Below are 230,686 nucleotides of genomic sequence, written 5' to 3'. Positions count from 1 at the left end.
GGCTCTGTGATTGGCTGGCGACTGCGTTCATTGTGCTTATTGTTGTGATACGGCTTGTTTTGCTGCGGTTTCTGTTGGTGCGGCCTGTGCCTGCACACTTTGGGGTGGCTCCAGCCTGTTCTGGAGCCGCAGAAAAATTTCGAGGCGCCAGTTTATCCCTTTTTCGCCAATCGGTCTGTGATGGCGTGCATCAGCAGGTCGCCAATATTGGTTCCAAAGGCGGCGTCGATTTCCCGTACACAAGTGGGGCTGGTGACGTTTACTTCGGTGAGGTAGTCGCCGATTACGTCCAGTCCCACAAACAGCAGGCCTTTCTCTTTGAGGGTGGGGCCGACACGGCGGGCGATTTCAAGGTCGCGCTCGTTCAGGGGGCGGGCCTCGCCGCGGCCGCCGGCCGCCAGGTTGCCGCGGGTTTCACCACCCTGGGGAATGCGCGCCAGACAGTAGGGAACAGGTTCTCCGTCCACCATCAGGATACGTTTGTCGCCATCCTTGATTTCGGGAATATAGCGCTGGCCCATGATCTGGCGTTTGCCATTGTCGGTCAGGGTTTCCAGGATAGCGCCAATATTCCCGCCGTCGGGCTTCACATGAAAGATCCCCGCGCCGCCCATACCGTCGAGGGGCTTGAAGATCACATCCCTGTGCTCGCTATGAAATGCGCGCAGTTGCTGCATATCGCGGCTGACGATCAGCGGTGGGATGCAATCGGCAAAGTGCGTGGCGAAAATTTTCTCGTTGCAGTCGCGCAGGGACTGAGGCTTGTTGGCGACCAGGGTGCCGGCGCGTTCCGCCGCTTCCAGAATGTACGTGGAATAGATGTACTCATTGTCGAAAGGTGGGTCTACACGCATCAACAGTACATCCAGGTCACCCAGGCTCACCGGGGCGCGTTCGCCCAGCGTGAACCAGTTTTGCGGGTCGTCGAATACCTGTAGGGGTGCGCCATTCCCCATGGGGGTACCGCCATCCAGATAGAGGTCGCTCTGCAAAAAGTAGTGTAAGTCAAACCCGGCGCGCTGAGCCGCCAGTAGTAGCGCCAGGGTGGTGTCTTTCTTGAAGCTGATATTGGCGATGGGGTCCATGACCACGCCGAGAGTCTGGCTCATAGGATTTCCGTAACTCTGAATGTTGATTCGGATCTGTGCCGGGTGGGGCGGCGGGCCTGGGGCCTGCGCAAAGTGGGTAAGGTAAGAGGCTGCGACCCGCTTCGCAAGATGCGGTTTGAAAACGCGCGTCCAACAAAGTGCGGCACCGCTCACAAAATGACCATTGGGTGCAGCCCGGCTTGTACGTCGCTAGATTCACTCTGGTATCTGTGATACAAGTTTGCATCTGATCTGCGCCCGCCGGTCACCGGGTTTGTGAGATGGCTCGAAACCCGCCCCAGGTGGCTATCCGCAGCGACGATCGGACCCCGTAATGAGGTTGCACAGACAGGCCCGGCGCATTTTGCCGGTAAGCCTGAAAATAAGTAAAAGGGGATTTGGGAACACACTATGGAGCTCAACTGGGAAAGTCTCACCGTGATGGTGATCGACGACAGTAAAACCATTCGTCGCACCGCGGAAACGCTATTGCAGAAAGCGGGTTGCGCGGTGGTGACTGCCACCGATGGATTCGACGCCCTGGCAAAAATTGCCGATTCGCGTCCGGATATCATTTTTGTAGACATCATGATGCCGCGTCTCGACGGCTATCAGACCTGTGCACTGATCAAGAACAACAGCGAGTTCCGCAGTACGCCGGTGGTCATGCTGTCCAGTAAGGACGGCCTGTTCGATAAAGCCAAGGGGCGCGTGGTTGGCTGCGATCAATATCTGACCAAGCCGTTCAGCAAGAGTGAATTGCTTGGCGCTATTTCCGCTCACGCCAAGCCGCATCACGCCGCCTGAGAATAAGTTCTCAAGCTGGGCGTGAAACCCGTGGCAAAAATGGCGTAGACTATGGCGTCCTGCGTGGCTGAATGCGCGTGCCGCCTCTGATTGGGGTGGGTGGTGCAGAATTGCCGTACGCCGTCACAGCCGCAGCAACGTAACGTATAACAAAGCGTAAGGTCGCGCTTCCCAGTGAGGGGCGATCGGTGCCGACAACATTCACCCGGCGAAATTGCGATGGCCGGAGTGGACAACACTATCTCGGGGGACAAGATGGCCAGAGTGCTAATCGTCGATGATTCACCAACCGAAACCCACAAGCTGACCACCATTCTGGAGAAGAATGGTCACGCTGTTATTACCGCCACCAATGGCGAAAATGGCGTGGATGTGGCGCGCGAACAGCGTCCCGACGTCATTTTGATGGACATCGTTATGCCGGGCCTGAACGGCTTTCAGGCGACTCGCCAGCTGAGCAAGGGCGACCAGACAGCGGGCATTCCGATTGTGATTGTAACCACTAAGGATCAGGATACCGATCGTGTGTGGGGCATGCGCCAGGGCGCGCGCGCTTACCTGACCAAGCCTGTCGATGAAGGCAAGCTGCTGGGAACCATCGAGGAGGTGTTGGCCTGAGGCCGACGTTGAGTCTCTGTGCAACCGACACTAACCCCCTACCTCGCACTCGTCGATATAGCCAAGCGCGCCAAGGCGCAGGCTAAGGGGCTGCCTGCCCGTCAGGAAGTCAAACCTTACTGGACGGGGATTGGATTCTCTTTGCTGGGGCATCGATTCGTGGCCGCCATGGAAGACGTGGTGGAACTGCTTGAAGTGCCCCAGTACACCTTTGTTCCAGGCTGTCAGCCCTGGGTGCGCGGTGTCGCCAATGTGCGCGGCCGGTTGCTGCCGCTGTTTGATATGGCGGCATTCTTCGGTGGGCACCTTGTCAGCCCGCGTCAGCGTCGCCGGGTGCTGGTGCTGGAACACGAAAAAATCTATGCCGGTCTGATCGTCGATGAACTGCACGGGATGCAGCATTTGGCGTTGGAGTACGGCCAGATGCCGCCGTCGGATCTGTCGGAGCCGTTCGCGCCGATGGTGGGTGGTCAGTTTGTGCTGCAGCAGGATCGCTGGCTGGTGTTCGATCTGCAGGCGTTGATTCACGATTTTCAATTTGCGGATGCCGCGGCTCACTGAGCTGCGGCATTCTGCGTTCAGGCGTGGGCTCCTCAGTCCGCGCCGGCCTGCCTCGGCGGGCCGCTGAGGGGAGGCGCGCTTTGTGCGTCAAACCAGTGTCCGGTAACGCGATTGTCCGTTGGGCTTGCGCGGATGCCGGGCGCAACCGTAGTCGGCAGTCGCCGGTTTGGGGGTGCCCACCCAGTGGGCAGACGGGGATCTGAGGCCGCAGTGCCTCAACAGTGGTGATAACAAGAATTGGCCTGAGGGACAGGTCCGCCAGGAGTAAATTATGAAAACAGGCTCCCAGAGTTCATTCTCCGCGCTGCGCAGTAACCCTGCCGCGCTGTTTATGGGTTTCTTGGTACTCGCCACACTGGCGGGGCTGATTGTCAGCATCTATTTGGTGCAGAGCCACGCTGATCGGGATCAGCAGTACCTGGAAGACGTAGCGGAACTGCGTGCACTGTCCTATCAGATGGTGTCTTACGCACCGGCGGCCACCGCGGGTGACGAGCAGGCGTTCGCTGACCTTGAACAGGTGGTGAACCAGATGGCGGCTACCTGGAGCGAGTTGCAGGGCATGGACCCGGGCAGCCGCCGTGCGCTGGAAGAGGAGCTGGCGGTGTATGGCCAGGTCTGGCGCCAGATGCGCGAACAGGCCGACACCATTATCGGTAACAAGGATTCCATTATCTTCCTGAACGACGTGGCGAGTACCCTGAATGACTCGCTGCCGGAATTGCAGGCGGAGCACAACAACATCGTGGAAATCCTGCTCTCCAACAACGCCCCGGCGAACCAGGTAGAGCAGGCCCAGCTGCAGGTGTGGCGTGCGGAGCGTATCGGCCGGAACATCGATAAGATGCTGCAGGGCGGTGACGACGCGGAAGCCGCAGCAGACCAGTTTAATACCGATGCCAGCCTGTTCGGTAAAGTGGTAGAGGGTATGAAAGGCGGTGACGTGGTGATGGGTATCTCCCGCGTAACCGACAGTGAGGCCCGTGAGTCCCTGGAAGAAATTACCGAGCTGTTCGAATTCGTAAGTTCCTCCGTACGGGAAATCTTCGAAGCGACTCCGGCACTGTTTGCTACCCGTCAGGCAGCGGATGGTATCTCCATATCTTCTCCGCAGCTGCTGGAAGCTCTGTCGACACTGAATGACCGCATCAGCGGCCTGTCCAGTGAGCGTCAGCCAAACAACCAGACCATCGCCATCGTTGCCGCTATTTTCGTACTGTTGATCTTCGGCATGATGGTTACCGCATTCTCCGGTACCCGCCGTAACCTGCGGGAAGAGACCGAAACCAACGAGCGTAACCAGCAGGCGATTATGCAGCTGCTGGACGAGCTGGCCGACCTTGCAGATGGTGACCTGACAACCTCCGCGACGGTAACCGAGGCCTTCACCGGTGCGATCGCGGACTCCATCAACTACACCATTGACCAGCTGCGGGTACTGGTAAGCCGAATCAACGGCGCGGCACAGGAAGTGTCTTCCCTGTCCCAGGAAACCCAGCAGACCGCTCTGCATCTGGCCGAGGCCTCTGAGCACCAGGCGCAGGAAATTGCCGGGGCATCTGCGGCGGTCAACGAAATGGCCGTGACCATTGACCAGGTATCTGCGAACGCCGCGGAATCTGCCCAGGTAGCAGAACGCTCGGTACAGATCGCGAGCAACGGTGCCAAGGTGGTACAGAACACCATCAAGGGCATGGACACGATCCGCGAACAGATTCAGGACACTTCCAAGCGAATCAAGCGACTGGGTGAATCCTCCCAGGAGATTGGTGACATCGTAAGCCTGATTAACGACATTGCCGACCAGACCAACATTCTGGCACTTAACGCTGCGATCCAGGCCTCCATGGCCGGTGACGCAGGCCGGGGCTTCGCGGTGGTTGCGGACGAGGTACAGCGCCTCGCAGAACGTTCCGCAGCGGCAACCAAGCAGATTGAAGGCCTGGTAAAAGCGATTCAGTCGGATACCAACGAAGCGGTAGTTTCGATGGAGTCCACCACCACCGAGGTAGTGCGCGGTGCCCGCCTTGCTCAGGACGCGGGTGTTGCACTGGAAGAGATCGAGACGGTATCCACCAACCTCGCATCCTTGATTCAGAACATTTCTAACGCGGCACGCCAGCAGGCCTCTTCCGCGGGTCACATTTCCAACACGATGAACGTGATTCAGGAAATTACCTCGCAGACTTCTGCGGGTACCCAGGCTACCGCACAGTCCATTGGTAACCTGGCACAGACCGCTTCCGCACTGCGCGACTCCGTTGCCGGCTTCAAGCTGCCGCAGGAAGACGATGTGGAAACCGAAAGCGAACTGTACGATGGCGATCTGGCGGACCTTTCCGAAGAGTTCCCAATGCTGGAAGACGAAACCGTGGAAAGTGTGGCGGCTGAAGAAGACAGCTTGGCTGCGTTGTCTAACGAAGAGCGCGAAGAGCGGGCGATGGCCTGATTTACCGCAGATATTCATAACGACAAATAGCGGGCATTCTCAACGCCTGTCGGTGAGTGGTTTACCGGCAGGTGCGTAGTGGGAATGAAAAGCAGCCCACCGGCGGCGGTCAGCGCGGTCGTGGCTCGTGGGCGGGCAAACTGAATTACTGAGGACTTGGCGTGCGTCACGACAATCCCAACTTTGTGGCCCTGGACTGGCTGATTGGTGAAATCAACGAAACGTTGGCCCAGGCGCGCCAGCAGTTGGAAACTTTTGCCTCGGATTCCTCTTCGTCGGATGCCACCAGCGGTGCCGCAGGTAATGATGCGGACAACCTGCTGAAAAACTGCCTCAACCTGATCCACCAGGTGCACGGCAGTCTGCATATGGCTGAGCTCACTGGCGCCGCCATGCTCGCCGAAGAAATGGAGCAGCTGGTTCACGCCCTCGCAAGCGGCGAAGTGGAAAACAGCGATGAAACGCGCGAATTTCTCATGCGCGCGTTGCTGGAACTCCCCCTCTACCTCGAAAAAATTGCTTTCCAGCGTCGCGATAATGCGGTGTTGTTGCTTCCCCTATTGAACGATCTGCGCGCGGTTCGCCGCGAGCGACTGATTACGGAAGGCGCTCTGTTTGCGCCGGATCTGTCTGCACTGGAACACGCCAGTGGAAATCGTCAGCCCCTGCTCGCCAACAACGCCAAGCTGCAGGAGCTGGTGGGCAAGCTGCGCAAGATGTACCACGTGGCGGCCGCCTCGCTGATTCGGGATGTAAACAGTGGTGAAAGTCTCGCTTACCTGAACAAGGTCAGCGAAAAAATGGCGCTGTTGTACAGCGGCAGCCAGCGTCAGCACCTGTGGGAAATTCTGCAGGGGCTGCTCGAGGGGATTGCCGATCATCGCGTCAATGTATTGCCCGCCTTGCGCCAGTTGCTGCGCCGTATCGATGTGGAATTCCGTCTGCTTTCTGGCCAGGGTGCGCGGGTGCTGGATGCGCGCCCGGATCGCGACCTGATTCGCAATCTGCTGTTCTATGTGTACCTGTGTGGACCCAATGGGCCGCGCACCACTGCGCTGTATCAGAAATACGCCCTCGATCAGGCGGTGCCGGGTACGCCGCGACCTGATACCGAAGATGCTCTGGCCATGGGGCCGGAAGCCATGGGCACCGCCGTCACTGCTCTGCGTGAAGAGCTTGCCAGTGTGCGCGAGTCCCTCGATCCCAGTATCAGTACCAGTGAGCGGGCGCCGCTGTCTGACACGGCGGTCGTTGCCAAGCGTATCGCCGATACCCTCGGCGTGCTTGGCCTGGAAAACCAGCGCACCCGTGCGCGCAGTATTTACGAATACCTCCGCGATGCGTCCCGCAGCGAGGCGCCGGATGACCTGCTGATGCAGGCCGCTGCCGAACTGGTTCAGCTGGACTCCGGGCTGGCCGCTGCGGCCGAACGGGATCGCAAGATCGACAGTGAATCGCCGCTGATGGGCGAAGCCACCGAGCAGGTGCTCCGTGAAGCGCGCATCGGTCTCGAGACCGTCAAGGAAGCAGTGGTCGAGTATATCGCCAGCCACTGGGATGCCGGTCACCTGTCGCAGGTACCCAAGCGATTGCAGGAAGTCTGCGGCGGCCTGGATATGGTGGGCTATCAGCGCGCCGGTGAGATTGTCGGCGCCTGCCGTAATTACATTGAAGAGCGGCTGATCAATGCCGGTGATCAGCCCGACTGGAAACTGCTGGATACCCTGGCGGACGCAGTGACCAGTGTCGAGTATTACCTCGAGCGTCGCGCCGATGGCATCGAAGATGCCGATATGCTGCTTGCATTGGCGGAAGAAAGTGTCGCGACACTGGGCTATGCGGTGGCCAATGGCGAGGGTGCGCTGGAATCGACCGCACAAGAAGAGAGCTCGCCCACTACCGCCACTGAGTTTGATACTACCGATGCTCTGGACGGCATCGAGCTGTTTGAGGAATCTGAGCAGCAGGCGCCCGTTGCAGAGGTGGAAGAAGAACAGCAGGCGCTGGACAGTTTTGAGTTTACGCTTGATCTCGATGAGGAGAGCGATAGCCCTGCTCCCATAGAGCCTGCCGATCCGCTGGCCGGTCTCTCTCTAACGGATTCCGAAAAGCCCGTTGAGGCTTCCCCTGAAGAGCCGGTTGCCGAGATAACCACTCAGCCTGTGGCGGATAGTGCTGCGGAAGAGCCCTCGCTTATCGAGGAGAGCTGGTTTGCGGAAGATGCAGCAGGTACCAGCGAAGCTGTCTCCGAAGAGCCCGCATCCCCCAGCGAAGAAATTTCGACTGCGGCGGTAACCCCAGCGGTTCTCGAGGAAGATGACGACACCAGTATCATCGACGACGAAATCGTGGAGATATTCCTCGAGGAGGCTGGCGAGGTCCTGGAGACCATCAATCACTATTTCCCGCAGTGGGCCTCGAATTTCGCTGATCGCGATGCGCTGGTGGAATTCCGTCGTGGCTTTCACACCCTCAAAGGCTCTGGCCGTATGGTCGAAGCACTGGAAGTGGGTGAGCTAGCCTGGGCGGTGGAAAATATGCTCAACCGGGTACTGGACGAAACCGTCTCTCCGGTGCGTGCGCACGTGCTGCTGATTGAGCAGGTGCTGGCGAAGTTGCCGTCGATGATCGATGGCTTCCGCACTCGCACAGGTGATCCTGACCCCGCGCGTACCGTGGAGCTGGAAGGCTGGGCGAAACAGCTTTCTCACGGCGAAGTACCCGATGCTCTCGCGCAGTCTGCGCCCGCCGAGGCCGCCGCGCCGGCGGAATATACTGCGGACGAAAGCCTGGTCGATGCAGATGACAATGCGCAGTTGTGGGAAATCTTCGCACAGGAAGCGGAAACCCACCTGGCTACCGTGGCCGAATTCCTCGCAGAGATGGACCGGCTTGCTCCCGTCTACGGTGTTCCATCGGACCCGCTGCACCGCGCCCTGCACACCCTAAAAGGCTCCGCGCATATGGCGGAAGTCACTCAGGTGGCCGAGCTGATGGCGCCGCTGGAGCGTTTTGCCAAGGAACTACGCACCTATCAGGTCGCTATCGACAGCGATATCTATGACCTGATCGCCGATGGTGCCAGCTATGTTCACGCGGTTCTCCAGCAGATCTATCGCAATGAGCCCCTGAGCGTCGAGCGCAGTGATCAGTTTCTGGCGCGCGTAGCCGAACTGCAGGAGCGCGCGGTTGGCCATCTGATCCGTGAGCGCGAGGCCAATGAACCAAAAGCGGTAGATCCTCAGCTGCTGGCGGTCATTATGGCCGACGGCATGAAAGTGCTGCTGGATGCCGACCAGATGCTGAACCAGTGGCGTGCACATCCGGGTGATAAATCCATTTTATTGCCGGTTGCGGAAGAGCTGGATGTGCTGCAGCAGGCCGCCGGTCAGGCGCAACTGCCGACGCTGCAGGAATTGTCTCAGTTGTTATTGGCGGTCTATCGCCAGGTGATTGACGGTCACCTGGAAGAGGAGCCCGCCTTGTGGGCGGCACTGGAGCAGGGCCACAACGAACTCCTGGATCTTGTGGATGCGGTCGCTGCATCTACGGATCTGCCTCAGGTCAGTGATGCCGTCGGCGAAGCCCTGCGCACACTGGCTCAGGGTGATGACAGTGTCGATGACGAAGATATCGACCTGTCCGAATACGGTATCGACAGCAGCGAGTTCAGCTTCGCCGATGTGGAAGAGGTCTCCGCGGAGCCGGTTGCCGAAGTTGCAGATGCGGGCGTCGAGGACGGCGTGCTGGCGGGTCTTGGGTTCGATGACCTGGTTGCCGAGGAGACTGCGGCGGATCAGGTTACCGCACTATCTGGCGGCGATAGCGACGGCTTTGGCGATATGGCCGGCGAGACAGAGCAGACAGCGCCTGCGGTTTCAGAGCCCGCGGAAGAAATCGCCCCTGGCATCAATGCAGAAGTGGACGACGAGCCGGAGCTCACCGTCGAATGGCTGGAGGCAGAGCTCTCCGCCACCAATACCGTTAGCGAGGAGGCAGAACTGGCGCCCGCAATGCCAGCTGTCGAATCGGCCACAAATATCGAGACCGTCGCCCCGGCGCCTGAAGAGCCTGCGCAGCACCGCGAGGCGCCAGCTGCCACCCCAGTGGCTGCCGGCGCCCCTGTGACATTGTCTGACGATGACATCAGCGATGTGCAGCGTGCACTGCTCGCGGACATCGACCCGGATGTGGTCGAGGTGTTCCTGGAAGAGGCGGTGGACCTGATCGACGAGCTGGAAGAGCTGATCCAGAACTGGGAGCAGGCGCCCGATGACCATGCCATGCCCGAGGCGCTGAAACGCGTGCTGCACACCTTCAAGGGTGGTGCGCGTATGGCGGCTCTGATGGGCCTGGGTGAGGTGGCACACCGCTTTGAAACCGATATCGAAAACATGCAGAGCGGAAGCGCTCCGTCGAGTTCCTTCTTCGCCGATGCTCACGGTATTTACGACCGCATGGCTGCAGGTGTCGAAACCGTGCGCGCCTGGATGGGCGGTGATGAATTGCCGGCCTTCTGTGCATTACTGGAAACTCAGTGGGCGGATGTGGCGGCAACCGACGTAAGTGCGCCCGCAGATTCGACACCGGCGACAGAAGGGATTGCTCTCGATATGCCTGTGGTCGAGGAGATTGTACAGGCCGACGTGGAAGCGCAGCCGCCCGCGCCGACCGAGCCGGAGCCCCAAGCGCCTGCGGAAGTTATCCCCGCTGCCGACAACAGCAATGTTCTGCCGTTTATACGCAAGGGAAAAAACGTTTCCGACCGCGACGGCGGCCAGCCGCGCAATCAGCCCCAGGAAATGGTCCGGGTTGCATCGGAGTTGCTGGAAGAGCTGGTAAACCTGGCCGGTGAGACCTCGATTTCCCGTGGTCGACTGGAAGAGCAGGTGAGTGAATTCGGACTGGCGCTGGACGAGATGGACTCTACCCTGTCCCGTTTGAACGAGCAGCTGCGCCGTCTCGACAAGGAAACCGAAGCACAGATCCAGTTCCGCCAGGAACAGCTGGCGGAACAGGATGTGGACTTTGACCCGCTGGAGATGGACCGCTATTCGTCTTTCCAGCAGCTGTCCCGCTCCCTGCTGGAGTCCACATCGGACTTGCTGGAGCTGCGACAGACTCTGGGCAATAAGGCTCGGGATACCGAAACATTGTTGCTGCAGCAATCGCGGGTAAATACCGAGCTGCAGGAAGGCCTGATGCGCAGCCGCATGGTTCCTTTCTCCCGACTGGTGCCGCGACTGCGCCGTATCGTGCGTCAGGTCAGTGCGGAGCTTGGCAAGCAGGTGGACCTGGTGTTCTCCAACGTGGAGGGCGAACTGGATCGCTCCATGCTGGAGCGCATGGTTGCGCCGTTGGAGCATATGCTGCGGAATGCGGTGGACCACGGTATTGAGTCCCCGGAAAAACGTCGCGAAGCGGGTAAACCCGAGCGTGGCCGCATCGCCGTGGCTGTGGCGCGGGAAGGCAGTGAGGTAGTACTGACCATCAGTGATGATGGTGCCGGTATCAACCTGATGCGCGTACGCGAGAAGGCCATCGAAAGCGGCTTGATGCGCCCGGACGCGGAACTGTCCAACAGCGAAATCATGCAGTTTATTCTGCAGGCGGGCTTCAGTACCGCCGACCAGGTAACGCAGATTTCCGGTCGTGGTGTGGGAATGGACGTGGTATCTGCGGAGATCAAGCAGATCGGCGGCTCCGTTTCCATTGATTCCCAGGCCGGTGCGGGTACGGAATTTGTGGTGCGCCTGCCATTCACGGTGTCGGTAAACCGCGCGTTGATGGTACGGGTGGGAGACGATCTGTTCGCCCTGCCACTGAATACCATTGAGGGTATTGTGCGCCTGAGCCCGTTCGAGCTGGAGCACTATTACCGCTCCCCGGAAGCACGTTTTGAATACGCCGGCGAGCCCTATCAGGTGAACTACTTCGGCAGCCTGCTGCAGTCTTCGGCCCAGCCACGGCTGGCGGTGGAGGATATGCAGATGCCGGTGCTGCTGGTGCGCTCCGACAATACGGCGATGGCACTTCAGGTGGATGCCATCATGGGCAGTCGCGAGATCGTAGTGAAGAGCCTCGGGCCCCAGTTTGCGACGGTACAGGGGGTCTCCGGTGCTACGGTTACCGGTGACGGTACGGTGGTTGTGATCCTGGATGCCCACGCATTGCTGCGCAAACACTCGGCGCTGCTGGCGCGTCCAGAAACGCCATTGCTGCAGGAGATGCCGGAGGTCAGCACGCGCGAGGAACCGGAAGCCCAGAAACTGGTTATGGTGGTGGATGATTCGGTTACCGTACGCAAGGTGACTACGCGCTTCCTCGAGCGGGAAGGTTTCCGCGTGATCACCGCCAAAGATGGTCAGGACGCCATTATCCAGCTGCAGGACGTGATTCCGGATGTGATGCTGCTGGACATCGAAATGCCGCGCATGGACGGCTTCGAGGTGGCGCGGAATATTCGCTCCAGTAGCCGGCTGCGGGATATCCCGATCATCATGATCACCTCACGAACCGGTAAGAAGCACCGCGATCACGCGCTGTCGCTCGGGGTCAACCACTACCTCGGTAAGCCCTACCAGGAAGAGGTATTGCTGGAAGCCATCCATGATTTCACCCTCGCGGAGTCAGACGCGTGATGGCAATGGGTAACAACAACATCGAGACGCCAGCAAGCGGCGGAGAGCACACAGCATGAGCGGAAATGGCATAGAAGCCCTGCCAACCACCGAAATGCCCCAGGAAGTCAGCAGTCTGCTGTTGCCACTGGCCGACGGCCAGCTGCTGGTGCCGGTGGATACTCTGTCGGAAATTATCGCGCTGCAAAGCCCGGTTTCGGCATTTGACGCGCCGGACTGGTATATGGGGGAGTTGCACTGGCGCGAGTTGCGTCTGCCACTGGTTTCTTTTGAGGTGATGCGTGGTAACGCCATGCCGACTCTGCGCAGTAACTGCCGTATCGCGGTACTGAGCAGTGGCAATCCCGATGGTGATCTGCCGTTTTTTGCGGTTGTGCTTCAGGGGACGCCACGATTGGTGCGGGTGACACCTGAAGAGCTTGCCGGTCGTGAAGGCGCATGCGCCATGGGTGAATTGATGCACGTGGCCCTTTCCGGGGAGGCGGCGGTGATCCCGGATCTGGGGACCATGGAAGAGGCCTGTCTCGCGTACCGCAGCTCCCGCTGACCACGGCCCCAAACACCATAAACAAAAACGCCGCCCTCAGGGGCGGCGTTTTTGTTTATGGGACAACGCTGAATTAGAACAGCTCTTCCGGCAGAGATTCCTGCGCCTGCTCATTGCTGCTGTCCGGCGTATCCGGGCTGTCGGAGTAGATCGATGGATAGTTGCTGTAGGTCTCGCGGCCGGGTACCCGATCGGCGCGGAAAATCTCAAAAATACCACCGCGGGAAGTGCGCAACCCGGTGCGCGGGTTGATGCGCATGGTCACTATGCCGTCCGGTTGTGGCAGGTGGCGCTCCGGCAAGCCGTCCAGGGCGACGGTCATAAAGTCGATCCAGATCGGTAGCGCCGCGGTGCCGCCATATTCATTGCGTCCGAGGGGGGTGTTGGCATCAAAGCCGACCCACGCACTGGTGGCCAGGTGCGGACTGTAGCCGGAGAACCAGGAGTCGCGAGGGCCATTGGTGGTACCGGTCTTACCGGCGATATCACCCCGGTTCATCGCCAGCGCCTTGCGGCCGGTGCCGCGCTTGACCACGTCTTTCAGCATGGAATCCATGATAAAGGCGGTTTCCGCAGACATGGCGCGGGGCGCGCGCGGGCGCGCCTGCTCGTCGGCACTGAGGGGGGCTACGGGCAGAGTGCGTAGCTCCAGTGGCTCTTCTTCATGGGCGTTGGCAACGGCTTCATGCTGCACCGACTGCAGGTCAATGGGTTCTGGCGCCGGGCCGCGGTCCTCGCCCATCTCCGGGCAGTCCCGGCACACGGTCAACGGTAGTGCCTGATAGACCGTATCCCCGTGTACGTCCAGAACCTGATCCAGCAGGTAGGGCTCCACTCGGAAGCCGCCATTGGCGAAGGCGGCGTAGCCACGCACCATTTCCAGCGGTGTCAGTGCGGAGCTGCCGAGAGCGATAGACAGGTTGCGTGCCAGTTTAGCGCGCTCGAAACCGAAGCCTTCGGCGAATGCCAGTGCACGATCCAGCCCGAGGGACTGCAGCAGGCGAATCGAGACCATGTTGCGCGACATATACAGCGCCTTGCGCAGGCGGGTCGGGCCGAGGAAGGTGCCGCCATCGTTTTCCGGGCGCCACACATCTTCCAGGTTGGTCTGCTCGAAGATAATCGGGGCATCATTGATGATACTGGCGGCGGTATAACCGTTCTCAAGCGCCGCCGAGTAGATGAACGGCTTAAAGCTGGAGCCCGGTTGGCGCGCGGCCTGGGTCACACGATTGAAGTGGCTTTGACGGAAATCGTAGCCCCCCACCAGCGCGCGAATGGCACCGTCTTCCGGCTCCAGGGATACCAGCGCACCCTGCGCCTCTGGGACCTGGGCGAGGTGCCACTCTTCCCGCGCCTGGGGCTGCTCCTGTGCCTCTTCCTCGTCAAGGCCTTCTGGACTGGAGAACGGGTCTTCGGTCACCTCGGTGTTTGCCAGCTGGTCTGCGGCGGATGCCAGCTCGGCCTCGCGGGCAGACTTCTGTTCTTCTGCCACCTGCTCCGCACTGATCAGTACCCGGCGCAGGCGCACTACGTCACCGGGTGCGAACATCTCGTCGGCGGACTTGAGGCGCGCGCCGCGGGCATTCTCGGAAATATAGGGGCGGATACTGCTAAGCCCATTCTCCCAGGGAATCTCGACCACCCGGCGGTCACGCAGCTGCACCCTGAGGCTTTGTGGGTTTACCGCGGTCACCACCGCTGGTTGCAGGCCGCCGAGTACCGGGATTTCCTGCAGCAGGTCCACCAGCTGATCGTTGTCCGCCAACAGCTCCGTATCCAGGCGCTGCTCCGGACCGCGATAACCGTGGCGGCCATCGTAGGTTTCGAGGCCGTGTTGCAGGGCTTTGCGGGCTGCGTCCTGTAACTTGCTGTCGACGGTGGTAATGACCTGATAGCCGTCGGTGTAGGCGGCATCGCCAAACAGGTCCACCGCCTCCTTGCGCGCCATTTCAGCCACATAGGGGGCGCTGAGGTCCAGGTCGCGGCCATGATAGCGGGCGGTGACCGGTGCGGTAATCGAGTTCTTATATTCGTCCTGGTCGATGTGACCCAGGTCCAGCATGCGTTTCAGAATCCAGTTGCGACGCACCAGCGCCCGGGATGGATTGGCGATCGGATTGTAGGTGGAAGGTGCCTTGGGGAGGCCCGCCATCATTGCCCATTGGGCAAGGTTCAGCTCGTTGATGTCCTTGCCGTAATAGACGTGAGCGGCCGCCTGGAAGCCGTAGGCGCGATTACCGAGGAAAATTTTGTTGATGTAGAGGGCGAGAATTTCGTCTTTGCTGAGTTCCTGCTCTATCTGCAGGGACAGCAGAATCTCGTTGAACTTGCGGATAAAGCGCTGTTCGCGGCTCAAAAAGAAATTTCGCGCCACCTGCATGGTCAGCGTACTGCCGCCGGACTGGATTGAGCCACTGGCCACCAGCTGACGTACCGCGCGCATCAGACCTTTGATGGAAACCCCGCTGTGGGAGTAGAAGCCATCGTCCTCCGCGGCCAGAATGGCCTTGATGAACATGTCCGGAGTCTGTTCGATGGTGATGGGGCTTCGGCGCTTCTCGCCGAATTCGCCGATAAGTTTCATGTCCCGCGAATAGATCCGCAGCGGGGTCTGCAGGCGGATATCGCGCAGACTCTCGACCGAGGGCAGGCCCGGTTTCAGGTACAGGTAGATGCTGGAAAACGCCATGGCACCGGCGGCGGCGCCGGCCAGAGCCAGCCACAGCAGAGACAGCAGGCGGTTGCGGGCTTTTTCGGTCATTGAAATGCTTCTGTATACGTCTTGATCAAAATTATCGGCACTGTTCGACAATTATACGAATAATGTGCACTGATACCTATGCAAAAGGCGGTTGCGACGGTAATTTAAAGTGCTATACCATCAAACCTCCATAACCCACGGAAAAGATAAGAAAAATGGGGATGCTCCCTTTTCTCAACAAGGGCCCGAAAGCCATGCTTGGGCTCGATATTAGCTCCACCTCGGTCAAGTTGCTCGAACTGAGTCGCAGTGGCGAAAAATACCGCGTGGAAAGCTATGCAACCGAGCCTCTGCCACCCAATGCGGTGGTGGATAAAAATATCAATGACGTGGGAGCGATTGCCGAGGCGATACGCAAGGTGGTTCGCCGGTCCAAGACTCGGCTGCGTCAGGCGGCGGTGGCGGTTTCCGGCTCTGCGGTCATCACCAAGACCCTGGATATGCCTGCGGACCTCTCTGACGATGCGCTGGAAGCCCAGATCGCGCTGGAGGCGGATCAGTACATCCCCTACCCGCTGGATGAGGTCAACCTGGACTTTGAAGTGCAGGGGCCGTCCGAAAAGGGTGAGGGGCAAGTTGAGGTGTTGCTGGCAGCCTGCCGCAGTGAGAATGTGGAGCAGCGCATCTCTGCGCTGACGGAAGCGGATCTGCAACCGGGGGTCGTTGACGTAGAGGCCTACGCTATCGAGCGCGCCTATACCCTGCTGGATAACCAGTTCCCCGCCCAGGAGCAGCTGGTGGTTGCGGTCATCGATATCGGCGCCACCATGAGTGCTCTCTCCGTGATGGTAGATGGGCGCACGGTCTACACCCGCGAGCAGTTGTTCGGTGGCCGCCAGCTTACCGATGAGATCCAGCGCCGCTACGGCCTGTCTGCTGAAGAAGCCACGCTGGCCAAGCGTCAGGGTGGCAGCGGTCTGCCGGACGACTACTACCCGGAAGTGCTCGAGCCCTTCCGCGATGCGGTGGTCCAGCAGGTGACCCGTTCGCTGCAATTTTTCTATTCCTCAACCTCCTACAGCGACGTCGATTACATCCTGTTGGGTGGCGGCGTTGCCGCGATGGAGGGGCTCGCCGAGCTGGTGGGCGAAAAGCTAAACAAGCCCACGCTGGTAGCCAATCCCTTCCGGGATATGAGTGTCGCATCCCGGGTCAACCGTCAGGCGCTGGCGAGTGAAGCGCCGTCGCTGATGATCGCCGCCGGCCTCGCCATGCGCGAAAGGGAGTTCTGATCAATGGCAAAAATTAACCTACTCCCCTGGCGCCAGGAATTCCGGGCACAGAAGCAGAAAGAGTTTCAGCAGGTTGCGGTGCTTGTGGTGATCGCTGCCGGCTTCTCGGTATTTATGTGGATGAAGACGGTGGATGCGCAGATTGCCAATCAGAATGAGCGCAATCAGCTGCTGAATACCGAGATCACTGCGTTGAACAAACAGGTCCGCGAGATCAAGGATCTGAAGAAGCGTCGTCAGGAGCTGATCGACCGCATGCGCGTGATTCAGGAGCTGCAGGGCAACCGTCCGCTGGCGGTGCGCTACTTCGATGAGATGGTTCGCGCTGCGCCGGAGGGGCTGTGGTTGACCAGCCTCAAGCGTTCCGGCCGCACCCTGCAGATCTCCGGCGTTGCGGAATCCAATAACCGGGTTTCCTCGTTTATGCGCAGCCTGGACCAGTCAGAGTGGTTTCAGTCACCGAACCTCACCGGTGTGACAGCCAAGCCTGAATTTGGTGAGCAGGCCAGCGCATTTGAAATGACGGTCAGTGTCAGCGGCCGCAAAAAAGAAGAGGGCGCTGACGGCGCCAATAGTGGAGCGTAATCGTGGCGCTTGAAGATACTCTCAAACAGCTCAATGAGCTGGATATCAACGATATCGATTTCTCCCGGGTCGGTGTCTGGCCGCTTGCCGGGCGAATCGCATTGCTGGTTATTATTGCTGCGGCGCTTATTGGCGGTGGCTATTTTTTCATGATCAAAGATCGCTACGGTCAGCTGGACTTTGCCGCAAATAAAGAGCGTGAGCTGTTTGCCCAGTTCGAGCGCAAGTCTTTTGAGGCGGCCAACCTGGACGCCTATCGCGAACAGCTGGCGGAAATGGAAGAGACTTTCGGGGCACTGCTCAAGCAGCTGCCCAAGGACACTGAAGTGCCCGGTCTGCTGGAAGATATCGACGAATTCGGCCGCGGTAGCGGCCTTACCATCCAGAAGGTGGCGCTGGAAGGGGAGCAGGTAGGTGAGTTCTACGTGGAGCTGCCCATCCGCATTGAGGTGCAGGGCGGTTATCACGAGTTCGGTGCGTTTATTTCCGGTATTGCGGGGATGCCGCGGATCGTGACTCTGCACGATTTTGATATCAACACCAGTAAGGATGGCAAGGCGCTACTGAATATGGTGGTGAACGCCAAAACCTATCGCTATAAGGATCAGGGAGAAGAAGGATGAAAAAATACTTCGCTCTGACCGCGGCACTGCTGGCGATGACCGGCTGTAGTCTGGATGGTAGTCACAGTGATCTGCGTCAGAAGATGGCGGCGGTGAAGCACAAGCCCAAGGGGCAGATCGAGCCGATTCCCACATTTACTCCTTACAGCCCCTATGTATACAGCGCGGCCGCCATGCGCAGCCCGTTCATCCGTCCGGTTCTGGAGGCGGATCAGCGTCTTGTGGGGCGCAAGCTGGATGTGGCACCGGATATGAATCGGCAGAAAGAACTGCTGGAACGATACTCGTTTGATGCATTGTCTATGGTTGGTACCCTCTCGCGGGGCGGACAGCTTTGGGCACTGGTGAATGATGGCGACGGGGGGATCCATCGCATCACCATCGGCAACTATATGGGTAAAAATCACGGGCGTGTGGTCAACGCCTCATCGTCACAACTTGATGTATTGGAAATTGTGCCGGACGGCACCGGCGGCTGGATAGAACGGCCGCGGGCTCTGACTTTGGAAGACAAGGACAACTAAAAATGATCACCAAGCAACTCGCCAGTGTATTGGCATGGGGAGCCAATAGGCTGCCGCGCGCGAAAGCGTTGCTGCTGGGCCTGATGATTCTGCCCCTGGCTGCGCCGTCTCTGGCAAGCCAATTGAATGACATCCAGTTCTCCGAGCTGCCGGGAAGCCGTCTGCAGCTGCGCCTCACGTTCAGTGATGTGCCTCCGGAGCCCACCGGCTACACCATTGAACAGCCCGCGCGTATCGTGATGGATTTTGCCGGCGTCGAGAGTGTACTGCCGCAGAAAAAATACAGCATGGATATCGGCGCCGCGCGCAGTGCGGTGATTGTGTCCGGTGAGGACCGTACGCGCCTCATCCTGAACCTGGACGAGCTGCCGGTGTACACCAGTGAGCGCGTTGGCAATCAGGTGGTGCTGGAGGTGGGTGCCGATACTGCGACTACCGCAGCGGTTACCACCGCGCCGGTACATAGCAGCACCAATATCGGCGGCAATGCCCAGTTCAAGCCTGCGGGCAATGTGGGTATCGACAACGTGGACTTCCGTCGCGGCGAGGGTGGCGAAGGCAAGGTCATCGTCAGTCTGAGCGATCCGGCGGTGAACATCGATGTTGAGCGCACCCGCGGCAAGATTGTGTTGACCTTTCTTGGTGCCGAGTTGCCGCCATCCCTGCGCCAGCGTCTGGATGTAACCGACTTCGCTACGCCGGTGAATGCCATCAGCGTCGATTACGACGGTCGCAATACCGTAATCACCGTAGACCCTCACGATGGCGAGTACGATTATCTCGCCTATCAGGCAGACACCGAGTACGTTCTTAGCGTCAAGCCTCTCACTGTGGCACAGGTGCGCGAGAAGCAGAAAGAATTCGCGTTTACCGGCGAGAAGCTGTCCTTGAATTTTCAGGACATCGAAGTGCGTTCGGTGCTGCAGTTGATCGCAGACTTTACCGATCTCAATCTGGTAGCCAGTGATACCGTGCAGGGCCGTATTACTCTGCGTCTGGACGGCGTCCCCTGGGACCAGGCTCTGGAGCTGATCCTGAAGGCCAAAGGGCTGGATAAGCGTCAGGAGGGTAACGTGATCATGGTGGCACCGGCGGCAGAGATTGCCGAGCGCGAGCGCCGTGAGCTGGAAACCCGTAAACAGCTGGAAGAACTGGCGCCGCTGCGCACCGAGTATATCCAGATCCGTTATGCGGATGCCCGTGAGCTGTTTACCCTGTTTGCCGGTAATCAGGGCGGCCAGGGTGGCGGCTTTGGACAGGGCAGCTTTGCTGGCGGTCAGGAGCAGCAGGACGGGCGCAGCATCCTGTCATCCCGCGGCAGCGCTATTGTCGATGAGCGCACTAATACCATTATCCTGACTGACACCGAAGAGAAAATTGCCCAGTTCCGCGACCTGATCAGTGCGATCGATATCCCGATTCGTCAGGTGATGATTGAAGCGCGTATCGTGACGGCGAATACCGACTTTGAGAAAAGTCTCGGCGTGCGCTGGAGCTATCTGGAAGACCACAATGTGGGTGATGACGGTATTGGTATTGGCTCTGGTCGTCAAATCGGGCTGATTTCAGAAGGGGATGGTGATGGCCCGGATCTGTCAGCTCCAGCGACAGAGCATAGCCCCATGCTAGTTGATTTAGGTATTAGTAATCCTGCAGGCAGTGTGGCCTACGCCATCCTCAAGGAAGACTTCCTGCTGGGTCTGGAGTTGTCTGCACTGGAAGATGTGGGCAAAGCGGAAATCGTGTCCCAGCCCAAGGTGGTCACCGGGGACAAGCAGGAAGCGAGCATTCGCTCCGGTGTGGAAATTCCCTACCTGGAAGCGACGTCCTCCGGTGCGGCATCTGTGACCTTTAAAGAAGCGGTGTTGCTGCTGAACGTGACCCCGCAGATCACGCCGGATGACAATATCATCATGAATCTGAATATCGACCAGAACAGTGTCGGTGAGTTGTTCACCAACGTGATTACTGGGGCGCAGATTCCGGCAATAAATGTGAACTCGCTACAGACCAAAGTCTTGGTCGCTAACGGTGAAACCATCGTGCTCGGTGGTATTTTCGAGGCGCAAGCCATCGAAGGTGAGGTGAAGGTGCCAGTGCTTGGTGATATTCCCTTCCTGGGCCACCTGTTCAAAACCACCACCAAGCAGGAAGACAAGCGCGAACTGCTGATCTTTATCACCCCGCGCATCATGCAGGACGAGTTCCTCTCCTTCAGCAAGTGATTACCCAACCCATCTTCCTTGTCGGTCCCATGGGGGCCGGCAAGTCCACTATCGGCAAATTACTGGCAGCCCAACTCGGGCTGCCTTTTGCCGATTCGGATAAAGTACTTGAAGACCGCACCGGCGCCGATATTCCCTGGATCTTTGATGTGGAAGGGGAGGCCGGTTTCCGCCGTCGTGAGAGCGAGGTTTTGGCGGATCTGTGCAATGGCGAAACGCAGGTGGTCGCCACCGGTGGTGGTATAGTCCTGATGCCGGAAAACCGGGCGCTGCTGAAAGGGCAGGGTTACGTGGTCTATCTCCGGGCCAGCCTCGATCAGCTGGTCGAGCGCACCTCCAAGAACAGTAATCGACCACTGTTGCAAGTGGATGATCCGCGGGCCAAGCTCGCCGAAATTCTCAAGCAGCGCGAGGCGTTTTACGCGGAAGTTGCGGATCTGGTATGTGATACCGACCACTGCACCCCCAAGCAAGCTGCGCAAATGGTCGCGGACCGCTTGCAGGGCGAAGCCCCCGGTTGACCCCGGTTTTCCGACTCGAATTCTTCTTGCTTCTAGAATTCCCTTATTTTTATTCCGTGCACGTTAGGGAGTAACCATGCACCGTCTGAATGTCGACCTGGGCGAGCGCAGCTATCCGATTCTGATTGGTTCCGCGCTGTTGGATAACCCGTCTTATTTTGAGCAGGCCATTCGCGGCAAACAGGTACTCGTCGTCACCAACGAGACCATTGCGCCGCTGTATCTGGAAAAAATACTCGAGGGGCTGAGGAGGTTTGGCAAGGTCGATTCGGTCCAGCTACCCGATGGTGAGGCATTCAAGACTCTGGATACCCTGAACCGGGTGTTTGATACCCTGCTGGAAAAGCGCCACGATCGCTCCACCACAATTGTTGCCCTCGGCGGCGGTGTGGTTGGCGATATGAGCGGTTTTGCTGCCGCCTGCTACCAGCGCGGTGTGGATTTCGTGCAGGTGCCTACTACCCTGTTGTCCCAGGTGGATTCGTCGGTGGGAGGCAAGACCGGTGTCAATCACCCGCTCGGCAAAAATATGATCGGTGCTTTCTATCAGCCGCAGCTGGTGCTGATCGATATTGATACCCTGAATACGCTCCCCGATCGCGAACTTTCAGCCGGCATCGCCGAGGTCATCAAATACGGCATGATCTGCGATAAGCCATTTTTCCAGTGGCTGGAACAGAATATGCACAAGTTATTGGCGCGGGATCCGGAAGCGCTCGCTTACGCGGTGAAGCGAAGCTGTGAGGACAAGGCGGCAGTGGTCGCCGAAGATGAGCGCGAATCCGGCCGCCGTGCCATTCTCAATTTCGGTCATACCTTCGGTCACGCCATTGAAGCGGTTCAGGGCTACGGCAAATGGTTGCACGGCGAGGCGGTGGCCGCCGGTATGGTGATGGCTGCGGAGCTGTCGCGCCTGCGGGGCTGGATTGGTGAAGATGAGGTTTTACGCCTGCGCACCCTGCTAACTCAGGCGAATTTGCCGCAACAATCTCCTGAGGATATGGCTGTCGACGACTATCTGACGGCAATGTCTGTGGATAAAAAGGTGCAGGATGGCAAATTACGCTTGGTACTACTTCACGGGCTGGGTGATGCGCAGATTATCGACGATACGCCCAAAGAGCAGCTGATGGAGGCTTTGCGCGCCTGCGGCGCTCGGTGACAGTTTTGTAGTTTTACTACCAACCTGAGGATTCTTTGACGATAAGTGGTCGCAAAAGAAGATAAATCGGTTAAACCTGCTGCCAACAGCGAAAAAAACTGGCGAATCTTGCAATTGCAGGGGGGCGCGAGTAATATTGCGCGCCCCCTCGGTGAAAGCCGGGAATAGGAGCCGATAACAACAAACGCAGGCTTGCAATGTGCAGGCGACCCCAAGCCCCTCACGCGGGCTTTTTTTGTCATTGGGGAACACAAATCTCAGTGAAATCTGCGGCACCTTTGGCTCGAGAGTAGATAAATATACCCCCAGGGGCAGTCTATGGACTGTGAACTGATGGCCACTGTGAATTATCCAGGGCCGTCAGGGCGTAGGGGGTAGCGATAACACTTTGAGGAATTCTATGGGTAGCGGTCTGTATCGATTGGATGAGTTCAAAGATAACTGTGGCTTTGGACTCATCGCCCACCTGAAGGGCCAAACCAGTCACAAGTTACTGCAGACAGCGATCGAATCGCTGACCTGTATGACTCACCGCGGTGGTATTGCCGCCGATGGCAAAACCGGTGACGGCTGCGGCCTTCTGCTGCAGAAGCCGGACAGCTTTTTGCGCACTGTGGCCAAGGAGCAGTTTGGCCAGGACCTGACCGACCTGTACGCGGTTGGCTCTATCATGTTGCCGCTGGACGAGGCGGAAGCCGCCGGCGCCCGAAACATTCTCGAGTCAGCGGTGCATGAACAGGGGCTGCGCGTGGCGGGTTGGCGTGTCGTGCCCACCAATGAAGATTGCCTGGGCCCTATTGCCAAGGAGTCACTGCCACGTTTCGAGCACCTGCTGATCAACAACGCAGAGACTGCACTGGAGCAGCAGCAGTTCAATGCGCGCCTGTTTGTTGCTCGCCGTAAAGCCGAACAGCAGCTCACCGACGCCACTTATATCGGCAGCCTTTCCACATCCGTACTTTCCTATAAAGGCCTGATGATGCCGGCGGACCTGCCGGCGTTTTTCCCGGATCTGGCAGACCCGCGCCTGGAAACCGCCATCTGTGTATTCCACCAGCGCTTCTCCACCAACACCATGCCGCGCTGGCCACTGGCGCAGCCATTCCGCATGCTTGCGCACAACGGTGAGATCAACACCATTACCGGCAACCGCAACTGGTCTGTGGCGCGTACCAACAAATTCATTACCGAGCTGGTGCCGGAGCTGTCCGAGCTGACACCGCTGGTGAACCGCGTGGGTTCCGACTCCTCCAGCCTGGATAATATGCTGGAACTGCTCACCGTGGGTGGCATCGATATGCACCGCGCCATCCGCATGCTGGTTCCGCCGGCGTGGCAGAACGTGGACACCATGGACTCGGATCTGCGTGCCTTCTATGAATACAACTCCATGCATATGGAGCCCTGGGATGGCCCCGCCGGCCTGGTACTGACCGACGGCCGCCACGCTGTGTGTACCCTGGACCGCAACGGCCTGCGTCCGTCCCGCTGGGTGATTACCAAAGACGATTTCATCACCGTTGCTTCCGAGGTGGGTACTTATCAGTACGACCCCGCGGACGTGGTTGCCAAGGGCCGTCTCGGTCCGGGCCAGATCTTGTCTGTAGATACCCTGAAAGGTGAACTGCGCCACACCGCCGAGGTGGATGGCGAGCTGAAAAAAGCCCAGCCTTATAAAAAGTGGCTGAAGGAAAAGGCCCGCCGTATTCGTTCCACTCTGGTCACGGCGCCGGTGGACAACAATTTTTCTTTCGAGCAGTTCAAGGTTTACCAGAAGCTGTTCAGCTCCTCTCTGGAAGAGCGCGACCAGGTGATCCGCCCGCTGGCGGAAGCCGGTCAGGAAGCCGTGGGTTCCATGGGCGACGATACGCCGATGGCGGTGCTGTCCGAGGGTAACCGCTGCCTGTACGACTACTTCCGTCAGCAGTTTGCACAGGTGACCAACCCGCCCATCGACCCGCTGCGGGAAACTATCGTCATGTCCCTGGAAACCTGCCTGGGCCGTGAAAAATCCGTATTTGAGGAGACCGTCGAACACGCCGACCGCGTGATCCTGTCCTCCCCGGTACTGTCGCACATGAAGTACACCGCGCTGCTGGATCTCGGCCGCGAGGAGTTCACCGCGAAAGTATTCGACCTGAATTACGATCCCGCGCAGCTGGACCTGAAGAGCGCCATCGAAAAGCTGTGCAGCGATGTCGCGGATTCCGTGCGCAAAGACGGTACCGTGATCGTGGTGCTGTCGGACCGCGAAATTGAAGAGGGCAAGCTGCCCATCGACGCGCTGATGGCCACCGGTGCGGTGCACCACCACCTGGTGCACAACGGTCTGCGCTGTGACTCGAATATCGTGGTGGATACCGCCACCGCGCGCGACTCGCACCAGCTGGCGTGCCTGATCGGCGTGGGCGCCACTGCGGTACACCCGTATTTCTCCTACAGCATCATCAATCACCTAATCGAAACCGGTGAGCTGCTGCTGGACGCCGCCACCGCGCAGAAGAATTACCGCAACGGCATTATCAAGGGCCTGCTGAAGATCCTGTCGAAGATGGGTATCTCCACCATCGCCTCCTACCGCGGTGCGCTGTTGTACGAACTGGTGGGCCTGTCCCAGGACGTGATCGACCTGTGCTTCCCGGAAGCGCCCGCCCGGGTTCTGGGTGCCGGCTTTAAAGAACTGGAAGACGATATGCGCGCGCGCGCGCAACTGGCGTGGAAACCGCGCAAGAAGGTTTCCCCCGGCGGTCTGCACAAATTTGTATACGGCCAGGAATACCACGCGTTCAACCCGGACGTGGTCAAGGCGCTGCAGGAAGCGGTGCGCACTGGCGATTACGGTGCCTGGCGCGACTACGCCACCCTGATCAACCAGCGCCCGGTGGCCACCCTGCGCGACCTGCTGGGTCTGAAAAAAGACGTACAGCCGATTCCTTTGGAAGAAGTGGAGCCCGCGGAAAATATCCTGCGCCGCTTCGACTCCGCTGCCATGTCCCTCGGCGCTCTGTCGCCGGAAGCCCACGAGGCATTGGCTCAGGCCATGAACCGACTGGGTGGCCGCTCCAACAGCGGTGAAGGTGGTGAGGACCCGGTGCGTTTCGGTACCGACAAGGTATCCAAGATCAAGCAGATCGCCTCCGGCCGTTTTGGGGTGACCCCGCACTATCTGGTAAATGCCGAGGTGTTGCAAATCAAGGTTGCCCAGGGTGCCAAGCCCGGTGAAGGCGGCCAGCTGCCCGGCGGCAAGGTGAACGAACTGATCGCGCGCCTGCGCTACTCCGTGCCTGGCGTGACCCTGATCTCGCCACCGCCGCACCACGATATCTACTCCATTGAGGATCTGGCGCAGCTGATCTACGACCTGAAACAGGTTAATCCGGATGCGCTGGTGTCGGTGAAACTGGTATCCCGTCCCGGTGTCGGCACCATTGCCGCGGGTGTGGCCAAGGCCTACGCGGACCTGATCACCATCTCCGGTTACGACGGCGGTACCGCGGCGAGCCCGATTACCTCCATCCGCTACGCCGGTTCCCCCTGGGAGCTGGGCCTGGCGGAAACCCACCAGACCCTGCGGGCCAACGACCTGCGCGGCAATGTACGGGTGCAGACCGACGGTGGTCTGAAGTCTGGACTGGATGTGGTCAAGGCGGCCATGCTGGGTGCCGAGAGCTTCGGTTTCGGCACCGCGCCCATGGTGGCGCTGGGCTGTAAATACCTGCGCATCTGTCACCTGAACAACTGCGCCACCGGCGTCGCCACCCAGAACAAGGACCTGCGCGACGAGCATTACATCGGCACCGTGGAAATGGCGATGAACTTCTTCAAGTTCGTGGCCGAGGAAACCCGCGAGTGGATGGCGAGCCTGGGTGTGCGCACCATGGACGAACTGGTGGGCCGCGTGGACCTGCTGGAGACTCTGGAAGGCCGCACTGCCAAGCAGAAGACTCTGGACCTGTCGCCGCTGCTGCATACCGATGCGCTGCTCGACAGCAAGCCCCAGACCTGCCAGCAGGCCAAGAACGAGCCCTGGGACAAAGGTCTGCTTGCGGAACGCATGGTGAAAGAAACGCTACCGGCGATCGAAAACCTGGCCGGTGGCGAATTCAGCTTCAAGCTGACCAACTGCGACCGCTCCATTGGCGCGCGCCTGTCCGGGGAGATCGCCAAGCGCCACGGCAACCAGGGCATGGCGGATGCGCCGATCAAGCTGCGCCTCACCGGCGTTGCCGGTCAGTCCTTCGGTGTGTGGAACGCCGGTGGTCTGGAAATGTATCTGGAAGGCGACGCCAACGACTATGTGGGCAAGGGTATGGCCGGCGGCAAGCTGGTGATCCGTCCGCCTCAGGGTAGCGAATTCGCTTCTCAGGAAACCAGTATCGTCGGCAACACCTGTCTGTACGGTGCTACCGGTGGCAAGCTGTTCGCCTCCGGCTGTGCAGGCGAGCGTTTCGGCGTGCGCAACTCCGGCGCCTTCGCGGTGGTCGAGGGTGCGGGTGATCACTGCTGTGAATATATGACCGGCGGCATGATCGCGGTACTGGGCAAGACCGGCGTCAACTTCGGTGCCGGTATGACCGGTGGCTTTGCCTACGTGCTGGATATGGATCGGGACTTCTTCGACAAGTGCAACCACGAGCTGATCGAGCTGCGCCGTATCAGCAGCGAGGCCCTGGAAGAATACCAGAGCCACCTGCGCGAGGTGATCGAGGAGTTCGTCGCCGAGACCGGCAGTGCCTGGGGTGAGGAGTTGCTGGACAACTTCGACGACTACCTCAACAAATTCTGGTTGGTGAAGCCGAAGGCCGCCAGCCTCGCCGGACTGCTGTCCGATGTACGCAAGCGCGGCGAATAAGGGGGATATTTACTTATGTCACAGCGTCTCAACAACGATTTCCAGTTTGTCGACGTGGGCCGAGTGGACCCCGCCAAGAAAGACATCATCACGCGTACCAACCAGTTCGTGGAGATCTACCAGCCGTACACCCAGAAGCAGGTGGCCAGTCAGGCGCACCGCTGCCTGGATTGCGGTAACCCTTACTGCGAATGGAAGTGCCCGGTACACAACTACATTCCGAACTGGCTGCGCCTGATCAGCGAAGGCAACATCATGGAAGCGGCGGAGCTGAGTCACCAGACCAACTCCCTGCCGGAAGTGTGCGGCCGCGTATGCCCGCAGGACCGTCTGTGTGAAGGGGCCTGTACCCTGAACGACGGTTTCGGTGCGGTGACCATCGGCAACGCCGAGAAATACATCACCGATACCGCCTTCGCCCTGGGCTGGCGCCCGGACCTGAGCGCGGTGAAGAAGACCGACAAACGCGTCGCCGTGGTCGGCGCCGGCCCCGCGGGCCTGGCCTGTGCGGACGTGCTGGTGCGCAATGGTGTACAGCCGGTGGTATTCGACAAGTACCCGGAAATCGGCGGCCTGCTGACCTTCGGTATTCCGGAGTTCAAACTGGAAAAATCCGTGATGCAGCAGCGTCGCGCGATCTTTACCGAGATGGGCGTGGAGTTCTGTCTGGAAACCGAGATCGGCAAGGACATCACCTTTGACCAGCTGATGGCCGACTACGATGCGGTGTTCCTGGCGATGGGTACCTACAACTACATGAAAGGTGGGTTCCCGGGTGAAGACCTGCCGGGCGTGTACGATGCACTGCCGTTCCTGGTCGCCAATGTGAACCGCAATCTGGGCTTTGAAAAGAGCCCGGAAGATTTCATTTCGGTGGAAGATAAGCGTGTTGTGGTCCTCGGTGGTGGTGACACCGCGATGGACTGTAACCGTACCTCCATCCGTCAGGGTGCCAAGCGCGTGACCTGCGCTTACCGCCGTGACGAGGAGAACATGCCGGGTTCCCGCCGCGAGGTGGCGAATGCGAAGGAAGAGGGCGTACGCTTCCTGTTCAATCGCCAGCCGGTTGAGATTGTCGGTGACGGCAAGGTGGAAGGCGTTAAGGTGGTAACCACCAAGCTCGGCGAGCCCGATGAAAACGGCCGTCGCCGCCCGGAAGTGGTACCCGGCTCCGAGGAAATCATCCCCGCAGATATCGTACTGGTAGCCTTCGGCTTCCGCCCGAGCCCCGCTGAGTGGTTCGGTGATCACAATATCGAGGTTGCGGACTGGGGCGGTGTGGTTGCGCCCGAGAAGCAGGAATACAAATTCCAGACTTCCAACGAAAAAGTCTTTGCCGGTGGCGATATGGTGCGCGGCTCTGACCTCGTTGTTACTGCTATCTGGGAAGGCCGCCAGGCTGCTGAAGGTATTCTCGACTTCCTCGAGGTTTAATCTCCTCGTTTATTTTGCCTCCGTGGTACCGCTAGTTGGCTCAGTGGCGGTACTGCTGCCGGTAAACGTTTGCCAGACACGAGCTAGGCGCCCCCCAGATAACCCATCCATGGGGGCTCTTCTAAAACGTCCCTGTTTTAGAAGGTCTGGCAAACGTTTACCGGCATCAGCGCCTTCTCATCGTATTTCAGTGCTGAGCCGGAACCTCGGACGGGGTTCTCCATGGTTCCGGACTTCTCATCGGCCTGATGCGCAGGCTTTGATAGCGGGTGCACCTACGCGGGACCGTCTGCGGCCTGGACGGCCGCAGCCGAGCCCCCAGGGAAGGGTTCACGGCGTGTCCCGCGTAGGTGCACCCGGTAGCAAAGCCGCCACCGTCCTGCCCAAGTGGGTACCACGGATGCCCAAAACCGGGGCCAAAATACAGATCCATAGCTCGCCCCAATCAACTACATAAATCCCGAGTCAGGCGAGTCCCTGTCCTAAAAGAGACCTCGAGAGTACAATGGCCGGCCATTTACCCAGCCCTTGTGATCATGTCTGATACCCAGTTCGCACCCCTCCAAAACGACCGTTTCCTCCGCGCCCTACTGCGCCAGCCCGTCGATCGCACACCCATGTGGATGATGCGTCAGGCCGGTCGCTACCTGCCCGAATACCGCGCCACCCGCGCCAAGGCCGGTACCTTTATGGACCTGTGCCGCAATACCGAACTGGCCTGCGAAGTGACCCTGCAACCGCTGGAACGCTACCCCCTGGATGCTGCCATCCTGTTCTCCGACATCCTCACCATCCCCGACGCCATGGGCCTCGGGCTGTACTTTGAGGAAGGCGAAGGCCCCAAATTCAAGAAGCCCGTGCGTACCAGTGCCGATATCGCCGCTTTGGAAGTGGTAAATACCGCGAAAGACCTCAGCTACGTCACCGATGCGGTCACCACCATCCGCCGTGAACTGAATGGCCGCGTGCCTCTGATCGGCTTCTCCGGCAGCCCCTGGACTCTGGCCACCTACATGATCGAAGGCGGTTCCAGCCGGGATTTCGCCCGCGCCAAAGAGATGCTCTACAACCGCCCGCAGGATATGCACCAGCTGCTCACCGTTCTGGCAGACTCGGTGATTGATTACCTGAACGCTCAGATCCGTGCCGGTGCCCAGGCGGTGCAGATCTTCGATACCTGGGGAGGGGCATTGAGCCACAGTGCTTACAAAGAGTTCTCGCTGGATTATATGGCCCGCATTGTGCAGGGCCTGACCAAGGAGCACGATGGCCGCCAGGTGCCGGTTATCCTGTTTACCAAAGGTGGTGGGCAATGGCTGGAGGCGATGGCGGATACCGGCGCTACCGCGCTCGGTCTGGACTGGACCACGGATATCAGCAAGGCCCGCGCCCGGGTCGGTGATAAGGTGGCGCTGCAGGGCAATATGGATCCGTCCATCCTGCTGGCGAGCCCCGAGCGGATTCGCGAAGAAGTAAAAACCATTCTCGCGGCTTACGGCAAGGGCAGCGGACATATCTTCAATCTCGGCCACGGGGTTACCCCTAAGGTCGACCCCGCCCATGCCGGTGCCATGTTTGATGCGGTGGTGGAGTTTTCCGGGTAGTATCACGGCGAATAATCCCCGGCGAAAAAGGTCTATTCAGGGGGGCGAATATCCGAGCGTTGAATGTGGCGCCAGAAGAGGCGCCTGATCGAATAAAGTTCCCCACTGGCTGCTATTTGTTCAGTGGTGCGTGATGCGTGTCACGATTAAAGTGTCTACTGGGGAGTAGACTTGTGTGACAATTCACCCCGCCCGGGCTTTACTGGGTGGGGTAGGGTCTGTGCCCGGCAAGCATGGACACGGTTGTGAAGAATATTTAAAACAAAAACCATACGGTTAACTCGGCACTTATCTAGTGGCAATCCAACAGGCGAAGGTATTCGTTGAAGACCTGCAGCGAGGCATGTTTGTGTCTCGCCTGGATCGTCCGTGGACGCGCACCCCGTTTGCGTTACAGGGTTTCTATATCCGCGACCTGGAAGAGATCCGCCAATTGCAGAAGTACTGCCGATTTGTGTATGTGGACGTGATCAAAACTGTGGGTGATGTGGGTGTCAAGCTGCGTCAGATAACCCGGGCCGCTGCCGAATCCACGGCAAAAGATCCCCTCAACAAAGGTGTTCCTCGTCGTATACCGGTCGCCATCAACTGCAAGCCGGTCCAGGTTCGCCATAACAGCTATGCCGCCCCCGAGTCGGTGCGCAAAGAGGCGCCCAAAGCACGGCAGCTGCACCAGCGTATTATCGAAGGAATGCATCAGGTGATGGTGCAGTTACAATCCAATCAGCCGCTGCCGACGGCCCAGGTGAATCAAACTGTCTCGCGAATGGTCGACAGTGTGTTGCGCAGCCCGGATGCTTTCTCCTGGCTGGCGCGGGTGCGCGAGAAAGACGAACAGACCTACAGCCACTCGGTACGCGCCAGTGTGTGGGCGGTGGTATTTGGCCGGCATATCGGTTTGCGGCGGCAGGAATTGGTACAGCTGGGAGTTGCCACCCTGCTGAAGGACGTGGGTAAACTTTACCTGGCAGATGCGGTGTTGAAGGCTGAAAAACGGGATCCGCGTGCGGAGCTGGAATACCGGAAGTTTGTCGATTACAGCGTAAAGTTGCTCTCCAGTGACCCGAATATCGACCGCAATGTGTTGACCATCGTTCAGTGCCATAAAGAACAGTACGACGGTAGTGGCTACCCGAAGGGTTTGCGAGGGGGGCAAATCCCGGTGCTGGCCCGTATGTGCGGCATCGTGACTTTCTACGATGAAGCCACCAATCCCCGCGGAGCCGAATTCCCCGTACCCCCTTCCAAGGCGGTGGCGCAGCTTTACGATCTGCGTAATTCGGCTTTCCAGGAGCAGTTGGTGGTGGAATTTATCCAGTCTATCGGCCTCTACCCGACGGGCACACAGGTGGAACTGTCCACCGGTGAGATCGCTGTGGTGGTGGAGCAGAGTCACCAGCGCCGTTTGAAACCCAAGGTAATGCTGGTGACTGACGCGCAGAAAAAGTTGCTCCCCAAGCCGAGCCTGTTCGATATGGCCGCGGACGACGATCGCAAGTTGGCGCGGGTGAAAAAGGGTAAAAAATCCCTTGCCGAGGCGGGGCTGATTACCATCGTTCAGGATATGGATCCCAGCCGTTACCCGGCGATCGATGTAGCGCGGATACGCGATCAATATCTGTACGAACAACGTCTACCAGCATTTGTTGCGCGTTTTCTGCCAGCACGTCTGTCCGGCTGATATCTTATCTCGATCTATTTTTTTGCTGTGCGGTCAGTGGAGCGGCAAGTGTCAGCAGGCTTGCCAGCAGCACAATAAGCGCAAGCGATAGCGCCACACCCATCACATTTACTCCCCGATCCAGCATCATTCCGATCAGCAGCGGCGAAGCTGCCGTTGAAAACACCATGCTCGCCTGCGAAACCGACCGAATTGCCCCCAGATGCGTGCTGCCATAGCGCTCAGGCCACAGTGCACTGCCGGCGGTACCCGTACCCGCCTGGGCGATGCCAATCAGGGCCAGGTAAACATATGGCACCCATGGGGCATCACTGAATGCCAGCAGCACCAGTGCGGTAATCATTGGTATCAGCGCAATAGGCAAGCTGCGCTGTGCACCAAAGCGATCAACCAGGTTGCCTGCGAAAAACAGCGCAAGCAGGTGTCCTGCCGCATAGCCCCCAAAGGCACCGGCCAAAACCGACATTGACCAGTCCCGCTCATCGGCAATGGCACCCTGGTGAAACAGCACAGCGGTCACCACAAACGGCGTCATCAGCGCGGCGGGAAGCAAGTAATAAAACCCGCGATCGCGAAGTACCTGCGCGCGGGTGTAGTCGCCTTCACTTTCCGAAGTTGCCTGCGATGATTGCGGGCTATTCTCTCCGGCATTGCCGGCAAGCCAGAGCAGCAAAGGTAGAGTTGCGAGCAGCAACAGTCCCGCAGACAGTAGCCATACACTGCGCCAACCACTGTGCTGGATGATCAACGAGCCACTGGTCGGCAGTAGAGCCTCGGCAATGGGGAACCCCAGCGCGGCCAGTGCAATCACCTTGCCGCGATTGGCGGTGAAGTACCGCCCCGCGGTAGTCATTCCCATATGGGTCATAAATCCCTGGCCGGCGAAACGCAGCAGGAAAAATCCCGGTAGCAGCATCCATGCGGATTGCGCGAATGCCAGTACCAGGCAGCCTCCACACAATAGTAAAACACCGAGCGCTGCCACTCGCCTGAGAGGCCAGCGATCCACTAGTGTTCCTGCACCCAATAATACGAAGGCTGATAACAGAGTGGCGCCACTGTAGCTGGCGCCGTACCAGCTATTGCTCAGGCTGAATTCTTCCCGCAGTGCGCCGCCAAAAATCGCGATAAAAAATGTCTGACCGAAGCCGGAGGCGGCGACGGCAAGCAAAGCGAAAAACGCGAGTTTTGGGTTGCTGCGGATAAAGGCGGGAACTGGAGGCATGGACACTTGCGAATGTGTTGGTGGTACGCGTGATCGACGTTATGTGGGGGTGCCGCTACCGGGTAGGTGTTTGCGAGACACGCCGTGAACCCATCCATGGGGGCTCTTCTAAAACGTCCCTGTTTTAGAAGGTCTCGCAAACACCTACCCGGTATCGACACCTTAGCGCTGGCTTATGCTCTTCGCGTCGGGGATTGGGGACGCGAATGTCCCTTAAGTAAGGTCTCCAAAATGCTCGCCCATTTTCACCGGTGTTTCCGCGGCGAGTTCTTCAAGCCAATTTACCTTGTCGGCACCAAATAGCAGCACCACGGTAGAGCCGAGTTTGAAGCGACCCATTTCCTCGCCTTTTTTCAACGCGATGGGTTTCTGTTCGTCGTAGCGGGTGGTGCGGATCTGGCGTTTGATCGGCGCAACCTGTCCCGCCCAGACGGTTTCGATGGCGGCGACGATCATGGCGCCGACGAGGACCATGGCCATGGGGCCGGCGGCGGTGTTGAAGATACACACGAGACGTTCATTGCGGGCGAACAGGCGCGGGACATTTTCTGCAGTGGTGGTGTTTACCGAAAAGAGTTCGCCGGGGACGTAGATCATGCGCTGCAGTACGCCATCTAAAGGCATATGCACGCGGTGGTAGTCTTTTGGTGACAGGTAAACGGTTGCGAATTTGCCGCCGGTAAATTGTGCGGCCACTTCGGGGTCGCCGCCCACCAGTTCGAGCAGGCTGTAGTTCTGGCCTTTGGCCTGGAAGATTCTGCCATTGTGAATTTCGCCCAGCTGGCTGATGGCGCCATCGGCGCAGCCGGCGATGGTGTTTTCACCTTCGACGATGGGGCGGGCGCCGTCTTTTAGCGCGCGGGTGAAGAAGTCGTTGAAGCAGGTGTAGGCGGTGTAGTCTTCTTCGAGTGCTTCACTCATGTCGACTTGGTATTTTTCCACAAACCATTTGGTGAATGGGTTTTTGATACCGCCGATGCGGGTTTCTGCGAGCCAGCCAGCCGCGCGCGAGAGCAGGTGCTGGGGGGTGATGTATTGCAGGAAGATAAACAGTTTCGGGTGCATTTGGGTTTGGTGGTCCCGTTTATTTGAGTTTGGTGCCAGGCCCTTTGGGAGCTCTGGATATGTCGTGTGGCGGTCAGGCACCTGCCCTTCGCATCTAATCGTTTTACTTCGTTAGAAGGTATAAATCCGTCATTCCCGCGAAAGCGGGAATCCAGTGAACAGTGGCACTGAATCAACTCTCAACCGGCGTATCCGGTAAATTACCCCACTCACTCCAAGACCCAGGGTAGGCCTTGATCGGAAAGCCGAGTGATTTCCCCACCAGCCAGGTAAACGCCGAGCGGTGGTGACTCTGGCAGTGGGTGGCAATTTCTTTCTCACCATTGATGCCGAGTGCGGAGAGAAATTCTTTCGCATCGGTGCGAATACGCAAATCCCGCTGCGGGTCCATCAACTGCGTCCATTCACAATTAATCGCGCCCGGAATATGCCCGCCGCGCATGGCGACGATACGCTCGCCGGTATATTCCGCCGGTGAACGTGCATCCCAGACTTGCAGATCGTTTCGATTCAGGCGCTGCTGAATCTGTTCCGCGTCGATCATCGGCGCATCGTCGGCGATCTGAACGTTAATGTTACTGGGCGTGATAGTTGCGTCTTCGGTGGTCAGCGGCAGGCCGGCATTTTTCCACGCGATCATGCCGCCGTTGAGGTAACTGTACTTCTTGTGGCCGATCACTTCGAGGGTCCACAGCAATCGCCCAGCCCAGCCGCCGCCTTCGTCGTCGCAGGCGACGATGTGGGTTTCCGGGGAGAGACCGATGGCGCGCATGACTTCGGTGAGGCGCTCTACCGAGGGCAGTTTGCCCGGCGCGGGCGGGGTGCCGGCCATGAGGGCCTGGAACGGGAGGCCGATGGCGCCGGGGATGTGGCCGGCGTGGTAGTTGGCTGGGGCGCTCAGGTCGATTACGCGGATTTCCTCGTATTCGAGGAGGGGGGCCAGTTGCTCCGGTTCCAGGATCAGGGGGATTTGGCTCACTGGGGGTTCCTAATGTTCTGTGGCGGTTGCTTATTCACTTTCCAGGCTGTTGCGCAGGTGCAGGAAGCTGTCCATACGCCGCTGGCTGATGTCGCCACGCTCCAAGGCTTGCTGGATGGCGCAGCCGGGTTCGCCCTGGTGGTTGCAGTCGCGGAAGCGGCAGTGGCCGATAAACGGGCGGAATTCCACGTAGCCTTCCAGAAGCTCCTGTTCGCTCATGTGCCAGATGCCGAACTCGCGGATACCGGGGGAGTCTATCAGATCGCCGCCGCTGGGCAGATGAAACAGTTCCGCGGCGGTGGTGGTGTGGGTGCCTTTGCCGGTGGCTTCCGAAAGTGCGCCGGTGCGAGCGTCGGTGCCCGGTAGCAGGCCATTGATCAGGGAGGACTTGCCGACGCCGGATTGACCGACAAATACGCTGGTGCCCTGAGCGAGGGTTTCCAGTAGTCCGTCCAGGCCTTCGCCGGTCTTTGTGGATAACTCCAGTACTGGATAGCCCAAGTCGGGATAGGGGGCGAGCAGTTCCTCGAGCGCTGCACGATTGCTGTCGTCGATCAAGTCGATTTTGTTCAACAACAGCAGCGGCTGGATGCCGGTGGTTTCCGCGGCCACCAGGTAGCGATCGATGGCGTTGGCGAAGGGCTCGGGGTAGGGGGCGATAACGATCAGGATGCGGTCGATATTGGCGGCGACGGTCTTCATGTCACCGTAGCGGTCCGGGCGCTGCAGCTCGGAATGGCGCGGCAGGCGCGCGCCGACGACACCGAGGCCGCCGGTGGATTCGCCGGTGGCGGGGTTCCACGCGACCTTATCGCCGGTGACCAGTGTGTCGATATTGGCGCGAATATGGCAGCGCTGTCGCAACTCGCTGTCGGCATCGCTCTCTACAAGTACTTGGCTGCCGTAATTGGCGATGACCAGCCCGGTTTGCTCTGGCCCCAGGTCGCCCTCTTCGGCGGCCTGGTCGAGATTCTCTTCCCGTTTGCGCGCGCGAGCCTCCCGCTCCTGCTGGATTTTGGCGATACGCCACTGCTGGCGGCGGTTGAGTTTGCGCTTGCTCATGAGGGTTCGGTTTGTGGAAAGCGGCGGATTATAACTTGCATCGATAGGTGGTTGCGGTACCTTCCCCGCTATCCTCACTTTTACTCGTCATTCAAATGGCATTTCACCGCGAACAGCGGCTGTTAAGGAGACTATTGTGGATCAGAATAATCTGATCTGGATCGATCTGGAAATGACCGGCCTCGATCCCGAGAAGGAGCGCATCATCGAGATCGCGACGGTGGTGACGGATTCCCGCCTGAATGTGCTGGCGGAGGGGCCGGTAATGGCGATCCACCAGAGCGACGCGCTGCTGAATGCGATGGATGACTGGAATACGGAACAGCACGGCGGTTCTGGGCTGGTGGCTCGGGTGAAGGAGTCTAAGATCAGTGAGCACCAGGCGGAGCGGGAGACGATTGAGTTTCTCGGCCAGTGGGTGCCGGAGGGCGCCTCACCTATGTGTGGCAACTCCATCGGCCAGGATCGTCGTTTCCTGGTGAAATACATGCCGTTGCTGGAGCGCTACTTTCACTACCGTAATCTGGATGTGAGCTCGGTCAAGGAGTTGGCTCGGCGTTGGCGCCCGGATGTGCTGGATGGGGTGAAGAAGACTTCATCGCATCTGGCGCTGGATGATATTCACGATTCGATTAATGAGCTTAAGCACTATCGTGAGCACTTTTTTCGTATGAGTTGAGGTTTGGTGGTTTCTTAGTGCTCTGTTTTTGCTTTGGTGGCGGCGGAGCGCCGGGGATCTGTTTTCAAAACCGCTGCAAGTACATCCATGTAAGCTGCGTCGGCGACGTCCCTGTCGCCGACGCTTTTGAAAACAGATCCCCGTCACTCCACCTGCAATTCAAGTTTTTAGCTCAGTAAGCTTTTACGGAATCCCGCGCCGATATTCCTTGCGAAGCTTTGCAGCGAGATATGAAGGACAGGTGCCGGGGGCGGGGTTTCAGGAGCGTCGCAAACAGGATGTTTGCGCCGCAGCGCCCAGGGATGGGTTCACAGCGGTCCTGAAACCCCGCCCCCGGTGCCTGGCCGCCACCAAAGCAAAAACAGAGCACCCAATACCACCGAACCAGAAAGTTACTAAGAAGCCCGTTTGATCTTCCGTTTTCGCCGCCGCCCACTACGCAGGCGCTCCAAGGCCCACTCAATGTGTTCTGCGACCAGCGGCGTTGCAGATTCAATCGAACTCTCCAAAACCTCGAAAATCTCCGGCGCCGGATCGGCATTGCCCAAAGCAACGGCCAGATTCCGTTGCCAGCGCTCAAACCCGATCCGCCGAATCGCCGAACCTTCCGTTTTCTTTAGGAATTCTTCCTCGGTCCAGCGGAATAAATGCACAAGCGCACCGCTATCCAGCCCGTGTCGGGGGTGAAAATCCTGTTCGCTGGTGGGGGTGGCGAACTTGTTCCAGGGGCAGATGATCTGGCAGTCATCACAGCCGAACACCCGGTTGCCCATGGCCTCGCGGAATTCTTCCGGGATCGGGCCCTTGTTCTCAATGGTCAGGTAAGAAATACAACGGCGCGCATCCAGGGTGTAGGCATCGACAAAGGCATCGGTGGGGCAGACTTTCAGGCAGGCGGTACACTCGCCACATTGATTGGGCTGCTCGCTCACATCCACCGGCAGTGGCAGATTGGTGTAGATTTCACCGAGGAAAAACCAGCTGCCCGCCTGGCTGTTGATCACCATACAGTTCTTGCCAATCCAGCCAAGCCCCGCCTTTTCCGCCAGTGCGCGCTCCATCACCGGCGCGCTGTCGGTAAAGGCGCGACCCTTCGATGCGATACCGCGCTCCTCGCAATAGCGGTCAATCTGTTGCGCCAGTTGCGCGAGGCGCTTGCGAATCAATTTGTGGTAATCGCGGCCGTTGGCGTAGCGGGAGACGTACGCCTTGTTCGAGTCTTTCAGTACCTGCACCGGCTGGGTATCCGGTGGTAAATAGTCCAGGCGTGCGCTGATCACCCGAATAGTGCCTTCTTCCAGCAGCTCCGGTCGCCAGCGCTTTTCCCCGTGGGTGCCCATCCACTCCATATCTCCCTGATAACCCGCATCCAGCCACGCCTGCAGGCGCTCGCCGTGCCGGGTCAATTCACAGTCGGTGATGCCCACCTGCTGAAAACCCAGTTCCCGCCCCCACTGGCGGATCTGCCCGACGAGATCGGCCATGGCTTCTTGGGAAGACTGTGAGTGGTCGGGATTGGTCATGGAGTGGTGCTTGTGCCGGGGTAATGTGAAATTGGCGGGGCCGCGTGCGGCGGTTCCGGGGTTGAGGCGGTATAATTGCCGGTATTTTGCCACAGTTTAAAATTTGACCACAGTCGGAAGCAGTACGGATTTATGGATAGCCAAAACTCTATCACCGCGGAAGGTGCGCGCGCGCAGAAACCCTCGCAGAAGTTAGCGCAGAAACTCTACAGCGCCGCGGCCGTGCGCCAGCTGGATCAGTTGGTGATCAGCCAGCAGCAGATCCCCGCTATTGCGCTGATGAAACGCGCCGGTCGCGCGGCCTTCGATTGCCTGCGCAGCCGCTGGCCGGAGGTGAGCGCGATTCAGGTGTTCTGTGGCGGTGGCAATAACGGTGGCGATGGCTATGTGATTGCCGGGCTGGCCGCCCAGCGTCAGATTCCGGTCACGGTGTTTGTGGGGGTGCCCGCGGACAAGCTCAAGGGCGAGGCCCTGGAAGCCTACGGATTTGCCGAGCGCGAGGGCGCGAAATTGGTGAACAGCCTGAATGAAATGCCCGCAGCGGAGAAAAACACCGTGTTGGTGGATGCCCTGCTGGGCACCGGTTTCAGCGGCGCGCTGCGCGCACCCATGGACGCGGCGGTTGCACATATCAATGGCTCCGGTGCGCCGGTGCTGGCGGTGGATCTGCCTTCCGGCCTGAATGCGGACAGCGGATTTGTCGAAAGTGACGATTGTGCGGTGCATGCGGACGCCACCGTTACCTTTATCGGCCGCAAGGCGGGCCTGTTCCTGGGGCGCGGCCCGGCGCTGACCGGAGAGGTGGTTTTTGAAGGCCTGGGTGCGGCCGCAGAGATTTATTCACAGGTGCCGTCCCTGCTCACTCGCCACACGGGCGAGAGCCTGAAGCGGCTGCCCGCGCGTGCGGTGGACAGTTACAAGAATCAGTTCGGCCATGTAATGATCGTCGGTGGCGACCACGGTTTTGGTGGCGCGGCGATGATGGCGGCGGAGGCGGCCGCTCGCGCTGGCAGTGGCCTCATCTCTCTGGCCACGCGTCCGGAACATGTAATGGCGTCGCTGACCCGCCGCCCGGAGGTGATGGCACACCCGGTAGTGTCCGGACAGGAGCTGGAGCCACTGCTGGAAACCCCGGATGTGATCGCCGTGGGCCCGGGCCTCGGTCAATCCCCGTGGAGCGAGCAGCTGCTGGCCCGCGCCGGTCGCGCCAAAGCTGCGCTGGTAGTGGACGCCGATGCACTGAATATCCTCGCCGGTGGCCGCGTGCTCGCCGGTGTCAAGCGCGATGACTGGGTGTTGACCCCGCATATTGGCGAGGCCGCGCGATTGTTGGGTATTTCCAATGCCGAGGTCAGTGCTGACCCGGTGGCGGCAGCGGGTGCGATTCAGGAAAAATTCAGCGGTGTGGTGATATTAAAAGGCGCAGGCACCGTGATTGCCCACGCCGATGGGATGGATGTGATCAACACCGGTAACCCGGGCATGGCATCCGGTGGTATGGGTGATTTGCTCACCGGGGTGATCGCCTCACTGATTGGCCAGGGTATGGATTTGCCGGCAGCGGCGCGTCTTGGTGTCTGGTTGCACGGCGAAGCTGGCAACCGCGCTGCAGCGGATGGCCTGCGCGGATTGCTGGCCACAGACCTGTTGCCGCATATTCGCGCCCTCGTCGATTGAGGGGGCGGCAGTGAACAACCAGCCTGTGGAAACAACACTGTACCTGGCCGACGAGGCGGCTACCGTCGCCGCCGGTGAGGCGCTGGGGCAGGCGTGCCTGGATACCGGTATGGCCGATGGCCTGGTATTTTTTCTCGGTGGCCAGCTGGGCGCTGGAAAAACCACCTTCAGCCGCGGTGTATTGCGTGCATTTGGGCATCGCGGCGCGGTAAAGAGCCCCACCTATACGCTGGTGGAACCCTACGAGTTTTCCACAGAGCGGGTGTATCACTTCGACCTGTACCGTCTGGGCGATGCGGAAGAACTGGAATACATGGGGGTGCGGGATTATTTCGGCCCCGGTAGCCTGAGCCTGGTGGAGTGGTCGGAGCGAGGTGCGGGCGTGTTGCCGGCGCCGGATCTGCAGATTGAGATTCGGCTGCAGGACACGGGTCGCGCGCTAAAATTGATTGCAGTCAGTGAGGCCGGTGTCTCGGTGCTGAGCAAGGCGGTGTTTGCAGAGAGCTGATCGCTGCACCAGGACTGAAACCAGGTCAGAATAAAACCGAAAGCGTGCAGACGATTTACAGGGCAATAAAAATGATCGGAGCAGGGTTGCCGGTGGGACACAAGCAGTATCTATTTTTATTCTCGCTGCTGGCGATGCTGGTTGTAATACCGGCAGTCGGCGCGGAAGTCGAGGGGGTACGCCTGTGGCGCGCCCCGGATCACACCCGCTTGGTGTTCGACCTGGACGGACCGGCGGAACACAAGCTGTTCACTTTACAGAACCCGGACCGGGTGGTTATTGACGTGAGTGGCGCCACGCTTTCTGCTGCTGTGGATAACTTACCGCTGACCGATACTCCTATTGCCGGCGTGCGCCACGCCACCAAAAACAAACGCGACCTGCGCGTGGTGCTGGATCTCAAACAGCCGGTCAACCCCCGCAGCTTTGCCCTGCGCCGCCACGAGGCCCTGCCTGACCGCCTGGTAATCGACCTGCACGATCGCGACAAGGTGGAAGAGAAAACCATCGAGCAGGTACAGGTCAGCGGCCAGAAAGACATCGTCATCGCCATCGATGCCGGTCACGGCGGCGAAGACCCCGGCGCCCTCGGTCCAGGTGGATTGCGGGAAAAAGATGTGGTGCTGGCGATCTCCAAATATCTGCAGAAATCCATCGACAGTAATCCGGGCTTTTCCGCCAAGCTGGTACGTACCGGTGACTACTACATTCCCCTGCGCGACCGCGTGAAAAAGGGCCGCCAGTTGCGCGCCGACCTGTTTGTTTCCATCCACGCGGATGCGTTCACGCGCAAAGACGCCCGCGGTGCCGGTGTCTATGCGGTCTCTTCCCGCGGCGCCACCAGTGAAACCGCGCGCTTCCTGGCTCAGCGGGAAAATGAGTCAGACCTGATTGGTGGTGCGGGCGACCTGAGCCTGAGCGACAAGGACGATACCCTGGCCGGGGTGCTGCTGGATCTGGCAATGACCGCGACGATGAACGCGAGCCTGGATATCGGCACCAGTGTATTGAGTTCGTTGGGCAGTTTTACGCATCTGCACAAGAAGAAGGTGGAGCAGGCGAACTTCTCGGTACTGCGCAACCCGGATGTACCGTCGATTTTGGTGGAGACCGGCTTTATCACCAACCCCCAGGAAGCCCGTCGCCTGCGTGACCCGATGTTCCAGCGACGCATGGCGGAGAAGCTCAGCGAAGGTATCGTAGCCCACTTCACCTCCCGCCCACCGGCAGGCAGTTGGCTGGCGGCGAATGCCAGCCGTATCGATCGCAAGCACACCATTGCCCGAGGTGATACCCTGTCTGGCATTGCTGCTCGTTACAACATTTCCGTTGCAGATCTGAAGAAGGCCAATGGCATGCAGACTTCGATGATTCGGGTGGGGCAGACTTTGACTATCCCTTCGGGTTGAGCACCGTGGTCCCGGCCTGCAGTAGCTTGGCTTTAAAGGTCCTCCGGAGGCGCCAAAACACTGGGTATGGGTTTTCAAAACCGCTGTGAATACGTCCATGTACGCTGCGTCGGCGACGTCCCTGTCGCCGACGCTTTTGAAAACCCATCCCCAGCATTTTGGCTTCGCATATGCCCCGCAGGTAGCTTCATCCTTCCGCTAACGAAGTAGTGAGATTCGAATTTAGCGGGAGTGCCGGGGTGTTGTTTTTGGAAGCGTCGCAAACAGGATGTTTGCGCCGCAGCGCCCAGGGATGGGTTCACAGGGGGGCGCCTAGCTCGGTTCCAAAAACAACACCCCGGTGCTCCGGCGCCACAAACTCCAATAGAACCCCGAAGAATGTGGCAAAGGGGTTAGCCGAAACACCAAGATCCAATGCCAGAAAATATCCAATTACTTTCCCCAAGACTTGCTAACCAGATCGCCGCCGGTGAGGTGGTGGAGCGGCCCGCGTCGGTGATTAAAGAGCTGTTGGAAAACAGCCTCGACGCCGGTGCAACACGGCTGGAAGTGGATCTGGATGCGGGGGGCACCAAGCGCATTATGGTGCGGGACAACGGCAAGGGGATTGAGAAAGACGATCTGCACCTGGCCCTGGCCCGCCACGCCACCTCGAAAATCCACGCCCTCGAAGACCTGGAAGCGGTAGCGACCCTGGGCTTCCGCGGCGAGGCCCTCGCCAGTATTTCATCCGTCGCCCGCCTCACATTGACCAGCAGCCGCGAGGAAAGCGGCAAGGGCTGGGTAGTGTCTGCAGAAGGCCGCGAGATGGAAACCCAGCTGGCGCCGGCCGCGCATCCCCGCGGAACCACGGTAGAAGTGCGGGACCTGTTTTTTAACACCCCCGCGCGGCGAAAATTTTTGCGCACGGAAAAAACCGAATTCAATCGCGTCGACGAAACCATCAAGCGCCTCGCACTCTCCCGTTTCGATGTTTCCATCAGCCTGCGCCACAACGGCAAGGGCGTGCACAACCTGCGCGGCGGGACCAGCCGTGCAGAAATGGAGCGTCGCGTTGCGCAGTTGTGTGGTCCGGCGTTTATGCAGAATGCGCTGCATATCGAAATGGAGCGCAGCGGCCTGCGCCTGTGGGGGTGGGTGGCGGAGCCGGCGTTTTCCCGCTCCCAGGCTGATCTGCAGTTTTTCTATGTGAACGGCCGCGCGATTCGCGACCGGGTGGTGAGCCATGCGGTGCGCCGGGCGTTTGCCGATGTGCTGTACCACGGTCGCCATCCGGCGTTTGTACTCTATCTCGAACTGGATCCGGCCTCGGTGGATGTGAATGTCCACCCCACCAAGCACGAGGTGCGCTTCCGCGACAGCCGTCTGGTGCACGACTTTCTGTTCGGCTCCCTGCACCGGGCGCTGGCGGATGTGCGCCCGGGGTCCCGGGAAGAGGGCGAGGAGCAGATTGTGTCGCCGCAGGTTTCCGGCGTGGCTGCGGGGGAATTTTCCGGGCAGGAGCGGATGCCGCTGTCCTCGGCGCCATCCCAGCCTGCTCCGCAAGCTGGCGGGTTTTCTGGTCAGGGGTACGCGTCGCAATCGTCACCGCAGCGGATCCAGCAACAGATGCAGGGTTACGGTGAACTGCACAAGCCGTTCGAAGGGGGTGTGCAGGAAGCGCCGGCAACTGCCCCGGCCGCAGGTGCCTGGTCGCAACAGCTGCCCGCAGAGTCCGAAAGCGAAGCGCCACCGCTGGGTTTCGCCATCGCCCAGCTCCACGGCATCTATATTCTGTCCCAGAACGAGCACGGCATGGTGGTGGTGGATATGCACGCGGCCCACGAGCGTATCGTCTACGAAAAAATGAAAACCGCACACGCCGCTGGCGGCATTCAGGCACAGCCGCTGCTGGTGCCGGTAAGTCTGGCGGTGAGCGAGCGCGAGGCGGACTGCTTTGAAGAGCGCGAGGAAGTGTTCACTTCCCTCGGTTTTGTACTGCAGCGCGCGGGCCCGGAAACCCTGATGGTGCGCCAGGTGCCTACCATGCTGCACGGTGCCCCGGTGGAACAGCTGGTGCGGGATGTGCTCAGCGACCTGTTGGCGGAAGGCAGCAGTGACCGCATCGGCAACCAGATCAACGAGATTCTCTCTACCATGGCCTGTCACGGCTCCGTGCGCGCCAACCGCAAACTGACCATTCCGGAAATGAACGGCCTGCTGCGGGATATGGAGCGCACCGAGCGCAGCGGCCAGTGCAACCACGGCCGTCCCACATGGACTCAAATCAAATTAGGGGATATGGACAAGTGGTTTATGCGAGGTCAGTAAGTTGAACGCTTCGGCTGAACGCCGCCCCCGTGCCATTTTCCTGATGGGCCCGACCGCTTCCGGCAAGACCGATCTGGCCATGGCGATCAGTGATCAATTGCCGGTGGAGTTGATCAGTGTGGATTCCGCGCTGGTGTACCAGGGGCTGGACATCGGCTCCGCCAAGCCCACGCCGGAAGAATTGACCCGTTACCCTCACCGGCTGATCGATATTTGCGATCCCGCCGAGAGCTATTCTGCGGGTCGCTTTCGCGGCGACGCGCTGGCGGCGATGGAGGAAATCAGTGGACGCGGAAAAATTCCGCTGCTGGTTGGCGGAACCATGCTCTATTTCAAGGCTCTATTGCAGGGCATGGCGGAAATGCCGGAGGCCGATCCGCAGTTTCGTGCGGAGATAGAAGCGCGCGCTGCGCGCGAGGGCTGGCCGGCGCTGCATGCGGAATTGCAGCAGGTCGATCCAGAGCTTGCCGCCGAGTTGCACCCGAATCACTCGGTGCGAATCGAGCGCGCACTGGAGGTGTATCACCTGACCGGCAAGACCATGACCCAACTGCGCGTGGAGCAGGAGCAGACCTCGCCGGTGGCGCACTTCGATGTGCAACAGCTGGCGATCGTGCCGGAGGATCGCAGTATCCTGCACCGGTGCATTGCCGAGCGCTTCGAGCGCATGCTGGAGAATGGCTTTATCGACGAGGTGAAAGCACTGCGTGCTCGCGGTGATCTGCACAAGGACCTGCCGGCGATTCGCGCGGTGGGCTACCGCCAGGTATGGGAGTACCTGGATGGCGATACCGATTACGATGAGATGGTGGCGGCGGGTGTCGCAGCCACCCGGCAGCTGGCCAAGCGTCAGTTGACCTGGTTGCGGCGCTGGCCCGACTTGAACCGGATCGGCGCCCAGGAGCCTGGCGGGAAAGTCCGCAAAATCGATGAAATGTTGCCAGAGGCCTTGAAATTTCTTGGTTGAGCAGCCATAACGTGAGTGGGCCGGTGTATCCGTCCCAAATCAGTCAGTTATTCACAGAGCCTTGTTAATTTTTGGCTCTTTTTTATACGCCTCATTACCATGGCCGTTTCTTCAGTCCGCGGGATTCGCGGACGCGATCGTGCGTCATCTGGCGACTTATCTTTTGGCAAGGAGAACAAAGATGTCAAAAGGGCACAGCTTACAAGACCCTTACCTGAACGTTTTGCGTAAAGAGCGTATCCCGGTTTCTATCTATCTGGTCAACGGCATCAAGCTGCAGGGCCAGATCGAATCTTTTGACCAGTTCGTAGTACTGTTGAAAAACACCGTAAGCCAGATGGTTTACAAACATGCAATTTCCACCGTTGTTCCCTCCCGTGCCGTGCGTGTGCCGCTGATGAATCCGGCAGGCCAGGGTGGTGAAGGTGGTGCCCCGGAGGGCGGTGAGCGAGACAGCTTCGGCGGTTAATCCGTCAGTTGTTGAGATGCAATGTTCTGAAGAGCGCCGCGGTCAGCGGTGTCGGCTACAGTGCCTGCCATCCCGCAAAATTGCGTAAAGTTGTATTCAGCGCCCCGGCTCGTCCGGGGCGTCTGTTGTTCGGCGCCGGTGCATCCATCACCATGTGCGGCCCCAACTATTGATTCCAAGAGAATAATCCTTGTTTTTTGATCGCCCGGAATCCGGAGAGCTGGCTGTGCTGGTGCATCTGGAGCTTTCTGCTATCGACAGCCCCGACGACCCACGGGAGTTTGAAGAGCTGGCACTGTCTGCCGGTGCCGACCCGGTGGCATTCATCTTTGGCCAGCGGGCCACTCCCGACCCCAAGACATTTGTCGGCCGCGGCAAGCTTGAAGAGATCCGTGAGACGGTCACCAAGCACGACGCTGCGCTGGTGATTTTCGATCACACACTCTCTCCCAGTCAGGAGCGGAACATCGAGCGCGAGCTCAAATGCCGGGTGCTCGACCGCACCGGGCTGATTCTGGATATCTTCGCCCAGCGCGCGCGCACCCATGAAGGTAAGCTGCAGGTCGAGCTGGCGCAGCTGCGTCATATGTCCACTCGCCTGGTGCGGGGCTGGACCCACCTTGAGCGCCAGAAGGGCGGTATCGGTTTGCGCGGTCCCGGTGAGACCCAGCTGGAAACCGACCGCCGGCTGTTGCGTGCGCGTATCGACTCCATCGAGAAGCGCCTGGACAAGGTGCGTCGTCAGCGCGACCAGGGGCGCCGCGCCCGCTCCCGTGCAGAAGTGGCTACGGTCTCACTGGTGGGTTACACCAACGCCGGCAAATCCACCCTGTTCAATCGCATCACCGATGCGGATGTGTATGTGCAGGATCAGCTGTTCGCGACCCTGGACCCGACCATGCGCCGGGTGGACCTGCCAAATGTCGGCGCGATGATCCTCGCCGACACCGTAGGTTTCGTATCACACCTGCCACACCGGCTGGTAGAAGCCTTCCGCGCCACCCTGGAAGAGGCGGCCAATGCCACCCTGTTGTTGCACGTAGTGGATGCTGCGGCAGAGAACCGCCTGCATTTGATTGAAGAGGTTCAGACGGTACTCGAGGAAATTGGCGCGGCGGATTTGCCCCATCTGCTGGTGTACAACAAACTGGATCTACTGGCGGATGCCGAACCGCGTATCGATCGCGACGATCAGGGGGTGCCCCGTGCGGTTTGGCTGTCGGCAGTCACCGGTGCTGGTTGTGATTTACTGGTCGAGGCCATTGCCGAGCGGCTCGGTGAACAGATGGTGAGTGGCGCCATCGTTATTCCACCGCAGCACGCGCGCCTGCGCGCGCAGTTGTTTGAAGGGAACGCGGTTCAGGAAGAAAACTACCGCGATAATGGCGACGTAGAATTACAGGTACTGCTGCCGCGCGCGGAGTTGCAGCGCCTGATGGCACCTTTCCGCGAGGTGTCCAATCCACCCCAGTGGCTACCGGAAAAACCGGAAGATGAGCCAAAGCCAGAAGATTGGGAAGTGGACTGAACGGATCCCGCTGCTCGGCGCGACCTAGGCAATCAATGCTAGAATTTGCGTCAGCTAATGATTAATAAATTGCAGAGTTGGAGTTGATAAATGGCCTGGAACGAACCGGGTGGTAATAACAAGGACCCTTGGGGTGGCGGCAATCGCAACAACGACGGCCCGCCGGATCTGGATGAAGTGCTGCGCAAGATGCAGCAGAAGCTGAACGGTCTGTTCGGTGGCAAACCTTCCGGGGACGACGGTCGCCCCGGTGGCAGTGCCAGTTTCCCGTGGTCACTGGTGCTGATTGTACTGGCCGTGGTCTACGGCCTCTGGGGCTTCTACCAGGTGGATGCGAATGAATCTGCGGTGGTCTTGCGCCTCGGTAAATACCACAGCACCGAAACCGCCGGTCTGCACTGGAACCCGCCGCTGATTGATAATGTCACCAAGGTCAACATGACCGAGGTGCGTACCGAGCGCACCAATGGTCAGATGCTCACCGAAGACGCGAGTATTGTCGATGTGGTGCTGCAGGTGCAGTGGCATATCGACGACGCCGAATCCTTCGTGCTGCGTGGAGCGGACCCGCTGAAAAGCCTGCAGGAAGCCACCGACAGCGCCCTGCGCCACGTGGTGGGTTCGCAGACTCTGAACGGGGTTATCTCCCAGAACCGTACTCAGGTGGCCGCCGACACCCAGGCGCGCCTGCAGGATTACCTGGATCTGTATAAAACCGGTATTCGCGTCGATGTGGTCAACCTCACCGATGCCAAGGCACCGCGGGAAGTGCAGGACGCGTTTGATGATGTGGTGCGTGCCCGCGAAGACGAGGTGCGCCTGCAGAATGAAGCCCAGGCCTATGCCAATCAGGTGATCCCGGTAGCTCGCGGTCAGGCCCAGCGGATGCTGGAAGAAGCGGAAGCCTACAAGTCCCGTGTGGTGGAAAGCGCCCGTGGTGAGGCTTCCCGTTTTACCGCGCTGTTGGCTGAATTCGAGCGTGCGCCGGAGGTGACTCGCGAGCGTATGTATCTGGACGCGGTGCAGGAAGTGATGCAGAACACCTCCAAAGTGATGGTGGATGTCGAGGGCGGCAACAATATGATGTACCTGCCACTGGACAAGCTGGCCGAAGGTAGCGCCACCAGTGCCAGCCAGCGTCCGCAGATCTCTCCCCAGGTGATCGACGAGATCTCCCAGCGGGTAATCAACCAGTTGCGCACTGAAGTGGCCAACAGCCGCCGCAGCCGTGAAGTGCGATAAGGAGAGAAACCATGAATAGCAACAAGTCTCTTTTTGTCATCGCTCTGATTCTGCTCGCTGTGCTCGCGGTGTCCAGCAGCGCGTTTGTGGTAAAAGAAACCGAGAAGGCCGTATTACTGCGCTTCGGTGAAGTGGTACGCACGGACTATGAGCCGGGTCTGTATTTCAAGATTCCGCTGGTGAATGAGCTGCGCAAGTTCGATGCCCGTATCCAGACTGTGGACTCGCAACCGGTGCGGATGCTGAACAGCGAAAACAAGTTCATGATGGTGGACTCCTACGCGAAGTTCCGTATTGTTGATGTGGGTCGCTTTTACGTCGCAACGCGCGGCGATGAGCGCAACGCGGTGCGACTGCTGGCAGAGCAGATCAATAACCGCCTGCGTAACCAGTTTGGTGTGCGGGATCTGCACGAGGTGGTCAGTGGTGAGCGCGATGAGTTGATGGGCGATATCACGCGAAACCTGAACCAGACCGCGCAGAAAGATCTGGGTGTGGAAATCGTTGATGTGCGCGTCAAGCGCATCGACCTGCCACCGGAAGTGTCCGAGTCGGTATTCCAGCGTATGCGCGCCGGCCGTGAGCTGGAAGCCCGGGATCACCGTGCGAAAGGTCAGGAAGCCAGCGAGCGCATCCGCGCCAATGCCGACCGCCAGAAGGTGGTGATTGAGTCGGAAGCCTACCGCAAGGCGGAAGAGTTGCGTGGTGAAGGGGATGCGGAAGCGGCCAAGATTTACGCCCAGGCCTTCAGCAAGGATCCGGAGTTCTATCGCTTCTCCCGCAGCCTTACCGCCTACAAGGAGTCCTTCAAGGACAAGAGCGACATTCTGCTGGTGGAGCCGGACAGCGAGTTCTTCCGTTACCTGAAGGATTCTTCAGGTAAGTAACGGCTATTTAGTGGCCACGGTGGTGGCCACACTTCCACAAATTAGTGGTAAAATCCTCGAAACCGGGCCGGCGCCCGGTTTTTTTGTGCCGGCCTGTTTGCTGGAATTGTAGGAACGCTGCTGGAGCCGCTACCGTGTGGGACGAGCTGGTCCGGGCCATTGGCCTGGTGCTGATCATCGAAGGCATATTGCCTTTTCTCTACCCCAAGCGCTGGCGCGCACTGGTGCAGCAGCTGGCATCTGTGGATAATCGCAGCCTGCGCACGGCGGGGCTGGTATCCATGCTCGCCGGCACAGCCCTGCTGATGCTCTTTGCATGATCTCCAGGACTGAGAATTCTTCCGGCCACTGCGGCCGCACTGTTAACTGTCGAATGCCCACATCATGACCCAAGCCGAACGCTGGATGCTACCGGATGGCATCGCCGAGATTTTGCCCGCGGACGCCAAGCGGGTGGAAACCCTCCGCAGAGATCTGCTGGACCTGTACCACCGCTGGGGCTACGAGATGATCATCCCACCGATGGTGGAATTCACCGACTCTCTGCTGATTGGTATGGGCCGCGATGTGGACCTGAGCACTTTCCGGGTGACCGACCAGTTGTCCGGGCGCAGCCTGGGCATCCGCGCGGATATCACCCCCCAGGCCGCGCGTATCGATTCCCACAGTTTCCCCAGAAGCGGTGCCAACCGCCTGTGTTACGCCGGCCAGGTGCTCTACACCCGACCGCGTGCGCCCATGGGCCCGCGGGCACCGATTCAGATTGGCGCTGAGCTGTACGGCGTCGAGAGTCTGCAGGGGGACATCGAGGTCATCAGCCTGATGGTGGAGACCCTGCGCACCGCGGGAATTCGCGAGATCCACCTGGATCTCGGCCATGTGGCAATTTTCCGCAGCCTGGCGGACGCCGCGCAGCTGAACGCGGATCAGCAGAGTGCACTGACCACGCTGTTACAGAGCAAGGCGGTGGCAGATATCGAGCGCTGGGTGGAAGCGAACATTGAAAACGCCCAAGCGGCGAAATGGCTGCGTAGTCTGCCTCGCCTTGCCGGGGGCAGTGAATGCCTGTCCCGCGCCAGCGAACTGTTTGCGGGCGGCCCCAAAGCACTGCTCAATGCGCTGGATGAATTACAGCGGGTGGCGGATGCGATCGCACGCCGTTATCCGCAGGTTGAGTTGTTTTTTGATCTCGGCGAAATGCGCGGTTACGACTACGAAACCGGGCTGGTTTTCGCCGCTTACTCTCCCGGCCATGGTCAGGCACTGGCCAATGGTGGCCGCTACAACGGCATCGGCGCCGTGTTTGGTCGCGACCGGGCGGCCACCGGTTTCAGTACCGACTTGGTAGCGATCAATACCCTGGGACAGAGCGCCAGTGACGAAGCCGGCGCTATCCTGGCTCCGGCCAGTGACTGTGAGCAGCTGTGGCAACTGATTGCCAGCCTGCGTGGGGATGGTGAGATAGTCATCAGCGCGATGCCCGAGGAGGGCAGCGACGATACCGAGACCCTGGCACGCTGCGACCGCGAACTGGTGCGCGAGGGCGACCAGTGGGTGGTGAAGGCGCGGGATTGAACCCTAAGCTATCCGATTGAATCGGACTTTTTATCGCAGTTTGTGTATTGCACTTGTTGGCCGCAGGACGGGCGCGGCCAGCAAATCCCTTCCGCCCGTCTAACGTTGAACTGACGACACGAGATTTACGCACATGGGCAAGAACGTAGTGGTGCTGGGCACCCAGTGGGGCGACGAAGGCAAGGGCAAGATTGTCGATCTGTTGACCGAGAAAGTCGCACTGGTAGTCCGCTTTCAGGGCGGTCACAACGCCGGCCACACCCTGGTGATCAATGGTGAGAAGACCGTACTGCACCTGATCCCTTCCGGTGTTCTGCGCCCGGACGTCACCTGCCTGATCGGCAACGGCGTGGTGCTGTCCCCGGAAGCCCTTGAGAAGGAAATGGGTGAGCTGGAAGCCGCTGGCGTTCCCGTACGCAAGCGCCTGCGTCTGTCGCCCGCCTGCCCGCTGATTCTGCCGGTGCACGTGGCCCTGGATCAGGCCCGCGAGAAAGCCCGAGGCGCCAAGGCCATCGGCACCACCGGTCGCGGCATCGGCCCGGCCTATGAAGACAAGGTCGCGCGTCGCGGTCTGCGTCTCGGCGATCTGTGCAATTGGGATAACTTCTGCGCCCAACTGAAAGAGTTGCTGGAATACCACAACTTCGCTCTGACCGAGTACTACAAGGCTGACCCGGTGAGCTATGAGGAAACCCTCAAGCTGGCGGAAACCTGGCGCAAGGACCTGGTGCCGATGATCGCGGATGTGGCGGATATCCTGCACAACGCCCGCGAAAATGGCGAGCACATCCTGTTCGAGGGTGCCCAGGGTTCCCTGCTGGATATCGATCACGGCACTTATCCGTATGTGACCTCTTCCAACACCACCGCCGGCGGTACCGCCACCGGCTCCGGTTTCGGCCCCCTGTACCTAGACTATGTACTGGGTATCACCAAGGCCTACACCACCCGTGTGGGCGGCGGTCCTTTCCCCACCGAGCTGGGCTGTGATGTGGGCCGACACCTGGGTGAAAAAGGCCACGAATTCGGTGCCACCACCGGCCGCCAACGCCGTACCGGCTGGTTCGATGCGGTAGCCGTGCGCCATGCGATCCGCATCAACAGCATCTCCGGCCTGTGTCTGACCAAGCTGGACGTGCTGGATGGCCTGGAAGAAGTGAAGATCTGTGTGGGCTACCGCAACAGCGCCGGCGAAGATGTGCCTGTACCGTTTGATGCCACAGGCTGGGAAGGCGTGGAGCCGGTGTACGAATCCATGCCCGGCTGGAGCGAAACCACCTTTGGCGTCGCCCGCGAAGCGGAGCTACCCAAGGCGGCCCGCGACTACATCGCGCGTATCGAAGAGCTGGTGGGTGCGCCCATCGATATCATCTCCACCGGTCCGGACCGCGTGCAGACTATTGTGCGCGAGTCCTCTGCCCTGTGCGAAATGGGCATTCACAACGCCAGCGTGTGATATCGCATAATTGAAGCCTAATGAGACCGGCGGTACCCGCCGGTCTCAAACAGCGCTTGCCTCATCCAGTGCATTTTCCGATCATGAGACCGCAATTAAATTTGTAGTCACATTTCTCTGCCATACTGGCAGGCAAACCTGGTCCACGGAAAACCGCACTACGGGTAAGCGCCATGTCCAATAGCCTGACCGCCAAGGTCGCCACTCGCTACAGCTTTGCCGAAGAAATCGCCAACAGCATCACCCACGGGGTGGGCGCGTTACTGGCTATTGCCGGGCTGGGGGTACTGTGTGCCTTTGCGGCACTGCGCGGAGATGCCTGGCATATTGTCAGCAGTAGTATCTACGCGGCGACTCTGATCCTGTGCTTCTCCGCCTCCACGCTGTATCACAGTGTCACGCACCCCACCGCCAAGCAGGTGCTGCGCACGCTGGACCACTCGGCAATTTTTCTGTTGATAGCGGGCACTTACACACCTTTTACCCTGGTTACCCTGCGCGGGCCCTGGGGATGGTCCCTGTTCGGGGTGATCTGGGGGTTGGCGTTGATCGGCCTGATTATTCAGTTCACGCCGCTGAAAAAAATTCGCGCTCTGTCGATTACCCTGAGTGCGCTGATGGGCTGGGTGGTGATTGCGGCGATCAAGCCGCTGATGGATAACCTGGCGCCCGGTGGCCTGTTGCTGCTGGTGCTGGGCGGCCTCTGTTACACCGGCGGTATCGCGTTTTACCTGTGGCGCAGCCTGCGCTTCCACCACGCCATCTGGCATCTGTTTGTGCTGGCGGGCGGCGTGCTGCATTTCTTTGCGGTGCTGTTCTACGTGATCCCTCCGGCGAGCTAGCCGTTTCCTCTAATTGATTAGAGCCTTCAGCGTATAGAGCAGAGCTTTAGCGTGCCTAGCTGAGCCCTCAGCACGTGGAATATAGTGTCGGGCCAGTCACAGCCTGAGTGACTGGCGTCAATCCTCCCTTTCCGTTGCCTGTCTTCCGTTCTACCCTTGTGCGAGCTGTTATTTGCCAAGGAGCTGTTATGGGCCAGGTTGCCTTTTTCCCGGTGCGTCGTGCCGGTCTTGTTTCCATTCTGTTTGCTTTTTTCTGTGCACTTCCCATGTTCGCGGGGGCTGCGGCCGATCCGGGCTTTGAAAAGTGGAAAAAAGAGTTCCGCGCGAAAGCGATGAAAGAAGGGATCACCGCGGAGACGTTTGATCGCGCTTTCAAGGGTATTGACTCTCCGGACCAGTGGGTGCTGGACAAGGCCAGCTACCAGCCGGAGTTCAAGGCACCGGTGTGGCAGTACTTCGACAACCGCATCACCAAGTTTGCGGTGCAGCGCGGTAAGGCGAAAAAGAAGGAGCTAAAGCCGTGGCTGGACAAGATCGAGCAGCAGTCCGGTGTGAACCCGAATATCCTGCTGGCGATCTGGTCGATGGAATCGAGCTTTGGGGCGATTCTGGACAACAAGACGGTGATGCGCAGTGTGGTGCGTTCGCTGGCGACGCTGGCCTATGCGGACCCGAAGCGTAAGAAGTTCGGCACCAGTCAGCTGTTGGCGGCGCTTAAAATTTTACAGAGTGGTGATATCGATGAGAGTCACCTGACCGGCTCCTGGGCGGGTGCGATGGGTCATACGCAGTTTATTCCGACCAGTTACCAAGCGTATGCGGTGGATATGGATGGCGACGGTAAGCGCGACATTTGGAATTCGGTGCCGGATGCGTTGGCGACGGCGGCGAATCTATTGAAGAAAAATGGTTGGGTCAGCGGGCAGACCTGGGGTTATGAGGTGACGATTCCGGAACGCAAGCTTCCTGGTGGAAAGCTGAAGATTTCGGAGTGGGAGAAGCTGGGTGTCAAGCGTGTTGGCGGCAAGAGTTTTCCACGCCCGGATGATATGGCGGAACTGAAGGTGCTGGCGGGCCGCAAGGGGCCGGCGTTCCTGATGCTGAAGAATTTCTTTGTGATCAAGCGCTACAATAATTCGGATCGCTATGCGGCGGCGGTGGGTATTCTGGCGGATCAGATTGGTGGTGCGGCACCGCTGAGTAAAGACTGGAAGCGTCCGTTTACCAAGTTGGAGGCCGATGAGGTAATGGAGCTGCAGACCAAGCTGAAGGAGAAGGGCTTCTACGATGGGGAGATCGACGGCAAGGCCGGTGGTGGTACCCGCAAGGCGATTCTGAAGTTTGAGGAAGAGGCTGGGGTTGAGTTGCAGGGCTTCCCGAGCAAAGAGGTTTTGGAGCTCCTGCGTAAAAACTGAGAATAGTGGTCCTGTTTGATCTCTCCCGGTGGCGGAAAGCTACCGGGTGGGAATTTTCAGGACCGAGCTAGGCGCCCCCCTGTGAACCCATCCCTGGGCGCTGCGGCGCAAACATCCTGTTTGCGACGCTCCTGAAAATTCCCACCCGCCATCTTTCCTTCTCATCAGGTTTTGAACTTCGTTAGGAACGAAGGAACACCTAGAAATTCTCTTCCGGTAGCAGCGTATCCTGCAATAACTCCAGATTTTCCAGTACCTCATTTGGCTCCTGAAAATAAGCCACGTGGTACATCGCCTCACCTTCCTGCACCAGCGGAATATTTTGCTTTCCAATAATGATGCCATCGGCATCGGCCAGTACCTTGTCCAGTTCGTTGCCGTATAGGTCGGCAATGGTGGCGAGGATTTCTCCTTTTTTTACGTGATCCCCGAGCTGTTTTTTGTGGTTGACGATGCCGCTGTCGCCGGCGCGCAACCAGCCGCTGCGTCGGGCCACAAAGGGTTCGATGCCCTGGCGGCCGCGTTTGACCGGGATCATTTCGAGTTTGCGCATGACGTTGAGTACGCCGCGCACGCCGGCGCGGATGCAGAGTTCATCGAAGCGGAGGGCTTCGCCGGCTTCGTATAAGAGTATGCGTACGCCGAGGTCGGCGGCGGCCTGGCGCAGGGAGCCGTCTCGCAGTGTGGCATTCAGCAGGACCGGGACGCCGAAGGCGGCGGCCATTTCTCGGGTTTTTTGGTCGTCGAGGTTGGCGCGGATTTGGGGAAGGTTGCTGCGGTGGATGGCGCCGGTGTGGAGGTCGATACCGTAGTCGCATTTGGCGACGATTTCTTCGAGGAAGATGTGTGCCATGCGCGCGGCGAGGGAGCCGCGGGCGGAGCCGGGGAAGGAGCGGTTGAGGTCGCGGCGGTCGGGTAGGTAGCGGGACTGGTGCAGTACGCCGTAGACGTTGACCACGGGTACGGCGATCAGGGTGCCGCGCAGGGACTTGAGCGCTTTGCTATTGATCAGGCGGCTGATGATTTCGATGCCGTTCAGTTCGTCGCCGTGAATGGCGGCGCTGACGAACATGGTGGGGCCGGGTTTTTTGCCGCGATGTACGTAAACCGGGATGGCCATTTCGGTGTCGGTGTACAGGCGTACGATGGGCAGTTCGATTTTTTTGGTTTCGCCCCGGGCGACGGTGACACCGGCGATGACGAAGGGCTCTTGTGCGTTGTGTGGCATGGAATCGGGTTCGGTAAAAAATGACTTGTCGGTTATTGTAGTTGTGACCCTGCGATTGGTGGAAGTCAGTTCTTGTCGGTGACTATTTGGGCTTGGACTGACACAAACGGCTGTTAGAATCAGCGCAGGTTCGGGCATTCATTCGTCCGGCAATTTTTCCGGATATCGATATTTATGAAACCCGATTTATTGAAGATGGCACTGATCCTGGGCTTGCTCAGTTGCGTTGGACCATTTGCCATTGATATGTACCTGCCTGCCATGCCAGCGATGGCTGAGGATTATGGTGTGCCGGCGGCCGTGTCCCAGTACACGCTGATTTCCTTTTTTATCGCCTTCGGTGTCTGCCAGCTGTTTTACGGGCCGGCGGCGGATATGTTCGGGCGCAAGCCGCCACTGTATTTCGGCCTGGTGCTGTTTCTGTTCGCCTCCATCGGCTGTGCCCTGGCACCGACCATCGAGTGGCTGATCGCGCTGCGTTTTGTGCAGGGGGTGGGCGCGGCATCGGTGATGTCGATTCCGCGGGCGATCATTCGCGATCGTTACACCGGTACTGAGGCGACCCGCCTGATGACTACTGTGATGCTGGTGATTTCCATTTCGCCGATGCTGGCACCGCTGGCGGGCAGTCTGCTGATGGCGCCGTTCGGCTGGCCATCGGTGTTTTATGCGGTGGCGGCGGCAACGGTGGTCAGTCTGCTGTTGATCCGTTTCGCACTTCCGGAGACTCTGAGCGAGGAGAGTCGAGTGCCGCTCAAAGTCGGTGCCATGTTCGATGCGTTCAGGGTGCTGTTCCGGGATCCAACATTCATGGGGATGACCCTGATTGGCGGCATGGGTATGGCCAGCTTCTTCTCTTTCCTTTCTATCGCCGCGTTTTTGTATACGGACTACTACGGGCTGACACCGACTCAGTTCAGTCTTGCCTTTGCGCTGAATGCGCTGGGTTTTTTTGTGGCCAGCCAGTTTGCCGCGAATCTGTGTGAGCGGTTTGGCGGCGTCGCGGTGGTGAAGTGGGCGGTGAGCGGCTTTGCCCTGGTTGCCGGGTTTAATCTGATGCTGAACCTGGCGGGCGTGGATGACTTTGTGGTGCTGGTGGCTCTGCTGTTAATTGCCAACGCATTCCTGGGGCTGGTGGTACCGACCACCATGGTGCTGTCGCTGGATGATCACGGTCCCATTGCGGGAACGGCTGCGGCCCTTGGCGGCACTCTGCAGATGATGCTGGGCGCTGCGGCAATCGCTATTGTCAGTGCAGTGTTCGATGGTTCTCCGCTCACCCTGGTCGCAGCCATTGCTACCTGTGGAGGGATAGCGACGCTGTTGTTTATGTTTACGCTGCGTCAGTCGCCCCACTCTGTCGCAACCTGAGTTAGAAATTAAAAAGCCCGGCATTGCCGGGCTTTTTTGTGGATGGAAAGTTCGGGGTATTCAGAGTTGTGTCCAGGCGTCGGACCAGTTCGAGCCGCTACCGGGCGCATAGTGGTAGGCACTGTTGATATTGCACCATTGCCCCTCAGGGAAGGGGCGGCACAGATAGCGGTTGTTATCGCTGCCGAGCACTATTGTTTCTCCGGGCACATAATTGCCGATGCCATCGGGATACACGTAATCGTAGTCGTCGCCACCGGTGGATTGCGGGTTGTGCTGAATATTGACGACAGCACTACTGCTCGCCTGCCCATCGTTTACGGTCAGCTGCACAGTGACTGTCTGAGCCTGTGTGGGTTCGCTCAGGCTCAGGGCCACATCCACACTGTCCGTACTGCTAAAGGTCGCTCCGTCGCCAGCGAGAAGGGTCCAGGCGTAGGTCAGCGGGTCGGAATCCGGGTCGCTCGACTGACTGGCGGACAGATTGATCACACCGGCACCAGTGAGGCTCTCCGGCGACAGGGTTATCACCGCAGTCGGGTCGCCGTTGCCTCCTGCCGGCTGGATATCCACCTCGTGGCTCAGGTTGAGATCCGCCTGGGTGTAGACGCGGTTTTCCGAGGCGCTCACTACCGGAGTGACAGTGTCGTTTGCCGGATCAAGCACGCCGATACGGGCATACTGGGACTGACTGTTGATGGCATTGGCAAAGTCAAAGGCCCAGTCGGCGGCACTGGCATCCTGGCCCAGGGTGTAGCCGACCGTTTCCAGATCATTGCCGCTACTGTTGAACAGGCGCAGGGTAACCTGACTGCCGGCTGCGAGATCCGAATAGGCTTGCAGCGCGCCCTCATCTGCCCATTGGCTCGGTGTGCCACCATCCCCAAGAATCACATCGGTACAGGTGTAGAAGGCCTCCGGGCTGTCAGCCCGTTGCCAGGTCGTGTAAATCACGTGCTTACCGGTCAGCTGCGGCAGGGGGCAGTTGAGGGTATAGCGTTTGTCTGCCCCCACCGGCACATTGCCCAGCCGACAGAACTCAAACATGTCACTCCATTGCAGAGGCTCGGAGCCGGTGTAACCGGATCGGGTGATGTAAAACACCCAGTCATCGGTAGCGTGGGGTGCGGTGCCCCAGAAAATAAAGTCGAAAGTGCCATCGGCCTTTGGAGTAATCGGTGTGGCCTGCCAATCGCTGCGGGCCAGGTTCATGCCCGCATATTTACTGCGGCCACCGGCACAGAGCTCGCCATCTGGTACCAGTGCGCGGTGATTACCTGCGGCGTTGGCCTGATTGATTTCATTCCAGTCGTAAAAGGGTTGGGTGCCTCCCACCGCTTTGGCCGCTGCGCACGCCGGATCAGAGGGATTTTCGGGGTTATTGAGAAAACAGTTGTAGATACGACTCTCTGGTACCTCCATGGTGCCGTGACTATGGGCGTCGATTGCGGTCAGGGTAGTGAGTGTCAGTATCAGACTAGTGACTCCCTTGCGGGTGGTGTGATTCATTGCCATTTCCTTGAATTATTGTTGGTTGTCTCAAGTGCAAAGGTGCGGCTGTCACAGCTGCAGGCGGTAAATTCGCGCCGAGATGACAGCGTTGTCTTGCATGGCTCATGCTATAGGATCAGGCGAGCGGGCGAAGGGAAATGGGCGCCGACGGGTTTAGTGCGGCGACAGTGTCGCCGCAGTTTGTGAACCGTTACTCCGTAGTCCGCTCCGATGCGACGGGATGGGCGCGGTCGGAGCAGGCAATATCGTTGTTGGTTCGCCTGAGATAGGGTGGGTGCTGATAGCCAACGTCCAGAGGTGGCAGTGGCGGCTCATCAGGTAACTCCATGGCGGTAACATGGAAATAGTGGCCGTTGCGATAGATCAGACGGGTTTCCACATCAAAGATCCCTCGATGCCCCTGATAGCTGCCTGGGCACCATTCTGACGATTGCCCATCGAAGGTCCACAGTACGGGATCAGCCGTTGCTGCAGCGGTATTCTCGCCGAGCAGCGCGATCAGGTGGCCGTGCTGCTCGCTCAGGAAAAACTCTCTCTGCCCCTGGTCTGGACTGATACCGCATTGAGACGAGGGTGAAGCTTCGCTATCCAGAGACAGGCGTGCAATCGCGATTCCTTCGGTGGGATCATGCAGGTAGTGCGTGGCCCGGACAAGGGGGCCTACCTGGTGGCTCTCGTTCCAGAGGCCGGTGGCACACCAGTGACTGGCAACACGCCTTTGCCGGCGCGAGCGACGGTGGATGCTCGATTTGCTCAGCCGGCGACCAAACGGGTCGTAGCGCAACCAGGTTTTGAAGTCGCCACATTCGACACATTGCAGGAGTCCCCAGCCGTCGTACTGGTATTGGTAGCGGGCAATGCCATTGTCTGCCGCGCGCTGCTCAGAAATCAGGTTACCGCGGCTGTCCCATTGACCTTCTGTCGCTGCAGGGGCTGCAATCAGTGCTGCCGTAAAGCCGGTTGCGGATTTAGTGCGTTTCCACAGCGGCGCCTCGTTTCTGTGAATACTGACAAGTATGCCATTCTGGTAGCTGTGCTGCAGTTGATGGTTGCCCAGAGAAATAATTTTTCCCGTGAGAAGGTCCCCACTACGTTGTGCATCAATGCGCAGCACCATAGAGCCATTGGCATCAATACCATAGAGGCTGCCCGCGGCGGAAAACGTATAGGCAATATTCAGCTGATCGGAGGCGGAGCGTTTGAGCCATCCACGTTTGTCGTGACTGTGATTCACGCTAAGGCTGTTGTCACCAACAGAGCCTTGATTTCCGTCGCCGGCTTCGCTGTTGAGATCCTGGTGCTCGGCAACGAGCAGACCCCGAGCATCGTATCGGTAGCGTAGAGTGCAATGCTCATTGGCAGCCTGAACCAGTTGGCCCAATGTATCGAAATGAAAACTGCACAGTTGACCGCTGTTATTGCGGATCTGGGCCAACTGACCCTGATCGTTATAATGTAGATACCAGTGGCTGTCGCTGTCGTGAAACTCAGAGAGACGGCCACACTGATCGTACAGCCACTCCCTTTGTGTATCTTTTCCTGTACCGAAAGCTGTCAGTTGTCCGTGACCGTTGTAGTGCCAGGAGTAGTAGATTGGACTGTGGGTACTGCACTCGATCTGGAGCGAGGTTAGATGACCGCGCAGCGTATAGTTGAGGCTCTGGCGATTACCCGCACAGTCCTGCAGGTGGCGAACCCGGCTATAGCCATCGTACTGCCACTGCAGCAGTGGTTCGTCATTTGCGTGAATCCCACACAGGCGACCGTATTCGTCGCGACTGAGTAAATAAGAGTGCTGAGCAACCGAGGCTTCGCTGAGTTTTCCATCGCTATGGTATTGCCAGCTTCTCGGCGCTATTTCAGAACCTTTACAGGCAGTAATACGACCTGCTGTATCGTACTCCCAGCTGTAGACATCGTCACCACGGCTCAGGCGGACGAGTTGCCCGTGGGCATCCCAGTCGAGACAAAGTATACCGCCTTCGGGGTCGGTTAGCCGGCGAAGCTGGCCTCGATCGTCATGTTCGCATTGCCAGCAGTGTCCAGCTGGATCCACAACTTCTTTCGGGTAACTGTTACCGTTCTGGTAGCGATAATGCCAGTGCTGGACGTTACAGGGTGTATCCGTGCTGTTGCCGGAAGATTGATTTGGGTTTTCAATAATCGACCCCGCCGCGATCAGGCGACCGTTCTCGTCGTAAATGTATCGGTGGGTCAAGTCACCACAGGTCCGGCGCAGCAGCCGACCAAAGGTATCGTGGCGAAATAATGTTTCGACGCCTTGTTGGTCCACATGCCGACACAGGTTACGGTAATGATCATAGCGTCGGGTAGAAGTACGTGTACCCTGGCGGATCTCTAGCAGATCGCCTCGCTTATCAAACTGCCAGTGCAGGTCGTGTTGGTCCGGAGTGGATAGGGTGCAGTTCAGCCTGCCGTTGTAAGTACCGGTTTTCCATCGCAGCCGGTAGTACATCGAGGGCGCAGACGCCTGTCCCTGGACTTCCGGACATGATTGTCCCGCGGGCGTCGGGTCTTCGAGTACGCGAATGTGGTCGACCCGCTGCAGCGAATCATAGTTCAGCAAAATGTGGCCCAGTGTCAGGCTGGTAATACTGGCCATCATCCCGTCATCATAAAAGCCATAACGTTCCTGCTGCTGGCTGTTGCGGCAATCGTTGAGCCGGCCTGATGCATCAAAACCGTATTCACACAGGTGCGATGCATCGCCCTGGGAATGGTTAATTCGCACCAATTTTCCCTCTTGATAATCAAGCTCAAGAGTGCGACCCCATGACGTCACAACTTTTACCGGTTTTCCATCCCGATAATCCACACTCAGTGTATTGCCACTGGTATCGCGCATTTCACTGAGAGGGACAGAGACTCCGGTTCCGTCAGCACGAAATACTTTGTCTGGTTGGTCGAAAGAGATCAGACGGAAACTGTGCAGGCTCTGGCGTAAGAGAAAAAGGCGCTCGCAACGATTAAAGCAACCGTGACCAATCGCGGGAAGGTCAAAAACGATTACGCGGCCTTCCGCTGTATGTAGCAATACTTTTTTTTCGACGCCGCCCTGAGGATCGGGCAACTGCAGGCTTTCGCTCAAACTATGGCGCCAGCCAGGGCCAAGACCGCAATCAGCGTACTCATCCTCATCCTTCAGAAGTGATTGGCGATAAAAGCGTTGCCATCGAAAGAAAAAGGGGCCGGACAGCTCAAAATCCGTGCGTGAGAAAGCCAGCTCTCCGTTACTGGCGATGACATGCCCTGCCACTTGTTGGCATCGCGGTAGCTCGGGTAACAGATCGCCCGCGCGGTTGTAGCCCGGGTAATTACAAAAATTTACTGGCACCGAGGCCGGCGTAAAAATCTGTGGGGGGCGTTGCGCGGTTACGATGCTGTAGGTGCTCGCATTAATAGTTGGTAGCGTCGGCCAGATATCTGCGGGAAAACGGCTGCCAACAGGCTCAAATTGCGGCGCGAAAGATAGATCGCTATTCTCGCGGACGGTGGACTCAAACCATTTGCAAATTGCTATGGCGTCAGCCGATGAGCAGGGCATTTTGTGCGGGTGCAATTTGGCGAGGGTCGAGGGGATAAACTCGACCAGACGATCCGGTGTCATGTCGCGTACTCGGGATAGGTTTGGCAGGAATTTTGTGTAGTTAGAAAGATTCGCAACGTTAACGCTGTGATTTTCGCACAGTAATATCCTCTTCCACCTTAACCTTGGGTTGCAGGGTGATCGGGTCACCGGAAAATTCCACCACGGCATCGGTGCGATGGCAGAATTCGATTATTCCAGCACTGATATTGTCGCGTCCTCCGCACTGGTTTGCATCGTCGATGAAGTGGTAGACGCTTTCCAGTGCCGGGCGGTATGTGGCCAGCACCCGCTCGATAGTATGGTCGTCCAGATATTCGGTAAGGCCGTCGCTGCAGAGCAGCAACAGCGCGCTTTCCTTCAGCGTCCAGCTATTGACTGTTGCCTCTACTGGTTCGGAAATTCCCAGTGCGCGGGTTATATGATTTCTTACTTGGGACGATTGTGCCTGTTCTGCGGTCAGCTGCCCGGAGTCAATCATTTCCTGTACAACACTGTGATCTTTGGTCAGACGTTGCAGGCCATAGTTGTTCCAGAGGTAAGCGCGCGAATCACCAATGTGTGCAACGATCAGAAAATCTCGCCAGATAGCGGCCACCACCAGCGTGGTACCCATCTGAGAAAATTGCGGGCGCGATTGTTTTGTGTGAAGTATCTCCCGATTCGCCACACCAATACCTTCAACCAGCGTGGCGCGTAACATCAACTGTTGTTGTGCGGGAGAGCATGACAGGAAGGTCGAATTCAACAGGCCCTCGAACTGGTTCTGCAGGGTATCTGCGGCGATACGGCTGGCTGTAGCCCCGCCGCTGTATCCGCCCATACCATCAGCCACCACCACATAGGCAAACGGGTGGTCGGGGCTACTGTGACAGCGAATGCTGTCTTCGTTTTCTTCCCGCACCTGTCCGATATCGGTGCGGCCATTGACTGCCAGCCTGATTGGCTCCATGTCAGTCACAGCTCCATGACAATTTCCTGAAAGTAGCGGAACCGAAACCCATGCAGCGGTTCCCTCTCCATGACTTTCTTCCGTTTTAGCGCAGCAATGTTAACTTGCTTGTGCATCAGGTTTGAATTTTTTTTCAATCATTTGCCATAATGCCAACCCCTTCCGCTTAGTGGATGCGCAGTTGGTACGCCTGTGCAAGTTAAAAAGGATTTTTTGGCACGATGCCCCGTCTTCCGAGACTTAATCTAATCGACATTCCGCAACATATTGTGCAGGTGGGCCACAATAACCTGCCGTGCTTTTTTGACGATGAAGATTACCAGTTTTATCTGGATAGTCTGCGCAATGCCGCGGATCAGTACCGGGTCGATGTACATGCGTATGTGCTGCTGCCTAATATGATCCAGATCATTGCGACGCCAAGAGTGCCGGAAGGTATTCCATCCATGATGCAATCTCTCGGGCGTCGTTATGTACAGTTTATCAATCACCGTTACCGTCGCTCCGGAACGCTCTGGGCCGGGCGCTACAAATCCAGCCTGATCGACTCTGATGCCTACCTGCTGACCTGCTATCGCTACGTGGAGTCACGGCCGATCTATCTGGGGTTGGCTGACTCGATGGCTGACTACGCCTGGTCCAGTTTTCAGCATCACGCCAATCTCGCGCTCAGCACGGTCATCAAGGATCACCGCTTGTATATGGCCCTGGGGGATACTGCTGCTGCGCGCGCGGATGCGTATAGAGAGCTTTTTCGCTACCGCTTCGACAGACGCCTGCTTGAGTATATTGCGGAGACCATCAAGCTCGGGCAGATCCTTGGTGGCGACGTATTCAAAGACAAGATTGAGCAGATTTCCAATCAGCGAGTGCGGCCGCTTAAGCGCGGGCGTCCACGCAAATCTGCGAAGAAAAAATCGGTAGCCAAGCCCGCGGTCAAGGGGCACGACAAATCGTCATCTGGTAATCAAGCGGTCAAAACCCTTTGTGATGCTTCGAATGAAAGCGCGACGGATAAACACACCACCACCCTGGAGACAGGAGTATGAGTAGAGCGAGCATGCAAACCGGCGCTGCCATTTTTTCCCCAGGGAAGGAGTCCGGAAATAATCGCAATCGGCACCATGGTGCCACTTACAGGGTGGCAATCGTCGGCGATTTCAGTGGTCGCAGCAGTCGCTCGGTAAGCGAGCCCGACACTCTGGCGCAGCGCCAGGCATTTCGGCTGGGGAAGGATAATTTCGAGCAGCTGTTCGAACGACTTCAGGTGGGAATCAGAATTCCGGGTATGGATGATCCGTTACAGTTACTGGAATTTGACGATCTGCATCCGGATTTTCTGTATCAGCGTGTACCACTGTTCAAGCAGTTCATTGAACTCGAAAAGCAGCTGTTGAGTGCGAAAGGTTATGCCAGTGCCGTGGATGAAATCCGGCAATGGGGTACGGAAGTCCCGTCTCCTGGTGCTGGTGCATCCGCCCCGACGAGTTTAGAGGCCTGTGATGGCGCACAATCCATGCTAGACCGGATACTCTCCGGTGAGCACTATCAGGCTGTGTATCAGGAGCATGTGCGTAATTCGGCGGCGGGGCAGGTTGACCTGTTGATTAAGGATATCGTCGCGCCCTATATGCAGAAAAAGCCCGATAAAAATCAGGCTGCGTATCTTGATGCGGTGACTGAGGCGGCCTCAGAAGCCATGCGAAAAATCATGCACCACAGTGATTTCCGCCAACTGGAGGCCAGTTGGCGAAGCCTGCACATGTTGCTGCGCCGGCTGGAAGATCACCCGGGGCTGGAGTTGCATCTACTCGATATCAGCAAGCAAGAAATACTTGCCGACCTTGCCCGCGCCCAGGATGATCTTGAAGAGGCCGGGATATTCAAGTGCCTTGTAGAGCGGCACACCGTTGCAGGAAGTAAACCCTACGACCTGGTTGTGGGAGATTTTTTCGTCTCTGACGAAGAGAGAGACCTGCACATGTTGATTGATCTGGCGACGATCGCTGAGGCAGCGGGTAGCACATTACTGCTGGGTGGCGATTGTCGACTGGCCGGCTGCCCGAGCATGGCAGGTTCCATGGATCCTGATGACTGGTGTTATCCGCTGTCGGAGGCGTTTTCCGATGGTTGGCGGGCACTGCGTGCCTACCCCGCCTGTGAGCACGTCGCGTTGGCCGCACCGCGCTTTCTTCTGCGCATGCCGTTTGGTGCCGACGCCTCCCGCACGGAGACCTTTGCGTTCGAAGAGCTGAGTTCGGAGCTTGGCCACCGGTATTACCTGTGGGGTAACAGTGCTTACCTGCTAGCGCTGTCGATCTGTTCTGCGTTTTCGGCCCAAGGTGCGCCCACCGCTGTGCCCGCCGACCAGTACACCGGGTTGCCTGTGCATCTGCGGAAGTTGCCACACGGTGAATGGCTCACTCCCTGTGCGGAGGCCTGGATGACCGATAGGGCGGCCGCACGATTCACTGCGGCCGGGTTGAGCGCGCTGCGATCTGTACAGGGGCGTGATGAAATCCTATTGCCACGACTGCAGTCACTGGCGGGTACCGCTCTGCGAGGCGCTTGGCAATGATACCTGGTCTGTTCTGTGCTGGTTTTGCCGCGCACCTTTCCGCTGGCATTCCTCATTCTCAAGCATTGCGGCAGTGCAAACAGCCGTGGTTAACCAACCTGCGAGCCTGAACGTCATGGATCTTTTGCTTTCTGTTGTCGCCGACCCCGAAGGGGCCAACATGCTCAAGCACACCAAGTTGTTCACCCGCGAGGGTGGCAGTTTCGGTCGTGCAGACAGTAATGATTGGGTGCTGCCCGATCCGCAGCGTGTTGTTTCCTCCCGTCACGGTGAAATCCAGTTTGCAGACAACCGCTATTTCCTGGTTGACCAGAGCACAAACGGAACCTACCACAATCAATCTGCGGATCCTCTCGGCAAGGGTAATCGGACTCCCCTGGCGGATGGCGATGTGATCAGTCTGGGAGACTACCAGCTGAAAGTCTCTGTACGGCAGCCCAAGCCGGACAGCAGTCTGCCGAAAGGTCTCGGTGACGCGGATTTTCTGGATAACGCAGACCGCACCACTTTCAGCCCCGCCGCTGCGGCAAAAATGCAAAGCAACAAGGAAGCCGAGGAGCTGGACAGTTGGCTGGAGCCCGGTGCCAGCGCGCAGAGCAATCAGAGCGGTGAATGGGGATACCTGACAAGCGCAGGTACGGATACGCCGGCTAGTGGGCTTGGTGGCGACGGATTTGATAGCCTTCTCGGGCAAAACACACCGACCGATCCGCTCCAAGTACTTAACCGCGGCAATAGCAGCGCTGCGGATGGTTTGACCGGTGGTATCAGTAACAATGGCTTCGACCCGTTAAGTGACTTTGCGGCTTCGCCGAGTCCGGCGCCAGCCAGTCAATGGGGTGACGACGACGCCTGGTGGAAAGACGGCAGCGAACAGGATCATGCTCCTGCACACAGTCATGCCATGCAGTTCCCTGCGCAGCAGGAGGCAGTGCAAGCCCCTCAGTCGCCGCCATCACGGGAACGGATAGCCCCGCAGCCTGCGCGGCCAGTGCCGCAGCGGGCACCGGAAAGCGTGCCGCAGGTCCCCGTACCGCCGGCGCAACCGCCCGCGGACAACCCCTTCGCCGAATCCTTTTCGGAGGTAGCCGGAGATCAGGTGAGCGGCGCTCCCGGTTTCGGTGGTCTGGACACTGCCCCGGTATCTGTTGCCGCAGCTAACCCGCAACATGCACCGCCCGATTTCCCGGGGCTGGAGGTGGCTGGCGCTACGCCGGTGCCGCCGACACACGGCTTTGCCCAGGGCTCGCAGCAATTCAGTCAGCCGGCGGTTGCCCCTGCCGCGACGACGCCTGGTGGCGCTATCGCTCCAGCTGCTCCGCAGGCCCAGTCGACACAGGCAACCACGGCCTCCTCTTTGGCGCAGCAACTGGGATTGCAATTACAGGGGGAGCAGCTGGCGCAATTGGATGCGCAGGCGGCGGCGATTGTCGAAGAGTCTGTGGCGCGGCTTATCGATCTATTGCGTGCGCGCACCAGTATCAAAAATGAGCTGCGCGTACAGCGCACCATGATTCAGACTGAAGCAAATAACCCGCTGAAATTCAGTGCCACCGCAAAAGATGCTCTGGGGGCCATGTTTACGGGCACCGGTGCCTTTATGACTCCGGTGGAAGCCGTGCGCGATAGTTTTGATGATCTGTCCGATCACCAGGTGGCGGTACTTTCAGGAATGCGAGCGGGTTACGAAGCCATGCTGAAATATTTCAGCCCGGAAAATATCGAGCGCCGGGGTGGCAAACAGAGTGGTGTTTTTTCGAGTAAAAGCGCCCGCAACTGGGAAAATTATGTCGACGCATATCGTCAGCTGGTCGGCGACCCCGAGAACTGTTACCGGCGCTTGTTCGGCGAAGAGTTTGCCTCGACCTATGAAAGCCAGCTCTCCGAACTGAAGAATGCGCGGAGCCTCAATAAATAACTTTATTTCAACTGAAGTATCTGTTGTCGATATATGTCGGGAAGCGATATTCCCGGAAAATTTTTGCGAAAAAAAACGGAGTAAGCCGTGAAAGCCCAGAAAATCATACAGTTTTTGCTGGTGGTTCTGCTTGCAGTAGCAGTGTCTTCCTGTCAAACCACTCGTCGCACCCTGAATTTCGATACCAGTGTCGCTCTAAACCTGGATGTACAGTCTGACGTCAATCCGGATAGCGATGGTCGCGCGTCACCTGTGGTGGTGCGTGTGTTTATGCTCGCGGATGATCGCCAGTTCTCTCGGGAGGAATTTCTGAACCTGTATGAGAGCGCGGAGTCCCGTCTCGGCAAGGACCTGATTGATACCGTTATTCTCAAAGAGTTCGCACCCGGTGAGCAGCGTATTGAGGAGCTGCCTCTCACGCCGGAGGTCAAGTACTTGGGTCTGCTTGCCGAGTTTGTCCAATACCAGCGTGCGGACGCTCTGATGCTATTGCCGATTACCGATCACCGTAAAAACGATTATGCGATTACCCTTGCCGGAACAAGCATCGCATCAACGGAAGCACTGAATATGCGCCAGCGCGCCGCTGCCAGTCGGGACGAAAAAGGAAAGACCGTAACCATCTCCAGCGCGGAGTACGAAAAGCTGCGGGAATTACAGCAGTCAGGCAAGCGTTGATTTTTTAATTGATCATATCGCGAGGCACACGCTTCGCGCCGCAACAGGGAAAATGTATGTCGGCGAATAATAAGGTGATCTGGAGCGAGGGGATGTTTCTGCGTCCCCAGCACTTCCAGCAACAGGACCGCTACCTGGAACAGATGCTGGAAGCGCGTACCAGTGCCCTGGGCCCTTATACCTGGGGTCTGATTGAACTGGCGATTGATAGCGAGCCTATGGCGATGGGCAAGTTGTCACTGTCCCGTGTCAGCGCGATTTTCCCGGATGGTACGCCGATGCTGGCGCCAGAGAATGAGCACCTACCCGATGTACTGGATGTTCCGGTCAATACGCGGGACGAAGTGGTTTATCTGTGTATTCCATTGAAGCGGCCAGGTAGCCAGGAGTCTGTGAGAGATCAGGAGGATTTTCCTCAAGCCCGCTATCAGGCCTGTAACTTCGATGCACGTAACAGCGCCTCTACTTCCGGTGAGGCTGCGCGTATTCAGGTGGGCAAGTTGCGTACCTGTCTCAAGCTCGGCAGTGAAGATCTGAGTGGCTATGCGGCGATTGGTATTGCGCGCATTCGCGAGCGACAGCCGGAAAAACCGGTAGAGCTGGATGCGGAATATATCCCGCCGCTTTTGAATGCCGATGCATCCCCAGTGATCAAAGCGTATATCGAAGAAGTAAAAGGCCTCCTGGACCATCGGGGAAGCGCTCTGGGGCATCGCTTAAGCGACAGTGGGCGCAGTGGGTCTGCCGAGATCGCTGACTACCTGCTGCTGCAGGTGATCAACCGCTTTGAGCCGTTGTTGAAACAGATTACCGGGCAGCCGCGCCTACACCCACACACGTTATTTCTGGAGCTGCTACAGCTGGCTGGCGAGCTTTCCACCTTTACCGCTGGTAATAAACGCCCGCCGGAAATTCCCCGCTACCTGCACGACAATCTGCAGCAGAGTTATACCGGTCTTTTTTCCGCATTGCGTCAGTCCCTTTCCACTGTATTGGAACAAACCGCCATCCCCATGGACCTGGTGCAGCGCAAGTTTGGTATTTATGTAGCGCCAATCACCGATCCGTCACTGGTGAAGACGGCAAGCTTTATTCTCGCAGCCAAGGCAGATATGCCCGGAGACCTATTGCGCAGTCGTTTCCCGGGGCAGGCCAAAGTGGCTCCAGTGGAGGCCATTCGCGAGTTGATCTCGGCACAGCTGCCGGGGCTCACCGTGCGTGCGCTCCCGGTGGCACCGCGCCAGATTCCGTACCATGCGGGTTTTACCTACTTTGAACTGGAACGTACCGGTGAGCTCTGGCAGACAATGCAGCGCTCCGGCGGTTTTGCGGTACACCTGGGGGCGGAATTCCCAGGCATGACCATGGAACTCTGGGCAATCAGGAATAACTGACATGAGTAACGACGCTTATTCAACCCCCGGTGCTGCTGATCGTACGGTAATGGTCCCCACGCCAGGTGCCGCTGCTCCCGCCAGCCCCCGTCCGCGCGCGCAAGACTTTTCCGCTGCAGACGCGGCTGCGGACCTGCGTATCCGCAATAGTCTCAATCCGCTGATTTCGGCAGCGTCGAAACTTCTCGGTGCAATCATCAAATTGCGCACCACCATGAATCACAACAATGTGCCGGATCTGCACAAACGTCTGACGCGGGAGATTCAGTCGTTTGAGCGAGAGGCAAAACAGCTGTCGTTGCCGCAGGAGACCGTGCTCACCGCCCGCTACCTGTTATGTACCGTGGTGGATGAAGTGGTACTGACAACACCCTGGGGTACCGCCAGTGGCTGGAGCCAGCACTCGTTGCTCAGCCTGTTTCACAAAGAGACTTTTGGTGGCGAGAAATGTTTTCTGATCTTGCAGCGCACGCTGGAAACACCGGGATCGCATATCGAGCTGCTGGAATTGTTTTACCTCTGCCTGAGCCTTGGTTTTCAGGGTAAATACCGTCTTGCTCCCCGTGGCTATGAACAGCTCGATCAGATTCGCGACAATCTGTATCGCACTATCGAGAGTCACCGTCCCCCCATGGAGCGTGACCTTTCTCCCCGCTGGCAGGGATGCGTTGAGCGCAAGACGCGGCTGATCCAGTACGTTCCGCTGTGGGTGATTGCCAGTGTGGTGCTCGGTGCGCTCGCGGTCACCTTCAGTGGTTACCGCTGGTGGCTGTATCAGAGTGCAACGCCGGTGGCTGTAGAAATACAGGCGCTGACTTCGGACACCACGGCATCGCCGTTGATTGAGCAGAAATAAGGAAAGCTGGAAATTACCATGAAACGTCTGGCCAATTTTTTTGCCAATAAATGGGTGCTCGGCCTGATCGGCCTTATCGCGCTGTCTCTATTGATCTGGTTTGGTGCGGAATACATCAAGTTCGGTAGTGAAAACGCGACCCTGTCAAAAGGTGTGCGCATTGCCATTATCGTCTTTATGTTCGCGCTCTGGATCGTGTGGAATCTGGCCCAGTGGCTGGTTGAGCGGCGTCAGAATCAGGCGCTGATCGAGGGTATCGAAGCGTCGCAGGACGAGGCTCCTGGCGATCCGGACCAGGAGCGCAGTCAGGAGGAGCTGCAGGCACTCTCCGAACGTTTTCGTGACGCCATGCAGGTGCTGCGCAAAGCACGATTCCGTTCGGCTCAGGGTCAGGTCTCTCTGTATCAATTGCCTTGGTACATCATTATCGGGCCGCCGGGGTCCGGTAAAACCACTGCGTTGGTGAATTCCGGCCTGGAGTTCCCCCTGGCTCAGAGTCACGGCAAAGAGGCTCTTGGCGGTGTGGGGGGCACCCGGAATTGCGATTGGTGGTTTACCAATGATGCCGTGTTGATCGACACCGCTGGCCGTTACACTACACAGGATAGTCATCGGGTATATGACAACAGCGCCTGGCAGGCATTTCTGAGTCTGCTGCAGAAGTATCGTCGTCGCCGCCCGATTAACGGTGTGCTGGTTGCAATCAGTCTGCAGGACCTGATGGTGCAGACTGCGGAACAGCGTACGCATCAGGCGAAAACCATTCGAGCCCGAGTTAACGAATTACAGCAGCAGCTGGGAGTTCGCTTTCCCATTTATCTGACCTTTACCAAGTGCGACCTTGTGGCGGGTTTCAGTGAATTTTTTGACAACCTGTCGCAGGCGGAGCGTGAGCAGGTCTGGGGCATCAGTTTTCCGGAAGAAGCCCGCGTAGGCGACGGAGCGCCGCTGGACGAGTTTGTCGGTGAGTTCCGCGCATTGATTGGCCGGCTCAATCAGCGTGTCTTGTGGCGTGTGAATCAGGAGCGCAATATTGAAAAGCGTGCACTGTTGCAAGGGTTTCCCGCGCGTATGGAAAGCCTGCAGAGCGTGCTCTCGGACTTTGTGCGCCAGGCATTCAGCCCCAATCGTTACGACACCGTACCGTTGGTGCGCGGAATTTACTTTACCAGTGGCACTCAGGAAGGTAGCCCGATTGACCGTATGATGGCCTCGGTCAGTGCTGACTTTGGTCTGGAGCGAGATGTAGGGCAGAAACATCAGGGTAATGGTAAGAGCTACTTTCTGCATCGCCTGCTGAAAGATGTTGTTTTTCCGGAGGCGGAGCTTGTCGGGGTAAACCGGAAGTTCGAGCGTGCTACCCGCTGGTTACGGGGGGCAGTTTATGTCGGTTCAGCCGCGGTATTTATCGGTGCACTATTTTTATGGACCGGCAGCGTCGCTCAGAACAAGCTGTATATGAATGAGGTACGGAACCATATTCGCAGTTTTGAAACGCTGCAGGCCGAAACGCGCGGTCGCCGTCTTTCACCAGCGGAAGCGCTGGACCAGCTGGAGCATCTCCATTCAGCTTCCCGCGTATATCAGAAAGAAGAGCACCCTTGGTTGAATAACCTGGGCCTGTATGACGATCGCGTAGATCACGCCGCGGATCTACTGTATGAACAGCAGCTGGATACCCTTTTCCTGCCCGCACTGAAGACCGCCATTGAACGTGACTTGTCACGGATGGATAGTACCGACCCGGCTCTGGTATCGACCCTGAAAACCTATCTGATGTTCTTTGAGAAAGACAAGCGCGATATAGAAACGCTGAAGGGGTATTTCTCTGAGGATTGGTCAAAGCGTATGAGTGGCGAGGCGGCCAAACAGGAACAGTTGCTTGCCCACCTTGAACGCCTGTTTTCCCGTCCGCTGCCGGAAGGACGAGCACCGAACGAGCGTGTCGTCGCCAGTGCCCGGCAGCAACTGCGCCGGATTCCGGTGCCTCAGCGCCTCTACGGTCAGCTGCAGCGCAGTGATCTGGGGCAGGCGCGGGTTGACCTGTACGGGGAAGTCGGTGGGGATACCCGGCAATTATTCGGTGTCGATCCGGCGGACCCCCGGTTCCAGATTCCCTATCTGTATACCAAGGCTGGGTACAAGGAAGTGGATTTCAGTGCGGACTCCCCATTGCTGCAGAAGCTGGCAGAAGAGCGGTGGATCTACGGAAGTGACCTGGACGGTGAAGACTTCAGTGAAGAAGACCGTGAACAACTCGGTGAGGATGTAAAACGCATTTATCTTGCGGAGTACCAACAGCGCTGGCAGCAATTTTTGACCGGGTTCTCGCTGACGGGCTTCAGCTCCACCTCTCAGGCTTTTGACGTTCTGTCCAAGCTCGCTGATCCGGTGTACTCGCCGTTGCTCGCAGTCTCTGAGATTACCGCGGACAATACTCGACTGACGCTGCGTCCGGAGCTGCCGGCGGATGCCAATGGCGTGCCATTGCCAGTATCGAGCACTACACGCCGGTTGGGTGGTGCCGCGGTTAGCGGCGCCGCAAATGCGATTGCGGAACAGTATCAGCCCACGGTCGTTGATATACGTTTTGAGGAGCTGCACAGGCTTACCCGCAGTGAGAAGGGCCGCCCGGCGAGGGTTCAGGAATACCTTACTGCAATCGGTAAAGTGCAGGAGTATCTCGCTGAAATCGACGGCGGTGTGGACGCCAATGAAGTGGCCTTCAACAAGGCCAAAGCGCGTTTTTCCGGTGCGAGTGACGCGATCAAGCAATTGCGCATCAAGGCCACCAATGCGCCGGCGCCCTTCGACCGCTGGCTGACACAGGTAGCCGACAATACCTGGGCACTGGTTATGGCAAAGGCAAAAGGTCATGTCGATCGCGCCTGGCGTGAGCAGGTTTACACTGTATATAGCCGCAGCCTTGCCAACCGCTTCCCATTGCAAAGTCGCAGTGAACAGGAAGTGCCAGTGTTGCTGTTTAATGAGTACTTCAAACCCGGCGGCATCGAGCAACAGTTTGTTCAGCAGTATCTGAAACCCTTTATTGATACGCGCAACTGGAAGGCGCGCGCTCTGGAAGGGCGTACGCTTGGTATTTCCTCGAGTTCTCTTACTCAGTTGAAACGCGCGGAGATTATCCGCAAAACCCTGTTTGCTCAGGGGGAGCAGGCTGGTTACGGATTCCGCATAGAGCCGACAAAGCTCGACTCCGGTGTGCGCCTGTTCGCACTCGAGTTGGGCGATCAGCGGGTGCCGTACTCGCATGGCCCGCGTACCAGTCGCAATCTTGACTGGCGCGGTGGTGAGTCCAATCGTGTGCGTATTATTTTCGAAGATCTGAATCAGACGATACATCGGCAGCACTTCGAAGGGGATTGGGCCTGGTATCGTCTGCTGGGTAATTCGGAGATGACTCGTGGGCGCAGTAGTAATGAGTATCTGCTTACCTTTAGCGAAGAAGGGCGCTCGGCGCAATTCCGGGTGCGATCGTCTAGTGCCTATAACCCATTTGATAAAAACCTGTTGGCGGCTTATCGCTGCCCGCAGGTCCTGTAAGCGCGGGTTTCGTTTATGGCGAATAGAGGCATATTCGGCAAACTGCCTGCGCACGGCGACTTCCTACAGAGGGATCTACCTGGCTCTTTTGTGACGCCGTGGGACGAATGGCTTCAGCGGGCGGTACATGGCGCTCGGGAAATAATCGGCGAGGGTTGGCTGGATTATTATCTTACCAGCCCGATCTGGCGCTTCGCATTTTCACCGGGTGTGCTCGACGGCCACAGCTGGGTCGGCGTTCTGGTTCCGAGTGTCGACAGTGTGGGGCGTTACTTCCCCCTCACTTTAGCGGCTGCGCAACCCAGTTCGGTGAACCCTTTTACATTGATGACGGATGACCGCGTCTGGTTTCAGGCGTTATCGGATCTTTCTGTCGACGCGCTTCAGAATGGACTTCTCGTGGATCAGGTTCTCGAGCGTTTTCCCGTCTGGTCTGGAGAAAGTGTCTCGCAGGCCCACGGGGGTATTACGTTGCAATCCTCTGGTGACAGCCAAGGGTTGATTTCAGTGAGCGGTGGCAATGATGTTGAGGACAGCTATCCCCTGCTTCTGGAAACCCTGATGAAATCCCATGCCAGCAGTTATAGCCTGTGGTGGTGTGCGGGCTCACAGCACCTGAATGCTACTTCCATGTTATGCGCTGGTTTGCCCGACCCGTCTACCTACTGCTCGATGCTGGGGGCGCCCGAGTATCACTGGTAGGAAGCGCGTGGGGGTAAAGTTGCCGAGTGGGGAGAGCGTTCTGATAAGGATCCACTTGGCAGCAAATGTAATCAATCGCGGTAAATTACACCGATGAAATATCGTGTAATTATGCGCCGTACAAAAACTGAAGTAATTTTTGCATTACTTGGTATGAGCGTACCAATATAAATGCGCATTTTCGGGAAATTGCTTTCCCGATGCGCTTCTTTGCCGATTCAATTTCGATAGAATAATGGTTTGTAATTTACTTAATCGGTACGTGTGTACCGGCTGGCCTGGCCCCGATTTTCTGGGCTCAGGTTGCTGCATTCGCTGCGGTAATTCCTGGCTGGGTTGAGAGCCGCCGCATTTGTATAGCCTCCATGGACTGGGAGGCAAAAACTCAGGGAAGAGAAATGTCAGTAAATGACTTTCAGGTTGTGTTTACCGGGCGCCTGCTTGACGGCTATTCCCGACGTGAGGGCATAGCGCACCTGGCCAGCCGGTTTGGTCTCGAATTTCATCAGATCAAACGTTTACTTTCCGCCGGGGTATCGGTGGTAAAGCGGTACGAGCATTCGGTGGATGCCGAGCGGCTCGCGAAAGCCTTTGCCGCCGCCGGCTGGCATGCAGAAGTTCGTGGCACTGAACAGCAGGACGGCAATACCAGTCACGCAGTGGCAGGTGTGGAAAATTCCAGCGAGTGGGCCGCTGGCGTAACGGGAGAGAAGCTGGCTGCCAGTGATGGTAGTTGTTCACTGCAGTTGCCAGCCCATTGGCAGGCCCTGCCGGGCCTTAATCAGAGTGCGGTAATTGAAGCCGGGAATCTCGAAAATAACGAGTTTTGTGTGGTGCTCTGGCAGTCTGTGCAGCAATTTGATTCCTCTGCTGCAATGAAAGATTACTGTAGTGCACAACTGCAACAATGCGCACGTCAGATTATTTGTGGAAAAGTGATTCGTCCCGCGGCGCCGTTTGCGCAAGGTCGGTTTGAGGGATTTGTAGGCGAGATCAGCGCACGCATCGATGCGATTCCGGTGCGTTACCTAGTGGCTTGCAGTCGGTGCGATGGCCGGGTGTTTACACAGTTTTTCTGGTGTGAAGCGCAAAAGTTCGAGGAAAAGCGCTCCTTGATTGTGAGTGTTTTGGGCAGCTTCAACACTGTCAGATCGTCCGCGAGACCTGCAGAAAGGGTGGGTCGGATGTCACGCCGTAAGCGGCGTATGTGGGCATGATTGTGCCTTCAACTGAATATTGAGTTTTCTTTGATCTGCGCCTATCTGGCCAGATTGGGTATTGCGAGAAAAGGGAATTTCTATGGCATTCGCCAATGTGATCGAAATTGACGGTTTACTGCAGGAGATCAGTGCAGACAGCCCGCAAGGGGAGGATATCCGTGAGGATCGCTCACCCACTTCCGATTACTACACCATCAAAGATGCGCGCAATAGCGCCCGGGCGGCCGAACGCTCGGCAATGTTTGATGACAGTGATACCGACCTGCTGGCACCGTGGCGGGATGTCGCCAGAACCGCAGAAAAGATTTTGCGAGAAAAAAGCAAAGATCTCGAAGTGGCAAGCTGGTACACCGAGGCACTCATCCGTTTGCACGGGTTTGCCGGCCTGCGCGATGGTGTGGTGTTGATCAGTGGCCTGGTAGAGCAGTTTTGGGATGACCTCTATCCTGAGCCCGATGAAGATGGTCTTGAAACCAAGGTTGCTCCGCTGACCGGCCTGAATGGCGATGGCGCGGACGGTACGCTCTTGCTACCTATCCGTAGTGCGGAAATTACCCCGGAAGGGGATTTCGGTGGTTTCTCATTCTTCCAGTATCAACAGGCAAGAGACGCGGACAAGATCGCCGATCCGGATGCAAAAGCGGCCCGCGTTGAAACGCTTGGTTACGGTCTCGGGGAATTTGAACAGTGCTCGAAAAGCGCTGCCCCCCAGTGGGCTCAGGATCTGGTGGAGACACTGGAAGAAACGCTGACAACCTACAAACAGATCAATGAAACATTGCGTGGGCACTGTGCCCACGATGCGCCCCCCTTTTCCAACATCAGCAGCCTGCTGGATGAGGTGCTGCGTACAACGCGCTTCATCTATCAGGAGCAGCTGGAATCCCTGGCGGCGGTTGCCGAAACCGCGGAGATTCCTGATGGTGAAGCACCACAGGAGCCGGGAATGCAGCAAGTGACCGCGATGGTGCAGCAGATCGCGGCGCCTAACGGCGCCATTACTTCTCGTGAAGATGCACTGGTGCTGCTGGAGAAGGCCGCCCGTTATTTTCGCACCTACGAACCCCACACGCCCCTGGCCCCCGGGCTTGAGCGGTTAATCAACTGGGGGCGCATGACGGTGGCCGAGTTGATGACCGAACTTCTTCCGGATGACCAGTCCCGTGCGATCTATTCACAGCTGACCGGCGTCATGTTGGATGGCAGTGACAGCCAGCGTTACGTTGCGCCTCCGGCAGCAGCGGTGCGCTCCGATCAGGCGGCGGCGCCTGAGGAGCAAGCGCCGGCCCCTGACAGTCAGAGTGGCGATAGCTGGTCCGACCAATCTGAATCTGAGCCGGCTTCTACCGGCGCCCCAAGCTGGTAACCCCGACTAATCCCACGATTTCCAAATTGAGGAAAGGAGACCCCGATGTCCGAGAGCATTCACAACAAACTCAAGCGTGTGCGCAAGCCGCGTGTCCATATTACCTACGATGTGGAGACCAATGGCGCGGAGGTAAAAAAAGAGCTTCCATTCGTCACCGGGGTGATGGGGGACTATTCCGGTGATAACACCGAAAATCGTCGACCACTGAAAGAGCGTAAGTTTGTTCAGATTGACCGCGATAATTTCAATGACGTCATGGCCAAGGTGAATCCAAAGCTGAATCTTCAGGTTGAAAACACGCTTGCTGGCGACGGCAGCAAGATGGCAGTAGACCTGGATTTCAACCATATGGATGACTTCTCCCCGGAGCAGATCGTCGACCAGGTTGAACCTCTGAAACAGCTTCTGGAAGCACGCAGCAAACTGCGTGACCTGCTGAGCAAGGCCGATCGCTCAGAGGAGTTAGAGAAAGTCCTTGAGGATATTCTGAAGAGCACAGACAACGTCAGCGCTATCTCTGAGCAGCTTGGCCTCGGTGAAGAAAAAGGAGAGGATGCGTAATGAGCACCGAAGTTGAAAACGTAGCAGAACAGGAAGTTGAAGAGCAGTCCGTCAGTCTGCTGGAGCAAGCCATTTCGGCCACCAAGCAGACCCAGCCGGATGAAGCTCAGGACCTGATTGCCAACCTCACCAAGCAGGCATTGCAGGGCACCCTGACCTGGGATCGCAACCTGACCCAGACCATCAATAAGGCTGTGCAGGCAATTGATCAGGCGATGTCGCGCCAGCTTTCCGCTATTCTTCATGATGAGAAATTCCAGAAACTGGAAGGCTCCTGGCGTGGTCTCAACCACTTGGTGATGAATTCTGAAACCGGTGCAACGTTGAAAATCCGGATGATGAATATCAGCAAGCGCGAACTGTTTCGCGACCTGGACAAGGCTGTGGAGTTCGATCAGAGCCAGACTTTCAAAAAAATCTATGAAGAAGAGTTTGGTACTGCAGGTGGTGAGCCGTTCGGTTGTATGATCGGTGATTTCGAATTCACCAGTCACCCGGAAGATATCGAGTTACTCAGTAAGATGTCTAACGTGGCAGCTGCTGGTTTCTGTCCGTTTATTTCTGCTGCCGGTGCCGGCATGTTTGGCTTTAACGATTTTACCGAGTTGTCGAAACCCCGTGATCTCGGTGGTATCTTCGAGTCCGGTGAATACATCAAATGGCGCAGCTTCCGCGACAGTGACGACTCCCGCTTTGTCACCCTGGTGATGCCCCGTACTCTGGCTCGTACCCCTTACGGCGCGAACACCAAGCCTGTGGAATCCTTCAACTTTGAAGAATTTGAAGTGGACGAAACGGGTCTTTCAAAACCGGCAGAGCACGACCAGTACTGCTGGATGAACGCGTCCTATGTCATGGGTACCACCATGACAAAAGCATTTGCAGAGAACTCCTGGTGTACTGCGATTCGCGGTGCAGAAGGGGGTGGTAAGGTAGAAGGCTTGCCGACCCACGTGTTCAAAAGCGATGACGGCGATCTCGATCAAAAGTGCCCGACGGAAATTGGGATTACCGACCGCCGTGAAGCTGAACTCAGTGCCCAGGGCTTCCTGCCGCTGTGCCACTACAAGAATACCGACTACTCCGTTTTCTTCGGTTCCCAGAGTGCACAGAAGCCTAAGGTCTTCGACAATCCGGATGCCACTGCGAATGCATCCATTTCCGCCCGTCTGCCATATCTCATGGCGACTTCCCGTATCGCTCACTACCTGAAAGTGATGGCACGGGATAAGGTCGGCTCCTTCATGGAAGCCGGTGACTGCGAGCGCTGGTTGAACAAGTGGATTTCTCAATACACCAATTCCAACCCGGATGCGAGTGCTGAGATGAAGGCCAAGTATCCGCTGGCGGAAGCCCGTGTTGAAGTGAAGGAAATCCCCGGACAGCCTGGTTGCTACAGCGCTGTGGCCTATCTGAAACCGTGGCTGCAGATGGAAGAGCTCACCACTTCCATGCGCATGGTCGCCAATATCCCTTCAGCGGGCTAAAGGTAGGGGGCCGGCATTTCTGCCGGCCCTGCTGTGCCCGTTCGGCGTGTTTGTTTTTTGTCAATTCTGTCCCAAGGATCCCGGGGAGCTCTCGCCTTGTCTGCCGTCAATTCCAGCCCAACTACCGGCAGCGCGTCCGTACATTGCAATGAAAGTGCGCTTGAGGCCAACTGGCTAAAGGAGTTTCTTGACGAACCTGATGATCTTTTCGCTTTCGAGCTGTGGGTAAGTGCCCGTGGTGCCGGTGATACACAGCGCAGCACCAGTGTTCGGCAATGGATCAGTGGCGTCATCAGTGAGCTGGATATGCTGATCAGTGATCAGCTCAACCACATTATCCATGCGCCGAAATTCCAGCGGCTTGAAGCGAGCTGGAGAGGGCTTTCCCTGCTAATCCAGCAGACGCCGAGTGCTGACAATATCAAGATCAAACTGCTGGATCTGAGTTGGAAAGATTTGTCACGGGATATCGAGCGCGCACCGGATTTTGATCAGTCGGGCTTCTTCCATCTTATCTACAACGAAGAATTCGGTACGCCGGGTGGAGAGCCTTATGGGCTGTTGCTGGGTGACTACTATATTTCTCATCGTCCGTTTGACGGTCACCCCTACGATGATGTTTTCACGCTACAGGGAATCGCCCATACAGCGGCTGCCGCCTTCGCGCCGTTTATCTGCAGCGCCACGCCGCAGCTGTTTGGTGTGGATAGCTATGACGATCTTGCGAAACCCATGGATTACGGCGAGATTTTCCGTGAAAAACAGTACATCCGCTGGAACAGTTTACGCGATCTTGAGGATAGCCGCTTTATCGGGATCACCCTACCGCAGGTGCTGATACGGGAACCGCACACTGAGGGCTTTTCCGCATACCGCGGGCTGCGTTTTCGGGAGGATGTAGCGGCGACAGATAGTAAAAACTATCTATGGGGAAATAGTGTCTTCGCGCTCGGTGCTGTGCTGGTGCGGGAATTTGATGAGGTAGGTTGGTTCTCCCATATTCGGGGTGTCGCTCGGGATCACCTGGGGGGCGGTCTGGTGACCCAGCTGCCGGCTCTTGGCTACGGAGTGGACAGTCAACCACAGTTCCTCAAGATGTCGACCTCGATTCTGGTTACGGATTTCGTTGAGCGTGAACTGAGTGATCTCGGCTTTATATGCCTGTGTCACTGCTACGACACACCTTATAGCGCCTTTAACAGTGTACCTTCACTACAGAAGACCAAGCAGTACAGTTCCAAAGCTGCTCAGGCTAACGCTCGGATAAGCAGTATGCTGCAGCAGATACTCTGTGCCTCCCGGTTTGCGCACTACATCAAAGTCATGATTCGCGACAAGGTTGGAGCCTATATGAACGCTGCCGATTGCGAGCGTCAGCTGCAACACTGGATGGATCGATATACCACGGGCCGCGAAGACCTGTCCTGGGAGATGCTTGCTCGCTACCCATTGAGAGAAGCCCGTGTGCGGGTGGTCGATGAGCCGGGCAAGGCGGGGAGCTATCAAAGCATTATTCACCTGAAGAGCCATTATACCGTCGACCACCTTGTATCCGAGTTGAAATTGACCACCGCACTTTCGCAAATCGGCGTGGGGGCTGCGAATTGATGGCCAGAGAAAAGCGCCTGATTGCGCCACTGCTGGACCGGTTGTTGGAGTCCTCGGAGCGGGTAGATCTGCATCGTCCCCATCAGGTGCTACGTCAGTTGCGCGAAGGGGTGAGACGGGATCTTGAATACCTGTTCAATACCCGGTATCGCTGCATTTCAGCCCCGGAAGAGCACGAACATCTGGAGGCATCGAATATCAATTATGGTTTGCCGGACCTCTCTACGGTAAACCTGACCTCTGCAGACAGCCGTAAACGATTCTGCCGGGACATTGAGCGCACGATACTCGATTTCGAGCCACGTATTCGCTCGGTCAAGGTATCCACTCAGGAAAAGATCGATGTGGAAGACCCCAGTATCCGCTTTCGTGTAGAAGCCGTATTGCATGTAAATCCCGCTGCCGAGGTGATCGTGTTCGACTCCACGCTGAACCCGGTAACCCAACTCGTGGATGTTTCGGAGATCCTGTAGTGAGTGAAAAGCTGATTGATTTATACGAGCGGGAACTGGCATTTGTACAGCAGAGTGCCGGTGAATTTGCGCGCCTGCACCCCGCCGCCGCTTCCCGACTGCAGCTCGATGCGGAAACAGTCGACGATCCCTTGGTCGGTCGGTTGCTGTCCGGATTCGCCTATATGAACGCGCGGGTGCAGCAAAAGCTCAACGACGATTTCCCTGAACTTACCGATGCAGTACTGGAAACCCTTTATCCACATTATCTGCGCCCAATACCCTCCTGTGCCATCGTCCAGTTTGAGGCAGAACCGGACCTGGATGCCATCGTGCATCTGGAAAAGGAGCTGGTGTTGGAAACAGAGAGCTTCCAGGGGCAGACCTGTCGTTTTAGCAGTTGCTATCCGGTTGATGTATCGCCGTTTCGCGTTGAATCTGCAACCTTGATGCCGCGGCCATTTATCGCGCCGGGGTGCAATGATATCCAGGGTGCCAACGGTGTTCTCAAGCTATCCCTGAAAACGTTTAGCAGCGAAGTGCATTTTTCCGAACTTGCGCCGGACTCGTTGCGCTTTTTTCTGCGGGGACTTCCCAGCCATATCTGCGAGCTCTATGACCTGCTGCTGACGAAGTGCGTTAAATTGGTGGTCGCAAATGGGGAAGGTGATCCCTCGCCGGTAATGCTTGAGGCCAACCGAATTGAACAGGTTGGGCTCGATAGCGATGAAGGATTGCTGCCTTATCCGGAAACCGCCTTCCTGGGCTATCGCCTGCTAACGGAATATTTCACCTTTCCGGAGAAATTCCAGTTTATTGATATCACCGGCGTGGCGGACGCCATTGATAGTCGCTATGGCGATACCCTGAACCTGTATTTCTATTTGTCGGAAACCCACGACGAACTGGAAAAACAGATGACCCAGGAGATGTTCGCGCTTGGCTGCACACCCGTCATCAATCTGTTTGAACAAAGTGCGGATCCGATCCCCGTGGATCACCGCCAGTACCAGTACCATGTGGTTGCGGATGTCCGCCGTACCGACGGTCTGGAAATTTATTCCATTGATGAGGTCAATGGCACTGATACCTCTGGGAATACAACGCGCTATCGCCCTTTCTACGGACTACAGCACAGCCAGTCGGGTAGTGCACAAAGTGCGTTCTGGTACGCGCGGCGTCGCGATGTGATTGAAGGGGAACACGGGAACGAACTGGCATCTGAGCTTGATATCAGCCTCGTGGATCTTGATTTCCGCCCTCTTGAGACCGCTGGCCAGACGCTGGATCTGAAGCTCACCTGCAGCAACCGAAACCTGCCAAAAAAGCTACCTACCGGCAATGCCCAGCCCTATCTAACCATTGTGGATGGCGATGCGCCAGCGCAACGGATCAGCTGTGTGGTGCCGCCCAGTGAAACCCTTCGACCACCGCGACGGGAGCGTAGCTATTGGCGTCTGATTTCGCACCTGAATCTCAATCATCTATCGCTGAGTGGAGAGGGTGGTTGCGACGCCTTCAAGGAAATACTTCGGCTTTACGATTTCCGCAATAGCGGAAGTACACGCAATCTGATTGAAGCTCTGCTTAAGATGGAAACCCGGCCGATTACCGCGCCCATACAGATTGATGGCAGCGTCGTGCTCTGTCGAGGCACAGAGGTCACGATTGTTCTGGATTCCATGATGCTCAAGGGTACCAGTGCGTTACTGTTTGCCAGTGTGATTGAACGATTCCTTGGACTTTACTGTTCGATTAATTCATTTACCCGGTTGATTGCAAAATTGAGTGGCCGGGATGGAGAGCTTAAGCGATGGCCACCGCGCGCAGGCGACAAAGCACTGGTGTAATAGAGCAGCTGCGCTCCGAACCTTACCGATTCGAGTTTTATCAGGCGGTGCGGCTTCTCGAGTCTGCGATTCTCGCACCGGGTAAGGATTCACCCTACGGCTCTGGTCGGCTTGGTACAGCCACACCACCTTCACGAGAATTTCTGCGCTTCAAGTCGCAGTCATCACTGTCTTTTATCAGTGCCGATATTCTGAAGCTACATCGTCGATCGGCGTCGGGTGGTGCAAAGGGTAGTGATACCGACGCTGAAAAGTGGGAGATGGAAGTCGGTTTTACGGGCCTGATCGGCAGTCAGGGCGTACTGCCGTACTTTATGACCGAGGTAGTGCAGCAGGAGTTAAAAGAGAAGAATGCTGCTCTAAAAGATTTTCTCGATATCTTCAATCATCGACATGTGTCGCTGCTATATCGTGCCTGGCAGAAATATCAGCTGCCCGTGAACTACGAGCAATCGCGCCTGCGGCGTGACAAAGAGCCGGATCTGTTCTCTCAGGTCATCGCGTCGGTTGCGGGCCTGGGTACCAGTGAAATGCGGTACCGTCTGCCTATTCCAGACGACGCACTGCTGGGCCTGGCCGGACACTTGGGCCGTCAACAGTGTTCCGCCACGGGGCTTGCGCAGATGATACGGCAGTTTTTTGGTCTCAATGTGTCCATCGAGCAGTTCCAGGGGCAATGGGATGAGTTACCCGAGGATGTACTTACGCGACTGCCGTGTGCGGAGCAACCTCTTGGGGTTAATAACCGCCTGGGTGTTGATACCATCATGGGGACACGCTGTTTCCAGGCGCAGAATAAATTTCGTGTAGTGATCGAACCGATGGATTACGACACGCACATGGCCATGGCTCCCGGTGGGCGTAAGCTGGAAGCGTTGAAGTCTTTCATCCAGCTAAGTGCAGGCGTAGAGATGGATTTTGAAATCTCTGCGACCCTATTCACCGACGATGTCGCACCGGTGCAGTTGTCCGATCAGGCGGCAACACAGCCTCTGCTCGGCTGGAATACACATATGTCCACAGAGCCCGAGACCAGTGAGCCGGTATATATCAGTTTGAGTGCCGATCAGATGTCGCCTGATGAAGCGCTGCCGTCGGCATGATTCATAGCTGTTTGTAGTCAGTACATCCAAGTCTGAAAGGAAACCGCCGTTACGCAGAAGCGTGATTACTTGTCGCTTTCGAAACGGATTACCAAAAAGGGAAAACTCTATGATCAACATTGATCTTAAGCGCCTGGTAGAAACCATGACGCCGCACATGCGCGAGTCGCTGGAAGGAGCGGCTGGTCTTTGCCTGGCGCAAAGCCAATACAACGTGGAAATCGAGCATTGGTTGTTGAAGTTGCTGGATCAATCCGACACCGATCTGTTTCACCTACTCGAAAAGCACGATGTAAATCCTTCCCAGTTCGCCAAACAATTGGCAACTGCTATTGCAGCCTTCAAATCCGGAAGCAGTCGCCCCGCAGCACTTTCTCCCGCGATCGTTGAAGCTGCGAAAAACAGCTGGATGCTCGCATCTATTGATTTCGGGCACCGGGTGGTGAGTTCCGGGCATCTGCTGGCTGCGCTGCTACTGGAGGAAACGGCCCGTCGCCAGGTGCTGGAAAGTTGTCCGGTACTGAAAAGCATCGCACCAGAGTCAATTCGCGAGACCGCCCGTGCGATGTTCGGACAGAGCGCTGAATCCCATCACCTGAGTGTCGCCGCAGAAGGCGGTGAAGCGGCTGCAGCGGCGGTTATGGCCAGCAAAGCGCCGGCCCTGGATAAATATACCGTCAACCTCACCGAGCGCGCGCGCAACGGCGAAATTGATCCGGTATTGGGGCGTGACGAAGAGATACGTCAGTGTGTCGATATCCTGACTCGCCGCCGGCAAAACAACCCGATCCTCACTGGCGAGGCCGGGGTCGGAAAGACCGCAGTGGTCGAGGGCTTCGCCCTGCGTATTGCCAATGGTGATGTGCCAACACCGCTGCGTGATGTTGCAGTGCGCACCCTGGACCTGGGTCTGTTACAGGCTGGCGCCAGTGTAAAAGGCGAGTTTGAAAATCGCCTGAAGTCCGTGATTGAAGAAGTGCGCGCGTCAACCACCCCGATTATTCTGTTTATCGATGAAGCACACACCATGATCGGTGCGGGCGGCAAGGAGGGGCAGGGGGATGCAGCCAATCTGTTGAAGCCTGCATTGGCGCGGGGTGAACTGCGCACCATCGCGGCAACAACGTGGGCCGAGTACAAGAAGTACTTCGAGCGGGATCCGGCGTTAACCCGTCGATTCCAGGTCGTAAAGGTGGAAGAGCCAGACGAAATCAAGGCTATCGATATGATGCGGGGCATTGCGTCCAGTTTGGAGTCCCACCATAAAGTCCGAATTCTGGATGAGGCAATTGTTGCGTCGGTAAAATTGTCTCACCGTTATATTCCGGGCCGACAGTTGCCAGACAAATCCGTCAGCCTGCTGGATACCGCTTGTGCGCGGGTTGCGCTGAGCCAGTCGGCAACACCGGGCGCTATCGAGGATGCTCAACGAATTATCGCTGGCGCCGAGCGCACTATGGAAAAGCTGCGTCGGGAAAATGCCGCCACTGGTAGCCATGAAGATTCATTGGCCGCACTGCAGGCAGATAAAGAAGCGGCAGAGCAGCGTCTTGCACAGCTCCAGAATCAACATCAGCAGGAACTAGAGCTGATCACGCAGATCCGCGCCCTGCGGGACCAGATTGACGAAGCGTTTGCTGTGGAGGCCACATCAGATGAATCGCTGCTTGCCGATCTCAAACAGCAACTGCAGGAGCTGACAGCCCAGTTACAGAGTATTCAGGGCGACACGCCTTTGATGCAGCCGGAGGTCGATGAACAGGCTATTGCCGCGGTAATCGCCAACTGGACCGGAATTCCCGTCGGGAAAATGGTCGCCGATGAAATTCACGCAGTACAGAGCCTGGCAGGGCGTTTGAATCAACGTGTCATCGGTCAGCCACACGCGCTGGAAGCTGTCGCGCAAGCGATCCGAACATCCCGCGCCGGACTCACCGACCCGCGCAAGCCGGTCGGTGTCTTTCTGTTCTGTGGTACCAGTGGTGTGGGAAAAACCGAAACCGCCCTGGCGCTCGCGGATACACTGTTTGGGGGCGAGCAGAATATTACTACCATCAATATGTCTGAGTTTAAGGAAGAGCACAAAGTATCCATGTTGCTCGGCTCTCCTCCCGGTTATGTGGGGTATGGCGAGGGTGGTGTCCTGACAGAAGCAGCGCGGCGTAAACCCTACTCCGTGATCCTTTTGGATGAGATGGAAAAAGCACATCCCGGTGTGCAGGATATCTTTTATAACCTGTTCGATAAGGGCACCATTAAAGATGGTGAAGGGCGTGATATCGATTTTAAAAACACCGTCATCATCATGACTTCCAATGCCGGAGAAGACGCAATTCGCGCGATCTTTAATCAGGTGGAAGAAAAGCCGGAGCCTGAGGTGCTGCTGGATAATATCCGGCCGCACTTATTGCAGAAATTCAAACCGGCATTTCTTGGGCGAACCAATGTCATCGCATACTATCCGCTGGATGACGAGAACCTGGTGGAAATCTGCAAAATCAATATGCGTCGTATCGAGAACCGTGTGAAAGAACACTATGGGGCGGAGTTCAGCTATGAAGACGATGTGCTAATCAGCATTGTTGCCCGTTGCCAGGAGGCAGACACCGGGGCGCGGAATATTGAAGTCATACTCAATCGCACCGTGTTGCCGGCGCTGGCGAGCGAGTGCCTGGATCGAATGGCCCGTGGTGAGGACGTCAAACGGATACATATCGGTGCAACGGAAGAGGGCGAATTTGAATATCAGGTGAGCTAGGAAGCTGTTTGAGCATGTAATCATTCAGGTGTTGAGCAGCTCCCCGGTCTGGTACCGGGGTCTTGCCTGAAGTCGAAAAGGCCGTGCATCATCCCTGGGATGGACACGGCCTTCTTTTTACTCTCTTAACCGCCCACCAGAACGGTAGGGCAGCCTATGACAATCTTGCCGCCGTGACTGGTCGAGTCGCCCATGCGGGCTGCCGGCTTGTTGGCGATCAGTACGGTGGTGCTGCCCATGACAATGCTGTCTGGTGGCCCGACGCAGGTACAGGTACTGCCCATCGTTGCGGCAGGCATACCGCCAATCAGCACGGTGGGGCTCCCTGGTGAGACGATTGGCCCTCCGACATGGGGAACTGTGCCGGTTACCATGGGGCAAACGTGCATGTCTGTGAGACGTGAAGCGGGCTTTCCCATTGTTGAATACTCCTGGCTACTTGGTTAGCCGGCTTTTCCGTTACCGCCGCGGGCGAGATCGAGGCCCTGCTGTAGATAGCGCTCGAAGGGTTGTTCGGGGTTCACGGGATCAAGCATCACCGCTGCCAAGGAAACACTACCCGCGACAGCATGGGCATACAGGTGTTCCGGTGCTTCCACCACGGGCTCATCGGGTCCTGCCATGCTCCCATGGCACCAGCTGGCCGCGGTGGCGGCCCAGCTCGCCGGTGTCTTGTATTTGGTGGCTTCCCCCATCTGTTTGCAAATCAGGCGCCGTTCTTCGCTGGGTTTCTTGACCCAGTTTTCTGCGGCCATCAGCGCTTTGCGATTATTTTCATCGGTCTCCGGTGTCTCGATATCGCGGGTGCACAGGCAGGCCCACCAGACGGCTTCCCGTTTCGGAAGGCCACGGGCAAGCAGTTTGACTGCATCGCCATAGCATGCCGCTTCCATCAGGCGCAGGATGCTGATCTCCGGTGCGGTATCCAGAACCAGGTGCGGCTGCCCTTCTTCACTGATTTCAATGTCCTGTAACAACTCTTGCGCGGTTGTTGCCTGAACTTTCACCAGGTCAGTCATAATGTGTTCCGTCAGTTAATCTTGGTGACGCCGCCTTTGAGTGTCAGTATCCCACCGGCCTTCATTTCCGCCATGGAGTCGCCCTTGCAGGTTAGCATGGTGCCTTTGATCTCAATACCCGATGGTTTGATGGAAATACTGTTGCCGCCCACTTTCAGGTCGATGGATGTCTTGGAGGTGATTTTAATGGCTCCCATCACATCAATGGTCTGTTTCCCACTTTTCACCTTGAGGGTGTGATCGCCGGAATTGAGAGTCACTGACTGACTGCCCTCGATATCCGTCTTCTGATCGCCCTTGCCGAGCGTAATTGTTTCATTACCTTCGGTTATGGTAATGGTGCGGTTATTTTTGATTTCCAGCGTCTGATCATTATCAATCTTTCCTGTTTGATCATTATTGATCAGAAAATTGTGATCCTTGCCGGCTTCCATATAGATTTCTTCGCTGTCCTTTTTGTCGTCGAAGCGAAGTTCGTTGAATTTGCTGTCCTTGATCTGTGTTTTCCAGCCGCTCTGAGTAGCGGTGTACTGGGGGCCAGGATTATTGCTGTTGAACACTGCGCCTGTCACCAGTGGTCGATCAAGGTTGCCGTTGATATAGCTCACCACCACTTCCTGACCGACCCGCGGGACAAAACTGGCTCCCCAGTTCTTTCCTGAAAAAGACTGCAACACCCGAATCCAGCAGCTATTTTGCTTGGAGTTCCAGGGAAATTTTACTTTGAGTTGAGTGTATTCGTCCGCAGAACCGGAGGAGTCTGTGGCCTTCACCTCAACTACGGTGGCCACCTGTGGTGCATGGGACCTGTTCAGGTTGCCGAAAGGTACCGGCCGCGGCATGACCTTCTCGGGGATACAGGTGAATGTATTGCTGAACTGGGAGTCTTCGCTGTTACTGTCTTTCGCTGATAGCCGCAACGAGGTGATGAGATACTTGCCTTTTTCACTTTTCAGCGAATGTGCCAGCTCAAATCTACCCCCAGCGCAGAGTTCGCCGCAGTCACTGGTGCCGCGCGCTATATCAAAGCCCGCTTCCAGTGACTCGACCGCATGCTCGGTGAGCGTTTTGTGGTGGCTGTCTTGAAATACGTGGGTTCCATCTGATTTCGGTTCGAAGTGATTTCGACCGTACAGGCTCTGGATATAACCTTTTACGTTATTCAGTTTGCTCGCCGTTGATACATTCTGGCTATTGTCTTTGTCAGGAGTATATTCGTTGTAATCTTTAAACTCGAAACCACCACCGTGGTAATTGAACTCGCGCTGCCAGCTACGTACGGAATGCATGGTTGGATGGCTGCCGCCTCCATCGTACTCAAGTTTTTCGGTGCGACAGTCGTAAAAGTGCTTGCTGTCGTCACAAAGAACAAGCTCGTGTTTGCCGTCAGATTGCAGGAAGTAATAGGCAATTCCTTCTTCAGAGAGGAGTCGGCTGATAAACTGAAAATCGCTTTCATTGTGTTGTACACAATATTCGCGTTTCAGAAAATTTTTGTTGCACTTGCTGCTGAACGTGACCACTCCGGCGTGCTCTTTGAGCACTTCCTTGACGATAGTGAGTGCGCATTTGCTCTCGAAGATACGATTCTGCCCAGCCAGTGTAGTGAACCAGAGGCCTGGTTGAATGACTGCGGTATATTCCCGCAGCCCCTCTGCGTTCACGTCGAGCATGGAAAAATGTGTCACGTAGCCGTTGATGTATTTTTCCGCATCACCGTGTTGGATCGTGGCGGTAAATAACTTTCCGACGATCTTGTCCTGGGTGATTTCGTGGTCGTCCGACATCAGACGGAGCTGGTAGCGATAGGTGTTGGAGATATGCTCTTCGCCAGAAATGGCGGTGGCGATAAATACATCTTTTCCGATCGGACAATCCGTCCGGATCATGCGATTGTCTTGATTGATTGAAGACATATCAGCCCCAAGTCCTTGTCGGCGCCGGGGTTCTCATGCTGGAGCCCCTGAAGCGAAATTCCCTGTGATTACGACCCTGTTACCTGGAAATCGCCGGTATCTTGGCGCCCTCAGGACGTATTCGAGAAAGGTTGTATAGCAAAGTCAAATATCAGTAAAACAGAAAAGCCGGGCTTGACAGCCCTCTGCTGCTAAGCCCGGCTCTTCGCGCCGACCGCTGAACGAAATGTCGCAGTCTGCGATTGACCAGATTACAGCGGAGTTGCAGTAGTAAGGTCGTATCCAACACGCATGTTTTTCGGGTTTTTGTTGGTTTTGTCCGCGTGGTTGAGGTCCGCTTCGATCTTGGCGAAACTCAGAGAGATGGACTCAGCGGGTGCACCACCTGCGGCAGCAGAGATGCTGTAAGAAGAGATCAGTACATCTTCCAGAGTATAAACAGCGAACTTCTCTACAGAGTTGGCGCCGGTCTGAACTACATGGATCTCGACTTTGACACCTTCGTCGCCGGTAACGGAAGACTTGAACAGACCGCCGGAAGCAGCATCAATACGCTTGGTCACGGTAACTTCGCTCAGGCTTGGGCGAGTGGCTTCACGGTTGGCTACTGCGCCTGCTTCCATGGAGATACCACGGCCTACACCGAAGTTGAAGCTGTCAACTTCAATCCAGTCTTCATAACCTTTTGCAGTTACGTTACCGGCTGGCGCCTTGTTATTGAAGTTCATGTAGATAGCCATTTTTAATCCCTCAATATGGTATGGATCGTTGGTGGGGTTTCCTTTTCCACCGCGACAGCAGCAGTTCAAGGAGCGCCGAAATTGGCGGGCGAGTTGGATTTAAGCAGAGCCAAAATCAAAATAAAACCTTCTTTATCAATTATTAAATCGACTCTGGCACTAATTTTCTGCGCATTCTATACGACCTCCACAGTACCGGCTGAGCGCTCCAATTTGACTCTGGCACGAATAAATGTGCTCGTGAAACGGAAAAATCTGCTTTGGATGGCCGCTGGATTGGATGGTGTATCGCCTCCCGGGATTGGTACTTTCGTACCGCTCACCTCCAGCATTGTTGGTACGATGGTTTTAGTTGGGGTCAAATTGGTATCGACTCACCAGTTATGTAACGAATTGTAATAGGAAATCGGGTAAAACCTTGCTGCATTCAATTGTTGGCGCATGAGCCCTTCGATATACTTTGCGGCCTTCGGGCATGGCCCCACTTCTATGTTTGCGCTCCCCGAAATCACTAGGCGCGATGCAGGTTATCGGTAAAACGTGGGCGATGAAAAATTATACCGGCGAGAGGATCTGCCGCTGAGTTTACACCAGGGAGATGGTTGTGAATGACAAGACCCGCATAATCCAGAAAGCTGCGGAAAACCTGTCGGCCTGTGACGATTCAGATGTCACAGTATTTGTTGGCAATGAAAATACGGGTGCCAACGACCATCCGCCCATTGGTGGGAATCCTGGTCTGGTACCCGCAAGTGCTGGCGATATAACTGGCGAGGTAACTTTGGCGACAAAAGGCATCGCTGGAGCCCTGGACGGACTCGATGCTACTGTGATTGTCGATTCTGGAGGTGTGCCGGATGCGCTTCCCCGTCCGCGGGAGGCGGTGCACTTCGAACCGTCCACATCCCGTGAAGGTGCAGTAACCAAAACGATCATCAAAGGCCGTTTCGAGCTGGATAAATTGCTCGGTGTGGGTGGTATGGGCGCCGTTTACAAAGCCCTTGACCGCCGCAAGCTGGAGGCGAGCGACAGCGACCCTTATGTTGCGATCAAGCTCCTTAACGAAGATTTTCAGAAGCATCCCGATGCGTTTATTTCGCTGCAGCGCGAGGCACGAAAATCCCAGACCCTCGCTCACCCCAATATCGTAACCGTTTACGACTTCGATCGCGAAGGCGACCGCGTCTTCATGACGATGGAGTTTCTTGAGGGGGCTCCCCTCGACAAGTTGCTCCGAGAGCATGCGGATGTGGGTCTGGAGAAAGAGCGCGCAGAGGCTATCCTGCGCGATGTTTCCCAGGCGCTGATCTATGCGCATTCCCATCGCATCGTGCACTCGGACTTCAAGCCCGGCAACATTTTCGTTACCACAAAAAAGGGTGCGAAGGTGATTGACTTTGGTATTGCGCGAGCGGTATCCGAAGGTGGAATTGCAAGTAAGGCCGGTGAAAAGACTATTTTTGATGCGGGTACTCTGGGGGCGCTAACACCTGCTTATGCAAGTCTGGAGATGCTCAAGGGTGGGGAGCCCAAACCCAGTGACGATGTCTTTGCGCTCGGCTGTGTCGCCTATGAGTTGTTTTCCGGTAGACATCCCTACAACAAAATACCTGCGGATAAGGCCTTTGAGCGAAAGCTCAGGCCCAAACGTATTCGCTCCCTCACCCGTCGTCAGTGGCGTGCTCTAGAATCTGCGCTCGCTTTTCATCGCGAGGACCGTACGGATACTGTCGAACGGTTTGTTCAAGCGTTTTATGGGAAAACAGGGTGGAAGTGGGCTTTCGGCACACTGTTTGCGGCAACACTGGTCGCAGGCGGTATCGGATACAACCATCTTGAGCAGGAAAACGCCGCCGAACAGCAGCGCGTGAAGGTCGAGCTTGAGAAAAAGCTGGAGCAGGAACTGTTGCAGCGCCGGATCGCGGACAAGAAAGAAGCTGTTAAGCGCCTGCTCGGTCTCAGTGTGCTTACTCCAACCTGGGAGCGCGATTTGCGCACCGAGCTTCAGGAATACACCAAGCTGAATCCTGCCGATGAGGACTTTGGTGAAACGGTACACCGCGCTGTATCTGACCTGTTTATCGCTGCGGCGACGGGGCAGTTGAATCTCGGCAATCTCGAGCCTGCGGAAGAGATGTTGGGGCGCGCTGCAAACTGGAATGAGAATGTTGCGGGTGCCGAGACCATTCGTGCCCAATTGAATCAGGAGCGTGAGGAATTGCGCCGCAAGCTGGAAGAAGAGCGGTTGGCGGCGGAGCGTGAGGAAGAGCGTTTGCGTCGTGAAGCACTACGCGCAGAGCAATTGCGCATCGCTGAGGAGAAGCAACGACAAATCGATATAGTACTTGATGATATGGAAAGCACGTTGAAGTGTGATTTCAATATCAACCTCCCTCTGATCGGCGATACTCTGACCCGCCTTGCCTCAATTGACCCTACCAAAGCTCAACTACTGCGCCCTGTAGTGGGTGAAGAGCTCGCAGGCTGTTTTGGGCAGCTTGCGTTGAAGAGCCCAGCAAACACAGCTGCTTTGCTTGAAGATGCCCGCGCCATGTTGCCCAAGCAGGAAGTGCTCGCGAGTCTCGATATTGACTACTGTGCACATCTGCGGCCCGGAAGTGGTGCCCGTGGCGATCGCTATAGCTGCGCAGACCCTATGGCATCAGGTGGTCAAGGCCCTGAAATGGTGGTGGTTAACGGAGGCTCCGGCCGCCCGCTCGCGGTAGGTAAGTTTGAGGTAAGTGGTGGCGAATTCTCGGCATTCTGTGTCGCCACTGGAAGCTGTTTGCCCGTGCCGGCGAACGATGCGCAGCTTCCCGCACATAACCTCGAGTTGAGCCAGGTAGAGGCATATCTCAACTGGCTGAGTCAGGAAACCGGACGTCACTACCGCCTTCCTACTGAGCGGGAGTGGTTTGCGGCGGCAAGTGCCAACGGGGAGCCAGAAGTTGCTGATCGCAATTGCTACCTGCGCTATGGCGGAATCGAGAAAGGCGCTGAGTTAGTTCCTGTGCACACCGGGACAGCGAATCCCTTCGGTATTGTCAATGCGGTGGGTAATGTGCAGGAGTGGGTGTTCGATATGGATGACAATCTGATCGCCGCCGGCGGCAGTCGTCAAGACCCCATGAGTCGTTGCCTTGCCACCTCGAAAATGTTCCACGCTGGTGGTGCTGACCAGATCACGGGATTCCGCGTTGTGCGTGATCTAACCCGGTAGTGCTACCGGGGTGGAAAAGGTTGTCTTCAGTTAATTAAACAAAACGAATAATAGCAGTGCGCAGTTTCACCTTGGCGCTGCAGGATTTTGCGAAAGGAATTCCGGGGGGATCCGTGTCTTCATTAAACAAGGAATGGTTATGCGCTGCATTGGCAGGTGTAATGGCAGTTGCATCACATGTGGAAGCACAACAAAGCGACTCCAGCTTTCGCAGTCGTGTGCGACAGGCCTTCGAGCAGGATGTGCCCCACGTCAACGATGAAGATGTCGCTCGGGAATTTGAGCGCCGTGCACAGGAAGCCCGCGACCCCAATCTGGATACGGATATACCTGAAGTTTCGGGCCGGGAAATCGGTCCCAGAATTTCTGTCAAGGAGTTCCGCTTTCACCGGCTGGAGGAGTATCCGGAATTTGGTATTGACCGTGAAACCGTCGAGGCCAAGGCGGAAGCGTTACGTGTCAAATACATGAAAGAGGATAAGATCGTCGCTGCGGGTTATACCGTCGATAACCTTAAGGAAATTGCGTTGCTTCTCGACGGCATGGGCGCACGTTTTGCGCCAGAGAACCTGGGGCCGCGGGAGCTGCGCAAGCTTGTTAATACATTGGAAAGGCAAAACGCGCAGCGTGGTCTGAGCTACGTCGATCTGGAGGACATCGCCGCCGAACTGACCCGGTTTTACCGACAGCAGGGGCTGTTTTTGGCGCAGGTCCAGATTCCGGCGCAGGAAGTGCAAGATGGCGTGGTGACCTTTTCGGTACAGGAGGGGGTGCTCGGCCAGGTATCCGTGCACGACAATCAGAAATATGGCGAGAAGCAGCTTGCTGCAGCTTTTTCCTCGCAAAAGGGTGAGTTGGTTAATCATGAGAGCATTGAAGAGTCTCTTTATCTGCTAAACGACCTGCCGGCATTGAACGTCACCGGTTACTTCAGCCCTGGCGATAACCCGGGTGAGACTCGGCTAAATCTCAAAGTGAGGGATGAGAGTGACTGGCGCCTGGTAACCCGTATGGATAACCATGGTTCTACCTTTACCGGTGATAACCGAATTTTTACGTCGGTGGACTGGTTCAACCCCCTGGGGATTGGTGATGAACTCACCGTGGGTTACTTGAAGTCCTCCGGTATTGATGAGTTTGATTCTGGCTTTGGTTCAAACCTGGGTCAGCTTAAATACAGCCTACCCTTATTGAACCCTCGAACACGAGTGCAGCTGTCTGCAGATTACAATAAATTCAAGATTTATAATCCCGAAGATGAAAATGACTTTATTAATCTGCTCGAGCTGGAAGGTATTAATGAAAATTATGGTTTGAATTTCGAGCATAAGTTTCGGCGCTCACGGGACTTCAATATTACCGGCAACGTAGCGGTTACTGACAAGAAAACTGAAATCCTTGCGGCGACGCCAATCCTTGAACGTTGGGATCATGCACTTGGAGGAGAGGTCGGTATCTATCTGGATCGGCTCTCTGGTGGCAGCATCCCGATGCTGAACGTAATCAATGCAAAAGTACAGTACGGTGAGCTCACCAGTTACTCTGGCGAGACGGACCTGGAAACTGATTCCGAGTTTGAAAAGTTTGCTGCGGAAACCAGTTCCTTACTGTTTTTGCCAATGCCACTGACCGACTCACAGTCTCGCCTGATCATAAAGAGTCGCTGGCAGTATAGCGAAAATACGCTGCCGTCATTTGAGCAGTTATCTCTTGGTGGTGCCAACGGCGTGCGCGCTTTTGATGTGCGCGATTTTTCAGCCGATCAGGCTGCATTACTTTCTGCCGAATGGTATCCATCCTTCCCTGATGTGATTAACCCAATAATTTTTGGTAATCGCTTGAACGATATGCTGCAAGTGGCGGTTATTGCTGATGCTGGTTACGGCGTGGTGAATAATTTTGAATCTGACTTGAACAACGATTGGGCAGCTCTCGCAGGAGCTGGTTTCCTGTTTAAGTTCAGCTGGAGTGAAAGCTGGGTTAGCCAGTTGTCAGTGGCGTGGCCAACAACTTCAAAATCTTCGGTAGACGGCACTGGAGACAATGCCGATACGCCAACCTTATACGCAGACTTCTCCTACTTCCTGCAATAAACAACATTCAAATTTAATGGTATCGGCAGCGCTACAGCGCCGCCATGGAGCTAAGTGGCAAGAATCATGAATATGAAAAGAAATTTGCTGTCTGTTGCGGTGAGTCTGGCGGGGCTGATGAGTGCCACCGTGGCGCATTCTGTAGAAGTTGGAAATATTGGAGACTTCACCACTGACGACGCTGTTACCTTCGACGACAGCGATAAACATCAGGTGGACGACGAAAGTTTTTCCAAAATTAGTATTGACGGCAAGTTTGCCAAACTCGACTGGGAAACATTCAATATTGCTCAGTCGGAAGGGCTGTATTTTGACTTCACCGCTGTTGCAGATGGAAGTTTTGATGCGTCTTCCGTGGTGATCAATAAGGTGCAGAATGGTACCACCAGCATTGCGGGTTGGTTGGGCTCAGACGGTCATGTGGTATTGATCAATCCCAGGGGCGTTCTGTTCGGACAGGGGGCTTCCGTTAATGTGGCTGCACTGACGGCCGCGGCTATGGAAGGCGATATTGACAGTGGCTCTGGCGATTTCGCTTTCAATTTGATAGATCCATCGAGTATATCCAGTGAAGATGGCGAGTCCAGATCAGTAACTGTTGAGGCTGGCAGTGTGATCAGGGCCGGTCGGGGTATCACACTCATTGGTGAGAGCGTTAAGAATTCAGGTCTGTTGTCTACTGCACAAGATCAGGGCGAGTTGGTTGGCGGTAATATCAATATTCATACCGGCGGTCGCGTCACGCTGAGCCTGGGTGGCGATGGGCTGATCGGTGTAGAAGTAGAAAAAGAGGCTCTTGATGATGAGTTTGATGCCGCTTACGAGATTCTGAATTCCGGCACGGTGGATGCTGTACAGGTAGTAATGAAGGCTGGCGCTGCTGATGGTATCTACAGCGCAGCTGTGAATAACACCGGTATTGTTCAGGCAACGGGTATCGAGACCTCCGGTGGGAAAATCACTCTCGGAGCCTTCGCTGGTGATTCGATATCCGCAAGCGTTTCCAATAAAACCGGAGATACGGCTGAGGAAGTTGGAAAGCTTCAAGTTAGTAATGGCACGGTAGAAAAAGCGAATGCTGGTACTATTGATATTGTCGCGAAAACTATCGAACTGGGTGATGGTAGTGCGTTGTTAGCAGATGCCAAAGCCATTACCGATCCGGGTACCGGTGATGCGATCGCTGTCAACGGCGGCGATATCACGGTCGCGGCAACCGAAAGCCTTGCCGTTGATGGAACCATCAATGCTTCCGGAAGTGACTCGGGAAGTACTGGCGGAACCGTCAAAACTACTTCCGAATCGACTATTTCTATTGCCTCTACCACATCCGTCGATACTGTCAGTGATGACGGACTATCTCAGGGTGGCGAGTGGTTGATCGAAGCATCAAGCGTGACGCTCGACACTTCAGCTTCAAGCGTTGTAGGTACGGCACTCGAAAATAATAAGTCAGTTACAGTTGCAACGTTTTTTGGAGCGCTCAACGTCGACGGTAGTGTGGGCTGGTCCTCTGACTCATCGCTGAATCTTGTGTCTGAAGACATCGTAGGGCTGGCCACGGCACAAACAGTAACAGCTAGTAACGGCACCTTGAACGTAATAGCTGCTAGTGGTTTTACCAATAACGCAGCTGTTAGTGTCAATGATTTTTCGTTGGAAGTGGGGGCGTTTGGAGCTGAAGAGCTGGATTCTCCTACGGTTAGCGTTCTCGGAAATATCCAGTCTGTAAACCCATTCACTATAACGAACTCCGGTGGTAATCATTACTTTAATGTCAGCACAATTTCCTCATTTTCAGAAATTGAATCGAGCGGCGGTGTAACAAGCCTTAAAAGTGACTCGGCGAGTGTTGCAACGATCACAAATGCTGATGGTGTGGTGGTCGGTGCAGGGGTCACACTCTTTGGGAATAATGGAACTGATGGTATTGACGACGATGTGTTTTTCCTAAATGGCTCTGGGAATATCGAATACAGTGGAGTGATTTTTGAAAACCTCGATACGGTGGATGGTCTCGGGGGCAAGGATGCTATTAACGCTAGTACCTTCAGTGGGGGAATCGGTCTGACCGACACCACCGGCCAGCTGGACGCCGGTGGTCTAGTCATTACCGGAATCACCGAGATCACGACCGAAACATTGACCGGCACCACAGGCCAGGAAGTTTTCGACCTGGCGGCCGGAAACACCCTGACCGTCGACACTTACGACGGGTTTAACTTCCTCGGTGTTGCGAAACTGAACGGCAACGGTGGCTCCGACAGGTTTAACAGCACTGCCGGTGGGGACTGGGTGCTGGCAGAAAATCTGGCTAGCGTTACCCACGATCACGAAGTAGATAGTGACCTTAACATTGTTGGCGTCGAGACATTTACCGGCGGTTCAGGAAACGTTATCGGTGATGGTAATAGCTATTTCTTCGATGTGGACAGTGGAACCTCCGTTACCGTTGCCAATAACGCGGAGTTTGATGGCACTCAATTGATATTCAGTGGCATCAGCAAAGTAGAGTCTAATGGTGAATTGAATGCGCTGGATCTATCGGAAGTCTATCTTAAAAAAGATGATGGCGATGTTGCGGCAGATGTATTTGTCGACACCGCTAGTGACGATGGCGGGATCAAGTTTATTGGCCTATCTGGCGTTGAAGTCGCACAGATAGATACGAGACAGGCCGGCGGTATCGCCTTGTCAGTGACCGGTAATGGGGTGGCAGAGTTTACGGATATAAAACTGGAAGCCAGCAGTCTTACCGGTGTGATCGGGGCTTCCGGAAATAAGCTCTACTCGACCGGTGATTGGACCGTAATTGACGATGGTGCGAATAATAATGGTATTGATTTCACCGGTATCTGGGAAGTTGAGTCGGGTGGTGCGGATCTAACGGCCGGAAAGGATATCGAAAATAATTTCTCAATCAGTAGCGATGGTTATGTCGGTATCCATGGGATGCTGTTTAAAGATTTGGCGAAGGTATCCCCCGGCGCTGGATCGAGCAGTAGTCATCTGAGTGCCTCTGATTACGAATATGGAGTTGTAATTAGAGCTGAGAGCGACAGTGTTGCGCTGTTGACAGATGCAGCAGCTAGTACTGGGACAGTATTCTACGGATTAAGTACGGTTACCACTGATGTGCTCTCGGCACGCAATGCGGTCGGTACTGCCATATTCACCATTAAAAATGGTGGTTCGAAGGGTGATTACTTTGACGTCAGCACTAGTAATATCGAGTTTTATGCTTTAAAAACAGTTCAGGGTACCGAAAACGGAACAGAGGTTATAGGTTGGGACGATAGCTGGACCCTGAATAGATCTGAGCAAGGTGAGCTTTTCTTCTCAAGTGGCTCCGGCGTGGATGTTTACGATTTCGATACCATCAATACTGATCGCGGCACGCTGGATTTCAATATTGGTGAGCGTTTCACGCTTGAGTCCGATGGCGACGTTGTTGTCGCAAATACGACTTTCAGTGATCTTGCCTTTTTGCAGAGAGGTTCGGGTTTTGTCGTTGGCACTGCAGGTAATCCTTCTCTGGACGCCAGTGCCTACTCAAATGGATTGGTGCTCACCGATACCGAACTGGAAGTGGTTGCCGGCACCCTGGAAATTTCCGACATCTCCAGTATTACTGCCAATAAGTTGACCGCGTCTACAACAGCGGAAACACAACACGACTTCGTGATCGGCTCCAGTGCCGGTTCGCAGACGGTAACAGTCAACAAAATGGATTTCAGTGCGCTGCAGGAGGTGATCTCCGATGGAAACGACAGTTTCTCTGAAAAAGCCTCCGGGTTGGCGGTATTGTATCTCGATGATGCGAGCGGCAGCGGAATCTACTCGCATCTCGCCGGGGCAGAAGACGAACCAGATTTCTCCGTCAGCAGCGGTATTCTTTTTTCTGACTTCGCGTCTACCAGTGTTGCCTCGGTTAATACTAATGGTCAGAGTGTCTCCCTGGATATAAATTCTTCGAACAATGCGGATCTCGCGAGCGATGCATTCACATTTACGGGGCTGTCGACTATCGCCGGGTCCGGGAATGACCAGGTCACCGGCGGTGGTACCTGGATCCTGGGCGGCGATCACGTTGGCAATTCATTAATTGATTTCACTGGAGCATGGGACGTTGATGCCAGCGGCGGTCAACTGAAGGGCAGTACTGCTCAGGAAGTCTTTACCTTACAGAGTGACGGAACACTGACTGTTTCCGGATATACCGGATTTGAATTCAGTGATTTGACTTCGGTTACTAAAGGGGCGAGTAGCGATAGTGTATCCAGTGCCAGTGGTATCAACTGGGCGCTGCTGGATGCAGATTCCGTAGAAAGCAGCAACGGCATCACCTTCGATGGCTTTGAGAACTTCAACACCACTGCAGCCACGCTGACCGGTACCACAGGGGACGATGCTTTTACGCTGACCGGCAGTGCCGACGACGGCGCAACCGTGTCCTATGAAAATATGGCGTTTACCGGCCTGGTCGGTGTTGTCGGCAATGGCTCAACCTATGATGCCGTAAGCAACCCCGGCGTTGCCGGTGACCAGCTGGATGCCAGCGGCTACAGCGATGCGCTGGCTCTGACTGGCACCGATGGCGAATTGCAGGTGGCCGGTACTCTGACCTTCAAAGGGCTGAATTCCGCGATCCTGGACCAGCTGACCGCAACCGATAGCGCCGACGTTTTTGAGGCTAGCGGTTCAGGTGCGCTGACAGCTGCCGCCATCAATCTTTCCGGGCTTTCCCGTGTGAACGGCGGTGGTGGCAACGACAAGCTTGTTGCCCAAGACACACCGACCATGGAAGACGGCTATGTTCGCAGCAGCGGTATAGACTTCTATGATCTGGGGGTTATTGATGCGAATGAAACCGCCACCCTGAACGCCACTAACAACAATGACGTTATTGTCTTCGATGACCTGGGCAAGCTGACCATTAATGGTATCGCCATTGAAAATGTCACAACCATTGATGCGCGCGGCGGTACCGACGACCGTGTCACCGGCATGTCGGGTCAGGACTGGCAGCTGCTGAGTGGCACCAGTGCCAAAAACAACGGCATCACCTTTCTCAACGCCGAAACCCTGGCAGCAGTCAGCGGTGGTCTGCTGGGCACCACCGGTGCCGATCGCTTCACGCTGAACACGGATGACAGTATCGATTTTGGCAGCATGACCATTTCCGGCATGACTTCCCTGAACGGCAATGGTGATGCGGATCGCCTGGATGCCAGTGCCTTTGGTGCGGGTATCAGTCTCACCACCACTGGCGAGCTGGAAGCCGGTGAACTGACCATCACCGGTATCACAGACATCACCACTGGCAAATTGACCGGCACCACAGGTAAAGAAGTCTTCGATCTGGCTACCGGCAACATCCTGACCGTCGACACTTATACCGGGTTTATCTTCCGCGGTGTTGCGAACCTGGACGGCAACGGTGGCTCCGACAGTTTTAACAGCGCTGCCGGTGGCGACTGGGTGCTGGCAGAAAATTTGGCCAGCGTTACCCTCGATCGCGAATCGGATAGTGACCTCACTATTACAGGTGTCGACGTCTTCACCGGTGGCGCCGGGGTGATCAAAGGGCATAGCAGCGGGCACGACTTTGTGGTGACTGCTGACAGCGCGGTGACCGTTGATGGCACGCACCAGTTCAGTGGCATCAGTAGTGTGGATGCCGGTACCGGCGCGGATGACGTAGAAGCCATCGCCGGTGTTACCCTGGCTGGGACCGACGGTGCCTTCAAGAGCAGTGCGATCGACTTTACCGGTATTGACAGTGCCACCGCGTCCGCGCTGCAAGGCAGCACCAATGCGGAAGTCTATACCCTGCAAGGCAGTGGTGCCGTTGAGGTTGCGGATATTGACTTCACCGGCGTGAGCAGTGTCGATGCCGGCACCGGTGTGGATCAAGGTGACCGGGTGGATTCCCGTGGAGGTCAGGGCTTTACCCTGAATGCGGACAATTCGGTGTTGCACGACGGTATCACCTTCAGCAATGTCGAGCATTTCACGGCCCCGAATGATGCCAACCTCAATGCCAGCGCCTTTGGTGCGGGCCTGGTGCTTACCGGCAGTGCGCGGGAAGTTACCGCAGGCAGCATCACCTTCAGTGGACTCACTTCCGCCAATACCGCGTCGCTCACCGGTAGCACGCAGAGTGATGTGTTTACTCTTACCAGTGACAGTATCACCGCCCGCCTGATCGAGTTCGACGGTGTTACCAGCGTGACCGCCGGTGGCACCGGCAATAGCGTTGATAGTGCCAGTGGTATCAACTGGGCACTGCTGGATGCAGATTCCGTAGAAAGCAGCAACGGCATCACCTTCGATGGCTTTGAGAGCATCAATTCCACTGCAGCCACGCTGACCGGTACCACAGGGGATGATGCTTTTACGCTGACCGGCAGTGCCGATGACGGCGCAACCGTGTCCTATGAAAATATGGCGTTTACCGGCCTGGTCGGTGTTGTCGGCAATGGCTCAACCTATGATGCCGTAAGCAACCCCGGCGTTGCCGGTGACCAGCTGGATGCCAGCGGCTACAGCGATGCGCTGGCCCTGACTGGCACCGATGGCGAATTGCAGGTGGCCGGTACTCTGACCTTCAAAGGGCTGAATTCCGCGATCCTTGACCAGCTGACCGCAACCGATAGCGCCGACGTTTTTGAGGCTAGCGGTTCAGGTGCGCTGACAGCTGCCGCCATCAATCTTTCCGGGCTTTCCCGTGTGAACGGCGGTGGTGGCAACGACAAGCTGGTTGCCCAAGACACACCGACCATGGAAGACGGCTATGTTCGCAGCAGCGGTATAGACTTCTATGATCTGGGGGTTATTGATGCGAATGAAACCGCCACCCTGAACGCCACCAACAACAATGACATTATTGCCTTCGATGACCTGGGCAAGCTGACCGTTAATGGTATCGCCATTGAAAATGTCACAACCATTGATGCGCGCGGCGGTACCGACGACCGTGTCACCGGCATGTCGGGTCAGGACTGGCAGCTGCTGAGTGGCACCAGTGCCAAAAACAACGGCATCACCTTTCTCAACGCCGAAACCCTGGCAGCAGTCAGCGGTGGTCTGCTGGGCACCACCGGTGCCGACCGCTTCACGCTGAACACGGATGACAGTATCGATTTTGGCAGCATGACCATTTCCGGGATGACTTCCCTGAACGGCAATGGCGATGCGGATAGACTGGATGCCAGTGCCTTCGGTGCGGGTATCAGTCTCACTACCACCACTGGCGAGCTGAAAGCCGGTGAGCTGACCATCACCGGTATCACAGACATCACCACTGGCAAATTGACCGGCACCACAGATAAAGAAGTCTTCGATCTGGCTACCGGCAACATCCTGACCGTCGACACTTATACCGGGTTTATCTTCCGCGGTGTTGCGAACCTGGATGGCAACGGTGGCTCCGACAGTTTTAACAGCACTGCCGGTGGCGACTGGCAACTGGCAGAAAACCTGGCCAGTGTTACCCTCGATCGCGAATCGGATAGTGACCTCACTATTGCAGGTGTCGAAGTCTTCACCGGTGGCGCCGGGGTGATCAAAGGGCACAGCAGCGGGCACGACTTTGTGGTGACTGCTGACAGCGCGGTGACCGTTGATGGCACGCACCAGTTCAGTGGCATCAGTAGTGTGGATGCCGGTACCGGCGCGGATGACGTAGAAGCCATCGCCGGTGTTACCCTGGCTGGGACCGACGGTGCCTTCAAGAGCAGTGCGATCGACTTTACCGGTATTGACAGTGCCACCGCGTCCGCGCTGCAAGGCAGCACCAATGCGGAAGTCTATACCCTGCAAGGCAGTGGTGCCGTCGAGGTTGCGGATATTGACTTCACCGGCGTGAGCAGTGTCGATGCCGGCACCGGTGTGGATCAAGGTGACCGGGTGGATTCCCGTGGAGGTCAGGGCTTTACCCTGAATGCGGACAATTCGGTGTTGCACGACGGTATCACCTTCAGCAATGTCGAGCATTTCACGGCCCCGAATGATGCCAACCTCAATGCCAGCGCCTTTGGTGCGGGCCTGGTGCTTACCGGCAGTGCGCGGGAAGTTACCGCAGGCAGCATCACCTTCAGTGGACTCACTTCCGCCAATACCGCGTCGCTCACCGGTAGCACGCAGAGTGATGTGTTTACTCTTACCAGTGACAGTATCACCGCCCGCCTGATCGAGTTCGACGGTGTTACCAGCGTGACCGCCGGTGGCACCGGCAATAGCGTTGATAGTGCCAGTGGTATCAACTGGGCACTGCTGGATGCAGATTCCGTAGAAAGCAGCAACGGCATCACCTTCGATGGCTTTGAGAACTTCAACACCATTGCAGCCACGCTGAGCGGTACCACAGGGGACGATGCTTTTACGCTGACCGGCAGTGCCGACGACGGCGCAACCGTGTCCTATGAAAATATGGCGTTTACCGGCCTGGTCGGTGTTGTCGGCAATGGCTCAACCTATGATGCCGTAAGCAACCCCGGCGTTGCCGGTGACCAGCTGGATGCCAGCGGCTACAGCGATGCGCTGGCCCTGACTGGCACCGATGGCGAGTTGCAGGTGGCCGGTACTCTGACCTTTGCCGCACTGAACTCGGCTGTGCTGGCTGAGCTGGACGGGTCGGCAGGGGATGAAACTTTCGAGGTGACCGGTGCGGGCGCAATTACCGTGGCGGATCTTAATCTGACGGGGCTGAATCGGGTGAATGGTAACGATGGTACCAATACTCTGCGCTCCGCCGGTACGATAGATCTGAATGAGACCAACGATTTTGTCTTCGCGGAGGGTATCGAGTTTTACGATATCAAACAGCTCGACGTGGGCGCAGTTGGAGCTACCGACGATAGTGATGAAATCTGGTTCAACGCTGATGGCAATGTGATCGTCAATGGATTTGAGATAGTTTCCGAATCCACTCAGATAGACGGAAAAGGTGGTGTTGATACGGTTACCGGGTTCGATGGCGCAGACTGGACGATCGTCGGTGGCAGCAGTGCTGAAAATAACGGTATCACCTTCCTGAATGTAGAGATTCTCAACGCCTTGAGTGGTGGTGTGTTTGGTACAGACGGGGTAGATGCATTTGTTCTGAACAGTGCTGACAGTATTTCTGTAGGCGGATTGACCATCAACGACATGACATTTGTGGATGGTGTTTCTGCCGATAACTCTCTGGATGCCAGCGCCTACAATGGTGGGCTGACATTGTCTGATACTGCTGGAGAGGTGTTTGCGGGCTCGCTTAGCCTCAAGGGTATCAAACAGGCGACCACTGACACCCTGACAGGTAGCGCGGGAGCAGATAGTTTCGCGCTCGCCAGCGACGGCTCGATCGAGGTCGCCGGGATAGCGTTTCAGGGTGTGACAAAACTTGCTGGTGGCGCTGAGGGGGATAGCTTGAGCAGTTCCATCGGCGCGGACTGGCAGTTGGCGGAAGAGGTTGCGAGCCTGCAGCACGGTGACTTGTTGATCTCAGGTATCGAGCGGTTCGCCGGGGGCTCTGGTCGCATTGTCGGAAATGACAGCGGGCATACCTTTGCGGTCATCGATAACGGTGCTCTGACTGTAGATGGCATTCAATTCTCCAATGTAACCGCTGTCGATGGCGGTATTGGAAGCGACGATGTCACTGCGATCTCCAGCGTGCAGCTGGCGGGGGTGGACGGTGCGTTCACAAGCAGTGAGATGGCGTTTACCGGAATTGAAAGTGTGAGCGCCTCGGAGCTGGTTGGCAGTGCCACCACTGAAAGGTTCGTGCTGAGCGATGGCGGTATCACCGTCGCGGGTATGGGATTCAGTGGTGTAGAGAGCGTCGATGCCGGCGGAGGCACAGATGTTGTCACCGGGGATGATGTTCTCTGGCGTTCGCTCGAGCGCGATGCTGCACTCGTTGAGGGTGCTGCAGTTGCCACTGTCGACTCCCTCACGGTGCTGTTCGAAAACCTAGAACAGGTGGAAGCTACTGGCGCTTACACCGGCCCGTCATTCGGCGCGGACTATTTCATGACCGGTCCGCAGAATCTGCAGATGGGTGGGGTGAACTTCGCCGGAGTGGATTCCATCACCGCGGGCAGCGGCAGCGATACTCTCCACGGTTTTGACGCCGATATGAGTTGGACTCTGGGCGCCAGCGGTGGCAGTGTTTCGGATGCGCAGGCTTCGGTGAGCTTCAGTGGGTTCGAGCAGATTGTCGCCGGTGGTGGCAACGACGCTTTCCAACTGGATGGGGGAAGTTTGGTATCCCTGGATACTGGTGCTGGGGATGACACTGTGGTCATGGGCGGCACACTACTGGATAACCTGCTGTTGGGCGCCGGCGACGATGTTTTGCAGATAATGGCCGGTAGCCAGCCCACGCAACTGGCCGGGGGATCTGGTAGCGACCAGTTGGTGATGCAGTTAGCCGCGCAGCAGCAGTGGCAGATTCGCGGTAACTCGGATGCACAACACCTGGTGGGAGACTTTGTCTTTACAGGGTTTGAGTCTCTGCAGGATACCGCGGGAGGCCTGAACCTGGTTTCCAGTCAGCAAATGGACTTCACCAACGTTAGTGGTGCTGCGGGCATCGAGTTTAATGGCGGTGATATGGCGCTGGAATACGGCGCTGCAGGCGATGTGGTCCTCGTCAGCAGTACCACAGAAACCATTGGTGGCTTCCTTAAGGCTGGCGGCGCCGACCTTACCCTGGCCGGTGATTTGGATATTGAATCTGATCTCGAGTCGCTGTCATTGCGCTCAAGCGGGGGCGATATCGATGTGTCGATTGTGGAGAGCGATGATCTGGTGATCGGAAAGCTCGATGTGGGGCGCGGCAACCTATCCTTGGCCAGCGCCAATTTTGGCTTGCTGACCGCCGAGAGTTTCCGCGATACGCACATTACAGCCGGAACCGCGGTTATTGGTACCGAGCAGCAACGCTGGGGCAATATCGGTACGGTAATCAACCCCTTGCGATTCAATGTCACCGAGTCTGTGGATATCGTCGCGCTGTTTTATTATGAGCCGGCGTTCGAGGGGCATATGCCACTGTTTACCGCGATCGGTAACAAGGGCGTCTCCATCGCCAGTACCGAGACCACTCAGGGACTGAAGTCGGCGGTGCAGAACCCGGTAGACGACATCGCGCAACTGGACCCGGGCATTTTCAGCGAGGTGGCTCCCTACAGCCTGGGTATCGACGTATTGAACCTGCCGGAGGTACGCCTGCACGGTGGCGAGCTGCAGCCGTTGGATGGCTCGGATGACGACGAGGAAGAGCGGGAGGAGAGTGCGCAGGTAACGGGTGGCGCGGTGTTGGAAAGCGCCATGCTGGAGCCTCTTCCGGTCGCTGTTGGTGGCCGCTAAATAAAGCGGGGAGGGCGTCTTTTGATGCCCTCGGTTGACCTGCCGGCAGCGGTGGTGGGGCTGCGGGCTCCGCAAAATAAAAAGGCCGACTCGTAAGAGTCGGCCTTTTTGCGTAAAGATGGTGCCCAGGAGAAGACTTGAACTTCCACGACCGTAAGGCCACTAGCACCTGAAGCTAGCGCGTCTACCAATTCCGCCACCTGGGCAAGCAGCGCTGTGCGCTGTTGAGGTTGCGCACTATAGCCATTTTCAGCGGCGTGTCAATTGTCCAATGTGACTGATAAAACCGCTGGAGAGTCCGCACCGTAAATTACCGTGGTCGCTTGTTTTATAAGCAATATTTTTGTAGTTTTTTTACAGGAATCCGGTTGCGGGCATCAAAATCGGGCCGGAAATATGTGAAAATGGCGCCCATAAGTAATCCAGAGGGGGGAATATATCCGTGGATCAAGATCAGAATGCACCCTTGAGGGAAGATGTTCGCCTGTTGGGCGAAGAGCTTGGAACCGTATTGCGCGGGCAGGCCGGTGACGCATTGTTCGATACCGTGGAGACTATTCGCCAGGTCGCGGTGGAGAGTCGTGGTCACGGTGAGATGCCTGTAGGTAAACTACGGGAGCTGTTGGACCCGTTAGATGACGCGACACTCCTGGAGGTGGCGCGCGCCTTCAGTCAGTTCCTGAATCTGGCAAATATCGCCGAGCAGCGCCACCGCGAGCGCCTGCGCCGACAGCACGAACGCTTCCCGGGTGATCCGGATACCGACCGTGGCCTGCGTCAGGTACTGGAAGAGCTGAAAAAGGCCAAGGTGGATCCGGCAGAGATTCGTCAGGTGCTCTCCGATCTCTCTGTGGAGCTGGTACTCACCGCTCATCCCACCGAGGTCACCCGCCGAACCCTGATCCGCAAATACGACCAGATGGCCGACCTGCTGACCGGTCTTGATCGTCCGGACTGCACCCCGGAAGAGGCGGAGCGCCTGCGGCGCCTGTTGCGCGAGCAGATCCTGTCTGCCTGGTGTACCGATGAAATCCGCCGCGAGCGCCCGACCCCGGTCGACGAGGCCAAGTGGGGTTTTGCCACCATTGAGCAGTCTCTGTGGGAAGCGGTGCCCCAGGGCATGCGCGAGATAGAGAGCGAGCTGGCACTGGCGGGGTTGGATCCGCTGCCGGCGGACTGGGTGCCGATCCGCTTTGCCTCATGGATGGGGGGCGACCGCGACGGCAACCCGAATGTGACCGCCAAGGTGACCCGTCAGGTGCTGACCCTGGCCCGCTGGATGGCCGCCGACCTGTATCTGCGGGATGTGGAAAACCTACTTGCCGATCTGTCGATGCACCGCGCCAGCGACGAGCTGCTGGCCCGCACCGGCCCCAGTCAGGAACCCTATCGCCTGCTGCTGCGGGAGCTGCGAGATCGACTGCGTAACACCCGCGCACTGATGGAAGCTCGTGTAAACGGGGCTGCCGAGCCGGAAGGAGCGGTGTACACCACCGGCAGCGAGCTGTACCAGGAATTGAGTCTGATTGACCGTTCCCTGCGCGAAGTAGGCCTAGCCGCAATCGCCGACGGCCAGTTGAAAGATACGCTGCGTCGCCTCAACGGTTTCGGGATCACCCTGCTGAAGTTGGATATCCGCCAGGAGTCCACCCGCCACGCCATGGTGATCGACGCCATCACCCGCTTCCTGGACCTCGGCAGCTACGCCGAGTGGGGCGAAAAGGTGAAGCAGAAGTTCCTGCTGGCGGAGCTGGAAAGCCGTCGTCCGCTGATCAACGGCGCCTTCTATCGCAGCGAATTCTGTACCGACGAAGTGCGCGAAGTGCTGGATACCTGCAAGGTGATCGCCGAGCAGGGTCCGGAAGGTCTCGGTGCCTACGTGATCTCCATGGCCCGCACTTCGTCCGATGTGCTGGCGGTGATGCTGCTGCAGAAAATTGCCGGTGTGCGTGAGCCCATGCGCGTGGTGCCGTTGTTCGAGACTCTGGACGACCTGAACAACGCCTTCGATACCATGAGCGCGCTGCTGGAAATCCCCTTCTACCGCGAGCGGGTCAAGGGTGGTCAGGAGGTGATGATTGGCTACTCCGACTCCGCCAAGGATGCCGGTTTCCTCGGCGCCGCCTGGGCCCAGTTCCGCGCCCAAGAGGCACTGACCGGCATCTTCAAAGAGCACGGTATACCGCTGACCCTGTTCCACGGCCGCGGTGGCTCCATCTCCCGCGGTGGCTCGCCCACCCGCATGGCGTTGATGTCCCAGCCTCCGGGCTCTGTGGCCGGCCGCATTCGTGTGACCGAGCAGGGCGAAATGATCCGCTTCAAATACGGCCGCCCCTCCGTGGCCGCCTACAACCTGGAGCAGTACATCGCTGCGACCCTGGAGGCGACTCTGTTGCCACCGGCGGAGCCGCGTCCGGAGTGGCGCGCAGAAATGGATCGCCTGACCCAGGCCTCCGTGCGCGCCTACCGCGAAGTGGTGCGGGATGACCCGGCACTGGTGTCATACTTGCGCACCGTCACCCCGGAAACCGAACTGAGCCGTCTGGCCCTCGGCAGCCGTCCCGCGCGCCGCAAGCCCGGTGGTGGTGTGGAAACCCTGCGCGCCATTCCGTGGGTATTCGCCTGGACCCAGATGCGCCTGATGCTGCCCGCCTGGCTCGGCACTGGCGCGGCACTGGAGACCGGCCTGGAAAATGCCCCGGACACCCTGCGCGCCATGAGTGAGCAGTGGCCCTTCTTCCAGACCGTGGTGGATATGCTGGAAATGGTATTGGCCAAATCCGACCCCCGCGTCGCCCTCTGGTACGAAGAGCGCCTCACGGACGATGCCGAACTGCAGCGCCTGGGCGTCGAACTGCGCAGCCGCCTCGCTCGCACCGTCGCCGCACTGAGCGAGCTGACCGGACGTGAAAGCCTGCTGGATAACAACCCGGTAATGCGCTGGTCCATCCGCGTGCGCGATCCATACACCGATCCCCTGCACCTGCTGCAGGCGGAACTGATGGCACGCCTGCGTACCCGCGAGGAAGATCCGGTGCTGGAAAGCGCTTTGATGGTGACGATTGCGGGTATTGCGGCGGGAATGCGCAACACTGGCTAAATTGCTGTAGCGATTTTTTCGCGCCTTACCTTTTCGAGCTTTATTTGGGTTCGACTGAAGGTGGCGACGGCTGGCAGGCCCTTGCAAGACCTTCACCGCCAAGGATGGCGGAGCAGAGCCCCCAGGGACGGGTTTACGGCGTGTCTTGCAAGGGCCTGCCAGTTGGCGGCACCGCCACAAGACTTGGTAAGTGGGTTGTCAGGCTTTGAGGCGCGAGAAAACAAAAAGGGGCCGACTCTTGCGAGTCGGCCCCTTTTTTAAAGATGGTGCCCAGGAGAAGACTTGAACTTCCACGACCGTAAGGCCACTAGCACCTGAAGCTAGCGCGTCTACCAATTCCGCCACCTGGGCAATTCAACGGTGTGCTCCGTTGAGGACGCGCACTATAGTGATTCCCCCCGGGGGTGTCAACGCTTTTAGGGCGCAGTTGTTGTCAAATTTTGTCAGCCAATCAACAGCTTGCGTGTCTTTTCCGTGCCTTTCCTGGGCGCAAAGCGTAAATCAACGCGGGAATCAGGTCGTAAATCGCTTATACTCGCGTCAATGTGCAACAAAACCAGTGGCCAAAGCCACTTCTGGCACTCGCCACTCCAACCGCTCGCCCCGGCTTTTGCCAACCCAAATAGCCCGGGCCTGACCGTTGCACCCATTCACACCCCCTGCGCCGGACGAACCCCGGGGCTGCGCGGACCGCGCGGTCAATTGCAGAACAATGGAAGCAGTTTTGAATCAGGAAAAAGACAACCCCTCCGCCACTGAAAAAGACCCTCACGCCGAGCACGAGGCGGAGAAGTACGAAAAACCCGTTCCCAGTCGCGAGTTTCTGCTCGACCTGCTGGAACAGCAACCGGGCCCGGTAGCCTGGGAGGCGGTGGCCGATCTTCTGTCCATCGATGACGAAGACCGCCGCGAGGGCGTGCGCCGTCGCCTGATCGCCATGAGCCGTGACGGTCAGATCGCCAGCAATCGTGCCGGGGACTTCGGCGTGCTTGACAAAATGAGCCTGGTGCGTGGCCGCGTGATCGGTCACCGGGATGGCTTTGGCTTTGTCTCCCCCGGCGATGGCAGCGACGACCTGTTCCTGTCCCACCGCCAGATGCGCAAGGTTTTCGATGGCGACGAGGTGCTGGTGCGGGAAACCCCCGGCGGCTTCCGCGGTAAGCGCGAAGGCGCGGTGGTGCGGGTGATCAAACACAATACCCAGCAGCTGGCCGGACGCCTATATCGCGAAGACGGCATCTGTTTTGTGCGGCCGGACAATCCCCGCCTCACCCTCGACGTACTGGTGCCCGAAGGCAAGTGTGCCGATGCCCAGAGCGGCCAGTATGTGGTGGTGGATATCACCACTCAACCCGGTCGCAATAATCTGCCCCAGGGTGAAGTGGTGGAAGTGCTCGGTGATCACTTGGCGCCGGGTATGGAGATTGATGTCGCCATCCGCAACTACGGAATTCCCCACACCTGGCCCGCTGCGGTGCTCGCGCAGGTGGAGGGCATCGCCGACGAGGTACTGGAAGAAGACAAGACCGCGCGCATCGACCTGCGCCAGCTGCCGCTGGTCACCATTGACGGTGAAGACGCGCGGGACTTTGATGACGCGGTATTCTGCGAAGTGCTGCCGGACGGTAACTGGAAGCTGCTGGTGGCCATTGCCGACGTATCCCACTACGTGCAGGTAAATACGCCGCTGGATGTGGAGGCGCACCAGCGTGGCAACTCCGTGTACTTCCCGGATTTTGTCGTACCGATGTTGCCGGAGAAGCTCTCAAACGGCCTCTGCTCCCTGAACCCGGAAGTGGATCGCCTGTGTATGGTGTGCGAAATGCATATCGACCAGTCCGGCAATATCCAGAGCTACCAGTTCCTGGAGGGCGTGATGCGCAGCCACGCGCGCTTCACCTATACCCAGGTGGGGGAAATCGTTGCCGAGCGGGACGATCGCAACAGCGGTATTCGCAAGCAGTTTGCTGCGCTGACGCCGCACATCGACAACCTGCACGATCTGTACACCGCCCTGCGTGGAGCCCGCGACCGCCGCGGCGCCATCGACTTCGAGACTACCGAAACGCGGATTATTTTTGACGCCGCGCGCAAGATCGAGCGCATTGTGCCGGTGCAGCGCAACGACGCGCACAAGATGATCGAGGAGTGCATGCTTGCCGCCAACGTGTGTGCGGCGGAGCTAATGGAGCTGGCGGAGCTTCCGGCCCTGTACCGGGTGCACGATATTCCCAAGGCCGAACGTCTGGAGAACCTGCGTGAATACCTGGGCGAACTGGGTCTGCGTCTTGAAGGTGGCAGTGAGCCGCAGCCGAGTGATTACCAGGCTTTGCTCTCGCAGGTCGAAGGGCGTCCGGATTTTCACATCATCCAAACCATGCTGTTGCGCTCTATGAACCAGGCGGTGTACCAGCCGGAAAACCGCGGCCACTTCGGCCTGGATTACCGTGCCTATGCCCATTTCACTTCGCCGATTCGCCGCTATCCGGACCTGTTGTTGCATCGCGGACTGCGCTGGCTGATCCGCAACGGCAGCGCCAATCCGCCAGCGGTCGCAAAAAAGGTGCGTCAGGCACCCGGTGCCCGCGCGTTGGAGCGAGAAGAAATTCTGCCCTACAGCACCGTTGCCATGGTGGAGCTGGGTGAGCACTGCTCCATGACCGAGCGGCGCGCCGACGACGCCACCCGCGACGTTGTCAGCTGGCTCAAGTGCGAATATCTACAGGATCATGTGGGCGAGGTATATCGCGGTGTGATCAGCGCGGTGACCGGGTTTGGGCTTTTTGTGGAGTTGGACGACCTCTACGTGGAAGGCTTGATTCACGTCACCGCACTGCCCAAGGATTACTACCACTTTGAGCAAGCGCAGCAGCGCCTGGTCGGCGAACGCGCCGGTACCCGTTTCCACCTGGGTGATGGGGTCACCGTGCAGGTGGCGCGGGTGGATCTGGAAGAGCGCAAGGTGGATTTCACCTTTGTGGATTTGCACCCGCGCCCCAGTTACCAGACCCCGAAATACCGAAAGCCTAAAGCCGAAAAAAAGTCCGCCGGAAAAGGCGACAGCAAGAGAGAAAAGACATCCATGAGTGCCAGTAGTACCCAGAGCACTGCCCCCGACGCGCAAACGCAAGAGTCGGTGAAAGAAAAGCCCGCGAAAAAATCCCGCGCCGGCGAGGAATCAACCCAGGTCAGCGGCCGCGCCATGGAAATGGCGGTGGAGTTCCAGCAGGAGCGCAAGCGCCGGGGCAAATCCGATTTCAGTTCGGAGGAGCAGAAGGCCAATCCCTGGGGTGGTGGCCTGAAGAAAAAGGCTGCGGAGGATGGCGCAGACGAACCGCGCCCGATTCGCAAGCGCAAGGTAGGTAGCGATACCGCAGAAGTGGTGCCGCCCTCCAAAGAACGCCCGTCCGAACTGGAAGATGAGAATCCGGCCGGTGAAGATGCCGTCGGCGAAGAGGGTGCACCGAGAAAACGCAAGCCGAAGAAAACACCGCCGAGAAAAGGTGGCAAGCGCCCGGCGGTCGCCGCGCGCAAGGCCGCGCAGAAGGCCGATAAAGCGGAAGCCAAAAACCGCGCGGCGAAAAAGGCTGCAAAGAAAAAGCTCAAGAAAAAACTGGCGAAGAAGTCGGACGGGAAAAATAAGCGGTGACACAACAATTGGTATACGGCTTGCACGCGGTGCAGGCCCTGTTGAAGAGCTCGCCCCAGCAGGTGCAGGAATTGCTGCTCTTGCGCGGGCGCCGCGACCAGAAACTGCAGAAGATCATCCGCCAGGCGGAGCAGAACGAGATCACCATTCGCTATGTCGACCGCAAGGCGCTGGATGAAAAGGTCGGCGACGACGGCAATCATCAGGGTGCCCTGGCCATCTGCGCTGGTGACACCCGGGTCTATGACGAGCAATTCCTGAAGTCGCTGCTCAAAGAGCTGGATGGCAAGGGTGAGGCACCTTTCCTGCTGATCCTCGATGGTGTGACCGACCCACACAACCTCGGAGCCTGTCTGCGCTCGGCGGAGGCCGCCGGCGTACACGCGGTGATTGCACCCAAGGACAAAGCCGCAGGCCTGACGCCCACCGCGCGCAAGGTTGCCTGTGGTGCCGCTGAGGTATTGCCGTTTGTCACGGTCACTAATCTGGCGCGCACTTTGCAAATGCTGCAACAGGCGGGCGTGTGGATTTTCGGTGCGGCTGGCGAGGCCGATCAGGATCTGTATCAGTCATCCCTTACCGGACCAGTGGCGCTGGTGATGGGTGCAGAGGGTCCGGGCCTGCGCCGTCTGACCAGGGAAAATTGCGATCATCTGATCAAGATCCCCATGGCCGGTGAGGTCAGCAGTCTGAATGTTTCGGTGGCCACCGGTGTGTGCCTGTTTGAAGCGGTGCGCCAGCGGTCAGGCTAAGCCGCCAGGTCGGGTCGTTCAATCCGGTATATAAGAGCCGGCTGGATGTTCCAGTCGGCTTTTTTATGCCTTGCCCTTTGGGCGGGCAGGTGCTGGGGAGACGCGCAAGAGTGGGCCCATCAGCGTGGAAATGCATGGCATCTTACCCGGGGGAGCCAGCGGCGGTATGGGGGATTTGGGTGCTCTGCTGGGATCCCTGCGGGGTAACAATACAGCAGCTACCGCCTCACCCAGCGCTTCGGTCTCGGGGTCAGTTACGTGTTTTGATCGGGTGAGGGGAAAAGAGAAAGGCAAAAAATGGAGGGGCTTGAGGGCCCCCCTACGGTGTTATCCCGTTTGTTATTCTTCGGTCCCTGGAGATTATTGTTATTGTCACTGGGTATCGATTCTGGGTATTTATTCTTGGTTCGCTTCTTGGCTAGTGCCTTGGTCGTTGCCGCGGCTTATGTCTGTATAACGTTCTGGCGCCCAATCCCCTCAAGCCAATTTTCAATTATTTTTACAACCGGCTCGGCTACTTTATCCAGCTCAGGTGAGGATTGCCCTGTGGGAATGTCGGCGCAATTTCGCGCACCTCGCCGTGCACCAGTTGTGCCAGGCGGCGCGTGGCGTTGATCGGGGCAAACGGGTCGCCGGAGATGCACAGCAGCGGCCGTTAGGGTAGCGGGGCTGCAGTGGGAATACTGCCCTCCGGGGCAAAGCGCCCTTTCAATATGCCGCTCCCCCAATCACACATCAGCGTGTCCGCTTCCCGGCCCCCCCCGAGTGCCGGTGCGACCAGTGTCAGGGGGCTGTAGTGGGATTTACCACCGGGAGGAGCCGGGTGAAGGCGAAGATTCAAGGGCACGGTGAATCCACGAAGCTGGAGCGGGTGGACCTGCGACTGTAGATGACCGGGCTTGCCTACCTCCGGCGGATGGGCGTGATATTGGGATTGGTTGTGAGCTGGTGGAGCGAAGTCCCCACTTTAGTCAAACCTTACCTGGGTCCGTTGACCGATTCGGCCGCTCTGGTTTACCGGTGGGGCGACTCAGACCTCTGAGTGAGTGGCCACTTACCAGCGTCCGTGGTCAGCCCGCGGCGGCCAACCCATTGTTCAACTTGCAACCACTTCCATGGGCGCATAGAATACGCCGCCCGCGATAGCCCCGTTCGGTCAGCTGTTGCGTACTCCTTGCCTCACTGGGCGGCGGCGGTCCTGATACCGTGGCAAGCCGGGAGGCTGTGTTAACCCGTAAGGAGCTAAAATGCGTCATTACGAAATTGTATTCCTGGTTCACCCGGACCAGAGCGAGCAGGTCGCCGGCATGGTCGAGCGTTACACTGCGACCATCAAAGAAAGCGGTGGCGACGTTCACCGTCTGGAAGACTGGGGCCGCCGCCGTCTGGCTTACCCGATCAACAAGATCCACAAGGCTCACTACATTCTGATGAATGTTGAGTGTACTGAAGAAGCGCTGGCCGAACTGACCACCAACTTCAAGTACAACGATGCCGTGCTGCGCAATCTGGTGATCCGTGAAGACGAAGCCATCACCGAAGAAAGCCCGATCATGAAGGCCGAGAAAGAGTCCCGCGAGCGCAAAGCTGCGCGCGCAGAACGCTCTGAGCGTCGCGAGCGCACCGAACGTGAAGATTCTTCTTCCGAAGGCGCCGAGGAAGCTGCGTCTTCCGACACCACTGAAGACGAAGAGTAAGGGGATAGTCAGATGGCACGTTTTTTCCGTCGTCGTAAGTTCTGCCGTTTCACCGCCGAAGGCGTCAAGCGTATCGACTACAAAGATCTCGATACCCTGAAAGCCTACGTTTCTGAAACTGGCAAAATCGTACCGAGCCGTATCACTGGCACCAAAGCCAAGTATCAGCGTCAGCTGGCCACCGCGGTCAAGCGCGCGCGTTACATCGCGCTGCTGCCGTACACGGACAGCCACGAAGCCTAAGCTGCGCTTTGCTTCGTACGAATCGTTGTAAAAGAGAAGCTATTTAGTGCGCGCCATCGCTGAATTTGCCATGCGATCGCGCGTGCGTGCGGTGATCCTCACCCTGGTGGGTATCCCGTTGATCAGCCCCGCGGTGCTCGCACTGGTGGGGTTGCGCCGCGGTAATAGCGACGGCCTGTTTGTTCTGGCCTGGGCGCTGTTGCCGATTGTCGCCGCCGCTGGTGCCGGCTATATGTCGCCACTGATGGCGGGCATGGCCATTACCCACTTTGTGGGGGTGCTGGCCGGCGCAATGGTGCTGCGTACTACCCGCACCTGGAATTGGGCGCTGGTGGCGCTCACCGCCGTAACGGCAGCGGGCATCCTGGTTACCTCGCAGGTGACCGGGGGTGTGCTGGGGAACCTGATCGCTGCGGTCAATGAGGCCGCTGGCGGCGCCAGTACCCCAGAGGCCCAGCAGCTGAGCAAGGCATTTGCCAGCGAAGCGCAGGCCACCGGCTACCTGACCTGGGTATCGTTGATCAGCGCCATGCTGTCACTGTTGCTCGGTCGCTGGTGGCAGGCACTGTTGTACAACCCCGGGGGTTTGCGGGAAGAGATGCACGGGCTGCGAATGCCCCTGCCGATTGCCGCGGCCGGTATGCTGTTGTGGATTTACTGCCTCGTCAGCGAACACTTTGTGTTCTGGGGCGCGGTAGCCGCTTTCCCCATCATGGTGGCGGGCATCTGCCTGATCCACTGGCTGGTAGCCCAGAAGGGCTGGGGGCGCGGTCCACTGATCGCCATGTACGTTATGTTGGTGATCGCGGCGCTGCCGTTGGCTGGTTTCCTGTGTGGACTGGCCCTGATCGATAGCTGGATTGATATTCGCGCGCGCTCAAGCAATAAACGCTGAGCGGCGCACAAGAACTGAAACTGAGGGTTCCGAGATGGAAGTTATTCTGCTCGACAAAGTAGGCAAACTGGGCAACGTGGGCGACCGCGTTGAAGTCAAAGCCGGTTTCGGCCGCAACTTCCTGCTGCCTACCGGTAAAGCCGTACTGGCCAACGCAGCAAACGTTGCTGAGTTCGAAGCCAAGCGCGCTGAACTGGAAGCAGCTGCCGCTGCGAAAGTAAGCGAAGCTGAAAGCCGCGCTGCCAAACTGGCTGACCTGGTTGTGACCATCGCTGCCAATGCTGGTGACGAAGGCAAGCTGTTCGGCTCCATCGGCACACGCGACATCGCTGAAGCAATCACCGCTGCTGGCGTTGAAGTTGCCAAAGCGGAAGTGAAACTGCCGGAAGGTGCACTGCGCGAAGTGGGCGAGTACGACGTAGACGTACAGCTGCACGCCGACGTGATCAGCACCGTTAAGGTTGTTGTAGAAGCCGAATAAGCTTCTGCCGACGCTGAAACGCCTAGTGCGCTGGGTGGGAAACGGGATTGCCCGTTCCCGGTCCAGCCGCGCTACAATCAGGCGCTGGATTCTCTCTGTCGATCAATCGGTCGACACAGAGGGTCCAGCGCCTGATTTGTTTTTAGCCCGATAAAAGGGCCCGTTCTGCGGGACCTATCCGGGCCATCGAATATAAAGCCGAAGATGAACGAATACGCTCCCCACGAAGAAGAAGCCCAGGAAACCACTGCCAGCTCGCCGCTGCCGCACTCGGTAGAGGCGGAACAGTCGGTACTGGGTGGCCTGATGCTCGATGCCAGCCGCCTGGATGCGGTGGCGGAGCAGCTGAGTGCGGAAGACTTCTTTGTCGCCAGCCACCGCATTATCTTTGGCGTCATGCTGGAACTGTCCAGCGGCGAGCAGCCGCTGGATATCGTCACCCTCGCCGAGGGCCTTGCCACCCGCGATCTGCTGGCGGATGTGGGCGGCCCGGCGTATCTCGCGGAACTCGCCGAAAATACCCCGTCTGCTGCGAATATCGTCGCCTACGCCAAGATCGTGCGCGAGCGCTCCATGCTGCGCCAGCTGATCGCCGCCGCCGGTGAAATCAGTCGCACCAGTTTCAATCCGGGTGGTTTAGGCTCCGCCGACCTGCTGCAGATGGCCGAGCGTCGTGTTGCGGAAATCGCCGAGGGCCGCGCCAAAGAGGGCGGCTTTGTCGGTGTCGATACGCTGCTGAAGAAAACCGTCGAGCGCATTGATGAACTGTTCAAATCCGAGGGCGACCTCACCGGTCTCAGCACCGGGCTCACCGAGCTGGATCAGCGAACTTCCGGTTGGCAGCCCGGTGAACTCATCATCCTCGCCGCACGTCCCTCCATGGGTAAGACCGCGCTGGCACTGAACTTCGTCGAAGCGGCAATGCTCAGTCAGGAGAAGCCGACCCTTGTGTTCAGTATGGAGATGCCCTCTGACAGTCTGGTAATGCGGATGTTGTCGTCTATCGGCAAGATCGATCAAGGGCGTATCCGTAACGGCAAGTTGCAGGAAGAGGACTGGCCAAAGCTGTCCAGCGCGGTGCAGAAGATGAAGGGCAAGGGGCTGTATATCGACGATACCCCGGGTCTTTCCCCTTCAGAGGTGCGGGCGCGGGTGAAACGCACGGTGCGCGACCATACCAACAAGTTGATGCAGGCGGACCCGAAGTTGTCCCGCGAGGAGGCAGAGCGCCGCGCGATGCCGGCGATGGTGATGGTGGATTACCTGCAGTTGATGCAGGTGAAGGGCAGTACCGAGGGGCGTACTCAGGAAATCTCCGAGATTTCGCGCTCTTTGAAGGCGTTGGCGAAGGAATACGAGTGCCCGGTGATTGCGCTGTCGCAGTTGAACCGTGGTGTGGAGCAGCGCCCGAACAAGCGGCCGATGAACTCGGACCTTCGGGAATCCGGGGCGATCGAGCAGGATGCGGATGTGATTCTGTTTATTTACCGGGATGAGTATTACAACGAGGACAGTCCGGATAAGGGCCTGGCGGAGCTGATTATCGGTAAGCAGCGTAACGGTGAGATTGGTACTTGCCGGGCGGCGTTTGTGGGTAAGTACACGCGCTTTGATGATCTGGCGCCAGAGTATTACCAGGAAGAGCACTGAGACTGAAGATCGAGTCGCAGAAGTCAAAAGTTAAGGTGAATTGCTGGGGGCGGGTTTTCAGGATCGTCACAAACAGGATGTTTGTGCCGAAGCGCCCAGGGATGGGTTCACAGCGGTCCTGAAAACCCTCACCCAGTGATTCGCTGCCACGATGGTGGTTCGGAGCACTGATCTCCGACGCGGTGGCGGCCGAGCGCTGGGGCAAGTTTTTCGAATCGCTGCGAGTACATCCATGTACGCTCCGGCGCCGCTATCCATGGCGACGACGGTTCGAAAAACTTGCCCCAGCCCCCGGCCTTCAATTCAAGATTCTCTACGCTGTGGCCAGAGAAATTTACGGAAAGATCTCGATCGGCGTTCCGGTATCCACCATCGCCCAGATCTCGTCCATTTCCGGGTTGGTTACCGCAATACAGCCGTCGGTCCAGTTCATTTTGGTCAGGTACTGTTCGATGCCTTTCCAGTGGGGCTTCTGGCCGTGGATCATGATGGAACCACCGGGACTGCGGCCCAATTTTTTTGCCCGGGCGCGGTCCTGCGCATTGGGGTAGGACACCTGGATCGCGCGGTAATAGGTGCTGTTCTTCTTTTTCCAGTTCAGCGTATAGCGGCCTTCCGGGGTGCGGGAGTCACCTTCGTACTGTTTGTGGCCCACCGGATTTTTACCGAATACCACCTTGTAGCTCTTCACAATCTTGCCGTTGCGCTTCAGCTGCATCAGGTGTTTGGATTTGTAGACCACCACTTCATCCACAGGCTTGATCTTGGCAATGGCCAGGGTGGGAATCAGGAGTAAGGCAATCAGACTCAATTTCAGGTATCGCATGGCTCTCGTCGGTATAAATGGCATTGTTTGTTATGTCATTCCGGGGCTGTAAATCAGCTTCCGTACTTTCGCACTTCCACATCCCTGCCGTTTGCGGGGAGACTCGGCGTGCAGGCGGGAGTAGTCCGCCGGTGGCTGAGCAATGTGGTTGCGCGGTGCGACTTGGTGGCGCAATAGCGTCATGACAGCGCTGTCCTAGGCTGTCACCCCATGCCAGAGGCGGGGGTCTTCGTTAGGCAATTATCCTAACCCCAACCATGTTTGGCGAAGTGGGTTGTACGATTACTGCTCTACGTGGTCAATTTATCAGCAAGTAGATCATGTTTAAAGGGGCGTCAACATAAAAGATTTCTATAAGAGAGGTAAGTTTCCGTGACCCGTACGTTTTTTGTGACCGGCACCAATACCGAAGTCGGAAAGACCTATACAAGTGCGGCGTTACTGCATGCCGCAGCCACACAGGGGCTGAAAACCGCAGCGGTGAAACCGGTGGCGTCCGGCTGCGAGCAGACCCCCGACGGGTTGCGCAATCGTGACGCGCTGACGCTGATGGAAGCGATGACCGAAGAGTTGCCCTACGGGCAGGTCAACCCCATTGCACTGGAGCCGGCGATCGCTCCCCATATTGCCGCTATGGAAGCGGGTAAACGGCTGGATGTATCGCGTCTTGTGGGCATCTGTCGCGGGGTAATGAGCACTAAAACCGACCTGGTGCTGGTCGAGGGCGCGGGGGGGTGGCGCGTGCCATTGGCGCCGCGGCAGTTCCTGTCGGATCTGCCGCGGGAGCTGGAGCTGCCGGTGGTTCTGGTGGTGAGCCTGGAGTTGGGGTGTATCAACCACGCGCTGCTGACCGCCGAAGCTATTCATCGCGACGGCCTCAAGTTGGCCGGCTGGGTGGCCAATTTTGCGCGCGCGCCCAAGTCCGAAATGCCCCGCGCGCAGGAAAACCTGATGACACTTGGTGCCATACTGTCAGCCCCCTGCCTGGGAGTACTCGACTTCGATGAATCTGGCGACTACCGCAATGGCGCCGCCCACCTCGACCTCTCCCCGCTGCTATCTTCTTCCAACTAATCCCTTCGTGAACTCCCCCTGCTGTGGCCGGGGGGTGACGGATTCGCACAGGCCGGGCTCCCCCGTTCGGCTTGACTTGGGATGCGCTTGGCCCTAGATTTCAAACATGTGTTTGAAACAAATATTTGAAACAATCGATTGATCGACTTCATGAGCTGTCCGATCAGTCATTGCGTAAATACCGATAACGAGTCAAAACCGATTCAGCGAGGCGAGACCATGGCCGATTACAAGGCGCCACTGCGCGAGATGAACTTCCTGCTGCACGAGGTATTCGAAGCGGACAAATTGTGGGCGCGCCTGCCTGCGTTGGCGGAAACCGCAGACCGCGAAACCGCCGACGCCATTCTGGAAGAGATGGGCAAGCTGGCCGCCAATACCCTGGACCCGCTCAACCGCAGCGGTGATGAGGAAGGCTGTCACTGGAATGACGGCGTGGTAACCACCCCGAAAGGCTTCCCGGAAGCCTACGCCACCTATTGCGAAGGCGGCTGGGGTGCGCTGGTGGGTAACCCGGAGTTCGGCGGTATGGGCATGCCCAAGATGCTGGGTGCGCAGGTGGAAGAAATGTTGTGTTCGGCGAACATCTCCTTCGCCCTCTACCCGGTACTTACCAACGGCGCCTGCCTGGCCATCGATGCCCACGGCAGCGACGAGTTGAAAGAAAAATACCTCCCCAACATGTATGCGGGTACCTGGGCCGGGGCCATGGATCTGACCGAGCCCCATGCCGGTACCGACCTCGGCATCATCCGCACCAAGGCGGAGCCTCAGGACGACGGCAGCTACCGTATTACCGGCAGCAAGATTTTTATCACCGGCGGTGACCACGACCTGTCGGAAAACATCATCCACCTGGTGCTGGCCAAACTGCCAGACGCGCCCAAGGGCCCGAAAGGGATCTCCCTGTTCCTGGTGCCGAAGATTCTGGTGAACGAAGACGGCAGCCTGGGCGAGCGCAATGGTGTGAGCTGTGGCTCCATCGAGCACAAGATGGGGATCAAGGCGTCTGCCACCTGCGCGATGAACTTCGACGGTGCCAAAGGTTGGCTGCTGGGTGAAGTGAACAAGGGCCTCGCCGCCATGTTCACCATGATGAACTACGAGCGCCTGGGTGTGGGTATTCAGGGCCTCGGCGCTTCCGAGCGCTCCTATCAGAGTGCTATCGAATACGCCCGCGATCGCGTACAGAGCCGTTCTCCGGAAGGCGTCAAGCAGCCGGAGAAGGCTGCCGACCCGATCATCGTGCACCCGGATGTGCGCCGTATGCTGTTGACCCAGAAGGCGTATATCGGCGGTGCTCGTGCTCTATCTACCTATGTGGCCAAGTGGCTGGATCTGTCCAAATACGGCGAAGGTGAGGAGAAGCAGCACGCGGAAGCGATGGTGGCGCTGCTGACTCCGGTGGCCAAGGCCTTCTTTACCGACAAGGGCCTGGATTGCACCGTGCTCGGCCAGCAGGTGTTCGGCGGCCACGGCTATATTCGCGAGTGGGGCCAGGAGCAGCTGGTGCGCGACGTGCGCATTACCCAGATCTATGAAGGCACCAACGGTATCCAGGCCCTGGACCTGATCGGCCGTAAGACTGTGGCCAACGGCGGCGCCTTCTTCGAACTGTTCGCCGCCGACGTGCAGCAGTTTATCGACGCCAATGCCGCGAACGATGCTCTGTCTGAATTCATCGTGCCGCTGGCGGCCGAGCTGCAACGCCTGAAGGACGTGACTGCCGCGGTGATCGAAGCCGCCAAGAGCGACCCCAACGCACCGGGTGCGGCTTCGGTGGAATATCTGCACCAGTTCGGCTTCGTTGCCTACGCCTATATGTGGGCCAAGGTCGCCAGCGTTGCTGTGGGGCAGAGCGACGATTTCTATCGCAGCCAAATCAAGACCGCGCGCTTCTTCTTCGCCCGTCTGCTGCCGCAGACCAAGGCACTGGCGGCGAGCGTGCTGGCCGGTAGTGAGACCCTGATGGATCTGGAAGAAGAGTTGTTCTGACCCCGGTTGCTGGATGCCGGATGTTTTTGTCATGCCGGACTCGATCCGGTACCGGCATGACTGGGATTCGGCGTAATCCGCTTTGCCTCGTCATCCCGGACTCGATCCGGGATCCAGGTCCTTCGGACGATCAAAGCCCCGCACCCGCGGGGCTTTTTTCATTTCGGCGAATCTCCTAAACTCGGGACATCACAATAAAAAAGATCCCGAGTGACCTATGTCCAGTTCCGATTCGCCCACTCCAGACTTCGAAACCACCATCCCGCCGAAAAAACTCTCCGACGAAGACCAGGCCAAGGTCGATCGTTACCTGAAAAGTGGCCACAACGATGTGGAGCGCAAACCGTTTCGTCCTTTTCTGTTGCTCGGCATTATTCTCGTGGTGCTGACCGTATTATCTCTACTCAGCCTGTTTATCGCGCGCACCAAAGGTGTCGTTTAGGCTCTGAGTTTCAATAGCAGTCGCCATTCGCTCTCGCTTACTGGCTGAATCGACAACCGCCCCTGCCTCACCAGTACCATCTCTGCCAGCGCCCGGTTCTGCTTGATCTCTTTCAGTGGCAGCGGGCGGGCAAATTCGCTCTGCCAGCGGATATCCACACAGAACCAGCGCGGCTTGTCTGCGGTGGCCTTGGGGTCGAAGTATTTACTCTCTGCATCGAACTGAGCGGGATCCGGGTAGGCGGCTCGTACCACTTGCGCCGTGCCGACTATGGCCGGCACCTTGCAAGCGCTATGATAGAAGAGCACCCCGTCGCCTTCTGCAACCTTGTCCCTCAGAAAGTTGCGCGCCTGGTAATTGCGGATACCATCCCAACGGCCGGTGTGACCGGGTTCGCTTTTCAGGTCATCAAGGCTATATTCATCTGGTTCCGACTTGAACAGCCAGTAATTCATCGCTCTGTCTCCCCATACCGCGAATTCTGCGGCAGTCCGTCCGATTGCTGCGTTTGGTGGTATTTCACCCACAGGCGGCGTCAATTAGGCTATTTTCCCAGATTGGCGCCGTACGTGCGCGCTTTTGGAGATTTATGGGTACTTCTGTTTTCAACTGGCTGTCCGACTGGCTGGCGACCGAGCGCAACCAGTACTGGGCGCTGCAAATCAGCGGCTGGGCCGGCTACACACTGCTGACGTTTATTGGCGGCTTCTTCTGGGTGGAGAACCACTGGCTGTATACCGGCTATCTGGCGGTGGCCACGGCGTCTGGAATTGCCCTCTCCGAGGGGATGCGCCGCGGTTTCCAGCGTTTATGGGACAAGCCGCCGGCAACCCGCCTGAGTGGCACTCTGGGGGTGATTATCATCGCGGCCGCCCTGTGGGCGGCAATCAAGTTTGGCGGCTCCCTGTGGCTATACGGCAAGGACAGTGACGAACACCCCATGGTGATGGCGGTTTACTGGTTCTCGTATTCTTTTCTGATATACATGACCTGGACGGCTCTCTACTACGGTATCAAGTACTATCAGACTTCCCTGCAGCAGCAGGAGAAGGCGCTCAAAGCTGAGTCTATCGCCCACCAGTCTCAGCTCAAGATGCTGCGCTACCAGCTCAACCCGCATTTCCTGTTCAATACCCTGAATGCGATTTCCACCCTGATCCTGGATCAGGACGGCAAAACGGCAAACAGCATGGTCACCCGGCTGTCCCAGTTCCTGCGCCACTCGCTGGATAACGACCCGATGCAGAAGGTGACTCTGGCGAAAGAAGTGGAAGCGTTGATGCTCTATCTGGATATTGAGAAGGTGCGCTTCGCGGATCGCCTGCAGATCAATGTGGATCTGGACGGCGAGGCAACGCAGGCGCTGGTACCCAGTCTGCTGCTGCAACCAATTGTGGAAAATGCCATCAAATACGGTATTTCCCAGCGGGAGTGGGGTGGTGAGATCACGATTAAAGCGCGCGTATTCGCCGGCGAACTGCTGGTCGAGATCAGTGACAATGGCCCCGGGGTGCGCGAGGAGGATCTCGCAGGCCTGGGCCAGGGTGCCGGTGTGGGAATTCGCAATACCTGCGAACGCCTGCGAGCGCTGTACGGTGTAGAGCAGAAAACCCGGTTCTGTAACCGGCCTGAAGGTGGGTTGGCAGTGCACCTGCGCATTCCGTTCGAACAGGAATAATACCGGGGTGGAATAAATACGGCCCGCACGAGGGCAATCCGGAGAAAAGCGACCAGTGAGTAACGAAACCCTGAACGTCATCATCGTGGACGATGAACCTCTTGCCCGGCGCGGCCTGCGACTGCGCCTGGAAAACCTGGGCGGAATCGAGGTGGTGGCCGAATGCGGCAATGGCCGCGACGCGCGGGAGCAGATTCTGGAATTGAAGCCGGATGTAGCTTTTCTGGATATCCAGATGCCGGGTGTCAGTGGGCTGGAGCTGGTGCAGCTGCTTCCGAAGGACGATATTCCTCAGGTCGTATTTGTGACCGCCTACGATCAGTACGCGGTAGAGGCGTTCGAGGTCAATGCGGTGGATTATGTACTGAAGCCAATCGAGGAAGACCGTCTGGCGCTGGCCTTGCAGCGGGTGCGGGCAAAACTGGGCAGTGAAAACCTGGTTGCCCAGCGCGAGCAGTTGTTGGAGGCGGTAGCGGACCTGACTCAGGAATCACCGGAGGCACTGGAGCAGAAACTGGCAGCCGGTGAGCTGGGGGGGAATCGTTACCCGGACAAGATCGCCATCAAGGACTCTGGAAAAATCACCCTGGTACCGGCGCGAGACATCGACTGGATCGACGCAGCCGGCGATTATATGTGTGTGCACGCCAACGGCGAAACCCACGTAATGCGCATCACTATGAAGGAACTGGAGCAGCAGCTGGATCCGAAAGTATTTCAGCGTATTCACCGTTCGACTATCGTCAATCTCAAGCGGGTGCGCGAGATCTGTGCGCACATCAATGGTGAGTACCACCTGGTGCTCAACAATGGCGAGCGACTGAAAATGAGTCGCAGTTATAAAAACAAGGTCCAGCACTTTATCTGACACCGGCTGCGCCTGAAAAAAATAATCTCGTTTTTCGCTTTCCCGGAGATTAAAACTCCGGCTTGACGGTGATCCCGCATCGGGGCACCCATAGTCAGGAGGCGCCCATGGCACCCGAAAGTGACTCTCAAGTATCTCTGTCTTCCCGCCCATTACTGCGCGCCATGGCCGATAACTGGTGGGTGGCGCTGCTGCGTGGTCTGTTCGCCATAGCATTTGGCGTGCTCACGTTTATCTGGCCGGGTATCTCCCTGCTTAGTCTGGTGTTTCTATTCGCGATTTATACCTTGATTGACGGCGTGGTGGCACTTTACGGCGCGATCAAGGGGCGCGGCCAGGTGGAGCGTTCGTCCCTTTGGTGGCTATTGTTTGTGGGTATCACCGGTATTGCCGCAGGGATTCTCACCTTCGTTTATCCACAGGTGACCGCGCTGGTGCTGGTGATTTTTATTGGTGCCTGGGCACTGGTGCGCGGTATCTTCGAGATCGTTGGTGCCCTACGCCTGCGCAAGGAAATTGAACACGAGTGGCTGTTGATTTTTGCGGGCTTCCTGTCGGTAATCTTTGGCCTGGTCCTGTTGCTCAAGCCCGGTGCCGGCGCCCTCGCACTACTCTGGCTGATCGGCAGTTACGCTATCGTGTTCGGCATCATCCTGGTGTGGTTGGCATTTCGCTTGAAAAAGTTGGCACGCAATACGCATACTGGCTGACTACCCGGGGAAGGCTGGAAAAGTCTTTCGCGGACGGGCTCTCTGATGTTCGGGGGCCCGGTATCGCGGAGGTACGCCGGCTTGAATCTGGACTGGGCGCCGTGCACACTGCGGGCAACCTCCAGAATACGCACCAGGCCAAAACAAATATAACGAGCCGTTCATGAGCGAAGCACTGATCGTTCTCGATCCCGCTGCGGATAAAAGTCTGCAGCAGCAAATCCGTGAAAAACTGATCCAGGGGATTCTGTCTGGCAGCATTCCCGCGGGGCATAAAATGCCCTCATCGCGGCGAATGGCCGAGCAGCTTGGTGTTGCCCGCAATACGGTAGTGCTTGCCTATCAACAGCTGGTGGATGATGGTTTTCTGGTAACCCGTGAGCGCAGTGGTTTCTATGTCAGCGAAACCGTGTCGCAGCAGGGGGTGATCAGTCACAATGCCGGTGAACCGCAGCGGGATGAGGACGACCGACAATTCTGGCGCACTCACTGCAACCCCGTTTCCGTCAGCCGCCGGGCTCTGCAAAACCGCCCCGCCAACTGGCTTCAGTATCCTTATCCATTTGTCAGCAACGAGTATGATCCGCGGCTCTACCCTAGCACCGAATGGCGGGAGTGCACCCGGGATATTTTTACCGCGCGGGAAGTCGCGCAGTGGGCCACACTCGGCAATAACGAGGACGACCGCCACCTGGTGGAACAGATCTGCACCCGCCTGCTACCGCGCCGGGGAATCTATGTGGAACCTGGGCAGATATTGCTGACCAGCGGTATAGAGCAGGCCTGCTATCTGCTGGGGGAACTGCTGCTGGGTAACCAGCGCAGGCTTGCGCTGGTCAAACCTGCCGGCGGTGAAACCGGTGAGATTTTTCGACGCTCAGGAGCCCAGATACAGTCACTTTCACAGGATGCCGATGGTCCGCTACTGGATGAGAGTTTCCAGACGTCTCAGTGCATTTACCTGCAGCCCAATGTGCACAATCCCACCGCCGTTACCACCAGCCTGGAGCGTCGCCGACAGCTGCTAAAGCAGGCGCGGGAGCAGCAGGCCGTGGTTATCGAAAACGACTGTGATCATGATTTCTGTTACCACGGCAATCCATTGCCACCGCTGAAAAGTATGGAGGGTGGCAGTTCGGTTATCTATCTCTATCAATTTCCAAAGATCATCGACCCCGGGATGCAGCTTGCCTTTGTGGTTGCCCCGAAGCCGGTGATTCAGCGACTGCGCGCGCTGCGCTACACCCTGCGCGAGCGGGTACCCGCACTCAATCAGCGTTTGCTGGCCAAGTTTGTGGCGGCCGGTCATCTGGATGCGGCGCTGTTCAAAATCACCCAGCAGCTGAAGGAGCGCTGGATCGCACTGGGCGAAGCCCTGATGTACCACCTGCCCAAGTTAAAGGTGCGCCGTGCCAGCTGCGGCACTGCCTGCTGGCTGGAGTTACCACCACATGTGGATGGTGCCCAGCTGCAGATCAGTGCTGAACAGAACGGCTTGTTGCTGGAGACCGTGGGGGACGGCAGCGCCGTGCGACTTGGCTTTTCCGCGATCGATGCAGATAAAATCGAGGGTGGTGTGCGAGTGCTTGCGCAATTGATCAATGGCGAGTTGCAGGCGGAAGAGGAGTCACTGGATGTGGCTTCTGGCCGACGCCTTAGCGCGGAAGATTTGCAGCGGGAAATGCCGGGAGCCATATTCCTCGGCACCAACACCCTGGGCGAGTCCTATCGTATCGAGCTGAAGCCGGACGGCACCATGCTCGGCTATTCCCGCAACGATGTGGAGATGGACGAGACCGACACTGGCCGCTGGTGGCTCGACGGCGACCAGTGGGTGCGCCAGTGGCGCACCTGGTCCTACGGCCGCAAGGCAAGTTTCTACGTGGTGACCGATGGCCACCGCATCAAGTGGTTCAATGAAACCGGCAAACTGATTGATGCGGCGATTATCGCCAATGAGTAACGCGCGTGCCCGTCAGTTCCCCGGAGCGCGATCGAGCCGCGCTGCCGCGGGTACCGCAATCAGACAGATTGCCAATACTGCAACGGTAAGAATGATCAGCTGGGTATAGCTGCCACCACCGGTAATAAAGTAACCCGCAAACAGTGGCCCACAGGCCAGCCCCAGCTTCGACGCGAAGCCACCAAACGCACCCATCTGCCCGGCACTGTCAAAACGTGATGCCATGGTCAGGAAATAGGGTACGCAGAACGCCCAGGTAATTCCGGTAACCACATTGGCCAGAATAAATAGCGGGCGAATATCACTGAACACAAACAGCAGCAGGCCGAGTAGGGTAATGATCAGTGCCGCAGCCAGGGGTTTGGCCAGGGGATATTTCTGGCCGGTCACCGCCGCCAGCGCGGCGCCACCAATGGCAATCAGGTTTGCCCAGAACAGGGTCTGGCTGATAAAACCCAGGGGCAATCCAAAGGTTTTGCCCAGGTCGAAAATGAAAGCGAACAGCGCCATGTTTGCGAACTGGAAGCAGAACAGCGCAATCAGAGTGATGATGATGGGCGCCAGTGGCAGCGGCGCTGCGCTTTCCGCGTGCGCGCGACTCTCAGCTTCCGTTGGTAGCGGGTAATCGGCAATCAGCGGCAGCATCAGCAGTGTGATGACGCTGAAGGTAATCAGCGCAAAGAAAGGCACATAGGTGCCGTGTTCCACCACCAGCGCAGGCAGAAATCCCACCCCGATGGCCCCGCCGGTGTATTGCACCAACAGCACCATGCTGTAACTGCGCCCGGCAATACCGCTGCGGGCAATGACCGCAAACCCCAACCCTACCAGGGCGCCGCCGAGAATCCCGTGCACCAGTCGCAACGGAATCAGCAGGTCCAGATTGGCCAGCTGAATGGTCAGCACATCCATGCCGATAGAGCAGCACAGTAGTATCGCCGCAGCGCGCTTCCAGCGCGGAATGTACCGGATCAGCCAGGAAACCGTAAATGCTCCGATCACCGCGCCCATGGTGTTGGCAAAGGTGATCTGCCCCGCCTGTTCGGCACTTAACCCCGCACCCGCCATCAGTGCGTCCACAATGACCGGAAAGATGTTCACATAGTAAAGGCCCGCAGACGAAAGAAACGCGAGAAAGATGCTCGCGATCCAGCCGTTGCTGACTAAAAGACTATTTCCAGCGGCCGCATCGGGAATTCTTTTTCCGGAATAGCCTGATTCTGGGGCATCTGTTGCTGCAGACTGGGGAGGATTTTCCATGGGTACTCCGGCGATTGTGGCAATTTGTTATCTGTCTTATCCCTTGAACCGACGTCCGTTCAGCGGTTGTCGCGGTCGGTTCCTGTGCCGGACCAAAGCTAACTTATTACAGCGCGTGTGATAGTGCCAGATCCGGCTCGCAGTTGGGTCCAAATCCGCCATTCCGCGACCTCCTCGGCTTTGGACTCATGTATCCCGCCCATCTGGCCCTATAGCCGCGTCTCGCTCTGCGCCAGTATTAATCCAGCTGGCCAACGCTGCCCGGAAAGCACCGGCAAGGCGGCGGCAACAACAAAAATCAATAATCCAGAACCAGGAACCGGTGTGATGAGTAGCAACCGCAGGTCTTTCGGAATAGCAGCACTGCAATTGAAACTGGATGAGGCAGACAATCTGGAGCTGCTGCTGCAGAAAATCCAGCGCACCAAGTTGCGCTACCCCTGGGTCAAAATGATCGTACTGAGCGAGTTGGCCCTGCGTGGTGTCGGCGCGCAACACGCCCGCGAGCTGCCCTCTGCGGAAGAGGAAGCTTTCTGCCGTACCGCAAGGGAACTGGGAATCTGGCTGATTCCGGGATCCATGTATGAAAAGTGCGGCAGCGCCGTGTTCAACACCACGCCGGTGATCAATCCAGCCGGTGAGGTCATCGCCCGCTATCGCAAGATCTACCCCTTCCTGCCTTACGAAAAAGGCGTCACCGCGGGAGATCAGTTTGTTGTATTTGATGTGCCCGAGGTGGGGCGCTTTGGGGTCTCCATCTGCTACGACATGTGGTTCCCCGAAACCACCCGAGCCATGGCCTGGATGGGTGCAGAAGTGATTATCCACCCCACCAAAACCGACACCATCGATCGCAAAGACGAGCTTTCCATGGTGCGCGCCAGTGCGGTGATGAACCAGTGTTACATCGTCGATGTAAACGGAGCCGGCGAGCAGGGCAACGGCCGCTCGATCATTGTCGGACCAGAAGGCGATACCCTGCATGAGGCCTCTATTGAGGAAGAAATTATCGCTCTGTTTATTGATGTAGAAAAAGTTGCTCAGGTACGTGAGCGCGGCATGAAAGGCCTGGGACAAACCCTGAAAAGTTTCCGCGATGGCAAGGTGCACTATCCACAGTACGAGCGGGGTGCGGTATCCCCTGCGCTGGAGCAGCTCGGCGAGCTGAAAGTGCCGGAATAATACCGGCGAGACAAAAGTTCATTTCTCACAGGATGGCTTTTTATCACCACAACAAACTGGACCAGTCGTTGTAGACTAACTGGCACTAGGTATAGGCCAGGGTCCAGTTATACAAAGAATCACAACAAAAAGCCGGCGCAGTTTGGCCAGCAGCGAAAATTCAAAATAAGAGATCCAAACCTAGCAGAGGGCATCATGAAACAACCAATCAAGCAGGGGTTTAGCAAATCCACACTGGCAACCGCCGTCGCGGCAGTATCCGCGGGTACGCTGCTATCCGTTCCGCAGCTGGCGAGTGCGCAAGAATCACTTATTGAGGAAGTGATCGTGACTGCGACTGCACGGGCGCAGAATGCACAAGATATCCCATACAACATTTCAGCTGTCAGTGGTGAGGACCTAGAAGAACAGAATATTACTGATGCCACGGAGTTGCTACGAAGCGTTTCTGGTGTGGCAGTGCTGGACCGGGGCTATCGCAACTCTGGTATGGCGAATAACATGATTATTCGCGGGCTCAATGTCGACAATGGCGCAAATGGTGATGTTGGCCTTTCTGCAGTTTCTCCGGTTTCGACTTACGTGGATTCCACTCCTATTTTTGCAAACTTCATTTTGAAGGATGTGGAGCGAGTGGAGGTATTGCGAGGCCCACAGGGCACTCTCTACGGCTCTGGAGCTATGGGGGGGACGGTTCGTTACATTATGAACAAGCCGGATACCGAAGAGACTATGGTGAAGGCTTCTACCAGTCTCAGTCAGACCGATGGCTCTGGAGGTACGAATTACAGTGCTGATGTAATCCTGAATCTCCCCCTGGGCGACAAGGCGGCATTCCGTTTCTCCGGCGGAACCATCGATAATGCCGGCGTGATCGATTATGTAAACCTGTATGAGCTGGCAGACGGCAAGCCAGTAGTTAAGGCGGACGACGGGTCTTGTGTAAGTGTGAAAAGCCCTTCTCTGAGTGCAGAAGAAGTTGCTTTCAATGGCTCATGCTATACCTCGAAAGAAGATGCTGACACAGTAGAAATCATGCATGCCCGGGCAGCACTGCGCGTTGACATGACCGACAACATCAGTGCCACCGCGAGCTATCAAATGCAGAGTGACGAAATCGGTGCACGGCGGGCCGTGACACTCGGCGGCAATCTGCTAGGTGAAACCTACGGTGATCATGAGAACGGATCCACCATGCTGGAGCCGTCCGAACGCGAAGTTGACTTGTTCAGCCTTGAAGTCGAAGCTGACCTGGGCTTCGCTACCCTGACTTCTACCACCTCCCAGTACGAGCACACCGGCAACGGCTGGCGGGATAATACGAGCATTTGGGTTACTGATCGCGGTGGATACTCCAATTGGTTTGATGATCTTTACACCGGTATGCCACGCCCGGTTGCTCACGTGGATGCAGGCTACAGTGAAAAGGCTCTGGTTCAGGAGCTCCGCCTGGTTTCCAACACCGAGGGTGACATCGACTGGGTCGCCGGTGCCTACTACATGGACCAGGAACGCGAGACATACAATCTGAGTTACCTGCTCGGCTTGGACGAATACGGACAAGCGTGCGCAGAAATAGGTGCAGCATGCGCTGCCGATGGACAATGGTGGGTTGGACTTCCTCTTCAGGAAACTGACTTCGACTATGTTCGCGAAGAAACGTTCGAGGACGTAGCGGTATATGGCGAGCTGACTTACCACGTGACCGACAGTTTTCACCTCACAGGTGGAATGCGCTGGTTTAGCAATACTCTTACCAACAATACCGCTCTCGGATTCCCTCTTATCGAGGGCGATAGCGTTGCATTTGAAAAATACCCCGGGCAAGAAGAGGATGACGTTCAATTTAAGGTCAATGCTTCCTGGGATATTAATGAGCGTCTGATGGCGTACGCCACTTACTCAGAAGGTTTCCGTCGCGGCGGTTCTAACGCAGTGCCATGTAGTGGTTTCTTCGTAGAGCTTAACTGTGAAGCTGCATCAACCTTTAATAAAGATACCGCTCAAAATTATGAAGTGGGTGTCAAAGGTGATACAGATCGAGCACGTTATTCCGCGAACATCTTCTACGTAGATTGGCAGGACCCACAACTCAATACCGCCACCTATTGGTGGGCATTCTTTATGGCCCAAAACGGTGAGTCAGCAGCTACCAGCGGTTTGGAGCTTGAGGCCGAGTTTGCACTAACTGAGAACCTCACATTGCAAACAGGATACACATATACTAAAGCGGAGTTGACTGCTGATCTAATCGGCCCTCAGGCGGGTAACCTAATTGCCGAAGATGGTCACAAACTACCCGGTATTCCAGAGAATGTTTTGACCGTGGCGCTTTCTCATCGTTATTTCGTCACTGATGGTATGGAGTTGGCAAGCCGCATCGGTGGGTATTACCAGTCTGAGACCATTAATTCGGTTCAGGATACCTCGATTCAAGATGAGCATGATGCATTTAGCCTCTGGAACGCATCGGCTTCCCTGCTGACCGATTCTTGGGTGGTATCTCTGTACGCGAAAAACCTTCTGAACAACGAAGGTGTTACCGGTAGTTTCCCGAGTGCATATATGAGTACGGACACCGGGGTATTTGAAAACTACTACGGTAACAATCAGCGTCAGTACATTACGACACCGCGGACTATCGGTTTGAGCGCTAGTTATACCTTTTAAATCATTCAGTGAATTGTTGCTTTAGGCCGGGTAATCCCGGCCTTTTTTATTTGTGCCTTCGGATACTGGCGATTCCTAAACAGGCAGTGATACAGTACGAATAAATTCTAGATACAAAGCAGAACTCAATGAATATGGTAGAGCAGTCCTGTAGGAAAGCACGTAATTTACTTGCAAAAGGCGAGTTGCGTGAATCACTAGGTTGCATCAAAACTCTACTACAGGCTAACCCCGATATCGCCGATGGTTGGCTGGTGTTGAGCGAAATACATGCTGCGAATAGTAACTGCCATGCGGCACTTATGGCCTGTGAAAAGGCTATAGCCATAGATCCTGAAAGCCCCGAAATCTTACTTCAATTTTGTCGCTGTGCTCTTCCATTGGGGGGCAAGGCTGAAAAAATCCGTGTCTATCTTGATCAGATGCTGGATATGTCAATTGATAATGCCTATCAGTTGAATGAGATCGGTAGGCTCTATACCTCATTGGATCAACATGAATTAGCAAAGCGCCTATATCAGCGTGCGATTGGATTAGTTAGTGAAGAACCCGATTTTTTTTACAACTTGGCTACAGCCCAGCGGTTTCTTGGTGAGATTGAGGGTGCGGAAGAAGCTGCTAGTCGCGCAATAGAGCTCAACCCGAAAGACAGCGAGGCGCATTTACTGAGATCTGGGTTGCGTAGGCAGACAGCTGAAAGCAACCACATTACCTCGTTGAAAGCATCGCTCGCTGCAAGCGGACTCTCGGCGCGGGATCGAGTGAACCTGCAGTACGCTTTAGCCAAAGAGCTGGAGGACTTGGAGTGTTGGGATGAGGCATTTTATAACCTCCAAATTGGTGCAGATTTGCGACGTGCTCATATACGTTACGACGTGCAATATGATTTAGATATCATGCGATCATTGCGAAAGACGTTCGACGCGGATTTTTTCAAAAAAAATCGGAAAACTGCGGAGTCGCAAGAGCCGATTTTTGTTCTCGGAATGCCCCGTACCGGAAGTACCCTTCTTGAGCGAATACTTTCCTCTCATTCTGAAGTTCAGACTGCCGGTGAGCTAAATAATTTTTCTCAGGAATTAATGCGCGCGGTTAAAAGTTCTGGCACGAATGGAGGCGTTGATAAATTATCTTTGATTGAATCCTCACGCTATATTGATTTTCGAGAGCTGGGTGATGGATATATTGAAAGTACCAGAATGTTAACAGGTAAAAAACCTCATTTTATCGACAAATTACCATTTAACTATCTTTACATCGGGATCATTCATGCGGCGCTACCCAATGCACGGATTATTCACGTTCATCGTGACCCCATGGATACTTGTTACGCGGTTTACAAACAGCTGTTTCAAAGCGCTTATCCGTTCTCCTATAACTTGCAGGAACTTGGTCAGTACTACATCGCTTACCGACGGCTAATGGATCATTGGGAAGCCGTTCTGCCGAAGGGGCGTATTTTTCATGTGCAGTATGAGAGTTTGGTGGAAAGTACGGAGACAGTTGTTCGTGGGGTTCTAGATTACTGTGATCTCGATTGGCAGGTGCAGTGTCTTGATTTTCACAATATTCGTCAGGCTTCTACAACGGCTAGTGCCACCCAGGTCCGCCAGCCAATTTACGCATCCTCTATCGGAAAATGGAAAAACTATCGTGCTCAGTTATTAACTCTGCAGCAGGTTTTATCAGAGGGCGGGGTTCTTATGTAAACAAAAATGGCAGCCATGGCTGCCATTTTCGAAGCTGCTATAGCCACTGTCTCTTATTTGAAACTCCCCACTAGTGCCTGTCCATTCTCTTTCAGTGCCAGACACAGATTAATCCCTTCTTCCGTCTGCGCCAGTGCGCGCTGATAGCCGGGAACCAGTTTTTGCTGCTGGGTAAACAGCAGCTGCACCTGTTTTAAGTACTGCTGGTCGCAGAAATTTGCTCCGAAGCGGGGTGTGTTGCGCCGCCACTGCTCCGGGATTTTTGCTACCACTTCGGCAAAGTTGTCCCGCAGCCATTGCCAGTTTCTAGCCTGGAGCTCCGGTTCGATCAGGGCATTCTGAATCAGCCCGAACGCTTCGCGTGCACCCATGTTGTCGCTGAGCGCCAGCTGATGAATAGTGTCGAGCTGTAATGGATCGATGACGCGGCCCATAGCGTTGGCACTGGCGCTTTCAAACAGCGGGTCGTCCAGTTCACTGCGCACTTTGATCAGGTGGTCGAGGAAATCCTTGCCGGAATCCTGAATGGCTACGGTCAGCGCGCTTTCATACAGATCGGAATCCAGTGCCGTGGGATCGCGCTCGCGATTGAAACCGGTAAAGAGTTCGGCCTGCTGTTGCAATTGTTTGCGGGTGTCCTTGTCTTTGCCTTCCAGCGCAAGAAAGCCGAGCAGGCGGCTGCGTAGCAGTTTGCTTTCCGAGTCCGTATTGTCTGCGAGGTCCTGTGCTTTTTTACCGTACTGTTCTTTCAGGAATGCCTGCCAGCGGGCTGCATTGGCATCTTCTATATAGTGGTCGGCATACTTGGCCAGGTAACCCAGAGGTGCTTCCACAACCTGGCGTTTGTCTGAGGTGGCCGAGAGGCGCACCACTTCCAGCAGGGTGCCTGGCTTGAGTTTGCCGCTTTCGAAAGCGGCGAAGGCGCTGTCGATCAGTGACAGGCGCTCTGTGGGGTTGAGGTTGTCGAACTCACCGAGCAGGGCCTGCCAGTACTTTTCATCCATGTTGAAGCGGTAGTAGCCGCTACCGTTCACGTTGGGCATGACCCACTTGGGGCAGGCACCGCCGGAAACGGCGATCTCCTGCTGGCTGTCGCTGAGGAATTCGCACTGGGCAACGCCGGTGTTGGTGCGCATGCAGAATGGAATACTCCACTGCTGGCCGGTCTCAGAAATCGGGGAGCCGAGCGGTTTGTAGCGCTGCTGCTGAACAATTACCGAGGCTTCACCATCGGTATTGCAGTTCATGGTCAGTGACAGCAGCGGCACGCCTTTCTGCTCCACAAAGGTACGGAAGGTTTCGGTGAGCTGCGGGCTTTCGGTTTCATCACCGATGACCTTGTAAAAGTCCGGTGAATCGGCCACGCCGTCGGCAAACTTTTCTATATAGCGTCCCAGTGCCGGTCGGAAGGTATCGGCTCCAAAATATTCATCCACCATGTGGATAACACCGAGGCTTTTGGAGTAGGTGATGGCGTCGTAGGCGTTGCGGATATTGTTGTTGTCGGTGATTGGCTCGCGGATGGCGCGGGTGCTGGCGAGGGAATCCAGCTTCATCGCACTGATGGCGCGCACCGCGGCATTCAGGTCGTGGCCGCCGTCCGGTTCCATGATGGTAAGAGCCAGCGGGGTGCCCCAGGTGGCGAAGCCTTCTTTCAGCCACAGGTCGTCCCACCAGGGCGGGGTGACCAGATTGCCGAACCACATATGTGCGATTTCGTGGGCGTGTACGCCGAGCAGGGCCAGGCGCAGGCCGGGGGCGGGTTCGTCACCTTCCACCAGAATACGCTGTTCGCGGTAGGTGATGGCGGCGGACAGTTCGGTAGCGCCACTGGGCCACTGGGGCGCGGCAATAATGTCGAGCTTACGGAAGGGGTAGGGGCGCTGCAATTGCTCCTCAAAAATACGCAGCATTTCCGGGGTTTTATCCAGCACGTACGCCATATCCTTGCCGCGACCTTTGCGGGCGAAGCCGCGCAGGGGCAGTGGCTCCTTGCGGTATTTGTTGGCGGGAATATCCGGGCGCTCGACCACGTCGAAGGGCCCCACGGCGAGGGACAGCAGATAGGTGGGCATGGGGCGGGTCTGGGCGAAGGTGACCTTTTCCATGCCGTTACCCGCGTCTACACGTTCGGTTTCGGGGCCGTTGCTGATGGCTTTGTAGCCCTTGGGAATGGTGAGGCTGATGTCATAGGTGGCTTTCAGGCCGGGTTCGTCGAAGCCGGGCAGGAAGCGGCGCGCCTGGATGGATTCGGATTTGGCCAGCGCGTAGGCATCGCCTTTTTCTTCGACCTTGAACAGGCCGGCGAGGTTTTTATCGAACGGGGCGCTGTATCGGGTATGCAGGGTAATTTTGCCGGCGGGGATACCACCGGCGAAGTCCACACGCACCACGCCGCTGTCGAGCATCTGGCGGTAGTGGGCGGCGACTTCTTTTTCTTTCTCATCGCCTTGCGCGGGCACGATGGCTTTGATGTCGGCGACGTCGATGTTGTTGCCGTGCATCCAGATGTGGTCGGTGGCTTTGTCCACTTCTATGTCAATTTCCACCTGGCCGTGGAAGGTATCCTGGCGGGGATCGAGGGTGAGGTCGAGGCGATAGGCGGTGGGGCGGACGCCGTCGGGGAGTTTGCCGGCGGGTGCTTGTTCTTCGACGCTGGGTTTGGCCTCAGCGTTTTTTGTCTCCACTGTCTGCTCGCTGGCGGTGGTTTGCGGGCTCGCCTTTTCCCGGTCGGGGTCGCTGGTGGTTTTGTTGTCGGTTCCGCAGGCGGTGAGCACGATTAGTCCGGCCAGAAGGGCCGGAAGGGTAAGAATTCGCATGGTAAATCTTTGCTTTGGAATGGTTGGTTCGCTGGTTGTTCCTATTGTAGCGGGTTGGGGCGGCTGGTTTGCAGGGGGGCGCGATGGATTGAGCTTGTTACCAGATCCGCGGAGAGCTTCGGGTAAGGTCCGGTGGCGGCGCCGCTAGCGGGTACGGCCTTCTGAGACACGCCGTGAACCCATCCATGGGGGCTCTGCAAAAACATCCTGTTTTTGAAGGTCTCAAAAGGCCGTACCCGCTATCGGCGCCTGCGCATCAGGCTTTTGTCACCTGAATCATAAATGCGGAATCGTCAGCACTGACTGCCGGCTGCTGCGATAGGGCACCTCAATCTCATAGTTTGTATCTTCCGGCTTTTGATAAATCGCGCCTTCGGTATCAATCGCGAGGGTCACCACGTGCCCCGGTGGTACGTCGTAGGCGGTGGTGAAGAGTTCCATGGAGATCTTCTGCGCCTTGCCGACCTGTGCGTTGTGCAGGGTGAGTGGGGCGTGGGTGATGAGTCGGCCGAGGCCCAGGGGGCCGGTGTCGTAGAGGTATACCTGCAGTTGCACTTCGGGCTTGCTGGGTTTTATCCACATTTCGAGGCTTGGGGTGCCGCGGATTTTGAAGGTGCTCCAGTGTACTGGTGAGTTGTATTCGATGGCGTGGTAGCCGTTGATGCCGGTCATGTTGGTGTAGACGGGGATGCCGAAGCCTTCGAGAGCGTCGGAGACGACGGGGATGCCGGTGCCGGCTTTGGTGTCTGAGCCGCCGTGGAAGTCGTTGCTCCAGCCCCAGCCGCTGTAGGGGCGGGTTTTCATGCTGGCGTTGTTGAAGTAGGTGAACCTGGGGTGCAGGTGGTAGCGGGTGGTTTTGTCGGTTACGGGAAAGTCGTCGAACTGCTCGAGTCTGTTGCTGATGCGCACGGTCATGTCCACTTTGGGCTCGTGATCAATGCCGTTGGGTTGGTCTTTGAGGTAGCGGTCGAACCAGCGGAAGGCGGTGGCCCAGATGTGGCCGTTGTTGCCACCAAGGGTTTCGGTGACGGCGTGGGTGCCGGGGTTTAACAGCAGTTTCTTGGGGCCGTCCAACAGGCTGTAGAGCTGCGTCATGCTGTTGGGTTTGAACAGGTAATCCGCGAAGTTGTTGGACATAAGCACGGCGGTGCCGTTGCTGTTCAGTTCTGGCACGTAGGAGAGCGCGGAGCGGGGCGCGGCAAATTCCTCGACGCCCTGGATGTTTTCCGTGGCGCGGAGGTTGGCCCAGATGGCGTCGACTTCGGGGTCGAGATTGAGGGCGGTGGTGGTGAGGATGGTGCCCCACACCAGGTTGACGGTGTTGCCGGGGTAGAGTCCTTCGATCACGTCGGACCAGCCGGAGAGGGCGGCGACGGCGTCCACGCGGGGGTCCTGGGCGGCGGTGATCAGGGAGATCCCGGCGCCGTAGGAGATACCCGCCATCCCCAGTTTGCCGACCGGGTAGTGGGCTTCGAGCCAGTCGATCAGCACGCCGGCATCGCGGATGGAGTTTTCTCCGGCCACATCCACCATCCCGCCGGAGGTGCCAAAGCCGCGGGTGGAGTAGCTCATTACCAGGTAGCCGTTGTCGGCGAGCTCGGCGGCCTGCAGTAGGTACTGGTGTTTGTCGAGCATCCAGCTGTTGGTAAACAGTACCGTGGGGTAGCCGCCGGCGGGCGCGGGGGTCTCTGGAATAAACAGGTTGGCGTCCAGTTCCGTGCCGTCGAAGGTGGTGATATCCAGGTCGGCAATAAAGGTGGGGGCGGCCTGAGAGGCAGGGGTAAAAGCGGCGCACAGGGCACCGGCCAGCAGCGCCGGCAGGGCGAGTGTTTTCATGCTCTTCTCTCTCTGTATTTATTTCTTTTGTTACAGCGTCATCGCTCCGGCCGGGACCCGCTTTCCGCAGGGGCCAGTGGTTCGGTATGGATTACCGGAGCCGGCCAGAAACTGGAGTCTATGGGGAGGACCCGGGCAGCGAAGATGGAATTTCTGTGACTGTGATCTGGTTATCAGTCAGTGACGTGTGGCTATACGTAGAACTTAGGGGTCATTTTGTGACTGCATACGACCAGCTGGTCCGTGACCGGCTTATGCTCAGGATGAATTACAGGTTCTCGTTTAAGATTGTTCTTTTTTTAAACAGTGAAAACAGGTATTGTGGAATTTCGCGCAACGTCGTTCAAAAAGTGAACAGTTGCTTCTATTTGAGAAGATCTAGCGAAAACTCCGGGTGGTCAGAATATGTTTTCAAGAATGCTCGCATACTTGGTCGTTTTTTCCGGCGCATGGCTGTTTACCAGCGATGTAATGGCGGACAACCTAGCGAAAGACACCTGGTACGAAATTGACAGCGCTAACTTCAAGATCATCACCAACGGTGAGCCGGGCTCGGTGCGTCGCCTGGCGGAGGATCTGGAGCGCTACCGTGCGGTTGCGTTGGATTTGCTGGGTGCGAAAGACGATGGCGCCAAACTGACCATCTACGCCGCAGCGGATCGCGAAAGTTATGCCGGCCTGGTGGGGGAAGATCTTTCCGAGCTGACCAATGGTCTGTTCGATACCACCGCCGAGGGCAGCTACGCCCTGGTGAACCTGGATGGCCGCACCGGTGAGCGCCAGCTGGAAGCCCGGGAGTTCCTGTTTCACGAGTACACCCACTTCCTGAGCTACAACGGTACCACTACCCATTACCCCTACTGGTACAGTGAAGGCTTCGCCGAGTTCATGTCCACCATGACCTTTGGCCCGGGTAATACCTACGATATCGGCGCCATTCCCGGCGAGCGCGCCATGACCCTGCTGTATACAGCACCGGTGCCCCTGCAGGAGCTGCTGCGCGCTACCGTGTACAACACGCCGGATGAAGAGAAAGGGCGTGTGTACGCCAGTGGCTGGATGCTGGCCCACTGGATCGTGATGGAAAGTGGCAAGACCGAGGAGTTCAAGCAGTTCGTTGTGGACTACAACAACGGCGCCGATCCGGTTGAGGCGTTGACGAAAAACCTGGGTATGTCCATCGGTGAGATCGAGGATATCTACAACGAGAAGTTTCAAGATGGCCGTTTCAAGCTGGCGCGCGGCAAGGTGCCGGCGAACTTTACGCCGGAGCGCCCGAAACTGACGGTACTCAGCGGGCAGGAAACGGTAGTTGAGCTGGCACGCTTCCTGGTGAAATCCGGCTATAACCCTCACGGGATCCACGACCTGGTGAAGTATGCCGAGCGCGCGAACCTCTACTCACCGGAGCTGACCGCGGTGCGCGCCGACGCGGCGACCCGCGAGGGTGATTTTGACCAGGCCGCACGTCTGTTGGCCCAGGTAGCCCCTTCGGATCGCGAACACTTCTGGTATCAGAAGGCTCAGGCCTGGTTGTGGCTCAATCGTGAGATCAGCACCATGGGTGGCGATCGCAGCAAGGAAATGTTGAAAGGAGCCCGGGACAAGTTCGTCAAGCTGGTCAACAACCAGTCCAGTGAAGCGATGAACTGGTACGGCCTGGCGATCACCATGCAGATGATGGGGTACCCGAAAAAGCAGTATGTGGAAATGCTCGAACAGGCTTACCTGCGCGCGCCCCGCGAACTGCATATCGCCCAGTGGATGGCCCAGGAGTTGTACGATCGCAAAGATGCGGAGTATTTCGCCGAGGTGGCCCAACCGCTGATGCTGGAGCTTACCAATGAGGCCGAGTACAACCAGATGAAGATGATGCTGGCGGAGATGAAGCCGGCCATTGCGGACAAAGGCAATAACCAAAGTCAGATTCAGGGTAAGGCGTCGGTAAAAGACAAAAAAGCCAGCGGCGCTGGTGGTGCCACCAAGGCTACCCCCTGATACGGAGTATTTATCCGCTGAAGATAAACTGGCGGGGCGAAGCGTGACCGCGTTAGCGCGGTCACGCTTCGCCCCGTTTTCTATTTGCGCACAGATTTACTGTTCGTAGAGTTCGAGCGGTAGCCCATCCGGGTCACTAAAGAATGTGAAGCGCTTGCCGGTGTACTCGTCCACCCGCACCGGCTCTACCTCTACACCGCACGACTCCAGGCGGGCTTTCACCTCGTCAATGGATTCCACCACAAACGCCAGGTGGCGCAGTCCTCGGGCCTCGGGGTAACTGGGTCGCGCTGGTGCATCGGGAAATGAAAACAGTTCAATCTGGCCGCCGTTTGCAAGACGCAGATCCAGCTTCCATGAATCGCGCTGTGCGCGGTAGTTTTCCGCAATGATTTCCAGCCCGAGAACTTCCGTGTAAAAGTGTTTCGATCGTCGATAATCCGAGCAGATTATTGCGGCGTGATGGATGGTGTTCAGCATGACTCGATTGGGGGCTCCCACCGTTGGATGGCATCAGCCATCTCTGATTTCTGCTCCGCTCGCAATGCTTCCACCACACTTTGTCGGTCTTCTGTGGATCGGTTCTGACTTAGTTTGTACTTTCCCTGAATGTCGGAAATTTCTATTTCCACACCGGTAATTGCACGCAGTAGTTTGGGTGAGTACTCCGGTTGCCAGGGTTTTTCTGCTCCGGACTCATACTTTTGAGAAAGCTGATCAACCAGTGTCATCAGCCGCTCCGCATCATTAAATGTGCGCGCTGTTCCGTAGACATGCACGGACTGATAGTTCCAGGTCGGTACACCGGCAGACTGGTACCAGCGCGGCGAAATGTAGGCATGGGGGCCGTTAAAAATCACAAGTACCTGCTGGCCGTCTAATTTCTCCAGTTGTGGGTTCTGGCGGGCCAGGTGGCAGGTCAGCCGCTCACCATCCGCCGATAAGAGAAAAGGCAAATGGGAGGCTTCGGGACGATGATTGTGATTTGAGATCAATTGGCCAAATGCATTGTTGCGGATGAAGTGTGACAGCTCTTGGCGGTCGGATACGGAAAAGTGTTTTGGGGTATACATGACTAGTGTTTCTTCCAGCTGGCGATAAAAGCCATGGGCGGACTGAGTGGCGAGCTGGCCAGATCGCCACAATAATTTCCGATGTTGGATCGAGACTCCTCGAATGTCTGCAGCTGCAGGCCACTGGCGATCGCTGCGGAGAGTATGTCACTTAACGTGTGCTGGAAGTAATAATTGGGCTCTGCGTCGTACTTTTCACCAGAGAAATAATCCAGCCCGTGGGTATCAATCTGTGCCTCCCGGTTAAAGTAGGAATAGGCAATGTATGAGGGGTTTCCTTCTTCATACATATTGAGCACCGGGTGCATTTCTTCCATCAGCATGAAGCCGCCGGGTTTGAGAAGGCGGCTACAAACCGTAAAGAACTTTGCGAGGTCCGGCATCCAGTTCAGTACGCCTACGGTGATAGCGACAATATCGAATTTCCCGTGGTGATGCTCCGGCATTTCGTAAACATTGTGTGTTTCAAAATTTACATCTGAGTAGTGCGGATGGTTTGCAAGAGCGCGCGCTTGCTCGATGAACTTACTTGAGCCATCAATTCCCAGGCAGTATCCCGCCCCTTTGTTCTTTATCGACAGCAGGTCTTTTCCGTTATTGCAGCAAATCTGTGCGACGGATGAATCTGCTACAAGCCTGGAGTCAACAAGGCGATTAAATTCCTCGTGTAGAGCGTTGAAATCCGGCGCTTTGGTTTGGGCTGCCAGACCGGGGTTTCTGCGGTGGTGGATTTCCGCAGCCTGATCCCATGACTTCAGCGTTTGCTCTGTATAAAACTTGGTTTTCATGGCTTTACGTGGCTGTCGTGTATGCGTATGGAGGTGGTGAACAACTGCACCGCCGGCTGTTCCACCGCGCTGCTTTTACAGGTAATCGCATTCTGGATCTGGTAGCAGAAGCGCTCTGGCCTCAGTGCGGCCAGCTGCTCATTTCTAACATATTCCTCCGCCAGATAGGTGGGCAGGAAGCCGATAAATTTTCCCGACAGGATCATCGCCAGGCGCGCGGCCATATGGTTGGCGATGCTTTTGTTGGGGAACAGTCGGTACAGGTGCGCGGCACCGGACAGAACCGCGTGGTCCGGGGCGGCGAGCTCCTGTTGGGTAATCCGTTCATCATCGGTATCGACGACTGTGCACGGATGACCGGCGGCTGCGTAGAGCAGGGACTGGTGACTGAAAAGTGGCTGATAGCTGAGGCCGGGGCGGCGCGAGTGCAGCGGGTTGATGCCCACGTCCGCGCGGCCAGCGAGGATTTCCAGTTCCAGCTCGTGGGGTGCTGCCAGCTGGATATCCAGTTGCAATTGCGGCGCCCGCTCGCGCAGGCGCGCAATGGTGGCGGGCAGATCCAGCTGGGGCATGGCCAGGGCATCGTCCGGCAAGATCACCCGCAGTTTGCCGGTGAGCTGTGACTGGATGGCGTTGACCTGACTCTTGAAGGTGGCCAGGTGCCCGTCCAGTTCGAGGATGGCCTGGTACAGGGACTCGCCCTCGGGGGTGAGCTTGAAGTCCGCGCGCCCTCGGGAGCGGATACACAACTGCATGCCGAGGCGAGTCTCCAGGTCCGACAGGTGCACACTGATGGTGGAGCGGTTGATGTTGAGCGCGACCTCCGCAGGCGCTAGGCCGCCGGCCTGCACCACTTCGCGAAAGACCCGAAGTAGCCGCAGGTCCATATCACTGAGGCGGCCGGAAAGGGATTGGGTGCTTTTTGCCATGGTTGGGCTATCCGCGTTTGGGGTCTTCAGCGTGATGGTTTAGCAAAGTTTGATGGATCTAAATTTTAGTTGCAAAGATCTTACTATTCGCCATCAGACTCACGGGCCAGAATCCATGAGAAGCTTATATACCGGCTGATCAGGGAGTATTCGATGAAATTGAATAATAGCCAGTTATTGAAGACCCAGAACTACATCAATGGCCAGTGGTGCGAGGGCACCGGTAAGTTGGCGGTTACTGACCCGGCGACTGGAGAGTTGCTGGCAGAGATTGCCGATGGCAGCGCTGCCGACGCCGAGCGCGCGGTGGGCGCGGCCCACGACGCCTTCCCGGAATGGAGCCGCAAGACCGCGGCCGAGCGCGCAGCCGTACTGAAGCGCTGGTACCAGCTGATCGCTGAGAACCGAGAGGATCTGGCCCGCCTGCTGACCCTGGAGCAGGGCAAGCCACTGGCGGAGGCCATGGGTGAGATTGACTACGGCGCTTCCTATATCGAGTGGTACGCGGAGGAGTGTCGTCGCGCCTATGGCCAGACGATTCCCACGCACAACCCGGCCATGCGCCTGCACACCATCCGTCAGCCGGTGGGTGTGGTGAGCTGCATTACCCCGTGGAATTTCCCCAATGCGATGATTACCCGCAAGGCGGCGCCGGCGCTGGCGGCTGGCTGTACGGTGGTGATCAAGCCGGCGTCGGAAACGCCACTGTCTGCGCTGGCCCTGTGTGCACTGGCGGAGGAGGCCGGGTTGCCGGCGGGCACCCTGAATGTGGTGGTTGGCACCGACTCTGCGGCTATTGGCAAGGTGCTGACCCAGGACCCGAGGGTAGCGAAGTTTACTTTCACCGGTTCTACCCCGGTGGGCAAGCTGCTGATGGCCCAGTGTGCGAGCACCATCAAGAAGATGTCCATGGAGCTGGGCGGCAATGCGCCGTTCATCGTGTTTGACGATGCGGATATCGATGTGGCGGTGACCGCCTGTATGGCGACGAAGATGCGCAATGCGGGCCAGACCTGTGTGTCTACCAATCGAATTTATGTACACGAGTCGGTGCACGATGAGTTTGTGGATAAGTTGCGTGGGCAGATGGAGAAGCTGCAGGTGGGCCACGGCCTGGATGCGGGTACGACGTTCGGGCCGCTGATTTTCCGCCGGGCGGTGGATCGGGTGCATGGTCTTGTTGAAGAAGCGGTGGCGAATGGGGCGCGCCTTTTGTTGGGCGGGGATTTTCTGCCAAACGGGGAGAACTATTATGCGCCTACGTTGTTGACGGAGGTGCACGATGAGATGCGAATTGCGCGCGAGGAGATTTTTGGGCCGCTGGCGGTGGTGCAGAAATTCCGTGATGAGGATGATGTGATTCAGCGCGCCAATGATACGCCGTTCGGGTTGGCGGCCTATGTGATGAGTGAAAACATTCACCGGGCGAACCGGGTGGTGGAGGCGCTGGAGTACGGGATGGTGGCCTGCAACGCGGGTGTTTTCTCGACCACGGTGGCGCCGTTTGGTGGCTGCAAGGAATCCGGTATTGGCCGCGAGGGTGGTGTCGAGGGTATGGCCGAATTCTACGAGACCAAGTACTGCTGCTACGGAGTGTGAACTCCGTTGTAGATATTGAAACTTTTAACTTGTTGTAGTGGCGGCAAAGCACCGGGTATCTGTTTTCAGAACCAAACTAGGCGTCCCCCTGTGAACCCATCCCTGGGCGTTGCGGCGCAAACTTCCTGTTTGCGACGCTCCTGAAAACCTGTACCCGGCACTTTGCCTTCGCGTCGATATTTTTACTACGTTAGAGACACGTAAAAATTTTAATCGGAGAACATCATGTCCGAACTGAATACCAACGCATTCTGGATGCCGTTTACTCCCAACCGCACCTTCAAGGCGGCGCCGCGTATTGTGGAGCGCGCTGAGGGGATTTACCTGTTTGAGAAGTCTGGTCGCAAGATCATCGACGCCACTGCGGGCCTGTGGTGCTCCAATGCGGGTCACTGCCGCAGTGAGATTGCCGACGCGATTCATCAGCAGGCGATGAAGCTGGATTACAGCTCTATTTTCAATTTCGGCCACGAGCTGAGTTTTGAGTATGCGGAGCGCCTGGTGCAGTACACGCCGGAGCCGCTGAACCATGTGTTCTTCGGCAACTCCGGTTCCGAGGCGGTGGAGTCGGCGTTGAAGATTGCGCTGCAGTATCAGCGCGCACGGGGCAAGGGTTCACGCACGATGTTTATCGGCCGTGAAAAGGGTTACCACGGGGTGAACTTTGGTGGCATTTCTGTGGGTGGTATTGCGCCGAACTATCAGAGCTTTGGTCAGCCGGTGAAGGCGAACCATATGCGCCACACGCTGGATATTGAACGCAATGCGTTCAGCAAGGGCCTGCCCGAGCACGGTGTGGAGCTGGCGGAGGATCTGGAGCGTCTGGTGGCATTCCACGGCGCGGACCAGATTGCGGCGGTGATTGTGGAGCCGTTCTCCGGTGCCGGTGGTGTGGTGTTGCCGCCGAAGGGGTATCTGCAGCGCTTGCGCGAGATCTGTGACAAGCACGATCTGCTACTGATTTTTGATGAGGTGATTTCCGGCTGGGGCCGTACCGGTTCTCCGTTTGCCTCGGAAGAGTTCGGCGTGACCCCGGATATGATCACGTCCGCGAAGGGTATCACCAACGCCGCGGTACCACTGGGTGCGGTGTTTGTGAGTGACAAGATTTACAACACGGTGATGGATGCGGCGGCGGAAGGCATGGTGGAGCTGTTCCACGGCTACACCTATTCCGCGCACCCGGTGGCCTGTGCGGCGGGTATGGCGACGCTGGATATTTACGATCGCGAAGGGCTGTTGACCCGCGCGGGTGGGGATATTGGGTCCTACTGGGAAAATGCGCTGCACAGCCTCGCGGATCTGGACAATGTGATCGATGTCCGCAACTACGGCCTGGTCGGCGCTATCGAGCTGCGCGCGCCGGAAAATCTGAAAGGCAAATTCGGAGCCAAGGCATCGGCGCTGGCCTGGGATGCTGGTGTGATGGCGCGAGGCATTGGTGATGCGCTGTGTATGTCGCCGCCGCTGATTATCGAGACCCATGAAATCGACGATATCGTCGGCAAGCTGCGGGAGGTGATTTCCGGCCTGGCATAGCGCCCCCTTTCCCAAAAACTACCGATACGGGCGTGAACCATTAGCGCGGCTCTTCCGAGGAGCGCTAGTGGTTCACGCCCGTTTTTTGTCTGTGCGCTGCGCGCGCTCCAGGTGACCGGTACCCAGGTGACTATGGCGTTCTTCGCTACTTGATGGGGGTTATTCACCAGCGAAACTACACTGAATAAGTAGTCGGCCGAGCGGCAGGAATGGCGAAGCCGCTAGGTTTGTGCACTCTGCCGCGATCGCCGGTCACCCAGGGAGAGCGGCGCCTCCGGCTACTATGCGTGCGCGATCTTCCGCCGCCAGCCTTTCACGGTGGCGGGAGGTCGCGTGCTGCTGTTTCAGGTCGCATCGGTTGTTTCAGAAAGCGGCGAGACGCGGTAGTTGCTCGCCGTTTTCGTTGGTTTGCGCGAGGTTGTTGCTGGTGAATGTCTTCACATCGATTGGTTCTGCCCAAATCACTGCCACGCGGCGTTCCCGCTCGCTGGCGCTGTTCCCGCTCCCTGTCGCGAGCCTCGTTGTGCTGAGTCTGCTTGCACTGAGTTTATTTGCGCCGGAGGGCGCGCAGGCGCAGAGCGGTGGGCAGGTACCTCCCGCAGGCCAATCCAGTGGCGAGTCTGCCGAAGATTATGCGCGGGACCCGAATCGCCAGAAGCAGCTGCCCGCGGATGCCGTCCGGCTCACCCTGAGCGGAAACATCTATTTCTATCAGGGTGGTTATTTTTACCGCCAGGAAGATGACGGCTACCTGCGGGTGGAGCCACCACTGGGTGCAGAACTGACCTTCCTGCCGTATGGCAGTCAGGGGTTCGAAATTGATGGCCGCCAGTTTTTTCTGAGTGGTACAGGGACCTTTTACCGGTATGAAACGCGCCGTCGCAGTTATGTGGTGACCACGCCTCCCTATGAGTGGAGAAGGTACTATAACGGTGATCTGGTCGGCGCTTATGAAGACCGCCTCTATGGCTATCCCGACGCCGACCTCGAAGACCTGCGCGACCGCTCTGGTATTCCGCGCGCCTATCCGCCGCGCGCTGCCCGTCCCGATGGGCTCGGTGATGAAGGTATCCCCCTGTCTGAAGTGGAAGGTTACCGCGACCCGCGTCGCAGTGATTCCCGCCCTTACGCCAATGTGCGCCCGCCCTACGATGCCAATGGCGAGCGCTACGACAACCGCGCTCTGGCGGAGTCCCTGTGTCGCCAGGATGCCACCAGTGCCGCGCGCCGTGGCAGCAGCCTCGACAGCCAGCGACTGCGTATTTACCAGCGGGAATATCGAGACTGTATTCAGCGCTACGATCGTCAGCGCTAGCCGGCGCCAGTCCCGCGGCGCGGCTCATCTACACTGAAACAGATACGCGGTATACGGTGTCCTGCCGTGTGCCCGCGGTTGTGGTCTCAAGCGGTACAGGGAAGTTCCGGCATGGTCGCCAGTGACGCCCATAGCAAACAATCTTCACTGGCAGGATTCTGGCGGCTGCCGCTGCTGTGTCTGTGCTTTCTCGCGTTGCTGATTCCCCCGCCGGCCAGCGCCCAGCTCCCCTCCACCAAACCCAAAGAGTTCTCACCGGTTGTTCCCGACTTCAATGCGCTCGCCGCCGACTGGTGGACCCAGTGGCCGGAGGCGACACAGGAACAGAAGCAGCAGTGGTTAACGGATGTAGAAGGTGCCTGGAAGGAGTGGAGCAATAACCTGCCGGAAGAAGCGAAGCTGGATGAACGGGTCAAACAGGTAAACCAGCGCTTTGCCGGTATCCGCAAAACCTGGGAAAAAAGTGAAAACCTGAAAACCGTGCAGATACTGCCGGATGTGCAGTTTCCCGCGGAGCCGACGGTGTTGCAGTGGGCGGAGTCGGATGCGGCGGTCGCGCGTGGCCAGCAGCGCTATCTTGGGTTGCAGCTGGAAAAAAATCAGCTGGATGACGGCGTAGCGCTGTCTCTCAGTCGGCTGCGGGAGCGGGTGGTGGCGCTGCGGGATATTAACCGCAACGACCCCAAGTATCTGAGTGCCACCCTGAATGTATTCCTTGCCCAGATTACCCATCTCCAGGTTCTCGAAGAACAGCGACTGCTGAAGGAGCAGTTGGCAGCCTGGAATGAAGAGCTCACTTTCGCCCGCACCGAGCTGGAGCGCATGCTCAAGCAACTACAGTACAGTAGCGCAGTGGCGGAAAAACTGGCAGCCGCGCGCACAGAGGAGAAAACCAATCTACAGGAGCTGGCAAGAGAGCGCAGCGATTCCCAACACCTGATCTTTGAAAGCTCCGATGCCGCGGTGACCCTGGAGCAGCAGATCAAGATGCTGGTATTCAGTGTGGATGCACTGGAAAACCGTCTGCAGATTCGCAAGCAGGAGCTACTGCAGGCGATCAACAGTGTGCTGGCACCGGACGGTGAGGACGAGAAACTGTCCATCGACAAGGACCTGGTGGAGAATGCGGAGAAGGCGCAGGCCAACCTTTCGCGACAGCTCAATGTGCGCCAGCGCCAGATCGTCGCCTGGGTGGGTGAAGACGCCGAGGGTATGCAGAAATGGTGGCGCCAGTTCGAAAAAATCGACAGCGCGCTGGGGCGCACCAATGACCTGATTGATGATGTAAAACGTTACGAGAGCGCACAGCTGTATGTGTATCAACGCCAGCAGGGCTGGTGGAAAACGCTTGGCGAACGCTTCGTGCATCAACTGAAGGAAATACGCACGGGTTGGCGCAATCTCGCCAACTACAAGTTGTTCGCGATCAGTGAACAGGCGATCACCCTGAAAGATATCGCGCAGATGGCTCTGGTGATCATCGGTGCCTGGGCCTGCTCGCGCCTGCTCAATATCATCTTGCGGCGTATGGTGCACAAGAGCCGCACCACCGAACAGTCTGCCTACACCCTGTGGCGGATTCTCAATTACTGCATCGTCCTGATCACCTTTATCATCATCCTCACCATGGTGGGGCTGGATACCTCGAAGCTCACGTTGATTGCCGGTGCCCTGTCGGTGGGCATCGGTTTCGGGATGCAGGCGATTTTCTCCAATTTTATCTCCGGAATTATCCTGCTGTTCGAGCAGCCGTTAAGAGTGGGTGACCTGGTGGAGCTGGAGTCCGGCGTGTTCGGGCGTATCCGCGATATCAATGTGCGCTCCACTCGCATCACCACCCGCGATAATGTGGATATTCTTGTTCCCAATTCCGAGTTCGTCACCGGTCGGGTAACCAACCACACGCTGGAAGATCCGGTGCGTCGAATACACGTGATATTCGGCGTCGCTTACGGCACTGATCCAGAGCTGGTACGGGAGGCCGCCATGGCGGCGGCGGAGCGGGTACCGGTGACCTTTACCAACTGGCAGCGTAAAACCGAGGTATGGCTCACCGGTTTCGGTGACAGCGCGCTGGACTTCAAGCTGGTGGTCTGGGTCAACAGCAATGCGGTTTCTTCCCTTGGCGACTTGACGGCGCTGTACAACATCGAGCTGCTGCGCGAGTTCAAAGATCGGGGCATCGAGATTCCCTTTCCGCAACGGGACCTGCATGTTCGCAGTTGGGGAGAGGGGGTGCCGTTGGTTCCGCCCGACGGAGGAGATGGGTTGTCGGAGGTGTCTGCACACACGCAGAAACCGATTGAGCGGCGAGGTTCCGCGGGATCTGAGGACTGGCCGGATATCTCTGACGATGGCCCGAACGACGGGGGTGATGACGGAGGCTCCCCGTCCGGTCATTGATTCCGCATGTGCCAGCGGCGTGAAATGCCGCATTGTGTCCAGTCGGGCAGAATCCGGGGCTGACCTTAGTTACCAGGCCCTGTATTCTGGTGCCTTCTGATAACAATGGCCCACTGCCCAACCCACACAGGCCCGCCCTTGCTGATTATCCCCATCCAGAACAAACCCGACTGGCGCCGGCCACCACTGGTGTGTTTTGCGCTGATCCTCGTCAATCTATTGGTGTTCGTGCTGTATCAGAGCGGCGACGAAGACCGCTGGCGGGTGGCGGAAGAGTTCTACTTCTCCAGCGAGCTGCCGGTGCTGGACGAGGGGCGCTTCTATGAATTTGTCGATTCGGAAAAACCCGAATGGCGTACCCAGGCGCAGGGTGCCGGCGAAGAGTTTATTTACCAGCAACTGCTGTGGAGCCGGGAGTTCCACAACTGGCTAGTGATCCGGCTTGAACAGGAGGGCGCACAAGAGTGGCTGGCACAGCGGCAGGAATTTGCCGCGCGGCGCGACAGCCTGTCCAGTTTTGCCTTTGGGTTGATACCCGCGGAGCCGACTCTCAAGGGGCTGATTGGCCACATGTTCCTGCACGGGGGCTGGGACCACCTGCTGGGGAATATGGTATTCCTGCTGTTGTTTGGCCTGTCGGTGGAGCTGGCGTTGGGTGCCGCCTGGTTTATCGGTCTCTATCTGCTGGGCGGCCTTGCCGCTGCCGGACTGCATATGGGGGTGGAAGCGGGCAGCATGATGCCGATGATCGGTGCCTCCGGCGCTGTCTCTGCGGTAATGGGGATGTTTGTGGCGGTCTATGGTATTCGCCGCCTGCGCTTCTTTTATACCCTCGGCTTTGCCTTTGGCGAATTTACCGCACCGGCGCTCATGGTATTGCCCCTCTGGTTGGGCAAGGAAGTGTTCGGGTATTTCTTCGGCAGTGAGAATATCGCCTATTGGGCACATTTCGGCGGTCTACTGGCGGGCTTCGCCTGCACCATGGCCCTGATCCGCGTGCGCCCCAGTCGCGAGATACATGTGGAAGAAGATCTGCCGCCGACACCAGAGCAGCTGGCGCTGGCGCGCATTGAATCCCTGCACAACAGCGGCAAACTACTGGAGGCGGGTCAGGCCGCCGCCAGCGCGGTGCGTCAGCACCCGCAGTCCCTGGCACTTATCCACAAATCCATTGAATTGACCGCGCTGGCGCCGGAGAGTGAAGCTCATCACCGCGCCTGGCTGGCGTTGTTTGCCCTGGCGAAAAATCCGGAGCAGGCATTTGCCCCTGTGGCGGAAGGGTTACAGCGCTACCTCGCCGATACCCGTGAGCCCCGTGCATTGAACTCTGGGGTTTGCCTGGTGCTGGCTCAGCGCGCAGCGGGGGATAAACAGTGGGAACTGGTGGAAGTACTGCTGCAGCGCCTGCAGCAAAAGCAGCAGCGCCACCCGCTGATGGCGCGCCTGGCCAATGGCCTGGTGGAGCATTACCGCCGTTGCGGCGATGAAGAGCGGGCGCGCAAGGCGCTGGATTTTGCGCGTACCTTACAGCCGGCGACGGTTTAGAGCTCTACCCTTTGATGCGAAGGCGCCGATGCCGGGTAAAGCCTCGCGAGACCTTCAAAAACAGGATGTTTTTGCAGAGCCCCCATGGATGGGTTCACGGCGTGTCTCGCGAGGCTTTACCCGGTAGCGGTGCCGCCACGAAGCCTCTTTTATGCTGGCTGCGCGCTCTCCGCGGCGAGAATCGCCTCCAGCTGTTTCACTTCCCCAAGCACCGCACTTTTTGGAAACTTGCCGCGCACAAACGCCAACAGCTTGCGGCTGTTGTCCGTGCGGTTGAATCCATCCATGTAGATCTTTGCCAGCAGCAGGTATGCGCTATCCAAGCGGGTGTAGTGGGGGTCTTCTTTGTGCAGGTTGTTAACCAGCGCCAGTGCCGGTTTGAAGTGACGCTGGCGGTAGAGCGCCTCGGCGATCTGGTGGCGCAACAGGGACTTGTCGATAGCCGGAGCACCATGCGACTGCAGCGTAGCCATATACAACTCGGCGGCCTTGTGGGGCTGGTTCAGGGTAACGAACCGCTCCAGCAGATGTGGCCCCAGCTCTCGCAATGCTTTCTTGTCATCGGTGGCCAGTAGCAGGCGATAGTAGCGTTCGTTCAGGGCAATATCATTGGGCTGCTGACGCAATACCGTGACCAGAGTTTTGCGCGCTTCTTCATATCGCCCTTCGCGCAGGAAGATATTTGCATCTGCAAGTCCCTTGCGCCGGTCAAACTCCCGCTCCTCGAGATAGTCCTGGTCGTCCACCTGGGAGGTGACGCCCAGCTTCTTCTGCCGGGTGAGACAGATATACCCCATCATGGCACTGGTGACGATCGAGAAATAGCTGGTGGCAAATGCCAGCAGGGGCAGCAACATCCATACGGGCAGTGTGCCGGCAACAATTGGCAGCAGGAATCCTGGTGCGGCAGAGACCGCACTGGTAGAGAGCCATAGCAGCCAGTAGGGCCAGCCGATAATCAGGGTAAAGTGCAGCAGCTTGAGGGGATTTACCGCCGCCCGCAGACTGTGTTGCAGGGCCAGCACGATCATTGCCGCGGGGCCGAGCAGCGACAGCGCGATGGAGTACGCCTGTGTGGCGCCTGCACCGAAGGTGTTCATAACCAGTGCGCCTCCACCACCGGCAACCAGGATCATGCCGATTACCCGCGCAAACACTGCTGCACTACGCCCGTCCTGAGCGTCGCCGAATGTGGGGGCTTGCAAGTCGCCACTGGCCAGTTTTTCGATCACCAGCAGGTTGTAGCGGATCACCACCGCCAGCATGGCCACCAATACCAGTACAGAAAGCCAGCCAAGTCCGCTGATGGCCAGCGCTGCCACGGCGCAAATAGCGGAAACCGTCAGCGGTCCGGAGGTGATGGCATAGCGGAAGTAGAAGGGCGCCATCTGCCAAAAGGGTTTGGCCTTGTTACTCGCGCCGACATTTTCCAGTCGGTTATTACACAGAACGCATTTGGGGGTGGACTGATAGTAGTTATCCACAGACCCGGGAATGCAGTCGCCGCAGTATTCCTTGCTGCAGCCCATGCAGTGCCAGACGGCATCGGCACTGGAGTGGTAGTGGCAGGCATCGGCCATAAGTCACATCCTTGTTGTTATTTTTTGCCTGTGAAGTTTATCGGCACTTTCCATGGCGGCGCAAACCGCCCTTGCAAGGCTGCTAGAATGACCCAATACAGTGTCACAGACACAGGCAGCCTTTAGGCTGCCCATCATTCTATTTCTCGAAATCAAGCAAGGTGTGAAGATGACAACGGCGATGCAGGTAAAGCTGGAAACAACTGCGGCGGCAGAGCACTGGGGGAAAAATGCACTGCTGAGCTTTGCGGAATCCGAAGCGCGTATTCATGCCACGGATGCAACCGGCGGTCTTCTGGTGGCAGTACAGCGCGCTGCGCGCCGTCTGGATGGTATGGGCATTACCGACATCACTCTTGCCGGTGACAGCTGGGACCTGGAGAGTCGCTGGGCATTCTGGGCGGGTTACTACAACCCTAACCGCAAGAGCACCCTGGATTGGGGGCTGGCAGAGGGCGAGGAGCGCAAGGAGTTGGACGCGCGCAAAGCGGCCGGCTTGTGGGTGCGTGAAATCACAAACGGATCTCCGGAAAATATCTTCCCCCGGGCACTGGCCGAAAGCGCTGCGGATATGTTGCAGAAACTTGCCCCGGACGCGGTGAGCTACCGTATCGTCGATGGTGATGCGCTGCTGGACGAAGGTTTTATGGGGATCTACAACGTGGGCCGTGGCAGTGTGCGTGGCGGCGCCATGCTGCAGCTTGACTACAACCCGACCGGCAATAGCGATGCAGAAGTGGATATCTGTCTGGTGGGCAAGGGCATTACCTTTGATTCCGGTGGCTACAGTATTAAGCCGTCCGCCGGTATGGCACACATGAAATCTGATATGGGCGGCGCTGCCATGGTGAGCGGCGGCCTGGCGCTGGCTATCGCCCGTGGATTACAAAAGCGCGTCAAGCTGTACCTGTGTTGTGCGGAGAACCTGATCTCCGGAACCGCTTTCAAACTGGGTGATGTGATCACCTACAGAAATGGTGTGACCGCGGAAATTCTGAATACCGATGCGGAAGGGCGCTTGGTGCTGGCGGACGGTCTGCTGGAAGCCAGTGACCAGAACCCGAAGTATATTCTCGACGCAGCAACCCTGACTGGTGCCGCGAAAATGGCAGTAGGGCGGGACTACAACTCGGTACTGAGCCTGGAAGATACCATGGCGGACAAGGTGCTGAGTGCAGCAAAAGCAGAAAATGAAAAAGCCTGGCGCCTGCCCCTGGAAAAATTTCATCTGGAGCAGATCCCTTCGGGGTTTGCAGAAATTGCCAACGTCGGGATGGATGGTACCCCGGGCGCATCCACTGCTGCTGCATTTCTCGCGAAATTCGTGCGTGATGAAGGGCGCGGCTGGGTGCATATGGATCTTTCCGGCTCCTACCTTCCCGGCGCCAACGATCAGTGGGCGCAAGGTGCCAAGGGGCACGGTTTCCGCACTATTGCCCGTTTCCTGCAGGACAGCTAACGCTGCCTGATTTTTTTACGGTTAAAGCCACCACGTTCAAGGAGTCCGCCGCATGGAAGAGTATCAGGTCATGATCCAGTCGCGAGAGTGGCTGGTTGGCTGGGGAACGCTGTCTCTGATTAATGCGGGGCTTGCCCAGGGAAAAAATCGCAGTGGGCTTTTCTGGTGGATAATCAGTTTGCTGTTCGGTCCACTGGCTACGTTGATTATTGTACTGCTGAGTAAAGCACCCGAACGTTCCTGACCCGCAATGGTGCCCGCAGGCATCCATTGCCGTCGCCACGGTGCATGGAAACCGAATAAAAATTCGATAGGTCGTTTTTACCGGTCATTCGTTCAATACCGTAAAAACCTGATAAAAAAGGCACGAGACTCGTGCCTTTTTTATTTCTACGACCAGGGGTTGATGCAAAATTGGCAGACTTAATGCAACAATTTAGTCGGACCTGGTTCTCACTGAAGGGAGATAATCTAAATCGCTTGCTGATTTCGGGATAATTTTTATTATTATCCTGTTGTCTCATCGTGTATTTAGCAAGCATGTGGGGACGTAAATAATAACAATCAATATACATGGAGGTATAAATGCGCGTACTGCTACTGTGCAGTGCTTTCAATGGTTTGAGTCAGCGCGTGCACCGCGAACTGTCTCGATCCGGGTGTGAACTGTTGGTGCAACTAGCTACCAGTGACACCGAGATGGAAGCAGCGGTCGAGCGCTTTCGCCCGAATTTGATCATCTGTCCGTTTTTAAAACATAAAATTCCCGATGCGATATGGCAGCAGCTGCCCTGTCTGGTGGTGCATCCCGGCATCGAAGGCGATCGCGGGCCTTCGTCGCTGGACTGGGCCATCCACCAGGAGCAGCCCCGCTGGGGTGTCACCCTGTTGCAGGCCAATGACACCATGGATGCCGGGGATATCTGGGGTACACAAAACTTTCCACTGCGTCCCGGCGCCTCTAAATCCAGCCTTTATCGCCGCGAAGTTACCACCACCGCTGTGGCATTGGTAAAGCAGGCGATCCAGTCTTTTATGGAAAATGATTTCGTGCCGCGCCCGCTGGATGAAGCCCGTGCGCCCGGTTGTCTGTTACCTACCATGACGCAGAAGGACCGCGCCATTGACTGGCAGCAGGACACCACCGCGGTAGTGCTGAAAAAACTGCGCGCCGCGGATAGCCTGCCCGGTATTCGGGAAGAAATCGGCGGGGTCACCGTTAACCTGTTCGGCGGCGTGGCCGCGCAGGAATTTACCGGCACACCGGGGGCGTATCTGGTCAGTGCCGGTGGCCGCATCTGTCGGGCAACGGTAGATGGTGCGGTGTGGCTTTCTCACGCCAAAGTCGCCGGTAGCTTCAAACTACCGGCGGCAGACGTGATTCCGCCATTGCTGGATTACCCGGTGGATGCGCTTCCGGAGGCACCGCCTGCGGTGCAGGATATCTGGGTCGAGTACACCGATAATGTGGCCTATCTATTCTGGTCCTTCCACGGCGGTGCCATGTCCACCGGGCAGTGCAAAGCATTGCTGACTCAATACCGCGAGCTGGCGGCTTCCGATGTGAAGGTGATTGTGCTTATGGGCGGGGATGAGTTCTGGAGCAATGGTATCCATCTCAATACCATTGAAGCGGCGGATGACCCGGCCGAGGAGTCCTGGGAAAACATTAACGCCATCGATGATTTTGTTGCAGAGGTGATCCATACCCAGGGCAAGATCACGGTTTCCGCGGTGCGCTCCAATGCCGGTGCTGGCGGGGCCATGATGGCGCTGGCGTCAGACCTGGTCATCGTGCGCGATGGGGTTGTGATCAACCCCCATTATCAGACCATGGGCCTATACGGTTCCGAGTACTGGACCTACCTGTTGCCGCGCCGGGTTGGTGGCGAGATGGCGAAGCGCTACACCACATCCTGTATGCCGGTGCTTGCCTCGGAGGCGCTGGAGGACGGTTATGCAGACCTGCTGTTTTCGGAAGATCCGTTGGCCTTTAACCGTGAGTTGCGAGATTACTGCACTGCTCTGGCCGCACCGGAAAGCGTCAGCCTGTTGTTGACGGAGAAACGGGAGCGTCGCGCCGAGGATGAGCGGATCAAGCCCCTGGCAGCCTATCGTCGTGAGGAGCTGGAGATTATGCGGCGCACTTTCTTTGATCCGCAGGCAGAATATCACCGCGCACGTAAAGCCTTTGTCTACAAGCAATGTCCCAAGTGCACGCCTGCCTATCTGCAGTCGGCGCTGGTGGATTTTCCACGGGAGCTGGAAACGGCCTGATTACTGCCGTTTGCCCATCGATGGCCACAAAAAAAACCGGCATCTGATGCCGGTTTTTTTGTGGCGGACTGGATGGCATCACACCACCGCGCCGATATGCCAGGGTGCAAATTCATTGTCGCCGTAGTCCAGCCTTTCACTGGCACTCTGCTCGCCGGAAGCGATTGCCAGAATATGTTGAAATATCATCTCGCCGCACTCGGCGACGGTGAACCGTTTATCCAGTATACCGCCGCAGTCGATATCCATATCTTCACGCATACGCTCAAACAGGTTCGAATTGCTCGCCAGTTTGATACTCGGCACCGGTTTGCCACCAAATGCCGAGCCGCGCCCGGTGGTGAAGCACACGATGTTCGCCCCGCTCGCCACCTGCCCGGTGACGGATACCGGGTCGAACCCCGGGCTGTCCATAAACACCAGCCCTTTTTCGCGCACCTGCTCACCATACAGGTAAACGTCCTGTAGTGCGGTAGTGCCGCCTTTTGCCTGTGCGCCCAGTGATTTTTCGGCAATAGTCGTCAGGCCGCCCACTTTATTGCCCGGGGATGGGTTATTGTTCAGTTCCACACCATTGATTGCGGTGTAATGCTCCCACCATTTAATCCGCTCCACCAGTTTTTGCGCGACGTGCGGAGAGCAGGCACGGCGAGTGAGCAAATGTTCCGCCCCATAAATCTCCGGGGTTTCCGAATAGATCACGGTGCCCCCCTGGCGCACCAGAATATCTGCAGCAGCGCCGAGGCCGGCGTTGGCGGTAATTCCTGAGTAGGCATCACTGCCGCCACACTGAACCGCCAGGGTCAGTTCGGATGCCGGGATGACCTCGCGCTCGCAAGCATTGGCAGCCGGCAGCATTTCAGTCAGGCGCTCGATGCCAGACTCGATCGCCGCGCGAGTACCCCCCTGTTGCTGGATCGTCATCACCTGGAAGTTGTCGCCTTCCTGAAGACCGGTTTCCCGCATCAGGCTACCGATCTGCATGGCCTCGCAACCCAAGCCAACCAGTAGAACGCCGGCAAAATTCGGGTGTGCGATATAGCCGTGGAGGGTGCGCAATAAGGTCTGGTAGCCTTCGCCGGAAGTGGACATGCCGCAGCCACTGTCGTGGCCCAGAGCAACAATACCGTCCACATTGGGGAAATCACGCAGCTTGCTACTATCGCGAAAATGCGCGGCGATTGCCCGGGACACCGTCACCGAACAATTTACCGTGGAAACCACGGCGAGATAATTGCGGGTGCCGGCTTTGCCTGTGGGGCGCCGGTATCCCATAAATGTGGCGCGCAGCTCTGGCGCGACGTATTCCGTCGGCACATAGTCCCGGCAGAAGTCGTGCTCCACCTGATGGTCGCCCGCCTGCATATTGAATTCGTGCACATGGGTGCCGGGAGCAATGTCCTCCCGCGCAAAGCCGATAACTTGGCCGTACTTGATTACGGGCTGGCCCGCTGCAATCGGGCGCACGCAGACCTTGTGCATGGCGGGTACATCGGTCACCAGCGGCATCATACTGCCGTGCCAGTTGACCAGCGTGCCGGCGGGCAGAGGCGCCTTGCTGACGGCGACGTTATCGTCGGTATGTATATGAATGAGATCCATCTTGTCCTGACTCCGCTGAAAAGGACTTGCGGTCAGTTGTCGTTATGATTGGTTGCAATCTAACACTATATTGGTAAGGCCGCAATCGGAAGGGTAGACCAATTTGGTAAGACTGTGCTGGCTATTTCTGTATTGTGGTGGTTAAACCCCATCTGCTAGAATCCGTGCAATATTCCGCAACTTATATATATGCACCGATTCGTTCGAAAGCCTTCGGTTCAAGGGGCTTGCGACCTGGTAAGGCGGGGCTGTTGGCGGGTCCGGATGGGTCAGGCAGGTTTGTCTGAATTCGGCTCAAACGGGATTACCATTTACGAGTAGCGGCTGGAGAGCGGCCGGTGGCACGCGACCGGAGAGCCACGGGCTGCGCCGGCGTTGCCCCGAGTTTTGTGCGCCCGGAACGCGAATCCAACAAGAACAGATGCAGCCAATAGTGCAGGAGAGAAGTTAGATGCAGGGTGCCAGACTTTATCAACAGGTGGCCGAAAAACTGGCCGCTGCCATTGCCGCCGGTGATTACCCGGCCGGTACCCGTCTGCCCGCGGAGCGCAAGCTGGCGGAGCGTTTTGAGGTCAGTCGCCCCACCGTCCGCGAGGCCATTATCGCCCTTGAGTTGGCGGGCTGCGTGGAGGTCAAAGGTGGATCCGGTGTGTATGTGACTGACACGGAAGCCAGTGCATTTTCTGCCGGAGAGAGCGATATCGGTGCGTTCGAGATCCTGCAGGCGCGGATGATGTTCGAAGGTGAGGCCGCGGGCTTGGCCGCACGCGAGATGACCGATGAGGAAGTGCAGCAGCTGGAGTCCATCCTGGAAGAAATGGTCGCGGAGAATGCGACTGAATCCAGTGCTGAAGTAGCGGATGAGAAGTTTCACCTGCACATTGCGCAGTGCACCCACAATGACGCTGTGGTTTCTGTGTGTGAGCATCTGTGGAAGTTGCGCAACAGTTCATCGGTTTCCGCCCGCATCCTGGAGAAAGTGCGTCAGGCTGGCTCCAAACCTCGTATTGAGGAGCACCGTCGAATTCTGGAAGCGATCAAGAGTCGCGACCCGGACGGCGCGCGCAATGCCATGCGCGATCACCTCCAGCGGGTTGTTCAGCAGTTGCTCGACGCCACCGAAGCTGAGGCACTGGAGCAGGCGCGCCGTGAAATGAGCGCGGCGCGACAGCGCTTTGCACTGCCTTAACGCTCTTCTCTCTCCGAAAAAGCCGGCTCAGTGCCGGCTTTTTTTTGCCTGAAGAATTGTCTTTGGCCCGGTTGCCCTGGGGTTCCCGCTGCTGAATACACGCGCATAGTGAACGCTGGCGTGACCAGCTGGTTGTTGCCCCGGAAAAATTGGTATGACAGTATTGGGGCGATTTTCACACTGGTCTTGCCATTTTTGTGAGGCCCGACAGCGATGAACCCCGATTCTACATCTGCAAAACAATAACGCCCGGGAGGTATTTATGACCGGACTCAATCGTCGAGTCTTTCTGCAATCACTGGCCGCCGCCGCGGCGCTACCCGCCATACCCGGGCTTTTGCCTCAGGCGGTTGCCATGAGCCGGCCACCGCGAGCGGAGTATTCCGGTCCCTGGGCCCCAGTGCCGAAAATCCTGTCAGACATCAAATTGCCGGCAATCCCCGCGCGGGATTTCAATCTGCGGGAACTCGGTGCCAAGGGGGAGGGCGAGGATGCCAGCGAAATCTTTGCTGCCGCGGTGGAGGCGAGTCGTAAGGCGGGTGGTGGACGCATTGTGGTACCGGCGGGCAAATACCGCACCGGCCCCATCCACCTGGTTTCCAATACCGAACTGCACCTGCAGGAAGGGGCGGAAATCCATTTCATTCCCGAGCCCGAGCGCTATCTGCCTGCAGTAAAAACCCGCTGGGAGGGTATGGAGATGATGGGGTATTCCCCGCTGATCTACGCCCACAAGTGCCAAAACATTGCCCTGACCGGCAAGGGGCTGATCGACGGCGGTGCCGACTGCAACACCTGGTGGCCTTGGAAGGGCGAGAACACCAAGTGCGACAACAGCACCAACGAAGGCGATACCCAGCACGGTCCGCGGGATGCACTGATGAGAGATGTTGAGGCTGGCGTACCGGTGGCCGAGCGCATGTATGCCGAAGGTTCCTTCCTGCGTCCGCCTCTGGTGCAGTTCTACGAGTGCGACAGTGTGCTGATCGAGGGCGTCACCCTGGAGAACTCGCCTTTCTGGGTGATTCATCCGGTACTCTGCAACGGCCTTACCGTGCGCGGTGTAACTACGAGAAGCCATGGCCCCAACTCCGACGGCTGCGATCCGGAGTCCTGTCGCAATGTGCTGATCGAGGACTGTCTGTTTGATAACGGCGACGACTGTATCGCGATCAAGTCGGGTCGCAATGCGGATGGCCGTCGGGTCAATGTGCCGACCGAGAACGTGGTGGTGCGGAACTGTCAGATGCGCGATGGGCACGGCGGCCTGGTGCTGGGCAGCGAGATCTCCGGCGGTGTGCGCAATGTCTTCCTGGAGGACTGTGTGATGAGCAGCCCGCACCTGGAGCGCGGCCTGCGTATCAAGACCAACTCGGTGCGTGGCGGCGAGATCCATGACATCTACGTGCGCAACCTGACCATCGGAGAGGTCAAGGACGTTATCGTTATCAACTTCTATTACGAAGAGGGTGATAAAGGCGCCTTCGATCCCGCTGTCTACAACATTCAGGTGGAAAACCTGGTGTGCAAGGAAGCCAAGCGCGCCTTCCAGATTCGAGGCTTTAAGCGGGCGCCGATCCGCGATCTGCAAATTTCCAACAGCCGCATTGATCACGCCGATTCTCTTGGTGTGATCGAAGAGGTAACTGGCCTGACCGTGAACAATGTGGCGATTAATGGTCAGCCATTCCAGCCCGGCTAATTTGTCCCTCTGGCCCGTCCAGATCTTCCCTTATTAAGTCGTCCAGCGCGGCCCCTTCCGCGCTGGATCTGTCGAATATGGCGCGCTATTCTTCGTGTCGATTAAATATCGAGCGGAAACAAACATAAATTGGTCTGCCAAAAGTTGATAGTTGGTAATCCGTGTGAGACTATCGACCTGCATTGATAATAAGCGGTATTACCAAAAAAGGTTTTACCAAAATAACGACGATAAGCGGAGATGAGAGTCATGAAGACCTTCGAGCTGAAACCACTCACTCTTGCGATGGCCATGATCGCGGTACCGGCCTTTGCACAGGAAGCAAATACCTCTGGCGATGCAGCCCTGGAAGAGATCACGGTAACCGGTAGTTACCGTGCCAGCCTCGCGAAAGCCCTCGACCAGAAACGCGATGCCGTAGGCAGCAAAGACACCATTTTGGCGGAGGACATCGCCGATTTCCCTGACCTCAACCTGGCGGAATCCCTGCAACGTATTCCCGGCGTAGCCATTACCCGCGACGCGGGTGAAGGCCGTAACATCGCCGTTCGTGGTCTGGGTTCCCAGTTCACTCGTGTGCGCATCAACGGCTTGGAAGCGATTTCCACTACCGGCGGTGCCGATTCCTCCGGCGGCGCGAACCGCGATCGTACCTTTGACTTCAACACCTTTGCTTCCGAGCTGTTCTCCAATCTGACCGTTCACAAAACCATGGCGGCTGATCTCGACGAGGGTTCCCTGGGTGCAACCGTTGACCTGGGTACCGGCCGACCGCTGGACATGGCTGATGAATTTACTTTCGCGGCCAATATGCAGTACGGCTATAACAGCCAGTCACAGGAAGCGAATCCGCGTACCTCCTTCCTGGTAGGCGGCAAGAACGAAGCCGAGACGTTCGGCTGGATGGCTTCTTACTCCTATTCCGATCGCAATATTCTGGAGGAAGGTTTCTCCACAGTGCGCTGGACTGCCAGTGAAGAAATTGCCAATTGCTCTGCCTGTGCGGATGACAGTGAGCTGGCAGCACTGAACGAAGGTTTCTTCCCACGTATTCCGCGCTACGGCAAGTTTACCCACGAGCAGGAGCGCCAGGGCTTTACCGGTACTCTGCAGTTCCGTCCCACCGAAAGCACCGAAATTCTGGTTGATTATCTGACCTCTCGGTTCGACGCTACTCGTGAAGAAGAGTTTGTATCTGTTAGCTTGAAGGATGGCGGCAACTACCCGGAATACGATGTGACGGATTACACCATGGACAGTAATGGAACCATTACTTCCATGACGGTAGATAATTACGATCTACGTGTTGAGCATCGTTTCGATGAGTTGGAAACCAAATTCGACCAAGTATCAATCCGTGCATCTCACGAGTTTACCGATCGTCTGCGCGGTGATGTCCTTTGGGGTACATCCGAGTCCAACTACAGCAACCCGATGCAGACCACTGCCATCGTTGATGCAATCAATGTGCAGAACAGTTTTACCTACAACGCCACCACCTCCGGCGGTAGCATTGATTTTGCGGACTTTGATACTTCCGACCCGTCCAATTTTGACTTCGTTGAATTGCGTCATCGTCCAAACACTGTGGATAACAGCTTTGACACCGCGGCGTTCAATCTGGAGTTTGATCTGAACGACACCATGACGGTGAAAGGTGGCGTGTCTCAGAAAAGCTTTGAGTTCGATGTGGCTGAAATGCGCTCTGGTCCGAAGTTCAGCGGTATTTCCGCAACTGAACTCGCGGGTAGCACAACCAGTATGAAGGGTATCAGCTGGTTCTCCCCCGATGTGCATTCCACCCTGGCCACTTATGCTGACGAAGTTGCGGCCGGTATGGCACCACGTGCGCAAGATATCCGCAACGTGAAAGAAGATAGCCTTGGCTACTTTGTGCAGCTGGATTGGAGCTATGAAGTTGCGGGTCTGCCGCTGCGCGGAAATGTGGGTGTGCGTCAGGTAACTACTGAAGTGGAATCCGCAGGTCTCGCCGACATTGGTGGCAACCTGGTTGGCGTCACTGCCGAAAACGAGTATGACGATACCCTGCCATCTCTGAATCTGGCGCTGGACGTTCATGAAGACATGGTCGTGCGCTTCTCCGTGGCCGACGTCATGGCGCGACCGTCTCTGGGTACCCTGACTCCGGGCGGTAAGATTGACCAGTTTAACGGCAGCATCAGCTACGGTAACCCGAAACTGGATCCGTTCCGTGCCCGCGCTTATGACGTGTCTTACGAGTGGTACTTCTCTGATGAGGCGGTATTCGCAGCAGCCTATTTCTATAAGGATATCGATTCCTTCATTACCCGTCAGACCGACTCCGGTATTTCCTGGGCTGAAACTGGCCTGGACGCGTCTGCGCTTGCCGATGAAGGTAGTTATGACGAAACCAGTATCTGGGATGTTTCTCGTAACGTAAACGGTGAAGGTGGTGAGCTGAGCGGTATCGAGCTGCAGTATCAGCAAATGTTCTTCGACAACTACGGCCTTATCCTGAATTACACCTATGTAGATTCCGAGATGAATTACGGCACCAAAGAAGACCCGATGTACGACGTGTTGACCGGTATGTCCAAAAATACCTACAACGCCACTGTTTATTACGAAAACGAAGATTGGAGCGCACGTGTTTCCTACGCCAAACGTAGCGACTACCTGACTCAATCTCCGGCGGCTGTGCGTAACGGTAACGACACCGAGTACACCGAAGGTACTGGCAACATCGACTTCGTAGCCAGCTACGACGTGAATGACAACTGGAAGCTGAGCTTCGAAGGTATCAACCTGACCAACGAAGCCAACCGTCAGATGATCGACAGCTCCGGTCGTATCGTGGTTGACCACACTACCGGTCGTCAGTACTACGTAGGTGCTCAGTACAAGTTCTAATCCGAACTTTTAATTAAAAAGTAACGATTAAGAGCTCGATGCAGTACTGAATAGAGCGGCCGGGTGCAGGGATTCTGCCGGTGGAAACACCGGTGTTTAGAATTCGAAGTCGCACCCGGCCGTTTTTCGATTTACCGCCGTTCTTTTTTCGAATGGCAAACAACAGAATAAAACCCGAATTTGTGGAGATGTCTGTGAAACTGTTTGATCCGTCCCAAAGCAAGCGGGGTCTGAATGCCCTTGTGTTCGCGCTCACCGCGGCGACCCTGACTGCCTGTGGCGAAAAGGCCGCGCAGTTCCCGGAAGAGGCTGCGGCTCCGGCTGCAGAAAAGCCCAGCGCTATCGCCAATCTGGAACTTTCCAACCCGTCAGATTTCCCGCGCCTGGACGAAGCGGTTTATCTCAGCTTCTACGAACTCGGACTTGAAGCCGGTTTTACCTCTCCGATTGCGGTGTGGAATCAGGCTGAACGGATTCCCGTGCAGACCATCGACAAAGATGCCGATGGCAGCAAAGACGGCATCCTCTTCACTGTAGATGTTGCCGTCGATGAAACTCTGAAACTGCGTATCGCCGAAGCCGATGCGCCGGCAGAAGGCGAGAAACGCACCCAGGCCGAAATTTCCCACAAGGTGGGTGGAGAGTGGGTTGAGCGTGAATATAAAGGCGGCAGCTTCCAGAACGTAAGCTCCCTCGATGTGCCTGAAGAGCACACCGACCATTCCTACTTTATCCGCTACGAAGGTCCCGGTATTGAATCCGACCTGGTGGGTTACCGCGTGTACCTCGACTGGCGCAATGGCTTTGATATTTTCGGCAAGAAAGTGCGGACCCCGGTACTGCAGGGCGTAGGCCAGGACGGTTTTGACTCCTACCATGAACCGGCCGACTGGGGCATGGACGTGCTGAAAGTGGGCGGCTCCGTGGGCGTCGGCGGCTACGGCTACTGGGATGGCGAAAAAGTGATTCGCGTGAGTGACGTACAGGACTGGCAAGTAGACATCGCCGAAAACGGCGAGCTCTACTCCTCGTTTAAAGCGCAGTACAAAGGCTGGAAACCCACCGCCGACCAGCAGACAGACCTGACCGCCGTACTGTCCATGCACGCCGGCAGTCGTCTGGTGGAAGTGAATGCAAAAACCAGTGAAGAACTGGACAACCTTGTGGCGGGTATCGTAAACCACGAAGGGACCGAATTGATTTTAGGTGATACCGATATTACCGGCCACGCCTACACCTATATCGGAACCTACGGCCCCCAGAGCCTCGACGGCGCCAACCTCGGTATGGCAGTGATCGCCAAGAACAAGTTGATCAAGGAAACCACCACCGACGCGCACAACCAGGTGGCGATTCTGAAACCGGCAGGCAATGAGGTGCAGTACTACTTCCTCGCCGCCTGGGCCAACGAAGCAGAAAGCAGGCACGGCCCCATCACCACCAAGGCCGAGTTTGAAACTTACCTGAAGCAGGAAGCGGAAAAACTCACCATGCCGCTGCGTCAGCGCCTGATCACTGCGGCGAGCGTTGCCGAAACCGACAAGCCCCTGACCGCCGAAGTGGCCCTGGAATGGAGCAAAAAGCTGGCGGACTCCGAACTTGAGCGCAAAACCCTGGACTACCGCTTCGGTGGCTTCGACCACATCCGCAAGCGCCCGTCCTACTTCGAGTACACCACCGGTATGGTGATGCAGGCCTATGATGAGTTGAACCAGGTCGCGCCGGAAGCCCGCTACGCGGACGCCGTGGAAACCGTGATGGGTTCCTTCGTCAACGAAGATGGCAGCATCAACGGCTACGTACAGGAAAAATACAATATCGACAGCATCCGCGCCGGCACCATGCTGCTGCGCATGTACGAGCGCAACCAGAATCCTGCCTACAAAAAAGCCGTCGATACCCTGTTTGAGCAACTGGAGCACCACCCACGCACCAGCGCCGGTGCCTTCTGGCACAAGAAAATCTACCCGCATCAGGTTTGGCTGGATGGCGTTTACATGGGCATTCCGTTCCTGGCCCAGTATGAGCAGCTGATGCACGAAGAGCCCAACGTGGAAGAGGTGCTGGCTGAGTTCAAACTGGTTAACGAAATCCTGAAAGACCCGGAAACCGGTCTGTTCTATCACGCGTGGGATGAAAAGCGTCAGCAGGTATGGGCTGATAAGGAAACCGGACTTTCAGGCTACCACTGGGCTCGGGGTATGGGCTGGCTGGCCATGGCGCTGGTGGACGTGCTGGACTTTATCCCTGAGGAGAACACCGAAGAGCGCCAGTACCTGCTGAATATGATTGCTGAGATTGCACCGGTGATCGAAAAATACCAGGACGAGGAAACCGGTACCTGGTGGCAGATCATCGACATGCCGGGCAAGCGTGGGAACTACCTGGAATCCACCGCCAGCACCATGTTCACCTACTTCTACGCCAAGGCGCTGAACCAGGGTTACTTGCCGAAAGACAAGTACCTGGCCACGGCGAAAAAAGCCTACCAGGGGCTGCTGGATGAGTTTGTACAGGTACACGCCGACGGCACCATCAGCATCACCGATATGTGCCAGGTGGCGGGCCTCGGTTTTGGTCGCGACGGCAGCTACGAATACTACATGAGCGAGCCGATTTACGACGACGACCCCAAAGGCACCGCGCCGTTTATTACCTCCGGCGTCGAGATGTACAAGCTGCTGAAGTCAGATTCTTAAGTCTTAAAAGTTACTATTTGAAACCAAACGTTGTTAAAAAGAGTTCCGGGAAAGTTTCATGACCACCGTATTTGATGAGCGCTACGCCAGTCACCCCAGTGACTATGTGAACTACGATACCGACCGCCTGCGTAAAGAGTTTCTGGTACCGAAACTTTTCGAGGCGGATACCGTGCGCCTTACCTACACCCATGTAGATCGCATGATCGTTGGCGGCATCATGCCGGTGGAGAAAACCGTACAACTGGAAACCGTCGAGGAGCTGCGCTCCGAGTATTTCCTCGAGCGCCGCGAGATCGGATTCATCAATATTGGTGGCGCCGGCACTGTGGAAGTCGATGGCACGGTACACGAGATCGGTCACAAGGAAGCTCTCTACGTGGGGCGTGGTTCCGTCGAAGTGAAACTGAATAGTGCGGACAAATCCAATCCGGCCAAGTTCTACCTGAACTCCGCGCCGGCACACCGTGCCTATCCAACGGTAAAAGTAAGCAAAGCCGACGCGAACGTCATGGAGCGGGGCACCAGTGAAACCTGCAACCAGCGGGTGATCAACCAGCTGCTGGTACACGGTGTCATCGAGACCTGCCAATTGCAGATGGGTATGACCGAGCTGGCGCCGGGCAGTGTCTGGAATACCATGCCGGCCCATACCCACAGTCGGCGCATGGAAGCCTACATGTATTTCAATGTTCCGGAAGGTCAGGCGGTATGTCATTTCATGGGCCCGCCCCAGCAGACCCGTACCATCTGGATGCACAACGAGCAGGCGGTGATCTCTCCCACCTGGTCACTGCACTCCGGCGTAGGTACCGCCAATTACACCTTTATCTGGGGTATGGCGGGTGAAAACCTGGATTACGACGATATGGATTTTGTGCAGCCCCACGAGTTGCGTTGATCCTTTTCCCACTTGGATCCCGGATCAAGTCCTGGATGACGAAGAATTATTTTCGGCGTCATACCGGCGAAGGCCGGTATCCAGAAGTCCGTAGGGTAGATAAGCGCAGCGCATCTACCAAAAGAATTGGAGTTAAAGAATGTCCAAGTCACTGTTTGACTTAACCGGAAAACTCGCCCTGGTAACCGGCGCTACCCACGGCCTCGGCATGGCCATGGCGGAAGGCCTCGGCAACGCCGGTGCCAAGCTGGTGATCACCGGTCACTCCTCCCAGGAGAAACTCGATGGCGCCGTCGCGCAACTGCGTGAAAAAGGCTATGACGCCCACGGCTACCTGTTCAACGTCACCAACGAAGACGAAGTGAACGAAATGGTGCCAGTGATCGAACAGGAGCAGGGCCCGATTCATGTGCTGGTCAACAACGCCGGTATTATCCGCCGCGTACCGCTGTTGGAAATGAAACTGTCCGAATGGAACAAGGTTCTGGAAACCAACCTGACCGGTGTGATGGTGATGAGCCGCCCGGTGGTGCGCCGTATGATCGAGCGCGGCGCGGGCAAGATCATCAATATTTGCTCCATGATGAGTGAACTGGGTCGCGATAGCGTTTCCGCTTACGCAGCCTCCAAGGGCGGCCTGAAAATGCTGACCCAGAATATGGCCACCGAGTGGGCACGCCACAATATCCAGGTGAACGGTATTGGCCCCGGCTACTTCGCCACCAGCCAGACCGTTCCGATCCGTGTCGACGGCCACCCGTTTAACGATTTTATTATCGGCCGTACCCCGGCCGGCCGCTGGGGCAACCCGGAAGACCTGCAGGGTGCGGCGGTGTTCCTGTCCAGTGACGCGAGCAATTTCGTCAACGGTCAGGTGGTTTACGTGGATGGGGGTATTCTGGCAACAATAGGTAAACCGTCGAACGAGTGATGGTTTTTTATTTCGGATGGCATAAAAAATCCCGCAGCCCAGGCTGCGGGATTAAAGGCGACAAACTTTTTGATTCCTGAAGGAAAGGCCGGCATGGCTTTAGTCGAATCGAAAACCGCCACCGGCAGATAGATCACAAAAACTTACAGTCTTACAGGCTCGCGAACGCTTCTTCCACACAGGCCAGTGTGCCCTGTGCATCCAGTTTGTTCAGCCAATTCACCACTGCCTCCTGCAGGGTTGCACTCTGTTTCAGGTCGTCACCGAACACCGGGGTAAATGCGAGGAAGTTCGCGGCCAGTGCTTCATTTCCTTGCGGCTTGTACTGATCGCAGATTGCTTTCAGTTCCGCCGCCAGCGGGTCGGAAACCTCAATGGCATTGCCTTTCTCGTCCACCGCGGATACGTAACGGATCCAGTTGGCCAGCGCAAAGCTCAGCACCTCGATGGGGCCGTTGTTCGCCAGTTGGTGGCGCAGGGTGCCCAGCCAGCGCTGAGGAATCTTCTGCGAACCGTCCATGGCGATCTGCCAGGTGCGGTGGCGCAGGGCGCGGTTCTCGAAGCGCTTGATCAGTTCTGCCTGGTAAGCGGCAATATCAAACTCGGCGGGCACGTCGATAGAGGTAGTGGCCTCAGACTTCATGAAGTGCAGCGCCAGCTTGTTGAAGGCCGGTACCGCCATCACATCTGCCACTGTCTCACAGCCGGCCAGATAGCCGCTGTAGGCCAGCATGGAGTGGCTGCCGTTCAGCAGGCGCAGCTTGATCAGCTCGTAGACTTCCACATCGTCCACAAAGGTCGCGCCGGCCTTGTCCCACGCCGGGCGGCCGCGCAAAAAATTGTCTTCCACAACCCACTGGGCGAAGGGCTCCGCCATCACCGCCGCCTCATCGCGACAGCCGATCAGCGCTTCCAGCGCTGCGCGATCCACGTCGGTCGTGGCCGGCACGATGCGGTCCACCATAGTGGAGGGGGTGGTGGTGTTTTCCGCAATCCACACCGCCAGTTCGCTGTCGACTTTCTCCGCGAACTGTCCCAGCACATTGCCCAGCAGCTTGCCGTTGGACGGCAGGTTGTCGCAGGTCAGCACGGTAAAGCCCGGCAGACCGCGCTCCTTGCGCAGGGCCAGGGCACCGACGATGTAACCCAGCGCAGACTTGGGAGCCTGCGGGTTGGCCAGATCGTGAATCACGTCCGGGTGCTGCGGGTTCAGGTCGCCGCTCGCCGGATCGTGGCAGTAGCCTTTCTCGGTGATGGTCAGGGAAACGATGCGCACGCTTTTCTGGGCCAGTAATTCCATCAGTTGCTGCGGGCTTTCCGGGCCCACCAGCACATCGCTCACCGCGCCTACGATCTGCACCTTGGTGCCCGCGTTGGATTTTTCCACCACGGAATAAAGGCCGTTCTGCGGCACCAGCTGATCGCGTACACCGGCAGAGCGCAGGCTCGCGCCCACAATGCCCCAGTCCTTTTCACCGGCGGTAATGCGGTTTTCCGTAAACCACGCCTGGTGCGCGCGGTGGAAAGCACCGATGCCCAGGTGCACGATGCCGGTAGTGACTTCGTTGCGGTCGTAAGCCGGCTTGATCACCTCGGCGGGGAGGTTTTCCAGAATATTGTTGTTGAGTCTTTCTTGGCTCATTTCTTTCTACCTATCAAAGCTTGTAGGCTTTTTTCGCCAGGTTGTAGGCGAGGTCTGCAGCCAGTTCGAAGGCTTCGTCTTCCTGCAGGCGGTGGTCGCTGACCAGTTGCGCCAGCCATACACAATCCATGCGGCGCGCCACATCGTGACGGGCAGGGATGGACAGGAACGCGCGGGTGTCATCGTTAAAGCCCACGGTATTGTAGAAACCGGCAGTCTCGGTCACCTGCTCGCGGAAGCGTCGCATACCTTCAGGGCTATCGTGGAACCACCAGCTCGGGCCCAGTTTCAGCGCCGGGTAGTGGCCCGCCAGCGGTGCCAGTTCGCGGCTGTAGCTGGTCTCGTCCAGGGTGAACAGAATAATGCTCAGCTCCGGCTCGTTGCCCACCGCTTCCAGCAGCGGCTGCAGCGCGTGCACGTAATCGGTCTGGGAAGGAATATCGCAGCCCTTGTCGCGACCGAAGCGCTCGAACACCACCTTGTTGTGGTTGCGGAAAGAGCCCGGGTGGATCTGCATGACCAGACCGTCCTCGATGCTCATGCGCGCCATCTCGGTCAGCATCTGGCCACGGAACAGTTCGGCATCCTCTGCGCTACAGTTACCCGCACTCACCTCTCTACAAACGCGCAGGAACAGCGCCTCGGCTTCCGCCGCAGACAGGTTCGCGGTGGTCGCGGTGGGGTGACCGTGGTCGGTGGAGGTCGCGCCCATCTGCTTGAAAAACTCGCGACGGTTGCGCAGTGCCGCCAGGTAGCCGGACCAGGTGGACGTGTCTTCACCGGTGATCTCGGCCAGCTGCGCCAGGTTATCGGTAAAGCCCTCGAAGTCCGGATCCAGCACCGGGTCCGGGCGGAAGGCGGTGATCACACGGCCTTTCCAGCTGCTGTCCAGAATCTTCCGGTGGTGACGCAGATCGTCCAGCGGGGATTCGGTGGTCGCAATCACTTCGATATTGAAACGCTCGAACAGCGCGCGCGGCAGGAACTCCGGCTTTTTCAGTTCGCTGTCGATACGCTCGTAGTACAGCTCGGCAGTCTCACTGTTCAGCTGAACGTCCAGCCCGAACACATCGTGGAAAACCGTATCCAGCCAGGTGCGCGATGGAGTGCCTCGGAACAGGTGGTAGTTGTCCGCCAGCAGTTGCCAGATCTTGCGTGGATCCTGTTCGACTGGGGTGCCGTCCTGGGTGCGGATGCCCAGGCTCTCCAGGGGGATGCCCTGGGAATAGAGCATGCGGAACACATAGTGATCCGGACGGATCAGCAGGTCCGCCGGGTTGCCGAAGGGCTGGTTCTCGGCGAACCAGGACGGATCGGTGTGACCGTGCGGGCTGATGATCGGCAGGTCTTTCACGCTCTGGTAAAGATTGCGCGCGATATCCCGGCTTACTTGGTCGGCCGGAAACAGACGGTCGGGGTGCAGAATCAGAGGGCGTGTCATGTGGATGCTTCCAGATTTCGGGTTTGCCATTGGGAACCGGCGGCTCGCGCTTCTCGTGTAGGTGGAAGTCGTCGGAGGCCGAATCCGTTTATTGTTGTGTGGTTTTGCCAGCGCCCGAAACTCATACAGGGCGAATAGGCCCATAAAAGAAAAGGGCCCGGCTCACCGCGTAGCACTGGCTGCTGTGGGAGCGGGCGGTATGCGCGAAGTGTTGGCAAAGGGGTCCAAACCACGCCCCTATACCCGATGCGCCAGGCGATGGAGAAAACCTCGATGCTCGCTACAGAACCCTGTGGTGAGCAGCGATTGTTAACATGGTGCCAAAAATTGGTTATACCGGTCAAGCGTTCTGGTAAGACATTTTTGCGCTGGTTGGAATCCGGTTGGTGGTTGTAGAATACAAGTCCACAACCATCAATAAATAAAAATTTGGCGCCTGTGGCGCACGGGAGAGAGAAGTGAAACTGGCAGCACTGGGAGAAGTCATGGTTGAGCTCGCACCGCAATCTGCGGTTGGCAGCGGAGACGCGAGCAAGCCGCAGTTTATGCAGTCCTTCGCTGGGGATACCTACAATACGGCGGTCTACATTGCCCGCGGTGGCGTCAACGTCAGTTATGTAACCTTGCTGGGCGACGACCCCTACAGTAAGGAAGTACTTGCCTGCCTCACGCAGGAGGGCATCGACACCAGCGCTATCCCTCAGCTCCCGGGGCGTAATCCCGGTCTGTATTTGATCCAGAACACCGCCGATGGTGAGCGCTATTTTACCTACTGGCGAGGGGAGTCTCCGGCCCGTGAGCTGTTTGCGGATGCGGATCGCCGCGAAGCACTCAAGGCGCACCTGCGTCAGATGGATTGCCTGTATCTCTCCGGAATCACCCTGGCGATCATGAGCCCGGAAGCGCGTGGCGAACTGCTGGCGTTCCTGCAGGAGTACCGTGCCAATGGTGGTCGCGTTGCTTTTGACAGCAACTATCGTCCGCGCCTGTGGGCTTCTGCAGAGGTCGCGAAGATTGCGGTGATGGACTTTTTGCAACAGACCGATATGGCACTGCTGACGTTTGAAGACGAACAGGCTTTGTGGGGTGATACGCGTGTTGAGGAGTGTGTACAGCGAAACACGGCAGCTGGCGTCAGCGAGCTGATTGTCAAACGCGGAGCAGAGCCCGTTCTGATGCAGGTTAACGGCGAGCTTGACGCGATCGACGTGCCCCTGGTCAGCCGTGTGGTTGATACCACGGGTGCCGGGGATTCGTTTAATGCGGGTTATCTCGCAGCCCGACTGCAGGGCGCTACGCCGGCCCAGTCGGTTGCCGCGGGCAACCAGTGCGCGGCGCGGGTGATCGGTCATCGCGGAGCCATTATTCCCCGCACCGAGTATATGGAGCGCGCAGCCGGGGCGATAGAGCCCGGCTGAACAGCGAATAGCCCGGGCCCGTAGGCGCAAGCTGCGAGTTCGGGCCGCGGTATTTGCACCGCGAGCGCTGCCGCTTAGCGTTCTTGGGGTAATCAACTATCCAGCACCCGGAGTACGTCCCAACACGCGCCGATCGAGTGATAGTCGCACTTTCCACCTGCAATAGACTTCTCGTCGGAAAGCTTTTTGTTGTCGGCAGACAGTATTCGGTACCAGGCACCATGCTTGTGATCAATCATGTTATCCCAGCAGTACTGCCAGATTTTGTTGTACCAGTCTTTATAGTGCGGATCATCGATCTGTATCTGCAGGCGTGCGGCGGCTGCGAATGTTTCCGCCTGTACCCAGAAATATTTCTCGTCGTCACAAATAGCCCCATCCGGGGAAAATCCGTAGTAAATACCACCACGTTCACTATCCCAGCTCGCGTCCAGTGCGACATCGAACAGAAATTTTGCCCGCTCCAGCATCCAGTCTTCCGGCTGGTACTGGTGCAAAGTTAATAGCAGTTTGGTCCACTCGGTCTGATGGCCTGGCTGGAAACCCCAGGGGCGGTACAGATTTTTGGGATCGTCTTTGTTGTATTCCCAATCAATACGCAGGTCTTTCGTGAAATGCTCCCAGATCAGACCGTTGGACTCCTCAGCGAGATTTACTGATACGGTTTTTGCGAGACGATAGGCACGATCCAAATACCTAGGCTCACCGGTCGCCTCAAAGGCGGCTAGCAGCGCTTCGCAGCAGTGCATATTTGCGTTCTGACCACGGTAATCACTAATCCTCGACCAGTCCGGTGATGCTTCATCTGCGTACAGTCCAAACTGCTCATCCCACAGTCTTGTTTCGAGTATGTGGTAGGCTCGCTGTATGTCTTCCTGAGCGCCGCTAACCCCCGCCTGATGCGCGGCCGAAAAGCACAGAATGACAAAGGCCAGGCCATAACAGTGGTTGGTTTGATCATCCGCCTGGTGATTCTCGCGCAGCGTCCAGTTGTAGCCCTGGCGGGATGCATCCCAATGTTTTTCCCGAATGTAGTCAACGCCGTGTTGGGCCAGCTGCTGGTATTTTTGATCGCCGAACAGTTCGTAGGCTTTACAGAAATTCCATACCATCCTGCAGCTTGACACCAGGTGCCGCTGCCCAGGGTTGAACACTTCACCATCATCCTTGAAGTTCTGAAAAAAACCGCCACTCTCGTCGAGGATATGCGGCAGATAAAAATCAAGAATCGACTGTATATGGTGACGTAAAAATTCTTTGCTAGTGAAGTCCACGATAGAATGCCTCAACTTCATCAAACGAGGGAAATGCCGGGAAGGCACCAGGGCGGGATACGGCGATAGAGCCACAATGGCTGGCAAATGCCACCAGCGCGGATAAATGATCGATCTTCTCAATGGCTGACCGATCACTTCGGCTTAACCCGAAGAGTACGGCACCAATAAAGGCATCACCGCCGCCAGTGGTGTCGACAACATTGGTATTCGGTGCCTGGATTACCCGGTGAACTCCTTCCGCATAAAGGTTGATCGGGTTGCCGCCATCCGTTACCACAATCGCCCGCACACCATTCTCAATGCAGCGTCTTAGATAGACGTCGTTATCGCCGTTACTTAGATACTGGAGCTCATCGACTGAAAACTTCACCAGCTGGCTTTGCATCACAAACTGGTTGATCAAGTCCCTATCTGCGCTACCTGGCGGCCATAAATTGTGCCTGAGATTCACGTCGAAACTGATCAGGCAGTTTCTTGTGCGCGCACGCTGTAAGACTGTACGGGTAGTTTCAGTAATGCCTGGATGCGTCAGGGTATTACTGCAAAAGTGCAGGATAGGTTGCTCGGCAAACCAGTTGTCCTCAATCTGAGAGGGCTCCATTACCATGTCCGCACTATTGTCCCGGTGGAATAGAAAACTGCGCTCGCCTTGCTCATCGAGAAATACGAACGCGAGTGCGGTGGGAGCAGTGGTGTGATGGCAGGTGTGCCTCGTATCTACCCCATATTGCTCGAGCGCCTGTACAAGGAACTCACCGAAAGTGTCACTTCCTATCTGTCCAGCAAAGCGTGCCGCGCCTCCCAGTTTGGCAATGGCGACAGCCGCATTCGCAGGGGCACCTCCGGGGAACTGGGTGAACTGATTGAGGGAGAGTTCACCGTTTTTTTGCTTCCCCGTGTTGAGAAAGTCGATCAGTGCTTCGCCAAAGCAGAGAATGGGAATAGTCATCGAGAGGGTTCCAGCGCGGTGCGGCGGTCCGCTGCCTCAATGAATTCTGAGGCAGCGGGCCTTGACCAGAGTGTTATCAAATAGCCCGGATCTTAATTGAACGGAAGTGAACTTCATCGCCATGATCCTGGAGCAGGATAGGGCCTTTTTCCCACTCGCCGAAGTTCTTCCATTTAGCGTACTTACTCATTTGAACCAGCGAGCGGAAAATCTGGCTGCCTCGTGGATATTCCACGACTTTGATGTTGTTGAGCCAGTGCTCCACGTTTCCATCTTTCACTACAATTCGCGCACGATTCCAGCTGCCTACAGGGTTGACGCGCTTTGTCGTACGATTGGCTTCACTCAGATTGGACGCTGGAATCAGGTCGTAGAGCGAACCGATAGTGCGGTTGCCCTGATGTCCCTTCTTGGCATCGGGATGTTTTTCATCGTGCAGAATCTGGAATTCCAGGCCAATTGCTGAACCTTGTCCCTTGAGTAGATCGGGGTCGACAAAGTACTTGATCCCGGAATTTGCACCTTCGGTAATTTTGAAGTCGACCTCGAGCTCAAACTCGGAGAATTCTTCTTCGGTGATAATGTCTCCACCATTGCGAGATTCCTGACCGCCAGAAGAGTAGACAACCAGTTCACCATTCTCTATTCCCCACCCCTTTTTAGGAAATCCGTCGGCTCGGGCGCTCTTCCAGCCATTAGTGGTCTTCCCATCCCAAAGCAGCTTCCAGCCCTCCTGTATTTCTTTCGCGGACAGCGTATTGGGTTGGTAGTTGATTTGTTGCACCTCAGAAGGTGTGTACCAGCTGTTTTTCACCAGGTCCTCGGTGAGGATCTGTGGATTGCGCATGGCGATCTGGGTTCCGACCAGGGCCTTGTCCTTGATACTGTGCACTTGCAGGGCGATAAATCCCTCTGAGAGCCCCTCAGTGTTGTCTAGGAGGTCGGCACAGGGCACGGTGTTGACCCAGGTGCGGATGTGATTGTCCAGAGCTTCGATCCGGTAGTGATTCCAGCCGTCTAGGTTTAACGCTTCCTGGCACTTTTCGTTGCGCGACAGGTTATATAGCCATCCGCGGCGGCCTTCTTCGTAAATCCCGCCGCTCCATTTTCGGCTACTGGTGTCGATCTCAGCCTGGTAACCATGCACGCGACCATTATGATAGCTTTCCAGTGACTGGCTTCTGAACTGGAGGCCAGAGTTCATTCCGCTGTCGATCTTGATTTCGGCTTCAAAAATAAAGTTGCTAAAAGTCTGTTCGGTCGCGAGGAAGCTATTTGGTGAATTGGCAACGGAGGTTCCAACAATGGCCCCATCCTTTACGGTATATTTCGCGTTGCCGCCGAGCTGCTTCCAGCCTTCTAGGGTCTCTCCGTTAAACAGCGCTTCCCATTGAGTAGCGCTAGCGTGCATTGAAACACCCATCGTGAGTGCCAGTAGCATATTGAGTTTCTTCATTATTATTTCCTCTCGTACATTAAAATGTTTTAGGTCAAAGATAGCGTCGCTATTTCCGCTTCTTTTGGCATTATGTATCGTTCATGCCATTTAATGGGCTTACCTGTATCCATTGCCTTCTCTCCGAGCAGGGCGCCAATGGATGCGTGATACCCTTCTCGTAGTACACCCGGGTAAGCTTCGTTCTTCAGCACCGCAGCAGCGAATGCTTCCATTTGTAGCAATGTATCCTCGTACTCTCCGGTTAGGATGGGTGTGCCCACTTCTTGAGTTCCGGTTTCAGGCTGCCAGGTGGCGCCACCAATAGGGATGGGTTTACATTCACCTCGCTCTATCTCTGCAGCCAACTGCTTAACGTTTTTGGAGGTTGCTGGGTTCTCGCTGTACTGGCGATTCACCTCAAGCTCCATGGTGCCAAGATGCCCCATAACCTGCTCTTCCAGACCATATTTTTTATTGCTGATCAGGCTGTCATAAATCAGTTTGCGCCCTTTTGAGTACTCGTAAATTAGCGCAACGTGGTCGTAGACTTCACGACCATCCTTCCAGAAACAGATACTCCCTGAGCCCATGACCTGAGCCGGAACTTCACCAAAAAGCCAGTTGGCTACCTGGATCTGGTGGCTTGCGAGCTCAGTCATCAAACCGGCAGATGATTCCTTATACAGGCGCCAGTTGAAGCGTTTTTCAAAAGAAGCATCATTATTTGGCAGCGAACGACGCCAATCGCCATTGCGGTGCCAGAAGGCCCGCATTTGATGTACCTCACCCAGTTCGCCCTTGCGTATCTTGTCCATGGCGTGAAGGTAAATAGGATTAAACAGGCGCTGGTGGCCTATCTGTAAGATACGACCAGTAGCCTTCTGTGCAATCACCATATCCCGGCAGTCTTCCAGAGTGCGCGCCATGGATTTTTCGCAAAACACGTGCATACCGGCGTTCAGAGCGTCGATAGTGATGTGTTTATGCTGGTGTAGTGGCGTAGCAATGACTACCCCATCAATATCCTTTCGGTCGAGTATTTCCCGGTAGTCGAGATAGGAATCTGCTTTTCCCTGCGTGAGCCCGTGGGCGCGGTCGAGATGCGGCTGGTAGCTATCGCACACTGCCGTAATTTCAGCGTGTGCGACAGCCTGAAGATTCAGCAACAGTGCGCGCCCTCTGGAGCCGACGCCGATCACGGCGAGCCGTGCGCGCCCATTTTTTTTGATCTCTGAGAAACTCTCTGCGGACAGCGCTTGCGCCCAGGGTGCAGCGGACAGGAGCGCCGTCGATCCTGCGAGGAAGGATATGTCGCGTAAAAACTCGCGACGTCGCCGCTGAAAATCCTGGTTTTCGAACAGGTTAAACATCTGAAAAACCCCTGCTGAAGTGTTTGAAAATATGCGTATGTTTTAGGCCTGCCGTTTCGGGTATCAAGCCTGTAGAAAACGAAAAGCCGGAAACGAGTGATGCTGTGCTCAGCATTTCTCCCCAGGCCAAGGAGTCACAATGTACTGCGGTGGTGATCGGATCTAGCACGACCTTGCCGGAAATCGGGTTAACAATGTGCTGCCGGATTTCCCCGTGTTGTAATCCATTGCCAAGGGTGGAAGACAACGTGAGCCCACTATCGCGCAGCTTGATCTCAATGAGGCTCGTTGAGGTATCGGTCGGGTCTGGCACCGCGATGGGCCAGTGATCGCCATGGGGATGGCTGCCAATTCCCAATATTGAACTCTCGCCAAAGGAGACCAGGGCATTCTCAATGCCTTCGGCCACGAGAATGTCTCTTACGGAGTCCAGCGCAATTCCTTTACCCAAACCTCCAAAATCAAATCCCAAACCTACATGGCTACACACAAGCCGGTTTTCGTCTTGCACTGAAAACGACGGAGCATAAATGCCGTCCAGAGGACGCCCCTCCTTTACCCGTCGAACTAACTCGCCACAGGACGCGTTGTAAAAACCTTTCGTGGCCTCGAAACCCTGTTGTGCAGTGTGTAGTGCAAGAAGCAGCTCTGCATCGTCGATCTCTACCGAGTTCTGGCTCGTCAGAATGTCATTTGCGCGAGTCAGGGGAGAGTCAGGCAGGTATACGCTGATAGCTTGTTCAATTTCGAGAACCCGGCGGCTGACCAGAGCCTGGAGGTGCTCGCCGAACATCTGATCGACATTCACCAACAGCATCTGCAATCGGGTTCCCATGGAATGAAAACAACTTTGATACACCATGACCTGAATCTCTCGTTACTGCAGTTACCTCAGACCTTTGGTTCCCATCCAGGTGCGTACTCACGGCCCCAGTACTGCATGGCCGTTTTCGATGTGGGACGTCCGGTTTTGGGATCGCAAATGAGTGTTTCATCGGCGCGATAGGATAGGTTGGCCAAATGACACATGAGGGTGCTCTTATGACCTTCGTCGATGGGGGATGCTTGCAGAACGGCATCGCCGCGCAATGTATCCATGAAATTACGAACGTGTTGGCGAGTGAGGATGCCGCCGCCCATCAAATCTGCGGAGTCATTACTCTGCTCGACCTTGCTCTGTTTCAGGAGCGTATTGTCAAGGTCATATATCTCGTATCCACCGCGATCAAGGAGCGCGTAACCCTTGGTGCCATAGATCAGGATTCCGCGACCACGGCCAAACTTAAGTACTTTGTTACAGGAGTGGCCTTCCCAGATTACTTTTTTGTCGCCAGCAAAGGTGAACTCTGCGTTCATGGTGTCGTACATCTGCCAGTCATCTTCCTTGAAAAAATTACGAGATGCATCGACCGCGACTTTTTCGGGGAAGTCAGCCTGTAGTGCCCAGCGCGCGATATCCAGCTCGTGTGCCGCATTGTTGCAGGTTTCGCCAGTGCCCCAGTGCCAGAACCAGTGCCAGTTGTAGTGCACGTAGTTGCTATGGTAATCCTGCCGCGGTGCGGGTCCCTGCCAGAGATCCCAGTTAAGCCACTCTTGCGGCGCTATCACTTTCCCGCTGCCGATGGACTTACGGTTGTTCGCGTACCAGGTGTAGACTTTGTATATATCGCCGAGACCGCCCTGATGGATTAAATTGATCAGCTCCGCGGTTTCGTTAGACGACCGCTGCTGGTTACCCATCTGGACAACCTTGTTGTACTTTTTCTGTGCCGCGACAAGCATCTCCCCTTCGGCCGGGTTGTGACCGCAGGGCTTCTCTACATAGACGTGCTTGCCGGCTTGCATTGCCATGATTGAGGCTGGCGCATGCCAGTGATCAGGTGTCGCAATGGCAAGTACATCAAGGTCCTTATCTTCCAGTGTCTTGCGCACATCCTCTTCGAGGGTGGGCTTTACCTGCCCGCGACCCACCAGCATTTCGCTGGTTGAGGCGAGTACGCGTCGGTCTACATCGCATATGTGCGTAATGGCACAATTCGGGCTGTTAAGGAAACCATCCAGCAGGGCCTTACCGCGACTTCTGGCTCCCATGAGAGCAATGTTGACTCGATCATTTGCACCGATAATACGTGAGTAGCTCGAAGCACTCATCGTCAAAGCTGAGGTGGCTAAAAGAGCGCCTGACCCTTTCAGAAAATTTCGCCGTGTTGTCATTTTATTATCCTCAAATGTTGGGTGTTTCGCCCATCTCCAGGAGCAGTAGCCCGCCGGAAACGATTTCATCATGTGTCAGGTAAAAACGGTCAAGAGGTTCGCCGTTTAGTGTGATCGATTGAACGTACCGATTTCTATCAGAATTATTTATTGTCTCGATTTTGAACGTCTTTCCAGGATAGTAGTGGTCGTCAAGGCTGATTTCGATCTTGTCAAAAATAGGGCTCCCTATCTGATAGATGGCGTCCCTTCCTGTCCCTCCATCAAGCTGGAACAAACCAATTTTCATCAGTACCGAAAGCGAACCCATCAGGCCCTGATCTTCGTCACCGTTAAAACCTTGCTTTTCGGAGACATCGGAATACACAGCTTTGATGACTTCACGAGACCAGTGCTGAGTGAGGTGGGGCTTTCCTAGTTCATTAAAAATAAATGCAGTCTGAATGGAAGGTTGATTTCCATAATTAATCGGAATACGTCTATTTTGAGCAAGGCCTTCCTCATCATGTGATGATCCTGAAGTAAAGCCAGATTCGGATGCTGTTTCAAAGGCTTGGTTAAGCTTCAGTGCCGCTTGTTCCTTTCCTCCCATCAACTCACTCAGCCCAGAATAATCATGGGGTACGAACCAGGTCATTTGCGAGGAATTGGACTCAACGAAACCAATACGGTAGTCGTAGGGGTCAAAGTCAGTCAGCCAGTTTCCGCTTGTATCACGTGGGCGAATAAACCCGGTCTCAACATCGAAGAGATTGGTGTAGTTTTTACTGCGCTTGCCAAAATAATCGGCATCATCGGTTTTGCCGAGTTCCAACGCTAGCTGAGCAAGTGTCCAGTCTTGAAACGCGTACTCCAGAGTTTGACCCGCACCGTCCTGATGAAAGGCCTCATTCTTTTTGGGTAGCGGATAGGGCACGTAGCCGTCATTAATGTAATGCTCGAGACCACCTGAGTAGGCGCTGTCATGCTCGTAACCCGCGCGTCCCATGGTGCCGCCCGGCAGATGGTTTTTCCTGAGCCCCTCATAAGCCAGCTCAATATCAAAATCTCGAATCCCCTTCATATACGCACTAACGATAAAGGGCGTAGACGAGGCACCTGTCATCACATGGGTATAATTGCCGCCAGATGGTCCTCGAGGAATGTAGCCGCCATCCTGGTACATGAGTAGCATGGAGTTAACGAAATTTGAGGCCACTTTCGGGTAGGCGAGAGGCCAGAGAGTCTGGATGGTCCACTGCGCGCCCCAGAACGAATCCGAATTATGATGGGTGAACTTGGGTGTGCCAGATTCATCCAGGGGAATCTGCTTAACCTTACGTTGCTCTGAAGTCTGATCGGAGTAGCGTCCATCTACATCAGATACAATTCTGCGGCCCTGTAAGGCGTGAAACAGATCTGTGTAAAACCGTGTTTTGTCTTGTTCGCTGCCACCAGTTACCGAAATTTTTGACAGCCAACTATTCCACTCCTGTCTGGACTCCGCCACTGTTTTATCGAAGTCCCAATGGGGTAATTCTGCCCGTACATTATTTGCCGCACCGGCTTCATCTACGTAAGAAATTCCGACTTTCATGAGTACAGGCTTTGTGCCTTGCTCAAGGGTCAACAATATTTCGCCAGCAGACTCTTTAATGCCGCTGACAGGTGTATCCAATTCGATATGGAAGAACACAGGCGTTGGCCGTGGTCGTCGAACGGTCGGTTCGTTGATCACATGCCCTTGAAAAGTATTCGCATCTACCTGAAAAAAGGATCCTTTCCTCAAAGCAGACGGGCCAAAATTCCCCTGCAAATCCAACAAAACTTGACGTTGCTCGTTGTCACCGTACTGATAGCGATGGAAGCCGACGCGAGTGGTGGAGGTCAGCTCGACATCTATATTGAAGCGTTGCAGAGATAATTTGTGGTAGCCGGCAGCAACAATTTCATCCTGGTGACTGAAAGGACTAAAATAATCACCCTTCAGTACTTCAAGCGGTTCCCGGGATGATACGGGCATTACTGACAAACCGGAAAGCTGCCATGCATGTACATGGTTGAACCCTTTCACTTCGAGGGTATTGTAGCGGTACCCACTTCCCCAGGTGCCCTCCAGCTCCGTATCCGGGCTCAAGTTGACGAGGCCGAATGGACGGGTTGCCGAGTTGAAGTAAAACCAGCGGGAATTGGCGGAATCTAGCCACGGCCAGACATATTCCACCGGCTCTTTCTGGAGGGACGTGTGTGCTACGGTCGAATCAGCCTGATCGCCGCAACTGGAGAGGAAAGGTATCAGCGCGAACAGCGCACCTGCTTTGAAAACCGACTTCTTCATCAACGAGCTTCCGTAATTATTATTGCATTCTCGTGTTGCATGAGATTCCAGACTGGTGAACCACTCATGCTAGGTTCTATTAATTCTCCCAAAAACAAAAATCATGTCGCATTTTGTATCAATCTGATTTTTTTTCTAAAGCGGTGGCTAGAGCACTGACTATTAACAGTCAGTTACTTCTCGAGAAGCGATTTAGTCGTCGTACAGGGCGCATTCAGAGAATTCATTGATCACTCGCTGAATATGCTCCGCCATAGCTTCCTTCGAGCCGGTCGCGTCTCGGCGCTGAAGTGCATCAACAATATTTTGATGCTCATCAATAATGGTAACCGGGCCTCGGTCTCTGACGATCGAATCAAACACAGAGCTGATCTTCGAACGGTCTCGCAACTGCCAAAGCCAGTCCACCATCTCAAACATCGTGGAATTGCGGCTGGCGGTCGCGATCAGAAGGTGGAAGTTGCGATCGATGTCCAGCGTTCCCGATAAATCGTGTTTCTCCTGATCCTTCATTCTTTTCAGCATGGTCTTTAGTTCATGAACTTCCTGCATGCTGATCCGCTGCGCCGCCAAATAGGCCGCTTCGGGCTCGAGATGAAGCCTTGCTTCCAGAATCTCAAACGGGCCCGGAATATTTGACTTGACGCTCTCGCCGAGTCGCGCTGCGGAGCCGATTACGTACACCCCTGAGCTCGATCGAATCTCTACGATGCCACTTACTTCCAGGGCAATCATTGCCTCACGGATGGTGGGCCGGCTTACGTTGAACTGTTCGGCCAGGAGGCGCTCAGGTGGCAATTTCTGCCCGAACTTGAGCTCCCCCTTTTTGATGGGTTCCAGTAGCGCTTCGGCAATCTGAATGTAGAGTCGCTTCTCTGTTGTATCTGCTGAAATCATGAGTAAATCAAATTGTTTAAAACGCTCATTCTAACTCGACAGTTACACGCATTCCCAGTTTTGACGCTGTGTTTTTCTGCGGCTTGCGGGTCAATATTCCAGCCATTTCTTTAGTGTGTTTGGGCTCAGCCAATTCCATCTGGCTGAGCCCGGTTGCCAGTGTTACAAACTGTAACGTAAGCCCAAAAAGTAGGTGGCGCCAAAGGTTCCAATAGACTGCAGGCGAGAATCTGCGAGACGCAAGCCGCGCTCGTAATCGCCATTGATATTGATTCCCTCCAGGCTCACTTTCCAGCGATCGTCAAACTGGTAGGACATAGAGACGTCGATCTGGTTTCTTGGCTCCAGTTCTCGACCGGGGCTGAAGAAAGGGGTATCACTCTGGCCGTAGTTTTGCCCGTGGAACAACCCACTATTGTTCTGGCTGAACTCGCTCCGGTGGTTGAAGGCAATACGCCCAGAGAAACCGCCTTTCTCGTAGTAGCCGATGAGATTGTAGGTATCCTCTGAGTGCCCCATCAAAGGTTCATCCTCATTGGGGTTATCCGCGTCGAGGAGTGTGTAGTTTGCAATCACGCCCAGCCCGTTGAAGGGTTCTGGAAGGAAATCGAATGCCTGGCTGTACGAAAGCTCCATGCCGTTTAACTTCAATGAGCCATTCGTGGTTCTATTCCGGGTGATGTTGTAAATATTGCCATCGACATCCACACACTCGTTCAAGGTGTTATCAAGGGAAACATCGGCCAGGGCGAAGTCGGAAGGGCACACAGATTCGCTGACTACTTGGTTCTTAACGTCTTTATTGAAGTAGGCAACACTGAGTACACCCGCATCTGCAAAATACCACTCGAGGCTCATATCGAACTGATTGGCTGTGAGCGCTGCCAGGTCAAAGGATCCTTCATTGACGGATACGAGCAGCTGGTCCTCCCGGCGCTCGGTGGAGATCGAGCGACCAAAGGTTGCAGTGCTTCCGATGATCGGGCGCACCAATACTTTGCCGGCTGCGCCTCGCAATACGATATCTTCGGTAATATCGTAGGCAAGGTTTACACTCGGGAGCCAGTTGTCATAGCTGAATGTGTTGGATACAGGCTCGCCGGAATCCCCACCGATAATGGTGATCGCACCTATGGTTTCCTGAATACCACTGTCGTAGTTGACGGTGTCCACCGTGCGTTCAGTATGCGCATACCGTAGGCCTACATTACCCCTCAGGCGTTCGGTGGAAAAATCCTGTTGCACATACAGGGTGGTGATTCCACGATCAATCTCAAAAAATTCGTTTTCGCGGAAGTCGCGTTCGGACTGTGTGATATCGAAACCACTTCCCGTCAGCGCGCTCTGGATAGCGTTGATGTCCGGGAGAACGTAATTCATATCAAGCCCAGAGAACTCACCGTTGGTGAAATCTTTCACCACAAAATGGGAGTCCGTGATGCTGGGCACGTCGGCAGTAAAGTCTTCACTAAGGAAATTGACACTGAAGCCACTGTTTACCGTGTTGAGTGCCTGGTTCCTATATTTGACGCCGGTTTTGAAAGTGGTAAGAAACGCACTATCAAATTCGTAGTGAAGATCGAATTGTGCTGCCAACTCATTCGTTTCAAACGTCTGCTCTTTACCACCGCCGGTATAGCGGAACAGGTTGTCGGTTGCCCAAGATAATGCATCGGACACCGGGTTCAGCCCATCACTGGTAAATACCGGATTTTTTACATCCATATCCACATACATGTCTGTACGGATACCGGCAACGGAATTTGTCTCCAGTACATCAAATTCGCCCGCGGTGTAGTGGAGGGCACCTGAAGTGGTCACTCTATCGCTCAGTCGCCATTCCACATCGGTAGTCAGTGCGTAGCTTTTACGCTCTTCTTTCTGATTGGTGTGGTTGGCTTCGACGCGGATATTTTCTGCCAGTATCTGGTCGACGGTATCACCAGTACTACCCACATTCGTAATGGTTGGTGACGGGCTTCCGCCGCTGAACAATGGAACAAGCTGCTGGAAGTAAATATCACGATCGTCGACAGCCATAACGCCTGTGACATTGATTTCCAGGTCATCGCTGGCGAGATATTGAACCGCACCGTTAACCAGGTAACGTTCGGTCAAACCTTCCTCGCGACGGAGGCGAGGGCGATCGGTACGCTCGACTGGAACGCCATTGCGGTCATAGTCTGGCTCACCATCGCCATTTGCATCGACATTGGCAAAGCGCTGGCTGAACATCAGGTCATAGCGTGTATCCAGTTCCTGGTAGCCCGCGTTTAGCAGTACGCCCAGCTTGCCATCGTTGAACTGATCAATATAGGTGGCGCTGGCGCTGGGAGAAAAGTCGCCGCGGCCTTCTGAATACGTGCTCTCAACACCCATTAATAATTTTCGGCCGCTATAGGAAAGTGGTTTTGCGGTGTCGATATTAACGGTGCCGGAAAGACCACCTTCGTCGAGCTCTGCGCTGGGTGTCTTGTAAACCTGAATAGCGGAAGCTAGTTCCGACTGGACAATATCGTAACGAAATCCACCGTTGAACTGTGCGCTGGCAAAGGATTGACCATTCAGTGTTGTGGCGGCGTACTCCGGCCCCAACCCGCGGATACTGATAAGTGCTCCGCGCCCGTTGGAGCGTTCAATTTGCACGCCGGAAATGCGCTGAATGGATTCAGCGATGTTCTCATCCGGGAAGCTGGCGATATCATCGGCAGAAATCGCATCCACGACGCCTACTTCCATACGCTTCATTTCAAGTGCGGAGGAAACACTGCTGCGGATCCCGGTGACTTCGACTTCTTCAATGGTGTCGTCGGCCCGGCCGGTTTCTTCGACCTGGGCTGACGCCAGCGCTGGCAACCCACAGGTTACCGCGAGCGCGAGCAGGGACAGTGACCCCATTGTTTTGACTGGTAGCTTCTCTCTCATTTTTTATTCTCTTTCTATAACCAGCGCCATACCGCTTCTGATTTTTCGTTAAGAATGAAGAGTGCAACTTCAGGAATACTGCGTGAGATTCCTGAAATTGCACTGCTCGTGCTGCAGTTTTAGAAACTGGCTCTGACACTCAACATGTATTGGGTGCCGGAGCTGATCCAGCGATTCAGTCGGTCGCCAAATGCGGTGTACTGCTTTTCACCGGTCACATTCAGCCCTTCCAGACTGATTGATACATTGTCATTCAGGCGGTAAAGCGCAGTGAGATCTACCTGCTCGCGATCTTCGCGGGTTTGCAATAGCGGCTGATTGTTACGGCAGCAACCCGATTCGGTAAACGCGGAGCGATAGTTATAGGATGCGCGCAGCGCCCAGTCATTCTGGTCGTAGTATGCGAGTACGTTCACGACATCCGGGGATAGGCCGACAATGGAGTCCACCAGTTCTCCAAGTGCGGTGTTGTAGGTAATGTCAGATGAATTGATGTGGGTGTAGTTCACCATGGTGCCAAACCCGTTGATGGGCAGAAGCTCATCAAACGGCATCTGGAATGCGAACTCATAGCCGGTCATTTCCCGCGTTTCGTCAGAGTTGACGAATGTGGAGTATGTCACCGTGGTGTCGGGAGTGAGGCCTCTGTAGATATCCGGATCAAGGCTGCCGATATCAATACCGGAATCTCGGAATGGTCCTTCCACCAGATCTCGCTCTACAAAGCCGCTAAGTTGCTTGTGGAACAGATTCAGAGACAGAACGGACTCGGGCGCGAAGTACCACTCGACACCAAGGTCGATCTGATCGGAATAGAAGGGAGAGAGTCTGGGGTTGTCGTTGCTGACCAAAAAATCACTGGTTATTGAGGTGGTGCCCTCAAGCTGTCCGAGATCCGGGCGTGTCATGGCGCGCGCAGCGGACAGGCGCGCGACTACGTCTTCTCGAGCATCCCAAGCGAGGTTGAATGACGGGAGGTAATCCCAATACTCACGGTCAATAGCGACCGGTGCACCGGTATTTGAAATGTTACGGGTCGCCTGGTCCGTTTTAATGGCACGGATGCCGGTATTGAAACGAAGCTCGCGACCGGCCAATTGAGAGCGCCCGTTGTACTGGGTATAGAATGCCAGGTTGGATTCTTTTAGCTCGGGAATATAGGCGTCCTCGGGCCAGCCAGACATTAGCATCGCGTCGAGACCGTTCTGGGTTAGTGCATCCGCCGCTGCCCAGTCTGTGACCACCCAAGAGAGTACTGCCCCATCAGGGTTATTGAAATCAGATGCATAGTCCTTAATTGGAAGGACGTGATTGACCTGCTCGGAAGTTGGTGTAGTGCCGTTTACCCACTGGTCGGTGAATGAGTCTGCGGAAGCATTGCGGCGGTAGCGGATGTTGTAGTAGGTGAACTCATCCCAGGCCATACCAAAGTCGAGGCGCGAGCTGTCATCCCCCCATTCCCCATCAAAGTGGAAACTGGTATTCGTAGTGCCCCGGTCCTGTGGTTCGGCGCGAATGGAACTTAACTCAAAATTCGCCGGATCCGTAAGGTCGACACTGGAAATAACGCTGGGAATATCCGAGTTGGCCGAGTAATCAAACGTGGCAGTAGTGCCGTTTGCTGAAGAGAGAAAGGTTAAATGACGCTGTTCGTACTTTGATTCGTTGTACGCCGCCTTGAAATTCAGATTCAGGCTTTCTGTGGCTTGCCAGTTCAGCTCACCCACATACTGGTCGAACTCCTGGAAATCGAAAAAGCGACGGCTTTCACTGCGTCGATTTACATTTTCCAGGGTGCCGGTGACCAGGTAACCCGCGGAGTCTGCAACAATATTGACTGGGTCCAGCGTTGTTGCATTGCGTACTTCGGCGTCAATATTCTCGCGGTAGAGTAAATCGTCCAGTTCAGAGTGGAGCCAATCGAAACTGGCAACCATATCCGCGTTCGCTTCCCACTGGAGGGAAAGTACCGTTCCCAACCGTTCGCGGTCGCCGTAGATCAAGTCTGTGCGCTGTAGGCGGGGGAAGATTACCTGTTCCAGCTCTCCGCTTGTTGTGTCGTCCGGAATCAGGTCGTCGGGATCATTGGCAATAGTGTCCCAGGTACTACTTTGCATACCCGAGCGGTTGCCGTTGGCAAATTCAAAACCGCGAATGGTATCCGCCGCGCGCGAACCCCAATCCTGGGTTTCCCAGCCATCAATTCGAACACTGCGCTCAGAGTAGGACGCACCTACAAGTACACCGAAACGCCCATTATTGGTGTCGAATGTGTTGCTGACCATGAAGGTGCCGCGAGGATCAAACTCTTCAGCCTGGGTGTTGTAGCCGCCCTGTGCGCTCGTCGTGATTGAGAGGCCTTCATCGAAATCGAAGGGGCGCGCATTCCGCATATTCACAACGCCCGAAATGCCTCCTTCTACCTGCTTGGCCGAGGCAGTTTTTTCAATGGAAACGCGAGAAAACAATTCTGAGGCAAAGTTATCGAGGGCGGCGCCGCGGTTGTCATTCCACGCGGTGGCGATGGGCAGGCCATTTAGCATGGTATTGGTGTATTGCGATCCGAGTCCGCGCAGCTCCACTTCTACCCCTTCGCCGTTATCTCTGCGAATGGCGACGCCGGCCACCCGCTGCATTGCTTCGGCGAGGTTGAGGTCGGGGAATTTGCCGATATCTTCAGAGTGGATTTCGTCTTTTAGCTCAGTCGAGTCTCGTTTGGCATTTAGTGAGTCATTCAGGCTCTTGCGAAACCCCTGGACGACGACCTCTTCGATTTCAGATGACGCCCCCTGGCTGCCTTGCTCGTCCTGGTCCGTTTGTGCCGTCGCAAGAGAAGGAAGCCCGCATGTGACCGCCAACGCGAGGATTGAAAGCGACCCTTTGGTCGTCATGGTTAGTTTCTCTCTCATTATTTTTATCCCTTTTATAGGTTTATTGGAGCCTGCCCTGAAACTACGCACCGCTACATATCTGGCATGACCGGATAGGGAGGCTACCCAGCGAACTGCTAGATAGTCAACCGAAAATGAGCATCTCGAGGGACATTTGGCGCAAAATACCACTATTTGGTCATGCCGGAGGTGAGCCTATTCGCAAAATTTGCAGATTTGCTTTTGTTTCGTCCAGTTTTGGTTTGTCCGGACCAGCCGGTGGAGCGCCTTTTGGGAAATTTTTGTGGAAACCGGCCGCTAAACGGCCTTTCTTTAAGGGGTTCTCTCGGGAGCTGTTGCAGAAAAGTTGCAGGATTACCTCGGGAAAGTAGGGTTTGCTGTGGATTTTTTCGCCATTATGGCGCCATATGCCTCGGTTGGGCGGCAAAAATGAGCCCTTTGTTGCCAGGCCAACCCCTTTACTCTACTATCTCGGATATCCGGTAAGGCCAAAATTGAATAAAAAATAAACGGAAGTTAAGTAAGGTGGGTACATGATTGAGACGTGGCGTTGGTTTGGGCCTGATGATTCCATCAGTCTGGAAAAGATCGCCCAGGCGGGAGCCAGCGGGATAGTTACGGCGTTGCACCATATTCCCGCAGGTGAACTGTGGCCGCTGGAAGCTATTGAGCAGCGAAAGGCGTTGATCGAGGGCGCGGGTCTTGAGTGGACAGTGATCGAAAGTATCCCTGTGCATAACGATATCAAGACGCGAAGCGGTAACTACCAGCAGCATATCGAAAACTACAAGCAGTCGATCGCCAATGCCGGTAAGGCCGGAGTAAAAACGATCTGCTACAACTTTATGCCTGTGGTCGACTGGACAAGAACCAACCTCAGCTACCAGCTTCCCAACAAAGCCTATGCGCTGCGTTTTGAAATGACCGACTTTGTGGCTTACGACGTTTTCATATTGCAGCGTGAAAATGCTCGAAGTGACTACCGCCCCGAACTGATCGAACAGGCGAAAGCTCGCCTCGACAAAATGAGCCCGTACGAGCAGACGCAGCTTGAGGCGAATATCATCGCGGGCTTACCCGGCGGTGAAGGCTCTTATGATCGTGAAGGCATTCGGCTGGCGATTGAGGAGTTCATCAAGCTCGGCAATGAAGGGATGCGCAACAACCTGTTCCAGTTCTTGGAAGCGGTGATCCCGGTCGCTGAGCAGTATGGTGTCAAACTCTGTATCCACCCTGATGACCCCCCCTTCAGTCTTTTTGGCCTCCCGCGGGTTGTCTCAACCCAGGATGATGCGCGCAAACTGCTCCAGGCGGTGCCAAGCCCGTCCAATGGGCTGACCATGTGCGCAGGTTCATACGGCGCACGAGAGGACAACGATTTACCCGGTATGGTGGATGAGTTTGCGAACCGGGTTTATTTCGTGCACCTGCGCAATGTGATTCGCGAGCCGGACGGATCGTTCTATGAGTCTGAACACTTGAATGGCGATAACGATATGGTCGGCCTGATCAAGGTGCTGCTTGATGCCGAGCGCGCACACGGAATTCAGATTCCAATGCGACCCGACCACGGTCACCTGCTGCTTGATGAGGCGCAAAAGGAGGGGGTTAAACCGGGGTATTCCTATGTGGGACGGCTAAAGGGACTGGCGGAGTTACGCGGCGTAATCTATGCCCTGAAAAATTTATAATAAGGATTCGGCGATGAATAAAATAACATTTTGGTCGATTACGGTAGCGGTCGCAGGGTTTCTGTTCGGTTTTGATACCGCAGTCATTTCTGGTGCTGACCAGCCCATTCAGCGTGTTTGGGATACCAGTCCGCTGTTCCATGGTTTGTTCATTATGTCATCGGCCCTGTGGGGGACCGTGATTGGCGCCTTGGCCGGAAATTACCCGTGCGATAAATACGGGCGAAAGGCGACGCTGATTTTGATCGGCGTTCTGTATTTTGTATCGGCCCTTGGTTCAGCCATTGCCCCGGATCCTTATAGCTTCGCTGTACTTCGTTTTATTGGTGGCATAGGTGTGGGTATCTCATCTGTTGCCGTGCCGGCTTATATCTCGGAGATAGCACCGGCTGAAAGTCGCGGTCGCCTTGTTGCGACTTATCAGTTCCAGCTTGTGTTCGGGATACTGGTGGCTTTTTTGTCCAATTACCTTCTGTCCGGTATTGGTGAACACGATTGGCGGATCATGTTGGGCGTAGAGGCGATCCCGGCCCTTATCTATTTATTGATGGTTTTCAGAATGCCTGAGAGCCCTCGCTGGCTGATCTTGTACCGCGGCGAAACGGCGAAAGCCAAAGTGATATTCGATGAGCTTGGCGAAAAAGACAGTAGCGTACTGGTGCGTGAGATCGAGGCCGAAGCGCAGACCGCGAGTAAAGACAACCTGTTCTCTCGCACCTACCTGTTTCCAATCCTGCTGGTGTTTCTGCTTGCGGCATTTAACCAGATTTCCGGAATCAACTTCATTATCTACTACGCGCCACGGGTGTTTGAATTGGCAGGACTGGACGCGAGTACGTCGCTGTTGTCTACCGCTGGTGTGGGGCTGGTTAATCTCGTGTTTACCATGGCGGGGCTCTACCTGATTGATAAGGCGGGGCGGAAAACCCTGATGTTTATTGGTTCGCTGGGTTACATCCTTTCCCTTTCCGTTGTGTCCTGGGCATTTTCCACGGGAACAGGTGGGATGCTGGTGGTGTTCTTTGTGTTTGCTTTTATTGCCTCCCATGCGATTGGCCAGGGCGCGGTGATCTGGGTATTTATCGCAGAAGTATTCCCCAATTCGGTTCGGTCGAAAGGGACATCGGTGGGGACAGGTACACACTGGGTGCTGGCAGCGGCGATTACTCTGCTGATGCCTTACTTCCTGACGCAGTTTGAGCCTGGCCAGATCTTCATGTTTTTTGCCTTCATGATGGTGCTGCAGCTGTTGTTTACCGTGAAGCTGATGCCGGAAACGAAAGGGAAAACTCTGGAGCAGCTCGCGGAATTGAGCGGCAAGCGCGCTGTTACTGCTCCGGCGCAGGGGGCTCCTTCAGCTTGATCAAAAAACAGGCTTCCTTTCTTGGAGGTAACGTGTAATGTGGTATCTCGCGCCAAATCCCGCTGGTAGGGCGTGAGGTGCTGCGGGGGCTGGCAGGGATTGCCCGTTGCGCCCCCTTACCGATATCGGTAACATGGTATGACCAATGCGGTCTGCCATAATGGCTTTGTGGGCAAGCCACAGGGCCAAGCGGCAAATCAGAACAATAAATAAATAGATAGAACCTGTACCAAGTACCAAAAGCCCACAGGTAGCAATGATGATAATAAAGAGAAAGGCGCTGCGTACCCTCGCGGCGATCGCGTTGTCGACCGCGGCATTGGCGCTGGCCAGCTGCGGATTCAAAGATGAGCAGGTGGCACTGAAGCTGGCTCACTCACTGGATCAGCAGCACTCAGTACACCGAGCCATGGTATTTATGGATGAGCGCCTGCGGGAGCTGTCCGGCGATACCATGCGTATCGATATCTACTCCGGCGGCCAGCTGGGCAGCGAGCGCGAGCTGATCGAGCTGCTGCAGATCGGCAGCCTGGCCATGACCAAGGTCTCCGCCAGCCCCATGGAGGGCTTTGTGCCGGAGATGAAGGTGTTCAACCTTCCCTATGTATTCCGAGATTCCGAACACTTCTGGAATGTGCTACAGAGCCCGATTGGCAAGAATCTGCTGCTTGCCTGTGAGCGCGCGCGCCTGCGCGGCCTGGGTTACCTGGATGCGGGCAGTCGCTCCTTTTACATGAACGATATCGCCGTGCAGTCCCCGAAAGACCTGAACGGCCAGAAGATCCGCGTTCAGAACAGCCAGACCGCGATCAAGATGGTCAACACCCTGGGCGGTGCCGCTACCCCGGTGAGCTGGGGCGAGCTGTACACCGCGCTGCAGCAGGGTGTGGTCAACGGTGCCGAGAACAACCCGCCGAGCTTCTATCTCTCCAAGCACTACGAAGTTTCCAAGTACTACACCCTGGACGAGCACACCTACGTGCCCGACCTGCTGCTGATCAGCACCGAGGTATGGAGCAAGCTCACGCCGCAGCAGCAGGAGTGGCTGAATGAGGCGGTCGATGAAGCCGTGGCCTACCAGCGCAAGCTGTGGCAGGAATCCACCGAGGAATCCCTGGCTGCGGTGAAGGCCGCCGGTGTGGAAGTGATCTACCCGGACAAGCAGCCCTTCATCGACGCGGTGAAGCCGCTGCACGACAGCTACAAGGGCACCGACGTTGGCGATCTGCTGGATCAGATCAAAGCCGTTAATTAATTCCTGAAGAAAAGCCCACTAAAAAAATAAAAGTGGAAGGCAAAGATGATGCAGAAAATTGAAAAGGCCCTGGGCTTTGTACTCGGTACGCTGCTGGCACTGATGGTGCTGGACGTGACCTGGCAGATACTTACCCGCTTCCTGCCCATGCAGCCAAGCTCCTATACCGAAGAGGTGGCGCGCTACCTGCTGGTGTGGATTGGTCTGCTGGGTGGCGCCTACGCCTATCGTAAAAAATCCCACCTGGGTATCGACCTGCTGAGCAATGCGTTGCACGGTGCCAAGCGCCGCGCGCTGCAGATTTTTGTGGTGTTGGTGTGCTTTGCCTTCGCCGCGCTGGCGATGGTTTACGGCGGTGCCAAGCTGATGCTGCTCACCTTCGAGCTGGAGCAGACCTCCGCGGCGCTGAACCTGCCCATGGGTTACGTGTACAGCGTGCTGCCTTTGTCCGGCCTGCTGATCTGTCTCTTCTCCATCGATCATCTGACCGAGCTGGTCACTGCAAAAGAAGAGTTGCCCTGCGAGTTTGATTCCGAAGTGCATTCTTATATGGAAGGTACAGATGGCACCGACGACGCAAACGCTTCTGTAGCCGATGCAGAAACCAAACAAAAACAAAAGCAGCCCGAAGCTGCCGTCGAAGCTTAAGCGAGGAGAGTCATCGTGGAAGTTGCAGTTCTGGTATTGCTGGTCAGTTTTCTGATCCTTCTCGCGCTTAATGTGCCCATTTCCATCAGTATTGGTGCGGCCACCGTGCTCACCATGCTGTGCACCATCGATTTTGATCCGGCCATGATCACCATGGCCCAGCGTATGGCCAGCGGCATCGACAGTTTCGCGCTGCTCGCCATTCCGTTCTTTATTTTCTCCGGCATGTTGATGGGCAGCGGCGGTATCGCCCGGCGCATTATCGATTTCGCCAAGGTGTTGGTGGGTATGCTCCCCGGCGGCCTGGCGTTCGTGAACATCATCAGCTGCACCCTGTTCGGTTCCATCTCCGGTTCTGCGGTCGCGGCCACTTCGGCCATCGGCGGTTTTATGATTCCGTCCATGACCAAGGCGGGTTACGACAAGAACTTCAACACCGCGGTGACCGTGGCTTCGTCCACCACCGGCCTGTTGATTCCGCCGAGCAATATTCTCATCGTCTTCTCCCTGGCCTCCGGTGGTGTGTCCATCGCCGCGCTGTTTATCGCCGGCTACCTGCCGGGTCTGTTGCTGGCGCTTGGCCTGATGATGGTGTGCGGGCTGTGGGCGAAAGCCAAAGGCTACCCGGTGGGTGAAAAGCCCACCCTGAAAGAAGCGGTGCAGAAAACCGTGGATGCGGTGCCCAGCCTGTTCCTGATCTTTATCGTGATCGGCGGCATCATCAGTGGCTTCTTCACCGCGACTGAGGCCAGTGCCATTGCAGTGCTTTACTCCTTGCTGCTGTCTTGTGTGGTGTACAAGGAAGTGAAGCTGGACCAGCTGCCGGCACTGCTGACCAAGTCCGTTGAGACTACTGCGATTGTGATGTTTCTGATCGCCGCGTCTTCGGCCATGTCCTGGATCATGTCTTACCAGAATATTCCGCAGACCATCAGCCAGGCGCTGATCACCCTGAGTGACAACCCGCTGCTGATCCTGCTGACCATTAACCTGATTCTTCTCGCTGTGGGTGCCTTTATGGATATGACCCCGGCGGTACTGATCTTTACCCCCATTTTCCTGCCGGTAGTGATGGAGCTGGGTATGTCCCCGCTGCAGTTCGGTATCGTGATGATCCTGAACCTGTGTATCGGCCTGTGTACACCGCCGGTGGGCAGTGTGCTGTTTGTCGGGGCCAGTATTTCCAAAACTTCAATCACAGCGTTGATACGCCCGCTGTTGCCCATGTACCTCATGATGTTCGTGGTACTGGCACTGGTTACCCTGGTGCCGGCAATCAGCGAGTTCTTGCCGCGCGCGCTGGGATTGATCGAGTAACTTCAGTGGTGAGGTTCTCCTCACCTGTTACTCAATTTAAGTAGGCGGCATTTTGTTTCATTGATTTCCTCGCATCATCATCAGGATGGCATTGCCGGGCTTTTTAGCCCGGCTTTTTTTTGCCTGCCGGTACCCTGTGGCCTCGCCGACGACTTGCGATAGTGCACATTTTCGCGAATTGGTCTAACAGGTTTCTGGATGGGCTTTACAGTATTAAATACTATGGTAACCTCGGTGTTGATATTTGGTATTGCCAATTAATAAGAATATAGAGCTTTGGCTAAATAAGCCGATTTGGCCAAATATCGGGCGGCCCCCGCAGTTTCTGCCGCCCACAGCGATGATGATTGGTCCACCCCTCCCTGCTCGCAGTATCCCCGGGGCTCACTCTGTGACCGATCGTCTTGATCAACAGTAAAAATAACAATGGAAGGTCACATGCAAATCAAGCTGAAGAGAGCAGCAATGTTGAGTACATTGCTGGGCACCTTTGCGGCCGCGGATGTCTCCGCTCAGGCCACGGGGTATGCCACATTAAATGGCGGCACTACTGGCGGTGCCGGTGGCAATATAGTGTATGCCACTACCGGTACCCAGATTCACGAGGCCCTGTGTAACCGGGCATCCGACGACACCCCCGTCATCATTCACGTCGAAGGCACCATCAATCACGGCAACACCAGCAAGGTGTCCGGCGATAGCTGTAACACCGCCGACGACAAGATTGAAATCAAGGACGTCAGTAATATCTCCATCATCGGTGTTGGCAACGGCGCGCTGTTCGATGAGCTGGGAATTCACCTGCGCAACGCATCCAACATCATTCTGCAGAACCTCCATGTGCGGAATGTGAAAAAATCCGGTTCTCCCACCTCCAACGGTGGTGATGCCATTGGTATGGAAAGTGGCGTTTACAATGTTTGGGCGGATCACCTGACCCTCGAGGCGCAGGGTGGCGAGAGTGATGGTTACGATGCTCTGTTCGATATGAAAGCGGACACAAAATACGTGACCCTTTCTTACAGTATTCTGCGGAATTCTGGTCGCGGTGGTCTCGTTGGTTCCAGCGATGGCGATACCAATAATGGCCCGGTTACCTTCCACCACAATCTCTACCAGAACATTGATTCCCGTACCCCGTTATTACGCGGCGCAACTGCGCATGCCTATAACAATCACTATGTGGGCATCAATAAATCCGGTATGAACCCTCGTATCGGCGGCAAAATAAAAGCAGAAAATAATTACTTCGAGGACTCGAAGGATCCGCTCGGTACTTTCTATACCAATGATATGGGTTACTGGGAAGTCAGTGGCAACATCTGGTCCAATATTACCTGGACGGAAGACGGCGATGACAACCACCCGGCCGGCCCGAATCCGACGTCCACCACCTCCATCAACATTCCATACAGTTATCAACTATGTAATGGCAACCTGGTGCCGCAAGTGGTGGCCTCTACTGCGGGCGCGAACAAAGGGAACCTGGTAGCAGACAGCAGCTGTTCGGTCAGCTCCTCCAGTTCCAGCAGCTCCAGCTCTTCCGGTGGCAGCGGCTCCGGCTCCAGTTCTGGTGGTAGCTCGTCATCATCTAGCAGTAGTTCCTCTTCGTCCGGCGGCAGCGGGTCCAGTTCCGGTGGCGGAGATCTGGGGCCAAACCTCGCGTTATCGGGCGACGCCGACGGGTCCAGTAAAGGCGGTGGCAGCAGCTACGGTAACGCCGTGGACGGCGATCTGGGCAGCTACTGGCAACCGAGCTCCACAAGTGGCGAGCGAATCTCGGTGAAAAACTTCGGCGGTGATTTCAATACGGTCGTGATCCGCGAAATCGGTAGCAATGTGCAGCGTTGGCGTCTGGTAAATAACGATACCGGTGCTGAGCTTGCCTCCGGAAATGGCATTGGTTCCGCGTTGCAGGTTTATGTTGGCGATGTCAGTATGGATAAAGTCAACTTAATGATTGATAGTGCCAGCAGTGCACCGCAGATTACCGAGTTTGAAGTCTATAACGCGAGCGGCAGCGGCTCGTCCTCTGGTGGCGGCAGCTCGTCTTCCTCCTCTTCTTCATCAAGCTCTTCCGGGGGCGGCGGTATACCATCTACGTTAGTTCTGCAGGAATCTGAAGCGGGCTATTGTGCTGTGGACGGCGCGGTGGAATCCGAACACAGCGGCTATACCGGTAGCGGCTATGCCAACACCGACAACGAAAGCGGAATGGGTGTCGACTGGTCCGTGGTGGTGCCGGCAGCGGGTAACTACACCCTGCAGTGGCGTTACGCCAATGGCAGTAGTGACCGCCCGGGATCTGTGCTGGTGAATAACGGTGCGCAGACTAACGTCAGTCTGCCAGGCACCGGTGCCTGGGGTAACTACGCTGACAGCGGTTCCGTGACCGTGTGGCTGAATGCGGGCTACAACGAAATCCGCCTGCAAGCGACCGGTAGCAGTGGCCTCGCGAATATCGACAGCCTTTCCATTTCTGGTGCCGCCCCGAGTGCAGGCGACTGTAATGGTGGCGGCAGCTCCTCATCCGGTGGTGGCGGCTCCAGCAGTTCTTCTTCAAGCTCTTCTTCCGGTGGTAGCGGTTCCGGCTCTTCCGGCGGTAGCAGTTCCTCGTCTAGTAGCTCCAGTAGCAGCTCAGGCAGTGGTTCTGGTTCCGGATCCGGCGGGTCGTCCTCCGGTGGCATCAGCAACGCGTGCTATACGCTAGCGACCGACCCGAACGTAAACTGGCGCGATTCTTCCGTGCTGGATACCGATCAGAAGATTGTGCAGTGTCTGTATGAAACCCTTGGTCGTCCGGTGGGTTACGGTGAAAACGCGATGGGTGGTTACGATCCCAACGGCAACAGCAAGCTGACGGTAATCACCAAGAACAGCAGTGTTCCGGTTGAGCAGCAGATTCTCGACGCCATCACCGGCGACGAGCACAACTGGATCGTGTTCGACAAATTTGATTTTGCCAACGAAACCGAAATCTCCATGCATCGCAATTTCTGTGGCGACTCTTCCGTGCAGTCTGCGATCAACGGCAGCGAAGCCCAGTGTCGCGATTTCCGCAGCTGGTGTTCCAGCAATGGTCTATCCGGTGATTCCTGTCTGTCGGAGTTTTTCAACAACCGTCTGGACGACAAGGATCTGCCCATCCGCAATGCGAAGATCGGCTCCAATAAAACACTCGACGGACGTTTCAGTAACGGTTACTTCCGCTTCAACGGTTTTGCCATCGGTTCCGACAGCAGCGGTCAGCCGGTGGAAACCGAGCAGAGCGTGATCCTGACTCACCTGGATTTCCGCGGTGCCGGTCACGTTGAGGACCACGGCCTCGACCCGGACATGATCCGCAATACCGGTGCGTCCCACGACATCTGGATTCACAAGAACACCTTCGATACCACCGGTGACGCGGCGTTTGATGTGAAAGTGGGTGCCTACGACATCACTATTTCCTTCAACAAGCTGATCAACGTGAAGCGCGCTTCTCTGCACGGTTCCAGTGACTCTCGGACCATCAACGAGCAGATCACCACCACCATGCATCACAACGCGTTTATCACCACCGACGATCACTACAACAGCCTGGGTAACACCCTGCGTCGTATCCCGCTGATCCGTCGCGGCACCTCACACATGTTTGATAACTTCTTTATGAACTATCGCAAGGACATCCTGAGTGTGCGTGTGGGTGCGACGGTGCTGTGGGAAGACAACACCTTCATGATGAATCGCGACTTCCAGGAAAAGGATGACGTGGTACAGGCGTTGAATGAGCGCGGCGAGCAGCTGGCCCGCGATGTGGACGGTGGAAACTTCCGCAGCGAAGGCAGCAAGGTGTGGTTCTCCGATGCCGCGTGTAACCTGGATTCGTCTCTGGTGTACACCATCAGTGACAGCTCCGGTTCCGTATCGGATCTTTCGCAGAACTACTCACAGGCCTCTCGCAATGTGATCGCTGCACAAGGTCGCCCGGCGGGCCAGGCGCAGGCGGATTACATTATTGCCACCGCAGGTAAAGACGGGCATATCCCGTTCAACTCTCCGCTGGCCAATGATCAGAATTATGTGATTGGTCTCGGTGGTGCAAGTTGCCAGTAAAGGCGCCGATGTAACTCCATCACACAGAACCAAAACCCATCCGCTCTTCAGGGCGGGTGGGTTTTTCTGTTTAGCGGTACAGAGAAAGTCAGCTTCAATCAACCAAAGAATGGCGAAATGGCTACCTTTTTGGACAAGCCAATTCTCAGGTTCCAGGTCGCCATTGCGTCTATTAACCACCCAATTTGCGGTAGGTGTGAAAACTCCTGTACCCGTTAACCCGTCAGATTTGCTCAAAAAACATTCGCTATTGCGCCAAATTCTTCCGGTCAGGCAGATGTGTCAATAACTGCAGCGCTTAGTTGGTACAAATGGTTGTATATGCCTAACCAATCTGGTTTCATTGTCTAACCAATAAGTATCTGGCTGGGTCTGGGTGGCTACCGCGCACAACAATTCTAACGGCGCGGCATCCGACTGAAGTATCCGGACTCATAAGAATAACGACGACAATGAGAGAGAAGGGGTGAGCATGAAACCTTTACCTTGGGCAAAGTCCGCACTCGCGCTGTGCATTATGGGGACACTGACCGCCTGTGGCGGCGGTGGTAGCAGTTCTGCAGGGGAGGGCGATATCGCCGACCTGCCTGAACCACCACCGGTGGTGGTTGTACCGCCGGAAGAGAGCGGAATCAGCAACACGCCGCTTCCGCTTGTGGAAAACTTTGGTGAATACACCGGGTTTGATCAGAGCGACACCATCGATTTCTTCAGTCCCAACTACAAGGCGCTGGCCACTGCTGATAGCAGTGAATACGAAGATGCGCGTCCCGCTCTCTACTATCCCACCTGCTGTTTCTTCGACCAGGACGATCCCAGCATGGAGATCACGGTCGATAACAAAGAACGCCTGGGGATCGTCAGCGATGCTGGCGATGCCTCCCTGCTGATCAGCAACGCGCGTTTCAGTATTGGCCAGACTCTGTCTGATATGGCTGCAGATGGGAAAGATCCCAAGAAAGACTCCACTCCTGGTTCCGACGGCGGCTCAGGCTGGGGTGAACTGGACCTTTCCGAGCCCTACCGCATTTCTTTCTGTGTGGCATCTGCCAGCGGATCGGGCTCCAAAACCCAGATCTACGTAGATAACAACACCAGTTCCGAGGCTGACTCCATTCACGGTGGTGGCTCACTGGGCTCGCGTATTTTCGATGTAGAGACCGGCTCTCTTGTTCCTGGTGAGCGTGTGGTGATCAATATTCCTGGAGAAACTTACCTGCAGGCCGGTGGCGATGTTGTCGATATCAAGGACGCTGTGATCGGTACCCAGAATTCTTTCCTGCAGCTGCGTGTATCCAGTGGCGGTACCGCAATTATCGATGACCTTCTGATCGAGAAGCAGAGCGAAGATGGCCAGGCTGACCTGCCAGCCTGTACCGTATTTGAGCCCGCCGTGGTTCCAGATGCGCCGAAAGCGCCGACCACCTTTGCCACCGACGCCCAAATGGCGGTGAGCTGGGGCTCTGTGCTGGGAGCGGCAAGTTATGATCTCGCCTATGGCACTACTGACGATGTGTCTGCTGCGGAAGTAATGTCTGGCCTGACCGAGACCTCGACCACTCTGACCGAGCTGGAAAACGGTACCACCTACTACGTGTGGGTACGCGGTGTAAACAACGTTGGCCCGAGCGAATGGAGTGCCTCTGCGACCGGAACTCCGGAAGCTCCGGTTGGCGACAACTGTACTCCGACCACCTCTGTTGATCCTTCCGCAACCAACGCCATTATCTGGAGTGTTTACGACGGTTGTACTCACCCGGGTGACCTTGGAGCAGTTGTAATCAACGGCAGCGAGCAGACCAATTTCTCCTTCGCGGATGAAGAATTGAAATGGTTCGAAGTGAGCCCACAGGGGATCATGGAGCTGGATACCCTCGATGGCGACAGCGAAACCAAGCCAGTGGGTGACCTGGATGGCATCGTCGCCGATGGCGCTTATCCGAAGCACTTCACCTGGGTTGCGCGCATCGATAATGCCAAGGCCGAAAGCCAGGGTGCGCGCGGTTTCGAAATCGAGACGCACATCGATGACCGTCGTATGAAGGCCATTCTGCGTCCGGACTCTGGAAAAATTCAGATCGAGAAATTCCTCGCCGGTGAAGAGACTGCAGAAGTTGGCGACCTCGACTTCTCTGACGGCTATCACACCTACCAGATCAGTTTCATCGTGAATGATCCGGCTGCAGGTGCTGACAATATCAATGCGGTGGTTTACCGCGACGGCGTCGAAGTGGGCAACTTTACGGGCCCGGGCCGCTCTGGTGGCTCTGCAAGCCTGTTCCGCATCGGTGAAGGTTCCGGTAGTGCCTTCCATGCCAACCTCGATTGGCTGGTTTGGAGTGACAATGCGGCAGCAGCAGTTGCGGCTGATCAGCTGGTCGGCGAATTGCCTGGCGGAATCGGTGAGCTGGATGTGTACGCCGGTGCCGATGCTTCCGCTGCATTCGAAGAAAACTTCAACGGTGTAGGTCTGGTTGAAGACTCCGATACCGAGGATACCAACTTCTTCGACGCGGCCTATCGTGCCCAGTCTGGCGACGCCAGCAAGCCGATGTTCAATGTAACCAGTGGCGGTTCTCGGATCACTGTTGCCGGCGGCACCCTCGCGCTGCACAACGCACGCTTCTCCATTGGTGATGCCCTGCACGGTACCGATACTGCGGAAACTGATACCGCAGGCCGTGGCGACCTGGACTTGAGCAAACCTTACGTAATCAGCTTCGACGTGGTGGAAAACCCCAACGTGTCACTGGATAGCGGTAAGTGCCAGGTGTATGTGGACAACAACACCTCCAGCTCTGGCAAGTCCATGCATGGTGGTGACTCTAAAGTGTTTGAAGCATACGCCGCCGTGATGGCCGATGGCGACCAGCCTGAAGGCACTGTCACCATTACCAGCGATCCGGATGCGCATATCGGTACAGCCAATTCCTTCCTGCAAATTCGCTGCGACAGCGGCACGGAAGACAAGGCTGTTGTCATCGATAACTTCAAGGTGAGCTACCAGTAATCCAACAGGGGAACTCGCGGGCCGTAGGTTTGATGCGGCCCGCGATAAAAAACATCGAACGGTCTGAGCGTAAAAACCAGCAGGCCGCATAAAACCGATGGGAGAGTCAAAATGACTTATAAAAAACAGATTCTCGCCGTGGCCATCGCCATGGCAGCTTCCACCAGCCTGATGGCTCAAGAAGCAAATCAGCAAGTGGAAGAAAGCAAGGCAGAAGTTCCTTCAGATTTTTCAATTGAAGAAGTCTATGTCGAAGGTGTTAAGAGCGCTGAGCTCAATGCCCGTCAGGCGGAGCGCAATAAAGACGTATTTAGTTCCGTCATTACCCAGGACGATTCCGGTAATTTCGCGGACCAGAATGTGGCGGAATCCTTGCAACGTCTGCCGGGTATTACCCTGCAGAGCTCCGAGGGTGAAGGTAAATTTATCAACCTGCGTGGTCTCGGCCCGGGCTTCGTATCCGTACAGATGAACGGTTCTGAAATGGCCAATAGCGGCGGTGGTGCCGCGGATAGTGAGAGCCGCGGCTTCTCCCTTGATGCCTTGCCCGCAGATGTACTGCAGTCCATCGAAGTGCTCAAGTCCCTCACTCCGGATATGGATCTGAACTCTATCGGTGGTAGTGTAAACGTCACCACGATTTCAGCCTTGGACCGTGGCGAAGACACCATTAAGCTGCGTGCTCAGGGTGCCTTCCAGGAGCAGAGCGGAGAGTCCTCCCCCAAGCTGACCCTGCAGGGCACTAATATATTTGCCGACGAAACCATTGGTTTCAGCTACTCCCTGTCCTACGAGAACCGCGTGACGGAAGGCTACGAATCGCGGGCACACGATACCAGCCTGCCGCGTTACATCACTTTGGATGGCGCTGATAGCCCGATGCTGATTCCGTTCGAATTACAGAATCGCCAGGAAAATGCCGAGCGCGAGCGTATCGCTGGTATATTCGATCTCGAGTACCGTCCAAACGATAACAGTAAGTACTACGCGCGCTTCAGTAATACCGTCTACACCGACGAAGATACCGCACTGCGCGAGTACTACCGTTGGGGTCAGGCGAGCGATGACGAAGTTGTTTATCTCGACCCGGATAACAATGTGTTTGGTACCGGTGGTATGGATCTGCAGCAACAGTTCTTTATTCAGGAATCCGAGAGCGATACCAAGGTATTCTCCCTCGGAGGCGAAAACCTGTTTGGGGATAACTGGACCGTGGACTATGAGTTGTCCCATTCCAACGCCACTCAGGATTCTCCCGATGGCCGCCGCGTACAGTTCCGCGCGCGTAAACTCAGTGCCCTCGGCACTACCGGCGAAGATTACCTGAACGGCCAGATCGTCCACCCGGATCAGTTGAGTGATCTCGCCGGTGGTGTGGAAGTGCCAGACGTAGGTGGTTTTGGTCCGTCCGGTTACCAGTATGGTGAAACTGTGCAGCCCTATATGCTGTACGACAACCTGTTTATGGAGGACAGCTTCCGCGAGGACACCATCGATCAGGCCATGGCCAACCTGCGTAAAGATTTTGATATGGGCCCGGTGAACTACATCAAGACCGGTTTCCGTATCAAAAACCGCGAACGCAACCGCGATAAAAACCGCGTAAGTATTGTGCCCAACGACAAGCGTGTGGCTGGTTGTGCCGGCGATGAAGTCTGCCTTGAAAACGCCGGTGCGCGTCTCGGTGACTTCGAAACCTTTATGTCGGATAACCCCCTGTTCGACCACGAGTTCATTACCGAAGCGGAAGCGGAGCGTCTGATCGCCGCCACTCGCCAGATTGCGGACAGCTACGACCCGGAGCAGCGCGAGCTGGAAAGCACCCGCAACGACTACGAGATCACTGAAGATACCGCAGCGGCCTACATCATGGGTGAGTTCCAGGTGACGGAAACTGGGGCGCTGATTGCCGGTGTGCGTTACGAAAAAACCGATTTCAACTCCACCGGTTACCTCTCTATCCGCAACGACCGCGAAGAGAGTGCCGATCAGCTGGAATCTTTCGATATCGCTGTACCGCTGGATGATACCTCCAACTCCTACGACGGTTTTTTCCCCAGCTTGCATTACCGTGACGAGCTGCGTGAAGACTTGCTGCTGCGCGCCTCTATCTGGACTTCGTTTACTCGTCCGTCCTTCGACGAAGCGCGTGCATACGCGCAGGTTCGCGACCGTGTGATTTTCTGTAACTACGATGCGGCGGCCAACCTGGGTGACGACAACTGTTCCGACCGCCCGGCGGATCTGCAGGGTGAAATCGCCGATGCCGAATTCACCGATGCGTACAAATCCCAGAACATGACAATGTCTGCGGACAACGTACTGGAAATCGGTAACCCGAAGCTGGATGCGATGACCGCGACTAACTTCGACGTGTCATTGGGCTGGTACGCCAGTGAAAACCTGTTTATTCAGGGCGCAGCGTTCTACAAGCAGATTGATGACTTTATCGTTGAAGTTGCCGGTGCCAACCTGAACCTGGCAGACCTGCCGTACACCCTGCCGGTGGATCAGGTCACTATGTTTAACATCCCATCCGACCTGCAACTGACCAACGCCCAGACTTACCTGAATGGTGACAGAGCAGAGGTTTACGGCCTGGAAGTGACCTACAACCAGTACTTTGTTGAAGGTCTGCTGGCAAACTTCTTCATCCAGTCCAACTTCACTCTGCTGCACTCCGAGGCAGACGTGGGTGACTCCGTGCGTGCAGAAAGCATCCGCATGCCGGAGCAGGCGGACGTGACCGTCAACACCACGCTGGGTTGGGAGAACAACGACTTCTCCGTGCGTTTCATCACCAACTACCGCAGCGAAATCCTCAAGCGCATCGGTTCCTGTACCGCTGACGATATTGCTGCGGACGCGGCTCTGGGCTATTCCCAGAACTGCGCGGCCTGGTCTGATGTTTATCAGGATGCCGGTATTACCTACGACATCAAGGCGACCTACAACGTCAATGACAACGTAAAACTGTACCTCGACGCGGTGAATATCACCGATGAGAGCAACATTCAGTATTTTGAGGGCAACGAATATTCCAACGGAAACATGATGTTCCTGAGCGAGACGTATGGCCCCACTTACCAGCTGGGTGTAAACGTACAGTTCTAAAGATCCTCTCAATCAATTTGCCATTATTGCCCCGCTTACGGGGCTTTTTTTGCCGTGGGTACTGGGATTACCACTGCCCGCTGGTTTTAAAGGTGAATCCATGCCAATGAAAATTTTCTTCCCTGCCGCGGCGATGGCCCTATCGCTTATGTTGAGCGCCTGCGGTGGCGGCAGCAGTGGTTCCGATGCGGATCCACCGGTGTTCAATTCCTCCAGTAGCTCGTCATCGAGCTCCGGTTCTTCTTCCAGTTCTTCTGGTGGCAACGCATCCAGTGGCTCCTCCTCTGGCGGCGAAGCACCGATGCTGCCGCAATCCGGCAACCCGATTTACGGTGAGTTGGACAATTACAAATCCTGGTTGGGGAGCAGTCTTTCAGCGGACGAGGCTCGGGCAGAGCATATTCTCACCTGGCAGATGGACCACGGCGGCTTTTACAAAAATGATGCGTCTACCTACGATGCACCCTGGAATGGCAGTAGCCCACGCTCTGGCTGGACCGGCGCCGGTGGTATTGAGTTGGGCACCATCGATAACGATGCCACGGTAACCGAGTTGATGTTCCTCGCTGATGTCTATCAGCGTAGTGGCGACAGTCAGTATCGCGATGGAGCGCGCAAGGCGCTGGAATTTCTGTTGACCATGCAGTACGAGAGCGGTGGCTGGCCGCAGGTATACCCCGCGCGTACCGGCACCACCTATTCCAACCACGTAACCTTCAACGACGGGGCTATGGCACGAGTTCTCATCCTGCTCGACCACGCTGTTCGTGAGGAAGTGCCACTGAACGGCGATCTGTTTACTGACGAGCAGCGTGTGCGTATGGAGGCGGCAATTGCAAAAGGAGTGGAGTTTATTCTGAGGGCGCAGATCGCCCAGGCGGATGCAAAAACCGTATGGTGTGCCCAGCACGACCCGGTGACCTTTGAGCCCCGCGGTGCGCGGGATTACGAACTGCCCTCCAAGAGCGGCAAGGAATCCATGCTGGTGACGGCCTTCCTGATGTCGCAGCCGCAGACCGAACAAGTGGAAGCCGCCGTGCGCGCCGCACTGGCCTGGTACCACAGCCCGGTGGTACAGGTTGCGGATACCGCTTATGTCAAACGCCCCAGCGGTAGCGACGATGATAACTACAACCCTATTCAGAGTAGAAGCGGCAGCACCATGTGGTACCGGTTTTACGACCTGGGTCAGGATGTGGGTTTCTTCGCTGATCGCTCGGGTATCAAGCAATACGACATTATGGCGATCGACGCGGAGCGTCGGTACGGTTACGAGTGGGGTGGTAACTACGGTAGCGAACTGATCCGCTATGCCGACACAGTCGGCTATTTCTGAAACGGCAGTGGGGAATTTTCTGGGTACAGCAAACTACCTGACGGCTTCTACGCTTATCCTGTTTCTGGCAGTGGCGACACCGTGATGAGGGCGTTAAGGTATGGCAGTACCGATTGGTCATTCTAATCAGGACTATGGATCTGGTTGTATTTTAAAAATAGGAATCGTTCTCAATAATAGGCATATTGGTTGTTCTGGTTAAAAATTAATCAGCCCGAGTTGAGGATGGTTCCTATGAAAAAGACCTGTAGCTTCGCGATCGTGCATATGCTTGTCGCCTTCACCGTTGGTTTCGTACTTACTGGTGACTTCTGGGTCGGCAGTGCGCTGGCGCTGGTGGAACCTGCCTGTAATACCGTGGCCTACTATTTCCATGAGAAGTGGTGGAATCGCGGCGGCCGCCGTGATGATCAGCAGGTGCCGGTGACAGTCTAACTCCGAGACTCGCCTGCAACGGTCAATCACCGGTTTGAGCAGGAGCATGGATGGAACTCTTCAAGGACGTCGACTGGTTACTGGTATTAGACCACATCATCTATATGGCGGTGGCCTACCTGCTGGCTTTACCCATTGGCTGGGACAGGGAAAAGCATGAGCGCACCGCGGGTCTGCGAACTTTCCCTTTGGTGGCCGTCGCGGCTTGCGGTTATACCCTGGTGGGTTTTGATGTTTTGACCTCCACCGATGCCGAAGGCCGCGTAATTGAGGGGCTAATTACCGGCATGGGATTTATCGGCGGGGGTGCGATTCTTAAAAGTGTCTCCGATGGTGGGAAAGTCGGGCGGGTGCAAGGGACGGCCACGGCAGCGAGCCTGTGGGCCACCGGTGCTATCGGGCTTGCCGTGGCGACCGACCGTCTGGAGGTGGCGATTGTGATCAGCCTGCTCACTTTCTTTACCCTGCGGGTGATGCACTCCGCCAAGTCCCATTTGGATGGCATGGGAAAGGGCGACGAAGAGTAGGTCGAGACCGAAGTTTTAATTTGTTACGCGGATCCGGCGGGCCCACTGATCCAATGCCTGCACCAGGTTGCCAATAAACTTCCGCGTGTCCCCATCTGTCAGTGCGCCACTCTCATCAAATTTCTTGTGGGCAAAGCTGATCATCACTTCTGGTCTATTTACAAAGTGCGCATCCAGATAAATCAGGATTCGGCGCAGGTCATACTGTGCCCGCGCGCCGCCCAAGGCGCTCATGCTCGCACTCATCACCGCCACTGGTTTGTCGGCAAACGGCTGTGGGTCCACCCGCGACAGCCAGTCGATGGCGTTTTTCAGTACGCCGGACACCGAGTAATTGTATTCGGGGGTGGAAAAAAGAATGGCATCCGCTTCCAGTACCTGCTGCTGCAGAGTCTCGACAGCCTCCGGCACACCCAGCTCGCGTAGATCCTGATCGTAAAGGGGGATACCAGCGAGGTTGGCAAAGGTGAACTCGGCCTTTTCGCCGGCAATTTCGGCGGCGGCTTCCAGGGCGGCACTGTTGAACGAGCTTTTACGCAGGCTGCCGGAAATGGCGAGGATCTTCAGAGGGATTGCGGCCATGGCTGCTCCTTTCGGTCAGAGGGTGACCTTCAAGATAGCAGCCCATTCGGAGAGTCGCGGTGGCGATGTTGCCCCGGATCAGTTGTTGCCAAGCACAAAACTATGCTCCAGCTCTTTCGGGTACCGAAGGCTGAGGTTATCGATGCTTTTGCCGATCTTGGCCGGAGAGCTCTGCCGCGCAACTTCAGCCTTGTGCTGGGTAGTCAGCATGGCGGATTTACGGGAACTCTGGGGTTTTACCGGCAAGTGCGTATTCATGGTGGCGACCTCAATCTGCGTTATACGCTGCGTCTCTTCCCTGCTGCGTGATACAGGCCCCGGGCAGGGCCGGGGCGGGATAGTTACCATTTAACTGTAGTGTAAAACGCAGTAAATCCACCGTACTTAGTGCACTTTTCGCGATATTCCCAATCAGCATGGGACGCAGTGCCGGTTTTCTGTGTGAGAGCGCTCCGTTGGCGTGTCTCAAGTGTCTTTCGTCTGGTCTGACCCTGGTCGGGGTCGATTTCTTGATTGGTTATGGGCGCTTTCCCCGTTCAGAGTCATACATAGCTATTTGCAATCAGGGTCAAAGATTCGTTTGCTTTGTGCTATACGTGGTCCTGGCGCTATTCTTCTCCCGTTCTCATTAAACAGTCCGGGAGAAATAGTATGAACGTCTTCTTAACCGCTTCCGTCGTGGAGTGCGAGTGCAATTACAGCGACAACTATTACGGTGATCAGGTATGTGTTTTGAAAAAGTCTTGACCTCCGTTGTCACCAGCGTCCTGCTCAGGGCGCTGGAAGTGCATGAACGGGAGGCTGAAGCCTGAGCCGGGGGCGTGCCCCCGGTGTCATCAAACCGTTACAAAATGTTCGCGAAAAATTCGCTTCGGATTGTCATTCTCTGGTCTACGCAACCTGCAAGAATGGCGAGAATGAACTTCTTAAATCCCTTCATAAAGAAATACACCTTTCGGCGCACTTTTTGTGGCGGTCTGATAGCGCTGCTGGCCGGCTGCAGTGATAACCACAGTGGTACCACCTCGCCATTTTCCGAGGTGGACGGTGAAACAGTGCAGGTGGATCTGCGCCTGATGGAAACCACCGATATCCATGCCCATGTGATGGGGTACAACTACTACCGCGACGCCGAGGATCCCAAGGTGGGGTTGGTGCGCACGGCCAGCCTGATCCGCCGCGCCCGCGCAGAACTGGAATATCCACAGAACAGCGCGTTGGTGGAGAACGGCGACCTGATTCAGGGCAGCCCCATGGGCGACTGGCGTCAGTCGGATGGCATCACCGAAGGCGAGGTGCACCCGGTTTTTAAAGTCATGAATGCCCTGCAGTACGACGTGGCCAATTACGGCAACCACGAGTTCAACTACGGATTGGAATTTCTCGCGGAAAGCGTCAACGATGCAAACTTCCCCTATATCAGCGCCAATATCTTTGTTGACGATGGAGATACGGACGACGGAAATGATCGCCTGTATTTCGAGCCCTACCGGCTGATCGAGAAAACCCTGCGGGACCGCAATGGCAAAGCGCGCCAGATCACCATCGGCTTTATTGGTTTTGTTCCGCCGCAGATTATGCAGTGGGATAAAAGCAAGCTGGAAGGGCGGGTGAAGACCCGGGATATCCGCGCCATGGCTGAACGCTTCGTGCCGGAAATGCGCGCGCAGGGTGCTGACATCGTGGTGGCTATTCCCCACTCCGGCATCAGCACCCGAGTGTATGACGCGCTCAATCTCGAGGCGAACAGCAGCTGGCACCTGGCGGAGGTGCCGGGGATTGATGCCATCCTGTTTGGCCACAGCCATCTGCTGTTCCCCTCGCAGCAGTTTGCCGGGGTACCCGGGGTTGATATTGAAGCGGGTACCATCAAAGGCGTGCCGGCAGTCATGCCCGGGTACTGGGGGAGTCATCTGGGGGTGATTGATCTGGTGCTGGATTACGATATTGCTGCGGATACCTGGATGGTAGCGGGAAGTGCTGTATCCACACCGGCAATCTTTGTCGAAGGCGCGCCAGCGGTTGAGCCCGATGGAGATCTGCAGACATTGGTGTCACAGGATCACCGCGCCACCATCGACTACATGAACCAACCCATTGGTGAATCCACCGACGATATTTTCAGTTTTCTGGCCCTGGTCAAGGACGACCCGACAATTCAGATCGTGAATGACGCACAGCGCTGGTATGTGGAACAGCTGATTCGTGGCGACGTGAACCTGCAGCACCTGCCGGTGCTCTCCGCTGCAGCGCCATTCAAGGTGTGTGACCGCGATGGTATCTGTGCGGAGGAGGGCAGCTTTACGGTGGTGCCGAAAGGAACGGTAAAAGTAAAGAATGCCGCCGACCTCTACGTGTATCCAAATACGCTGGTGGCGGTCAAAGTATCGGGGGCGGAGCTTACGCAGTGGCTGGAGTGTGCGGCATCGCAATTCAATCAGATCGACACCGCTTCCAGCACGCGGCAGGAGCTGGTGAATTTTGCCGGGTTCCCCAGCTTCAACTTCGATGTCATTGACGGGGTAAGCTACCAGATCGACGTGACGCAGCCGGCGCGTTACAGCCGCAGCTGTGTTCAGGTGAGTGATGGTGAGCGCATCGTCAACCTGCAATACCAGGGACGGGATGTATCGGCTGACGATCAATTTCTGGTTGCCACCAATAATTATCGCGCGGGCGGTGGCATGTTTGCCGGTACCGGGGAGGAGCATATTGTGATCGAGTCTCCGGATACCAACCGCCAGGTGCTGGCCAACTATATCCGCGCGAACAGTCCGGTTACCCCGGCCGCGGATGGCAACTGGTCCTTCGTACCGGTAGCGGACAACGGGAATCTTGAGGTCGTCTTCCGCGCTCCGGATACCGAGCGCGTAGCGCAATTCATCGCGGCACAGTTGCCGAAGGCGCGACTGCTGGAAGTAAACCCGCGCGGGGAGGCGGTGTATCGGATGGATCTCAGCGTTGCTTCCGGGGAGGAGTAAACGGTCTCATTTGCCGGTCGCTGAGGGAATTGCCAAGTAATGGCTTTTCACCCATAGTGCGCCCAGACCTGTTACACCACGCAGGTAACGTCTGCGCACAAGGGAGAGACCTGAGATAGACCGAGCAACCCTGGCCGGCAGTATCGGCGGCCCTGTACTGATACTGATACTCTGCGCTCTGCTGCAGTATCTGCAGTCCCTGCATCCCGACTGGTTTATGTATGACCGCGCCCTGCTGGCTTCCGGCCAGTGGTGGCGTCTGCTGTCCGGGCATCTGGTGCATACGAACCTCGCGCACCTGATGCTCAATGGCGCCGCCGTGGTAGCGCTGTGGTTTGTGTTTGGGCAGAGCGCTTTGCTTGGGCGGCGCCCGGTCGCCGCGTACCTGGGTTTGACGGCACTGTTGGCCGTATTGATCAGCCTTGGGCTGGGGACCTGCTATCCGGGCGTGGAAATCTATTACGGTCTTTCCGGGGTTCTGCACGGACTCTTCTGTTTTGGCGCGCTGAGTGATCTGCATCAGCGCCGCTGGTCCGGGGCACTGCTACTGATCGGTTGCTGGGCGAAAGTGGCGTGGGAATTGACCGCGGGTCCCAGTGCTGCCACCGGGGAGATAATTGGTGCAGAAGTAGCGGTATCCAGCCATTTATTGGGAACCGTTTTCGGTTCATTGAGTGGTGCCATTGTCTGGCTTTGGAAAGCGCGCCAGTGAGGTGATCGCAGTCACCTGACCGGTTTATTGACCGGCGCATCTATCCACCCGAGTTTCTGGAGCTTCGGCACCGCTTTCCTAAAATCCATGCGTGAAAAAGAAAACGCGAAACGGATTTTCGCTGCAGTGGCAGTCAGGTATCCAATGGATGGGTGCTGCTTTACTCGCCGCCGGTAGCACCACAGCCACTGCGGGCACTATTGCTCTGCAGCTGGAAAATGATTCTTTCGGACGCGTCAACGACGCCGACTATACCCAGGGACTCAGGCTTTCCTATACCGCCGATAACCCTCCCGGCTGGATGCAATCTCTGCTGCCCGGCCGCTATCAAAACCGCGAATTAAACGCGCAGTTTTTTATCGGCCAGGCGATTTTTACTCCCTTTGAGATTTTTGAAACCGAGCTACTGGAATACGATCGCCCTTACGCGGGTTGGTTGTATCTCGGTGGTGCCCTGCAAGCGGTGGACCTGATTCCCGGTGGTGCGTTAAACACCGCTGATCGCTTGGATTTTTCACTGGGTATTGTGGGGCCGTCGTCTGGAGCGGAGCAGGCACAGCGCTCTACCCATCAATTGCTTCGCACCTATGATATTCACGGCTGGAGCAACCAGCTGCACGACGAAGCCACACTGCAGTTGAGCTATGCGCGCAAATGGGCGCACGTTGAAACGGTGGCTGAGAATGGCCTGCAGTTTGAAATTTCGGGTACCCTCGGCGGTCATCTGGGCAACGTGAATACCTCCCTGATTTCCGCAGCTGGGGTGCGCCTGGGACGGGACCTCTATTCCAGTTTCGGAGTAAGTGCATTTGCCCCCTACATCAGCGGCCCGGAAAACAGCCTGCGTTCAGGCGGTGGCTGGTATCTGTATTCCGATGTGCAGTTGCGGCTGGTGCATCAGGATATATTTCTCGACGGCAATACATTCAAAGACAGCCACAGCGTAGAAAAAGAACCCCACGTGGTGGAGTGGCAGGCCGGATGGGTGCTGCCCATCGGCCGCTACCGCTGGAGCGCCTACTATGCGCGGCGCTCGCAGGAATTTATCGATCAGTATGCACAGGTCGACTTTTTTGGTATTGGCTTGAGTGCTTCTTTCTAGCATGCCTTTCCAGCACACCTTTCTAACACGCTTTCTATTGGTCTCCGGATAGCAGTGACAGCAGCGCCTCTTTGCTTGTCGGCAGGGCACTGCTGCCCGCGGCATCAAACAACGCATCCGCCAGTGCCTGCTTCTGTTGCTGCATCTGGTGAATGCGCTCCTCCACGGTATTTTCCGCCACCAGCTTGTACACAAATACCGGCTTCTCCTGACCGATGCGATGGGCGCGGTCGGTGGCCTGGTTTTCCACAGCGGGGTTCCACCAGGGGTCTACGTGGATCACCACATCGGCGGCGGTGAGGTTGAGGCCGGCACCGCCGGCCTTGAGGCTGATCAGAAATACCCGCACCTCGCCGTTCTGGAAACGGTCGATGGCCTGCTGACGCTTCCGGGTCTGGCCGGTGAGTTTGGTGTAATCAATCTTCTGTGTATTCAGCTGCTCTTCGATCAGCTTCAGTACCTGGGTGAACTGCGAGAAGATCAGGATGCTGCGGCCTTCTTCGAGTAATTGCGGCAGGTTTTCCTCTAGCCAGTTGAGCTTGGCACTTTCCTGGATGCCGGCGGCTTTCTCCAGTTTTACCAGGCGCGGGTCGATACAGGTCTGGCGCAGCTTCAGCAGGGCGTCGAGAAACTCGATATGGCTTTTGCCCATGCCTTGGCGCTCCACCAGGTCGCGAATGCGTTTCTCCATGCTGATACGCACGCTTTCATAGAGTGCACGTTGTTTACTGCCCAGTTCTACATACTGGATGGATTCGGTTTTAGGCGGCAGCTCGGAAACCACTTCCGCTTTTGTCCTTCGCAGCATAAACGGGCGCACCTTGCGGGCCAGCTCCTGCTGCCGATCGTGATTGCCATGGGACTCGATAGGTGTACGATACGTTTGCTGAAAAGTTTTGCTTCCGCCCAGTAACCCCGGCAGGGCGAAGTCCATCAGTGACCACAACTCCCCCAGATGATTTTCCAGCGGTGTGCCAGACAGGCACAGCCGAGTCTCACTATTGATCAGGCGCACGCACTCGGCAATTTTGGTGGTGGGGTTCTTGATGGCCTGGGCCTCGTCCAGGGTGAGCAGACTGAATTTCCGGTTGCGATAGCGCGCCTGGTCTCTTGCCAGCAGAGGATAGGTGGTGATGACCAGGTCGCTGTGTTTGATCTGGTCAAATGCGCTATCCCGGTCTGGGCCGTGAATCAGAGTGGCTTTTAAGTGGGGTGTGAATTGCGCTGCTTCGTGCATCCAGTTGCCGGTAAGGCTGGTGGGCGCTACAACCAGAGCAGGCTTGTCCAGTGCGCCGGTCTCTTTCATATGCTGGATAAGCGCCAGGGTTTGCAGGGTTTTACCCAGGCCCATATCGTCTGCCAGAATACCACCAAAGCGATAGCGTTGAAGAAACCCCAGCCAGTTGAGGCCATCCTGTTGATAGGGCCGCAGGGTGGCATTGAGCTGTTTCGGTATGGGAACCGCTTGCAGACCAGAGAAATCCTGCAGGTCTTCCATCAGCTTCTGAGTGACGGGAGCGTGGCGGTGATTGAGGTCTTCGATATCTGAAAACTGTGCCGCCTGGAATGCCGGAAGACGTACGGGCTTGCCGAGTTTTTTCTCTTTTAACAGGTCCAGCAGTAGGCCGCGAATGCTCTGCAGTGGCGTGGTATCCACACTGATCCAGTCACCATCGGCAATAATACTGAGTTGCTCCGGCGCATCCTGTTCCAGCCACTGCTCAATTAGATCAACAATCGGCCACTGCTGTCCGTTGGGCAGTGTCAGATCCAGACCGAGCTCAAACCAGTTATTGGCCGTATCGGTTAGCTCTACAGATATTTCCGCGCGAGAAATATCAAATCGATAACTGGGGTCGGTGTCGATTACCCAACCCTGGGCCTGCCATTCAGGAATCTGATCGCGCAGCAGTGCACTCCAGTGCTCGAATATCTTTTCTGGCTTGGTGGCATCGAGTACCCAGACTTCTTCCTGCCCACCGAGTTGCTCGGGGATCAAATACAGTCCTTGATCATAGATCTGATCGCAACACTGATGTTCGTGTTCGCTGTCGCGGACGATATGGAAATAGTTTCCATCCTGCTCCCGGGTCATTTCCGGACCCTGATAGTCAATACTGTAGGGAGCGGCGAGAGCAAAGCCACCGTAGTCGAAGTGCAGTTTAAGCGCAGGAAGTTTGTAGTGATCAAAGTCACAGCCCACCAGTGTAATGTGCGGAGTAAAACTGTCGATACGGGTGAGCTTTGGCTCGACGGGAAGCGGCAATTGTGGCTGTGGGATTCGTTGGCGGAGCTCCACAGACATCAGGCCAACGTCATCGGCGGAGACGGCCGGCATGTTTAGTAAGTGAATCAGCTGGCCGGTGGGCAATGGTGAGGCAATGTCCCCAAGTGCCGCATTTTCCGTGTCGAGATAGCAGGGGGGGCTGACCGGCAACAGTTGCCAGTTATTTGCGTCATCTGCACCGTCGAGTTGCGCCTGCAGCTGTTGGCTGCCATCGTCATTTTCGCGCCAGTGCCAGCGGAGTTCCCGTGCGGGGGCGCGGCGGATCAGTTCATCTTCAAAATAAAATCGGTTGCTGTCGAGCAGGTAGCTAAGCGCGCGTCGTCCCTCCTCACCCACTAATCCCAAGCGGCCACTGGCGTTGATGCGCGGCAACAGCTGCAGGATGGTGACATCTTCGTCCAGCAGATGGCTGGGGCGATTCCAGCCGAGGCGGGTACTCTCCTGATTAAAGGGCCGCAGTTGACTCCAGCTGCCATCTTTCTTCAGGTAGCCCTTCTTCGTGGAAAGCTGTAGTTGTCCCTGGGTATTTAACTCAAGTACGTAAAGCAAATAATGTTGCCCATGAAGTAGGGGCAGGACTTCGCTTCGCGGTGCCGGGGGTAACTGTTCAAGCCACTGTTGCCAGGCTGGAAGGGATGGCTGTTCGGGAATTTCGGGGGGCGCGGAAGCCGGAGCCGCGTCGTCTTCCAGTAACGCCAATGCCGTGGCGACCGCGTGTTTGCAGTTCAGGCCCACAGGACAGGAGCAGAGGCCCACAAGGCGACCGCGGTCAACATCCAACTCCACCCGGTAAACAAAGCGGGCCGATCCCTTGACCCGCCCATGAAACGTCTCGGTTTCCGGGTCGTAATAGGCCTCAAGTACCCGCCCACGTGCGAAGTAGTCTTCGCCGCGGGCAAAGCTGCCTCCGTCGGCCATTTGCTGGATGTTCTTGTGGGTAAAAGTGATCAAGCCAAAGCTCCGGAGTTGCTGTGTTTTGACTGGTCGTGCCAACCTAACCGCACACCTTAACATGATAAAGTCGCTTGCGAGAGAGGGCGTGGCTACTTATGCTCATTGCAGACTTCCCTCATCACACCAGCACGGAGAATGTATGTTGTATGAATGTCTGCCGCTGAAAGCGCGCGCTCGCGGGACGTTGATTATGGCGCTTACCCTGGCTCTCATCCTGGGTGGCTGCGAGCAGGGGAAAGAGCGGGACAAGTCTCGTGCGCCAGCCACACTGGCGTCCCAGGTGGAATCGCTGGAAATGTTTGAGCCCAATTGTGCGTCGCCAGATAAATGCGCGTCTGTGGCAATTCAGAGGGAAGTATTTTCGGATCAGGCATCACTGAACGATGCGGTCTACCGTCAGATGCTTACCCAGCTGCAGGGCTTTGGTGAATCGTCCGAGGCGCCGCTGGATTCCCTGGAAAAGGTGGCGCAAAAATTCCTTGACGATGCCGCCGCCGTCACCATTCCATCCGCAGCCCAATGGCAGCTGACCGGCAATGCGAAGAAACTTTCGCGTCGCGACGATGTGGTGACCATTGAGATTGACAGTTACCTCTATACCGGCGGCGCCCACGGCATGCCCGTCAGTCGCTGGCTGAACTGGGATCTCGCAAACGAGTCGCAACTGGCGCTGAATGATGTGCTGGTGCCTGGCCAGGAAGACGCTTTCTGGAAGTTGGCGGAAGCCGCACATGATGAATGGCTGAAATCACAGCAGGTAAATGAAGACTTCCGGCAGAATTGGCCATTTAGTCGTACGGAGGATTTTCGTCTGACCAACGATGGCCTGGTTTTGCGCTACGGAGTGTATACGCTGGCACCCTATTCCATGGGTGAGATTGAACTGACCATACCCCCGGCGAAATTGAAAGCGGTTTTGCGTGAGCGCTTCCAGTAACTACCGGTGATCGGCCCCACCCTTCGAGAGACCTGTATTGAGAGCCCATGATGCAAACCGCGAGTTCGGCAACTGATGAAGCAGCTCCGCTCGCGAGCGCGCGGGTTCAACGCAGTAATACCTGGCGACTGGCCATTGCTCAGGCCCTCGCCGGAGCCAATTCGATTGTGCCCTACGCTGTCGGCGGAATTGTTGGCTACACCCTGGCGCCAGCTCCCATTCTTGCCACTCTACCGCTGACGCTGTTTGTTATCGGCATGACGCTGTGCACCCTGCCGGCCGGCGCTATTGCCGGGCGTTATGGGCGCCGCGCGGCATTTCTCACGGGCTCCGGTGCCGGGGTACTGGCTGGCCTGGTGGCGGTGGTTGCCGTTATGGCCGGTGGGGTCACTGGATTCTGGTTGTACTGCCTTTCCACTCTGCTGGGTGGTGCCTATGCCGCGGTGGTGCTCTCATTCCGGTTTGCCGCCGCTGACGGTGTGGCACCCGCGCGCAAGGCGCAGGCGCTTTCGCTGGTGATGGCCGGCGGCGTGGCTGCGGGGGTGGTTGGACCGCAGCTGGTCAACTGGACCATGCATCTGGTTCCTGAACCAATGTATATCGCTACTTTTTACGCGCAGGCCGGTGTCGCAGCCCTGTGCGCGATCATTCTTCTCGGTGTGCAACTGCCGCGACCAGATGACCGGGTGCGCCGTGGTGGGCGACCGCTGTGGATTATTCTGAAGCAGCCGAAATTTATCGCGGCAATCGCCTGTGGTGCCATCTCTTACACCCTGATGAACTTCCTGATGACCGCGGCGCCTCTTGCGATGCATATGCATGGACACTCTACCGAATCGTCAAATCTTGGCCTGCAGTGGCATGTTATCGCTATGTTCGCGCCGAGCTTTTTTACCGGCAAAGTGATCGCGCGCTTTGGGGCCGAGCGGGTGATGCTGGTCGGGTTGGTGCTGATTGGAATTTCCGCGGCGGTCGGGCTTGGCGGAATGAATGTATCCCATTTCTGGTGGACACTGATCTTGCTCGGACTTGGCTGGAATTTCGGTTTTCTGGGTGCCTCGGCACTGGTGCTGCAATGCCATACCGATGCGGAGAAAACACGTGTCCAGTCGGTGAATGATTTTATTGTATTCAGTCTGATGGCTCTGGGCTCATTCGCCTCGGGAGGAATCCTCAGTACCTATGGCTGGGATACCGTTCTGTGGACCTCCTTTCCTCCACTCGTGATTACCCTGATCGCGCTTGTGACACTCATGCAACGGGAGCGACCGGTAAATTAGTTTATCTGCCGGGCATTAACATGGTTTTTCGCTTCAATCTGTATGAAGTTGTCCAGATTGTTATTAAAAAAATTCATCTAACGGAAGCCAAATCTTCACCTTAATCGGATTCAATACGGCGCGATCTACTCGGAAGCCTGCGCTTCCCGAGATGCTAATAATTTGAAACCAAGTGGGGGTTAACGTGTTGAAATCAAAAATTGCCCTGCCGGCAATGGTGCTGGTGGTGCTCTTTACCAATCTGCTGTCCGGTTGCGACTCGGACAGTGGCAATTCTACCGCGCCGATTATTCCTGAAGAGGTCAATGAGCAACCGGAGAATGAGGCCGAGCCCGATGACGAGGAATCGGCAGAACAAGAGACTACGCCGGCACCGGTATTCCGCATAGGTCTATTGCCGGACACTCAGGGTGGAACCGATAGTGAAGGTCAGGCGCATGTGTCGATGCACCCGATGAGTGAAGTTTTGAAGCACCAGAAAGCGAATGGTGTGGATATGGTGCTCGCGCTCGGTGATCTCACAGACCACGGTTCTGAAATCGAATTTGCAGAGTGGCGCTCCATCGCCGACGAATATGCGGAGCAGGGCGTCGAGTTCCTACCGGTAATGGGAAATCACGAAACCAGCTATGCCTATACCGTCGAATGGATCGAGAACATGCGCGATTTCATTCCGGCCGATGCGGTGCATATGCCCGGGTACGAATGGGTTAACTATTATGTAGTACGTGAGAATGTACTGGTCATTGGTCTCGCCTATTACAACCTGCCGATCGCGTTTGAGTGGATCAAACAGGTGGTCTATACGCAGCGGGAAAATGTAGATCACATTGTCGTTGCCAGCCACGATGGCCTGATTGGTGCCAAGTATGGGCAAACCCGCGAGCAGATTGTCGAGGGCACCAAAGACGATAACTGGGTCTATCAGGTGCAGCCTCAGATCCGCGAGTTTTTTGCCGATCACGATGTGATTTATGTGCAGGGGCACGAGCACCAATACCAGCGCTCGCTGATTTCTGCCAAGACTGCACTCAACACCCTGCCGTCCAGCTCGACCCCTGCCAGCGGTAATTACCGTATGGACGTATATACGCAGATCATGGCTGGTAACGCGTCGTACAAAGGCTATGAATTCCGCTATGGTGAGCGCGATCTGGTACAGATGATCGTGTCCCAGAAAAACGCGACCTATTCCAGTGGTTCCGAGGCTTACGATGTAAACTCTTCCATCCTCACTTTCCAGGGGCCGCGGGTAGATTACGTATCTTACTATGCGCCACATACCGCCAAGAGTAATGACGCGTCTTACGCCTTTGACGCAGACTGGAAACTGGGGGATCGGTTCTCTCGCAGCACCGATCGCTGTGAGACCGTCATCTATCCGGACGCGATTCCCGAGGGGACGCGATCTGCAATGGTGCTCCAGCCGGAGTACCGCACCAATGAGTGTCTGGCGCCGCAGGGTGGTTATGCGAAGTTGATGGGTGGCCGCAATCAGACCTTCAACCGCACCGACACCCGCACCCGGGATATGGGTTTTACGCCGGGATTGTCGCGTGCGGAATCTCTCAACGATCTGATGCGCCTTGCCTATCAGTGGCTGTACCAGTATCACGAAAACTGGACCCCCAATCTGAATAGCCCGCTGCGCGCCGCGCCGGACTACGAAAATGACGAGCTGATCATTGCGGAAACCACCATCGACCTGAAAGAACATGTCACTCTGAGCTGGCTGGTCGCCACGGACGAAACGGTTTCGGACATCCTGATCGTCAGCGGCACGCAGAATCAGACCGGGATCTACCAGGACGATTACGGGGTATTGAAAGATATCGAAGTGGACAGCGGACTGCCCATGAGCCGCCCCGATGGTGGTGAGAAGCCTCCGGTGGTACTGCCGGAAACCGCCAGCAAGTCCTGGGATCTCGGCACTGCCGTATCCGACCGCTATGTGCTGGCTTTCACCGGCCCGGAAACTGCCGATGAAAGCCTGATCCTGTCCATGCGCACTGGCACCGAATGGTTGCCCCTGGCCGAGCCCATGTGTGTAGTGGAGGCTTCCTGGCAGGACAGCTTCCTCGACAGCGCACCGGAGCGTGTCGCGGGTTGTGAAGAGCAGCCCCTGGTGGGCATCGACCCGGCGGCGCCGAACCAGTGGTGGGCCGTGCTGCAGCAGGATGCGGAACTGGCGCTGGTTGCACGCCCGCTGTAAACCGCTTGCTGTAGCAGTAAGCGGGTAACCTGAAAATCCTGTGCCGGCCTAGCGGCGCAGGATTTTTTCCATCGCCTTGCCTTTGGCGAGCTCATCAATCAGCTTGTCCAGGTAGCGGATTTTCCGCATCAGTGGATCCTCTACCTCCTCTACCCGAACGCCGCAGACCACGCCCTTGATTAGCGCAATATTCGGATGCATTGCCGGCGCCTCGGCGAAGAAGGTTTTGAAATCATTTTCCTGATCGACCTGTTGCTGCAGACCAGCGGTGTCGTAACCGGTCAGCCAGCAGATAATCTCATCCACCTCCGCCTTGGTGCGCCCCTTGCGTTCGGCTTTCTGGACGTACATGGGGTAGACCTTGGCGAAGGGCATGGAGAAGATTTTGTGCTCGGCCATTGGGCTGGCTCCCCTGTGTCTTTGGATACTTTCGAGAGATAGTAACCTTAATTTGCGTGGGCGAGATAGATGGTAAGCGCGCAGGGCAGTATTCATGCACCCATAATTTGGTCAGTGTTAGGAAGCAAGGTTTGGTCAATACGGTTGTGACTATTTTTATAAATCGTAACGTAATGAAAAACAGGCTTTTTTCGGCCTAACTTTGACTGATACTGTTCGCATCGCTGAATGGCATCATCAATGATGGCATTTAGCACTCCAGTTCGCCCTACTACGCCGCGCCAGAGAACGTGCTATCAAGCCCTCCATAACCGTTTGCAATGTGCCCAGTAGCTCGCTGGTGCATGAATCCAAGCTGCACCGGATAGTTGAATCACGGCCGGCTCTGTTGCAGCTAAAGAACGAAATTCACCATCTCATAAATTTCATTCATCGAAAGTAAACAAAAACTCGATCTAGCGACCAAAAAAGTATCGCAAGAAACTTTTCTCGCTTAAGTTCACATTTTTTAGATTATATGGCACCAAAATCAACCTGGCGCCATTTTTTCTGTTGTCGCGAAAATCGTGATTGTGTTCACATCCCCGCAATAAAATTTGGGGGGAAAGTAACCCCCGTTGACTACGTTGGTTAGCGAGTTGTTAACCGGTCGCATTTTTGGGGGAAGTATGTGGAATTTATTATCCAAGGGAAGGAAGTCCGCGGCGTGGGTTGGCAGTTCTGGTATTTCTGTTCTGCTGTGCTTGACCGCTTCCGTTGAGTCTGTAGCTGGCGAGTTCACGGTATTTGATAACGAGGTTTTTGCCCGAAACGCAGGAGTTCCGGTGCATGAAATCCGTGAATTCCAGTTCAACGCCCCGCAAGAGCAATATTTGCTGCGTGTCCACAATGGCGTAGATGGGGCTCCGGTAGAGAATGCCAGCCGAATACTGCTGAACGGGCAGGTTGTAGTATCCGTTTCTGATCTTCAGCAATCCTCCCCCCTAATTGAAAAACCCGTCACCCTCGCCATCAACAATACGCTGATTATCGAAATCAATGACTTCGAGAACCGCGGGCTGAGCATCGAGATTGTTGGTTACGACGAAGTCCCCCCCGAAATTTCCGGAGCCGTTGATTTCCCCCCTAATGAAAACGGCTGGTACAGCAGTAGTCCTACCATCAGTTATACGTGTAGTGATGATCTGAGTGGTATCGAGAGTTGCAGTCAACCGGTTCTGGTTGAGACGGAAGGCGCCAACCAGGAAATTATCGGCACCGCAGTGGATCGGGCCGGAAATACCGCTGAATACGAAGCGCTGATCAGTCTCGACTGGTCCGCGCCCGAGCTGCAATCGACGTTGGTCCCACCCGCGAATGCAAGCGGTTGGAATGACAGCGATGTCTTGGTCCAGTTTGCATGTGCTGATGCACTCAGTGGCATTTCCGAGTGCCCTGAAGCGGTTTTACTTGCGAGCGAAGGTGACAATCACGTCGTGAGCGTACAGGCAGTCGACCTGGCCGGAAATAGCGCTTCCGTGGAAACCCAAGTCCGCATCGATAAAACGCCTCCGCAAATTATTTCGCAATTGTCGGCATCCCCCGGCACTTCGGGCTGGTACCGCGAACCGGTGACCGTCAGTTATCAGTGCTTAGACGACCTGAGCGGGGTAGTCAGCTGCCCGGAAGCCGTCACCGTAACCGGCGAGGGTGAAGGGGGCGAAGTGTTGGCCACCGTTTACGATGTCGCGGGTAACAGTGCGGAAGCCCGGGAAACCATCAACCTGGATACCACAGTACCCGAGATCAGTTTTATTTCGCCGCACAGTGGCGCGTTCCTTGCCGACGCTCATCCCGTGGTACAGCTTCTTCTTTCCGACAATATTCAAGTTGATGGCGCATCTCTCGTTATTACCGCTAACGGCGAAAACACCGCTGAATGCACGATCGCTGGGAATATAGCAACTTGCGGCTTCCCGCAACCGCTGCCCGTCGATGCAGAAGTTGTTATCACCGCGAGTATAAATGACAGCGCTGGCAACTCTGCTCAGGTATCCCTTGTTACCGGGATCGACACCGACAAAGATGAAGTGGCCAATTATCTGGATCACTGCCCACAGACCGCTACCTCACAGAGCGTTGATGAAAACGGTTGTGCCCTGAATCAATTGGATAGCGACGATGATGGGATAAGCGATGCGGAAGAGATCGCCTCCGGCAGCAACCCCGAAGATGAAACCAGTTTTCCACCCGTACTGATCGAAACCTTCTCGGCGTCTCCCACCGTGATGGATCACAAAGAGCAACAGGTAGAGTTGCGTTGGCAGGTAAAGGGAGCCAGTACCGTCTCGATTGGCAACGATTTACAGGAAGAGGTAGAGACTGATCTCGCAAGCGAGGGAACCCTCGCGGTAAACCCGAAAATCACCACCCGCTATACGCTCGTTGCGACAGGTCCCGGAGGTGAAAGTAGTCAGGAGCTGACCATAACCCTGGATTTACCACCACCGCCGCCAATGTGGACGGCGCCAGACATCCCTGTTCAAGAAAAAATTGCCACTTCTCTCGCGGTAGCGGAAGACGGCAGTGCATATGTGGGCGCCTTCGATGGCAATTTTTACAAGGTGAATTCCAGCGGTCAGGTGGAGTGGACTTTAGACGATGTTGGGGTGGTTATGGGCAAGGCCGCCATTGGAGGGGATCTCGTCATTTTTGGGGCGAATTTGAGCGGTAGCGCCTCTGCCGACAACAAGGGTCGTGTTTACGCATTCAATTCTGGGAAGCAACTCGTTTGGAGTTTTGACACAGAAGGTGCTGTTGTTGCGGGCCCACTTATTAATCAAGAACGAACAATTGCGTTCGTCGCGACATTCAGTGGGGAAATATATGCGCTCGATATTGATACTGGAATTCCACTTTGGGTGTATCGGCTACCAGACAATGGAAAAATAGCTTCCGTTCCGGCGTTGTCTGGAGAGAAATTAATTGTAAATACAGAAGATAATAAAATTTTTGCTTTAGATTCTCGCTCTGAAGTTGAAGTAGGGAGGCTGCTTTGGAGCAAGTCCTTAAATAATTAAGTTCCTACAAGAGTAGTTAGTAAGCTAAGGCAGTGAAAAGTAGATGCTGTCGCCAAAAATATAATTGTGGTCATTGAAGAAATGGATAAGTTCTCTCATTATTTTTGTAAGTTAGTGATTGTATTCTTGGTGATACTGTTTGCTCCTTTAGTGGCAGCATATTCTCAGACGATATCGATTAGTGATGGCCTGGAAAGCATCGACGGTGAGTATTCAGTTACTGTTTACTCTGGACCTATTACTCTTGCCGGGAAGGCCTGGAACGCATATAGAATATACGAGCGAAAAGTTGGCTCTGGCGAAGATTGGAAAAATATCGCATATAGTGGGGCGCTGTACTGGAGTATTCCGGAGGGCGACTTTAACGGTGAATACACGATCACTATTCCTCTCGACGGTGAGGCGGCGCGCTCCAATGGAACCTATGAATACTATGCAAAGATAAACAGGTATTGTGATATCGGTCCTTGCGCGATGAACGGGATGGTTCAGGACCAAATAGAAACCGCAATAATATCAGTCGTTGTAAATAAGCCTGAAAAGCCAGGTAAGCCTAGAAATCTAAGCGTTACTAATAGAGAAGACCCATATGACGGCAGCTATAACGCCCAGTGGGCGGCGCCGACCGTTGGCGACTACGATTATTATTTAATTCAGGAGAGAAAAGGCCAGGGTAATTGGTGCTTCAACCAGAAAGGCAGCGTCCACGGCTATTGCTACGCACAAAAAGGAATGAGTCTCAGCTATACGGCGAACGACAGAGAGGCCGGAGCCAGTTATTCGTATCGCGTATTCGCCTGTAACGCCCTCGAGTGCAGTGATGTTCCCACGACTGCTGAAATTTTAACAGTCAATGTTCAAGTTCCTCCCACGCCGAGCTTTTCCTGGTTGGCGCCGGCGGATGGAGCCATGATTCGTTACCAGCAAAACCAAACTCTTAGAATTGGAAACAACGGCAGTCAGGGCATTTCTTCTGTCGGCTTTTACCGACGAGTAAGCGGTAGCGACCAACCCCTCAATCTTCCTGTCAACTATGATGACGCTTGTGACTGTTGGAATGCTAACTGGACTGCCGCGTCGCTCGGCAATGTCGAACTTGTCGCAAAAATGGAAAATAAGTGGGGCAATACCACCACTCGCTCCATTGATGTGAATATTGCGGAAAACCAGTTGCCGACCGTTTCCTTGCCGGCCCTTCCGGAATCCGTTGAACAATTTGATTCGCTGAACCTGCAGGCATCCGCCAGTGACCCGGACGGATCCATTGAATGGGTAAAGATCTTCGTTAATTCGGAGGTTGCCCATCTCTCCAGCTCGCCCTACCAGTATAATTGGCCGGCAAACACCGCCGGTGAATTCACCATCTATGCACAGGCGAAGGATAACGAAGGTGGTCTCAAAACCTCTGGGCAACAAACGGTAACTGTTAATCCCTCTTTGCCGCCAGATCCGCCAACACAAGTATTGATCGACGACTTACCCGCACCATTTCCGGTAAATACTTCGGGTTACTACACCGTTTCCTGGCCGGAGGTCGAAGGCGCCACCGATGGGTATGTATTGGAGGAGCGCGAAGAGGGAGTCAGTGGTGGCGCCTGCCCTGAACAATACGATGATGAGTCGGACTACTGTTCAATCAGCGTGAGTGGCCTATCCTGGTTGCGCCCAAATCAGTCCCATGGTCGCTATCACTACCGGGTACGAGCGTGTAATGAATCGGGTTGTGGCGACCCCAGCACGGTTTTCCCAGTGACGGTGGAAACGATTGTGCCCCAGGCCCCGGAAAACCTGCGTGCAACCTCGGATCCTGAGGGCTACGACTTTACCGGCAACTACAGCCTTCTGTGGGATGCGGTAGAGAACTTTCCGTTACCGCTAAACTACAAAGTCGAAGAAAAAATCGGTGGTCTGGATTCCGAGTACGCCTGGGAATCCCTGTCTCAAAGTGGTCTTGAAACGACATTTGATATTCAAGATAAGGCGCCGGGTAGTTATAGCTATCGTGTCACTGCGTGTAACAACAAAGGCTGCAACGAAACCGCGGAAATTATCACTATCGAGGTGTTGCAACCTATCGTGATGAATGCAACTCCGGGGTGCGACAACAACTGCCTGCTGATCATTGGCGGTGGCTTGGATCCCAATACACTCGTCACCCTTACCGACCGTCGCAACGGTAATCAGCAGACTTTGACCAGCGCGGAAATTAGCTGGAAAGCGCCGGTGCGTGAAGGCACCGAACAGGACCCGGCCACCTATGCGCAACTGACGCTTAACGCAGCGATGTCTGAGGCGCTCTTCTCCGAGGGTGTGCATGTCTCCGTGGAGAATGCCAACGGTGCACGCGCGGGTATCGATGCTTACGGCAGTGAGGCCGTGGAACGCATTAGCCATATTGATTCTGCACCCGCGGTCGGCGCGGATGGCACGATCTACGTAGGCTCGGGTAATAACGTCTACGCGCTGAATCCTGAGGACGGGTCCATCGCTTCTGGATGGCCTTTTGCTACCGGCGATCTGATCAAAGCGACGCCCGTGATCGACTCTGTGAACGGCAACATCTATGTCGGCTCTCTGGACGACAAGCTCTATGCCTTGAATTCACTCGGCCTGAAGCAGTGGCACGTGACGACGGGGGGGGATCTGCTGGCATCGGCCGTTCTCGATGAGAACCGCATTATTTATCAGGGTTCCATGGACGGTGTGCTTTACGCCGTGCAAGCGCAGAACGGTGCAGTCCAGTGGACCTATCCCGCTGGGGCTGGTATTGCCGAAACGCCAGTACTGGCCGGGAATGGCACTCTGTATTTCACTACCGTCGCCAGCAGCCAGGTCTATGCG

The 230,686-nt window shown here is 56.5% G+C and carries 149 protein-coding genes, 2 tRNA genes and 1 pseudogene (2 of these 152 cut by a window edge); 106 read left to right on the top strand and 46 right to left on the bottom strand.

The window, feature by feature from the left end; all coding sequences use genetic code 11:
• Together AAFH99_RS01720 and gshB are read right to left on the bottom strand one after the other, a co-directional pair.
• On the bottom strand, positions 1–31 hold the 5' portion of the coding sequence (locus tag AAFH99_RS01720; RefSeq protein ID WP_043319722.1) for an energy transducer TonB. Its footprint begins 911 nt before the window's first position; the window shows 31 of its 942 coding nt (coding positions 1–31); the start codon lies at positions 29–31; its stop codon lies beyond the left edge, outside the window.
• Between the two features lie 121 nt (positions 32–152).
• A complete protein-coding gene (gshB, locus tag AAFH99_RS01715) occupies positions 153–1,109 on the bottom strand; it encodes a glutathione synthase (RefSeq protein WP_406828487.1) in 957 nt (318 codons plus the stop codon).
• A gap of 390 nt (positions 1,110–1,499) precedes the next feature.
• On the opposite strand from gshB, the gene pilG reads away from it, so the two are divergent.
• The 6 genes from pilG (at position 1,500) to AAFH99_RS01685 (ending at position 12,711) form a co-directional block, all read left to right on the top strand.
• Positions 1,500–1,895: a twitching motility response regulator PilG gene (gene pilG / locus AAFH99_RS01710; RefSeq protein WP_010132439.1), complete on the top strand. Its 396-nt coding sequence runs from the start codon at positions 1,500–1,502 to the stop codon at positions 1,893–1,895.
• A gap of 255 nt (positions 1,896–2,150) precedes the next feature.
• Positions 2,151–2,513: a twitching motility response regulator PilH gene (pilH, locus tag AAFH99_RS01705; RefSeq protein WP_043320499.1), complete on the top strand. Its 363-nt coding sequence runs from the start codon at positions 2,151–2,153 to the stop codon at positions 2,511–2,513.
• A gap of 18 nt (positions 2,514–2,531) precedes the next feature.
• Positions 2,532–3,074, top strand: a complete 543-nt coding sequence (locus AAFH99_RS01700; protein WP_043319720.1) for a chemotaxis protein CheW — start codon at positions 2,532–2,534, stop codon at positions 3,072–3,074.
• A 271-nt stretch (positions 3,075–3,345) separates the two neighbouring features.
• Complete coding sequence (locus AAFH99_RS01695) at positions 3,346–5,523, top strand: methyl-accepting chemotaxis protein (protein ID WP_043319719.1); 2,178 nt, start codon at positions 3,346–3,348, stop codon at positions 5,521–5,523.
• Between the two features lie 161 nt (positions 5,524–5,684).
• Positions 5,685–12,164: an Hpt domain-containing protein gene (locus tag AAFH99_RS01690; RefSeq protein WP_406828486.1), complete on the top strand. Its 6,480-nt coding sequence runs from the start codon at positions 5,685–5,687 to the stop codon at positions 12,162–12,164.
• A 55-nt stretch (positions 12,165–12,219) separates the two neighbouring features.
• Entirely contained in the window at positions 12,220–12,711 is a 492-nt protein-coding gene (locus tag AAFH99_RS01685; protein ID WP_043319717.1) for a chemotaxis protein CheW, read from the top strand.
• 73 nt (positions 12,712–12,784) lie between these two features.
• On the opposite strand, the gene AAFH99_RS01680 is transcribed toward AAFH99_RS01685, so the two are convergent.
• Complete coding sequence (locus tag AAFH99_RS01680) at positions 12,785–15,475, bottom strand: penicillin-binding protein 1A (RefSeq protein WP_043319716.1); 2,691 nt, start codon at positions 15,473–15,475, stop codon at positions 12,785–12,787.
• 155 nt (positions 15,476–15,630) lie between these two features.
• Here AAFH99_RS01680 and AAFH99_RS01675 point away from each other — a divergent pair, with 155 nt between their 5' ends.
• The 11 genes from AAFH99_RS01675 to AAFH99_RS01625 all read left to right on the top strand — a co-directional run bounded on the left by AAFH99_RS01675 (position 15,631) and on the right by AAFH99_RS01625 (position 31,918).
• Positions 15,631–16,707: a pilus assembly protein PilM gene (locus tag AAFH99_RS01675; protein WP_043319715.1), complete on the top strand. Its 1,077-nt coding sequence runs from the start codon at positions 15,631–15,633 to the stop codon at positions 16,705–16,707.
• A gap of 3 nt (positions 16,708–16,710) precedes the next feature.
• Complete coding sequence (locus AAFH99_RS01670) at positions 16,711–17,292, top strand: PilN domain-containing protein (RefSeq protein WP_043319714.1); 582 nt, start codon at positions 16,711–16,713, stop codon at positions 17,290–17,292.
• 2 nt (positions 17,293–17,294) lie between these two features.
• Positions 17,295–17,915 (top strand): type 4a pilus biogenesis protein PilO, encoded by a 621-nt coding sequence (locus AAFH99_RS01665; protein ID WP_043319713.1) that lies wholly within the window; start codon positions 17,295–17,297, stop codon positions 17,913–17,915.
• A complete protein-coding gene (locus AAFH99_RS01660; protein WP_043319712.1) occupies positions 17,912–18,439 on the top strand; it encodes a pilus assembly protein PilP in 528 nt (175 codons plus the stop codon). Before AAFH99_RS01665 ends, AAFH99_RS01660 begins: the two co-directional genes overlap by 4 nt.
• Positions 18,440–18,441: 2 nt before the next feature.
• On the top strand, positions 18,442–20,664 hold the full coding sequence (gene pilQ, locus AAFH99_RS01655; RefSeq protein WP_406828485.1) for a type IV pilus secretin PilQ: 2,223 nt from the start codon (positions 18,442–18,444) through the stop codon (positions 20,662–20,664).
• Positions 20,664–21,185, top strand: a complete 522-nt coding sequence (gene aroK, locus AAFH99_RS01650; RefSeq protein ID WP_406829160.1) for a shikimate kinase AroK — start codon at positions 20,664–20,666, stop codon at positions 21,183–21,185. Before pilQ ends, aroK begins: the two co-directional genes overlap by 1 nt.
• A 76-nt stretch (positions 21,186–21,261) precedes the next feature.
• The gene (aroB, locus tag AAFH99_RS01645) at positions 21,262–22,347 is read left to right on the top strand and encodes a 3-dehydroquinate synthase (RefSeq protein ID WP_043319710.1); all 1,086 of its coding nucleotides are present in this window, start codon (positions 21,262–21,264) and stop codon (positions 22,345–22,347) included.
• 400 nt (positions 22,348–22,747) lie between these two features.
• On the top strand, positions 22,748–27,199 hold the full coding sequence (gene gltB / locus AAFH99_RS01640) for a glutamate synthase large subunit (protein WP_043319709.1): 4,452 nt from the start codon (positions 22,748–22,750) through the stop codon (positions 27,197–27,199).
• Positions 27,200–27,214: 15 nt separating this feature from the next.
• Positions 27,215–28,633, top strand: coding sequence for an FAD-dependent oxidoreductase (locus AAFH99_RS01635; RefSeq protein ID WP_043319708.1), 1,419 nt, complete (start codon positions 27,215–27,217; stop codon positions 28,631–28,633).
• A 536-nt stretch (positions 28,634–29,169) separates the two neighbouring features.
• Positions 29,170–30,237, top strand: coding sequence for a uroporphyrinogen decarboxylase (hemE, locus tag AAFH99_RS01630; RefSeq protein WP_406828484.1), 1,068 nt, complete (start codon positions 29,170–29,172; stop codon positions 30,235–30,237).
• Between the two features lie 295 nt (positions 30,238–30,532).
• Entirely contained in the window at positions 30,533–31,918 is a 1,386-nt protein-coding gene (locus tag AAFH99_RS01625; protein ID WP_406828483.1) for an HD-GYP domain-containing protein, read from the top strand.
• A gap of 4 nt (positions 31,919–31,922) precedes the next feature.
• On the opposite strand, the gene AAFH99_RS01620 is transcribed toward AAFH99_RS01625, so the two are convergent.
• The 4 genes from AAFH99_RS01620 to rsgA form a co-directional block, all read right to left on the bottom strand.
• Positions 31,923–33,143 carry an MFS transporter gene (locus AAFH99_RS01620; RefSeq protein WP_406828482.1) on the bottom strand — a complete coding sequence of 407 codons (1,221 nt, stop codon included), beginning with the start codon at positions 33,141–33,143 and terminating at the stop codon, positions 31,923–31,925.
• 213 nt (positions 33,144–33,356) lie between these two features.
• Positions 33,357–34,208 (bottom strand): archaetidylserine decarboxylase, encoded by an 852-nt coding sequence (asd, locus tag AAFH99_RS01615; RefSeq protein WP_406828481.1) that lies wholly within the window; start codon positions 34,206–34,208, stop codon positions 33,357–33,359.
• Positions 34,209–34,380: 172 nt separating this feature from the next.
• Positions 34,381–35,187 (bottom strand): sulfurtransferase, encoded by an 807-nt coding sequence (locus AAFH99_RS01610; protein ID WP_406828480.1) that lies wholly within the window; start codon positions 35,185–35,187, stop codon positions 34,381–34,383.
• Between the two features lie 30 nt (positions 35,188–35,217).
• Positions 35,218–36,249 (bottom strand): small ribosomal subunit biogenesis GTPase RsgA, encoded by a 1,032-nt coding sequence (gene rsgA / locus AAFH99_RS01605; RefSeq protein ID WP_043319702.1) that lies wholly within the window; start codon positions 36,247–36,249, stop codon positions 35,218–35,220.
• A 136-nt stretch (positions 36,250–36,385) separates the two neighbouring features.
• Between rsgA and orn the strand changes: the two genes are divergently transcribed.
• A complete protein-coding gene (gene orn / locus AAFH99_RS01600; RefSeq protein ID WP_197023837.1) occupies positions 36,386–36,928 on the top strand; it encodes an oligoribonuclease in 543 nt (180 codons plus the stop codon).
• Positions 36,929–37,323: 395 nt separating this feature from the next.
• Here the strand turns inward: orn and queG are convergent, their stop codons facing one another.
• Positions 37,324–38,451, bottom strand: a complete 1,128-nt coding sequence (queG, locus tag AAFH99_RS01595) for a tRNA epoxyqueuosine(34) reductase QueG (protein WP_051687236.1) — start codon at positions 38,449–38,451, stop codon at positions 37,324–37,326.
• Between the two features lie 132 nt (positions 38,452–38,583).
• Here queG and AAFH99_RS01590 point away from each other — a divergent pair, with 132 nt between their 5' ends.
• The 14 genes from AAFH99_RS01590 (at position 38,584) to AAFH99_RS01525 (ending at position 54,736) form a co-directional block, all read left to right on the top strand.
• Positions 38,584–40,128, top strand: a complete 1,545-nt coding sequence (locus tag AAFH99_RS01590) for an NAD(P)H-hydrate dehydratase (protein ID WP_406828479.1) — start codon at positions 38,584–38,586, stop codon at positions 40,126–40,128.
• A 10-nt stretch (positions 40,129–40,138) separates the two neighbouring features.
• The gene (gene tsaE, locus AAFH99_RS01585; protein ID WP_406828478.1) at positions 40,139–40,636 is read left to right on the top strand and encodes a tRNA (adenosine(37)-N6)-threonylcarbamoyltransferase complex ATPase subunit type 1 TsaE; all 498 of its coding nucleotides are present in this window, start codon (positions 40,139–40,141) and stop codon (positions 40,634–40,636) included.
• 71 nt (positions 40,637–40,707) lie between these two features.
• Positions 40,708–42,045 (top strand): N-acetylmuramoyl-L-alanine amidase, encoded by a 1,338-nt coding sequence (locus AAFH99_RS01580; protein ID WP_043319699.1) that lies wholly within the window; start codon positions 40,708–40,710, stop codon positions 42,043–42,045.
• Between the two features lie 414 nt (positions 42,046–42,459).
• A complete protein-coding gene (gene mutL, locus AAFH99_RS01575) occupies positions 42,460–44,355 on the top strand; it encodes a DNA mismatch repair endonuclease MutL (protein WP_406828477.1) in 1,896 nt (631 codons plus the stop codon).
• Positions 44,356–44,398: 43 nt separating this feature from the next.
• The gene (miaA, locus tag AAFH99_RS01570; RefSeq protein ID WP_406829159.1) at positions 44,399–45,322 is read left to right on the top strand and encodes a tRNA (adenosine(37)-N6)-dimethylallyltransferase MiaA; all 924 of its coding nucleotides are present in this window, start codon (positions 44,399–44,401) and stop codon (positions 45,320–45,322) included.
• Between the two features lie 181 nt (positions 45,323–45,503).
• Complete coding sequence (gene hfq / locus AAFH99_RS01565; RefSeq protein WP_043319697.1) at positions 45,504–45,791, top strand: RNA chaperone Hfq; 288 nt, start codon at positions 45,504–45,506, stop codon at positions 45,789–45,791.
• A gap of 190 nt (positions 45,792–45,981) precedes the next feature.
• The gene (gene hflX / locus AAFH99_RS01560; protein WP_043319696.1) at positions 45,982–47,319 is read left to right on the top strand and encodes a ribosome rescue GTPase HflX; all 1,338 of its coding nucleotides are present in this window, start codon (positions 45,982–45,984) and stop codon (positions 47,317–47,319) included.
• Between the two features lie 90 nt (positions 47,320–47,409).
• A complete protein-coding gene (hflK, locus tag AAFH99_RS01555; RefSeq protein ID WP_043319695.1) occupies positions 47,410–48,561 on the top strand; it encodes an FtsH protease activity modulator HflK in 1,152 nt (383 codons plus the stop codon).
• A gap of 11 nt (positions 48,562–48,572) precedes the next feature.
• Positions 48,573–49,448 carry a protease modulator HflC gene (hflC, locus tag AAFH99_RS01550; protein WP_406828475.1) on the top strand — a complete coding sequence of 292 codons (876 nt, stop codon included), beginning with the start codon at positions 48,573–48,575 and terminating at the stop codon, positions 49,446–49,448.
• Between the two features lie 134 nt (positions 49,449–49,582).
• On the top strand, positions 49,583–49,768 hold the full coding sequence (locus AAFH99_RS01545; RefSeq protein WP_043319693.1) for a DUF2065 domain-containing protein: 186 nt from the start codon (positions 49,583–49,585) through the stop codon (positions 49,766–49,768).
• Positions 49,769–49,832: 64 nt separating this feature from the next.
• Positions 49,833–51,023 (top strand): ATP phosphoribosyltransferase regulatory subunit, encoded by a 1,191-nt coding sequence (locus AAFH99_RS01540; protein WP_406828474.1) that lies wholly within the window; start codon positions 49,833–49,835, stop codon positions 51,021–51,023.
• 133 nt (positions 51,024–51,156) lie between these two features.
• Positions 51,157–52,479: an adenylosuccinate synthase gene (locus tag AAFH99_RS01535; RefSeq protein WP_043319691.1), complete on the top strand. Its 1,323-nt coding sequence runs from the start codon at positions 51,157–51,159 to the stop codon at positions 52,477–52,479.
• Between the two features lie 173 nt (positions 52,480–52,652).
• The gene (locus AAFH99_RS01530) at positions 52,653–53,321 is read left to right on the top strand and encodes a hemolysin III family protein (RefSeq protein ID WP_043319690.1); all 669 of its coding nucleotides are present in this window, start codon (positions 52,653–52,655) and stop codon (positions 53,319–53,321) included.
• A 188-nt stretch (positions 53,322–53,509) separates the two neighbouring features.
• Positions 53,510–54,736 (top strand): lytic murein transglycosylase, encoded by a 1,227-nt coding sequence (locus AAFH99_RS01525; protein ID WP_043319689.1) that lies wholly within the window; start codon positions 53,510–53,512, stop codon positions 54,734–54,736.
• A 199-nt stretch (positions 54,737–54,935) separates the two neighbouring features.
• Here AAFH99_RS01525 and AAFH99_RS01520 read toward each other — a convergent pair whose 3' ends face one another.
• Positions 54,936–55,964, bottom strand: a complete 1,029-nt coding sequence (locus AAFH99_RS01520; RefSeq protein WP_406828473.1) for a succinylglutamate desuccinylase/aspartoacylase family protein — start codon at positions 55,962–55,964, stop codon at positions 54,936–54,938.
• 174 nt (positions 55,965–56,138) lie between these two features.
• On the opposite strand from AAFH99_RS01520, the gene AAFH99_RS01515 reads away from it, so the two are divergent.
• Positions 56,139–57,335 (top strand): multidrug effflux MFS transporter, encoded by a 1,197-nt coding sequence (locus AAFH99_RS01515; protein WP_043319687.1) that lies wholly within the window; start codon positions 56,139–56,141, stop codon positions 57,333–57,335.
• A 60-nt stretch (positions 57,336–57,395) separates the two neighbouring features.
• Here AAFH99_RS01515 and AAFH99_RS01510 read toward each other — a convergent pair whose 3' ends face one another.
• The 4 genes and pseudogenes from AAFH99_RS01510 to AAFH99_RS01495 all read right to left on the bottom strand — a co-directional run bounded on the left by AAFH99_RS01510 (position 57,396) and on the right by AAFH99_RS01495 (position 63,406).
• Positions 57,396–58,844, bottom strand: coding sequence for a lytic polysaccharide monooxygenase (locus tag AAFH99_RS01510; RefSeq protein WP_406828472.1), 1,449 nt, complete (start codon positions 58,842–58,844; stop codon positions 57,396–57,398).
• Positions 58,845–59,037: 193 nt separating this feature from the next.
• On the bottom strand, positions 59,038–61,599 hold the full coding sequence (locus AAFH99_RS01505) for a hypothetical protein (protein ID WP_406829195.1): 2,562 nt from the start codon (positions 61,597–61,599) through the stop codon (positions 59,038–59,040).
• 279 nt (positions 61,600–61,878) lie between these two features.
• Positions 61,879–62,412, bottom strand: a pseudogene (locus AAFH99_RS01500) (DUF6531 domain-containing protein); the annotation flags it as partial.
• Positions 62,413–62,533: 121 nt separating this feature from the next.
• Positions 62,534–63,406 (bottom strand): Stp1/IreP family PP2C-type Ser/Thr phosphatase, encoded by an 873-nt coding sequence (locus AAFH99_RS01495; RefSeq protein WP_043319685.1) that lies wholly within the window; start codon positions 63,404–63,406, stop codon positions 62,534–62,536.
• Positions 63,407–63,627: 221 nt separating this feature from the next.
• Between AAFH99_RS01495 and AAFH99_RS01490 the strand changes: the two genes are divergently transcribed.
• From AAFH99_RS01490 to tssH, 17 genes are all read left to right on the top strand, one after another.
• Positions 63,628–64,455 (top strand): transposase, encoded by an 828-nt coding sequence (locus AAFH99_RS01490; RefSeq protein WP_406828471.1) that lies wholly within the window; start codon positions 63,628–63,630, stop codon positions 64,453–64,455.
• Positions 64,452–65,984 carry a type VI secretion system contractile sheath domain-containing protein gene (locus AAFH99_RS01485; protein ID WP_406828470.1) on the top strand — a complete coding sequence of 511 codons (1,533 nt, stop codon included), beginning with the start codon at positions 64,452–64,454 and terminating at the stop codon, positions 65,982–65,984. The genes AAFH99_RS01490 and AAFH99_RS01485 overlap by 4 nt, the downstream gene beginning before the upstream one ends.
• A gap of 85 nt (positions 65,985–66,069) precedes the next feature.
• Positions 66,070–67,902, top strand: coding sequence for a type VI secretion system-associated FHA domain protein TagH (gene tagH / locus AAFH99_RS01480; protein WP_406828469.1), 1,833 nt, complete (start codon positions 66,070–66,072; stop codon positions 67,900–67,902).
• 87 nt (positions 67,903–67,989) lie between these two features.
• Positions 67,990–68,580, top strand: coding sequence for a type VI secretion system lipoprotein TssJ (gene tssJ, locus AAFH99_RS01475; protein ID WP_406828468.1), 591 nt, complete (start codon positions 67,990–67,992; stop codon positions 68,578–68,580).
• A gap of 56 nt (positions 68,581–68,636) precedes the next feature.
• Positions 68,637–69,974 (top strand): type VI secretion system baseplate subunit TssK, encoded by a 1,338-nt coding sequence (gene tssK, locus AAFH99_RS01470; protein WP_043319682.1) that lies wholly within the window; start codon positions 68,637–68,639, stop codon positions 69,972–69,974.
• A 1-nt stretch (position 69,975) separates the two neighbouring features.
• On the top strand, positions 69,976–70,830 hold the full coding sequence (gene icmH, locus AAFH99_RS01465; RefSeq protein ID WP_406828467.1) for a type IVB secretion system protein IcmH/DotU: 855 nt from the start codon (positions 69,976–69,978) through the stop codon (positions 70,828–70,830).
• Between the two features lie 18 nt (positions 70,831–70,848).
• A complete protein-coding gene (tssM, locus tag AAFH99_RS01460; protein ID WP_406828466.1) occupies positions 70,849–74,391 on the top strand; it encodes a type VI secretion system membrane subunit TssM in 3,543 nt (1,180 codons plus the stop codon).
• Between the two features lie 15 nt (positions 74,392–74,406).
• The gene (gene tagF / locus AAFH99_RS01455) at positions 74,407–75,093 is read left to right on the top strand and encodes a type VI secretion system-associated protein TagF (protein WP_406828465.1); all 687 of its coding nucleotides are present in this window, start codon (positions 74,407–74,409) and stop codon (positions 75,091–75,093) included.
• 398 nt (positions 75,094–75,491) lie between these two features.
• Positions 75,492–76,310, top strand: a complete 819-nt coding sequence (locus tag AAFH99_RS01450) for a hypothetical protein (protein ID WP_406828464.1) — start codon at positions 75,492–75,494, stop codon at positions 76,308–76,310.
• Positions 76,311–76,392: 82 nt separating this feature from the next.
• Positions 76,393–77,679, top strand: coding sequence for a type VI secretion system protein TssA (gene tssA, locus AAFH99_RS01445; RefSeq protein WP_406828463.1), 1,287 nt, complete (start codon positions 76,393–76,395; stop codon positions 77,677–77,679).
• Positions 77,680–77,724: 45 nt separating this feature from the next.
• Positions 77,725–78,243: a type VI secretion system contractile sheath small subunit gene (tssB, locus tag AAFH99_RS01440; protein WP_043319677.1), complete on the top strand. Its 519-nt coding sequence runs from the start codon at positions 77,725–77,727 to the stop codon at positions 78,241–78,243.
• Positions 78,243–79,730, top strand: a complete 1,488-nt coding sequence (gene tssC, locus AAFH99_RS01435) for a type VI secretion system contractile sheath large subunit (RefSeq protein WP_043319676.1) — start codon at positions 78,243–78,245, stop codon at positions 79,728–79,730. The genes tssB and tssC (AAFH99_RS01435) overlap by 1 nt, the downstream gene beginning before the upstream one ends.
• 96 nt (positions 79,731–79,826) lie before the next feature.
• Entirely contained in the window at positions 79,827–81,338 is a 1,512-nt protein-coding gene (gene tssC / locus AAFH99_RS01430) for a type VI secretion system contractile sheath large subunit (RefSeq protein WP_081848096.1), read from the top strand.
• Entirely contained in the window at positions 81,338–81,811 is a 474-nt protein-coding gene (tssE, locus tag AAFH99_RS01425; RefSeq protein WP_043319675.1) for a type VI secretion system baseplate subunit TssE, read from the top strand. Before tssC (AAFH99_RS01430) ends, tssE begins: the two co-directional genes overlap by 1 nt.
• The gene (gene tssF / locus AAFH99_RS01420; RefSeq protein ID WP_043319673.1) at positions 81,811–83,640 is read left to right on the top strand and encodes a type VI secretion system baseplate subunit TssF; all 1,830 of its coding nucleotides are present in this window, start codon (positions 81,811–81,813) and stop codon (positions 83,638–83,640) included. The genes tssE and tssF overlap by 1 nt, the downstream gene beginning before the upstream one ends.
• Complete coding sequence (tssG, locus tag AAFH99_RS01415) at positions 83,604–84,743, top strand: type VI secretion system baseplate subunit TssG (RefSeq protein WP_406828462.1); 1,140 nt, start codon at positions 83,604–83,606, stop codon at positions 84,741–84,743. Before tssF ends, tssG begins: the two co-directional genes overlap by 37 nt.
• A gap of 109 nt (positions 84,744–84,852) precedes the next feature.
• Complete coding sequence (gene tssH / locus AAFH99_RS01410; RefSeq protein ID WP_406828461.1) at positions 84,853–87,501, top strand: type VI secretion system ATPase TssH; 2,649 nt, start codon at positions 84,853–84,855, stop codon at positions 87,499–87,501.
• 125 nt (positions 87,502–87,626) lie between these two features.
• On the opposite strand, the gene AAFH99_RS01405 is transcribed toward tssH, so the two are convergent.
• From AAFH99_RS01405 to AAFH99_RS01390, 4 genes are all read right to left on the bottom strand, one after another.
• On the bottom strand, positions 87,627–87,920 hold the full coding sequence (locus tag AAFH99_RS01405; RefSeq protein WP_406828460.1) for a PAAR domain-containing protein: 294 nt from the start codon (positions 87,918–87,920) through the stop codon (positions 87,627–87,629).
• A 24-nt stretch (positions 87,921–87,944) separates the two neighbouring features.
• Positions 87,945–88,520, bottom strand: a complete 576-nt coding sequence (locus tag AAFH99_RS01400; RefSeq protein ID WP_043319670.1) for a DUF6931 family protein — start codon at positions 88,518–88,520, stop codon at positions 87,945–87,947.
• A gap of 11 nt (positions 88,521–88,531) precedes the next feature.
• A complete protein-coding gene (locus AAFH99_RS01395; protein ID WP_406828458.1) occupies positions 88,532–90,436 on the bottom strand; it encodes a type VI secretion system Vgr family protein in 1,905 nt (634 codons plus the stop codon).
• Between the two features lie 251 nt (positions 90,437–90,687).
• Positions 90,688–91,176, bottom strand: coding sequence for a type VI secretion system tube protein Hcp (locus AAFH99_RS01390; RefSeq protein ID WP_043319667.1), 489 nt, complete (start codon positions 91,174–91,176; stop codon positions 90,688–90,690).
• A gap of 604 nt (positions 91,177–91,780) precedes the next feature.
• On the opposite strand from AAFH99_RS01390, the gene AAFH99_RS01385 reads away from it, so the two are divergent.
• The 3 genes from AAFH99_RS01385 (at position 91,781) to AAFH99_RS01375 (ending at position 107,850) form a co-directional block, all read left to right on the top strand.
• Positions 91,781–94,396, top strand: coding sequence for a bifunctional serine/threonine-protein kinase/formylglycine-generating enzyme family protein (locus AAFH99_RS01385; protein ID WP_406828457.1), 2,616 nt, complete (start codon positions 91,781–91,783; stop codon positions 94,394–94,396).
• A 56-nt stretch (positions 94,397–94,452) separates the two neighbouring features.
• Complete coding sequence (locus tag AAFH99_RS01380) at positions 94,453–96,489, top strand: ShlB/FhaC/HecB family hemolysin secretion/activation protein (protein WP_231491884.1); 2,037 nt, start codon at positions 94,453–94,455, stop codon at positions 96,487–96,489.
• Positions 96,490–96,561: 72 nt separating this feature from the next.
• Positions 96,562–107,850, top strand: a complete 11,289-nt coding sequence (locus tag AAFH99_RS01375) for a filamentous hemagglutinin N-terminal domain-containing protein (protein ID WP_406828456.1) — start codon at positions 96,562–96,564, stop codon at positions 107,848–107,850.
• A 119-nt stretch (positions 107,851–107,969) separates the two neighbouring features.
• Here AAFH99_RS01375 and AAFH99_RS01370 read toward each other — a convergent pair.
• Positions 107,970–108,056 (bottom strand) — tRNA-Leu (locus AAFH99_RS01370).
• 236 nt (positions 108,057–108,292) lie between these two features.
• On the opposite strand from AAFH99_RS01370, the gene ppc reads away from it, so the two are divergent.
• Positions 108,293–110,950 carry a phosphoenolpyruvate carboxylase gene (gene ppc / locus AAFH99_RS01365; RefSeq protein WP_406828455.1) on the top strand — a complete coding sequence of 886 codons (2,658 nt, stop codon included), beginning with the start codon at positions 108,293–108,295 and terminating at the stop codon, positions 110,948–110,950.
• 264 nt (positions 110,951–111,214) lie between these two features.
• Here ppc and AAFH99_RS01360 read toward each other — a convergent pair.
• Positions 111,215–111,301, bottom strand: a tRNA-Leu gene (locus AAFH99_RS01360).
• 361 nt (positions 111,302–111,662) lie between these two features.
• On the opposite strand from AAFH99_RS01360, the gene rnr reads away from it, so the two are divergent.
• The 7 genes from rnr to dnaB all read left to right on the top strand — a co-directional run bounded on the left by rnr (position 111,663) and on the right by dnaB (position 120,317).
• Positions 111,663–114,599 (top strand): ribonuclease R, encoded by a 2,937-nt coding sequence (gene rnr / locus AAFH99_RS01355; RefSeq protein WP_406828454.1) that lies wholly within the window; start codon positions 111,663–111,665, stop codon positions 114,597–114,599.
• Positions 114,596–115,351, top strand: coding sequence for a 23S rRNA (guanosine(2251)-2'-O)-methyltransferase RlmB (gene rlmB, locus AAFH99_RS01350; RefSeq protein ID WP_043319662.1), 756 nt, complete (start codon positions 114,596–114,598; stop codon positions 115,349–115,351). The genes rnr and rlmB overlap by 4 nt, the downstream gene beginning before the upstream one ends.
• Before the next feature lie 1,247 nt (positions 115,352–116,598).
• Positions 116,599–117,048, top strand: coding sequence for a 30S ribosomal protein S6 (gene rpsF / locus AAFH99_RS01345; RefSeq protein WP_043319661.1), 450 nt, complete (start codon positions 116,599–116,601; stop codon positions 117,046–117,048).
• Positions 117,049–117,060: 12 nt separating this feature from the next.
• Entirely contained in the window at positions 117,061–117,291 is a 231-nt protein-coding gene (gene rpsR / locus AAFH99_RS01340) for a 30S ribosomal protein S18 (protein WP_010133305.1), read from the top strand.
• Between the two features lie 46 nt (positions 117,292–117,337).
• Complete coding sequence (locus AAFH99_RS01335; RefSeq protein ID WP_043319660.1) at positions 117,338–118,186, top strand: hypothetical protein; 849 nt, start codon at positions 117,338–117,340, stop codon at positions 118,184–118,186.
• Between the two features lie 34 nt (positions 118,187–118,220).
• Positions 118,221–118,667: a 50S ribosomal protein L9 gene (rplI, locus tag AAFH99_RS01330; RefSeq protein ID WP_043319659.1), complete on the top strand. Its 447-nt coding sequence runs from the start codon at positions 118,221–118,223 to the stop codon at positions 118,665–118,667.
• A 204-nt stretch (positions 118,668–118,871) separates the two neighbouring features.
• On the top strand, positions 118,872–120,317 hold the full coding sequence (dnaB, locus tag AAFH99_RS01325; protein ID WP_043319658.1) for a replicative DNA helicase: 1,446 nt from the start codon (positions 118,872–118,874) through the stop codon (positions 120,315–120,317).
• Positions 120,318–120,651: 334 nt separating this feature from the next.
• On the opposite strand, the gene AAFH99_RS01320 is transcribed toward dnaB, so the two are convergent.
• Positions 120,652–121,143, bottom strand: a complete 492-nt coding sequence (locus AAFH99_RS01320) for a murein L,D-transpeptidase family protein (RefSeq protein ID WP_043319657.1) — start codon at positions 121,141–121,143, stop codon at positions 120,652–120,654.
• 372 nt (positions 121,144–121,515) lie between these two features.
• Here AAFH99_RS01320 and bioD point away from each other — a divergent pair, with 372 nt between their 5' ends.
• The 3 genes from bioD (at position 121,516) to AAFH99_RS01305 (ending at position 124,654) form a co-directional block, all read left to right on the top strand.
• Complete coding sequence (gene bioD, locus AAFH99_RS01315; protein WP_406828453.1) at positions 121,516–122,217, top strand: dethiobiotin synthase; 702 nt, start codon at positions 121,516–121,518, stop codon at positions 122,215–122,217.
• A gap of 219 nt (positions 122,218–122,436) precedes the next feature.
• Positions 122,437–124,212: an acyl-CoA dehydrogenase C-terminal domain-containing protein gene (locus tag AAFH99_RS01310; protein ID WP_406828452.1), complete on the top strand. Its 1,776-nt coding sequence runs from the start codon at positions 122,437–122,439 to the stop codon at positions 124,210–124,212.
• 217 nt (positions 124,213–124,429) lie between these two features.
• Positions 124,430–124,654 (top strand): DUF3094 family protein, encoded by a 225-nt coding sequence (locus AAFH99_RS01305; protein WP_043319654.1) that lies wholly within the window; start codon positions 124,430–124,432, stop codon positions 124,652–124,654.
• Here AAFH99_RS01305 and AAFH99_RS01300 read toward each other — a convergent pair.
• On the bottom strand, positions 124,651–125,109 hold the full coding sequence (locus AAFH99_RS01300; protein WP_406828451.1) for an EVE domain-containing protein: 459 nt from the start codon (positions 125,107–125,109) through the stop codon (positions 124,651–124,653). The genes AAFH99_RS01305 and AAFH99_RS01300 overlap by 4 nt on opposite strands.
• Positions 125,110–125,243: 134 nt before the next feature.
• Here AAFH99_RS01300 and AAFH99_RS01295 point away from each other — a divergent pair, with 134 nt between their 5' ends.
• The 4 genes from AAFH99_RS01295 to AAFH99_RS01280 all read left to right on the top strand — a co-directional run bounded on the left by AAFH99_RS01295 (position 125,244) and on the right by AAFH99_RS01280 (position 129,873).
• A complete protein-coding gene (locus AAFH99_RS01295; protein ID WP_051687230.1) occupies positions 125,244–126,332 on the top strand; it encodes a sensor histidine kinase in 1,089 nt (362 codons plus the stop codon).
• A 55-nt stretch (positions 126,333–126,387) separates the two neighbouring features.
• Positions 126,388–127,200 carry a LytTR family DNA-binding domain-containing protein gene (locus tag AAFH99_RS01290; RefSeq protein ID WP_043319652.1) on the top strand — a complete coding sequence of 271 codons (813 nt, stop codon included), beginning with the start codon at positions 126,388–126,390 and terminating at the stop codon, positions 127,198–127,200.
• 107 nt (positions 127,201–127,307) lie between these two features.
• Positions 127,308–127,910 carry an HdeD family acid-resistance protein gene (locus AAFH99_RS01285; RefSeq protein ID WP_197023833.1) on the top strand — a complete coding sequence of 201 codons (603 nt, stop codon included), beginning with the start codon at positions 127,308–127,310 and terminating at the stop codon, positions 127,908–127,910.
• A 163-nt stretch (positions 127,911–128,073) separates the two neighbouring features.
• Complete coding sequence (locus AAFH99_RS01280) at positions 128,074–129,873, top strand: PLP-dependent aminotransferase family protein (RefSeq protein WP_043319650.1); 1,800 nt, start codon at positions 128,074–128,076, stop codon at positions 129,871–129,873.
• A 12-nt stretch (positions 129,874–129,885) separates the two neighbouring features.
• Here the strand turns inward: AAFH99_RS01280 and AAFH99_RS01275 are convergent, their stop codons facing one another.
• Positions 129,886–131,133, bottom strand: a complete 1,248-nt coding sequence (locus AAFH99_RS01275) for an MFS transporter (protein ID WP_051687229.1) — start codon at positions 131,131–131,133, stop codon at positions 129,886–129,888.
• A 327-nt stretch (positions 131,134–131,460) separates the two neighbouring features.
• Between AAFH99_RS01275 and AAFH99_RS01270 the strand changes: the two genes are divergently transcribed.
• The 3 genes from AAFH99_RS01270 to AAFH99_RS01260 all read left to right on the top strand — a co-directional run bounded on the left by AAFH99_RS01270 (position 131,461) and on the right by AAFH99_RS01260 (position 136,694).
• Complete coding sequence (locus tag AAFH99_RS01270) at positions 131,461–132,315, top strand: carbon-nitrogen hydrolase family protein (protein ID WP_043319649.1); 855 nt, start codon at positions 131,461–131,463, stop codon at positions 132,313–132,315.
• Positions 132,316–132,510: 195 nt separating this feature from the next.
• A complete protein-coding gene (locus tag AAFH99_RS01265; RefSeq protein WP_406828450.1) occupies positions 132,511–134,985 on the top strand; it encodes a TonB-dependent receptor in 2,475 nt (824 codons plus the stop codon).
• A 128-nt stretch (positions 134,986–135,113) separates the two neighbouring features.
• On the top strand, positions 135,114–136,694 hold the full coding sequence (locus AAFH99_RS01260; RefSeq protein ID WP_406828449.1) for a tetratricopeptide repeat-containing sulfotransferase family protein: 1,581 nt from the start codon (positions 135,114–135,116) through the stop codon (positions 136,692–136,694).
• Positions 136,695–136,747: 53 nt separating this feature from the next.
• On the opposite strand, the gene AAFH99_RS01255 is transcribed toward AAFH99_RS01260, so the two are convergent.
• The gene (locus AAFH99_RS01255) at positions 136,748–139,513 is read right to left on the bottom strand and encodes a M1 family aminopeptidase (RefSeq protein WP_406828448.1); all 2,766 of its coding nucleotides are present in this window, start codon (positions 139,511–139,513) and stop codon (positions 136,748–136,750) included.
• 276 nt (positions 139,514–139,789) lie between these two features.
• The gene (locus tag AAFH99_RS01250) at positions 139,790–141,349 is read right to left on the bottom strand and encodes an alpha/beta fold hydrolase (RefSeq protein WP_406828447.1); all 1,560 of its coding nucleotides are present in this window, start codon (positions 141,347–141,349) and stop codon (positions 139,790–139,792) included.
• 417 nt (positions 141,350–141,766) lie between these two features.
• On the opposite strand from AAFH99_RS01250, the gene AAFH99_RS01245 reads away from it, so the two are divergent.
• Entirely contained in the window at positions 141,767–143,347 is a 1,581-nt protein-coding gene (locus AAFH99_RS01245; RefSeq protein WP_043319645.1) for a hypothetical protein, read from the top strand.
• A 96-nt stretch (positions 143,348–143,443) separates the two neighbouring features.
• Here the strand turns inward: AAFH99_RS01245 and AAFH99_RS01240 are convergent, their stop codons facing one another.
• From AAFH99_RS01240 to AAFH99_RS01225, 4 genes are read right to left on the bottom strand one after another with little or no spacing between them, the layout of a single operon-like run.
• A complete protein-coding gene (locus AAFH99_RS01240; RefSeq protein WP_406828446.1) occupies positions 143,444–143,827 on the bottom strand; it encodes a VOC family protein in 384 nt (127 codons plus the stop codon).
• Entirely contained in the window at positions 143,821–144,420 is a 600-nt protein-coding gene (locus tag AAFH99_RS01235; RefSeq protein ID WP_406828445.1) for an FMN-binding negative transcriptional regulator, read from the bottom strand. Before AAFH99_RS01235 ends, AAFH99_RS01240 begins: the two co-directional genes overlap by 7 nt.
• Positions 144,421–144,422: 2 nt before the next feature.
• Positions 144,423–145,208 carry a bifunctional 2-polyprenyl-6-hydroxyphenol methylase/3-demethylubiquinol 3-O-methyltransferase UbiG gene (locus tag AAFH99_RS01230; protein WP_043319642.1) on the bottom strand — a complete coding sequence of 262 codons (786 nt, stop codon included), beginning with the start codon at positions 145,206–145,208 and terminating at the stop codon, positions 144,423–144,425.
• Entirely contained in the window at positions 145,205–146,137 is a 933-nt protein-coding gene (locus AAFH99_RS01225; RefSeq protein ID WP_406828443.1) for a LysR family transcriptional regulator, read from the bottom strand. Before AAFH99_RS01225 ends, AAFH99_RS01230 begins: the two co-directional genes overlap by 4 nt.
• A 153-nt stretch (positions 146,138–146,290) precedes the next feature.
• Here AAFH99_RS01225 and AAFH99_RS01220 point away from each other — a divergent pair, with 153 nt between their 5' ends.
• The 5 genes from AAFH99_RS01220 to AAFH99_RS01200 all read left to right on the top strand — a co-directional run bounded on the left by AAFH99_RS01220 (position 146,291) and on the right by AAFH99_RS01200 (position 154,538).
• Positions 146,291–147,736: an NAD-dependent succinate-semialdehyde dehydrogenase gene (locus AAFH99_RS01220; RefSeq protein WP_406828442.1), complete on the top strand. Its 1,446-nt coding sequence runs from the start codon at positions 146,291–146,293 to the stop codon at positions 147,734–147,736.
• A gap of 225 nt (positions 147,737–147,961) precedes the next feature.
• The gene (locus AAFH99_RS01215) at positions 147,962–149,275 is read left to right on the top strand and encodes an aspartate aminotransferase family protein (protein ID WP_406828441.1); all 1,314 of its coding nucleotides are present in this window, start codon (positions 147,962–147,964) and stop codon (positions 149,273–149,275) included.
• Between the two features lie 523 nt (positions 149,276–149,798).
• A complete protein-coding gene (locus AAFH99_RS01210) occupies positions 149,799–150,590 on the top strand; it encodes a DUF6515 family protein (protein ID WP_406828440.1) in 792 nt (263 codons plus the stop codon).
• Between the two features lie 111 nt (positions 150,591–150,701).
• Positions 150,702–152,993, top strand: coding sequence for a mechanosensitive ion channel domain-containing protein (locus tag AAFH99_RS01205; RefSeq protein ID WP_051687226.1), 2,292 nt, complete (start codon positions 150,702–150,704; stop codon positions 152,991–152,993).
• A 138-nt stretch (positions 152,994–153,131) separates the two neighbouring features.
• Entirely contained in the window at positions 153,132–154,538 is a 1,407-nt protein-coding gene (locus AAFH99_RS01200) for a rhomboid family intramembrane serine protease (RefSeq protein ID WP_043319638.1), read from the top strand.
• Positions 154,539–154,687: 149 nt separating this feature from the next.
• Here the strand turns inward: AAFH99_RS01200 and AAFH99_RS01195 are convergent, their stop codons facing one another.
• The gene (locus AAFH99_RS01195) at positions 154,688–156,118 is read right to left on the bottom strand and encodes a tetratricopeptide repeat protein (protein ID WP_406828439.1); all 1,431 of its coding nucleotides are present in this window, start codon (positions 156,116–156,118) and stop codon (positions 154,688–154,690) included.
• Between the two features lie 169 nt (positions 156,119–156,287).
• Here AAFH99_RS01195 and pepB point away from each other — a divergent pair, with 169 nt between their 5' ends.
• The 3 genes from pepB (at position 156,288) to AAFH99_RS01180 (ending at position 159,854) form a co-directional block, all read left to right on the top strand.
• Entirely contained in the window at positions 156,288–157,577 is a 1,290-nt protein-coding gene (pepB, locus tag AAFH99_RS01190; RefSeq protein ID WP_043319636.1) for an aminopeptidase PepB, read from the top strand.
• 52 nt (positions 157,578–157,629) lie between these two features.
• Positions 157,630–157,821, top strand: a complete 192-nt coding sequence (locus tag AAFH99_RS01185; protein ID WP_043319635.1) for a hypothetical protein — start codon at positions 157,630–157,632, stop codon at positions 157,819–157,821.
• Between the two features lie 341 nt (positions 157,822–158,162).
• Positions 158,163–159,854 carry an enoyl-CoA hydratase-related protein gene (locus AAFH99_RS01180; RefSeq protein WP_406828438.1) on the top strand — a complete coding sequence of 564 codons (1,692 nt, stop codon included), beginning with the start codon at positions 158,163–158,165 and terminating at the stop codon, positions 159,852–159,854.
• A gap of 78 nt (positions 159,855–159,932) precedes the next feature.
• On the opposite strand, the gene AAFH99_RS01175 is transcribed toward AAFH99_RS01180, so the two are convergent.
• Entirely contained in the window at positions 159,933–161,456 is a 1,524-nt protein-coding gene (locus tag AAFH99_RS01175; RefSeq protein ID WP_406828437.1) for a UxaA family hydrolase, read from the bottom strand.
• Between the two features lie 451 nt (positions 161,457–161,907).
• Between AAFH99_RS01175 and AAFH99_RS01170 the strand changes: the two genes are divergently transcribed.
• The 6 genes from AAFH99_RS01170 (at position 161,908) to AAFH99_RS01145 (ending at position 171,770) form a co-directional block, all read left to right on the top strand.
• The gene (locus AAFH99_RS01170; RefSeq protein ID WP_043319631.1) at positions 161,908–162,645 is read left to right on the top strand and encodes a FadR/GntR family transcriptional regulator; all 738 of its coding nucleotides are present in this window, start codon (positions 161,908–161,910) and stop codon (positions 162,643–162,645) included.
• Positions 162,646–162,907: 262 nt separating this feature from the next.
• Entirely contained in the window at positions 162,908–164,347 is a 1,440-nt protein-coding gene (locus AAFH99_RS01165; protein WP_043319630.1) for a glycoside hydrolase family 28 protein, read from the top strand.
• 249 nt (positions 164,348–164,596) lie between these two features.
• A complete protein-coding gene (locus AAFH99_RS01160) occupies positions 164,597–167,239 on the top strand; it encodes a TonB-dependent receptor (protein ID WP_406828436.1) in 2,643 nt (880 codons plus the stop codon).
• 194 nt (positions 167,240–167,433) lie between these two features.
• Positions 167,434–169,938, top strand: coding sequence for a DUF4861 family protein (locus AAFH99_RS01155; protein ID WP_406828435.1), 2,505 nt, complete (start codon positions 167,434–167,436; stop codon positions 169,936–169,938).
• 58 nt (positions 169,939–169,996) lie between these two features.
• Positions 169,997–170,839 (top strand): 5-dehydro-4-deoxy-D-glucuronate isomerase, encoded by an 843-nt coding sequence (kduI, locus tag AAFH99_RS01150; protein WP_406828434.1) that lies wholly within the window; start codon positions 169,997–169,999, stop codon positions 170,837–170,839.
• Positions 170,840–170,978: 139 nt separating this feature from the next.
• Positions 170,979–171,770 (top strand): gluconate 5-dehydrogenase, encoded by a 792-nt coding sequence (locus AAFH99_RS01145; RefSeq protein WP_406828433.1) that lies wholly within the window; start codon positions 170,979–170,981, stop codon positions 171,768–171,770.
• Positions 171,771–171,921: 151 nt separating this feature from the next.
• Here AAFH99_RS01145 and AAFH99_RS01140 read toward each other — a convergent pair whose 3' ends face one another.
• The gene (locus AAFH99_RS01140; RefSeq protein WP_406828432.1) at positions 171,922–173,412 is read right to left on the bottom strand and encodes a mannitol dehydrogenase family protein; all 1,491 of its coding nucleotides are present in this window, start codon (positions 173,410–173,412) and stop codon (positions 171,922–171,924) included.
• A gap of 13 nt (positions 173,413–173,425) precedes the next feature.
• Complete coding sequence (gene uxaC / locus AAFH99_RS01135; protein ID WP_043319626.1) at positions 173,426–174,853, bottom strand: glucuronate isomerase; 1,428 nt, start codon at positions 174,851–174,853, stop codon at positions 173,426–173,428.
• 458 nt (positions 174,854–175,311) lie between these two features.
• On the opposite strand from uxaC, the gene AAFH99_RS01130 reads away from it, so the two are divergent.
• Positions 175,312–176,271: a sugar kinase gene (locus tag AAFH99_RS01130; protein ID WP_406828431.1), complete on the top strand. Its 960-nt coding sequence runs from the start codon at positions 175,312–175,314 to the stop codon at positions 176,269–176,271.
• 92 nt (positions 176,272–176,363) lie between these two features.
• Here AAFH99_RS01130 and AAFH99_RS01125 read toward each other — a convergent pair whose 3' ends face one another.
• The 10 genes from AAFH99_RS01125 to AAFH99_RS01080 form a co-directional block, all read right to left on the bottom strand.
• Positions 176,364–177,545 (bottom strand): AGE family epimerase/isomerase, encoded by a 1,182-nt coding sequence (locus AAFH99_RS01125; RefSeq protein ID WP_406828430.1) that lies wholly within the window; start codon positions 177,543–177,545, stop codon positions 176,364–176,366.
• Positions 177,532–178,497, bottom strand: coding sequence for a carbohydrate kinase family protein (locus AAFH99_RS01120; RefSeq protein ID WP_406828429.1), 966 nt, complete (start codon positions 178,495–178,497; stop codon positions 177,532–177,534). The genes AAFH99_RS01125 and AAFH99_RS01120 overlap by 14 nt, the downstream gene beginning before the upstream one ends.
• A gap of 76 nt (positions 178,498–178,573) precedes the next feature.
• Positions 178,574–179,953, bottom strand: a complete 1,380-nt coding sequence (locus AAFH99_RS01115; protein ID WP_406828428.1) for a DUF1080 domain-containing protein — start codon at positions 179,951–179,953, stop codon at positions 178,574–178,576.
• 29 nt (positions 179,954–179,982) lie between these two features.
• Positions 179,983–181,305, bottom strand: a complete 1,323-nt coding sequence (locus tag AAFH99_RS01110; protein WP_406828427.1) for a Gfo/Idh/MocA family protein — start codon at positions 181,303–181,305, stop codon at positions 179,983–179,985.
• A complete protein-coding gene (locus AAFH99_RS01105; protein ID WP_406828426.1) occupies positions 181,298–182,128 on the bottom strand; it encodes an FAD:protein FMN transferase in 831 nt (276 codons plus the stop codon). Before AAFH99_RS01105 ends, AAFH99_RS01110 begins: the two co-directional genes overlap by 8 nt.
• 68 nt (positions 182,129–182,196) lie before the next feature.
• Positions 182,197–183,396, bottom strand: a complete 1,200-nt coding sequence (locus AAFH99_RS01100; protein ID WP_406828425.1) for a Gfo/Idh/MocA family protein — start codon at positions 183,394–183,396, stop codon at positions 182,197–182,199.
• Positions 183,397–183,529: 133 nt separating this feature from the next.
• A complete protein-coding gene (locus tag AAFH99_RS01095; protein ID WP_406828424.1) occupies positions 183,530–185,836 on the bottom strand; it encodes a GH92 family glycosyl hydrolase in 2,307 nt (768 codons plus the stop codon).
• 192 nt (positions 185,837–186,028) lie between these two features.
• Complete coding sequence (locus tag AAFH99_RS01090) at positions 186,029–186,733, bottom strand: FadR/GntR family transcriptional regulator (RefSeq protein ID WP_406828423.1); 705 nt, start codon at positions 186,731–186,733, stop codon at positions 186,029–186,031.
• Between the two features lie 162 nt (positions 186,734–186,895).
• A complete protein-coding gene (locus AAFH99_RS01085) occupies positions 186,896–189,658 on the bottom strand; it encodes a TonB-dependent receptor (RefSeq protein ID WP_406828422.1) in 2,763 nt (920 codons plus the stop codon).
• Positions 189,659–189,777: 119 nt separating this feature from the next.
• The gene (locus AAFH99_RS01080; protein WP_406828421.1) at positions 189,778–192,567 is read right to left on the bottom strand and encodes a TonB-dependent receptor; all 2,790 of its coding nucleotides are present in this window, start codon (positions 192,565–192,567) and stop codon (positions 189,778–189,780) included.
• A gap of 515 nt (positions 192,568–193,082) precedes the next feature.
• On the opposite strand from AAFH99_RS01080, the gene uxuA reads away from it, so the two are divergent.
• The 11 genes from uxuA to AAFH99_RS01025 all read left to right on the top strand — a co-directional run bounded on the left by uxuA (position 193,083) and on the right by AAFH99_RS01025 (position 211,340).
• Positions 193,083–194,240, top strand: a complete 1,158-nt coding sequence (gene uxuA / locus AAFH99_RS01075) for a mannonate dehydratase (protein ID WP_406828420.1) — start codon at positions 193,083–193,085, stop codon at positions 194,238–194,240.
• Between the two features lie 13 nt (positions 194,241–194,253).
• The gene (locus AAFH99_RS01070; RefSeq protein WP_406828419.1) at positions 194,254–195,603 is read left to right on the top strand and encodes a sugar porter family MFS transporter; all 1,350 of its coding nucleotides are present in this window, start codon (positions 194,254–194,256) and stop codon (positions 195,601–195,603) included.
• A gap of 256 nt (positions 195,604–195,859) precedes the next feature.
• The gene (locus AAFH99_RS01065; RefSeq protein WP_406828418.1) at positions 195,860–196,858 is read left to right on the top strand and encodes a TRAP transporter substrate-binding protein; all 999 of its coding nucleotides are present in this window, start codon (positions 195,860–195,862) and stop codon (positions 196,856–196,858) included.
• A 48-nt stretch (positions 196,859–196,906) separates the two neighbouring features.
• Complete coding sequence (locus tag AAFH99_RS01060) at positions 196,907–197,506, top strand: TRAP transporter small permease (protein ID WP_081848182.1); 600 nt, start codon at positions 196,907–196,909, stop codon at positions 197,504–197,506.
• 15 nt (positions 197,507–197,521) lie between these two features.
• Positions 197,522–198,823 carry a TRAP transporter large permease gene (locus AAFH99_RS01055; protein WP_255873460.1) on the top strand — a complete coding sequence of 434 codons (1,302 nt, stop codon included), beginning with the start codon at positions 197,522–197,524 and terminating at the stop codon, positions 198,821–198,823.
• A 465-nt stretch (positions 198,824–199,288) separates the two neighbouring features.
• Complete coding sequence (locus AAFH99_RS01050) at positions 199,289–202,918, top strand: carbohydrate-binding domain-containing protein (protein WP_406828417.1); 3,630 nt, start codon at positions 199,289–199,291, stop codon at positions 202,916–202,918.
• Positions 202,919–203,390: 472 nt separating this feature from the next.
• Entirely contained in the window at positions 203,391–205,928 is a 2,538-nt protein-coding gene (locus AAFH99_RS01045; protein WP_406828416.1) for a fibronectin type III domain-containing protein, read from the top strand.
• A 111-nt stretch (positions 205,929–206,039) separates the two neighbouring features.
• A complete protein-coding gene (locus AAFH99_RS01040) occupies positions 206,040–209,042 on the top strand; it encodes a TonB-dependent receptor (protein ID WP_043319608.1) in 3,003 nt (1,000 codons plus the stop codon).
• 100 nt (positions 209,043–209,142) lie between these two features.
• On the top strand, positions 209,143–210,378 hold the full coding sequence (gene pelA / locus AAFH99_RS01035; protein ID WP_406828415.1) for a pectate lyase: 1,236 nt from the start codon (positions 209,143–209,145) through the stop codon (positions 210,376–210,378).
• A gap of 234 nt (positions 210,379–210,612) precedes the next feature.
• Positions 210,613–210,813, top strand: coding sequence for a DUF2061 domain-containing protein (locus tag AAFH99_RS01030; RefSeq protein ID WP_406828414.1), 201 nt, complete (start codon positions 210,613–210,615; stop codon positions 210,811–210,813).
• 50 nt (positions 210,814–210,863) lie between these two features.
• Positions 210,864–211,340, top strand: coding sequence for an MgtC/SapB family protein (locus AAFH99_RS01025; protein WP_406828413.1), 477 nt, complete (start codon positions 210,864–210,866; stop codon positions 211,338–211,340).
• Between the two features lie 15 nt (positions 211,341–211,355).
• Here AAFH99_RS01025 and AAFH99_RS01020 read toward each other — a convergent pair whose 3' ends face one another.
• Complete coding sequence (locus AAFH99_RS01020; RefSeq protein WP_406828412.1) at positions 211,356–211,922, bottom strand: NADPH-dependent FMN reductase; 567 nt, start codon at positions 211,920–211,922, stop codon at positions 211,356–211,358.
• 78 nt (positions 211,923–212,000) lie between these two features.
• The gene (locus AAFH99_RS01015) at positions 212,001–212,180 is read right to left on the bottom strand and encodes a hypothetical protein (RefSeq protein ID WP_043319601.1); all 180 of its coding nucleotides are present in this window, start codon (positions 212,178–212,180) and stop codon (positions 212,001–212,003) included.
• A 659-nt stretch (positions 212,181–212,839) separates the two neighbouring features.
• Between AAFH99_RS01015 and AAFH99_RS01010 the strand changes: the two genes are divergently transcribed.
• From AAFH99_RS01010 to AAFH99_RS01000, 3 genes are all read left to right on the top strand, one after another.
• A complete protein-coding gene (locus tag AAFH99_RS01010; protein WP_406828411.1) occupies positions 212,840–214,903 on the top strand; it encodes a bifunctional 2',3'-cyclic-nucleotide 2'-phosphodiesterase/3'-nucleotidase in 2,064 nt (687 codons plus the stop codon).
• A gap of 217 nt (positions 214,904–215,120) precedes the next feature.
• On the top strand, positions 215,121–215,615 hold the full coding sequence (gene rrtA / locus AAFH99_RS01005) for a rhombosortase (RefSeq protein ID WP_406828410.1): 495 nt from the start codon (positions 215,121–215,123) through the stop codon (positions 215,613–215,615).
• Positions 215,616–215,763: 148 nt separating this feature from the next.
• A complete protein-coding gene (locus tag AAFH99_RS01000; protein WP_043319600.1) occupies positions 215,764–216,717 on the top strand; it encodes a lipid A deacylase LpxR family protein in 954 nt (317 codons plus the stop codon).
• 34 nt (positions 216,718–216,751) lie between these two features.
• Here AAFH99_RS01000 and AAFH99_RS00995 read toward each other — a convergent pair whose 3' ends face one another.
• Entirely contained in the window at positions 216,752–219,955 is a 3,204-nt protein-coding gene (locus tag AAFH99_RS00995; RefSeq protein WP_406828409.1) for an SNF2-related protein, read from the bottom strand.
• Between the two features lie 142 nt (positions 219,956–220,097).
• Here AAFH99_RS00995 and AAFH99_RS00990 point away from each other — a divergent pair, with 142 nt between their 5' ends.
• The 3 genes from AAFH99_RS00990 (at position 220,098) to AAFH99_RS00980 (ending at position 224,387) form a co-directional block, all read left to right on the top strand.
• Positions 220,098–220,895, top strand: coding sequence for a DUF3298 domain-containing protein (locus AAFH99_RS00990; protein ID WP_406828408.1), 798 nt, complete (start codon positions 220,098–220,100; stop codon positions 220,893–220,895).
• A 47-nt stretch (positions 220,896–220,942) separates the two neighbouring features.
• Positions 220,943–222,175, top strand: coding sequence for an MFS transporter (locus AAFH99_RS00985; protein WP_406828407.1), 1,233 nt, complete (start codon positions 220,943–220,945; stop codon positions 222,173–222,175).
• 184 nt (positions 222,176–222,359) lie between these two features.
• Positions 222,360–224,387, top strand: coding sequence for a metallophosphoesterase (locus AAFH99_RS00980; RefSeq protein WP_231491879.1), 2,028 nt, complete (start codon positions 222,360–222,362; stop codon positions 224,385–224,387).
• A 48-nt stretch (positions 224,388–224,435) separates the two neighbouring features.
• Here AAFH99_RS00980 and AAFH99_RS00975 read toward each other — a convergent pair whose 3' ends face one another.
• The gene (locus AAFH99_RS00975; RefSeq protein ID WP_406828406.1) at positions 224,436–224,786 is read right to left on the bottom strand and encodes a DUF2200 domain-containing protein; all 351 of its coding nucleotides are present in this window, start codon (positions 224,784–224,786) and stop codon (positions 224,436–224,438) included.
• A gap of 668 nt (positions 224,787–225,454) precedes the next feature.
• Between AAFH99_RS00975 and AAFH99_RS00970 the strand changes: the two genes are divergently transcribed.
• Both AAFH99_RS00970 and AAFH99_RS00965 read left to right on the top strand, forming a co-directional pair.
• Positions 225,455–227,845: a PQQ-binding-like beta-propeller repeat protein gene (locus AAFH99_RS00970; protein ID WP_406828405.1), complete on the top strand. Its 2,391-nt coding sequence runs from the start codon at positions 225,455–225,457 to the stop codon at positions 227,843–227,845.
• A gap of 1,107 nt (positions 227,846–228,952) precedes the next feature.
• Positions 228,953–230,686, top strand: partial view of an RHS repeat-associated core domain-containing protein gene (locus AAFH99_RS00965; protein ID WP_406828404.1) — the beginning only. 7,461 nt of this gene lie beyond the right edge of the window; the window shows 1,734 of its 9,195 coding nt (coding positions 1–1,734); its start codon is at positions 228,953–228,955; its stop codon lies off the right edge, out of view.

The sequence above is a fragment of the Microbulbifer sp. ARAS458-1 genome (assembly GCF_045348205.1).
Taxonomy (GTDB): Bacteria; Pseudomonadota; Gammaproteobacteria; order Pseudomonadales; family Cellvibrionaceae; genus Microbulbifer.
Note: the sequence above shows the minus strand (reverse complement) of the source record. Positions and strands in the feature narration are given on the sequence as shown.

Coding starts and splice junctions, on each gene's coding strand:
- AAFH99_RS01140 (WP_406828432.1), bottom strand. CDS start 173,412: ATGAGCCAAGAAAGACTCAACAACAATATTCTGGAAAACCTCCCCGCC.
- AAFH99_RS01020 (WP_406828412.1), bottom strand. CDS start 211,922: ATGGCCGCAATCCCTCTGAAGATCCTCGCCATTTCCGGCAGCCTGCGT.
- AAFH99_RS01270 (WP_043319649.1), top strand. CDS start 131,461: ATGAGTAGCAACCGCAGGTCTTTCGGAATAGCAGCACTGCAATTGAAA.
- AAFH99_RS01300 (WP_406828451.1), bottom strand. CDS start 125,109: ATGAATTACTGGCTGTTCAAGTCGGAACCAGATGAATATAGCCTTGAT.
- AAFH99_RS01070 (WP_406828419.1), top strand. CDS start 194,254: ATGAATAAAATAACATTTTGGTCGATTACGGTAGCGGTCGCAGGGTTT.
- rrtA (WP_406828410.1), top strand. CDS start 215,121: ATGTATGACCGCGCCCTGCTGGCTTCCGGCCAGTGGTGGCGTCTGCTG.
- gltB (WP_043319709.1), top strand. CDS start 22,748: ATGGGTAGCGGTCTGTATCGATTGGATGAGTTCAAAGATAACTGTGGC.
- AAFH99_RS01050 (WP_406828417.1), top strand. CDS start 199,289: ATGTTGAGTACATTGCTGGGCACCTTTGCGGCCGCGGATGTCTCCGCT.
- tssK (WP_043319682.1), top strand. CDS start 68,637: ATGTCGGCGAATAATAAGGTGATCTGGAGCGAGGGGATGTTTCTGCGT.
- pelA (WP_406828415.1), top strand. CDS start 209,143: ATGCCAATGAAAATTTTCTTCCCTGCCGCGGCGATGGCCCTATCGCTT.
- AAFH99_RS01165 (WP_043319630.1), top strand. CDS start 162,908: ATGACCGGACTCAATCGTCGAGTCTTTCTGCAATCACTGGCCGCCGCC.
- AAFH99_RS01115 (WP_406828428.1), bottom strand. CDS start 179,953: ATGAAGAAACTCAATATGCTACTGGCACTCACGATGGGTGTTTCAATG.
- AAFH99_RS01220 (WP_406828442.1), top strand. CDS start 146,291: ATGAAATTGAATAATAGCCAGTTATTGAAGACCCAGAACTACATCAAT.
- dnaB (WP_043319658.1), top strand. CDS start 118,872: ATGAACGAATACGCTCCCCACGAAGAAGAAGCCCAGGAAACCACTGCC.
- AAFH99_RS01040 (WP_043319608.1), top strand. CDS start 206,040: ATGACTTATAAAAAACAGATTCTCGCCGTGGCCATCGCCATGGCAGCT.
- AAFH99_RS01000 (WP_043319600.1), top strand. CDS start 215,764: ATGGGTGCTGCTTTACTCGCCGCCGGTAGCACCACAGCCACTGCGGGC.
- AAFH99_RS01395 (WP_406828458.1), bottom strand. CDS start 90,436: ATGTCTTCAATCAATCAAGACAATCGCATGATCCGGACGGATTGTCCG.
- AAFH99_RS01285 (WP_197023833.1), top strand. CDS start 127,308: ATGGCACCCGAAAGTGACTCTCAAGTATCTCTGTCTTCCCGCCCATTA.
- AAFH99_RS01160 (WP_406828436.1), top strand. CDS start 164,597: ATGAAGACCTTCGAGCTGAAACCACTCACTCTTGCGATGGCCATGATC.
- AAFH99_RS01400 (WP_043319670.1), bottom strand. CDS start 88,520: ATGACTGACCTGGTGAAAGTTCAGGCAACAACCGCGCAAGAGTTGTTA.
- AAFH99_RS00970 (WP_406828405.1), top strand. CDS start 225,455: ATGTGGAATTTATTATCCAAGGGAAGGAAGTCCGCGGCGTGGGTTGGC.
- AAFH99_RS01060 (WP_081848182.1), top strand. CDS start 196,907: ATGCAGAAAATTGAAAAGGCCCTGGGCTTTGTACTCGGTACGCTGCTG.
- AAFH99_RS01260 (WP_406828449.1), top strand. CDS start 135,114: ATGAATATGGTAGAGCAGTCCTGTAGGAAAGCACGTAATTTACTTGCA.
- AAFH99_RS01195 (WP_406828439.1), bottom strand. CDS start 156,118: ATGGCCGATGCCTGCCACTACCACTCCAGTGCCGATGCCGTCTGGCAC.
- hfq (WP_043319697.1), top strand. CDS start 45,504: ATGTCAAAAGGGCACAGCTTACAAGACCCTTACCTGAACGTTTTGCGT.
- tagF (WP_406828465.1), top strand. CDS start 74,407: ATGGCGAATAGAGGCATATTCGGCAAACTGCCTGCGCACGGCGACTTC.
- pilG (WP_010132439.1), top strand. CDS start 1,500: ATGGAGCTCAACTGGGAAAGTCTCACCGTGATGGTGATCGACGACAGT.
- AAFH99_RS01535 (WP_043319691.1), top strand. CDS start 51,157: ATGGGCAAGAACGTAGTGGTGCTGGGCACCCAGTGGGGCGACGAAGGC.
- AAFH99_RS01670 (WP_043319714.1), top strand. CDS start 16,711: ATGGCAAAAATTAACCTACTCCCCTGGCGCCAGGAATTCCGGGCACAG.
- miaA (WP_406829159.1), top strand. CDS start 44,399: ATGGGCCCGACCGCTTCCGGCAAGACCGATCTGGCCATGGCGATCAGT.
- kduI (WP_406828434.1), top strand. CDS start 169,997: ATGACCACCGTATTTGATGAGCGCTACGCCAGTCACCCCAGTGACTAT.
- AAFH99_RS01485 (WP_406828470.1), top strand. CDS start 64,452: ATGAGTAGAGCGAGCATGCAAACCGGCGCTGCCATTTTTTCCCCAGGG.
- AAFH99_RS01620 (WP_406828482.1), bottom strand. CDS start 33,143: ATGCCTCCAGTTCCCGCCTTTATCCGCAGCAACCCAAAACTCGCGTTT.
- AAFH99_RS01375 (WP_406828456.1), top strand. CDS start 96,562: ATGAAAAGAAATTTGCTGTCTGTTGCGGTGAGTCTGGCGGGGCTGATG.
- rpsF (WP_043319661.1), top strand. CDS start 116,599: ATGCGTCATTACGAAATTGTATTCCTGGTTCACCCGGACCAGAGCGAG.
- AAFH99_RS01180 (WP_406828438.1), top strand. CDS start 158,163: ATGCGCGTACTGCTACTGTGCAGTGCTTTCAATGGTTTGAGTCAGCGC.
- AAFH99_RS01590 (WP_406828479.1), top strand. CDS start 38,584: ATGGATAGCCAAAACTCTATCACCGCGGAAGGTGCGCGCGCGCAGAAA.
- queG (WP_051687236.1), bottom strand. CDS start 38,451: ATGACCAATCCCGACCACTCACAGTCTTCCCAAGAAGCCATGGCCGAT.
- AAFH99_RS01695 (WP_043319719.1), top strand. CDS start 3,346: ATGAAAACAGGCTCCCAGAGTTCATTCTCCGCGCTGCGCAGTAACCCT.
- tssM (WP_406828466.1), top strand. CDS start 70,849: ATGAAACGTCTGGCCAATTTTTTTGCCAATAAATGGGTGCTCGGCCTG.
- AAFH99_RS01245 (WP_043319645.1), top strand. CDS start 141,767: ATGCTCGCATACTTGGTCGTTTTTTCCGGCGCATGGCTGTTTACCAGC.
- AAFH99_RS01680 (WP_043319716.1), bottom strand. CDS start 15,475: ATGACCGAAAAAGCCCGCAACCGCCTGCTGTCTCTGCTGTGGCTGGCT.
- AAFH99_RS01510 (WP_406828472.1), bottom strand. CDS start 58,844: ATGAATCACACCACCCGCAAGGGAGTCACTAGTCTGATACTGACACTC.
- hflK (WP_043319695.1), top strand. CDS start 47,410: ATGGCCTGGAACGAACCGGGTGGTAATAACAAGGACCCTTGGGGTGGC.
- AAFH99_RS01675 (WP_043319715.1), top strand. CDS start 15,631: ATGGGGATGCTCCCTTTTCTCAACAAGGGCCCGAAAGCCATGCTTGGG.
- AAFH99_RS01280 (WP_043319650.1), top strand. CDS start 128,074: ATGAGCGAAGCACTGATCGTTCTCGATCCCGCTGCGGATAAAAGTCTG.
- AAFH99_RS01405 (WP_406828460.1), bottom strand. CDS start 87,920: ATGGGAAAGCCCGCTTCACGTCTCACAGACATGCACGTTTGCCCCATG.
- AAFH99_RS01580 (WP_043319699.1), top strand. CDS start 40,708: ATGATCGGAGCAGGGTTGCCGGTGGGACACAAGCAGTATCTATTTTTA.
- AAFH99_RS01530 (WP_043319690.1), top strand. CDS start 52,653: ATGTCCAATAGCCTGACCGCCAAGGTCGCCACTCGCTACAGCTTTGCC.
- AAFH99_RS01110 (WP_406828427.1), bottom strand. CDS start 181,305: ATGTTTAACCTGTTCGAAAACCAGGATTTTCAGCGGCGACGTCGCGAG.
- aroB (WP_043319710.1), top strand. CDS start 21,262: ATGCACCGTCTGAATGTCGACCTGGGCGAGCGCAGCTATCCGATTCTG.
- AAFH99_RS01685 (WP_043319717.1), top strand. CDS start 12,220: ATGAGCGGAAATGGCATAGAAGCCCTGCCAACCACCGAAATGCCCCAG.
- pepB (WP_043319636.1), top strand. CDS start 156,288: ATGACAACGGCGATGCAGGTAAAGCTGGAAACAACTGCGGCGGCAGAG.
- tssE (WP_043319675.1), top strand. CDS start 81,338: ATGGCCAGAGAAAAGCGCCTGATTGCGCCACTGCTGGACCGGTTGTTG.
- AAFH99_RS01185 (WP_043319635.1), top strand. CDS start 157,630: ATGGAAGAGTATCAGGTCATGATCCAGTCGCGAGAGTGGCTGGTTGGC.
- AAFH99_RS01540 (WP_406828474.1), top strand. CDS start 49,833: ATGACCCAAGCCGAACGCTGGATGCTACCGGATGGCATCGCCGAGATT.
- AAFH99_RS01310 (WP_406828452.1), top strand. CDS start 122,437: ATGGCCGATTACAAGGCGCCACTGCGCGAGATGAACTTCCTGCTGCAC.
- AAFH99_RS01120 (WP_406828429.1), bottom strand. CDS start 178,497: ATGACTATTCCCATTCTCTGCTTTGGCGAAGCACTGATCGACTTTCTC.
- AAFH99_RS01090 (WP_406828423.1), bottom strand. CDS start 186,733: ATGATTTCAGCAGATACAACAGAGAAGCGACTCTACATTCAGATTGCC.
- rpsR (WP_010133305.1), top strand. CDS start 117,061: ATGGCACGTTTTTTCCGTCGTCGTAAGTTCTGCCGTTTCACCGCCGAA.
- AAFH99_RS01320 (WP_043319657.1), bottom strand. CDS start 121,143: ATGCGATACCTGAAATTGAGTCTGATTGCCTTACTCCTGATTCCCACC.
- uxaC (WP_043319626.1), bottom strand. CDS start 174,853: ATGACACGCCCTCTGATTCTGCACCCCGACCGTCTGTTTCCGGCCGAC.
- AAFH99_RS01490 (WP_406828471.1), top strand. CDS start 63,628: ATGCCCCGTCTTCCGAGACTTAATCTAATCGACATTCCGCAACATATT.
- AAFH99_RS01030 (WP_406828414.1), top strand. CDS start 210,613: ATGAAAAAGACCTGTAGCTTCGCGATCGTGCATATGCTTGTCGCCTTC.
- pilH (WP_043320499.1), top strand. CDS start 2,151: ATGGCCAGAGTGCTAATCGTCGATGATTCACCAACCGAAACCCACAAG.
- pilQ (WP_406828485.1), top strand. CDS start 18,442: ATGATCACCAAGCAACTCGCCAGTGTATTGGCATGGGGAGCCAATAGG.
- AAFH99_RS01215 (WP_406828441.1), top strand. CDS start 147,962: ATGTCCGAACTGAATACCAACGCATTCTGGATGCCGTTTACTCCCAAC.
- AAFH99_RS01520 (WP_406828473.1), bottom strand. CDS start 55,964: ATGCCACACAACGCACAAGAGCCCTTCGTCATCGCCGGTGTCACCGTC.
- AAFH99_RS01235 (WP_406828445.1), bottom strand. CDS start 144,420: ATGTATACCCCAAAACACTTTTCCGTATCCGACCGCCAAGAGCTGTCA.
- rsgA (WP_043319702.1), bottom strand. CDS start 36,249: ATGAGCAAGCGCAAACTCAACCGCCGCCAGCAGTGGCGTATCGCCAAA.
- AAFH99_RS01175 (WP_406828437.1), bottom strand. CDS start 161,456: ATGGATCTCATTCATATACATACCGACGATAACGTCGCCGTCAGCAAG.
- AAFH99_RS01010 (WP_406828411.1), top strand. CDS start 212,840: ATGAACTTCTTAAATCCCTTCATAAAGAAATACACCTTTCGGCGCACT.
- AAFH99_RS01085 (WP_406828422.1), bottom strand. CDS start 189,658: ATGAGAGAGAAGCTACCAGTCAAAACAATGGGGTCACTGTCCCTGCTC.
- AAFH99_RS01240 (WP_406828446.1), bottom strand. CDS start 143,827: ATGCTGAACACCATCCATCACGCCGCAATAATCTGCTCGGATTATCGA.
- AAFH99_RS01170 (WP_043319631.1), top strand. CDS start 161,908: ATGCAGGGTGCCAGACTTTATCAACAGGTGGCCGAAAAACTGGCCGCT.
- AAFH99_RS01255 (WP_406828448.1), bottom strand. CDS start 139,513: ATGCGAATTCTTACCCTTCCGGCCCTTCTGGCCGGACTAATCGTGCTC.
- AAFH99_RS01225 (WP_406828443.1), bottom strand. CDS start 146,137: ATGGCAAAAAGCACCCAATCCCTTTCCGGCCGCCTCAGTGATATGGAC.
- AAFH99_RS01275 (WP_051687229.1), bottom strand. CDS start 131,133: ATGGAAAATCCTCCCCAGTCTGCAGCAACAGATGCCCCAGAATCAGGC.
- asd (WP_406828481.1), bottom strand. CDS start 34,208: ATGCACCCGAAACTGTTTATCTTCCTGCAATACATCACCCCCCAGCAC.
- AAFH99_RS01265 (WP_406828450.1), top strand. CDS start 132,511: ATGAAACAACCAATCAAGCAGGGGTTTAGCAAATCCACACTGGCAACC.
- uxuA (WP_406828420.1), top strand. CDS start 193,083: ATGATTGAGACGTGGCGTTGGTTTGGGCCTGATGATTCCATCAGTCTG.
- tssG (WP_406828462.1), top strand. CDS start 83,604: ATGGCCACCGCGCGCAGGCGACAAAGCACTGGTGTAATAGAGCAGCTG.
- AAFH99_RS01495 (WP_043319685.1), bottom strand. CDS start 63,406: ATGGAGCCAATCAGGCTGGCAGTCAATGGCCGCACCGATATCGGACAG.
- AAFH99_RS00990 (WP_406828408.1), top strand. CDS start 220,098: ATGTTGTATGAATGTCTGCCGCTGAAAGCGCGCGCTCGCGGGACGTTG.
- AAFH99_RS01660 (WP_043319712.1), top strand. CDS start 17,912: ATGAAAAAATACTTCGCTCTGACCGCGGCACTGCTGGCGATGACCGGC.
- tssB (WP_043319677.1), top strand. CDS start 77,725: ATGTCCGAGAGCATTCACAACAAACTCAAGCGTGTGCGCAAGCCGCGT.
- tssH (WP_406828461.1), top strand. CDS start 84,853: ATGATCAACATTGATCTTAAGCGCCTGGTAGAAACCATGACGCCGCAC.
- AAFH99_RS01205 (WP_051687226.1), top strand. CDS start 150,702: ATGGTCGCCAGTGACGCCCATAGCAAACAATCTTCACTGGCAGGATTC.
- AAFH99_RS01025 (WP_406828413.1), top strand. CDS start 210,864: ATGGAACTCTTCAAGGACGTCGACTGGTTACTGGTATTAGACCACATC.
- AAFH99_RS01635 (WP_043319708.1), top strand. CDS start 27,215: ATGTCACAGCGTCTCAACAACGATTTCCAGTTTGTCGACGTGGGCCGA.
- AAFH99_RS01145 (WP_406828433.1), top strand. CDS start 170,979: ATGTCCAAGTCACTGTTTGACTTAACCGGAAAACTCGCCCTGGTAACC.
- AAFH99_RS01100 (WP_406828425.1), bottom strand. CDS start 183,396: ATGGGAGCCAGAAGTCGCGGTAAGGCCCTGCTGGATGGTTTCCTTAAC.
- AAFH99_RS00975 (WP_406828406.1), bottom strand. CDS start 224,786: ATGGCCGAGCACAAAATCTTCTCCATGCCCTTCGCCAAGGTCTACCCC.
- AAFH99_RS01525 (WP_043319689.1), top strand. CDS start 53,510: ATGGGCCAGGTTGCCTTTTTCCCGGTGCGTCGTGCCGGTCTTGTTTCC.
- AAFH99_RS01045 (WP_406828416.1), top strand. CDS start 203,391: ATGAAACCTTTACCTTGGGCAAAGTCCGCACTCGCGCTGTGCATTATG.
- AAFH99_RS01390 (WP_043319667.1), bottom strand. CDS start 91,176: ATGGCTATCTACATGAACTTCAATAACAAGGCGCCAGCCGGTAACGTA.
- AAFH99_RS01250 (WP_406828447.1), bottom strand. CDS start 141,349: ATGAAAACACTCGCCCTGCCGGCGCTGCTGGCCGGTGCCCTGTGCGCC.
- hflC (WP_406828475.1), top strand. CDS start 48,573: ATGAATAGCAACAAGTCTCTTTTTGTCATCGCTCTGATTCTGCTCGCT.
- hemE (WP_406828484.1), top strand. CDS start 29,170: ATGTCTGATACCCAGTTCGCACCCCTCCAAAACGACCGTTTCCTCCGC.
- AAFH99_RS01295 (WP_051687230.1), top strand. CDS start 125,244: ATGGGTACTTCTGTTTTCAACTGGCTGTCCGACTGGCTGGCGACCGAG.
- tssC (WP_043319676.1), top strand. CDS start 78,243: ATGAGCACCGAAGTTGAAAACGTAGCAGAACAGGAAGTTGAAGAGCAG.
- AAFH99_RS01080 (WP_406828421.1), bottom strand. CDS start 192,567: ATGAGAGAGAAACTAACCATGACGACCAAAGGGTCGCTTTCAATCCTC.
- mutL (WP_406828477.1), top strand. CDS start 42,460: ATGCCAGAAAATATCCAATTACTTTCCCCAAGACTTGCTAACCAGATC.
- rnr (WP_406828454.1), top strand. CDS start 111,663: ATGGAAGCAGTTTTGAATCAGGAAAAAGACAACCCCTCCGCCACTGAA.
- AAFH99_RS01230 (WP_043319642.1), bottom strand. CDS start 145,208: ATGAAAACCAAGTTTTATACAGAGCAAACGCTGAAGTCATGGGATCAG.
- AAFH99_RS01515 (WP_043319687.1), top strand. CDS start 56,139: ATGAAACCCGATTTATTGAAGATGGCACTGATCCTGGGCTTGCTCAGT.
- AAFH99_RS00985 (WP_406828407.1), top strand. CDS start 220,943: ATGATGCAAACCGCGAGTTCGGCAACTGATGAAGCAGCTCCGCTCGCG.
- icmH (WP_406828467.1), top strand. CDS start 69,976: ATGAGTAACGACGCTTATTCAACCCCCGGTGCTGCTGATCGTACGGTA.
- gshB (WP_406828487.1), bottom strand. CDS start 1,109: ATGAGCCAGACTCTCGGCGTGGTCATGGACCCCATCGCCAATATCAGC.
- AAFH99_RS01065 (WP_406828418.1), top strand. CDS start 195,860: ATGATGATAATAAAGAGAAAGGCGCTGCGTACCCTCGCGGCGATCGCG.
- AAFH99_RS01450 (WP_406828464.1), top strand. CDS start 75,492: ATGTCAGTAAATGACTTTCAGGTTGTGTTTACCGGGCGCCTGCTTGAC.
- AAFH99_RS01095 (WP_406828424.1), bottom strand. CDS start 185,836: ATGAAGAAGTCGGTTTTCAAAGCAGGTGCGCTGTTCGCGCTGATACCT.
- tssA (WP_406828463.1), top strand. CDS start 76,393: ATGGCATTCGCCAATGTGATCGAAATTGACGGTTTACTGCAGGAGATC.
- rplI (WP_043319659.1), top strand. CDS start 118,221: ATGGAAGTTATTCTGCTCGACAAAGTAGGCAAACTGGGCAACGTGGGC.
- AAFH99_RS01015 (WP_043319601.1), bottom strand. CDS start 212,180: ATGAATACGCACTTGCCGGTAAAACCCCAGAGTTCCCGTAAATCCGCC.
- AAFH99_RS01305 (WP_043319654.1), top strand. CDS start 124,430: ATGTCCAGTTCCGATTCGCCCACTCCAGACTTCGAAACCACCATCCCG.